This is a genomic window from Streptomyces hamibioticus, assembly GCF_047946815.1.
Lineage (GTDB): Bacteria > Actinomycetota > Actinomycetes > Streptomycetales > Streptomycetaceae > Streptomyces.
The window spans coordinates 1-230,686 of the sequence record NZ_JBKKQY010000001.1; the positions used below are offsets into that span (position 1 = coordinate 1).

Genomic DNA, 230,686 nt, shown 5'->3' on the forward strand with positions numbered 1-230,686 from the left:
GCGCGGTGTTGCGCCCCGCTCCGCGTGAGCGGAGCTGGCCGCTGCGCGGCCAGCCCACCCGCCTTGCTGCGCAAGGCGGGTGACGCTCCGTCCGCTGCGCTCCCGGAGCTGCGGGGCCTTCGGCCCCGCTCGGTGGCCTGCGCTGCGCTCCAGCCACCGTGGCGCTGCGCGCCACAACGGCCTACGCGCTACGCGGTCCGACCGAACGGCCTGCGGCCCGAGCAGCTACAAGGGAGGATGCTCCCTTCTGCTTGGAGCGCGTCCTGACGGCGCCTCAGCCGGATGAAGCTCTGGGCCGCGAGAGCCGGCCAGATAAGCGCGCCGGCCCCTGGGAACCACAGGCTGAACCCCGCGGGCCCATACTCCCCCCGCCACAACGCCAAACCGAACCAGACCAGCATGAGGACAGCCACTGCCACCTGCACCCACCGCATCGTCCGTAAGGTCTCGGCCTGACCCTCGGGTAACGGAAACGAACGATCTGCCATGCCTTTCGGCTACCCCGGACAGCGGACATGGGGCAGGGAACTGACGGACATGTAGGCAGGTGACGGGGCCCTCAGGCATAGGGAATTTCGGGTAAGTGCTTCAGTTTGAAGCATGAGATAGACTCTGGAATCAGATAGCAGCACCACTGAGGGAGCGGTACCGGTTTTCGATCACCCTCCCCCGCTACTGGTCTGAGGCTGTGCCCGGGTTCCGGTGGGGTTCACCGTAGCCGATCACACGACCTCAACGTGCAGGTTTCCTGATTCCTCCCGCGCGAAGCCACAGGCGCGGCCCGCAGGTAAGGCATATCGGAATGGCAGTGAAGGAACTCCGCCCCCATCAGCGAGAAGCCATGGACGCGGTGCTGCGCGCCCTCGAATTGCCTGCAAGATCCACTGTTCCCCCGCGAGGGCTCCGGACTCAGGTGATCATGGCGACCGGAACGGGCAAGACCCTCGTGGCCACCCGGAGCGCCGAGGACCTGCGTGCGGGCCGCGTGCTGGTCCTCGTCCCCTCGCTGGATCTCCTGGCGCAGACCGAGGCCGCGTGGCGCGAGGGAGGCCGCACGGGTCCAATGATCGGCGTTTCCTCCCTGCGGGGCGAGGAGGTGCCCTTCCCCAACACCACGGACGTGAAGGAGCTGGTCGACTGGGTGCGGCCGTTCGACAAGGTCACGGTCTTCGCCACATACGCCTCCCTCGGACTGGGCACGCTGGAGCGTGCACACGCCGCCGGCCTTCCGGGGCGGGACCTGATCGTGGTCGACGAGGCGCACCGGACCTCGGGGCGGATCGGCAAGCCGTGGGCGGTCGTCCACGACAACCGGCGGATCCCGTCCCTACGGCGCCTCTACATGACCGCCACGCCGCGGCTGTGGCAGCTGGACGAGGACGCGGGACAGGGCGCGTCGGGCGAGCTGGTCGCGTCGATGGAGAACGATCCGGATGGGCCGTTCGGCGCGCGCTGCTACACGCTGACGTTGTCGGAGGCGATCGACCGGGGGATCTGTGCCCCCTACCAGGTGGTGTGCGTGGACATCACCGACACTCAGCTCCAGGCCGCGCAGCTCCTGGGCGCTGCGGGTCGTTCGGACGAGGTCCGCGGGGCCCGGCTCGCAGCCCTCCAGACGGCGCTGCTGAAGGCGTCGTCGGAGGAGGGCTTCCGGCGCACGCTCGTCTTCCACCACCAGGTCCGCGAGGCCGAGGCGTTCGCGGCCGGCCTCCCGAACGCCGCCGCGCGGCTGCACGCTACGGACCCCGAGCTGTATCCGAAGACGATCTGGGCCAACTGGCTGTGCGGCGAGCACAAGCCGGGCCACCGACGCCGAGTACTCGGGGAGTTCGCCGCCGGGATCGCTACGGACGGCACGGTGGTGGAGAAGGGCTTCCTGGGGTCGGTGAGGGTCCTCGGGGAGGGAGTCGACACCAAAAACTGCGACTCCGTCTACTGGGCCGACGTGCGCGGCTCCATGCCCGACCTCGTCCAGGCCGTCGGCCGCGCGCTGCGCATGCAGCCCGGCGAGGGCAAGGTCGCCTCGCTCGTCGTGCCAGTCCTGCTCGGCCCCGGCGAGACGCCGGACAGCATGCTCACCTCCCGGGCGTACGGCGGGCTCGCGAAGCTCCTGGAAGCCCTCAGAGGGCGGTTCGTGAGTTTTTGAGTGGCTCTGTCGTCGCCTGATGGTGTGGGCACGGGCGGAATCTGCCGGTCCGCAGCCGGTGGTCTGCTGGTGTGGCGGGGTGAGTGAACGCAAGCCGTACCCGAGCGACTTATCGGACGAGCAATGGGCTCTGATCGAGCCGGTGATCACCGCGTGGAAGGACCGGCACCGCTCGGTCAGCGGCCACCAGGGCGTCTACGAGATGCGGGAGATCGTCAACGCGATCCTCTACCAGGGCCGGACCGGCTGCCAGTGGGCCTACCTGCCTCACGATCTACCGCCGAAGAGCGCGACGTACTACTACTTCGCTGCTTGGCGGGACGACGGAACAGACCAGGTCATCCACGAACTCCTGCGCTGCCAGGTCCGTGAGAAGGCCCGGCGATTAGAGGACCCGACCCTGATGGTGCTGGACACCCAGAGTGTCCACGCGGCCGCCGGGGTCCCCGCCTCCACGACCGGCCGGGATCCGGCGAAGCGGGTGCCGGGCCGCAAACGGGGACTGGCCGTGGACGTGCTCGGGCTGGTCATCGCCGTCATCGTGCTGGCCGCGAACAGCCACGACAACGCCGCGGGCATCGCCCTGCTGGACCAGGTCGTCGAGCACGCCGCGGCACCGTCCGCAAAGCCCTGGTCGACCAGGGCTTCAAGAACCAGGTCGTCGCACACGGCGCCGGCCTGGGCATCGACGTCGAGACCGTCGAACGCAACCCGCATCAGGCGGGGTTCGTTCCGCAGCCGAAGCGGTGGAGGGTCGAGCAGACCTACGGGATCTTGATACTGCACCGGCGTCTGGTCCGCGACTACGAGCACCGCCCGTCCTCCTCCGCCTCCCGCGTCTACTGGGCGATGACCCATGTCATGGCCCGACGCCTCACCGGCGCGAACACTCCCACCTGGCGCGATGCGCAGGCGGTGGCAGCGTGAACATCGAGCCCCTACTCGACGCACTCGGCCTCCAGGAGGAGGCCGCCCGGTCCCTGGCCGACGATCTCCGCACCCAGATCACGCAACTGCAGGGCGACTGCGCGAGGCCGAGACTCACCTCGAGCACCTGGCGATCACCCGGAAGACCGTCACCGTCCTCGCCGACCGGCTCCCCACCCAGGCCGCCTCACCCGAACTGCCCGACCACCCGGACTACCCCCGCATCCTCGCCGTGTTCAACGACGACAGTGGCCCGATGCGGGCCCGTGATGTCTGCGAAGCCCTCGACCACGTACTGCTGCCGAAGAACATCGAAGGCACCCGCGCCAAGCTGAAACGCCTGGTCAAGCTCGGCATACTCACCGAGATCGACACCGGCAGCTTCGTCAGGAAGCAGTAACCGACAAGGTCCGCGACCAGCAGCCCTGCCCCAACCTCACCTCGGAACGGACATCAACTCACGAACCGCCCTCTGACAAGCGCGACTACATCTTCAACGGCACCCTGACCATCACCGCGATCGTCATCTGGCTCCGCGACACAGTCCAAGAGCCATCAGAAACGACCTAGTGGCGGGAGCCGAGTGGGACCCGTTTTGGAACCGCGAAGTAGAAGTGGGCGCACCCTCCTGGAACGGCTTCATGGTCCCGATGTCGAGAGTGCTGCGCCGCATCGAGGACGGCGACGAGGTATGGCCGGGCGTCACCGCGTTGATCACACCGGGGCACAGTCCAGGCCACACCACGTACATCATCTCCGCCAGCGGCGGACGGCGAGTCCTGGTGTTCGGCGACGCCTTCCACACCCCGGTCCAGCTCGCCCACCCTGAATGGCCGTCCGGACCCGACGTGGACGTCGGCGGCGTGCTGAAAGCCCGCACGATCCTGCTGAATGAGTTGCGCACACCACGCACGTACGGGTTCGCCTTCCATTTCGGTGACCGGGCGTTCGGCCGGGTTACCGCGCAATCCCGCTGGCGCCCGGCACCCGCACGTGCCTTGCTGCCCTCCCCAGTCCGTCTGCCCTGAGCCTGTCGTTCAACCCAACCGGCGCAACGAGGTTCGATCCGCGGTGCGTGGGGCGGCCGTAGGGCTGCCGGTGACAACGAATCGCGCGGGCAGACCTCGTCGCCCTGCTCCCCACACCGGCGAGGATGGTCCCCCGCGCCTGGCTGGCCTCGCCGCCGAGCAGCTGCACGCGGGCGCCGGCGTTCTCGTGACCCGCGCCCGGCTGCTCAGCCAACCCGACACGCGCCTTGGGCTCTGCCCGGCTCGGGGACAGTTGGGCTGACAGACAGGTGAAGCCCCTGGCTGATGGCCTGTCGACTGCTCGTCTACCCATCGGGCGTCGACGTGTCCAGTGCTGCCCTGCGCTTCCTGTCCGCCAAGCTCCGTCAGCGCCACCGAGAGCTCGGTACCCGCTGGCGGCGCCTGAGTGCCGACCGTCAGACCCTGCTCACTCTTGCCCGTCTCCGCAACGCCGAGCAGGCCATGGCCACGTCAAACCCGGGCGGCTCCCTTCGCAAGCTCCGGTGCTCGACCACCCGGATCACCTGCCTCCTCCATGCCGCCCTCATCCTGCATTCGGCCAGCTCGGACCGAGAGGGAGAAGCCTCACTGTCCTTTGTCCATCTGGCAGCACGCGCCCGCGGACGGTCAGTACCCCGATCTCCACCCGGCCGTAAGCACCCTGAAAAGTCATAGGTACTCCACGCGGCGAAGGCACCCCAGACTGTGCCGTCGGATGCCGCAAGGCCGGTGCACGGCGAGTCGCACAGCCGGCAGCCGGATCCGTGGCGACGAGCGCGTCAGTGCAGAGCCAAGGCAATGAACTCACCGGGGGGCACCGTGCACATCACCCACCAGGGTGGAAACGAACCGACCGGCACCCCTCCCGGAAGACTCGACCGAAGGAGTGCTGTGTTCAGAACGAGAGCAAGATCCCAGGCGGACGCGATACCGTCCGCCGGTTCGCGCCCATGGACCCGGTGGCGGCCGGCCACCGCACTGACAGCCTGGATGGCGGGGCTCGCCGTCGCCGCGGCGACGATCCTCGTGGCGACGCCGGCGTCGGCCGCGCCGTCCACCCCGGACTTCGGGCCTTCCATCGACGCGTATGCCGCCAACGACCCCCAGGACACCTGTGACCCGACCGTCAAGCCGGGCACTCAGGGTCTCCTGGACCTGCTCAACGAGGCGTACGGCTTTCACACTTCCTACTTCACCCGCGCCTGCAATGACGGTGGCACGAGTGAGCACAAGGAAGGCCGTGCGCTGGACTACATGCTCAACTACTACGACTCCGGTGACCGCGCCGTCGCCGAGGACATCCTCACCTGGCTGCTGAAGACGGACAAGCACGGCAACAAGCACGCCAACGCCCGGCGGCTCGGGATCATGTACCTGATCTGGAACAACCAGATCTGGTCGTCGAGCCGCGCCGCAGACGGGTGGCGGGAGTACAGCGGCAGCAATCCGCACAGGGACCACATCCACTTCAGTCTCAGCTGGGCTGGTGCCCGCAAGCAGACGAGCTGGTGGCAGTGGGAGGAGCCCGGAAGGACCACCCACAGCGTGACGGGTGACTCGTTCTCCGACCTGGTGGCGTCGAAGTCCGACGGCACGATGTGGCTGTACTCCAACAACTTCCTGCGTGACGACGGCAAGCCGTACAGCAGCAGCCGCCAAATCGGCCACGGCTGGAACAACTACGACCGCATCATCCCGGCGGATGCGACCGGCGACGGATTCACCGACCTGGTGGCACTCAAGCCCGACGGCACCATGTGGCTCTACTCCAACAACTTCATCCGTGACGACGGCAAGCCGTACAGCAGCAGCCGCCAAATCGGCCACGGCTGGAACAACTTCAACCGCATCATCGCGGCCGATGCGACCGGCGACGGATTCACCGACCTGGTGGCACTCAAGCCCGACGGCACCATGTGGCTCTACTCCAACAACTTCATCCGTGACGACGGCAAGCCGTACAGCAGCAGCCGCCAAATCGGCCACGGCTGGAACAACTACGACCGCATCATCGCGGCCGATGCGACCGGCGACGGATTCACCGACCTGGTGGCACTCAAGCCCGACGGCACCATGTGGCTCTACTCCAACAACTTCATCCGTGACGACGGCAAGCCGTACAGCAGCAGCCGCCAAATCGGCCACGGCTGGAACAACTTCAACCGCATCATCGCGGCCGATGCGACCGGCGACGGATTCACCGACCTGGTGGCACTCAAGCCCGACGGCACCATGTGGCTCTACTCCAACAACTTCATCCGTGACGACGGCAAGCCGTACAGCAGCAGCCGCCAAATCGGCCACGGCTGGAACAACTTCAACCGCATCACCGCCTGAGTGAGCGCTAAGTCCGATCTTCCTCGGTGCGTGATCGCTCGATCGTGGTACTGATCGTTGCGTAGCCCCTTTGCTGGGCATGTCCCTGCCGAGAGGCCATCCGTATACCGCTCGGTGGGCTTGTTCAGTCGAACTGGGTTCTGGATCGGGTGATCGCTGGGGCGATGGCGCATGAAGGAGAGGCTCCTCGGTAGCTGGCAGTTGCCATGCTCAAAAGCACCGAGGAGCCTCTCTTGCCGCATTCCTGCGCGTCCGTGCCCGCCGCTCCGACTCGCGGGTGTGGGTCTGTAAGCGCGCGCCGGTCCCCGGTGCCGTCGTCGCCCGTGGTGAAGCAGACGACCCCCTCCGGGTCAGCTCTACGCGAGGGCTCCGGCCTGCACCGGTGCGGTGGCGGCCCCGAGGCCCACGCCCGCCAGGAGCGGCGCCCCGGAGACGAGTCCGGCCTTGCTCCCCCATACACCTGCGCGTTTCATGGATCTTCCTCCTGGTCGATGGCGCCGGAGGGTTCCTCCGATGTGTCGTGCCGGTCCACCGTGGCGGCGCAGGCATCGCCGCGGATCCCCGGCTGCGGGTGGTACCTCGAACGTTCCAGGATCGCCCGCGGGGCTCGGCACCCCTCCCCGTCGCCGGTCGGCTCAGTCGAACAGCGACAGGATCCGCCCCACCATCGACGTCTCCCCGGTGGCGCAACTGTCGACCAGCCGGTGTGAGCGCGGCGCGTACGTGCCCGACAGGTTGCCCATGCCGTGCAGCTTGGTGCAACCGGTGCGCTGGGCCTCCCGGGAGCGGTCGAGTCCAGCCGGCTGGAAGTCCGTGCCGCGGTAGTAGGCCACGTCGTGGTTCTTCCGTTCGTCCGTGAGGTTGTTGAAGATGGAGCGGACCGGTCGGCCGTCCGCCCACGCACACGTCCGCTCCCCGCCTGCCAGTCCGCGTCGTCGCCCCGCCAGTCGCACATCTCGCCGTTGCCGTTGTGCTCACTGAAGAAACAGACGCTGTCGGGCGGGCAGCGGTGGTAGCCGAACGGCTTCGCGCCGCCCGTGTGGGTCGGGGCCCTCGACGCCGCCGGCAGCGCCTCGTACACCGGCGTCCCGTCATCGTGGTGGACGTACGCGTACGCCCCGCCGATCAGCAGCGCCGGGAGCGCCAGCATCGCCGTCAGCAGCACCGCCGCCACCGGGTGCCGGCGCCGGAAGGGGGCGCGCAGGCGCGGCGAGCGGGCCGAGTGGGGAACGTGTGCCGCCCGCTCCACCTGCCGCAGCAGGGTCTCGGCCGTGACGCGCCGCGCGTGGGTGGGGGCCAGACAGGCCAGAACGATTATCCTCCAGGGTTCGGGGAGTTCGGGAGACAGGCGCAGCTCCTCGGCGCCGCGCGCGTAGCGCGTCGCCGCGTCGGCGCGGGCCTCCGCGCTGCCGCCGGGCAGTGGGAAGGTACCGGTCAGGACGAGGTGCGCGAAGACGCCGAAGGCCCAGATGTCGGCGGATGGGCGGATCCGGATGCCCCGCTCGTCCATCTCCGGCCACAGCAGCTCCGGCGGGGTGTAGTCGGGCGTGGCGAAAACCGGGGCATAGGCGTGGGTGCCGTCCAGTTCCGCCGCCATGTTGAAGTCGGCCAGCCGTACCGAACCGTCCTCCATCAGCAGCACGTTGGCCGGCTTCAGATCGCCGTGGACCCAGCCCGCGCGGTGCAGCTGATACAGGCCTTCGCAGACCTGCGCCAGCATCGCGGGCCCCGACGCCGGTCTCGGGTCGTGGGCGAGTACGGCGTCCAGGGAGCCCTCCGCCCGCTCCAGGACGATGACGGTGGCCCCATCCAGCTCCGGGTGGTCCGGGTCGTCGACGGTCAGCGTCTCGAACATGCGGATGAGGCGGGGGGTCCGCAGACGGGCCAGCACCTCCACCTCGCGTTCGGCCAGTTCGCGCAGGTGGCGCAGTTGGCGCGGGGTGCGGGTGCCGGTCGGCAGGAACTTCAGGGCGGCCCGGCGGGGCAGGGCCGGATCCGCCCCGGCGGCAGCCTGCCCGCGTAGACGGTCGCGAAGGCACCCGACGCCAGCGGTTCCCGCACCTCCCAGTCCCCCACGCGGTAGCCCCGCGGTACGGGGACCGCGTGCGGCTGCTGCCAGGTCATCCGGCCGCCTCGCCCGGTGCCGCGGCCAGCAGGGCCAGGTCGTCCTCGCGGACGAGGTCGAAGCGCAGGGCGAGCGAGACCAGGGAGTCCTTCTTCCCGTTGGCTCGCCGTGCGGGTCCGGCCGTGTCCGGGTCGGTCCGGAGGCGCAGCTTGACGGCCAGGTAGTCGATGTTCCAGTAGACCGCGCTCCTGGTGACCGTCGGCCACACCGCCCGCAGACGCTCCACCAGTTGCTCGACCGCCGGGAGGATGCGGCTCGCCACGCAGGCGGGGCTCGCACAGGGCGGTCAGCACCGCGAAGTATCGCTTGGTGCGGTCAAGCAGGAACGCCGGGGCCGTCACGTCCCCGGAGAGCCCGGTCCGCGCGACGCTGCGGAAGGCGTGGCCCGGCGCCCAGACGTCGAAGGCGAGCAGGTCGCCCGCCGCGGGCAGGACCACGCGCGAGAACTCGAACGGCACGGGGGCGTCCACGGCCCGGGGCGACCTTGATGTGCTCCCGCGCCCTCCGGGTTCTCGACCACGTAGGTCTGGTCCTCGCTGAGGTTGCTCAGCAGCCAGAAGGTCAGGTGCGCGGTGATCTCCCGGCGGCCCGGGGCACCCTTCGTGCGCGATGGTGAGACGGTCGTCGGCAGGCGCCCTGCCGAAGGCGAGCCGCTCGCCTGTGGCGATCCTGATCTGGCCGTCCGGCCCGGCGCAAGCCGGTGGTACGACGATGATGCTGTACACGGATCCGTCCCCTTCCCCGATTCTTGAGAGCGGCCCTCCCCGCCGACGAGGGCAGGGTAGGGGACGCTCGGACGGATATCGAAGCTTCGCCCCCGACCCGCGCGTCCGCGGAAGGGGCGGGGCACGGCGGAGAGGCCCGGCGCGTCATCGGGTGAGCGGTTCGAAGGCCAGCGGTACCGCTGGCCTTCGAACCGTAGTCACGACCGCGTACCGGTACATCACCGAGGCCGTCGAGCACTTGCGAGGCGATCACCGCGGCTTCACCTGGCAGGACTCCCGGCTCACTGACAGCGACAACCCTGCGAAAAGGTCAGTGACGCTCGAATCTCTGACTCAGGTCGCTAGGCGCTGGCCGACCTCGGCGTCAACTGGGCGACGACCTGACCTGGCGGGCGGTATCGTTCTGCTGTCGCCCGCTGGCAGTCAGTGGATCGGAGTCACGCTCAACCGTGTGGTCAGCGGCAGTTGACCCAGTCGTTGGAGCCGATCGGGGTGGACGGCATGCTAGACACAGACTCTCCGCGTTCCAGGGTCCCTCCGTTGCCCCGGTAGTTGGTGTTGATGTACACCGTCACGTCGCAGCTGTTGCCGTTGTTGAACATGGACACGACGCCGTTCTTGAAGGCGCCTCCGTACTGGAAGAGGTCCGCGTTGTCGTACTGCACCTTCTGCATCGTGCCCTGGTAGTTGGCCCGCGGCCACACGCAGAACCATCCGCGCGGACAGTCGGACTTCGCTTGCACCCCGACCTCACCGGAGCCGGTAGCCGCCGCTGTCGCCTGCGTCGCTCCCACGATGGAGAGCGCGGCAATCGCGACACCGAGCCTCTTGTGAACCCTCATCAAGTTCCCCCTGAACAAAGTTTCCATTGTCGACGTCAAGACTGACCGGTCCCCCGCGAGGGGGCAAGGCAGCTCGCACCATGTCGTCGTACTTGCCGATACCCATTCTCTTCGGTCGGGCAGCCAGGGCGCCATGCAGGCGTGTCATCGGGCGTGCGCGCCATACTCAGCAGCTCCCGCGCCACTTCGGCCTTGTCTCAGCGGACGCCGGTCTGGGCCCTAGCTGTTCTGTCCGGGGAGGTTGTGGACGGGTGAGCCAGGTCTCGGCTGAGGGATCTTGAACAGGTGAGGGCCTTCCGGTTCGGTGTGGATTGCGACGTCTACACCAACAGAAAGGCCCTCGTGCCCCACCGTAATGCACCCCTGACCGAGACTGGACGGCTGCGTCTGGCCCGCTGCGTGGTCGAGGACGGCTGGACTCTTCGCCGGGCCGCTGAACGCTTCCAGGTCTCGCCCACCACCGCTCAGCGGTGGGCCGACCGCTACCGGGCGTCCGGCGAGGCCGGGATGAGTGATGTGTCCTCCCGCCCGCACACGAGCCCGCGCCGCACCCCGACCCGCACCGAGCGGCGCATCATCAAGGTCCGCGTGCTGCGCCGGTGGGGCCCGGCTCGCATCGCGCACCTGCACCTGGTGCCCTCGACCGTGCATCGGGTCCTGACCCGCTACGGCCTGGCCCGCCTCGCCCATCTGGACCGGGCAACGGGCCGTGTCATACGCCGCTACGAACGCGACAAGCCCGGCGAGCTGGTCCACGTCGACATCAAGAAGCTGGGCAACATCCCCGGCGGCGGCGCCACAAGGTCCTCGGCCGCCAGGCCGGTCGTGCCAAACGGTCCAGCGTCGGCTACAGCTACCTGCACACCGCCGTCGACAACCACTCCCGCCTGGCCTACAGCGAGATACACACCGACGAGAAGAAGGAGACCGCCACCGGCTTCTGGCAGCGGGCCCAGACCTTCTTCGCACAGGCGGGAATCAGCATCGAGCGGGTCCTGACCGACAACGGCTCCTGCTACCGCTCCCGTGCCTGGCGCGACGCGCTGGCAGCGGCCGGGATCACCCACAAGCGAACCCGGCCTTACCGGCCCCAGACCAACGGCAAGGTCGAACGCTTCAACCGCACCCTGCTCGACGAGTGGGCCTACGCCCGCCCCTACCAGTCAGAGCAGGAAAGACGTGACGCCTTCCCCAGCTGGCTGCACACCTACAATCACCACCGCGGACACACCGCGCTCAAGGGCCAGCCACCCGCCAGCCGCGTCCCCAACCTCACAGGGCAATACACCTAGCCATGGCTGGTGTCAGTCGTTCTCGTCCCAGCAGACGTACACCTGAGAGGGCGGTTCGTGAGTTTTTGAGTGGCTCTGTCGTCGCCTGATGGTGTGGGCACGGGCGGAATCTGCCGGTCCGCAGCCGGTGGTCTGCTGGTGTGGCGGGGTGAGTGAACGCAAGCCGTACCCGAGCGACTTATCGGACGAGCAATGGGCTCTGATCGAGCCGGTGATCACCGCGTGGAAGGACCGGCACCGCTCGGTCAGCGGCCACCAGGGCGTCTACGAGATGCGGGAGATCGTCAACGCGATCCTCTACCAGGGCCGGACCGGCTGCCAGTGGGCCTACCTGCCTCACGATCTACCGCCGAAGAGCGCGACGTACTACTACTTCGCTGCTTGGCGGGACGACGGAACAGACCAGGTCATCCACGAACTCCTGCGCTGCCAGGTCCGTGAGAAGGCCCGGCGATTAGAGGACCCGACCCTGATGGTGCTGGACACCCAGAGTGTCCACGCGGCCGCCGGGGTCCCCGCCTCCACGACCGGCCGGGATCCGGCGAAGCGGGTGCCGGGCCGCAAACGGGGACTGGCCGTGGACGTGCTCGGGCTGGTCATCGCCGTCATCGTGCTGGCCGCGAACAGCCACGACAACGCCGCGGGCATCGCCCTGCTGGACCAGGTCGTCGAGCACGCCGGCGGCACCGTCCGCAAAGCCCTGGTCGACCAGGGCTTCAAGAACCAGGTCGTCGCACACGGCGCCGGCCTGGGCATCGACGTCGAGACCGTCGAACGCAACCCGCATCAGGCGGGGTTCGTTCCGCAGCCGAAGCGGTGGAGGGTCGAGCAGACCTACGGGATCTTGATACTGCACCGGCGTCTGGTCCGCGACTACGAGCACCGCCCGTCCTCCTCCGCCTCCCGCGTCTACTGGGCGATGACCCATGTCATGGCCCGACGCCTCACCGGCGCGAACACTCCCACCTGGCGCGATGCGCAGGCGGTGGCAGCGTGAACATCGAGCCCCTACTCGACGCACTCGGCCTCCAGGAGGAGGCCGCCCGGTCCCTGGCCGACGATCTCCGCACCCAGATCACGCAACTGCAGGGGCGACTGCGCGAGGCCGAGACTCACCTCGAGCACCTGGCGATCACCCGGAAGACCGTCACCGTCCTCGCCGACCGGCTCCCCACCCAGGCCGCCTCACCCGAACTGCCCGACCACCCGGACTACCCCCGCATCCTCGCCGTGTTCAACGACGACAGTGGCCCGATGCGGGCCCGTGATGTCTGCGAAGCCCTCGACCACGTACTGCTGCCGAAGAACATCGAAGGCACCCGCGCCAAGCTGAAACGCCTGGTCAAGCTCGGCATACTCACCGAGATCGACACCGGCAGCTTCGCCAGGAAGCAGTAACCGACAAGGTCCGCGACCAGCAGCCCTGCCCCAACCTCACCTCGGAACGGACATCAACTCACGAACCGCCCTCTGACGCAGATACGGCCACGTCGCGGGGCCAACCTTGCCGTCCACCGCCAGAACCCGCCTGCCGCACAACTCATTGAACGCGTGCCTGTGAGGGTGGCGACAGTTGCACCGTCCGAGCGGGCCATCGCACGGCGCTTGGGGCGGCGCCCCGCTCTGTGGATGATACCACGCATAGCGCTCCTGGGATTGACTACACATCGGCAGCGACCTAGTGTCCGCCCGGCCGTGAATGCAGCGAGGAAGCGCGGACTCTGCCGCACTTCCCTGCTGCTTCGCGGTGGCGGGTACAACCGTGCCTCGCAGTCGTGCAGCGAACCTGCAGCAAATCTAGAATTTCCTGGTGGGGCCGTGTCTGCGGCCGGACAGGGACGGGGGTCGGGCGTGGAGTTGTGCCTGCTGGGTGGGTTTGAGGCACACACGGATGCCGGCCCGGTGAATCTTGGAACGGCACGACAGCAGACGGTGCTGGCCGGTCTGCTCGTGGACGCCAATCGGCCGGTGGCGGTTGATCGCTAGTGCACCGGGTGTTGGGGGGACGGGCCGCCGCAACGTGCCAAGCAGGCCCTGTACGGCTATGTCTCCCGGTTGCGCCGCCTGCTGCCAGGGATGATCACCCGGACGGCGGGCGGCGGATATGTGCTCACCGCCGACGAATCGAGGGTCGACGTGCACCGATTTCACCGGTTGCTCGGGCTGACTCAACAGGCCGACGACGATGCGCGGGCGGTGGCTCTGTTCGAGGAGGCACTGGCCCTGTGGCGGGGGGGGTGCCCCTATGGGTTTGGTCAAGCTGATGGGGCGGTTTGGGGTCGCGAAGAGGACGTCGGTTCGTCGTCTGGCGAGGCAGAGGAGGGCTTGGGTGTGGTGCTTGCCCTGGCTGATCTTCTTGTCGTAGTAGGTGCGGGATGCCGGGTCGGCCAGGGCAGCGAACGCGGAGAGGAAGAAGGCCCGTTTGAGCTGCTTGTTTCCTCTCCGGGACGGTTGCTCGCCACGGATCGACGAACCCGAGCTGCGGGTTGCCGGGGCGAGGCCGGCATAGGCGGCGAGGTGGGCGGCGGAGGGGAACGAACTGCCATCGCCCACGTCGATCAAGATCCTGGCTCCGGTCCTGACGCCGATGCCCGGCATCGAGGTCAGGACCTTGGAAAGAGGGTGGGCCTCCAGCAGGTCCTCGATCCGTCCGGCCAGCAGTTTCCGCTGGTCAAGGACAGCGGTCAGCGAGCTGGCCAGGCTCGGAACGATCAGCGCGGCCGCATCCGTGCCCGGGACGACCACGGTCTGCTCGTCCAGCGCGGTGAAGATCTCTTCGACCAGCCGCTCGGCCATCCGCGGCGCCTTCGGCCGCAGGAGGGTCACGAGCTTGCGGCGTCCGGCCTTGCGGATCTGGGCCGGAGACCCGAGCCGTTCCAGCAGCGTGAGCACGGCGGCGTGCTGGATGCGCGGGCCGAGGACTCGTTCCACGTGCGGGTGGATCTGCGTGAGCAGGCCGCGGAGCCGGTTGCTGATCCGGGTGGCTTCTCCGGCCAGGTCGTCATCGAAGCCGACGATCATCTCCAGTTCGGCGATGGTCTCGTCTTCCAGTTCGACCGAGCGGAGCGTGTGCGGCATGACCCGGGCCGCGTCCGCGATGACGAAGGCGTCGCGGGCATCAGTCTTGGCCTCGCCCGGATAGAGATCGGCGATCCGCCGCATCGTCAGGCCGGGCAGATAGGCGACCGGGCAGCCCATGTCCCTCGCGACTGCCAGCGGCAGAGCGCCGATGGAGGCCGGCTGGTCGACCACGACGAGCACGGTCCCGTGCTTGGCCTGCAGCTTGCCGAAGACCTCCCGGAGCTTGGGTTCGCTGTTGGGTAACCGCTTGTCGAAGGCCTTCTTCCCGGTCGTGGTGACGGCGGTGGCGGTGTTCGCCCTTGCCGACGTCCAGTCCGAGGAAGGCGCCGATGTCGCTGACGTCGATCACGTGCGTCCTTCGGTCGTTCCCGCCCAGCCGTCCCACGGCACCGATCGCCACATCCACATTACGAAGAGCCTCCCGACCTGCGAAGAAGCCGGTGGTCATGCCCCTAATCAGCGGTCTGTCGATGCCTCCGGAGCCGGTGACACCACCCCCCGGGCCATGCGTTCGACAGGGGGAGAAAGTCATGCCAACTCCGAAGGCCGGGCGCCCCATTGCGGGGCCACCAAAACGGTAATGGGGAGCCCCTCGCCGGCATCGATACCCCTTGGTTCAACACGGCCCGCGACGCGCTCTCTGCAAGGAGCGACGGGCCGCCGAGCTGGACTACACAGACCTGCGGCTGCGCCTGGGGGAACATACCGCGCTGCTTGCCATGCCCGCCCAGCACAGCGCCACCCATCCGCTGGACGAGCGGCTGGCCGCCCAGTACATGCTTGCCCTGTACCGCAGCGGGCGGCAGGCCGACGCCCTCGCCCACTACCGGCACCTTCGAGGCTTGCTCGCCGATGAACTCGGTAGCGACCCGGGGCAGGAACTGCAGCGCCTGCACCAGGCAATACTCAACGGCAGCCGTGACCTGAGCCCGCCGTGCGCCGCTCCACCGGTCGCAGCCACGGCCATCGTGGCGAAATTGCCAGGCGGTCGACTGCCAACAGAGCGGCTACGCCCCGCTCCGCGGCCTCGACCGGCCGGCGCTACTCGCCCGGGCGCTCAACACCACGGGGCTGATCCACGCATATCTCGGCGAGTTCGACCAGGCGGCGAACCGCACGACGGAAGCGATCGAGACGCTCCGCGCGAACGACCGGCCGTCCGGTACCATAGCCCCCCATTGCCGTACGTTTGACCAGGTCGATCCAGCAGCCGGAGCGGATCTCGGTCAGCTTGAAGCCCTTGTGCTCGCCGCCCTCGTCGTGCTGGTCGACCGTGATCGTCCCGTTGGTCTTGTCCGTCACCCTCAGCAGCGTGCCGTGCTCGTCGTACGTGTCACTGGTACCGGACTTGCGGTCGGTCAGGGTGTAGGTGCCGTAGACCCCGACCTGGGAGTTCTTGATGCGTCCCGCGGTGCCGGTGTACTGGCGTTGCACTCCCGCCGAGGCATGGCCCTTCTTCACGAAACCGGTCTCGTCCACGATGAGGACACCACCGTCGGTGCCGAGGTGTTCGACGGCGTAGGCGCGGATGTCGTCGCGGACGGCATCGACGTCCCAGCGGGCGTAGCGCAGCAGCCGCTGCATCGGCCCCGGCCGCGCGTGACCAGCCTGTTCGGCCAGCCGCCAGCAGTTCTTCCGCTCGACGCAAGACAGTAGTCCGAGCAGATAGGAGCGGGCGCTCGCCCTCGGCTCAACTCGGCCGAACCGGCCCGCGATCCGGGCCATGGCCTGGTCGAACATTGCCCGCCAGCGGGCGGGGTCTACGCTATGGCCAGCGGCCACCGCACGATCTTCGTTTGTCCACACACCAACCGATGATCACGCGGTGGCCGTACCCGTTCCCCGCCGGGTACGGCCACAAGATCGCAAAGTCAGACTGGAGTACTAGACGAGTAGTTCAGAATGCGGGGTTCCCGGAGGATGAGTGTCCAACTTCTGCGGTACCACGGAAGTTGTAGGAACCGGGGCGGCTACCGCGCTGGTCTGAGCGAGGGTTCAACCCCCCGTGGGACGCGGTCTTATGGTGTGGACCGTACGTTCTGGGAACACAAGGGTCCACCAGAGATGGGCTGACAGCCCTTCTTCGTTCCTCAAGGGGGAAACTATGCCTGCGCGAATCACATCGCGCCTTGCGACTGGGCTGACGGCCGCCGTGGCTGCGCTGGCGATCGGCGGTTTGACCGCCGCTCCCGCGTCCGCCAGCGGAACCTACAGCGGGCTTCCCTATATCCAGGGTGCTGGCAACTACCGGGACGACTTCCATGACGAAGGCGTCCTGTCCACCAGCACACACGCCTACTCCAACGCCACCTGCCTGTGGCAGAAGGTCTTGTGGGCGCACGGCCTTCTGGACTGGTCCGACATCGACGGCATTTACGGCACCAAAACAGCCACAGCCACCTATAATTATCAATATAGGCGCCTCCTTTCCAGCTGGGACGGGATCGCTGGCCGGGAGACGTTCACCGATGCGATGGGCCATCCCGATTGGCTGAGGGACACCAACGGTGACGGTAACCCGGACGAATACGTAGCCCGTAAGGGCTTCAAGCTCACCCGCGACGCCAACGGCAGGTACAAGTTCTACGACGCCGAAGGCAACGCGCGGCTTGCCGGCTACAACTACCTGACCTGCAGCTAGACGAGTAGTTCCGATGTGGCTGAGTGGTCCCTACCTTGTTGATCGGGATGAGCGAGCCATTCGTAGGGTTGGTTCACCCAGGGGTGTCGGGTGTGGCTTTCAGTGGTCTGCGTCCGTGGCTTCTTACGATTCGCCGCCCGACACCCCCCGACGACTCGGCTGCTGATTACTGAGGTTTTCTCAGTGAAATGATCGAAGTGAACCGGTGTGGATCACCGGCGAGAGCGGGCCGGCCACGGCCTCGGACAGACGTAAAGCCCCTGGTAGGACAGGTCTCACCACAAGATCATGTCCGTAACCACCAGAGGCTTCACGTTGGTCACCTATGTTGTCATGCTCGATGTCCCGCGCCATGTCGTGGAGTACCTGTCGCGTCTGCTCGCCGCGCACCGACGGCACATCGGTACCCCGCGCGGCAGCCGGGCGCTTGGCCCGTTCCGCCAGGCGGTGCTGGTGCTGCGCTGGTTCCGAGAGCGCGGCTGCGTACACTGCCTGGCCCGGGATGCCGGAGTCTCACAGGCCACCGGGTACCCCTACCTGCACGAGGGCATCGATGTCCTCGCCGACCAGGCCCCGGACCTGCATGAAGTCCTGGACCGTTGTCGGCGCGAAGGTATGACCCACGTGATCCTGGACGGCACGCTGATCGAATCGAACCGGCTGGCCGGTGTCCGCGACAACGGCAACGACCTGTGGTTCAGCCAGAAACACAAGGCGTTCGGCGGCAACGTGCAGTTCCTGGCCGCTCCGGACGGCACCCCGCTGTGGGTCTCCGGCGTCGAGCCCGGCTCTACCCCCGACATCACCGCCGCACGCATTCATGCCCTGCCCGCCCTCTACAAGGCGGCGGCCGACGGCCTGCCGACCCTGGCGGACAAGGGCTACATCGGCGCCGGCATCGGCATCCGCATCCCCGTCCGACGCCCAAAAGGCAAGTCCGAGCAGGCGCTTCACGTCGACACCCGCATGTCCAACACCCTGCTGCGACACCTACGGGCGCTCGGCGAGCGCACCGCCGCCGAACTCAAGCAGCGATGGCGCACCCTGCAGCACGTCACGCTCAGCCCCAGCCGCATCGGCGACATCGCCCGCGCGGCCCTCGTCCTCAACGGAATCTGGAAGTGATCACCGTTGAGAAAACCTCACTGAGCAGCGGCAGCGACGCCGGGCTCTTCGAGGCCAGGGCTCTCGGCCCGTCTTGCGACCAAGCCTTGCCCCAACGCTGTACCGACCGGACGCTGACTCGCAGGTCGTGAGCGATGACCGTGTTCTCGTCGCCCTGCCTGAACCGCTCGGCTGCCTGCAACCGCAACTTCTCGCGGAAGGCCCGCCGTTCGTCGGTCAGCCCGCCCCCTTGCGCATACCTCATGCGGTCGGCATACCGCAGGGATCATGAGGCGTCAGCCCCTACGACACCACGCTTTGAAAGTCAGTAGTTGCAGCCGGTGACCTTTACCTGCGAACCCAGAGGTTGGTTGAGGTCGACGCGTACCTTGTTCGAGTTGGCGCAGTTGAAGGTGACATTGCCAACCGAAACGGTGGCAGGGCCGGTGCTGGTGACCTCGATCGTCGTGGCGGTGAGGACGATCTCTGTCTCCGTACTGCCCTTGGTGTCCACGGTCGCGGAGTCGCCACCTGCTGATTTGACGGTCGTGTTGCACTGGCCCCTGCTGTAGTCCTTGAAGGTGAGCGTCGCCGTGTTGAACTCGAAGCTGTTCGGACCGCTGCCCATGCAGGCAATGCTGACCTTGCCCGCGGCGGTCTCGATGTCGGTCTTGCAGGTGCCCCTCTGCTCGTTGAAGATCAGCGTGGTGCCGTTGACGCCGGGTTTGTCGTGGCCGTCGCACCGGACGTCAATGTCGACCACCTGAAGGTCGACCGTCACCTTGCAGGTGATCCGCACGGTGGCGTCATCGCTGACATCGACGCATCCCGTGGGCAGCGGGTCGGCGGTGGTGGTGGCCGAGGCGGTGGCAGGGAAGGCCATCAGCCCCACCACCAGCAGCACGGCTGACAGCAGTGCGCGTATCAGGTGGCGTGGTCTCTGCATGAACAGCTCCTTCGGTCGGGACCGGGTGCGGTGCAGCAGTGCAGAGTGCGAACGGTTGCCGCGCGAGCTAAGCGCGCGCCGCCCGGCCACCGGCCGGCATCGAACAATCCGATGCCCGATGTACATAACCGGCGGCCGTACCGGGACAGGAGTAAGGCAGCGGACCACTACAAGACAGACGTGTTGCCACACGCCCGCAGACCAGAGGGGCCACCACCCGCACACCCATCACTCAGCCCGATAGTTCTATTGCGTTCCGCATTGGAACGACAGAGCGGAAACCAGCCGCAGGGCCCCTGGCGCCACAGGCATACGGCATACGGCATACCACCAGACGCGAGCGGTGCGCTCCCACCGAGCGACCGATCTGGTCAGTCAGCCTAAGAACGCGAGTTGCCCAACAGACATTCAGAAACAGGCAGTCAAAGAGTTTTGTCCCGTCAGGGGTGTTTGGCTGCTTTTTGGGTGGTCGACTTGCCTGGGACTGTTGAGGCTGCTGGCCACCGCCGCGCCGCCTGCGGCTGGTGATGACGGTCGAGGGTCCGTTTCGGTCCCTTCGCTCCTGTCTGATCCCAACGCGCCCCGTTCAGCCCTTTTTGCGCCCTGCAGTCGAGGAGCTGTCGGCGGTACTGCCAGAAACATGCCTCGACACCGGCCGTATCCGAGTGACCTGTCCGATGCCCGATGGGAACTACTGGAACCAACTCTGACAGCCTGGCGGGCCGAGCGGAGAGGGAAGGGTCTGGACATCGGCCGGCCACCCGAGCACGACCAGCGCCGCGTCATGGACGCCATCCTCTATGTCGACCGGACCGGGATCCCATGACGGTACCTGCCTCATGACTTCGCTCCGTGGGAGACGGCGTACGGGTACTTCGCGGCCTGGCAGAAGGACGGCGTGTTCGATCAGCTCAACGGCCTCCTCCGCCGACTTGTGAGAGAGGCCGAGGGCCGGGACGCCGAACCGAGTGCGTGTGTCCTCGACGCGCAGAGCATCAAGACGTCCGCCAACGTCCCGGCCGCCGGCCAGGGCATTGACGCGGGCAAGAAGATCGCAGGACGCAAGCGCCACATCGGCGTGGACACTCTCGGGCTTCTCCTGGCCGTGTGGGTCACCGCCGCCAGCGTCTCCGACAACACCGGCGGCATCTACCTGCTTTCGAATATCGCCAAGGCTCATCCACGCGTCACCAAGGCGTGGGCCGACTCCGGCTACCGGACGAAAGCCATAGAGCACGGCGCCCGCCTGGGTATCGACGTCGACGTCGTCCGCCGCGACCCAAATCAGAAGGGCTTCAAAGTCATCCCCAGACGCTGGGTTGCACCGCTCCGGGTTCGATGGAGGCTCTATGCGTTGACTCCAGCTGCCGGTTGGGGCTGGCGTTGAGCGTAGTGGTTGGTCTCGTGCTCGTGGGGCGGGATGTCTCCGATCGCGGTATGGAGGCGCTGGTTGTTGAACCAGTCGACCCATTCCGCGGTGCCGAGTTCCACGTCGGCCAGGCCGTGCCAGGGCCTGCGGGGCTTGATCAGCTCGGTTTTGTAGAGGCCGATCTGGGATTCCATGAGCGCGTTGTCCAGGGCGTCGCCGACGGTGCCGATCGAGGCGTCGATGCCGGCCTCGATGAGGTGGGCGGTGAACGCGAAAGACGTGTACTGGCTGCCCGCGTCCGAGTGATGAACGAGCCCGGGACCTGCGGGGATGCCGGCCCGGTCGCGGCGCCACAGGGCCATGTCCAGAGCGTCGAGGACGAGCTTGGACCGCTTGCTGGTGGCGACCGACCAGCCGACGATCGCCCGGGAGAACACGTCCACGACGAAGGCGACGTAGACGATGCCGGACCAGGTCGCGGCATAGGTGAAGTCGGCAACCCACCGCTCGTTCGGACGGGATGCGGTGAAGTCACGTTCCAGCAGGTCACAGGCCCGCCCATGGCCATCGTCGCGGATGGTGGTGCGGATCTTCTTCCCGCGTCGGGCACCCTCAAGGCCGAGATCACGCATCAGCCGGGCGACCGTGCAGCGGGCCACGGGTATGCCCTCACGGTGCAGCTGCCGCCAGACCTTCCGCACTCCGTAGACGCCGAAGTTGTCGGCGTGGACGCGGCTGATCTGCGTCTTCAGCTCTGCGTCGCGGATCGATCGTGCACTGGGAGTGCGGCTTTTGGCGGCGTAGTAGGTGCTCGTCGCGATCTTCAGTCCGTGGCTGGTCAGGACTTTGCAGATCGGCTCGACTCCGAACACCTGCCGGTGGGCGTCGATGAACGCTACGAGCGTTTCGACGGCCGGTCGAGCTCGGCCGCGAAGAAGGCCGAGGCCGCCTTGAGGATCTCATTCGCCCGGCGCAACTCGGAGTTCTCGGCCCGCAGCCGCTTGATCTCCGCGGCCTCCTCGGACGTGACACCGGGCCGCCGACCGGTGTCGACCTCGGCCTTGCGGACCCACGTCCGCACTGTCTCAGCGGAACCGATGCCCAGCTTCGCGGCGACCGCCTTCATCGCGGCCCACTCCGTCGGGTAGTTGGGACGGATCTCCGCGACCATGCGCACCGCACGCTCACGAAGCTCGGGAGGGTAGGGGACGGACGTGCCATGACTCGATCCTCTCAGAGGGCGGTTCGTGAGTTGATGTCCGTTCCGAGGTGAGGTTGGGGCAGGGCTGCTGGTCGCGGACCTTGTCGGTTACTGCTTCCTGACGAAGCTGCCGGTGTCGATCTCGGTGAGTATGCCGAGCTTGACCAGGCGTTTCAGCTTGGCGCGGGTGCCTTCGATGTTCTTCGGCAGCAGTACGTGGTCGAGGGCTTCGCAGACATCACGGGCCCGCATCGGGCCACTGTCGTCGTTGAACACGGCGAGGATGCGGGGGTAGTCCGGGTGGTCGGGCAGTTCGGGTGAGGCGGCCTGGGTGGGGAGCCGGTCGGCGAGGACGGTGACGGTCTTCCGGGTGATCGCCAGGTGCTCGAGGTGAGTCTCGGCCTCGCGCAGTCGCCCCTGCAGTTGCGTGATCTGGGTGCGGAGATCGTCGGCCAGGGACCGGGCGGCCTCCTCCTGGAGGCCGAGTGCGTCGAGTAGGGGCTCGATGTTCACGCTGCCACCGCCTGCGCATCGCGCCAGGTGGGAGTGTTCGCGCCGGTGAGGCGTCGGGCCATGACATGGGTCATCGCCCAGTAGACGCGGGAGGCGGAGGAGGACGGGCGGTGCTCGTAGTCGCGGACCAGACGCCGGTGCAGTATCAAGATCCCGTAGGTCTGCTCGACCCTCCACCGCTTCGGCTGCGGAACGAACCCCGCCTGATGCGGGTTGCGTTCGACGGTCTCGACGTCGATGCCCAGGCCGGCGCCGTGTGCGACGACCTGGTTCTTGAAGCCCTGGTCGACCAGGGCTTTGCGGACGGTGCCGCCGGCGTGCTCGACGACCTGGTCCAGCAGGGCGATGCCCGCGGCGTTGTCGTGGCTGTTCGCGGCCAGCACGATGACGGCGATGACCAGCCCGAGCACGTCCACGGCCAGTCCCCGTTTGCGGCCCGGCACCCGCTTCGCCGGATCCCGGCCGGTCGTGGAGGCGGGGACCCCGGCGGCCGCGTGGACACTCTGGGTGTCCAGCACCATCAGGGTCGGGTCCTCTAATCGCCGGGCCTTCTCACGGACCTGGCAGCGCAGGAGTTCGTGGATGACCTGGTCTGTTCCGTCGTCCCGCCAAGCAGCGAAGTAGTAGTACGTCGCGCTCTTCGGCGGTAGATCGTGAGGCAGGTAGGCCCACTGGCAGCCGGTCCGGCCCTGGTAGAGGATCGCGTTGACGATCTCCCGCATCTCGTAGACGCCCTGGTGGCCGCTGACCGAGCGGTGCCGGTCCTTCCACGCGGTGATCACCGGCTCGATCAGAGCCCATTGCTCGTCCGATAAGTCGCTCGGGTACGGCTTGCGTTCACTCACCCCGCCACACCAGCAGACCACCGGCTGCGGACCGGCAGATTCCGCCCGTGCCCACACCATCAGGCGACGACAGAGCCACTCAAAAACTCACGAACCGCCCTCTAAGGGAATCGAGCCTCCATCAGACCCGGAGCGGTTCAGGTGGGGGACGGCCTTTTTGATGGTGCGGGCGAAGTCCATCGCCTTGACAAACTCGGGCCGGACTTTGATCCGAGTGCTGATCTTCTGCGAGAAGACCGGGTCACAGCCCGCCTCGGCTAGGGCTCGGGCGCGCTGGGAGCCAGGGCCTGCTCGGACCGGCAGATGTGATCGAGGGCCGGGCTCCTGATCTCGCGGTACGGCGAGTCGAGCGCCACGGGGGACGCCCATCTCGTGAGCGTCGCCGGGACACCGTCGCTGCTGCCGCGATCCGTTGTTGATCAACTCCGCGTCAACCGGCCGCTACCATGCGGGCGTGATCACGAACAGACGCATCGCACCGCGCCGCTCCATACAGGCCACGATGATGTTCATCATGGCCCTTGTGATGGGAGCGCTCACCACACCGCCAGCCAACGCGGCCGAGCCCGCCAATCCTGGGAAATGCGACGAGTACGGGAGCTACGAGGTCTGCGTCACGTACGCCGGCAAGGGCACGCCCGACAACCTGATCTACCAGAGGATCAAGGGCAAGCTCGACGCGACGGCCAGCTCGCCGGGCGCCGATGACTACATCCGGGTCTCCATGTACAAATGGGACATCAACTCCACTTACGGTAAGGCCATCGCGGGTTCACTGAAGACCGCCCACAACAACGGTGTCAGCGTTCGCGTGGTGCTCAGCGGCGCTTCGGTGAACGCCCAGGCGAGGGCCTACTTCAAGGGCGCCGGCATCGACGTCGTGCAGTGCAGCGGCTCCTGCACTGAGGAACCTGGTGGAACCAATCACAACAAGTTTTTCCTGATCAAGAAGGGCACCACCAAGCTGGTGCTCCAGACGTCCGCCAACCTGAGCGACTCTCAGGGCGAGCACGCCCAGAACCTGCTGGTCAGCCGGGATGATCCCGAACTGTTCTCGCACTACGTCAACTACTGGCGGCGCCTGTACGTCAATAGCTGGACCTGGGACGGGAAGACCTGGGATGAAGCCGACAGGGCCCGCTACGGGACCAACGACCTCTCCCGTGTCTACTTCTACCCCATGGAGGAGAAGCAGCCGCTGGTCGGCGTTCTACAGAACGTCACTGCGTGCGCACCCGGCAACGACCGCGTCTTCGTCGAAGCCAGCCTCTTCGACGAGACCTTTTACTCTCAGAATGTCGCGAACGAGCTAAAGCGGCTGCACGCCCTCGGCTGCGACGTCAGGGTCATCCTCCAGAAACAGTCTGGTGTGAAAACTCTGACGGATCCCCCGCTGCTGGGAGGCTACGGGTTCCAGGGCGGAGTCAGGTGTGACGGGCAGCATCACAACAAACTCCTCCTGATTGACGCTCAGTACGCCGGGGAGTGGCGCAAGGCGGTGTTCGTCGGCTCGTACAACATCACCAAACACTCGCTGCGCGAGGCCAACGACACGATGCTGCGGGTCGTCAACGGCTGGGTGACCAACCGCTACATCGACCAGTTCGAGAAGATGTGGGCGAATCCTCGGGCGTGCGACGCCGAGTAGCGGGACAGACCGATCAACTCACTGCCCCCTTGGCCCGTATCTCGGCGATACCTCGGAGACAGTTGTCCGGGGTCAGTTGCTGGCATCTTCGGCGGGCAGGACGTTGATCGCGGCCTGCCACGGATAGGCCTCGAGGTTGCCGTGCCGGGGTTTGTGCGGCACGAACCCGCCCTCGCCGAGCAGCACCTGGACGCCAGCAGCGCGCAGGGTCCCGACGTTGCGGGCGACGGCGGGGTGCGCTGCCTGGGCGTTGTTCCAGTGTGTCAACGCCACGATGGGTAGTTGCAGTCCGATGGCCTCGGTGATCAGGCCGAGCGCGAGGGTGTCGCTGATCCCAGCGGCCCGCTTGTTGAGGGTGTTGCTGGTCAGCGGTGCTACGAGCATCGCGTCCGGCTCCGGCAGCACGTCGGCCTGACTGGGAGATCGCCCGCCGGTCCGCCATGGTCCGGGCAAAAACCGCAGGCTTGGATGCGGTGAAGGCGTCGCGGCGTCGCGGATGGAATGAGAGCACCGCGAAGTCGGCAGCGGTGCGTCGGGACCGGCTTGAGAGGCTGGCACAGGCAGCTGGCTTCGAGTCGTGGTCGGCGGCGATAAAAGCGACACGGGCCGTTCCTTCCCGGGAGGCCGCGAGGCGGCTTGGGGTGGGGAAGTCGACCGTTCTCCGCTGGAGAGCTGCTAACCAGGGCTGATTGCGCGACTGCCCCCGCCACAACGGGGACTGCGTGGCGGGGCGGAAGGCTGGACTGACAACCATGCCCGGCCGCGTCCGCGGGCTTCACGGCTACAGTCCGACCACCAACATCGCGGGAGGAGCGGGGACGTGGAGAGCTTCTTTGCCAGGGTCGAGCGAGTGTGGCCACGGGGACGCCGTGATCTTCACTGGCATGTGCTGCCCGCTCCCGCCACGGAGGCGACAGCGCTCGACAAGCCGTACGTCGGCCTGACCGAGACTCGCGGCCTGCACCGGGTCGTGCCCGAGTGGATGCACTGCACGCTGGTGCACGCGATCGGCGCCGATGTCGACTCGGACCCGGTCAGCGACGGCATCGGCCGCCTGGAAAAGGTCCCCACCCCGACAGCTGGACGAAGAAGCCACTCACCGGTTGAGCAGCCCAGCCAGAGCCTCTCGAAGAGCCCCGACAGTGCGATACAGCACCGTGGTCATCCCACGCTCATGTGCCACGGCGATGTCGTCCACGAAAAGGCTCCGAGGGGCCCGCCGGCCCCGGTGAACGGGGTCGGCGGGCCGGGGTGTGCTGGTGGTCACGGCGTCGAGACGCACTCCTTCTCGTTGGCGTCCGTGCCCTCGACGCCGGCCTTGGCGCCCCCGCACGCAGTGGCGTCGCCGCTGTCATCGGCACCGAAGCTCTGGCTGGCGGAGAAGGTGGTCCCCGCGCCGGACACCTGGCCGGTGGTCGCCTGCTTGACGTCGCCCTTGACGACGGGTTCGGCGTGGGCGGTGCCGGCTCCGAGGACGGGGAGGGCCAGGGCGGCGGAGGCGGCGAGGATACGGGGAGAGTTCATGATGGTTTCCTTTCTGTTGTCCGGTGTCTGGCCTGGTGGGGCCGGTACCGGAGCGCTGGTGTTGTGTGGTGGCGGGGCCTGGGGGCTCCCGCCGCTTGTGCTGCGCGGCCCCGGCTGCGGTCAGGGGGGCCGTTCACCCTGTAGTCGTCCCAGCAGCGTCCTGTACGCAAAAAAATCTTGAAAAAGTTTTGCGCAGCCCATCGGGCGTTGCCCCCGGGGGCGGTCTCCGCGGTCCGGCGCGGCAGCCGGACGGGGCCGATGACCTGGCCGAACGGGCGCATGGCGGCTTCGCAGCCGGCCGGAAAGGCGGCCGCCATGGCCCTTGTGGGCGGACCAGAGGAGAGGCCCGCGATATGGAGTCCGGCCCGGTAAATGGTCGCTGTCTTCTCGTAGCCGGTGGTGATGCCGCGCCATTGGAGCGCTGCCGTGGCGGACGGTGATGGCGAAGCCTGGCCCGGCGAAGACCCGCGCAGCTACAACCTCAAGCACACCCCCGCTCGCTGAAGATCAACCGCGACGACTGCGGAACCCCGCCCATGCGGGACGGGACCGGGGTCTGGCCGCTGGGGCCGGTCCCGACCCGGGTCGATCGTCAGCGACTCGCTCATCCAGCAGGTGATGGTGCGGGCGGCTCGCCAAGCGGGCCGGCGTTCGCCTTCCGCCTGATGGGCGATTGCCGAGCGCATCACTGCGCAGGTCTGGGCCGGGTCTTCGCCGCGGCCTGATGCCGGATGTGGGCGGGCCCAGTAGGTGGAGCTGCCCCTTGGGGGGGGTCACCAGGTGACGGGCAGATATCTCGGCCCGCGGATGGGCCCCTTGCGCAGGAATTCCACTTCGGTGGCGGGGATGGCGAGCTGGAGGCGGGGGAAGCGGTCGAGCACGGACCTGATGGCGATCTCGGCTTCCATGCGGGCCATTGCGGCGGCCAAGCAGTAGTGGGGGCCGTGCCCGAAGCTGAGGTGAGCGACGTTTTCCCGGTCGAAGTCGAGGGTGTCAGGGTCGGGGAAGAGGCTGGGGTCGCGGTTGGCGGAGAGGTAGGAGTTGTAGACGACGTCGCCCGCCCGGATGATGTGGCCGCCGATTTCGACGTCTTCGGTCGCGATGCGGGGGATGCCGACGCCGTTGCGGTGAGGAACGTAGCGCAACAGTTCCTCCACGGCCCGGGGCAGCAGTTCCGGCTCGCGGCGCAGCCGGTTGAGGTGTTCGGGGTGGGTCAGCAGGGCGTACATCATCGAGCCGCTGTTGTTCCGTACGGCGTGGCCGGCGCTGACGTAGACCGCCGTGGCCAGGGAGACGGCTTCAGCGTCGGTAATCTCCCCCGTGGCCGCTGCCTGGGTCAGTACTCCGGCCAGGTCCTCTCCCGCTGCGTCGCGGCGGTTGTCCAGGAGGGCGGTGATGCGCTTGCGGGTCACCGCGCGGGCCGCCTTGCTGCGTTCTGTGTCCCCGGCGACGGACAGGGCTTCTTCCGCGGTCGCGGCCCACTGGCGCCAGTCATCTTCCTCCGTTCCCAGCAGGGAGCAGATGACCGCGATGGGGAAGGGGCCCAGCAGGTGCTCCATCAGGTCGGCCGGGGCGCCGGCCCGGTTCATGCCCTCGAGCAACTCGGCCGCGGTGCGATCGGCGACCGGGCGCAGCCGTTCCATGGACTTGGTGGTGAAGGCCCTGGCGACGACCCTGCGCAGATGGGTGTGGCGGGGCGGATCGAGGTACTGCAGCGCCGCGGTCTGTGAGGCGACGGGCTCGGGGAACATGCTGGTCACGGAGCGGCCCACGACTTGCTCGCGGACGAAGCGCGGGTCTGAGGTGACGAAGCGGACGTCGTCGTAGCGAGTCACCAGCCACGCGTGCCCCGAACCGTGGGGCAGCTTGATCCGCGTCACCGGTTCGCCGCTGAGAACCTCATCCAGAAAAGGATCAGGGGTGAGAGCGGGCAGGTCGTCAACCGGCCAGAACCTCACCTGGGGGGCCGGGGCCCCCGTGCTGGGACGGTAGGTCATACCCCCTCTCCTTCCCCGTGACGCCTGTGAGCCGGCGACATATCACTCCCCCGGCCCCGCCATCATCAAGCTGTCTGCTACTGCGGCGGCTCGCGGATGTAGGCGCCAGTCAGAACGGGCAACGCCGCCATCATGGTGGCGGAAACCAGGCGCCGGGTCGCCACCACCGGTGGCCCCGGCGTCCTGGCACCGTCGAAGACTTCGCCCACCGGGGCCTGTTGGCCGTCATCGGGGCCCGGCGCTTCTCGGCCGGCCGGGGTGCCGTCGTCGCGGGTATGCGCTGCGTGAGCGCCGTCGTCGAAGCGCTTGGGCGGCACCTCGTGCTCCTTGAGTTGCTGTCCCCCGGCAGCTTCGCCTCGGCGCCGGTGGGCGTCAGGGCGTGTCGCCGGAGTAGTAGAAGCGGCAGCTGATGCCGGGGCCGGGTGAGCGGGGCTCGCCGGGACGCGGGTCGTACAGGGCACGGCCGCCGGGCCACCGGGAGAGCTCGGTGGTCAGGGCGACGCCGTCGTCGACTTCCTCGGGCCGCCACCCGTAGATGTCCAGCAGCAGGCCGTCCAGCGGCCCGCCGACCAGTTCGGCGTAGGTCCGGCGCGGAAGGGGACCGGGGTGGGGGTCGTCGTGGCCGCAGCCGTACACGCGACCGCGCAGCAGTTGTTCGTCATCGCTGTTTATGCCGGTCAGCCTCCCAACCGGCACTGACAGCGCCACGACCTCTTCCGAGCGTGCGCCTGGCCCCCCGTGGGGAGGACCGGGAGGGCGGCGCGGCCGCGCTCTGCCGGGGGATTGCAGGGCGCGGCCGGGTGCGCCTTCTCTGCCTGGGGTGGCGGAGTGGTACGCGCCGTCAGTATGGCATCAGTTCCGGCCATTTGGCAGGGGTGTGACTGGAATTAGTCGTACTGGCGAGTTAGGTCGGGCCGCCGGCGGTCAGGGGGACCCGGTCACCACCAGGGCGCCGTCCTTCTCCCGGCTGGCCACGGCGCATCTCCAGCCAAGCCAGGCCGCTTCTTGGCTTGTCCATCGCCACCAGCAGGGTGAGCAGGGGCGTCAGCGCGGGGCGAACGCGGCCTGTGCCGTCGTCCAGGAGGGCGGTCAGCCGGTCGGTGAGGGTGCAGCGTTCACAGAGTCGGCCGCCCAGGAGTTTGCCCTCGAAGCCGCAGCGCGAGCAGTCGAAGGTCTGGGAGAAGCCGGCGCAGGTCGTGCAGATCGCGGAGCCGTCGACGGGGTGAAGTCCGGGGAGGGCACGGTCCTGGCCGCATCGGGGCAGGTGCCTCGTGTTCGCACCAGCGGTCCGAACAGGTCCGGCAGACGTAGCCGTCCGGCCAGGTGCCGGCCTTGCGTCTGCGCTGGCCGCAGCGGCAGCACTCGGCCGTGTGTACCAGCGTTCGTGCTGCTCGTCGGTGGCGTAGGGGCGGCTCATGCGTCGGGAAGGATGCGGGCCGCGCGGGGCCGGAGCTTCGCGACGTTCGCGGGCGGGGTGGGCAGGTCGCCGGTGGCGGTCTTGCGGACACCGGCGTTCTCGGCGGTGGTGGCCACCAGGTCGGCCGGGGTGCAGGACAGGATGTCGCAGAGCGCGGACAGGACCTGCAGCGACAGCCTCTCCGGTGTGCCGGAGACCATGCGGTGGACCTGCGAGGCGGACAGGTCGATGCCGCGTTCGCGCAGCAGCGGCACCAGCTCGGTCGCGGTGAAGATGTGGCGCTGGGCCATCAGCTCACGCAACCGCCAGGTGCAGCCGACCTTGCGCTTCATGCCTGCCTCCCGTTCTGGGCCTGGAGGGCGGCGGCGACGGTGGCGTCCAGGTGCCGACGCAGGGTGCGGGTGCGGAAGTCCGAGGAGACGCAGGTGTAGATAGACGTGGTGCTGGCGTGCTCGTGGCCGACCTGTTCCTGGACGAAGTGAGGGTCCCAGCCGTCCTCGATCAGGTGGGTGACGTAGGACCTTCGGAAGGAGTGGTAGTCCAGCCCGTCGTCCAGGCCCAGGGCCTTGCGGTAGGCGATGAAGCGGGAGTTGATGCGCTGGCAGCCGATCCGCAGTCCGCGTTCGGAGGGCGGCCGAACTCGCCGTACTCGGCGCCGTGCGGGTTGCGGCCGAAGTCGGCGGCGTCGAGCATCCGCGTTTCGTTGCGCCGCAGCCCGTAGGCGTAGGCTGTCTACATTGCGCGGGCGCCCGGCAGGTAGCGCTGGGCGCGGCCGCGGATCACCAGACCCTCGATACCCGGCACGCGTGTCCAGGACGTCAGCCACTCCTGCGCCAGGGCGACGTCGTCGCGCTTTGAAGGTCAGTAGCCGATTGAGCACCTTGTGCGGACAACCGGGCTAGGGGGTACCAGTGGGGACATGCTCTTCGACTCCTGGCATGACCTCATCCGCGTCTTGATCATGGCGGGCCTCGCCTATCTCATTCTGATCGCTGCGGTCCGCACGTCCGGCAAGCGAGCCTTGTCGAAGATGAACGCCTTCGATCTGGTCGTCACCGTCGCGTTGGGCTCGACCTTGGCGACAATTCTACTCAACGGCCAAGTCACGCTCCTAAAAGGTGCCACCGCCCTGGGGATGCTGGTGGCGTTGCAGTTCTTCACCGCTTGGGCGTCGGTCCGCTCCGGGAGGATCCGGCGCCTGGTAAAGGCCCAGCCGACCGTGCTGCTGTACCAAGGCCGCATGCTGCATGAAGCGATGAGGCGCCAGCGAGTGACACCCGATGAGGTGAGTCAGGCCATCCGTGCTCAAGGGATCGGCGCCAGGGAAGACGTGCAAGCCGTCGTGCTGGAAACGGACGGCAGCTTCAGCGTGATCGCCCGCTCCCAGTACGGCTCCGGTACCGCCCTGGACAATGTCGAGCCTGCCCATCGCGATCCTGCATAAGCCTGGCATTACGCTTACATTCCTGCCCCTGTGGACAGGCGGAGCGCGGACGCATGAAAGGCGTAGTGAGCGGCTGACGTGGGTCGAAATACCAAGCAGGACTCTGTGCGTGAGCGCCTGGCCCAAGAACTGCTGGACCGGCTCACACCGGTGATGAGCGCCCTGGGACTGCTGTTCCTGCTCGTCGTCATCGGCGAGCGCATGGCCAGGCCGGGAACGGCGATGCATATCGCCATGACGGTGACCGGCTGGCTGCTGTGGGCCGCCTTCGTCGCAGAATTCATCGCCCGCCTGAGCCTGGCAAAGCACCGGGGAAGGTTCCTGCGCCGCAACTGGTGGCAGGTGATTTTCCTGGTCCTGCCCTTCCTGCGGGTGCTTCGCCTGATGCGCTCTCTTCGCCTCCTACGCACCGGCCGGGTTCTCTCCTCGACCGTGCGGTCCTCACGGTCGGCGGGCCGGCTGCTCAGCGACCGGGTGGCGTGGCTGGGCATGATCACCGTGATCGTGGTGGTCGCAGCGGGGGAACTGTTGTACGAGTTCGACCGACCGGCCGAGTCGTTCGCGAGCACCCTTCACGCCACGGCGCTGCTGGCGATCAGCGGCGAGCCGACGGGAGCTACAACCGCTTACGGCAAGCTCATCGAACTCTTGCTGGCCCTGTACGCCGTTACGGTGTTCGCCTCCTTGGCCGGCGCCTTCGGCGCCTACTTCATGGGCAACCGCGGCCCGACGTCGCCCGGCACGCCACCAGACGAAGAGAAGCGACAATGACATCGGACACGCGCGATCTGTATGAGCATGTCGTCGAGCATCAAGGGAACCCGTGGATCGAGCGAGGAAGGACTTGAATGCCTGAGATCGAGCCGAATCCCCCGAGCCCCGTCAGCCTGGCCTGGAACAAGGTGGCCACTTACGACAGCTATGAAGAGGCGCAGGCCGCGGTCGACCGCCTGTCGGACAAGGGTTTCCCGGTAGAGCATCTCGACATCATCGGTACCACTCTGCGGCTGGTGGAACATGTGACGGGACGGCTCACCAAGGGTCGAGCCGCCGCCGCGGGGGCCGTCGGAGGCGCCTGGTTCGGTCTACTCATCGGCTTGCTCGTGGGCCTTTTCACACCAGGTCGGTATGGCTGGGGCTGCTCCTCGGCGGACTGCTCTTGGGCGCCTTGTGGGGTGCCGTACTGGGCTGGGCCGGTCACGCCGCGACCGGTGGCCGTCGTGACTTCTCCTCCACACGCGCCCTGGCTGCCTCCCGCTACGACCTCATCGCACGCGACGGCCATGCCGAACAGGCCCGAACCATCCTGCACAGCGAGGGCCTGCCGGGCATCTCGTGAGACGCGTCCCGGCCCTATTGCTGTGCGGACCCCGCACCGAGCGGTGGCCAGTGAGGTTTTCTCAGTGAAATGATCGAAGTGAACCGGTGTGGATCACCGGCGAGAGCGGGCCGGCCACGGCCTCGGACAGACGTAAAGCCCCTGGTAGGACAGGTCTCACCACAAGATCATGTCCGTAACCACCAGAGGCTTCACGTTGGTCACCTATGTTGTCATGCTCGATGTCCCGCGCCATGTCGTGGAGTACCTGTCGCGTCTGCTCGCCGCGCACCGACGGCACATCGGTACCCCGCGCGGCAGCCGGGCGCTTGGCCCGTTCCGCCAGGCGGTGCTGGTGCTGCGCTGGTTCCGAGAGCGCGGCTGCGTACACTGCCTGGCCCGGGATGCCGGAGTCTCACAGGCCACCGGGTACCGCTACCTGCACGAGGGCATCGATGTCCTCGCCGACCAGGCCCCGGACCTGCATGAAGTCCTGGACCGTTGTCGGCGCGAAGGTATGACCCACGTGATCCTGGACGGCACGCTGATCGAATCGAACCGGCTGGCCGGTGTCCGCGACAACGGCAACGACCTGTGGTTCAGCCAGAAACACAAGGCGTTCGGCGGCAACGTGCAGTTCCTGGCCGCTCCGGACGGCACCCCGCTGTGGGTCTCCGGCGTCGAGCCCGGCTCTACCCCCGACATCACCGCCGCACGCATTCATGCCCTGCCCGCCCTCTACAAGGCGGCGGCCGACGGCCTGCCGACCCTGGCGGACAAGGGCTACATCGGCGCCGGCATCGGCATCCGCATCCCCGTCCGACGCCCAAAAGGCAAGTCCGAGCAGGCGCTTCACGTCGACACCCGCATGTCCAACACCTGCTGCGACACCTACGGGCGCTCGGCGAGCGCACCGCCGCCGAACTCAAGCAGCGATGGCGCACCCTGCAGCACGTCACGCTCAGCCCCAGCCGCATCGGCGACATCGCCCGCGCGGCCCTCGTCCTCAACGGAATCTGGAAGTGATCACCGTTGAGAAAACCTCAGTGACAGACCGGCGAGCAGTGGGCGCCATGCAATGGTCGAAGCGAAACGCTGAGCGGAGCAAAACCATGCCCAACGCCATCCCTGCCAAGGACCGGCCCATCATCGTGGGCGTCGACGGCGGTCCGCATCAAGAGGAGATCGTGTGATTCGCCGCGCAGTAAGCGGAGCGTCACGAAAGCCGGCTGCACATCACTCATGCGATCCGGTATCCGCTGCCAGGCGGTTCTACGCCGGACAGCCACGAAGGGAATTTGGCCGCTGACGCCGGTGCGCACCTGGTAGAACGGTATGAGGACCTCGTGCGCTCCGAGTTCTCCACTCTTACCGTGGCGGGCGAGTTTCCCATGGGGAACGCCGCAGCGGTGTTGATCGAACGCTCCGAGGATGCTGGTCTGCTCGTGGTAGGTCACCGAGGCAGCGGCGGATTCCCCCGGTTGCCGCTCGGCTCTGTCAGCTGGCAGGTCGCCACACATGCCCGGTGCCCGGAGGACCGCTGGTCCGCCCAGGCGACACCAGCGGTCCTCCGGGCCATCGTGTCGTTGTCGGAGCGGACCCGGCCGATGCTTCGATGGAGGCACTGGATTTCGCGTATCAGGAAGCTGACCTGCTGGGCGCGCGCTTGGAGGTCGTTCACGGCTCTTACCACACCGGTATGGTCCCCAGCGGCCCGGTGATGGCGCCTCCCAACTTTGACGCGCTGGATCACGGGCCGCAGGACTTCCTCGAAAAGGAGATTGCCCAGCGGCGCGACCGGTATCCGTCGGTGGAGGTAGACCTGCGCATAGAGCACACCAGGCCGGCGACGCTCCTCGCGGAGGCTGCTCGCAACGCAGCCCTGCTGGTTGTGGGATCTAGGGGCCGCTCCGGCGTGAAAAGGCTACTTCTTGGGTCGGTGAGCGGCGAGGTACTGCACACAGCCGAGTGCCCCGTGGCCGTCGTCCCCGGCCAGGACGGCGACTGAACCCTCTTCCGACTCGTCAACCGCTGGTATTGATGGCAGGTCGGCAGGGGGCGCAACGAGACGAGGCTCCTGGTCGTTGCGCCCCCTGCCGACCTGCCACTTCACCCCACCAAGACAGGATGAAAACGGCTCAGTAACAAAAAGAGGCTTCTGGGCCTCTGTGAATGACGGCGTGTCAGTTTTCGTTGGTACTGGCCGAAGGGGGTGTGAGCCAGTCGAGACGAGGAAGACTGCTCCCAGACCGTGGGAAATCGACGACGAGTTGTGGGCGCGCATCGAGCCACAGCTGCCGGTCGTCCCGCGTAATCCGCGGCGTCCAGGTCGTAAGCGTCTGGATAGTCGCAGGGTGCTGTGCGGGATCCTGTTCGTGCTGTACGCCGAGATCCGCTGGGAGTTTCTGCCCCAGGAGCTGGGCTTCGGCTCGGGGATGACCTGCTGGTGACGGCTGCGGAACTGGAACGAGGCTGGGCGGGGGTCTGGCAGCGCCTGCACCAGCTGCTGCTCTCCGAGCTGCGGGCCGCAGACCTGCTGGACTTCTCCCGCGCAGCGGTCGACTCCAGCCACATCCGCGCGATGAAGGGCGGGTCGGCCACCGGTCCGTCCCCGGTGGACCGGGGCCAGGCCGGCAGCAAGCATCACCTGATCGTCGAAGCGCACGGCATCATCCCGCTCGCTGCAATCACCACCGGCGGCAACCGCAATGACGTCACCCAACTGATCCGGCTGATCCGGCTGATCCGGCTGATCCAGGCCGTCCCGCTGCTCCGCGGCAAGCGCGGCCAGCCACTGCGCCGCCCCAAGCACCTGTACGCCGACGGCGGCTATGACCACGAGGCCTACCGGGACAAGGTCCGCCGGTTCCAGATCACCCCGCACGTCGCCCGGGCGCGGCACCGGGCACGGCTCCGGCCTGGGCGTCTACCGCTGGGCCGTGGAAGGAGCGATTGCGCTGCTGCACTGGTTCCGCCGCCTGTGTATCCGCTGGGAGATGCGCGACGACATACACCACGCGTTTGTCGCCCTTGGCTGCGCCGTCGTCTGCTGGCGACGACTGTGCACCGCACTTTGTCGAGAGTGAGGGCGGGCGATCACCCCAGGGGACGGCCTGCTCGACGCGTCAGAACGGATACGGAGTAGCCGGGCCCGCGCAGCCTCACATCCGGGATCTCAGGACGTCGACCTCGCAGCCCGGCGCGAAGGGGTCGAAGCCGTGCTCGATCAGCCAGCGAACTGCCAGCAGGCTTCGCAACGAGCACCACGCGTGGATCACGTCGAGGTCGATGTCGGCGCCATAGCCGGCGATGACGTCGTCGAGGTGCTCCTCGTGTCCGAGCGTGAAGGTGGCGAGGTCGTACAGGGCATCACCCTGGCCAGCTTCGGACCAGTCGATGATGCCGGTGACCTCATCGCCTTCGACGAAGACGTGCGCGATCTGTAGGTCGCCGTGTGTGAACACCGCAGTCCACGGCCGGAGTGCGGCCTCGGCGACCTGTCGGTTGCGGGTGACCAGGTCAGCGGGCAGGAGGCCGTTCGCCACGAGCAGTTCGCACTCGTCGTCGAGTTCCGCCGCCAGCGCGACGATGCTCCGGCCGGCCCGGCCGGGGCGGGGCGGCAGGGGCGCGTCGTGCAGCTTCCGGATGGCGGCGCCCGCCGCGGCCCACGCCGCCGGCGACCCGGTCGACGGCCCGCCGAGGCGCCCAAGTGTGGTCCCCGGGAGTGCGGCGATCGCGAGCACGGGGGGCTTGCGCCACAGGACTTCCGGGGTCGGGACCGGCGCGAGGGACATCGCCTCGACCTCCACGTCGATGCGCGCCTGATCGGCGTCCACCTTCAAGAACACGTCACCGACGCGCAGAGTCGCGCGCTCGGAATGCGCGACGACGACTTCGACCTCATCCATGGGCGACCAGTATCCCGGGGATGATCGCCGACGTCGCCAGGTTTATCGCGTGCGATCACGCGGCTGACCGCGTCACGCTACCCAGCGGTCTCGTGCACGACACCGACCTCCGACCAGGTCAAGCCCACCTCTTCTGTTAGGAGCCCTTGTCCGAAACCCTCGACGAACGTTGCCCACCCTCGCTTACACACCCAGCGGGTCGTCCTCGAGGTGGCGGTCGTCGAGGAAGTCCCGCAGCGGGACGGGGCCGGCCGGGTCCGGGCGGGCGTACAGCGCTCGATAGGCGGGGTCGGAGGCCTTTGGCGATGGCCATCTTCACGTAGTTGCCGTAGAGCTCGACAGTGTCGGGCAGCTCGGGCCGAGGATCAGCACGCCGCTGCCTGTCGTCTGCAGGATCTCTTCGTTGCCGTCGGCGCTGGGCAGGGGCCAGCCCGGGCACAGCGGTGTCCGGGCGGCCGTGCTGGAGGGCCCACTGCCGCCAGCAGGACCGCCGCCGGTGCCTGCGGATACCTTGACCGGCATGAGTGACGGGATCGCGTGGACAGGCGCGCACCACCACACCCCTTCCTCGGTCGCGCCGGGCATGCTCGGCGGTATCTCGCTGACCGTGGCCCGGGGGGTGGAGAGGGACGAGTTCCTCATCAAACTGGGTGCCGACCTCGACGAGTTGGCCGCTCGAACCCTGTTCAAGGAGCTGCGCGCGCCGGCCGGGCAGCCGGGTCGGCCCTCTGCCCGCCTCAACCGGGCCATGTACGGCACGTGCGGTGAGTGGACGTTCGTGCTGGAGGACTGGGGCATGGCGACCTGGGCGACCGGCTACCAGGGCAAGGTGGAGTCGATGCTTCCCCGCGAGGGCGAGGAGGTGCTCTGTCTGAGCGCCAACCGTTTCGGTCCCCTGGCGGTGATCACCCATGCGCCGGGGGCTTGTGCGTACCGGGCTGACTTCGGTACCGACACCGGGCAGGGCTCGGCCCTGGATGCCGCCCTCGGCGCCGCGGGCGCGGTGTTCCCGTCGATGCCCGAGGCCGGTGAGGCGGAGGTCGTCGCGTACTTCGAGGAGCACGGCGAGCGCCTGCCCGAGCTGGTGTTCACCGCCGTGGGCGCGTACACGGGCGTGGCCATCGATGAGGAGGCCTTGAGGGCCGGTGATCTTCCCGGAGTTCTCATCGCGCCGGCCTGACCGTCTGCCGCGGCGCATGAGGCCGGCCCCCCATCCTGAACGCAGGGCGGGGGGCCGGTTGTGTTGATGTCCGGGGTGTTAGTCCGCGGCGAGCTTGCAGATCACCGGCTGGCCGCCGCCGATGCCGTAGGTGCAGGTGCCGCGCCCCCTCATCAGTCATGGCAACCGCGGACGGTCAGCCCGGCGGCGGTCGAGCGAGGCACGGACCAGGGCGAGCCCCTCCGCCCTCCAGTGGTCCCGGTCGGGCATCTGGTCCGTGCGGCGCCAGCGCCAGGCCGAGAACATGGCCCAGTCCACGGCGCGGCACCGGTGCAGGAGATCCGGGTCGGCCCCCGCGTAGTGCTCCGCCACACCGTCGGGAGCGTGGGCGAGGTCGAACTCGACCGGCCCGCGGCAGCACGTGGCGAGGTCCACGAAGAGCGGCCCCCGCTCCGTGGCGAGGAGGTTGTCCTCGTGTGGCTCGCCGTGCAGCAACTGGTCGCCGGACCGGTCCGCACCGATCGCGGCGCTTACCTCGCCCAGGGTGCGGGCGAGGAGTTCACGGTCGGCGTCGGACAGGTCGGGCGACTGCTCCCGGTCGGTCACCTCCCGCAGTGCACGGGCGGCCCGGTCCGTGAAGTGGGGCGCGTCCAGCTCGACCCGGCGAAGGGCGGCGTGCTGCCGCATGAGCACGTCCGCGTACGCGGTCGGCGTGATCTCCGCCGCCACCGGTGCGTAGTAGGTCCACAGCGAGATGGCGAAACCGTCCCGCACGTACAAGCGGGGCTCGACCCGGGGGTCCAGCCCGGCCACCGGGGCGTCGACGGCCGCGAGCCGGCGGGCCACCTCCACCTCGAACGCGGAGTCGGACAGTTGCCCCCGCGGCGCGACCCGGGCCAGCACGTCGCACGGGAGCAGGCGCAGCGCGACGCGGTCCGAGTCGTGGACGACGACGACGTCGTCCACACGCAGGCCCAGCTCCGTGGAGGTCGCCCGTGCCGCCTCGACCGCGCGACGCAGTTCCGCAGGCTCCATGTCGTTCTCCTCATCGTCGGCTACGCACACCCATCCCAGGCGGTCACAGCTGCCGGCGTGATGACCGTGGCCCACAGGGCGGGTCAGGATTCCTCGGTCGATCGGCAGCATCTCCGTGGGAGCGGTCGGCGGAGCGGCGCCCGGCACCTCTTCGGAAGAGCTCGGCTCCTGGTCGCTCCGGGCGTCCGGGTAGCAGGGCTGCCCCACCGAGTTGAGCATGTCCACGAGCGCAGTCTGCTGGTCGGGGCTGGGTTGCACGGCGGAGGGCTGGCTTCCGACGACGTCCGCGGATGTACTGCGTGACGTGCCGGCATGGGGCTGTTCGGTGCCGCGGCGCCGAGCACGAGAGCAGCGATGGCTGTTGCCGCCAGGGTGAGCCGCGGGCAGCGCGGGAGGCAGGCATCCAGCCCGGTCAGGGGGGCGATCGCATCAAGCGCACAGTTTCGGAGCGACCCCGCTGTCGCACATGAGTACGCGCACTCAGAATGACCACCCCAATACAAACGGTAGTTACAGGCGCTACCCAGTTCAATACGCCTTTCGAAGTCAGTCAGGCAGCGCCACGGTGAGATCCACCTCGACGAGCTGTCCCGGAAAGCCCAGCTGGGCGACGCCCAAGAGCGTGCTGGCGGTGGTGAACGCCGGACCCAGGGCAGACTCGGTGAGCCGACGCCATGCGGCTCCGAGAATGTCCCTCTCATCGCTCCGCACATAGATCATTGACCGCACCACATGTTCAGGCTGGGCACTCACCGCTGCCAGGGCAGCGAGCGCGTTCGCGACAACCTGGTCGACCTGCGTCTCGAGGGAACCGGAACCGACGAGGTCACCATTCCGATCAAGCGGGCACTGCCCCGCCAGATAGGCGGTACGGCCTGCCTCCACCACGGTGATGTGGTGGTAGCCGGGTGTCTCATGCAGCTGCTCGGGATTGATGCGGGTGATCTTTTCAGTCATGTCAGCGAGTCTGACCAGCGTGGTGCCAGCACGCACCGCATTTTCTCCACCGGCAAGCATTCCACAGCGACGTGAGGTTAAAGAACAAGCTCATCCGAATCTGCGAACGCGCAGAACCTGCCCGTGCTCGCCGACCGCACCGAGACCGGGGCCGGGGGACCACAACGAGTAGGCACTGAGGGCTCAAGTGGATGAGCTGATGTCACGGAGTTCCGTCACCTCGCGAGGAGCCGTGTCGACGCCACGTACTTCAGATCGATGGCGTACACGCACCCGACGCTGTGGCCTTGCGATCGTGTGCAGGGCCGGCTGGGCGGCGGGTCGGGAGTGCCGGCTCTTCGGTGCGGTGGTGGCGTGGGTGCCTGGTCCAGGGCAGGGCAGCGGTGAGCAGCCATTCGACGCGTTCGGCGAACAGTGGTTCGGGGACGGGGAGCTCGACGCTGGGGTGGCGGCTGTAGTGGTGGGTGACGGTTTCGGCGACGTAGTGGGTCAGGGCCTCGATGCGGTCGCGGCGGCGCCGGGCGCGGGCGCCGGGGTGGACGGTGAGGTTGCTGAGGGTGCGCAGGAGGGTGGAGAGGCTGGCGTCGAAGACGATCTGTTCCGGCAGGCGGGTGCCTACCACGGGGACGGTGTCGGTGTCTTCCGGGTTTGTTTCCGGGTGGGCCTGGTGGTGGTAGAAGTCGGCGGCGTGCTGTTCGCCGCGGGTGTGGTGGTAGGGGGAGAGGGTGTAGCAGGCGAGCGGGTGGCCGTCGCCTGCGGCGTACTGCCACCAGCAGCGGGCGCCGTCTTCGATGCCGGCGACGTGGAGGGCGCAGCCGAGGAGCCAGGCGGTGTGCAGGTCGGGGATCTGGTCGGTGAGGAAGTCCAGGGTGTTGCCGGTGAGGGTGTTCAGGGCTGTCTCGCACAGGGTGTGCAGCTGGCGGGTGGCGGTGCCGTCAGTGGCTGGAGGGCTGGGGTGGGTGTCGGGGCAGGGGGTGTCTTCGTAGGGAGCGTTTTCGTAGGGGGCGGTGTCGTCGGGGACGTTGGGCTGGGGGGCGGGCGCGGGCGAGGAGCTGGTCGATGGCAGTCATGGCGGGCGGGTCACTCCGGGGTGGGGGTGTTCAGGAGGGCTTCGACGGTGGCGCGTGCGTGGTGGTCGACGGCGTGGGTGAGGGCGGGGGCGATGCCGAGGAGGTGGGCGACGCGGGGGTGGGGCAGGCCGCACAGGTGGCGCAGGACGGCGATGTCTCGCTGGTCGTCGGGCAGGTGGGCGATGGCGTCGAAGAGGTCGATGAGTTCGCTCAGCGCGACGAGGTGCCCGGGGTCGGTGGCCTGGTCGTGTGCTTCGCGGGTGGAGAATACGGCGGCGCGCAGGTCGATGTGGTCGTCGGAACGGCGGGGGCGCGGGTCAGGACCCGGGTGACACTGAAGGTGATTTCCCAGGGCGGGCAGTAGCCGTAGCCGTGCAGCAGCTCGCTGATGCGGGTCTTGGAGTAGCCGGAACGTTCGACGAGGTCGTCAAGGGTCATACCGCTGGCGAACAACGTGGTGCGGACAGGTTCGAGCCAGGCGCGGTGGGACGGGCCCGCCTGTGGTGAGATCGGGGCGGGGGGCCGGCCGCGCTTGGGTGTGGTGTGCAGGGGCGGAGGCTGGGAAGGGCCGGGCGCGGGCATCACCGGAGCACCTCCTGGCCGTCAGCCCCGCCCGCGCCCGTGCCCGTGCCCGTGCCGGTGCTGGGGGGCGGGGTCGGCGCGAGCCCTACATCGTCTTCGCCGCCAACGCCTTCGCCCTGCTCGGCCTGCGCGCCCTGTTCTTCCTCGTCAAGGGGCTGCTGGACCGGCTGGTGTACCTGTCCGCCGGGCTGGCGCTGATCCCGGCGTTCATCGGCGTCAAGCTGATCCTGCACTGGGCGCACGTCGACGTGAGCGAGGCGGTCCCGGAGACCCCGCTCAGCCTCGCCGTGATCGCCGCCGTCCTCGTGGTCGTCACCGTGGCCAGCCTGTTCAAGACCAGGCGCGACCCGACCGCCAAGGCCCACCCCGGCTCACTGCGCGCCCATCCCCCAAGTCCGAGGAGTCCGACCGCCGAAGCGGAGTCCGCTGAGCCCCGGACAGGACTGCCGGGTCGTGGCACGACTCGGCGCATCCGCCGTCGACGCGGCGGGGACGGCGACGTCGGCAGCGCAAGCCGGGGCGTGGTCGGCTCCTGAACCGGGTGGACGAGCGATTCCGCGCGGGGCCGTGCTCCGGCGCCACCGCGAGACACGGAGCTACCCACAGCCGTGAGGCAGTGAGCCTTTTCAGCGCTGCCGCTCCAGGGTGAGGACGGCTGCGGCGATTGACGACATCGATTTGGGCTGCACCGGGACCTGCGGAAGATCCGCCACGCCTTCAGCCGTGCGACGCCCCCGCTCGACCGGCGCCCGAGCTGCGGACAGCGCGCGGTTGACGGTCTGCTGTGTTGGAGTGAGGTCGCGGCCCGGCGGGCGTCTGAGGGGTGTGGTCACCCACGGTCCGGCTCCCATGTAAGCCCGGTCAGCGAGGATGGGGACCCCCTGGCGTTCGCAGATCCGGATGATCCGGTCGGTGCGAGCCGCGGTCAGGTCGTGGGCTCGGCCGGGCAGTGTGGGCGAGATCCACGGCAGCCGGCCATCCGGATCGGTCACCAACTGCACGTTCACGCCATGTCGGCGGTGTTTGGCAGAGTAGTCGGCCCGGCCGTTGCCCAGGCGGTCGCACTCCGCGAGAGTGCCGTCGAGCAGGACGTAGTCGGGGTCGGTCTCGCGCAGCACCTCGAGCAGGCCCGGTGCACGGTCAGCGACCAGGCTGATCACAGCGGTGGTGTAGGCGTGAGCGGTGCCCACCGAGGTACCGAAGCCGACGGCGATCTGGGCGAGGGTGTCGTGCTTGCGCAGGTACGTCAGGCCCACGAGCGCACGCTGGTGCGGCGGGAGTTTGCAGCGGCGGTCACCCTCGCGGGTGACGATGAGCATGGTGACCCACTCGACCAGAGCGTGGGGCAGGTCGAGTGCGGCAGGATAGGGAACCAACGCGGCTCCTGTGCCTTTGGGTTGAGACGTCGAACACCTCCCCCAACGGCACGGGAGCCTCGTGCGTCGCCCTGCCCGTCGGCGTCACCCGATCAGCGGCCGCACTGAAAAGGCTCAGTGGGTAGCTCCGGTCTTTCGTGCTGCCGACGGCCGGGCGGACTGCCGCGTCAGGGCGCGCATCGAGTCGGGATCACCGGGTGCTCCGGGTCAGGTCTTCCGACCCTGTCGTCGAGGCACGCGGGCAGAGGCCGGCGAGGCGACCGTCGGGTGTCCTGCCGTATCGGTGGCGAGCCCCGGCCCGCATCTCCATTGCGCAGCCGGGCGGGCACACCGAGAAGCGCACCCTTTACGGAACCTTGTAACGGAACTCGGCTCCGGAGGTTTTCCCGGAGCGGTTCACACGGCCCGGACCCACTTCCGTGACCATCCTCACAACTACCCGGGAAATCCGGAGCGTTGCCTTCCCTTCGCGCTTTGTCGCCGTTTGCGCCACACGTGGTTGCCCCGCTCGCAACGTGATTCTCGTGCTCCGCCGACACCCGGACGGCTCGCCAAACGGTTGCTACCTACATGAGTAGTCCGCCCTACCTGACCTGGTAGTGGCCGGTGGTGTCTGCATATGCCTAACGTGAGCGCGCTTTCGCTTCCCCGAGACCGAAATTCGGCTGGACGGAAAACGAAGAAAGGACCTGCTGTGGCCGCTCGCCGCACCTTCCCGCTCACCTCCTACCAGCGTGATATCTGGGCCGCCGAATCCCGCTCGCCGAACGATCCTCAATTCAATGTGGTCCTCGATGAGAGCATCGACGGAAAGGCCGACACCAGAGCCCTGTCCGAGGCGCTCGTCCGCACACTGCGCCGCCATGACGCGTTCCGGCTGCGCTTCGGGGAGCGGGACGGCGTCCCGTACCAGTGGGTGGCCGAAGAGGACGAGGCCGCCGTGGAGGTGGAGTTCGCCGACCTGTCGGGCGAAGCCGATCCGGCGGCGGCCTGGCAGCACTGGCAGGAACGTTCCTTCACACGTCCGTTCCCGCTTCTGGATGCCCCGCTCGTCACCGCGGCCCTGGTCCGCGAGAGTCCCGACGTGCTCCACGTCCATGTCAACGCCCACCATCTGATCGTGGACGCCTGGACGCTCAACCACCTCAGCCAGGGCATGTGGGAGGAGTACGCGCGGCTCACCACGGTCACCGCCGCCCCGTCCGGTCCCGTCCCCGGCTCCCACCCCGGCCCGGCAGGCGAACCCGCGGCCTCGTACCGGGCGTTCGCCGAGGCCGAGGCCGCCTACCACGCCTCCGCCCAGCGCGAGGAGGACCGGGCCTTCCACCACGCCGCCCTCGCCGGGGTCTCCCCCGCGCTCTTCCAGCGCTCCCCCGGCCGGACCGTTCCCGGCGCCGGACGGCGCGGCCACTTCACCTTCACCGTCCCCGGGGACGTCGTCCGCCGCGCCCGCCGGGCCGGCAGTTCTCCGTTCGCGTACGTCACCGCCGCCTTCGCCGCCTACTTGTCCCGGGTGCACCGTTCCGACGAGGTGGTCCTCGGCGTGCCGTTCCTCAACCGGCGTGACGCGACCGAGCTGGCCACCGCGGGCCAGTTCGCCAACAACCTGCCCTTACGCGTCCCCGTCCCCGAGGACGCCACCCTGCACGACCTGGCCGCCGCCGTCCGCGAGCGCACCCGCGCCCTGCGCGACCACGAGCGGCTCGCCCTGGGCGACATTTTGCGCGACCTGCCCGCCGAGGGTGCCGGCGGGCGGCGGCTCTTCGACGTCACCGTCTCCTATCTCCGTTACCCGCGCCCCGAGGCGCTGCCCGACGCCGAGCGGGACACGGTCATCACCGCGCCGGTGCACGCGCAGGACGCGCTCTCCGTGATGATCCGTGCCTTCGACGACGACGCCGACCTCCGGGTGGACCTCGACTATGCCCGCGACGTCTTCGACGAGGACTTCCCGATCGAGGCCGTCGCCGGCCATCTGACGACGCTGCTGCGGGCCGGTGTGGAGGACCCCGGCCGCCCGGCCGCCGCCCAGCCCGTGCTCACCGCGCGGGAACGGAAGGAGCTGGCGCGCGTCCAGCACGGCCCCGCTGTCCCGTACCGTGACGACGCCACCCTTCACGGGCTCTTCGAGGAGCAGGCCGCCCGCATCCCCGACCGCACCGCGGTCACCGCCGCCGACGGGACGGCGCTGAGCTACGCCGAACTCGACACCCGCGCCAACCGGATCGCCCGCGCGCTGCGCGCCGAGGGCGTCGCACCGGGCGACCGGGTCGCGGTACTGCTCGGGCGCGGCCCGCACACGCTGCCCGCACTGCTCGGCGTGCTGAAGTCCGGGGCCGCGTACGTCCCGGTGGACCCCGGCTACCCGGCCGAGCGCATCACCTTCCTGCTCCAGGACAGCCGCGCGCGGGCCGTGCTCACCGCCCCCGGGTCGCCCGGCGCGGACGTACCGGCCGGTGTGCCGGTGCTCCGCGCCGACCGGCTCGCCGCCGCCGACCCCGCCGAACCGCTGCCGCCGGCCGCGACCTCCCGCGACCTGGCGTACGTGATCTACACCTCGGGTTCCACCGGGCGGCCCAAGGGCGTGATGGTGGAGCACCACTCGGTGGTCAACCGGCTGGCCTGGATGCAGGAGCGCTACCCCGTCGGGCCCGGCGACGTGCTGCTCCAGAAGACGCCCATCTCGTTCGACGTGTCGGTGTGGGAGCTGTTCTGGTGGGCCGTCCAGGGCGCGCGGCTGGCGCTGCTGACGCCCGGCGGCGAGCGCGACCCCCGCACGATCCTGCGGACCATCGCCGAACGGCGGGTCACCACCCTGCACTTCGTACCCTCCATGCTGGGCCCCTTTCTGGACCTGCTGGAGGCCGATCCCGCGCTGCGCGCCGAGGCAGGCACGCTGCGGACGGTCTTCTGCAGCGGCGAGGCGCTGCCGCCGGCCCGTGTGGAGCAGTTCGCCCGGGTCTTCGGCCGCGGCGCGGACGGCGGAGCCACGACCGGCGCGGGCACGATGCCCGGCGTCCCGCTGCTGGTGAACCTGTACGGGCCGACCGAGGCGACCGTGGACGTGTCGTACCACGACTGCCCGCCGGCACCAGGCGAGCCGGTGCGGCGGGTGCCGATCGGCCGCCCCGTCGCCAACACCTCCCTGTACGTGCTCGATGCGTACGACCGCCCGCAGCCCGTGGGCGTCCCGGGTGAGCTGTGCGTCGGCGGTGTCCAGGTCGCCCGCGGTTACCTGGAGCGGCCGGAGCTGACCGCCGAGCGGTTCACCGACGACCCGTTCCGGCCGGGCGGCCGGATGTACCGCACCGGCGACCTGGCGCGGCTCCTCGCGGACGGCTCCGTCGAGTACCTCGGCCGCATCGACGGGCAGGTGAAGATCCGCGGCAACCGCGTCGAACTGGGCGAAGTGCAGAACGCGCTGGCTTCCTCGCCCGGCGTCCGGGACGCCGTCGTCGTGGACCACCACGACGACGAGCGGGGCACGTTCCTCGCCGCCTACTACGTGGCCGGAGAGGACCTCGACCCGGTCCGGCTCCGCACGGAACTGGCCCGGCAGCTTCCGGAGTTCATGATCCCGGCGTACTTCACCAGGATCGACGCCGTGCCCCTCACCCCGAACGGCAAGGCGGACCGGCGCGCCCTGCCCGCCCCCGCCTCGGGGCCGCTCGGTCCGCGCCCGTACGCCGCCCCCCGCGATGCGGTCGAGGAGGCGCTGGCCGGTGCGTGGGCGGAGGTCCTGGGCGCCGGGCGGGTCGGCATCCACGACGACTACTTCGCCCTCGGCGGTGACTCCATCCAGATGCTGCGGGTCCGGGCGCTGGCCGAGAAGCGCGGCTACCGCCTCGACCTCAGCGACCTGGTGCGCCACCCCACCATCGCCGAACTCGCCCCGCTCGTCACCCCGGCCGGCGAGGCGGACGCCGGTGAGGAGCCGGAGCCTGCGCCCTTCGCGCTGGTCTCCCAGGTGGACCGGGCCCGGCTGGAGGGCCGCGAGGACGCCTTCCCGGCCAACCGGCTCCAGCTCGGGCTGCTCTACCACAGCCGTGTCGAGCGGGACTCGGCCGTCTACCGGGACGTGTTCCGCTACAGCTACGCCATGGCGTGGGACGCGCAGAAGTTCACCGCCGCCTTCGACCGGCTCGTGGCCCGTCACCCGGTGCTCCGCTCCTCCTTCGACCTGGGGGGCTTCTCCGAGCCGCTGCAGATCGTGGACCGGGAGGTGGACAGCGCCCTCGACGTCGTGGACCTGCGGGAGCTGCCCGCGGTCCGTGCCGAGGCCGCCATCGCCGCGCACGTCGAGGAGCGCCGCCGGCACCCGTACGTCTTCGAGCGGGCACCGCTCTACCACCTGCGGGCGCACATCCTGCCGGAGAGCGTGGAGCTGGTGTTCAGCTTCCACCACGCCCTCCTGGACGGCGGCAGCGTGGCCACGCTGGTCGGGGAGTTGCTCCAGGACTACGCGCACGCCCTCGGCGAGCCCATCGGCCCCGTCTCCAGCGCGGCCGGGGTACCGTCCGCGGCCCACCATGTGCTCGCCGAGCGGCGGGCCCTGGAGTCGGCGGAGACCCGTGGGTACTGGCGACGCTACCTGGAGGGCGCCCCGCTCCTCCAACTCGACGGCTTCCGGCCGCACGAGGCGCCCGGTTCCGACGCGCAGCTCACCCGCCGCGTCGACCTCCCGCCGGAGCTCGTCGAGGCCGTGCGTAACTTCTCCCGCGCCCACACCCTTCCGGTGAAGTCGGTCCTCTTCGCGGCCCATCTGCTGACACTGCGGCTCTTCTCCGGGGAGACCGACCTGGTGACCGGCCTGGTCACCCACGGACGGCCGGACCGGGCGGGCGCCGAGCGGATGACCGGGCTCTTCCTGAACACCATGCCGGTACGGCTCGATTCCGGCCGGGAGAGCTGGCTGTCGGTGGTGCGCGAGGCGTTCCGGCAGGAGCAGGAGAGCCACCCGCACCGCCGCTACCCGCTCAGCGCCGTCCAGGAGGACCTGGGCGTCACGGTGCTGGACACGGCGTTCAACTACATCCACTTCCGGCAGCTCGCCGAGGTGTACGCGCTGCCGGGCGTCCGCTCGCTGGACTTCCGCACCTGGGAGGAGACCAACTTCGCGCTGCTGGTGAACGCGGTCACCGAACCGGGCGGCGAGGGCATCTGGCTGCGCCTCGACTACGCGGGCCGGCTCTTCACCGCCGCGCAGGCAGACCTGCACAGCCGGGCCTTCACCGGGATTCTGCGCCGGCTCACCGAACGGCCCGGGGATCCGGTGGACTTCTCCTTCCTCACGGAGGGTACGGGCCGGCAGGCCCCGGCCGGAACGGCCGCGGACGCCTGCCCCGACGTCGTCCGGGCCTTCGAGGCCCAGGCCGCCCGCACTCCCGGGGCGACGGCCCTGCTCTTCCGGGACCGCCGCTGGACGTACGCCGAACTCGACACCGCCGTTGACCGGGTGGCCCGCCGGCTCCGGGTGCTCGGCGCGGGTCCCGGCGACCGGGTGGGCATCGCCATGCGGCGGTCGCCCGAGACCGTCGCGGTGCTCCTGGGCGTGCTGAAGGCCGGCGCGGCGACGGTGCCGCTGGACACCTCGTACCCGAGGGAGCGAATAGCGGCGATGCTGGAGCAGGCCCGCCCGGTCACGGTCGTCACCGACGGGACGCACGACCCGGGACTGCCGGAGGGCACGCCCGCCGTGGCCGCCCCGCGGCTGCTGGCTCCCCGAGGCGCCGGAAGCCCGGAGACCGCGCCCCCGGGAGCGCGGGCCGCACTGCTCGGCGAGCCGTCATGGGAGCGGCACCCGGGCTACGCCGGGCCGCTGCCCGCGATCGCGCCCGAGAGCGTGGCGTATCTGCTCTTCACCTCCGGCTCCACGGGCGCGCCCAAGGGAGTGGAGATGCCCCACCGCTCGTTGGCGAACCTGGTGGCCTGGCAGAACCGCATGCCGAGCGGGGTCGTCGGCGGGGTCACCCTCCAGTACGCGCCGATGAGCTTCGACGTCTCGTTCCAGGAGGTGTTCTCCACGCTCTGCGGCGGCGGAACGCTGCTGCTGGTCTCCGAGAGCGAGCGCCGGGACCTGCCGGCTCTGCTGCGGCTGATGGACCGCCAGGGCGTGGAGCGGCTCTATCTGCCGTACGTGGCACTCCAGCAGCTCGCCGAGACGGCGCACGCGCTCGGCACCGTGCCGCGCTCGCTGAAGGCGGTGCTGTCCTCGGGTGAGCAGTTGCGGATCACCGAGGAGATCCGCGCCCTGTGCGCGGCGCTGCCCGGCGTGGTCCTGGAGAATCAGTACGGGCCGACGGAGTCCCATGTGGTGACCCGGTACACGATGACCGGTGACCCGGCCCGCTTCCCGGCGCTGCCGCCGATCGGAACGCCGGTGGACGGGGCGGAGGTGCTGGTCCTCGACGAGCGGATGCGGCCGGTGCCGCCCGGGGTGAAGGGCGAGATCTTCCTCGGGGGGATCTGCCTGGCGCACGGGTACGCGGGACGACCGGACCTGACGGACGAGCGGTTCGTGCCGCGCCCGGAGTGGCTGGCCGGCGGCACGGACGGCCCGCGGCCGGCGGGTGCCGCCGGCGAGCGCCTGTACCGGACCGGTGACCTGGGCTTCGTGCTGCCGGACGGCGCGATCGTGTGCACCGGCCGGTCGGACGCCCAGGTGAAGGTGCGCGGCTTCCGGGTGGAGCCGGCCGAGGTGGAGATCGCGCTCGCCCGGTTCGCCGCCGACCACCCCGGGCTGACCGAGGCGGCGGTGGTCGCCCGGCGGCGGGACGGCAACGACTCGTTCCTGGCGGCGTTCCTGGTCGGTGACCCGGAGCGGGTGGAGGTGGACCGGCTGGTCAAGCAGCTCCGCTCGGTGCTGCCCGACTATCTGGTGCCCTCGCACTACCAGTGGCTGCCGGCGCTGCCCCTCACACCGAGCGGCAAGCGCGACGACAAGGCCCTGCGGGAGCTGCCGCTCACCTCGACGGCGGTCGCGGGTGACGCGACGACGCCCCGGGACGCCTACGAGAAGGCGTTGGCGGAGATCCTCGGCGAACTGCTGGGCGTGCCGTCGGTGGGCGTCCACGACAACATCTTCGACCTGGGCGCCACCTCGCTGACCGCGATGCGGCTGGTGGTGCTGATCGAGCAGCGGTACGGGGGGGCGGTGCCGCTGTCGGAGTTCGTGGCCGCGCCGACGGTGGCCGAACTGGCCGCCCGGCTGCGGGGCGGCGGGGCCCGGGCCGCGTTCGACCCTCTGGTGCCGATCCGGCCGGGCGGTGAGGGGCGGCCGTTGTTCTTCGTCCACCCGATGGGCGGCAACGTCCTGTGCTACGTACGGTTCGCCGCGCATCTGCCGCAGGGACGGCCGTTCTACGCGCTCCAGGCGGCCGGAGTGGACGCGGGCACCGAGCCGCTGCGCTCCGTGGAGGAGATCGCCGCCGGGTACGTGGAGCGGATCCGGCGGGTCCAGCCGGAGGGGCCGTATCTGATCGGCGGCTGGTCGTTCGGCGGGTTCGTCGCCTTCGAGATGGCGCGGCAGCTGCGGGCGGCCGGCCAGGACGTGCGGCGGCTGATCCTGCTGGACACCACCGCGCTGAACCCGGGGCGGCGGCTGCGGACCAGCGATGACGCCCTGCTGAGCTGGTTCTTCTGGGAGTTGCTGTGGCTGCGGCGCGGCGGCGACTCACCGGAGGAGGTGATCCCCGCCGAACTGACGACGCTGGGAGAGAAGTTCGCCTTCATCGCCGACCTGGCGGTGGCCGAGGGCGTGCTGCCGGCCGGTGCCACCGGCGCGGTGGTGCACCGGCTGTTCCAGGTGTACGAGGCGAACTGGCGGGCCGCCTTCGCGTACCGGCCCGACGTCGTGGACCAGGACATGGTGCTCGTCCACGCCACGGAGCCGCTGCCGCAGGTGCTGGACACCATGCACACGGCCATCCAGTCCATGCACCGCGACCCCGCCAACGGCTGGCGGGAGCGCACCAGCGGTGAACTGACCGTGATCGACGTACCGGGCGACCACCTGTCGATCATGGAGGATCCGCAGGTCGCCGAGGTCGCCCGGGTCGTCGCCGAACTGATCGAGGAGTGATATGAGCAGGAGAAAGGCGCTGGTCGTCGGGGCGGGCATCGGCGGACTGACCGCCGCCGCGGCCCTCCGTGACGCCGGATGGGACGTCGAGGTCCACGAACGCGCCACGGAGCTGCGGGCCGCTGGCTCGGGGCTGTCGGTGATGAGCAACGCGATCGCCGCCCTGCGGTCCGCCGGCCTGGACCTGCGGCTGGAGGAGCGCGGAGAGGTGCTGCGCTCTTACCATGTGCGGACGGCACGGGGACGGCTGATACGGGAGTTCCCCTTCCCGTCGATCATCCGCCGGCTCGGGGTGCCGAGCGTGCTGATCACCCGCTCCGCGCTCCAGCGGGCGCTGCTGGAGGCCACCGACGGGATTCCGCTCAGGCTGGGCTCGACCGCCGAGGACTTCTCGGTGGACCCGGCGACCGGGCGGGTGACGGTCCGGTTCGCCGGCGGCCACGAGGCCGAGGGGGACGCGCTGATCGGCGCCGACGGGTTCAACTCGGCGGTGCGGAGCCGCCTGGTGGGGCCGGAAGAGTCCCGGGACAGCGGGTATCTGGTGTGGCTGGCGCTCACCCCCTTCGAGCATCCGCGCTTCACCCCCGGGTCGGTCACCCACTACTGGGGCAGCGGGCAGCGGTTCGGGCTCGTGGACATGGGCGGCGGGCTCCTTTACTGGTGGGGAACGAAGAACATGCCGGCCGGCCGCTCGCACGCCTGGAAGGGCGGCAAGGAGGAGGTGGCCCGGGCCTTCGGCGGCTGGGCCGACGAGGTGTGCCGGGCCATCGAGGTCACCCCTGAGGAGGCGATTCTCGCGGTGCCGTCCCGGGACCGGGCGTTCCTGGAGCGCTGGGGCCGGGGACCGGTGACGCTCCTGGGGGACGCGGCACATCCGATGCTGACCAGCCTCGGGCAGGGCTCCGGCATGGCCATCGAGGACGCGGTGGTGCTGGCGCGGCGGCTGCGCGGCGCGCGGGACGTTCCGGCGGCGCTGCGGGCGTACGAGGACGAGCGCCGGGAGCGGGCCCGCGCCATGGTGGCGGCCTCCCGGTCGGTGTCCGACTTCGAGCAGTCGGAGAACCCGGTGCGGCGACCGGTCCGGGACGCGTACTTCCGTTTCCTGCCGGCGCGGAAGCTGACGGCGATCCTGGAGGACTCCCTCACCTTCCCGGGCGGCTCCGTGCCGCCGGCCGCTTCGGCACGCGAGGAGGTGCGGCATGTCCCGCAGGCGGGCTGACCACGGCCGGGTGGCGCCGGACGGCCGGGCGGTGCTCGTGACCGGGGCCTCGACGGGCCTGGGCCGGGCCACCGCGCTCCGCCTGGAGCGAGCCGGTTTCCGGGTTCTCGCCGGCGTACGCAGGGAGGCCGACGGCGCGGACGTGGCGGGCGCGTCCGCGTACGGCCGGATCACGCCCGTACGGATCGACGTCACCGACGAGGTGTCCGTCCGGGAGGCGGCGGCGTACGTGGGCGGGCTGCTGGGCCCGGACCGGCCGCTGTGGGGGCTGGTCAATAACGCAGGCGTGTGCGTGTCGGCGCCGCTGGAGTGCGTCCCGCCGGAACGGTTGCGCTGGCAGCTCGACACCAATGTGGTGGGCCAGCTCGCCGTCACCCAGGCGTTCCTGCCGGATCTGCGGCGGGCTCGGGGCCGGATCGTGAACGTCACCTCCGGTCTGGGCACGGTGGCGCTCCCGTTCCTCGGAGCGTATGCGTCGGCGCAGTTCGCGAAGGAGGCGATGAGCGATGTGCTCCGCCGCGAACTGCGGGGCTTCGGCGTGGCGGTGAGCGTGGTGCAGCCGGGGGCGATCATGACGCCGATCTGGCGGAAGGTCTCCGAGGTGGCCCGGGAGGCGCTGCGCAGCGCCGACAGCGAGGTCGCCGCGCTGTACCGGGCACGGTTCGAGCGCTTCCTGGAGCAGAACGAGCGCGAGGCGGCACGGAGCCCTACGACGACCGGGGACATGGCGGACGCGGTCCACCGGGCGCTGACGGAGCCGCGCCCGAGGGCCCGCTACCGGGTCGGCGCGGACGTCCGCCGGCTGAGCGTGCTGGCGCGGCTCCTGCCGGACCCGCTGCTGGACCGGTATCTGGCGCCGCTGACGGCCGAGGCGCCGGCCTCGGCCGAGGCGCCGACCGGACCGGCGGGAGCCCCGGAGGCGGCGCGTCACGTGTCACGGGTCTGAGACACGGGCGCGCGCACCGGCCCGGTCTCCGCGGTCCGACGACCGCGGGGACCGGGCCGTCCTGTCGGCCGCCCTCCGGGACGTCCCGTGGGACGGGGATGCTCCGGTTCGGCGTCCGGGTCTCCTCCGGGCCGGCGCCCACCGGGCCGGTGTCCGGGGCTCCTCAGCCGCAGTCGGCGCCGTCGCGCTGGTTCTCGACGGCCCTGAGCAGGTCGATGCGGGAGCGGACGCCGTAGCTGCCGAAGAGTTTGCGCAGGTGGTAGTTGACGGTGTGCGGGGAGACGTCGAGACGGCGGGCGATCTGCTGATTCGTCAGGCCCTCCCCCACCAGGCGGATCACCGCGCTCTGCCGGTCGTTGAGCGGTATCCCCGCCGCGACCGGCGCGTCGGCGTCGCGGGCGTGAGCGCGGCGGACCTGTTCCGCCTCCCTCAGCAGGGCCCGCCTGAGCGAGTCGGGGACGGTCTCGGCGATGGCGCGGCGCAGCAGGTCGCCCCGGAACACCGTGCGGGTGCCGTCGCTGTGCACGGCACCCGTGGCGGTCGCCTCGTCCAGCAGCCGCACCAGGCCCGTGGGCGAGGTCCGCAGCAGTGGGGCCAGCACCTCGTACTCGAGCTCGGGGCCCAGCACGGCCGCGGTGCGCAGGAGTTGCCGGCAGTCGGGGGAGAACGTGGCCATGGTGGCGGCCACCTGGGTGCGGACGCGCTGCGGGAGCGTCCGGGACACCGGGTGGGCCTCGCCGTCCACCTCGCGCAGGGCGTGCTCCTCGCGCAGCCCGGTGAGGAGGGCGACAAGCAGCCGGGGGTGGCCCTGGGCTCGGTCGAGCAGCCGGATCAGCGCGGGCGACGGCGGCATGCCGAGGACGTCCGCCGCGACGAGGGCAGCGGCGGCGGCGTCGAGCGGGCCCAGGGAGAGGTGGCCGCGCCGGCCGGTGGGCGGGCCGAGGACGGCACCGAGCGCCTCGGGGCCCCGGCCGGTGCCGTGGGCGACCACGGTGACGGCAGGGCTGCCATGGAGGCCGGCCCGCCGGGCGAGGAGCGTCTCGACGGCGTCGTCGCCGAGCCGGTCGGCCTCGTCGAGGAGGAGCAGCAGGGGCCGCCCGCTGGGCAGGCGGACGTGGGGCCGGTGGCGGGTGACGCCCGGCTCGGGCCGGCCGCGCCGGCCGCGTGCGAGGGCGGGGCGCCGCGCGGGCCGGGGATGGCCGTCCGGGGTGGCGTACCCCATCTCCTCCGCCATCGCGGCGCAGGCCCGCAGCAGCCGGGTCTTGCCGGATCCGGGCGGCCCTTCGATCACGAGCAGGGCGTTTCCTCCGGTGCGGCCGTACGCGAGGATGTCGCGGATGTACGACAGCTCGCGCTCGCGTCCTCGCAGCGGAAGGTCGAGCGCGGTGACGAACACGGGTGCCTCCTTGGGGTGACGTCCAGCGCGGGGGCGCGTCAGGCGGCGTCGGTCGCGCGGCGCACCGCGACGGTCCGGAACCGGCCCGTGACGAACGAGGTGTCGCCGTAGGTCGTGTTGCCCGAGGGGTTGAGGCCGGTGCCGTGCAGATCGGAGTAGACGGCGGACTGGGTCAGATACCAGTCGCCGGTGAGGTTGAGGGAGAGCATCACGCCGGTGTCGGCGCAGGCGTCCTCCAAGGCGCGCTCGACGCGCGGGTCGGTGGTGTGGGCGCCGGCGGAGAGGGCGCCCTTCTCGCGGGCGGTCCGCCGCAGCAGGGCGACGGCGGCCTCGGTGGACTCGACGGCGACGGCAAAGGCAACGGGCCCCGGCCACTCCGTCGTCAGGGTGGACAGGTCGGCGGCGCGGCCCGCGTCCAGGCGGACGACGACGGGAGTGCGGATCACGGCACCGGGGAAGCGGGGATGGGTCACCGCCCGCGTGTGGTGGGCGACAGGTCCGAGGCGCCCTCGGTCCGCGGCTTCGACCCGGTCCAGGACGTGCGGCGCGTAGAGGGCACCGAGGATGTCGGCGGCCTGTTCGTCGTCGGCGAGCAGGGTGTCGAGGGCGGTGCCGAGGTCGGTGACCACCTCGTCGTACGTCTTGTGGCCCTCGTCGGTGGCGATGCCGTCGCGCGGGACGAAAAGGTTCTGGGGGCTGGTGCAGAGCTGGCCGCTGTAGAGGGCGAGGGTGAAGGCGAGGTTGGCGAGCATGTCCCGGTAGCGGGACGTGGAGTGGAGCAGGATCGGGTTGACGGCCGAAGTGGCGGTGTGGAGCTGCGCCTGCGGGGCGTTCTCGGTGAGCCAGGCGCCGAACGCGGAGCTGCCCGCGTAGTCGATGATCCGCACGTCGGGATGGACGGCGAGGCGCTGGGCGAGTTCCTCGGCGGGCCGCTCGGCGGCGAGGCAGACCAGGTCCGGGTCGAAACCGGTCTCGCGCAGTACGTCGCGGCAGACCCGGACGGTGAGGGCCAGGGGGAGCACGGCGCGGGGGTGGGGCTTGACGAGGACGGCGTTGCCGGTGACGAGGGAGGCGAAAAGTCCTGGGTAGCCGTTCCAGGCGGGGAAGACGGCGTTGCCTATGAGCAGGCTGATGCCTCGGGGGACGATGGTGAAGGTTTTGTCGAGAGCGAAGACCCGCCCGCCCGGGAGGGGCTTGCGCCAGGTGAACGCGGCGGGCAGCCGGGTTTGTTCGCGGTAGCCGAGGGCGACCGCCTCCAGACCGCGGTCCTGGGCGTGGACGGCTCCGGCGTGGAAGGCCATGACGGGCCCATGGCCGCTGGTGTGGGCCGCGGCCTGGGCGAACTCGTGGCTGCGGGCGTTGATCCGGGTGAGGATCTCCGCGCAGACGGCGGCCCGCTCCAGCGGGGTCGCGGCGCGCCACCCGGCCATGGCGGCCCGCTGGGCAGGGAGGAGCACGGCCGGATCGCTGTGGGGGTAGGCGATACGGAGCGGGAAGCCGTATGGGGAGACTTCGCCGCCTTCCTCGGGCGCGGGGCCCACCATGCCGTCGCGGCCGGGTTGGCCGAACTCGAAGGCGGTTTCGAGGAGGCGGTGGAAGGCGCGTTCTCCCGCGGCGGCGTCCTGGTCGCCGTAGGCGACGGGATCCTGCGGGTCCTCCGGGTAGGGCGACCAGTGCTCACGGCTGCGCAGCACGTGCAGGGCGCGGTGGAGCACCATGCGGTGACGGAGGGTCAGGGTGTCGAGCGATAAGGGGTGGGCGGACAAGGCGGGATCTCCTCACTGGGGGATGGTGACTGGTGGCTGGTGGGTCTTGTGGTGCCGGGATGAGCGCGGCCAGGGACGGGGGGACCCGGGCAGATGCCGGGCTGCCGGAGCCCGGGCCGGGGAGGCTCGGGGCGCCGGAGGCCCGGATGGACGGCGACTCGGGGTGCCGGAGGCCGGCCGGGCCGGTCCGGGCGGGCGCCGGTTCCCGGGCCGGCGTGTCCGGGGCTCGGGGGCGCGCGGACGGGCGGGGCGGGCGGCCCGGCACCGTCGGCGAAGTCGGTGCCGGGCGGACCCGGCTACAGCAGGATCCGCCGCAGGACCGCTTCGTAGTCGTCGGCGGTGGGCGGGCGGTCCGTCAGCAGAGCCTGCATCAGCAGCCCGTCCATGGCACCCGCCAGCAGCCGGAGCCGTACGGGGTCGCCGGTGTAGCGGGCGCCGAACTCGCCGACGGCGGCCAGCCAGTCCTGGGTGGGGCCGCGCAGCTCCGGGCGGCGGGCGGCCAGCAGATAGAGCTCGTACTCGGCGAGCAGGTGGTCGGGGCGCGTGACCACCGCACACATCAGCTCGGCCAGCTCGCGCAGCCCGGCCGGTGAGGCTTTGGTGCGGGCGGCGAGCGCACGCATGCGCTCGGCGTCCTGCTCCATGCAGCGGGTGAGCGCGGCGGTCAGCAGATCGTCGATGCTCTTGAAGTAGTACGCGGCGGCGGTGGCGGGCTGTCCGGCCTCGCGGGCGACGGCCCGGTGGCTGACCCCGGCCACCCCTTCCCGGGCCACCACGCGGATGGTCGCCTCGATCAGCTCCTGCTTGCGGCGTTCGCCCTTGAGGCGACGGCCGTCCGTGGTCGGGTCGATCACCTTCACTCCCGCGCTCCTCGCCCCTGTGCCCGGCTGCTCCATAGACCGTACCTCCTGGTCAGGGGCCGGGTCCGGCCGCGTCCTGGAGTCCACCGGCGGTGCCGCGCGCGGACGGGGATGCACCGTCTCCCGCCGCGGTCCCGCCTCCGGCGGCGGCCTGCCCGCCGGTCCCGGTGCCCGCCTCGCTCACGGCCTCGGCCCCGGCCCCGGCCCCGGCCTCGGCCTCGCGGGCGGCGAGGCGGCGGGTGAGCGGCCGCTGGGAGACGAGTCCGAGCAGCAGGGCGACGGCGCCTGCGGCGATGGCGACGGCGAAGCCCCCCGGAGGCCCGTACCGGTCCACCATCGCGCCGGAGACGGCGGCGCCCAGCGCCACGCCGACGCTCAGGCCGGTGATGGCCCAGGTCATGCCCTCGGTGAGCCTGGCCGGCGGGACGGTCTTCTCGATGAGGCCCATGACGACGATCATCGTCGGAGCGAAGAAGATGCCGGAGAGGAAGACGGCGCCGGCCAGGGTGGCGATGTTGCCGACGAGCAGCAGCGGCAGGGTGGTGAGCGCCGTGCCCGTGACGCCGAGGGCGAGCAGCCGGGGCAGCGGCATGGCGAGCTTGAGGGCGCCGAAGACCAGTCCGGCGAGGGCCGAACCGACGGCGTAGACGGAGAGCACGATGCCGGCGCCGGCGGGTGAGCCCTGCTCCTCGGCGAAGGCCACGCTCACCACGTCGACAGTGCCGACGATGGTGCCGCCCGCGACGAGGACCAGGGCCAGCAGGCGGACGGAGCCGACACGGATGGCGGATCCGCCCGAGCCGGTGTCCCCCTCGGGCCGGTGGACCGGCGGCTCGGTCCGCTTCTGCGGGACGAAGAGCAGCACGCCGATGGCCAGGAGCGCGACGGCGACGAGCGGGCCGGCCTCCGGGAAGACCGCCGTGGAGAGCGCCACGGAGAGGGCCGGGCCGACGACGAACGTCAGCTCGTCCACGACCGACTCCAAGGAGAAGGCGGTGTGCAGCCGGGGCGAGTCCCGGTACACATGGGTCCACCGGGCCCGGACCATGGCGGCCATGTTGGGCAGGGTGCCGGCGAGCGCGGCGAAGACGAAAAGCGTCCACACGGGGGCGTCGTAGCGGGCACAGAGCAGCAGCGCCGCCATGGCGACGACGCTGACGCCGGTCGCCGGGAGCAGCACCCTGCTCTGCCCCGCGCGGTCCACGAGGCGGGAGACCTGCGGCCCGAAGAGGGCCATGGAGAGCGTGAAGGTCGCCGAGACGGCTCCGGCGAGCCCGTACTCGCCGCGCATCTGGGACAGCATCGTGATGATCCCGATGCCGGTCATGGAGATCGGCATACGGGCCACGAAGCCGGCGGCGGAGAAGGCGACGGAGCCTGGGGCGCGGAAAAGTTCGCGGTAGGGATTGGCCACGGCGGAGGGCACCTCCGGTCGATGGATCCGGACGAGAAAAAAATTGAACAGTCGCAACATATTGAGCGAGCGTTAGATTTTCAACCCGGTCCGGCGGGACGTACGCCGTCCCGCCGGACGGCGCGCCTGCCGGGACCGCACGAATCCCCGGACCTGCCACTCGAACAGGCCGATCACCACGCCGAGACCGGAGGTGGGCCACAGCAGAGCGTCGTGCGGCGCGGCACGGACGAGATCGACCAGCGGAATCGGGGAATCCGGTCCGGCGGTGGTGACGGCCAGGCCGCCGACCGGGAGTACCGAGCGCCGGCCGAACTGCCCGGTCACACCGACCGGGGCAGCCCGCCCACGGCGGCGCCGACCGTGCAGCCGGTGCGGTTGAGGCTGACGGGCGGCGACAGCCTGACCAGGCACGACCCGGCCCTTCCCGGTGCGACTGGGCGACGCGACCGCACCTATCGCAACCTTGCGGTTGCACTTGTCCCAGCCTGCAACCGTTCAGTTGCAGGCACTGGGCGAAGGAGGGACCCCATGAATGACACCACCCACATCGGTGCGGAACTGGCGGAGCTGCCCCGCATCGCCCGGCAGATCGACATCGACGCCCCGGCCGAGCGGGTATGGGAGCTGGTCGCCCGGCCCGGCTGGTACATCAACGACGGCACGGTCGAGGCCGAGCCCGACCTGCGCCACGAAGGCGACGTGGCCGTGGTGCGCCACCCGTCGCTGGGCGAGTTCCGGTTCCGGACGGTGACGTCGGACAAGCCTCGCTACGCGGCGTTCCGCTGGATCGGAACCCCGTTCCGCGACGGCTCCACGCCCTCGACGCTGGTCGAGTTCTGGATCGACGAGCGGGCGGGCGGCGGTGTGACGCTGCGCGTGGTGGAGAGCGGATTCTCCGGCCTCGCCGACGATCCGGCAGCGTGGCTGAAGCAGCGCGAAGGCAACGACGAGGGACGGCTCACCGAGCTGGCGGCCGCGAAAGCCTTCGTGGAGCAGGGCCCGGCGACCCCGGCGAGGCGCCCGTGGCCGCCCCCGCCCTTCCCGCCGTGTGTGCCGCGCTCGGCGACCCCGTGCGCTGGGAGATCCTCACGCGGCTCGGTGAGGGCCCCATGTCGGCGTCCGCCCTGGCCAGGGTCCTGCCGGTGAGCCGGCAGGCGATCGGCAAGCACCTGGAGGTGCTGCGAGAGGTGGGACTGGTCGAGTCCGAGCAGCGCGGACGCGAGGTCGTCCATCTCGCCGTCGGCACCCGGCTCGGCGCCCTGGCCCGCGAGCTGGACCGTATCGGCCGCTCCTGGGAGACGCGTCTGCTGCGGATCAAGGAACTGGCGGAAGACCCGCCGCACCCCGACACGGCCGACTGACCGACTGACCGTCGGCGGACGGAGTGGTGCACGTGTTCCGCGTGCCGCCTCGTCACATCACGGACCGGGTATCCGGACGTGTCCTGGCCGGCGGCGCGGGAGAGCTGGAGCCAGCCCTCCTCCGTCGTCCCGCTGAACCGGCCCCGGGACCACAGCACGGTCGGCTGGCCGCCGGTGAACCGCACCGCGCGCGCACCGTGTTCCCACACCCGGTCGGGGTCGACCATCGGCAGCGGTCTCGTTCCGGGGACGGGCTCGCGCAGCCGCAGCAGGGCCACGTCCCCCGTGCGGTCGGGGCGGATCGGTATCCACTGCTCGACTTCGGCCGTGCAGCGGCCGGCGTCGGCCGCTGCACGGCCGACGGGAAGTCGACGGTGACCACGGCGCCGGCGGCCACCACGTCCCGCCGAGGGCGTCTGAGGGCGTCCGACACGACGTGCGCGCAGGTCAGCACCAGATCAGGCGGGACGAGGGCGCCCGCGCCGCAGACGGTCCCGTCCTGCGCGGCGACCCGTACGACCGCGACGGCCGGCGCCTCGTCCGCGCTGCGCGAAGGCGCCCCCGACCGGACTCGGCCCCCGTTTCCCTCACCGACACCCCGCCACTCCCGTGAGCCCCGCCGGTCAGCTGTGCACGCCGCGCCGGGCGTCAACGGCGGGTGCGGGCCACGGGTCAGGCCGGTTCCGGGTCAGCCTCAGGGGAGAATCGGCCGCAGTGGCGGTGCCGGCGATGAGGACGTCCGCCTCGGCGGACAGCGGCGCCGCGGGCCCCGGAGTGACCTGGCAGGCCTCCTCGGCCGGCTCCCGGAAGCGCGGCACGGGGCTCTCCGCCACGGCCCGCACGATGTCCGGCGCCACGGCCCGCACGGTGTCCGGCATTCGTGAGAACGGCCGCTCGGCCCGGGCTGGGGGCCGCCCGCCGTGACCGGCCCGCCCAGGCCTCTTGTCCACCTCGCGGATCTGCACGCCGGTCACCTCACCGCCGCCACTGTCCCCAGAGGCAATTCGACCGTGCGGACCGACCGTTCGCCCACCGCAGCCTCCCAGCAGTCCGGAGCCGGGATGGTAGCGAAGCCAGTGGCGCCAGGGCCAGATGGCCCCGCCCCCCGCCCTGTGGCTCGGGGATCGCGGCGGCGAACTCCTCGGTGGGCCGCAGGGCGCGCGGCTGTGCGGCAGCGTGCTGTTCGTCAGCGAGGACGGCAAGACGTGGGGCCGGCGCGCCGACCCGTCGGGCGTCGGGGCGCGGTTCGGTGGTGGTGTCGCCCGCGCGAGGCCGGCCTCTCCCGGTGGCAGGGCGGAGCTGTCCGGATGTCTCCTCTCGCTTTGGCGTGCACACGCACGGATTCCGTAGGGTCGCCCTGGCATCGAGAGGGGCGGGGCGGCGGCTTCGGCCGCGGGTCCGGGGGGGCGGCTTGGTGGCAGTGGCAGCGGCGGCCTCGTCGCCGGGTGACGAGGGGATCCGCCGACGGCTCGGTCTCGGCGCGACGGCGGCCCTGGCGGTCGGCTGCTGCGGGGCCTGGGCCTACGGCAGGGCGGGGGCCTCCTGGACCGATGTCCTGCGGGATCTGGCGGTGGGCTGGTCCTACGCGGGCGCCGGGCTCGCCGCCTGGTGGCGCAGACCGGCCAACCGCACCGGCCCGCTGATGCTGGCCGTGGGGCTCACCTGGTTCCTGGGCAATCTGCAGGGCACGAGCGTGCCGCTCGTCGTCGCCCTCGGCGCCTGGACGGAGGCCCTGAACCTGGCCGTCCTCGCCCATCTCCTCCTCGCCTATCCGGAGGGCCGTACGACGGCCGCCACCGACCGGCGCATCGTGTCCGCCGGCTACCTTCTGGTCGGCGTGGGCGGACTGCTCCGTACCCTCCTCTACGACCCGGCGGCCGCCGACACCGCCAGCTATCTCAACTGCCGGTCCTGCGGTCCGAACGCCCTGCTGCTCCACTCCGACCCGAACCTTTTCGCCGCGGTCGATCTGGGCTACCGGTGGCTGGGCGTGGTGCTCACCCTGTGCTGCGCCGTCCGCCTCGTGGGCCGCTGGCGCGCCGGCGGGCCGGCCCGCAGGCGGACATTGATGCCCGCCTGGATCGCCCTGTCCGTGGCGGTCGCGTTCATCGGCTGGGAGATGCTGTACGTCATGGCGCCCGGCGCGCTCGGCCCTGCCGCGACCGTCCTGGCCCTGCCCTCCGACCTGAGCCAGATCGCCGTACCCTTCGCCTTCCTGGCCGGGCTGCTGCGGATGCGGCTGCGCCGCGCCGCCGTCGCCGACCTGGTGACCGAGGCCGCCGCCGATCCCGGTCTGCGGCGCCTGCAGGAGGTCCTGGCCCGGGCACTCGGGGACCCCTCGGTACGTCTGGGGCTACGGACCACGGGCGGAGCCCTCACCACCGCAACAGCTGTCTCCGGCGCCCCGGCGGACGCCGAGGACCCCGGGACCGTCGCGCACGGCTACATCGATCCGTACGGGCGTCCGCTGCTGCTGCCCGCTCCGGCGGATCCGGCGCTCAGCGCCACCCGGTTGGGCGGGAGGGGTGCGGAGTACGGCTTCGAGGCCGTGCTCGTTCACGACTCCGCACTCGACGACGAGCCGGAACTGCTGGCCGCGGCAGGCGCCGCCGTACGGCTGTGCCTGCGGACCTCCTGGCTGCGCGCGGAGATGCGGGCCCGCGAGGAGGACGCAGCCGAGGCCCGCTCCCGTCTGCTGCGGGCCGCCGACGAGCAACGACGGCAACTGGAACGGAATCTGCACGACGGTGCGCAGACGCGGCTCGTCCTGGCCCTGATGACCCTGCGCCGGGCGGGCTCCCTCGTCCTGCGGGGCGACGGGGGGAACGAGAGGGCGGACACGGCCGGGGCGCCGCGGGAGGACGCGGCACTGCACCGGGCGGTCGCCGATGCCGAGGAGACCCTGCGCCAGGCCCTGGAGGACCTCCGGGAGCTGGCCCAGGGCATCCACCCGGCCGTACTGACCCGCGAGGGCATCGGCCCCGCCGTCACCGCGCTGGCGGAACGCTCCGCGCTGCCCGTCGAGGTGACCGCCGAACCCGGCCGGTATCCGCCCGTCATCGAGTCGGCCGCCTACTTCACCGTCTGCGAGGCACTGTCGAACGCGGTCAAGCACGCCCACGCCGAACGCGTCCGCGTCTGCGTCCGCAGGGAGGGGGCCGTGCTGGTCGTCGAGGTCACCGACGACGGCACCGGCGGTGCCGACCCGGCCCGGGGCACCGGGCTGAGCCTGCTCGCCGACCGGCTGGCCGCCGCGGGCGGGGTGCTGCGGATCGGCGACGGCCCGCACCGCGGCACCCGGGTCAGGGCGGAGCTGCCGTGCGCGTGATCGTGGCAGAGGACTCCGTTCTGCTCCGGGAGGGACTGGTGCGGCTGCTCACCGATGCGGGCATCGAGGTGGCCGCGCAGACCGGTGACTGCGCGGGCCTGCCGGCGCTGGTCGCGCACCACGCCCCCGACGTGGTCCTGCTGGACATCCGCCTGCCCCCGACCCACACCGACGAGGGCATCGCCGCGGCGACCGAGCTTCGGGCCCGCTTCCCCGCCGTCGGGGTGCTCCTGCTCTCGCAGTACGTGGAGACCGGCGGCGCGGTCCGCGCGCTCGCGGCCTCTCCCCGCGGATTCGGCTACCTCCTGAAGGACCGGATCGCCGACGTCGGCGAACTCCACGACGCACTCGAACGGGTGGCGGCGGGCGAGTCCGTCATCGACCCGCAGGTGGTGGCCCGGCTGCTCGACCGCCGACGCCCGGACAGCCCCCTGGACGGTCTCACCCGCCGCGAGCGCGAGGTGCTCGCGGCGATGGCCGAAGGCCGTTCCAACGACGCCATCACCCGGATCCTGGACATCAGCGGCAAGACGCTGGAGACCCACATCCGCAGCATCTTCACCAAGCTCGGGCTGGAACCCGGCCTCGCCTACCACCGGCGGGTCCAGGCCGTCGTCACCTACCTCCGCGCCTGACTCAGGGCCTGCCCCGATGTGCGCGCCCGCGCCCGGCCGTAGATTCGCGACCGCCCACCGAGAGGCCCTGCCCTACCAGGGCCCACGGAGCGGGTGGACGACGACGTACCACCAAGGCGACGGACAACGGAGGAAGCATGCGTACACGTACGAGGCTTGCGGCAGTGAGCTCTCTGGCCGCGATGGCCGCGTCGGCGGGACTCCTGCTGGGGGCGACCCCCGCCTCGGCCGGCCCCAACTGCGCGTCCGGGTACCACTGCGTCTACTACCTGGGCATCAACAACTCGGCCCGCCATTCCTACTTCAACTCCGACACCGACTTCCGCAACGACACCTTCAACCAGCTCACCGGCCGTGCGGGCGGCGGTGCGACCGTGCACAACAACGTGGTCTCCGCCAGCAACTCCAGCACCGGCGGGTACGAGAGCCACTACTACACCGGGGTCGGCAGCGACTGGGGCGGCTTCCTGTTCTGCGTGAACCCCGGGTCCCACGTCGACTACCTGCCGAGCAGCCTGCAGGACCGGGCCAGCTCGCTCCGGCTGCGCGGCACCACCAGCGTCAACTGCTTCTGAGCGGCCCCCGCCGGCCGGGCGCCGGGAGGCGGCGATCACCGCGCCGCCTCCCGGCCCCGTCCGCCCACCGACCCAGCCAGGCCGGCCACCGTCCCGGACCAAGGAGGGAAGGCCCACCATGCCACCGATCAGATCGCGCCGAAGTACGGGCGTCGCCCTGCTGCTGCTCCTCCCGCTCGCCCTGGCCGCGACGGCTGCCTGGGCGCTGACCGGCCGTACCCCGGCGTCCCCGCAGCCGTCCGCCCGGCCCGAGCCGGCGCCCACGGCGCTGCGGGCCGGACTGCCGCTGCACGGACTGCTCCACGCGCCCACCGACGCCTCGCGACGGGTCCACCAGGCGGAACAGCGGCTGGTGGCCGCGTGCATGGCCGCCCGCGGCTTCCGCTACGACCCCGCGCCCGCGGCCGCCGCGGACTCCGGTACGGGCCCGGACCTGTTCGGCATCGAGACCCTCGACCGGCCGGGCGGTTCGGACACCCGGGAGCCGGTGCCCAACGAGCGACCCCGCGACGAGCGCTTCGACCGCGCGCTGTACGGCGACCCCGCCCGGACGATCTCCGCCCGGAACAAGGTGCTGCGGGTGACGCGGCCCGCGACGGGCTGCCTCGCCGAGGCCCAGACCCGGCTGCTGGGCCGGGAAGGGCGGGCCGGGGACCTCACCTTGCGGCTCAGGCTCGACCAGGGGGAGCGGGACGCGTTGCGGACGCTGGAGAAGGACCCGGCTTTCCGCGCCGCCGACACCCGCTGGCGGACGTGCATGGCACGCGCCGGAGTCACCGCCGCCAACCCTCGGGAACTCGACCGGAGTCTGCCGCCCGGCACGAACCCCGCCACCCATCCCTCGGTCCGCGCCGACCTGGAGTGCAAGGAGCGCACCGGCTACCTGGAGCGTGCCTACGCCCGGCTCGCCGCGATGCAGCAGCGCTGGCTGGACGGCAACCAGGACGTGGTGGCCGAGTGGAAGGCCCTGCGGTTGCGAGAGGACAGGGCGGCCCGGCAGGTGCTGACGTCCGCCGCCCCCTGACCGATACCGTGTCGCGCAGGGTTCGTTCGCGTCCCCCGGTCTGTGCGCCGCGACCTCCGCGAGGTCGGCGCAGTGCTTCACGGTGCCTCGCCAGCGGCGTGCACGGGTGCCTCGGAGAGGCTGGCACAGCAGCACGGTGATGAGGGATCCTCCGGGTTCACCCGGCGCTCTCCGAGCCGATGTGGGCGAGCAGCGAAGCGGCGCCGTCCTCTGCGGCGATCCCGGCGGCGAGTTCGGTCGCGCGGCGGCCGTGGGCCGGCTCCGACAGGCAGGCTGTGATCGCGTCGCCGAGGGCTTCGGCAGTGAGGTTCTGGAACGGCACAGGCCGCGGGGCGACTCCCAGCCGGTACAGCCGGGACGCCCAGAACGGCTGGTCGGCCATGTCGGGAACGGGCACGGCGGGCACTCCGGCTCGCAGTCCGGCTGCGGTGGTACCTGCCCCGGCGTGGTGGACGGCGGCGGCCGTGCGAGGGAACAGCCAGTCGTGCGGGATGTCGCCGACGGCCAGGACGTCGGCGCCGCAGCAGCTCAGTTCCGCCCATCCCGCCTGTACCACCGCGCGCACGCCCGCCCGCTTCACCGCCGCGGCCACCAGTTCACTGAGCCGTTCTCGCTGCCCCGCCGCCATACTGCCGAACCCGATGAAGACGCCAAACCACTCTGCGACTGCTGCCGCGAGTGGGCCTGTCATCCAGGTCGGACGACCGCCCCCTGCAACCGATGCGGCCGGACCTGTCCTCTCAAAGACGGAAAGAGCCGCTTCTGCCACCAGGTGCTCTACGAGCACCTCGACGACGGACCCGCGGTCGAACAGCTCTGGCTCGGCGGATACGCCCCCGGCCTCAACAACGCCCGGCCCGGCGACTACAGCCGCGGCAAAGGGCGCCGTTCCGCCCTGCAGCGGGAGAAGACTGCCCGGGAGAATCCCCGCGTCCACTCAGCGATCCTGATCAGCCCCGGACAGCTGGAACTCCTCCCGATCTCGACCCCCGCCCAGGCTCGCCAGTGGTTTCGTCTGAAGAGCAAGGAATTGCCCGCCCTCACCCCACAGGCCACGGAACTCGTTGAGGAGTTCCGGACATTTTCCAAAAGCAACTTTGGACAGCCATGGCCCGAGCCGTCAACCTCCGGACTCTGCGATTCCTCGCCGCCTGGCTCGGCGTCGACGCACCCCTCCATGAGGCCGACGTCCGCGAGGTCGCGCGGTTCGGCTCCAGTTGGGGCGGCCGACGTGTCGTCCCCTTTCTCGACGAGGGCGGCCTGCTCGTCCCGCTGGAGCGGACGGATCCCGAACAGGCGCCAGTCGGGAGGCTCCTCGACACGCTCCCCGAACGCCTCCAACACGAGGTAAGGGTCTGGGTTCGCGTCCTTCAGGGAGAAGGCCGACGTCCCTCCCCGGCTGTGGACTGGGCCACCATACGCCGCTATGCCCACTATCACGTCCCCGTGGCTTCGTGTATCGCTAGGAACAGCAGATGTGGACGGGTCTGGGAGGCGGTTGGTGATCTTTCGTCGCCTGGATGTCGACGAGAGATGACGGCACCCACTGTGGTGGAGGCTGGCTCACGTCCCTGACAGGAGCCCGGCTTCCTGAGGGGCACTGCTGGCGAAACGGACGTGACAGGCGATGCCTGCTGCGGAAGACTCGCGTCGTGCGCGATCGTGTAGATGCTTCTTCTGGCCTGGTATTGCGGAGATGGAAGACCGAGGATGCCTGCGCGGTGATGACCGCGTTTGCGGATCCGCTCATGCGTGGACAGTCCATCGAGCCGGTTGATTCTGACCAGGCTGCCGAGCGCTGGATAACGGCTCGTGGTGACCAATGGGCTGCGGGTTCTGCCTATTCCTTCGCCGTCGTCGATGGCGGTGGCCTCGTTCTCGGCCAGGTATGTGTCGGCTCGGTGGATCGGCGTCATGCCGTTGGATGGGTGTCCTACTGGACGACGGCAACGGCTCGCGGCCAGGGCATAGCTTCCCGTGCCTGCCGCGCTGTGGCCCGCTGGGCTTTCGACGATGCGGAACTCTTCCGGCTGGAGATTGGGCACCGGGTGAACAATCCCGCCTCATGCGGTGTGGCTCGTGCTGCCGGCTTCGCGGTGGAAGGACAGCAACGGCAGAAGCTCGAATACGACGGTGTCCGCTTCGACGTCGAACTCCATGCCCGTCTGGCAACGGATACGGAGCCCGTGTCGTTGTGAGAGGGCGGTGCGGGACGGCCCGCTGACCGTGAGAGTCAATGGGCCGTCGGATGAGCGCCTGTATCAGCTGGCCTTGGCGGGTTCTTCGGCTCGTGCCCGGGTGCTGGCGAGGCGGTAGGAGTCGGTGCCGGTCTCGATGATGGTGCCGTTGGAGGTGAGGCGGTCGACGATGGCCGCGCAGAGGCGGGGGTCGGTGAAGGTCTTGGTCCAACCGCCGAAGGACTCGTTGGAGGCGATCGCGACGCTGTTCTTCTCCTCGCGTTCGGTCAGGACCTGGAAGAGGAGTTCGGCGCCGCGGCGGTCGAGTTCCATGTAGCCGAGTTCGTCGATGCAGAGCAGGTCGACGCGGCCGTAGCGGGCGATGGTCTTGTTCAGCTGCTTCTCGTCGGCGGCCTCGACCAGCTCGTTCACCAGCTTCGTCGCGAGCGTGTAGCGGACGCGGTAGCCCTTCATGGCGGCCTCAGTGCCCAGCGCGATGAACATGTGGGACTTGCCGGTGCCGGAGTCGCCGATCCGGTGCCTCCCGAACTCATCAACACCACCCGTCCGTGGAACGGGGTGCCTCCCAAACTCATCGAGAAGCGACGTCGTTACTGCTCGATAAAGCCATCCCCGTCCTGCAGAAGTGGGGCAAGCGGATCGACAGCCTTCGCAAGATCACACCGAAAGATGTCGACGACGCCGTCACCGCGCGCACCGGCAATCCCGCCCACGGCGTCCACGGCGCCTTGCGATCGCTGTTCCGGGCCCTGAAGCGAGAGCGGGTCATTTTCCAGGATCCGGCCCGCAACGTCTCCGCCACCTACGCGAACCGCGCACCACGACGGATCCCGTCCGACTGCCTCGCTGGCATGTTGGACAGGGTGCCAACCACGATGGCCAAGGCCGTTGTCGCCCTGGTTGCGATCCACGCACTGGGATCGACGGGGATCCGACGCCTGCAGCTGACACATCTCAACCGCTCCGGCGGTCGACTCGTCGCTCGCCGTGCGGAGACAAGCACACCGTCTACCTGGACGAGCTGACCTTGGAGCTTCTTGCCGACTGGCTCAGCGAACGCTACGAGCGTTGGCCTCGCAGCACCAACCCGCATCTGTTCGCCACGCAGGTCACCGCCCTCGACCAGAAGGGCCACCCGTCGCCGAATACGGCATCCAACCGATCTTCACCCGCTGACCTGGTGGCCGAGACTCTGTGACCTTGGCGAACCCGACCTGGTCGCTTCGCGCAGGACAGGCGGACCAGCGCATACGATAACGAAATCACTACTGATCTTTCGTAAGTTCGGTAGGTGTGGTGGGCGCATGGTCAGGCCGGTGTGGGCGAGGAATGACCATGGCAGTCGGGGGTTGGCGTTAATGCGGTGGATGCCTTGCTCGGTAGCGTCGGCGACATCGGCGAGGTGATCGCCGGCGAGGTTGGCGAGTTCACGCTTCTTGAGTGAGGACCACAGCAGTTCCACCGGGTTCAGCTCTGGAGCGTAGGCGGGTAATCGTTCCAGGGTGAGCCAGTCTTGTTCGGCGGCCCAGGCCCGCATCGCCCGGCTCCAGTGGGCGGACAGGCCGTCCCAGACCAGGACCACTCGCTCGCCGCGGTAGAACACCTTCATCTGCTCCAGGACCTCGATGAGTCCGGCGGTGTCGTAGCTGCCGGGCTTGAGGTGGAAGCACAGGCGGGGCCCGCGATCGGGGTCGGTGGAGTGGTAGCCCAAGGACCCGGCCATTGACGCGCGCTTCCAGTTCAGGCGGTGCCGCAGGAGCGGAGTTGGTCCTCGGGGCGAGTAGGTGCGGCGGATCTGAGGGAACAGGGAGACGCCTGATTCGTCGAGGAAGACGATCCAGGCACGTGTTTTGATGCGCGGCCACTCGTGCGCGATCCAGCGGGCGATCTCCGACTCGTTCCGCTCGACCGCTCGCCGCTCGGGCCGTTGCAGGCTCCATCCGAACCGGCCGGTCAGCAGCCGCCACACCGATGCCCTCGACAGCACCACCCCCGTCGCCCGGGTGACGACCGCGCCGACTGGTTCCAGGGTCCACAGGTCGGCCTCGAAACCATGAGCCTGGGCACCTGGTGCTGTGGCCTGAAAGGTTGGCAGTCTGTGTGCCGGGGGGAAGATTCGCGACGTGACTATGACCCTGCATGACTTTGATGGTGAGCAGTCGCTGACGCTCGATGCCGGCGACCTGCCGGCTGATGCGGCAGTGGTTGCCGCCGGACATGAGCCAAACGGTTACTAACCTCGCCGTTTCGCTTGGTGCGATGAGGCGTCGCTGGTCGCCAGCGGCTGGGTGGGCGGGCTGGTTTCGTTGCTGGGGCATGGCGGAGTCCCGGCGCGAGGCCGGGTTCTCCAAGGTCTTTCGGGTCGTGGGCGGTCAGGTGTTTGCTGGTCAGCCGGCGGGACGGGGTAGTGCGGCGAGCCGATGGAAGGCCGTGGCCAGTTCGTTTTTCCAGGGCCAGGTCGCCGATATCCGCAAGCGGAGGCGTCGGCCCCCGCGGGTGAGGCGGGCGGCGACGTGCAGCAGTCGGTAGCGGAGCTTCTTTGGCTCGGCAGCCGCGAGTTCGCCGTCCAGGAGGAGGGCGCGGGTCCAGGCCAGCAGGTCGATCGCCGCGAGGCTGAGTTCGAGCCAGACGGCGTTGATGCCGAAGGCTCGGGAGGGGAAGCGGCCGAATCCGGTGGTCTTGCCGCATCGGATGTGGTCCTCGACGGTGGCATGCCCGCGGTGACGGACTTCGAGGAACTGGGCGGAGCCGCCGCCGGAGCAGGGGGCGTCGGTGAGGAACACCTGGTGGCGCAGGCCCTCGTCCTGGTCGAACAGGGGTAGTTGGGCTCCGGGGTGCGGCCGCTCGCGGCGCACGATGATGCGGGTGCCAGCCGGGTAGCCGCCCAGATCGACCATGCCGGTCAGCTCGGCGACCTCGGCGCCGTCACGCATTGTCCCGTCCTGGTCCAGGGCGGGATGCCAGAGGCGGTCGGGAATGGCCCGGACAGCGCGGCGGACCGGCTCGGTGATGGCGTATCCGACCGAGAAGGAGGTGCGGATTCCTCGTTTCCGCAGGCCGCGGATGTGGGCGAGGAAGGCTTTCGCGGATCCGGCGCTGTCGGTGCGGACCAGGATGTCGGTGCCGTGCCGGTAGGCGTCGGGAATCTGCGTGAGTGCCTGGTCGAGTACCGCGATGTGGTCGCTTGCGGTGTTGGCGCCGGCGTTCCCGGGCCACAGCTGGCCGGACAGTGCCTCTCCGGTGTTGGCCAGGAAGCACAGCAGCGGGTGGTAGCCGAAGCCGCCCTTGTAGGTGGGCGCTGCCTGGTCTTTCTCGGAGTGGCAGGTGACCAGGGTGGCGTCGAGGTCCAAGACGAGGCCGGGCAGCATGCGTCCCTCGGACCGGGCTGCGCGTATGCCCTCGCCTCTTTCCGCGGCCTGCAGCCAAGCCACTTCCCGAGCCCGGGCTCGGGCCGAGCGCAGAGAAGCCAGTGCCCGCTCGTCAACGTCAGCGAACATCCGCCAGGCCGTCGGTGTCGAGGCGACGGAGCCAAACACCTCGGCCTCGGCACGCAGTACGGCCAGATCTGTGATGGTCTCGCCGCCATCGGCGAGCATCACCGCGAGATCGGTGGCGATCCTGCCCGGATCATGTCCGGTCCCGCGCGGGCGAAGCGGGCGCAACGCGGTGGAATATGCGCCGGTCAGCCCGATGGCATCAGCAAGATCTGCCGGCAACCGTGCCCCGGCATGACCGACCACACCCGAACCATCAGTACTGACATGAACCCGGGGACGCAAGATAGCCTGCACGTAGAAAGTGCCCTCCGCTTGGACCGACAGAACCCCTCAGCAAGGTTCATCGTCCCAGGTCAGGAAGGCACTTTCGTATTTGAAGATCAACGGCAGGCGCCGGCACCTGATCTGCGACACGGTCGGCCTGCCGCTGATGATCAAGGTGACCGCGGGCGACGTCACCGACCGCCGGGCGGCCACCGACATGCTGCCCGCCCTGCACCGGCGCTTCCCCACGATCACCAAACTGTGGGCCGACAGCGGCTACACCGCAACCCTGATCACCTGGGCCCTGGCCGCCCTGCACCTGGCCGTCACCGTGATCAAGCGCAGCGACGGCGTCTCCGGCTTCGTGGTGCTGCCGCGCCGGTGGGTAGTGGAGCGCACGTTCGGCTGGCTGCTTCGCTCGCGCCGTCTGGCCCGTGACTACGAGCGGCGGCCCGACTCCAGCGAGGCGATGATCCTGTGGTCGATGACCAGCCAGCCGGTTCGCCCCCGACTTGTTCCGGTTGTTCCGGAGCCGCTCCTGGTCCTCCGCCAGCAGCGTCCAGACCTCGATCAGGTCCTCCGGCTCCCAGTCCTGCCGCACCCCGCGCTCCCTCCGGTCGTCGTGACCGGACCAACTTCGTGGAACAGCCCCCTCAGCAACCCCAGAAGATCGAAAAACCAGACAAAGCCACCCCCGCCTTGCTACGGAGAGCTACTTGTCGCTTCGCGGCAGCTCCGAGAGGACAGGGCCGGAGAGCCGAGGAGCAGCGTGCTAACGTGACCCGCCGTGAGCGCCCCGGGGCCTGCGGAAATCCGGCCGCCCGGGTATATCAACCAGGGGAGTCGACTTGGCACTTCACACGGGAACCGGCCGTTGTGCCGCCCTGCTCCTGACGGTGGCGGTGGCAGCCGGAGCTCTCACCGGATGCCAGTCGATCGCCGACACCGCGTCCGCCTCGGGGTGCGATGGCACCGAGAGCCGGGTCGAGAAGCTGGAGTCGTACGGCGTCCTGCGCTCACGGCCTGAAGGAGCCATCGTCCCCAAGGGCTTCGAGAAGCTGGAGTCCGGCTGCTGGCAGGACAGCGGCGACGCGCAGCTGTACGCCTCGCGGACCTACGTCCTCCGCGGCGACAAGGCCGAAGTGGCCGCGCACTACCGGACCGTGGCGGAGCAGGAGGGCTGGAAGCCGGCCCGCCCCGACCAGGGGTCATCGAACGACGGACAGTTCGCCGGCCTCTGCTTCACCAGGGCCGAAGGAGACCGGGCGACCGCTTTGGACGTCTACTTCCTGACCAAGGAGATCCTGGAGGCGGAGGAGCGGAAGCCCGGACCCGAGTTCGGCTCCGGATCCGGATACCGCGTGGAGATCACCGCGGCCGCCGACGGCTCGCCCGCGGACTGCTCGGACTGAAACAGGTCCACGACAGCCCTGCGCTGCTCACCACCGCGGCCCTCACCAGCCTCGCAGAGACCTCCGACGCCAGGTGACTCAACTTCACCTGGCACTTTGGTATCTGATGGCTCATCGAGCCGGGGGCGGGGCTCCTTCCGTGCGAAGGAGGGGCGCGGGGAGGGCCAAGAACGAGCAAAGAGTGGGCCGCTCGCCACCTCCACGAATGATCCTTTTGCCGCGAACGTCCCTTCTTTTTCGGCCGGATGGCCCGGATGTCCCCCTCGTGGGCCCTGAGCACCCGCCAGGGAAGCACTTACTCCGCTTACTGACTCATTGACACCTGTGTGCGGCATGTGAGGATCCCATGTGCATGCGGGGTACACCCGCACCATGGGCGAGGAGCGAGAGTGACAGGCAAGTTCCTGCGGCCAGGAAGAAGACCGAACGCACCGTCCGTTCTGCCCTTCCTGCCGCCTGTTCAGTTGAGGCGCCTGCGCCCGGTGGCCGCGGCCATCGTGCTGACGATGGCGTTCGAGGCCACCGTCATGGTCGGAACCGCCAATCTGGCGATGGGCGTCGAGCACACGGCCGTTCCTGCCGACAAGGCCGCCGACGCGAAGGATCTCGGGCCGGCGACCGCGGGGTCGGTGGCTGCCGCCCGGCTGAAGGCGAAGATCCAGAACCGTCGGATCGAGGCGCTGGACGCGCGTACCGAGACCTCGACGGTCCACGTGAACCCCAACGGTTCGGTGACCGAGGAGGCGCACACAGGACCGATCCGGTTCAAGGACGACCGGGGCGCGTGGCAGGACGTCGACATCTCCCTGCAGAAGCTCTCGGACGGTTCGGTCGGGGCCCGCAGACATCCCCACGGACTGCGCCTGGCCGGCCGGAGCGCGGCTCCCAAGGGGCTGAGGAGCACCGGCAGGAAGACCGCTTCGGCCGGCGTTCCCCTGGTGACGCTGGAGGGCCGGACCGGTCAGCGGATTCAGCTGGGCTGGTACGGGGCGCTGCCCGCGCCGGAGATCGAGGGTGAGGAGAACACCGTCGCCCGGTACCGGAACGCCCTCCCTTCGGCGGACCTCCTGATCGAGTCGACGCGCAGCGGCTACGAGCAGTTCCTGGAACTGAAGGATCGTTCCGCCGTCGACGCGAGCGGTGCCATTGCCTACAGCCTCACGGCCAGGGGCCTGACCGCCGAGGCGAACCCGGACGGTTCGGTCTCCTTCAAGGACTCCAAGGGCAGGCCCGTGGGCGCCATGCCCGCGCCGGTGATGTGGGACGCGAGGGTGGACACGTCGTCCGGTGAGCACGAGCGCACCGCCCCGGTGGCGGTGAAGGTGGTCCAGGACGGTGACACCGTCACCTTGACCCTGACGCCGGACGCAAAGTTCCTGGCCGACCCCGCGACACAGTTCCCCGTGACGATCGACCCCGCGATCAGCGTCGGGGCCAGCTTCGACACCTTCGTCCAACAGGGCTACACGACCGACCAGTCGACCTCGACGGACCTCAAGCTCGGCAACAACGGCTCCTCGCAGGTGGCCCGGTCGTTCCTCTCGTTCCCGATGAAGAACATCACGGGCAAGCAGATCACCGCGGCGAAGCTCAACCTGTTCGCGTACCACTCCTGGTCCTGCACCCCCGCCAGTTGGGAAGTGTGGTCGACCGGGGCCGCCGCGACCGGATCACGCTGGACCGCGCAGCCGGCCTGGACGACGAAGTACGCCACCAGCACCCAGACCAAGGGCTTCTCCAGCGCCTGCAACGACGGCTGGGTCAACGCGGACGTGACCTCGCTGGCCACGGCGTGGGCGGGGAACGGCAACGGAAGCAACCACCTGGGGCTGCGGGCCACGAACGAGAACGAGCCGGCCGGCTGGAAGCGCTTCAACTCCGGCAACGCCGCCTCCAACACTCCTTATCTCTCGGTCACCTACAACTCGGTTCCCGACCTGCCGACCCTCATAGCCCCGGCTGCCGGAGCCGCCACCAACGACACCACGCCGGCGCTGTCGGCGAAGGCCCTGGACGGCGACGGTTCGCAGGTCACCCTCAACTACGAGGTGTGGACCTCCACCGGCACCTCCGCCCTGCGCACCGGCAACAGCGCGGCGGTCGCCTCGGGCGCCCAGGCGGACTGGACCCCCGCCGCGCTGCCGGCTGGCTCCTACAAGTGGCGGGCGCGGGCCACCGACGGCTCCGCCACCAGCGCCTGGTCGGCGTTCCGCACACTGGTCGTGGACACCACGGCGCCTGCCGCGACCACGGTCGCCTCGGCCGACTTCCCCGCCGGTCAGTGGTCCGGCACGCCGGACGGCAACGGCGACTTCACCGGTGCCTTCACCCTCACTCCCCCGGCCACGGACGTGAAGTCGGTCCAGTGGCGGCTGGACGGCGGGGCGTGGCAGTCGATCGCCACCACCGGCTCGCCGGTGACGGCCACGCCGGTCTTCCGCGCGGGCAAGCACACCCTGGCGGCACGCTCCAGGGACGCCGCCGGCAACGTCTCCGCCACCACCTCCTTCACCTTCTTCGCCGGCTCGGGCGCGGCCCTGCTCTCGCCGGGCCAGGGCGACCGTCCGGCACGGCGGACCGTGCTGACCGGTCAGGGCAAGACCTCCGACACCGGGGTGCGCTACCAGTACCGCCGCGGTGAGACCGATGCCTGGAAGGACGTCCCGCTCGCCGATGTGCGTCGCCGGGCGGACAACACCGCCCTCGCCTCCTGGCCGGCCGCGGTGAGCGGTGGCCTGTCCGAGGCGCTGGTGTGGAACATCACCAGCAGCCTCACCGAGGACGGCCCGATCGACGTCCGCGCGGTCTTCACCGACGGCACCAGCACCGACGCCTCCCCCGCCACCTCGATCACCGTCGACCGGAAGGCGGGCGCCGCGCCCACCCAGGCCGCCGGTCCGGGTGACGTCAACATGCTCACCGGCGACTTCGTGCTGACCGAGACGGACAGCTCGGCGTTCGGCCTGACGGCCAGCCGCACGGCCTCCTCGCGCCGGCCCTCCGAGGGCGGACAGCAGGAGGGCCAGGTGGCCATCTTCGGTCCCCAGTGGACCGCGGGCGCTGCCGCGGAGCTCTCCGCCACCGAATCGCTGTACCTGCGCAAGACGTCGAACACCTCGGTCGCGGTGGTGGACATCGACGGCGAGGAAACCGGGTTCACGGCGACGAGCGGAGGTGGCTGGAAGCCCGAGGAGGGCGCCGAGGCCCTCACGCTGACGGGCAGCCTGACCGGCTCCTTCACCCTCAAGGACACCGAGGGGACCGTCTCCCAGTTCACCAAGATCGATGCGGCCGCCACGATCTGGCAGCTCTCCCAGAGCAGCCTCCCGACGGACAACTCCACCACCTCTCTGATCTCGGAGAAGGTCGTCGTGGGCAGCGCCGTCCTGGCCCGCCCGAAGTACGTGATCGCTCCCACCTCGGCGGTCACCAACGCCGCGTGCGCGAACACCCCTTCCACCAAGGGCTGCAGGATCCTGGAGTACCAGTACGCCACCACCACCACGGCCACCGGGAGCACGCCGGGCGACTACGCCGGGCAGGTCGCCCGCATCCGGCTGTGGTCCACCGACCCCGGCGCGGCGAACGCCACGGCCACGGTCGTGTCGAACTACGCCTACGACGCCTCGGGGCGCCTGCGTGAGCAGTGGGACCCGAGGGTCTCCCCCGCGCTGAAGACGACCTACACCTACGACAGCGTGGGCCGCGTGGTCACCCAGACCCCGCCGGGCGAGCTGCCGTGGACCTTCTCGTACGGGAAGGCCGGCTCCAGCACGGTCGCGGGCGAGGGCATGCTGCTCTCCGTGTCCCGGCCGACCCTGAAGCCGGGCAGCAAGGACGAGACCGACGGCGGTACGTCGGCCACCTCGCTGGTCTACGACGTACCGCTCACCGGCGCCAAGGCACCCAATCAGCTCTCCCCGGCCGAGGCCCTGACGTGGGGCCAGACGGACGCACCGACGGACGCCACCGCCGTCTTCCCGGCCGACCAGGTGCCCGCATCCCACAACGGGAACGACCTCAACGCCGGGGACTACGACAAGGCGACCACCACCTACACCAACGCCTCGGGCCTCCAGGTCAACACGGGCCTGCCCGGCCGTCACCTGACCACCACCCAGTACGACTCCTTCGGCAACGTCGTCCTGGAGCTGGGCGCCACCAACCGCGAACTCGCACTCGGCAACGCGGACTACCAGGTCACCACGCAGAGCCAACTCGGCATCCTCGCCGACTCGCCGGCGGAACGTGCCCGCAAGCTGGCCACGGTCTCGGAGTTCTCCGCCGACGGCAAGCGGCAGCTGCAGCAGTACGGCCCGCTCCACCTGGTCACCCTGACCCAGCAGCTCCAGGGCGACTCCGACAGCCCCACCATCCCGGCCGGAACCCAGGTGGCGGCGCGCCAGCACACCATCACCCGGTACGACGAAGGCCGTCCCACCGACGGGTCGGCCCGGGTCGCGGACCAGCCGACCACCACATCAACCGGCGCGCTCATCGAGGGCTACCCGAACGACGGCGATGTTCGTACCACCAACACCCGTTACGACTGGGTCAAGGGCCTGCCCACTGCCACGGTCACGGACCCGAACGGGATCAAGCTGACCCGTTCCTCCGAGTTCGACGCCCAGGGCCGCATCCTGAAGAGCATGCAGCCCAAGTCCAACGGCGCGGACGCGGGGACGGTGGCTTCCCGCTACTGGACCGCGGACGGGACCGGCGCCTGCTCCGGGCGTCCCGAATGGGCCGACCTGCTCTGCTCCAGCGGCCCGGCAGGCAAGATCACCGGTGGCGGCTCGAACCCCGACGAACTGCCCACCAAGACCCTGGAGTACAACCGCCTGGGCCAGATGGCCAAGGTCACGGAGACCGCCAACGGCGTGACGCGCACCACGGTCACCACCTATGACGCCGTCGGGCGCGGTACGAAAAGCACGATCACGGGAGGAGCCGGCACCGCCGTACCGACGCAGACCATCACCTACGACCCGGCCAACGGGCAGGCGGTCACCGTCTCCGACGGGACCACCACGGTGCGCCACGTCACCGACAGGCTGGGCCGTGAGATCTCGTACGACGACGGTGCGGGCAATGTCACGCGCACCGAGTACGACCGCCGCGACCGGGTGACGCGGAGGACCGACTCAGTCCCCTCGGAGACCACCTACAACTACCAGAGCCTCACCGGCCAGCCGACCGGAATGCACGACTCGGCGCTCGGAAGCACAGGCGACGTCAGCGCCTCCTACGACTCCGACGGCCGCCTGTACAAGCAGAGGCTGCCATGGAACATCGACGTCGAATACAACCTCGACCCCACGGGGAACGAGACCTCGCGCTACTGGCACTGGGAGTCCGGCTGGACCATCCAGGGCGAGTCGGTCAGTGAGAACATCCACGGCCAGGTCGTGTCCCGCACCACCTACACGGGCGGCGGCGCGTACCAGAGCTACACCTACGACGCGGCAGGACGCCTGACCAAGGCCGACGACACCCAGGCCGGCGTCACCACCCACCGCGGTTACGGGTTCGACGCCAACACCAACCGTACGTCCCTGGTGACCACGGTCGACGACGTGGACGGCGGCGCGCCCACCACGAAGACGGTCAACTCCACGTACGACACCGCCGACAGGCTGATCGCCACCGGTACGGTCTACGACGCCTTCGGCCGCACCACCGCCCAGAGCAGCGGAGCCCAGAACTCCTACTTCGCCAACGATCTCGTCCGCCAGATCACGGCGGGCTCCGAGCGCACCACCTGGGACCTCGACGCGGCCGGCAGGCTCGCCTCGTTCACGACCGAGAACAAGGATGACAACGGGACCTGGTCGACGGCCTCGACCAAGCGCAACCACTACGGCGCCGACGGGGACAACCCCACGTGGATCAACGAGGGTGACAGCAGGATCACCCGGAACCTGTCGGACCTGACAGGAGACCTGATCGCCACGACCGGCGCCACCGGTGACGTAGTCCTCCAGCTCACCAACATCCACGGCGACGTGGCTACGCAGCTTCCGCTGGTGGACGCCACGACTCCGGTGGTCAACAGCTACGACGAGTTCGGCAACCGCCTTCCCGGCACCGACCCGGCCCGGTACGGCTGGATCGGCGCGGAGCGGCGCTCGTCGGAGACGCCGAGCACCGCCACACTCATGGGGGTGCGCCTGTACGACTCGGCCACGGGCCGGTTCCTCTCCACCGACCGTATCGTCGGAGGCAACGCCAGCTCCTACGACTACTGCTTCGGCGACCCGGTGAACTGCTACGACATCAGCGGGAACTACGCCATCGGCGGGCTCGTACCGGAAGCCGCGATCTGCGCTCTGTTTTTCCTGTGGTGCGCGGACATGATCTACGTGACCAACTGGGCACTGAGCGAGGCCAAGAAGAGGTACTCGAACGGAGCGAAGCAGAACGCCTACCGCCACTGCATCTGGCAGGCGATGCTCACCTGGTCGGTCGGGTCGTACCTCGCGAAGGCCCTCGGCAACGCGCATGAAAAGAACGCCGGCAAGTCCGCCGCGGCGAAGCGCGACTCCAAGGCCGACTCGTACAACAACACGGTCGGCAGGAGTGTGGGAGGAAGGATCACTGCCTGGACCTACGGCAAGGCGAAGCAGACCGCGTGCCGGCTCTGCAAGGACAAGGTCAAGAAGCACAAGTTGAAGTCGAATGCGAAGGGGAAGACGTGGGTCTAGCTCAATCCTTCGGGGGTTGACCGGGGCACTTGTCTCGTGGTGTCCGTGGGACGGTGGCGGAGTGGACGGGCGACCGGTGCCGGTGTGTGCGCTGTTGGCCAGTGCTGTGACCGCATAGGTTCGCCGGGTTGGCGGTCGGAGCGGTTGGATGGGCGGTGACGTCCGTTCCGACCGCTGGGGGTGTGATGGCGGGCCTGTGCGGGTGGGCAGACTGACCGATCAGGAAGGGCAGAAGCTGCAGCAGATCGTGCGCCGGGGCAGCGCCAGCTCGGTGCGCTACCGCCGGGCGATGATGCTGCCGGCGTCCGTCGGCGGGAACCGTGTCCCGGTGATTGCCCAGTTGGTCCAGGCCGACGAGGACACGGTGCGTGAAGTGCTCCACCGGTTCAACGAGATCGGCCTGGCCTGCCTGGACCCTCGATGGGCGGGAGGCCGTCCCCGCCTGCTCACCGCTGACGACGAGGACTTCGTCGTCCAGACGGCCACCACCCACCCGACCAGGCTGGGCCAGCCCTTCACCCGCTGGTCGATCCGGAAACTCGCCGCCTACCTGCGCCGCGTGCACGGAACGCATCATCCGCATCGGCCGGGAAGCGCTACGATGCCTGCTCCTGCGCCGCGGCATCACCTTCCAGCGCACCAAGACCTGGAAGGAGTCCCCCGACCCCGAGCGCGACGCCAAGCTCGACCGCATCGAGCACGTGCCGGGACGCTTCCCGGACCGGGTCTTCGCCTTCGACGAGTTCGGACCGCTCGGCATCCGGCCCACCGCCGGCTCCTGCTGGGCGAAGCAGAGCAGGCCCGACCGGCTTCCCTCGACCTACCGCCGCACCCACGGCGTCACCTACTTCCACGGCTGCTACTCCGTCGGCGACGACCGGCTATGGGGCGTCAACTGCCGCCGCAAGGGCACCGCCAACAGCCTGGCCGCGCTGAAGTCGATCCGCGCCGCCCGGCCCGACGGCGCTCCGATCCACATCATTCTGGACAACCTCTCCGCCCACACCGGCGCGGACATCCGCCGCTGGGCGAGGAAGAACAAGGTCGAGCTGTGCTTCACCCCGACCTACGCCTCCTGGGCCAACCCGATCGAGGCCCACTTCGGGCCGTTACGGCAGTTCACCCTGGCCAACTCCCACCACCTCAACCACACGGTGCAAACCCGGGCTCTGCACCGCTACCTGCGCTGGCGCGACGCTCACGCCCGTCACCCCGGCGTCCTGGCCGCCCAGCGCAGGGAACGCGCACGCATCCGCGCTGAGAAGGGCGTTCGCTGGAGCGGACGCCCCCTCGCTACCGCAGCCTGATCCAGCGTCCCGGCGGACGACGTCAGTTCCTCGTACGACGCGTGATGCGGTACAGCACGTTCGGACGCAGGGGCCCTTCGGGTGCGGTGGGGTCGTCGAAGTCGTCGGCCGGATTCCGGGTCATGCCGATGCGACGCATGACCGCCTGTGAACGGACATTGGCGACCGTCGTCACAGCGAGGATCTCGGGGAACTTAAGAGTGTCGAAGCCGTGAGCCAGGACGGTCAGCGCGGCCTCGGTGGCGTAGCCCTGGCCCCAGGCCGAGCGGGCGAGCCGCCAGCCGATCTCCACCCCCGTGAACGGCATGCCGTCATCGACCTGGTCCAAGCCCGCGAAGCCGATGAACTCGCCCGTGGCCTGCACCTCGACCGCCCACCACCCATAGCCTCGCTGGTCGAACTCGGCCTGGAACTGCGCGGCCGAGGCATCACTCTGTTCGCGGGTGAGCAGGTCACCCAAGTGCTCGCGAACCTCGGGATCGGCATTCATCGTCGCCCACGGTCCAAGGTCAGAGTTACGCCATCGACGGAGGACGAGGCGATCGGTGCGCAGTTCAATCATGCTGCCCAGCCAACGTGAGTGCTGCCCCCGAGGCAATGCCTTTTCGTCGGGGCGGCACCGCCACCTTCGCCCACAATGCCAACGAAGCGACCACTGACCCGGCGAACCTATGCGGTCACAGCACTAGCTCCAACGCGGCCCGGACCATCTCGACCTGGGCGTCGTCCAGCTTGGGCGGGCGTCCGGTAGCTGCCCGTCGCCGCAGAGCCGAAGCACCGCCTTGCTCCCACACCCGCCGCCAACGCCGCACACTCTCGGCACACACCCCCACCGCCCTCGCGATCTCCGCATTCGAAACGCCGTCCTCGAACAACTCGACTGCCCGAACACGACGCGCCTCCGCCAATTGAGGCCGCGACAAAGGAAGAAGGGCGGAGCCGCAACCGAGGGGAAAGGATGATAAGCCACCCCGACAGCCTCCCACCCACACGCCCACCGAACTTACGAAAAGATCAGTAATACCCTCTTCGACGCCACCACGAGGGCTCGGCCAGCGGTAGCGGCTGACGGAAGGGGAGGCGAGGGTCAACGAGCGGGTGACCGACCGCCATGCCGGCTCCACGCGCGGCGAAGCACCGACCGCCCGACGGCGCGGCTTTCCCTGCATCACGTACAGGGAGAAGCCGCGGTGCTCCAGATCCTCGAAGAACCGGATGTGTGCACCAGCACTCAGGAGTGCACCGGCTCTTCCGTGACCAGGGCAAAGCACCCAGTACCGCGCGTTGCAGGATCTCGAGCGGGAAGGCCGCGCCCGACGTTGTACGCGACGACGTCAGGGAGGACGACCGGCACCGTCCGGAGACCGGGCACCGCCACTACCCCACCTGCCGCCGGGAACAGCACCTCGACACGGACGTCACCGAGCGCCGGGTCACCGCCGTCGTACGGTCGCAGGGAAGACGATCACCCGCTTTTTTGAAGCGTCCCTGCCATTCATCTTGTGTACGGCAAGGTGCCGTGGCACGGTTACCCGCGGCTCGCCGGGACGACCGGAAGTGCGCACATCCGCTCGTCCGCGTACGCGCCCCACGCCTGCCCATGGCCTGACCATCCGTGGAGCGGGAGCCGACCGGAGATCCCGGACGGCAGCACCACCGCACGACCCGAATTGCCCGCAACCCGGACAACGAAAGGTCTGGTTCATCAGATGAGATCCCCCGCGCGACAACTTCGCGTGCTCATTCCCGCCGTTACACTCGCCGCAGGACTGCTCGCGGCGACCCCCGCGCACAGCGCGGACCGTCCCGACATACGCCTCGCGCCCGCCGCTACGGCCGTGGCCGACAGCTGGATCACGGTCCTCAAGGACACCCCCAAGGCGTCCGTCCAGAGCACCGCGGAACACCTCGCCGACACCTACGACGGCACCGTGACACACCTGTACCGCTCTTCCGTCCGCGGCTTCGCGGCGAAGATGACTTCCGCCCAGGCGCACCGCCTCGCCGCCGACCCGCGCGTCGCCTACGTCGAGCAGGACGCCCGGGTTCGTATCAACGGCACGCAGTCGAACGCCACTTGGGGACTGGACCGCGTCGACCAGCGGCAACTGCCGCTCGACGGCTCGTACACGTACAACACCACGGCCTCCGGCGTCCGTGTGTACGTCATCGACACCGGCGTACGCGTCAGCCACACCGACTTCGGCGGCCGGGCGAGCATCGGCACCGACACCATTGGCGACGGCCAGAACGGCAACGACTGCAACGGGCACGGCACCCACGTCGCCGGAACCGCCGCCGGGTCGACCTACGGTGTCGCCAAGGGCGCGTCCATCGTCGGCGTCCGCGTCCTCGACTGCCAGGGTTCCGGGACGATTTCCGGCGTCGTCGCCGGAGTCGACTGGGTCACCACCAACGCCGTCAAGCCCGCCGTGGCCAACATGAGCCTCGGTGGCGGCGCCAACTCCACCCTGGACGCGGCCGTTCAACACTCCATCGCCTCCGGAGTCACCTACGCCATCGCCGCAGGCAACGGGAATCAGGGCGGCAAGGCGCAGGACGCCTGCAAATACTCCCCCGCCCGGGTGCCTGAAGCCCTGACCGTCGGCGCCACCGACAAGACCGACACCAAGGCGTCCTGGTCCAACTACGGCACCTGCCTCGACCTCTTCGCCCCCGGTGTAGGCATCACCTCGGCCTGGAGCACCGGCGACTCGGCCACCAACACCATCAGCGGTACGTCGATGGCGACCCCGCACGTCGCCGGCGCCGCGGCCCTGTATCTGGCCGGTCACCCCTCGGCCACCCCGGCCCAGGTCGGCGACGCGCTGACGGCCAACTCCACCACCGGCGTGGTCAAGAGCGCGGGAACCGGCTCACCGAACAGACTGCTGTACTCGCTCTTCTGATACGCCCCGGCACATGGGCGCGCCCTGGCTACCGGGGCGCGCCCTCGCACGCGTCAGGCGGTGATCACCGGAGGCTGAGGCGTGCCACCTGTGGTTCGTGGCCAGTGGGCCGGGCGGCGAACTCGGCGCTGGTCTGCACCTCGCCGTCGGCGTCAGCGCTGCCCTCCCGCCGCGTCACGGAACCCGGCGCGCTTCGAGAGGCGCCGCTGTCAGCTCTTCATCGGTCAGGTGCGGGAGGTGAGGGGTGTGATTGACCAGGCGGGCCGGATTGCCGACGACCGCGATGCTGCTCGTGTTGTGCAGCATCGCGGCCGGCACCGGATTCATGGAACCGCCGGCGCTCGCGGCCAGGCCGAGCAGGTTGACGCCGATGGCGAGACCGTAGTTCTGGCGTACCACCCGCAGGGTGTGGCGGCTGAGTTCGACGACAGCCGCGACCTGGCGCAGGTCGTTTCCCGCGAGGGCGATGTCAGCGGTCTCCAGAGCCACGTGCGAGGAGTGCTCGCCCATACTGATGCGAGCGGTGACTTCCTGCTGCTGGCGTCGTTCTGCCTGCTCGTCGGCGCCGGTACGGCCGTACTGAACCCTGCGCTGACGGCGGCCGCCGCTGACCGCTTCGACAACGACGCCGCCGCGGGCCGCGCGGCGACGCTCATCACCGCCACGCAGTCGCTGACCGCCCTCCTCGCGGCGCCGCTCGTGGCACTGCCGGCCCTGCTGTGGGGCTGGCAGGGTGACTTGTGGGCCATCGCCGCGATCTCGTCCGTGCTGGCCCTGTACTTCCTCCTCCGGGGTCGCCGCGGCCACGATGTGGGTGGCGCGGCGGAGAAGGTCGAGACGCCGGGGTACCTGGAGTCGCTCCGATTGCTGGGAGCCCTGCCCGGAGTGGTCCCGCTGCTGCTGGTCGCCATGTTGCGGACGGCGGCCTTCATGGGCTACCTCGCCTACCTGGCCGCCTTCTACGACGAACGCTTCGGTCTCGGGCCCGAGGCGTTCGCGATCGTGTGGACGCTCAGCGGCACGTCGTTCTTCCTCGGAAACCTGTTCGCCGGGCGACTGCTGAGCGCCGAGAAGCCGAGGATCCCCAGCGAGCATCTGATGGCACTGGCGCTGCTGGTGGCGCTGTCCGCCCTGGTCTGCGTCTTCTTCACGGAGTCGCTGTTCCTCGCCCTCCCGCTGACGGCGCTGGTCGGCGTCGGACACGCCACGGTGGCGGCTTGTGTCACCGCACTGCTCGTACGCCGCTGCGGCTCCCTACGCGGCACAGCGCTGAGCATCAACGCCGCCGGTACGAGCTTCGGCGTCTTCCTCGGCGCCGGCCTCGGCGGTGTGGGGCTCGCGCTCGGCGGATACCCCGGTACGGCGGCGGTGCTCGGCGGGCTGACCCTCGTGGCACTCGTCCTCGCTCGGGTGGTGGCCCGGTCCACTCCTCCGCCCACGACGGACTGAGGCCCCGGGGCGGAGACCAGCCGGCGCATGACACGCCAGCGCACCGCCGTCGGGCAAGCCCTGCCGACTGCCACGGCTTCGTCTCCGCCCAGGAACTCCACGCGCTGATGGGCGAGGCGGGCGTCCGCGTGGGGCTCACCACCGTGTACCGCGCGTTGCAGGACCTGGAACGGGCCGGCGCCGCCGACGTCGTACGGAACGACCTCGGAGAAAGGCTCTACCGGCACCGCCCGGGGTCAGGACACCGTCATTACCTGATCTGCCGACGCTGCCGCCGCAACCAGCTCCTGGACGCTGACGTGGTCGAGCGCTGGGTCGCCGAGGTCGTCCGGTCGACAGGGTTCGCGGAAGTCGAGCACACCCTGGAGCTCACCGGCATCTGCGGCGGTTGCCGCACCGGTGCGGACGACGGTGGATCCGGCGCATCGCCACCCTTGTGATCCGAGGCGAGCTTCGCGTGCATGTCCCTGAGCACGAGGGAGTCAGTTCCGCGCACCGCGCGGTGATCCGTTCCAGCAGTTCGGGATCCAGCATGCGTCGGATCGTAGAAGGCCGTCCGACCGCCACGGAAAGGAGTGCGCGCCAGCGACGAATGCCATGACCGGCACCGGGACCACCGCGATCATTGCGGTGAGCTGTGCAGATGCGAGGTCCTGTCGGGGGCTTCGGGGGCGGACGTTCGGCTCCGTCGCGCACCGTGCACAATGGCTCATCCGCTGATCACACTTTCGATGCTCTCGGCCTGAGTGAAATGGAACTCCCTTCTACGATTGCGAACGTCTTCTTGTCAGCACATCTGGTAAGCCTGGTGGTGCCCTCGCCGTGTGCGACGCCTGGCTCCCCCCACGCCGTTTCCGCTCGACGAGTCAGGACGTGTCCCCGCCCGGTGCTGTCTGGGGGCCGGTCGTGATGTCCGCCCCGCTCACCGACCGGGAGATCTCCCTGGTACGCACGAGCCTGACGGTGGTCGCGCCGCGGGCTTCGGAGATGACCGTCTACTTCTATGCCATCCTCTTCGCCCGGTACCCCGGGGTGCGGGGGCTGTTCCCGGACAACATGGATGTCCAGCGCGACCGGCTGCTGCGCGGACTGCTGCGCATCATCGACCTCGTCGACGACATCGACAACCTCGTGCGGTTCTGTTCCCGCCTGGGGCGGGACCACCGCAAGTTCGGGGCCCTGGAGGCGCACTACCCGGCGGTGGGCGAATGCCTGGTGGCATCCCTGGCCCGCTACGCGGGAACCGCCTGGAACCCCGAGGTCGCCGCCGCCTGGACCCGCGCCTACACCATCGCCGCCGAGGTGATGACCGCGGCCGCCGCCGACGACGCCCGCCTGCGCCCGGCCTCCTGGGAGGCGCAGATCATCCGCCACGAACACCGCGGCGACGGCATCGCCGAGATCACCGTACAGCCCGACCTGCCCTACCCCTACACCGCCGGGCAGTACGTGAGCATGGAAACCCCCTGGTATCCCCGTACCTGGCGACACTACTCCCCCGCCCACCCGCCGCGTGCGGACCACACACTCACGTTCCACATCCGCGCCGTCCACCGGGGGCAGGTCAGCAACGCGCTGGTCTACCACGCCGCCCCAGGACACCGGGTACGGCTGGGGCCGCCGCAGGGCGACATGACCCTGGCCGCGGCGGGCGACCGCGACCTGCTGCTGGTGGCCGGCGGAACCGGCCTGGCACCGATTCGCGCCCTGCTCGAGGAAGCGGCCGCCTGTGGCATGCGCCGCTACGCCGACCTGTTCGTCGGAGCGCGCACCGCCCGAGAGCTGTACGGCCTCGACGACATGCTGCGCCTGGCCCAGCGCCACCACTGGCTGTCGGTGCGTGGGGCCGTCTCCCACGAGAACATCCCGGGACAGAAAGGCACACTCCCCGAGGTTCTGGGCAAGTTCGGGCCCTGGGACCAGCACGAGGTCTTCCTGTCCGGTCCGCCCGGCATGATCACCACAGCCGTGCACACCCTCCTCCACCAGGGCGTGCCCCAGGCCCGCATCCACCACGACCCGCTCGACACACCCGTTCTCAACGCCCCCCTCGCACCGTCCCGACCCGCTCAGGAGAACGATCCCCTGTGACGCACCACGGCATCACCCCCTCGCACGGCGAACGCCGACTGCAGGCCCACCTGGGCACCAGCGAACGCGCCGACGCCTTCTACGACCGCCAGGTCCACGCGCACCTCACTGCGGCCATGCGTGACTTCATCGGCCGCCAGTCCATGGTCTTCATTTCCACCGCCGACGCCCGCGGCCACTGCGACGCCACCTTCCGCGCCGGCCCTCCCGGCTTCGTCACCGTCCTGGACGAGCACACCCTTACCTACCCCGAATACCGCGGCAACGGCGTCCTGGCCAGCGCCGGCAACATCACCGAAAACCCGCACATCGGCCTGCTCTTCATGGACTTCACCCACGACCACATCGGACTCCACGTCAACGGCGCCGCCCGCCTCCTCGGCGACCAGGAGCTGCGTGCCGCGCACCCCTGGATACCCGCCGACACCGCCCCCGGACGTCGCCCCGTGCTGTGGACTCTCATCACCCTCCACGAGGCCTACGTGCACTGCTCCAAACACATCCCCCACCTTGAGCCCGCCCCCCGCACCCTGAAACTCGCACGCCCACGCCCGAAAGACGCCGACTACTTCACCCAATCCGCCCCGCCGTCCACGGCATGCGACGTGGCGCCGCACCCGGCACCCACCGGCCCCGGCCCGTCCGCGCCCGTGCATCGCCATCCTGCCGAACACCCCCTGCCCAGCTCACGCGAGCACTGAACGGACGCCGACGCCGACGCCGACGGTAGGGAACGCGGCACAAGCCGTGACATCCCTGCGGCACGTATGCGCAAAGCGCCGAGCACCCTGCCCACGCCGGCACCGAGGGTTCACCACGCCGTGGTCAGGGGAGACAGCAGAGGTCCCCCGGAGTGGCCAGCGACGAGGGGAGGGAAAGCCGGGATGAGTAACTACGCCGACTCTGCGGAGAGGTGGGCTGACATGGCAGCGGAGCGAATGGGCGCGGGTGACCAGACCGAAGCCATCGGAGAGGGCCTGTCCGCCATCGTCTACGCACTGCTGGAGGTCGCCGCAGCGATCCGGGAGCACACCGCAGCGCGCCAGTAGTCGAGTTGCCCGGCGGTGGCAGCATCGGCCGGACGCAGAGCGTACCGCCGGGCAACTCCAGACTCAGTACCTGGTTCTCACCCCTGGGCTCGGACGTCCTCGATGCTTGAACAGACCGTGGAAGGTTTCCCGCAAGGGCGGTCGTCAGCGCTCTGGCGGGCTTCGGCGAGGGTGTGCCGAAGGGCGAGGACATCCTTGACGGCGGCGTCGATCTCCGCGATGCGGGCATCGAGCAAGTCGCGGACGGCGTCGCAGGGCGGTGTGCCACCGCGGCGAAGCTGCAGCACCTCGCGGACGTCATCGAGGTGGAGGCCGAGGGTGCGGGCTCGGCGGACGAACGTCAACAGCTCGACGTCGTCGGGGCCATAGAGGCGGTAGCCCGCCTGGTTTCGCTCGGCCTGGGGCAGCAGGCCCTTGACCTCAGAGACGGGGACGGCCTTGCGCGTGACCCCGGCGGCCTGAGCGGCCTGTCCGATGGTCATTCCCTGCATCACCATGATCGTTCCTCTTTCCCGTCCCGTGTTGACCTTGCCACTGGGGCCAGGTCCTAGCGTCGCTGGTGACGGATGAACGCGAAGAGTGCAGGTGAGAGCGATGCCGTTCCGCGAGGGTGAGATCTATCGCGGCCCGGACGGGAACTGCGGGTGCGAGGTGACGGTGGCCAAGGGTGCCCCGGGCGACGTGCGCGGGCCAGCAGAGCCCGACATGTCGCTGCGGCAAGACGATGATCAAGGTCGCCTAGCAATTCGGACCGCTGGCTGTCCGGGCTGGTCACGTTCTATCAACGCGTCGCCGGTCTCGGCGCCGCCGATGAGGGCATCGTCTGCGACGAACCCTCGGCCGGCGCCGTGCTGCCGCTTATCGCAAGTCGGCTGACGGCCGCCGGCCCAGCCACGACGACGGCCCCTGTCGCCGGGTGGGGACAGGGGCCGTCACCACACGACTTCCGATGGGAGGGCCGAAAGGAGTGCGGTGTCGTACCCTTCAACGCGCCTGCGGAGGGGAAAGTCACGCTGCTGTGTCCGACGTGTGCATGCCGCGTCATTTCCCTGGGCATCCGGGGCGTCGTTAATCCGGTTTGCTCAGGACGAGGGTGGCGGTGTTGGCCAGTAGTGCACGGAAAACGACAACCAGCCGCTGCCGAACCCCCGGTCCTGTCGACCGTCGTCTGCGAAGACAGCGAGCCGATCGCCGAAGCCCGCCACGCGACCCCGCCGTTCCATGACCGTGATGCAGGCCACGTACGGCATCCCGGTCTCCGACCGCGCGATGGGCCCGGTACAGCTGGCGGTCAGCGAACTGGTGACCAACGCCTACAAGCGCGCCCGGGCCGTGTCTGACGGACCTGGAGGTCAGCGGTGGCGCCGTCCAGATCAGCGTGTGGGACACCAACTCGGCACTGCCAGCAGCCTCCCCTGGAGCCCCGGGGCAAGCGGCATCACCTGCTGACCGTTGGCTCGGTCAGCCTACTGGGTGGCCGTCAGGGCAGATGCCTGCCCGGGGTGCAACCCATTTGCGGCAGTACGGGCCGTGCGCACCTGGCTCGCGGCGACGAGCGTCCCAGAGGCGGCCGTGCGGGTGCCGCAGGCGCTGGCCCTGAGGAATGCAGCCGGTTTCCTGATCAGCAGGCTGGTGGGGCCGGGCACCGGATGTTCCCTCGCGGTCGCGGAACGGATGCAGCGCCGTCCGTCTCTTCCCTCCGGTGGGGCAGCCGGGAGCAGCTGCACGTCACGTTGGCGGAGCCCCGAGCTGGTGGTGGAAGTCGGCGCGGACGTCTGCCCGTGATACCCCCGGCCGGTGGCGCCATGCTCGGCGCTGGCATCGCGCCCGGTCCCGCCTCTCCCCTCCGACGTGCCCCGCCTGACGGCGCCACCGCGCTGAGCGGCTGCCCACCGTGATGTGAGGGGCGCGCGTGTGGTCGGGTTCCGGGGGTCTTCGGACGCCGGTAGCCAGGTTGCTCAGGACGAGGGTGACGGGGTGGGATCAGCGGTGCACCACGGCGAAGATCAGTCGCTGACCAGCCGTCCCGCGCTGTCCGCGGTCGCCCTGGAGGGCGGGGAACGGATCGCTGCGGCCCGGGATACAGCCCGCCGTTTCATGACCGAAGTCCAGGCCCTTCACGGCATCCCGGTGTCGGAGCGATCGATGGGCCTGGCGGAGCTGGTGGTCAGCAAGCTGGTGACCAACGCGCACAAATACGCGCCCGGCCCGTGTCTGCTGGATCTGGAGGTCAGCGACGGCGCCGTGGAGATCAGCGTCTGGGACAGCGATCCGGCCCTGCCGGTGCCCCAGGAAGCCGATCCACACCGGGTCGGCAAGCACGGCCTGGAGATCGTCATGGCCGTGTGCCGCAGCTTCGAGATCCGCCGCGAGCCAGTGGGCAAGCGCGTCAAAGCCACGATCGTGCTGGCCGACGCCCCCGGCGGGCACCCGACAGGCCGGCTGATGTGACCAGCCCGGTAACCGGGCCGCTTCTCAGCCTCCGGTACTGCGGCCCCGGCCGACGCGCAACCGGCTGAGTGACGCCGCGATCCCCGGCCGCGCCACCAACCCCGCCCCGTCCCTTCCTCTCTCACTCCAGCCAGGACCAGGATCGAAAGAGGCTGCAACGAGGATCGCGACAGGCCGACCACGACGAAAGGGGTGGCGATTTGCACGGACGCAGGGACGGTCCGGCGGGCCGCGCAGCCCTTGTCGCGACCCGAATCCTGGCGAGCTCCGAACGGGCCTTCACCCCGCCCGCACTGCACCCTGGACCGGATCAGTGGCCTCCCAGTACAGCGCTGCCACCACAGCCGCACCGCGCGCCCTGTGAGCGCAGCCGTGGTCGGCCTCATGGTCGGGGGCGCGCGGTAGCCCCGACCATGACGGACCTTGTCGTCGCTCGTGGAGCCTCCGAGCGGGTGATTTTCCTTCGCCTAAGGGCTGTCCCGTAACTCTGGAGACCGCTTGCCGGTGTCCGGTTCGACCTGCTTGGCCGGAATCCCGTTAAGGTCGCGACTTGGGGCGGAACCGAACAAGTCGGTCCGGCTGTGGTGATCCATCAGCCTCTGCCCCGAGTTACGGGACAACGCTTACGCGGGCGCCGTCCGAGCGGTGCGCGTCCAACCTGCCTATTCCGGGGGGCCGAGCCGCGATGCTCTCCGCGCCAACCGACAGCCCTGGTTCGAAAGAAGTCCAGGGCTGTCGGCCGCACGGCCCGGAAGGGGGACCGGGAGCCGTTGACGCGGCCCCGGACGTCAGACCGCGGAGTCGAGGGCCGCGGACCGCACCGGCCCGACGTGGGGCGTCCAGACCAGTGCACGTGTCACCGTCTGAACGTGTCCAGCGTCCACAAGGACACGCGCCGCACCAGCGCGAAGCGCCTGCCGCCTGTTGAGAGGATGCCCTCATGCAGTCGCTGCCCACGCCCTGCCCCGCTGACCTGATCCCGGACGCGACAGGGTTGGACGCCTTCCAAGCCGCCTACACGCAGGCCAAGCAGCAACGTGTGGTGTTCGTCGCAGTCGAGAGCCAGGGCCCCCACTGAGCGGTGAAGGCCGACGCACTCACCGCGCGCAGCACGCCATCACCAGCGCGGTCTACGACGCCGTCCGCGAGGCCGTCATCCGCCTGATCCGCTCCCGGCAGATCCGCCCGGACTCCTCCGCCGGTCCGGTCTACTTCGTGCTGCACGACGTGGACAGCGAGACCCGGGCCCGCGAACTGCACGCCGCCCTCTACGGCGACCTCGAGCCCTTGACCCGCGCCGTGGCAGAAACGGCCTGACGGGTAGCCCCAGGAAGAGGCGACGTCACGGTCGAGGCCGCGCAGCGCTCCGCGTTTCTGCTTCCCCGCGTCCGAGCCGGCGAGGATGATCGACGGGCGGCGGTGTGGCAGCACACGGCTGCCGGCGCCCCATGTTGTCCCAGGCGAAGGAGAAAGAGCATGGCCACCGGCACGGTGAAGTGGTTCAACGCGGAAAAGGGCTTCGGTTTCATCGAACAGGACGGCGGCGGACCGGACGTGTTCGTCCACTACTCGGCCATCGCCGGTGGCGGCTACCGGGAGCTCAGCGAGGGCCAGAAGGTCCGCTTCGACGTCACCCAGGGCAACAAGGGCCCGCAGGCCGAGAACGTCACCCCGGCCTGAGGACAACCGCCGGGCCAGCCCGCGGGCCGGCACCGGCGGCACCGGCCCGCAGGGCCGCAGGCCCGCCGAGAGCACACCTCGTCACTCGTTGGGCTCGGAGCCGCTGATGTCCGCCAGGGCGGAGTCGGTGTCGCGTTCGACAGCAAGATCTCCCAGGGAGACGATGCCGACCGGCCGGCCCTCCTCGATCACCGGCAGACGCCGCACGGAATGGGCACGCATCAGCTCCACCGCCCGGCTGATGCCGTCATCCGGGGAGAGGCTGGCCAGCTGCTCACTGCACGCGTCGGCGACACTGCGCTCCTCGATGTTCCCGCCCGCGCACATCACGCGCACCACCAGGTCCCGGTCGGTCACCAGCCCACGCAGTTCCCCGTTCTGCTCGACCAGGACCGCGCCGATGTCCTCGTCCCGCATCAGACGGGCGACTTCGACCACCGAGGTCTGCGGCCCCACCGCCAGCGGCGCCGTCGTCATGATGTCGCGGACCTTCTGCACTGCCATCGACTCTCCTCCAAAAGGGGTTCACGCCGGCATCGCCGCGCGATGCACGCTCACCGGCCCCCTTGCCCTACCCGCAGGATGCCGACGACTCCCGACCCATGGGCGCTTCCCCTCCCAATGGCCCCGGCGCGACAGGCCAGCCCCGCGCGCCTGACACCGGGAACACCAGACGGCGCGTTCCCGTGATCAGTCGGCCAGGCTGGGCCAGACCATCAACGCCCCTGAGCGGTCCGGTACAGCCCCTACGACGACCGGCCGCCCCGGTCTGGCAGGCAGCGCGCCGGGTCAGGTGCGGCGCTCCTTTCCGGAGCGGAAGATCTGGGCGACGTCGCGCAGCTTGATGTTGTGGTGCTGGGAGATGCGGCGCAGCGCGTCGAAGGCGTCGTCTTCGCTGAGGCGGTGGCGTTCCATGAGGATGCCCATCGCTTCGCCGATGGCGTGGCGGGTTTCCATGGCATGTTCGAGCTGGTCGATGGTGCGGGCGCTGGCCAGGGCGACCGCGGCGTGGGAGGCGAGCATCCAGCCGGCCGTCTCAAGGTCCTTTGTGAAGGTGCCGGGGCGGCGGGCGTAGAGGTTGAGCGCGCCGAAGTCTTCCTTGTCGGTGTAGAGGAGGATGCCGGCCATGCTGCCGATGCCGAGCCCGCGGGCTGCTTCGGCGTAGGCCGGCCAGGTCGGCTGGGGCCGGGTCATGTCCTGAATCCGGTAGGTGCGCTCACCGGTGCCGCGGCGGGCGAGGTCGTAGCACGGGCCCTCTCCCAGCTGACCCTGGATACGATCGGAGTCTTCGACCATGTCCCCGCAGGAGGCCAGGGTGATCGCCCGGCCCTTGCGCACGGCCAGGATCCCGGCCGCGTCACAGCCGTCGACCAGCTTCACCGCCGCCGCGGCGATCGCATCCAGGGTCTCCTGCACCGATTCCTTGGCCAGCAGATCCCGCGCCAGCACGGCCATCTGCTCAGCGAACTCACGCCACTGCAACTCCGCCACCACCCACCTCAACCTGCCCCCGTCCGGCGCCACCCTACCCCCGCCCGGCCCGACACCGGTGCGTCGGAAACCGCAGGCCTGGACGGGAAAACCGCAGGCAGCACCACGAGGTGGGGACGTGGCGGGGCGCCGGTTCCCGCCGCTGCGCGACGGCTGGACCGGGCGGCGGCTGGCGGCCAAAAGACCGCCACAAGCCCCGCCTGACGACCACGCGGCACTGCCCCGACAGACTCGACGAGCGTCCCAGATGCTGCGGTGGATCTTTCCCACTGGGGCTGAGCTAGGCCCGTTTGAAGACGGACCCTAGTGGTGCTGTGGTTGGGGGCGCGGGGGTTCGGACAGGAGATCGTCGGTGAGCCGGCGGGCGTCCATGAGCAGGGAGCCGTAGAGGGCCGCCCACTCCGGGTCGCGGACACCGTCGCCGGCCAGGGTGCGGCGCAGACGGTCGTGCAGCGTGCGGACTTTGTGGGCGTTCTCCTTGAGCCGGTTGCGGGCGTCGGAGGGGTCTTCGCCATTCACCATCTGTCCGTAGGCGTCGACTGCCGCCGCTGCCTCGCGCAGGAACTGAGCGTAAGGCGCCAGGGAGTCGCCGTCGGGTCGCGGAGGGGCAGGGGTGTCCGCGGCGGCCTCCGCCAGGGTCCGGGTCAGGTCGGAAAGGTAGTCCGCCAGATCTTCCAGGACGGAGAGAGTATGACGGTATGGATCACTCAGCCGCCGTAGCTCCGCGCGGCGGCGGCGGTCGGGATTCAGGCGCATGCTCTCCCGGCTGCGTTCGAAAGCGAAGCGCGCCTGTTCCAGCAGGCGAAACAGCCTGCGGGCCTGCTGGTGCCAGTCCCATGCCTGCCGGTGATCCCATGAGTCCTCGATCCCGTCCGCGATCGAGCGCAGCGTCCGGCAGGCACTTTCCGTCACCTGCTGCACCGAGTTCTGGGTGCTGCGCAGATGCACCGGAGGCAGGATCAGCATGTTCACGCCCACGCCGACTGCCGCGCCCAGCAGCGCCTCCAGCACCCGGGCCAGGGCCGAGTCCAGGGTTGCCTGGTGGAACGTGAGGGTGAACAGCGCGGCAGTCGCGGCGTAGATGCCCTGGTCGCCGAGCCTGGGCCAGCTCCCCAGCAACAGAACCAGTGGAAGGACCACCGCCATGGCCAGCCACGGAATGCCCACGGCCATGCCACCGACAGTGGCCAGTGCCGTTCCCACCGCGATGGCGATCACCTGCTGTACCGCCTGGGCCACGGACTGGTACACCGTGGCCCGCACCAGGACGACTGCCACCCACGGTGCGATGAAGGGCATCGGTGCGCTCAGCCACTGGCCCGCGATCAGCCACGCCACCACCGCCGCCAGCGCCGCCTTCAACGACTGCACCAGCAAGTCGCGCTCGCGGCCCGGGCCCGCCCACGCCCGCCGGGCCGCCCGCCCAACCGCCGTCGTCTCTCCCCCGACCGCTTCCGCCAAGCGCCTCAGCCTCACCATGACTCGCCCAGTGCCACGCAGCGGCAGGACCACACCCGCGCAACCTGGCCGCCTCCTGTGTCACGGATCAGCGGTATCGAGCAGGTGGCGGCGGGTACTGGCGAGGTCATGACCTTGTCGCTGGAGTTGTTGCCCGAGTCCGCGCTGCGCGATGTGATCGGCTTCCTGGTCCGTCTGATCGAGTCGGCCGGCGCTGTGGTCATCTTCGTGGGGGCCATCTGGGCGTTCTGGCAGTTCGTATCCTCGGGGCTGCGCGGTCGGGGTCAGGTGTCCGGGTTCAACCGGATCCGGTTGCGGCTGGGCCGCTTCCTGGTGCTGGGGCTGGAGTTCCAACTGGCCGGTGATGTGCTGCGCACGGCGGTGGCGCCGAGCTTCACCGAGATCGGCCAGCTGGCGGCCATCGCAGCCATCCGTACGGCGTTGAACTACTTCCTGGGCCGGGAGATCGCGCAGGAGCGCGCCGAGCTGAACGCCGAAGCGTCCCGGGAGCAGGCCGGGCCGCAGCCGCAGCACGGCGGAGGGAAGCGGACGTGAACGGATGGCTGGAGCCGGCCGCCGTCCTGATCACCGCGGGCGGAGTCGTCTCCGCCGTGGCGGCCTACCGGATGGTGCGCAGCACCGGCTCCGCTGTGGCGGTGCTGCTCGACTTCCTGGTCGCCGCCGGTCTCGTCCGCCTCGCCGGCGATCTGTCCTGGGACGGCATCTTGCCCGCGGCCGCCGTCATCGCGCTGCGCAAGCTCATCAGCGCGGGGCTGGCCGTTTCCCGGCGCGGCGGCGGAATGTCGGTGCGTGGTGTGCCGGGTTCGGAGGGCCCGAGGTGAGCGCGGGCGTGGGCTGGCTCATCTCGCTGGCCGGGGCCGTGCCCGTCGGTGTCGTCCTGCGGGACGTGTTCCGGGCCCTGTGGCAGCCGTCGGGGGCGAGGAGAGGTGAGCCGGTGGCTGACAGCGGGACTGTGGCGGCTGGCCGGCCGGACCGGCGGACGTGTCGCCGCGGTGAGAGGTCGTTTTCGCCTGGACCGCCCGTGTATCCAGCGGTTTTCAGACCGCCTGGTTGTGGTGCTCATGCTGCTGGAGATGCGGGGTTGAGTCTTGCTGCTCAGGTGGGGTGGCAGGTGAGGCGGGTAGTGTCTTGTGCCCGTCTCATCCCAAGACGCCCGGCTTTCGCGGCCGCGTGCTTCCGTTGTCGTCGCTGTGCGCCTGGGCGCACTCGGTCCGCGGCGGTACGCCTGAAGAATGCCGACGCGACGCGTATCCGAGTGACCTGTCCGATGTCCGCTGGGAGTTGATCGAGCCGGTGCTTTCGGCCTGCGCGATGAGCGCGGTGAAGACCCGCTCCCAGGTGCCGTCGATGGCCCACATCCGTAGCCCGTTGTAGACGCCTCGCCAGTTGCCGTACTTCGCCGGCAGGTGGGCCCACTACGAGCCGGTCTGGAACTTCCAGGCGATCGCGTCGATCACTTGTCGGTGGTCTCTCCACCAGCCCCCACGTTTCGGCGTCCGGACCGGGAGCAACGGCTCGATCCGCGCCCACTGCGCACCAGTCAACGGCACATCCGAACCAACGAAGCAGGCAGCCCGGCCGTCATGTTTAGTCCCACCAGAACGACCAGGAAGTCCGTCCCACAAGGTCCGTGGCGTACTCGGGGAATGGCGCGGGCGGGTCATCGACAATGTTGTTCGCGGTCGAGAGCACGTGTGCCAAAGCGAGCAGGTTCGCGTGTTCCGCTTCAACGGGAGGTCTCGCGACCGACACGTGCAGCTCACTGCCGAACACCGCCACGACCTGGGCACCGAAACGGTCCTCCCAGCTCCGCAGGAGTGCACACAGCAAAGGCAATGGTGCCTCCGCGGACCAGCCGATCGACGCCAGAGCATCGCTGCCACGACGGGCAGGGACGAGCACGAGGCGGCACTCGTCCAGCCCGACCGTCTCGATCAGCCAGGCCAGCAGGCTCGCCGCCGCCTCCTCGGGCATCGGATCTGCGGACGTAGCCGGCACCTGCGGTGCCAGGCCCGGTCACTGCTCGAACGGCGGACCGGGGTCATGTGGCCACGGCTCCACACCTTCAGGCACCGGAGCCGGTGTCGGATCCACCCGGAAGGGCAGCCTCCTGCGCCGGTACTCGGCGAAATGCGTGGCCAGCACCTCCTCCATGCGGACGGCATCCACGTCGGCCAGGCCGACCGGTCTTCCCATGGCATCGGGCCAGCACATGAGCGGGACCAGGCCGCAGGCTGTTTGCTCGCTCAGCAGGCGAGGCCACAGACGCTCAATGTCATGCGGAGATTCGTCCGAGACCCACACGCGTGCGGGACCGGAAGACAGGAACCGGCCGGGAGGCAGACCATCGGGCAGGGCAAACGACATGGTCGCACCGTAGACGGTGGTGCTGACAGTGCAGCTGTTTGCAGAGCCCAAGGAAGCCTCCGCCACCAGGGATCCAACGAAGCGCCCTAGCGGCTCCGCCGCGCGCGGTATGCCCCGCCGGGCGGCGTGATGCCGTACGCGGCGGCCAGCGCGAGCACCACCAGCGCGCCACGGAACCGCTGTACTGCCTGCCGGCCGGACCATGGCCGGGTGTGGGTACTCGTGTCCCTCCCACGCCTCGCCGAGGCTCTCCAGGGCCGGGACGGGGTCAGGGAAAGGGAGCACGCACAGGATGCCTCCGGGAGGCTGAGCCTCCGGCGTCTGACCCTCACAGCACTCTCAAGTGTGCTGGAGCCTGTGGCGTGTTGACGCTGGACGTGTCATTGCTGGGCCCGGTGCGTTGAGCGGGTGACACGCCGGCGTTGGCGTGTAGCGGTCCGCTGCGTGTCTGCCCGGCAACGGAACGGACCGCCCCTCACCCGGTGGAACCGGCCGGTGAGAGCGGCCCCGGGGCTGTCCTGGCTCTGGTCCCCGGGGCCGTCTGCTGCTCCTGGAAGCCGGTGACAGGCACGACCGCTGGTGGAAGAGGGTCCGGGTTGGGGTCATGCGGGACAAGGTGATAATCCTGACCCTGAGAACGATCAGTCCCACCTGGGCCAGCAGGCTCACGGCACACGCCCGCCTTGGCTCGGCCGGGAGTGCCTGGCAGGGGCGGTGAACATGAAGCTCCGCTGGCAGGGAGAATCGTGTGATGACCGACCGCCGCCCACTGGGCACCGGCCCCCTCCACCCCGCCGCCGAGACCGACAACGAGCTGCCTTGCGTGCCGCGTGCCCAGCTCGCCGCCGAGCGCCTGCCCGCCACCGTACCGGCCATCCCCGAGCCAGGTCCTGCACGGCCTCCCGCCGGACGCCGGGTCCTGGGCGCCGGCCCCGCCGAACGGTGAACCCGCACCGCCTCGCGCGCGGGGCGGCGCGCGATGGGCCGGTCCGCCCGGACGGGGACTCGTGACTGCCGCAGACCGGGCACGGCGGCAATGGCTACGCTCCCCGGCGGCTGTTGCATGAGAGTTACGGGCATTGCATCGTGTCCAGCCTCTGGTGCGATTCCGCCACGGCGGCGCATGGTGGTCGCCCACCGTCTCACCGGAGTCCTCCCGATCCGGCGCCTCCCGGGAACGGTGGCTGATCTGCCCCCTTCCGGCCTCCCTCCAGGCGGATGCGGTGGCACCGCCCCCGCTGTGACACCCCCTCAGCGAGGGCCTCGCCATCTTGCCGCCATCCTGTTCGAGTCGCGAGCCACATCCCGCGGGCGCCCCGGCTCAGACAGGACATCACCACCGGCGACGTTCCCCGGTTCGGCCGGGGCGCGGTGCCGGCGTCGGGCTGACTGCCTCGGACGGGTGTCCACGGTTGCGGCCGGGCTGGTGCCCGGGTTCGCTGGAAATGTGCCGGGGTGCTACCCGGGCCCGCTCGGCCATCACGTCGCCGCCGAGTATCCCGCCCCGGCCGACCACCGAGGGCCGCCTCGGCTTCCCCCAGTACCGGCGGCCCTCGGTGATGCCACGTCTATGCGATCTGTGGTGCGCAGCAGCGGAGCTGCGGACAGTTAGGCGGCGGCCAGAAACGTGTATGAGGGAGCCCGCCCGAAGGGGCGGGCTCGCCGGGTGCGGACGCGGAAGGGGTCAGCTGGTGATCTCGATGCGCCGGGGCTTGGCCTTCTCGGCCTTGGGGACGGTGACGGTGAGCACACCGTCGGCGAGTTCGGCGGTGACCTGCTCTTCGTCGGTGTCCTGCGGCAGCGTCACCCGGTAGTCGAACTGGCCGGTGCGCCGGGTGCGGCTGCGCACGAGGCCGGTGCGTTCCTTCTCCTTGACCTCGCCGTGCACGGACAGCTCGCCGGCGCGCAGCTCGATGGTGATGTCGTCTTTCTTCACCCCGGGCAGGTCAACCCCGACGAGGTAGGCATCGTCGGTCTCCTCCAGGTCTGCCAGCGGCGCCCACGCGTCACCGAGGAGGCCGCCGCCTCCCAAAACGGCCGACTGCCACAGTTGGCCCATCCGCTCATACAGGTCGTGGAACTCCCGGAAAGGGTCACACGCCGGCCGGTGCTGCTCGCGCCGCACGGGAAGCGTCATGTCCGATCATCTCCTTCCGAAAGATCCTCGACTCGTGGCACGCCACAGGCCGAATCGTGTTTCGGAAGTCCCTCTGACCGGGACTCTTCATACGAAGAATCAACGCACTACCCACCATATTCCCGTGTTCCGGTGCGGAACGAGCGCCGGACGCGATCACGAGGTGAAGGGCGGCGATGAGGCACGACGAGTTTCTGGCACAGGTCCGCGAACGCGGCGAGTACACCTCCCAGGAGGAGGCCGAGAACGTCACCACGGCAGTCCTTGAAGTCCTCGCCCAGCGGATCACACCGGACGAGGCAACGGACCTGGCCGCGCAGCTTCCCGAACCGCTGCGCGCGCCCCTGACCGGAGACGGCAAGGGGCAGGCGGAGAGTTTCGGGGTGGAGGAGTTCTGCCGCCGCGTCGCCGAGCGCACCGGTGCCCGCCCCCGCACGGCCGAATGGGACGCCAGCGCAGTGCTGTCCACCCTGGCCGATGCGATCTCCGGCGGGGAGCTGAACCAGCTCATCAGCCAGCTGCCCTCCGGCTACGCCGCACTGTTCGGCAAACCCGACCTGGCCCAGTGACCACATGCACGCCCCCAGCGGCAAGGCACACCGCGGCCGGCCCTGTGCCGCGTTTGACGCTGTCGGGCTGTCGGGGCTGTTGGTGCTTGTTCTGCGGCGCAGGTTGTCGGTTCACGACTGACTGTGGTGCAGGTTCGGGGGTAGTCGGGGGTCGGTATCCGTGTTGCTCAGGACGAGGGTGGCGGTGTGGTCGGTGGTGCCTGAAACCGAAGCTCTCCCGCTGGCCAGCCGCCCGATCCTGTCGGCTCTGGCCTTCGCCGGCGGTGAGCCGGTGGCCGAGGCCCGGCATGCTGCCCGAGACTTCCCGACAGAGGCACAGGCCATCCATGGAATCCCGGTCTCGGATCGGGCGATGGGCATGGTGCAGCTGGTGGTCAGCGAGCTGGTCACCAACGCGCACAAACACGCGCCCGGGCCCTGCCCGCTGGACCTGGAGATCAACGACGGGGCTGTGGAGATCAGCGTATGGGACACCGATCCGACACTGCCGGTGCCCCAGAGCCCTGATCCAGGCCGGGTCGGACAGCACGGCCTGGAAATCGTGATCGGCGTGTGCCGCAGCTTCGAAATCCGACGCGAGCCGGTCGGCAAGCGCCTCATGGCCGCCATCGCACTGGCCGACGACACCCCGACGGGAACCCAGCAGGCCGCCTGATACCACGCTGCAACGCTGCGGCTGAGTGATAGGGGACGCCGGGAGCAACGCACGCGGGCCGCTCGTCAATTCCTCAGGCTGTGTGGGCAGTCAGCTGCACCGCCCAGGGGGTGTGCAGCCGGAGGGGGCGTTCCGCGTGTGCCAGGTGGATGAGCCGGGACACCGGCCGTGCGGTGGCGCCTGTGATGACGAAAGCGATCCCGGCCTGGCGGGCGAGTGCGCGAGCATCCAGCAGCACGTGCAGCCCGGCGCAGTCGCAGAAGGTGACATTGCTCAGGTCGACCACGATGCGGTGCGGGGAGACGGCCCAGGCGGCCCTGAGGGCGTCTTCCAGTTGCCGGGCGGAGGAAAGGTCGACGTCACCGACGACACTCACCGTGCGCCGGCCCTCGTGTGTAGTCAGGTACGCAGAGAGCAAGCGATCATCCCTTCCGGCCCGGTGGACGTTCACTGCAGCCCCAGCGCTCCCTCCACCGTGAGACTCTCAGCGGTCGGTGTCACAGCGTGAACAAAGCCACGGCACCAAGGGGCCCCGACACACGGCCACAGCGGACCCAGGACAGAAGGGTGCGTCAGCACACCGCAAAGGGGCGGATGGGCCGTGGGCGGCGACTCGGTGGCCCGGTTTCGCACCGCAGGCGCGGGGCCACCGCCCGGAACCCGGCTCGCACCCGCAGGGCGCCGGGTCCCGGCGGCCCGCAGCGCGCAACGCTCGGGCTGCGTCGCGGGACACTGCAGCGAGGACAGGTTCGCGGCCGGGGTGACTTGGTGGCGTGGTCGGGGTCGGGCAGCTGGGGCGGGAAGTTCCGCTCGAGGATTTCCGCCCACTGGTGCAGGCCGACGAAGCCGGTGGTGATCGTCCAAGGTGGGTCGGTGAGCAACAAGTACCCCATTGTGATCACAGATGAGATGTGCCAGGCCATGGACACCGCCCGGTGGCGCGGCCTGCAAAAGGATCTGCGCACCCTCGCGGCGAATATCAAGGCCGACGCGGAAGGCCGGTACGACAGCGCGGAGCCCGGATGGCGGGCTGAAGTCGAGTGGACGCTGCTGTGGATCGAGAACACCGCCCAGCCAGCTGACCGAGGGCCGGTCGTTGGAGGGCAGTACCTGGTAGAAGGGATCGATCCGGGGTGACGACGCTGCCGCAGCCGGTCTTCGGGGGCGTGGCGAACCGGATCGCGGAAGCGCGGCACGCAATATATGACGTCGCGCGGGTGGGTCATATCTGTGCCCGCGGGCTGAGATTTCAACGGAACATGCGGATAGATTCTCTGCGGCAATAAGCAGGGTGGCGTTCTTCACCGCACACTGGCTGCTGCGGCGTGCTACTGTCGATCTCAGTTGCAGTTGTGGTTCCCGAAACTTCAAGTGCTCTCCGGTCGGCCCTGTGTCACTGGGAGCGCTTCTTGTATTTCCGGTATCTTCCGGGCGGGGTGATCATCGCGGCGACACGAGGTTCGCACAGTGCGGATCCCGTATGCACTGCCCCAAAGGAGATATGACATGGCTGCTGGTACCGTGAAGTGGTTCAACGCGGAAAAGGGCTTCGGCTTCATCGAGCAGGACGGTGGCGGCGCTGATGTGTTCGCCCACTACTCGAACATCGCCGCCCAGGGCTTCCGCGAGCTGCTGGAGGGCCAGAAGGTGAACTTCGACATCGCGCAGGGCCAGAAGGGCCCGACGGCCGAGAACATCGTTCTCGCCTGACGCTGACTGTCGCGTACTTGTAGCTGGGGCCCGCGTCCTTCGGGGTGCGGGCCCCAGCTACATGCGTTTCCCGCAGTGGTTTCACCTGTGGGCGACAACCAGGACATCGTGGGCTCACCGCACACGGATCGCCCTTCGGGGGTGCAGACACATCCCTTCATAGCTACATCGCAGTGGACGCTCCGAATGTCGAGTCCCCACCGCGCCACTCATTTCAGCGCCTGCGCCCGCACGTACTTTTCCGCTGGCCAGGTTCGCTGTCAAGGCCACCGGCTCATTCTTGCAATTCTCCGTGCCGCTCATTGCTGCGGGAATTCCTTGATTTGTGCCGCATCGAGGAAGGTTCCGCATGAACCGCACACGCACGAACGACCGCTTCGCCCGTACCCGTAACGGCAGTGCCGACTCCGGAAGGAGTGGCAGCCGCTTCGGCTCGCCGGCCCCAAGCCGGTCCGGCGCGCCGAGCCGCTTTGGTGGTTACGGCCGCCGGCCCGTCGCGATCCAGGGAGAGTTCGCCCTCCCTGACACGATCACCCCCGCGCTTACCGCCGTGGGGGGCTTCGCCGATCTCGACATGCCGGCGGAGCTGCTGGCCGCGCTCGGCTCGCAGGGCGTGACCGTACCGTTCCCGATCCAGGCCGCGACGCTGCCGAACTCCCTCGCCGGCCGGGACGTCCTGGGCCGGGGGCGCACCGGTTCCGGCAAGACCCTCGCCTTCGGGCTGGCCCTGCTGGCCCGTACGGCCGGGCAGCGTGCCGAGGCCCGGCAGCCGCTGGGGCTGGTCCTGGTACCGACGCGTGAGCTGGCGCAGCAGGTCACCGACGCGCTCACGCCGTACGCCCGATCGGTGAAGCTGCGCCTGGCCACCGTGGTGGGCGGGATGTCGATCGGCAGGCAGGCCGGCGCGCTGCGCGGCGGCGTCGAGGTCGTCGTCGCCACCCCCGGGCGCCTCCGGGACCTCGTCGAGCGCGGCGACTGCCGGCTGGACCAGGTCGCCGTCACCGTGCTCGACGAGGCCGACCAGATGGCCGACATGGGCTTCATGCCGCAGGTCACCGCCCTGCTGGACCAGGTCCGCCCGCAGGGCCAGCGCATGCTGTTCTCCGCCACGCTGGACCGCAACGTCGACCTGCTCGTACGCCGCTACCTGAGCGACCCCGTCGTGCACTCCGTCGATCCGTCGGCCGGCGCGGTCACCACGATGGAGCACCACGTGCTGCACGTCCACGGCGCCGACAAGCACGCGGCCACCACCGAGATCGCCGCACGCGACGGCCGGGTGCTCATGTTCCTGGACACCAAGCACGCCGTCGACCGCCTCACCGAGCACCTCCTCAACAGCGGGGTGCGGGCCGCCGCCCTGCACGGGGGCAAGTCGCAGCCGCAGCGCACCCGCACCCTGGGGCAGTTCAAGAACGGGCACGTCAGCGTGCTGGTGGCGACCAACGTCGCCGCTCGCGGCATCCATGTCGACAGCCTCGACCTCGTCGTCAACGTCGACCCTCCGACCGACCACAAGGACTACCTCCACCGGGGCGGCCGCACGGCCCGCGCCGGTGCGTCCGGCAGCGTCGTCACCCTGGTCACCCCCAACCAGCGGCGCGCCATGACCCGCCTCATGGCAACGGCCGGCATCGTCCCGCAGACCGCCCAGGTGCGTGCGGGCGCGGAGGCCCTGCACCGCATCACCGGCGCCCAGGCGCCCTCCGGCATCCCGGTCGTCATCACCGCACCGGTCGTCGACCGCCCCAAGCGCAGCGCCACGTCCCGCGGCCGACGCCGCCCCACCTCGGCGACCCGCCGCGCCCCCGCACGCCAGTCCACTGCTGGTGCGGCCGCATAGAACCCTCGTGATCAGGGACCCGGCCCATCTGCGCAGGAGGCACCTGTTGGCACTGGTGCAGTTGCAGACCCGCTCCGTGAGCGCTCGTCCCGTGCGCGGCACGGTGGTCGACGTCATGGACGCGGCCGGGCCGCAGGTCTGGTACGACATGACCGTCGAGGTGGCGCTGTCCGTCACGGCCGCCGCCCGTGCGGAGCATCTGGTCGTCTGCGACGAAGTCGCCCGATGCGTCGGCCTGGTCACCCAAGCCCGGCTCGCCGCCGTCCGGGACAGCTCCGGATACACCGACCGGCTCGGCCTGGGTGACATCACCGACGACAGCGTGCCCTTCGTCTCACCTCTGGCCTCAAAGGACGAAGCCGAGGACGCGATGTCCTGCGGGCGGCTCGGGCCCGTGCCCGTGGTCGGCCAACACGGCAGCGCCCTGGGCGTCCTCGCTTTCTCCCGCTGAACCGGCTGGGCGGCGGCCGGCCCCGTTCCTCTTCTTCCTGTGAGGCATCATGCGCTGTGTCATTGCCCGCTTCCCGTTCGACCTGACCAAGAGCGGCGTGCTGGAAGCGATGAAAGGCATCAAACCCGAACCGGTCACCAGCGAGTCCGTCATCATCGGACGACGTCACTACCCCGCCAAGCAGGTCGGCCAGGTCATCACCCGCCAGGACCGCCGCGACTTCAGCGCCGGCGAAGTCGTGAGGGCCATGGCCCTGCTCGGCTTCACCTGCCGCACTCTCACCGAGGCCGCACCCACGCGCATCGAAAGCCCGTTGCAGCGGGCTTCCGCGATGCTCGGCACTCCCCTGTCCGTCTGACCGACGCGACAGGCGCCCGCCGACACCAGGACAGCGGTGAGGGCCCGACCGGCGCGCGCCGGTCGGGCCCTCACCGCATGCCGCGTTTTCCGATCGGTGCGCGAATGGGGCGACAGCACCGTACCCCCCGGAATGAGTCCTACTACTGCGGTCAGTGAACCTCTTTCATCCTGTGCTGGAGGGTGAATGAGGTTCAGTGAGTCCGGTCAACAACTCTGTGGCAGATCCGTGACCAACTCGCCGGGCGGGTCCGCCGGGAGACGATGGGCAAAGCCCTGCGGACAGTGGCCGTGATCATCGACTCCCAGTCAGTCAAAGCGGCCTCGACCGTCAGCGAGGCCACCCGCGGTCAGGACCCAGGGAAGAAAATCAATGGCCGCAAACGCCATCTCGTGGTCGACACCAAAGGCGTGCCGCTGATGGTCATGGTCACCCCCGCCGACCTGCACGACTCCGCCGCGACCAAGGAAGTCCTCTTCGGCCTCCGCCTGATGCACCCCGAGATCACCATCGTCTGGGCCGACCGAGCCTACGCGAGCAAGCTCGTGCCCTGGGCCAAACGGCATCTAAGCCTCACGATCAAGATGGTCAGCCGACCCGAGGACGCTGACGGGTTCGTCCTGCTGCCCCGGCGCTGGATGGTCGAACGCTCACTGGCCTGGATGATGAACGCCCGCCGTCACGCGAGGGACTACGAACGGCTCATCCAGCACTCCGAGACCCTAATCACCTGGGCCTCCATCACGTTGATGACTCGCCGTCTCACCCGGCCCGGAAAGTCCATCGCCCCGGAGCTGGCGGCCTGAACGATAGCCCTGCCCCCCGAGGGCGAGGACCAGGGGCCACCTGCCATGACAGGGCGGGCACTAACCCTGCAACCCCGCCCCGAGGCGGGAAGGGCACCGAGAGACAACACATCAGCACCGGCCTGCCACCCGACTCAACGGCCATCACCGAGCGTGGTCACGGCATCGTCAACCTCCTGCGGCAGCACGAAGCAGGCCGTTCCACAGCTCCGATTTGAAAAACAGGCACCGAAAGAGTGTTTTGTCCTGTCAGGGGTTCTTGGCCGCTTTTGCGTGGTCGACTTGCCTGGGGCCTGTTGAGGCTGCTGGCACCGCCGCGCCGCCTGCGGCTGGTGATGACGGTCGAGGGTCCGTTTGGGACGGCGAGACCGGCCGCCGGCCCGTCAGGGTCGGAGGCTGTCCCGTGAGGAGGCCGCCGAACGCGCCGCCGACTACGTGGAAGGCCGGTAGGCCAAGCCCCTGGTCGGCGCGGCGTACGAGCGACGACGTGGCCTTCCCGCCCGCGGGCGCGCTGGAGGAACGACACTCCTCCGGCCCCCTCGCCGGAACTCGTGTGCTGATGGCCCCTTGATCCCGCCCGGCGACAGGGGCCGTCGTCGTCACCGCGTCGCCACAGCCTCGGCTCCGGTACGGGGCTCGGGAAGCGCGCCGCCGGCCTGGAGGGCTGCAAAGTCGGAGAGGGCCTGTTCGACGGCTTCGGAGTACGCCTCGCGCTTGGCGTGCTCGGCCAGCGCCCGATAGAGGGCGACCACGGTTCCTTCATAACTTCCTTTCCGTTCCACAACCGGCCTGCTTGAACCGTGCGCGCCATCACGGGTCGGCGTGTTCCAACGGCAGAGCCTCAGAGGGCGGTTCGTGAGTTGATGTCCGTTCCGAGGTGAGGTTGGGGCAGGGCTGCTGGTCGCGGACCTTGTCGGTTACTGCTTCCTGACGAAGCTGCCGGTGTCGATCTCGGTGAGTATGCCGAGCTTGACCAGGCGTTTCAGCTTGGCGCGGGTGCCTTCGATGTTCTTCGGCAGCAGTACGTGGTCGAGGGCTTCGCAGACATCACGGGCCCGCATCGGGCCACTGTCGTCGTTGAACACGGCGAGGATGCGGGGGTAGTCCGGGTGGTCGGGCAGTTCGGGTGAGGCGGCCTGGGTGGGGAGCCGGTCGGCGAGGACGGTGACGGTCTTCCGGGTGATCGCCAGGTGCTCGAGGTGAGTCTCGGCCTCGCGCAGTCGCCCCTGCAGTTGCGTGATCTGGGTGCGGAGATCGTCGGCCAGGGACCGGGCGGCCTCCTCCTGGAGGCCGAGTGCGTCGAGTAGGGGCTCGATGTTCACGCTGCCACCGCCTGCGCATCGCGCCAGGTGGGAGTGTTCGCGCCGGTGAGGCGTCGGGCCATGACATGGGTCATCGCCCAGTAGACGCGGGAGGCGGAGGAGGACGGGCGGTGCTCGTAGTCGCGGACCAGACGCCGGTGCAGTATCAAGATCCCGTAGGTCTGCTCGACCCTCCACCGCTTCGGCTGCGGAACGAACCCCGCCTGATGCGGGTTGCGTTCGACGGTCTCGACGTCGATGCCCAGGCCGGCGCCGTGTGCGACGACCTGGTTCTTGAAGCCCTGGTCGACCAGGGCTTTGCGGACGGTGCCGCCGGCGTGCTCGACGACCTGGTCCAGCAGGGCGATGCCCGCGGCGTTGTCGTGGCTGTTCGCGGCCAGCACGATGACGGCGATGACCAGCCCGAGCACGTCCACGGCCAGTCCCCGTTTGCGGCCCGGCACCCGCTTCGCCGGATCCCGGCCGGTCGTGGAGGCGGGGACCCCGGCGGCCGCGTGGACACTCTGGGTGTCCAGCACCATCAGGGTCGGGTCCTCTAATCGCCGGGCCTTCTCACGGACCTGGCAGCGCAGGAGTTCGTGGATGACCTGGTCTGTTCCGTCGTCCCGCCAAGCAGCGAAGTAGTAGTACGTCGCGCTCTTCGGCGGTAGATCGTGAGGCAGGTAGGCCCACTGGCAGCCGGTCCGGCCCTGGTAGAGGATCGCGTTGACGATCTCCCGCATCTCGTAGACGCCCTGGTGGCCGCTGACCGAGCGGTGCCGGTCCTTCCACGCGGTGATCACCGGCTCGATCAGAGCCCATTGCTCGTCCGATAAGTCGCTCGGGTACGGCTTGCGTTCACTCACCCCGCCACACCAGCAGACCACCGGCTGCGGACCGGCAGATTCCGCCCGTGCCCACACCATCAGGCGACGACAGAGCCACTCAAAAACTCACGAACCGCCCTCTCAGGGATAGGGGCAAGGAGCGATGCTTATGAGTGCCCGCGTGGATGTCCGGCGGACGTGGCCCCCTGTCCGTAGAAGACAGGGGGTGCTCACGGTTGGCCGAGCAAATGCGTCAGACACGCCCCCACGGTCAGCGACGGCGACCCTCACGACGATCGCGGCGATGGCAGCAGAACACCCACAGGGTGGCCATCGCTCTCGTCCGCCGGTGATCACGAGCTTGGCACACGACTGAGAAGTCGACAAGGGGATCCGTAGCAATTGAGCATGACGATCACCGATTTCGTTGGGATCTGGCGCTCAGGAGGCGGGTTTCGGTAGCGTACGGGCGCATCGGCCTCGGCCCCTCGGTTAGGCAAGCCATGTGGCCAAGGGCTGGTGTCCCGGCCTGTGTCGCCGCTGCGGCACGCCCAGAGCGGCGCGCCGCAGGCAGTGCAAGGCGCATGGGGTCGCCGTTCGACCTATCCCATCGAAGGGTGCTCGGCACTTGTCCTTAGCGAACCGGCTCGTCATGCGGGGTGCCGGCCTCGGGGCTCGCGGTCTTCGGACGCACCAGCCAACATCCCCTCGCTATATCCGCCACATCGTGAAGTCCTTCAACGACCACCGCACTTGTGAAAGAGCTGACGTGAACCACAGCCAACTCCCGTCCACGCTGCCGGAGACCGACCGTCTCCGACACCGCCGTCTGCGGGAACAGGGAAGCCTGGATCGTACGAAACTCAACGCAATCCTGGACGCAGGCTTTATTTGCCACTTCGGGGTGGTCGTCGACGGGCGCCTGATGGTCGTCCCGACCGTCTACGGAAGCGACGGGCGGCACCTCTACTTCCACGGCTCTGTGGCCAGCCGAAGCCTGGTCGCCTCGCCCGAGGCAACGATATGCGTCACCGTCACGCACGTGGATGGGTTGGTCCTCGCGCGGTCCGTGTTCGAGCACGGCGTCAACTACCGCAGCGCGATGATCTACGGCGTCCCTCGCCTGATCACGGATCCCGAGGAGAAGCTGGAGGGACTGCGCTGCCTGACCGAGCACGCCACACCTGGACAGTGGGACTACGCACGGCAGCCGAACCGCAAGGAAATGACGGCCACCGCCCTGCTCGCCATCTCGCTCGAAGAAGCATCGGTCAAGATACGCACCGGCGGCCCGGATGACGGCGACGGACCCGACGCCGCCCTCGGGATCTGGGCCGGCGTCCTACCCCTGGTCTCCACCTGGGGCGAACTGGAAGCCGACCCCCTGCTCCCGGACAGCATCGAACCGCCCAAGCACATCACCGCCCGCGTCAACACTCGCGCCGGGTAAGAGAGCATCTGATCTAAGCGTTGTCCCGTAACTCGGGGCAGAGGCTGATGGATCACCACAGCCGGACCGACTTGTTCGGTTCCGCCCCAAGTCGCGACCTTAACGGGATTCCGGCCAAGCAGGTCGAACCGGACACCGGCAAGCGGTCTCCAGAGTTACGGGACAGCCCTTAGGTAGTTGGTGTTCTGGGATGTTTGTGTGACCGGTGGCGTTGGCGGTCGTTGCACCGTGTGTGAGTGATCGCCGTCCGTACCGCAGTGATGTGTCCGATGCCCGCTGGGCTCTGCTCGAGCCGGTCTTCACCACCTGGCGGGCGAGACGAACGGGCCCGGGGACGGCGGCCCGGGTGCACGACCTGCGCGAGATCGTCAACGCGATCCTCTACGTCAACCGCACCAGTATCCCGTGGGAGTACCTGCCTCATGACTTCCCGCCGTACAAGACCGTCTACGACTACTACGCGAAGTGGGAAGCCGACGGCACGACCCAGCAGGTCCACGACCTGTTACTCGACAAGACCCGCCGAGCCCACGGCCGCAGTGCCGAGCCGACCGCGGCCGTGGTCGATGCCCAGAGCGTGAAGACCTCGGCAAATGTGCCTGAGACCAGCCAGAGCATCGACGCCGGCAAGAAGATCAAAGGACGCAAACGGCACCTGATCACGGACACACTCGGTCTGGTGCTGGCCGTCCTCATCACCGCCGCGAACGTGCACGACACCACCGGCGGCAAGCTCCTGCTCAACGACGTGGCCGCGAACCACCCCAGTGTGTCCAAGGTCTGCGGAGTGTCCGGCGCCCGCTGCTCCACCTGTTCGTCCGGCCCGGCTGCTGCCGACCCCCTCGCGGTCTCAGCCTCCCGGCCGATCGCGCTGCCGGTGTACCCGCCGTGCCTCGCATGGGCGTCGCGGTGTCCGTGCCATGCCCACACGAGTAGCCGAACCAACGATACTTATTCTACATTCAGTACGAATCCGACCTATGGTGAGTCGCGTCGTGCCGAGGTCACACCGTGGTCGGGATGACGACCATCTGCGTCACCGAACCGTCCTCGCCGATCACGTCCCGCACATGGCGAAAGCCCAGGCGGCGGCACAGGGCGAGGCTCGCCGTGTTCTCGGCGCCCACCATGCCGTAGGCCTCCTTCAGTCCGAGGTTGTCGGCCGCGTGACGCAGCAGGCCGTGCACGACCTCGGTGCCCATGCCCTGGCCCCAGTAGTCGGGGGCGAGGGCGACGATGAGTTCGTGTCCGTCGACGTTGCCGGTCTTCTTGACCTCCGCGTGACCGATGTACGTGCCCTGCCACCACACGCCCCACACATCGAAGCGGTGTGTGGGGTAAACGTCGGTGAGGATGGTGCGGAACGCCGACCGCAGGTCGGCCTCCGGCGCCTGGTCCTGCCCCATCCAGCGGCACACCTCCTTGTTGCGCAGCAGGGCGACGAAATGGCCCTCGTCCTCGGGGCGGTACCGGGCGAACTCCAGTCGTTCGGTTTTCCACGTAGGTACCTGTGGGGTCTGTGAGGTCATCGGCGAACTCCTGGGATGAGACGGGACCAAGGTGCCTCGTCGGGCGAGGCACGGCCGTTCGTGGACGTGACGCGTCCCTCGCGGGCGGTGCCCGGCACGGGGCGACGGTGCGTGGCCGCCGCCCCGTACCCGCGGCTCATGCCGGCGGGAGGGTCAGGCCTCCGCGTTCTCCATGCGCTCGCGCAAGCTCCGCGGACGCATGTCGGTCCAGACCTCGTCGACGTAGGCGGAGCACTCCTCCTCGGTGCCCTCCTTGCCGACGGGCTGCCAGCCCGCGGGAACCGCGACGTCGACCGGCCAGAGCGAGTACTGGTCCTCGTCGTTGCGCAGCACCTGGTAGCGGGTGTTCTCGTCCATGTCGTCTTCTCCGATCCTGGGTGGATGCCGTTCGATCGGGCCGCCGATGGCGGCCGGTTCCCCTGAGGCGCTCAGGGGGGTGAGGGTGCCCGGGCCCGCCGTGCGCCGGCGGCGCACGGTCCTCTCGGTCTGCCGTGGGTTCGCGGTGCCGGGGCACCGGGGCGGGGTGTGGTCACACGCTCTCCCTCGCCTGCCGGGCGATGTGGCGCAGCGCTTCGGCGAAGTCCTCGGCGACGCGCCGCACGGTCGCCGTGCCGTACGTGCCGGAGCGGTGGTGCCAGGTGAAGGCGAGGCGCCCGTCCCGTACCGCGCCGACCACCTCCAGCGGGTGCGATCCGCTGTCCCGGGGGTCGTGGTCCTGGCCGAAGGAGCCGTGTTCGGCGCGCACCAGGCCGCCGCCGGAAGCCGCGGGGCGGGCGTCCCACTGGCCGAGGTAGTTGAAGACGACCTGACCGTGGGCGGCGGCGCCGAGCCGCTCGCGTACCTCGGGTGGTCCGAAGGTGCGCAGGGCGCCGAAGCCCAGCCCGTTGCCGGGCACGGAGCGCAGCTGGCGGCGCACCGACTTCACCAGGGACCGCCAGTTCCGGTCGGGTCCGAGGTGGTCCGGTTCGGACACCAGGAGGGCGACCGGGTGAATGGTGGTGAACCAGCCGACCGTGCGGGAGAGGTCCACGTCGTCCAGCAGGTCCTCGCGGCCGTGTCCTTCGAGGTCCAGTCGGACGCGGTCGTTGCCGGTCCAGCGGGCCAGCGCCAGGGCCAACGCGGCCAGGAGGACGTCGTTCACGCGGGTGCGGTAGGCGGCCGGCGCGGCCCGCAGCAGTGCCGTCGTGTCCTCCTCCCCCAGTTCGACGGTGAGCGTGCCCGCCTCCTGCGCGGCCGGGCCGGGCTCGGCCGCGACCGGGAGCTGCCCGGCGGTCACGGCCTCCTCCCAGTAGGGCAGTTCGTGGTCCAGGCCGCCCTCGGCGACGTGTGCGGCGAGGGCGCGGGCCCAGTCGCGGAAGGAAGTGGTGCGCTCCCCCAGGCTGACGAGTTCGCCGCGCACGGCCTGTCCGTAGGCGACCTCCAGGTCGTCGGCGAGAATCCGCCAGGACACGGCGTCCACCACCAGGTGATGGGCGACCAGGAAGAGAAAGGCGTCCCCGGCCTTTTCGTCCGTGCGGGACGCTTCACCTACGGCCGCGCCGGTGAACAGGGCCGCCTTCAGCAGCGGGCCCCGGCCGAGGTCGAACCCGGCGTGCAGGTCGTCGGCGGCCCGCTTCATGGCCGCACCGGCCTCCGCCGCCGGCAGGCCTGTCAGGTCGTGGCGGACGAGGAGTCCCCGGAGCTCTTCCGGCGGTGGGTTGAACTGGTGCCAGCCGTCGGTGTCCCTGGTGAAGCGCATGCGCAGCGCGTCATGGTGTTCCAGCAGGGCGTTCAGGGCCCTCTCCAGGGCGGCCGTGTCGGGCGGGCCGTCGAGTTCCAGCAGCGCCGACTGGTTGAAGTGGGTGTGGTCGGCGCGCGGTGTGGTCAGGAACCACTCCTGGATCGGGGTGAGGGGGGCCGTGCCGGTCGCCGGTCCGTCACCGGTGTGCCGGGGCGCGGTGCCGACGACGGTGGCCAGTTCGGCGACGGTCTGGTGGGTGAACAGGTCCCGGGTGGCCAGGTGCAGGCCCTCGCGTCGCAGCCGGGAGACCACCTGCATGCTCAGGATCGAGTCGCCGCCGAGGTGGAAGAAGTTGTCGTCCACGCCGATGCCCTCCACCCCGAGGACGTCGGTCCAGACGCCGGCGATGCGGCGTTCGGTGTCCGTACGCGGCGGGGTGTGCGGGCCGGTGGCGGTCTGCGCTGGTGCGGGGGCGGGCAGGGCACGCCGGTCCGTCTTGCCGTTGGGGGTCAGCGGCAGCCGCTGAAGCGGCACGAACACCGACGGGACCATGTGCGGGGGCAGCAGCCCGGCCAGGTGCTCGCGCAGCGCGGCGACGGGCAGCCCGTCGGCGCTCTCCTCGACGGGGACGACGTACGCCACCAGCCGTCCGGGGCCGTCGGAAGCCTGTCCGTCGGCACCGTCGGTGCGCACGACGACGACGGCGTCGCGCACATGCGGGCTGCGGCGCAGCGCGCTCTCGGTCTCTCCCGGCTCGATGCGGAAGCCGCGCAGCTTGATCTGGTCGTCCGCGCGCCCGACGAAGCGCAGGTCGCCCTCAGGCCCCCAGCGCACCAGGTCGCCGGTGCGGTACATGCGCTCTCCCGCCGCGCCGAAGGGGTCCGCGAGGAAGCGCCGGGAGGTCAGGCCCGGCCGGCCGAGGTAGCCGCGGGCCAGGCCCGGCCCTGCCACGTACAGCTCTCCCGTCACGCCGGGCGGGACGGGCCGCAGGGCCGTGTCGAGGACGTACACGCGGGCGGCGCCGGCCGGGCGGCCGATCGGCGGGGCCTGGCCGACGGGACTCAGCGGGCCGGTCCAGGTGGCGACCACGGTCGCTTCGGTGGGCCCGTAGGAGTTGATCATCCGGCGGCCGGGCGCCCACCGCTCCACGAGGTCGGACGGGCATGCCTCGGCGCCGACGATCAGGGTCCGCAGGTGGGGCAGGGCGCCGGAGGTCTCCGGCGCCATGGTGGCCAGCGCGGCCGGCGGGATGAGGGTGTGGCTGATGCGGCGCTCGGCGAGCACCTCGGCCAGCCGTTCGCCGACCAGCGGTCCCTCCTCCCCCGTCACCAGGGCGGCGCCGCTGAGCAGGGAGACGCACAGTTCGAGGACGGAGGCGTCGAAGCTGGGTGAGGCGAACTGGAGCACCCGGTCGCCGGGGCCCGCCGCGTACTGCTCGGCGGCGGCCGTGGCGAAGCCCGCCAAGCCCCGGTGCGTCACGACCACGCCTTTGGGGGTGCCGGTGGATCCGGAGGTGTAGATGACGTACGCCGGATGGTCGGCGGTCAGCGCGGTGGTGCGGTCGGTGTCGGTGGGCGCGGTGTCCGGGCCGTCCGCCGCCCACACGTCCGCCGGGGCGTCGAGCACCACCCGGGCGCCCGCGTCACGCACCATGAACTCCCGCCGCTGCTCGGGGTAGTCCGGATCGACGGGCAGGAAGGCGCCGCCCGCCTTGGCGACAGCGAGCTGCGCCACCACCGTCTCCGCAGCGCGGGGCAGGGCGAGGGCGACGATCTCCTCGGGTCCGACCCCGCGGGCAATGAGCCGGTGGGCGAGCCGGTTGGCGGCGCGGTCCAGGTCCGCGTACGACACCTGCCGTTCCCCGTCCAGCAGGGCGACGGCGTCGGGGGTGTCGGCGGCCTGCCGTTCGAACAGCTCGGGCAGCGTCGCCGCCGGTACCGGCCGGGCGGTGCCCTGTCCCTGGTCCAGCAGGACCAGGAGGTCCTCGTCGGAGGCGAGCGGCAGGGCGCCGAGGGGCCGGTGCGGGTCCTCGGCCACGGCGGTCAGCAGGGTGGTGAGCTGGTCGGCCATGTGTCCGGCCGTGGCCGCGTCGAACAGGTCGGTGTTGTAGGTGAGCAGGCCGTGCAGTGCGCCCGAGTCAGTCTCGGCGAACTCCAGGCTCAGGTCGAACGCGGCATGCTGGAACTCCACCTCCACGGCGGACACCTCCAGGCCCGGCAGGTCCAGGTCCGCGGACGGCGTGTTCTGCAGGACCACCATCACCTGGAAGAGCGGGGTGCGGCTGGTGTCGCGCACCGGTCGCACCTCGTCCACCACCTGCTCGAACGGCACCTCCTGGTGGGCGAAGGCGTCCAGCACCGTCCGCCGGACGTCGTCGAGGAACTCGGGGAAGGGACGGTCGGCGTCGACGTTCGAGCGCAGCACCAGGGTGTTGACGAAGAACCCGATCAGCTGCTGGATCTCGACCTGCTCGCGCCCGGAGGTGACGGTGCCGACGGCGATGTCCCGGCCGCCGCTCAGCCGGGCGAGGAAAGTCTGCGCGGCGGCGACCAGCGTGGTGAAGAGGGTGGCTCCCCGCTCCCGGCCGACCTGTGCGAGGCGACGGGCGGTGCGGGGCGGCAGGGCCAGCCGGGCGGTCGCACCGGACCGGGTGCGGATCGGCGGGCGAGGCCGGTCGGTGGGCAGGTCCAGCGGCTCGATGTCGGCCAACTGCTCTCGCCAGTACGCCAGATGTTGTTCCCTGTCGCTGGCCGTGCGCTGCCATTGGGCGTAGTCGGCGTACTGGACCGGCAGCGCCGGCAGTGGCCCGGTGGCCGGGTCCAGCTCCGCCCGGTACAGGTGGGCGAGGTCGCCGGTGAGGACGGCGGTGGACCAGCCGTCGGTGACGATGTGGTGCAGGGTGAGGGTCAGGACGTGCTCGTCGTCGGACAGCCGGATCAGGCCGGTGCGCAGCAGGGGGCCTTCGCGCAGGTCGAACGGGTGGGCGCGGTCGGCCGCGAGCAGTTCCTCCAGACGGGCCGTGCGGGCGTCCGCAGGTAGCCGGGACAGGTCGTCGAGCGGCAGCGGCACCTCCCGCGGCGGGTGGACGATCTGCACGCCCTGGCCGTCCACCGTGTCGAAGGTGGTGCGCAGCGACTCGTGCCGGGCCACCAGCTTGCGCAGGGCCGCCGCGAGGGCCCGGGTGTCGAGCGGGCCGCGCAGGCGCAGGGCCAGGGCGGTGACGTACTCGGTGCCGCCGGGCGCGAACTCCTCCAGGAACCACAGGCGTTGCTGCGCGTGCGACATCGGTGCCGTCACGTCCCGGTCCACCGGCACGATGGCGGGACGCGTCTCGTCGGCGGCCCGGTCCCCGGTGAGCAGCGCGGCGAGCGCGGCGGGCGTGGGGTGGGCGAACACGGCGCGCAGGGACAGGGTGGTGCCGAACTCCTCGGCCAGGCGGGAGGCGAGGCGGATGCTGAGGATGGAATCGCCGCCCAGCGCGAAGAAGTCGGCTTCCACGCCCGGTGGTTGTCCGCCGAGCACGTCCGCGAAGACGTCCACGGTACGGCGTTCGGCGTCGGTGCGCGGTGCGGCCCGCGTGCCCTGTGCCGCGCCGCCGTCCGGCTCCGGGGCCGGGAGGGCCGCCTGGTCCACCTTGCCGTTGCCGCTCAGCGGGAGAGCAGTCAGTGCGACGAACGCGGAGGGCACCAGGTAGTCGGGGAGCGTACGGCGGGCGTACGCGCGCAGCTCCTGCAGGTCGTCCGTGGCCGGACCGACGACGTAGGCGACCAGGCGCCGGGCGCCGGGCCGGTCCTCGCGGGCCACCACCGCCACGTCCGCGACGCCGGCGTGGGTCGTCAGGGCGGCCGCCACCTCGCCGGGCTCGACCCGGAAGCCGCGGATCTTCACCTGGTCGTCGGCGCGGCCCAGGAACTCGACCGTGCCGTCCGGGCGGCGCCGGGCCAGGTCGCCCGTGCGGTACATCCGGGACCCGGGCGGGCCGGAGGGGTCAGCGAGGAAGCGGCGGGCGCTCTCGCCCGGACGGCCCAGGTAGCCGCGTGCCACGCCCTCGCCGGCCACGTACAACTCGCCCGCGCAGCCCGGCGGAACGGGACGCATCCGGGCGTCCAGGACGTGGACCCGCTTGTCGTCCAGCGGCAGGCCGACGGGCACGGTCTCGGGTACGGCCGCCGCGTCGTCGAGAGCGTGGGCGGTGGCGAAGGTCGTGGTCTCGGTGGGCCCGTAGCCGTCCACGACGGTCAGGCCGGGGCAGGCGGTCAGCACTCGGCGCACGGCCGCCGCGGGGACCACGTCACCGCCGGTCCACACCTGGCGCAGGCCCGCGAAGCAGTCCGGCGCGTCCTGGGCCAGGAGGCGGAAGAGGCCCGCCGTCAGCCACAGGGCGGTCAGCCCCCGCTCGCTGCTGTGCGCTGTGCCGCCGGTCAGCCGCCGCAACAGGGCGGCGTCCACCGTCTCCCCGGGGGCCACGACCAGGCAGCCGCCGGTCAGCAGGGGCGCCCACACCTCGAACGTGGCGGCGTCGAAGGCGACGGGTGAGTGCAGCAGCACGCGGGCGCACACCCCGTCGGCGAAGCGGCTGTCGGTGGCCAGGGACGCCACGTCGCGGTGGCGTACCGCCACCGCCTTGGGCACTCCGGTGGATCCGGAGGTGAACATGACGTAGGCCAGCCGGTCGGGATCCGCCGGTACGGTGGCGGCGCCCGCCGAGGGAGCGTGGCGCGCCGCGGTGACGTCCTCGGCGGTGAGGCGGGCCCTGACGCCCGCCTGCGCCAGCATCGTCCGGCGTCGCTCCTCGGGGGCGCGGGCGTCGATCGGCACGTAGGCGCCGCCGGCCTTGAGGACCGCGAGCTGGGCGACGACGAGTTCGGCGCCGCGGTCCATGAGCAGGGCCACCCCGTCCTCGGCGGCCAGACCGTCCGCGAGCAGCCGGGACGCCACGCGGTCGGACCAGTCGGCGAGTTCGCGGTAGGTCACCCGCCGGCCGCCGTCGTCGAGCGCGAGGGCGTCCGGGGTGCGGTGGGTCTGCTCGGCGAACAGGTCCACCGGGCTGCGCGGCTGAGCCCGGCGGGCGGGCGCGTTCCACTCCCCCAGCAGTCGCCGGTCGGCGGTGGTGAGCGGTTCGAGGTCACCGACGGTGCCGTCGAGGCCGTCTGCGAAGCGTGTGAGCAGGGTGGCCAGGCGGGCCGTCGCCTGTTCCGCCGTGGCGCGGTCGAAGAAGGCGGGGTCGTAGGCGAGGTCGAAGCCGAGCCGGTCGGTCAGGTGGGCGCGCAGGCACAGCGGGAAGGTGGTGGCGTCGTCGGCCCGCACCTCCGCCACGCCCACGCCCGTCCGGGCGGCGGCCGACTCGTCGACCGGGTAGTTCTCGAACACCACCATGCTGTCGAACAGCGCCTCCCCGGGCGGGACTTCGGTCAGCGCCTGGATACGGGCGAGGGAGAGGAAGTCGAAGCGCCGGTCCTCGCTCTGCTGCTCCTGCAGGCCGCGCAGCCAGGGCAGGACGCCGTCGGCGCGGACCCGTACCCGGGTGGGTACGGTGTTGATGAACATGCCGATCATGGTGTCGACGCCGGGCAGTTCGGCGGGGCGACCGGAGACGGTCGTGCCGAACACGACGTCGTCGCGTCCGCTGTAGCGGGCCAGCAGCAGCGCCCAGGCGGCCTGGACGACGGTGTTGACGGTCAGTCCGCCGCGGGCCGCCGCCTCCCGCAGCCGTCGTGACACGTCCGCGTCCAGCTCATGAGGGACCGACTCGGCGGAGCGGGCCCGGTGGGCCTCGGCGGGGGTGCGGTCGTACGGCAGCGGGGTGCGCTCGGTGAAGCCGGCGAGGGCGCCGGCCCAGTGGCGTTCGGCCGGCGCTGCGTCGGCGTCCTGCTCGCGCAGCCAGCGCAGGAAGTCCGCGAACGGCCGCCGCACGGGCGGCGCGGTGTCCTGGCCGCCGGTGAGCGCGGCGTACCGCTCGCACACCTCGGTGAGCAGCTGCCCGGAGCTCCAGCCGTCCAGGATCAGGTGGTGGGAGGACCACACCAGCAGGACCTCGTCACCCGGCAGGGTTGCCAGCGTGATCCGGGTCAGCGGCGCGGCGGTCAGCTCCATGCCCGCCGCGCGGTCCTCGGCGAGCAGCCGTTCCGTCGCCTGCGCACGCTTCCCGGGCGCCAGTGCACGCCAGTCCAGGTGGGTGACGGGCAGCTCCACGCGGTGGTGGACGACCTGCACGGGATGCGGCAGGCCCTGCCAGTGGACGCTGGTGCGCAGGGCCGGGGTGCGGTCGGCGACCTGCTGCCAGGCCGCCGCGAACGTCCTGGGGTCGGCCACGCCGGTCAGGCGGACCGCCGTACGGTCGAAGTAGGCGCCGGCCGTGTCGACGAGGCCGTGGAAGAGCATGCCGGACTGCAGGGGTGTCAGCGGCAGGACGTCCGCCACGTGCCGTCCGTCGCCCACCAGCCGGTCGAGCTGCTCCTGGGTGAGACCGGCGAGGGGGAAGTCGGAAGGGGTGCGGCCGCCCGCGTCCGGGGCGGTGCAGTGGGCCACGATGTCGCGGAGCGCCGCACACATCTCCTCGGCCAGGCGCCGCACGGTGGACTCGTCGTAGACGGCGCTCGGGTAGGTCCAGCCGAGTTCGAGCCGGCCGTCCTGGACCACGCCCGTGATGTCCAGGAGATAGGGGCGGCTCTCATCCGGGTCGGTGTCGCGGCCGGCCGGCGGGAGCGCGGCCCGGAACAAGCCTTCCTCGGTGCCGCTGCCCGTGTCCCAGCGGCCGTGGTAGTTGAAGCCGACCTGCGGCGACGGGGCGTCGGTGAGGGGACTGGCGGGCAGCAGGTGACGCAGGGCGCCGTAGCTGAGCCCGTGCAGCGGTACCGCGCGCAGCTGCTCCTTCACCGACCGCAGGGTGGCGCGCCAGTCGGCGTCGGGTGCGACGGTCAGCGCGAGGGGGAACTCCGCGGTGAACCAGCCGACGGTCCGCGACAGGTCCACGTCGTCGAACAGGTCCTCCCGGCCGTGCCCTTCCACCCCGACGAACACCGTGTCGCGCGCGCACCAGCGGGCCAGGGTGCGGCCGAGAGCGCTGAGCAGGACGTCGTTGATCCGGGTGCGGTAGACGTCCGGGACCCGGCGCAGCAGCGCCTCCGTCTCCTGCGGTGCCAGCGACACCGTGACGGTGGCGGCGGTGCCGTGGGTGTTGGCACCGGGCCGCCCGGCCGGCAGGGCGGCCGGGGCGGTGGCGGTGCGGGTCCAGTGGGCCAGGTCGGCGTCCAGGGCACCGGATCGCGTGTGCTGTTCCAGCCGCGCCGCCCAATGGCCGAACGCGGTTTCCACCGCAGGGAGTTCGACGGGCCGCCCGGCCGTGGCGGCGCGGTGGGCCGTCTCCAGGTCACCGAGCAGGATGCGCCAGGAGACGCCGTCGACGACCAGGTGATGCACCGTGATCAGCAACTGCGCGGGATGCTCCGGGCCCCGGTCGAAGAGCAGGACGCGTACGACGCGGCCCGCGGTGGGATCGAGCGCGGCCTGTGCGGCGTCCGCGGTTCGTCGCACCTCGGCCTCCAGCGCCGGGGCGTCGAGGTGGTCGGCGGTGTGGCGCGTGAACACGCCGTCCGGCACCGCCGGAAGCACCTCCTGGCGCCAGCCGCCGTCGGTGTGCCGGAACCGGGTGCGCAGCGCCGGATGGTGGCGTACGAGGGCGTCGACCGCCTGTTCCAGTGCCGACAGGTCGGTGCCGGCGGCCAGTTCCAGACGCTGGGTCATGGTGAAGCGCAGCGCGTCGCCGGGGCGGCGGCCTTCGAGGTACCAGCGCTGGATGGGCGTCAGCGGTGCGTCGGCCGGCGGGGTGTTCTCCGTACCGGCCCTGCGTTGAGGCTCCGACTGCGCGACGCTCAGGGCGAGTTCGGCGATGGTCTGGTGGCGGAACACGTCCTTCGTGGTCAGCGCGAGGCCCGCCCGGCGGGCGCGGGAGACGATCTGGATGCTGAGGATCGAGTCACCGCCCAGCGCGAAGAAGTTGTCCCGGGTGCCGACCCGCTCCACGCCCAGCACGTCGGCCCAGATGGCGGCCAGTCGTTCCTCGGTCCCGGGGCGGGGTGCCACGTACGGCGTGGTGCTCTCCGGCTGGACGGGCGGGGCGGGCAGTGCGCGGCGGTCGGTCTTGCCGCTGCTGGTGCGCGGTATCCGCGTCAGGGCCACGAAGGCGGCGGGCACCATGTGGTCCGGCAGGGTCCGCCGCAGCCGCACCCGCAGTTCGTCGGCGGAAACGCCCTGTTCCCCGGCGGGCACCAGGTACGCCACGAGCATGGTGCGCCCGGCGTGTTCGCGGGCGGCAACGGCGGCGTCGGTGACCTCGGGCAGGGCCAGCAGGGCGGCCTCCACCTCGCCGGGCTCGATGCGGAACCCGCGGATCTTGATCTGCTCGTCGGCCCGGCCCAGGAACTCCAGCAGCCCGGACGTGTCCCAGCGGGCGCGGTCGCCGGTGCGGTACATGCGCTCCCCCGGCCCGCCGAACGGGTCGGCGAGGAAGCGGGCGGCGGTCAGGCCGGGCCGGTTCAGATAGCCGCGGGTGACCTGCGCCCCGGCCAGGTACAGCTCGCCGGGCATACCGGGCGGGACCGGGCACAGCGTGCCGTCGAGGACGTAGGCGCGCAGGTTGCGGCCGGGGCGGCCGATGACGGGGCGCTCGGGACGGTCCGCGCAGCGGCCGTAGACGGCATCGACGGTGGTCTCCGTGGGGCCGTACATGTTGTACGCGGTCACGCCGAAGTCGGCCTGGGCCGCGCACAGTTCGGCCCAGGTGCCGGGGCCGACCGGCTCGCCGCCTATCAGCAGCAGGCGCGGGTGGTGGCGGCCGGGGGCGAGGAGTCCGGCGGCGGTGAGTTCGCGCAGGAAGGAGGGGGTGACGTTCACCAGGTCCAGCTGTCGACGGTCGACCTGGGCGCAGAACGCCTCGGGGTCCAGGCGTACGTCCTCGTCGACAAGGTGGACCTCCTGGCCGAGGGCGAGCAGCAGCGGTCCCTCCCAGGATGTGTCGAAGGAGAAGGAGGCGCTGAGCGCGGCCTTGAGCCGTCGTCCGTCGGCGGTGTGCGGGCCGACGAGTCCTTCTCGGTGGTCGTGGCAGAGGTTGACCAGGTGGCGGTGTTCCACGGTGACGCCTTTGGGGCGGCCGGTGGAGCCGGACGTGTAGATGATGTAGGCGGCGTTGTCCGGGCTCAGCGGGGCGAGCCGGTCGGTGTCGGTGGGGTCGTGGGCGGGCTGTCGGTCCCAGGGCGTCTCGCGCAGGATGTCGGCCGTCAGGACCGTGTGCGGCGCGGCGTCCGCGAGGAGGAACGCGACGCGTTCCTCGGGCAGCTCCGGGTCGAGGCAGAGCAGGGTGCCGCCCGCCTTGAGCACGGCGAACACCGCCACCAGCAGCTGCGAGGTGCGCGGCAGCCGCACGGCGACCACGCGCTCGGGGCCGACGCCCAGGGTGATCAGGTGGTGGGCCAGCCGGTTGGCCCGTTCGTTCAGGTCCGCGAAGGTGAGCGTGTCGTCCCGGGCGACCAGGGCGGTCGCGTACGGCGTGCGCGCCGCCTGCGCCTCGATCAGGGCGGGGAAGGCGGTGTCCGCCGCGGGCAGGTGTCCGCCCTGCCACTCGTCGAGCACCTGGCGCTGTTCGGCGGCCGTCAGCAACGGCAGCGCGCCGGCGTCCCGGTGCGGATCCTCGGCCGCCGCCTCCAGCAGCAACCGCAGCCATACGGCGAGGCGCTCGGCGGTGCCGGCGTCGAACAGGCCGGTGCTGTACTCCAGGTAGCCGGTGACGCCGTCGTCGCTCTCGACGAAGTCGAAGGCGAGGTCGTAGGCGGCGTGCCGGACCGGCGGCATGAGCGGTTCGACGGTCAGCCCCGGCAGGTCGGGCACCTCGGCGCCCAGGTTGTGCAGTGCCACCATCACCTGGAACAGCGGGGTGCGGCTGGTGTCCCGTTCGGGCTGGAGGGCGTCCACCAGCTTCTCGAACGGCACCTCCTGGTGGGCGAACGCGTCCAGGACGGTGGAGCGGACCCGCTGCAGCAGCGCGCGGAACGACAGGCCGGGCTCCACCCGGTTGCGCAGCACGAGGGTGTTGACGAACATGCCGACGACGTCGTGGAGTTCGGAGCGCTCGCGGCCCGCCGTGACCGTGCCGACGGCGATGTCCTCCTGGTCCGCCCAGCGCGAGAGGAGGACGGTGCAGGCCGTCAGCAGGGTCATGTAGAGGGTGGCGTCGGCCTCGCGGCCCGTCGCGCGCAGCCGCTCGGTGAGCGCAGCGGGGAGGGTGAAGGCCACCAGTGCGCCTTCGCGGGTGCGTACGGCGGGGCGCGGCCGGTCGGTGGGCGGCTCCAGCGGGGTGATCCCGTCCAAGGCGGCCCGCCAGTAGGCGAGTTGCTTGTCCACCTGGTCGGTGCGGGCGCGCTGCCACGCGGCGTGGTCCGCGTACCGTACGGGCAGGTGGGGCAGCCGGGGCGCGCGGGCCTCGCGGGCGGCCGCGTACAGCTCGCCCAGGTCCCGGCCGAGCACGCCGACGGACCAGCCGTCGGTGACGATGTGGTGCACGGCCAGGACCAGTACGTGCTCGTCGTCGGCGAGGCGCACGAGACGGGCCCGCAGCAGCGGTCCGGCGCTCAGGTCGAAGGGGACGGCGGCCTCCTGCTCCAGGAGGGCGTCCAGCCGGTCGCGGGCGCCGGCGAGGTCGTCCAGCGGCAGGTCCACCCGGTACGGCGGGTGCACGATCTGCCGTGCCTGGCCGTCCTGTTCGGCGAACGTGGTGCGCAGCGCCTCGTGCCGGGCCACCAGGCCGTCGAGGGCGGCGCGCAGGGCGGTCCCCTGGAGCGGGCCGTGCAGGCGCAGCACGGACAGCGTCGTGTACTCGGTGCTGCCCGGTTCGAAGCGGTCGAGGAACCACAGCCGCTGTTGCGCGTACGACAGCGGCGCCGGGGTGCCCGGGGCGGCGGCCGGGATGACGTCGGCCGGGGGGCCGCCGCTCTCCGCCGGGTCGCCGAGCACCGCGGCCAGGGCGGACACCGTCGTGTGCGTGAACAGCAGCCGGGGCGAGACGTCCGTGTCGAAGACGTCGCGCAGCCGTGCGATGACCCGGACGGCGAGGATCGAGTCGCCGCCGAGGGCGAAGAAGTCGTCGTCGGCTCCCACCTCGCCGGTGTCGAGCACGTCCGCCCAGGCGGCGGCGACCGCCCGCTCGGCGGGGGTGCCCGGCGCGCGGCGCCCGGTGCCCGTGGCGAAGCCGTCCGGCCCGGGGGCGGGCAGCGCACGCCGGTCGAGCTTGCCGTTGGCGGTCAAGGGCAGCGCCGCCATCGGCACGTAGGCGGCGGGCACCATGTGCGCGGGCAGCGACCGCTCCAGGTGGGCGCGGAGTTCGGCGGCCGAGGGCGGTTCGGCGCCGGCGCGGCCGACGACATGGGCCACCAGCCGCCTGGTTCCGGCGCCGTCCTCCTGGACGCCCACGGCCGCCTCCCCGATGCCGGGATGGGTGTGCAGGGCCGCCTCGATCTCGCCGGGTTCGATGCGGTAGCCGCGGATCTTCACCTGCTGGTCGGCGCGGCCCAGGTACTCCAGCGTGCCGTCGGCCCGTCGGCGGGCCCGGTCACCGGTGCGGTACATCCGCGTTCCCGGTGCGCCGAACGGATCGGCGAGGAATCGCGTCGCGGTCAGGCCGGGCCTGCGCAGGTAGCCGCGCGCCAGGCCCTCCCCCGCCACGTACATCTCGCCCACGGCGCCGGGCGGCACGAGGGCCAGGGCGTCGTCGAGGACGTGGACGCGCAGGTCGGGTATGCCGGTGCCGATGGGGCTCGCGGCACGCGCGCCGGTGCTCCCACGGTCCAGTGCCGCGTAGGTGACGTGCACGGTCGTCTCGGTGATGCCGTACATGTTGACCAGGCGCGGCGCGGTGTCGGGGTGGCGGGTGTACCAGTCGGCGAGCCGGGCCACGTCCAGGGCCTCGCCGCCGAAGACCACCGTGCGCAGGGCGAGCCGGGCACCGAGTCCGGGGTGCTCGGCGTCCGCGCGGGCCAGGGGGTAGAAGGCGGACGGGGTCTGGTTGAGAACGGTGACCCGCTCGTCGGCGAGCAGGCGCAGGAAGTCCTCCGGGGAGCGGGCGATGTCGTCGGGGACGACGACGAGCCGGCCGCCGTGCAGCAGGGCGCCCCACAGCTCCCAGACGGAGAAGTCGAAGGCGTAGGAGTGGAACAGCGTCCACACGTCCCTCTCGTTGAAGCCGAACCAGTGGCGGGTGCGGGTGAACAGGCGCACGACGTTGGCGTGCGGGACGACCACGCCCTTGGGGCGGCCGGTGGAGCCGGAGGTGTAGATGGCGTAGGCGGGGCTCTCCGGCAGGGGGCGGCGGGGGTGGTCCGGGCCGGTGGGCGGGCGGCGGGCGAGGTCGGTCCGGGTGCCCGGGTCGTCCAGGGCCACGAGCGGGACGGCGGCGTCCCGTGCGCGTTCCGCGGCCTCGACGGTGGTCACCAAGGTCACCGGGGCGGCGTCGTCCAGCAGGTGGGCGACGCGTTCGGCGGGCAGCCCGGGGTCGATCGGCAGGTAGGCGGCGCCCGTCTTCAGCACCGCCAGGACGGCCACGACGAGGTCGATCGAGCGGGGCAGGGCGAGGGCCACGAACCGCTCGGGTCCCGCGCCGGCCTCGGCCAGCCGGTGGGCGAGGCGGCCGGCCGCCGCGTCGAGCGCGGCGTAGTCGAGGCGGTCGGTGCCGCAGGTGACGGCGATGGCGTCGGGGGTGCGGGCGGCCTGCGCCTCGAAGAGGTCCACCAGGGTCTGGGCCGGGCGGCCGTGCTCGGTGCCGTTGAAGTCGACCAGCATCCGGCGCCGTTCCTCGGCGGTCGTCCACGCCAGGCCGCGCAGCGGCCGGCCGGGATCCTCGGCGATCTCCGTGAGCAGCAGGCGGAGCCGGTCGGCCAGCGCCCGGACGGTGGCGGCGTCGAACAGGTGCGGGTCGTAGGCCAGGTCGAAGCCGAGCCGCTCGCCCTGATAGGCGCGCAGCACCAGCGGGTAGTTGGTGGCGTCCCGGGAGGTGACGTCCACCAGGCGGATGCCGGAGCCGGAGGTGCGGGCCTCGTCGAAGGGGTAGTTCTCGAAGGCGACCATGCTGTGGAAGAGGGGGGTGCCGGACGGCACGTCGCTCAGAGCGGTCAGCTCGGCGAGGGAGGCGGCCGCGAAGCGCCTCGACTCGGCCTGCGTGTCCTGGAGTTCGCGCAGCCAGGCGACGGCCGGACGGTGGCCGTCGACCCGGACACGGGTGGGCACCGTGTTGATGAACATGCCCACCATCGACTCCACGCCCGGCAGTTCTTCGGGACGCCCGGAGACGGTGGTGCCGAACACCACGTCCGGCTCGGCACTGTAGCGGGCCAGCAGCAGCGCCCAGGCGCCCTGCACCACGGTGTTCACCGTCAGCCCGGCGTCACGGGCGGTGCGGGCCAGTGTCGCGGACACCGCGCCGGACAGCTCGGTCGTGTGGACGTCCGCCGACCGGGCCTCGTGCGTGCCGGTCAGGGGCCGGTCGACGGGCAGCGGGGTGGGGGTGGCGAACCCGGCGAGGGCTTCCTGCCAGTGCGCCCGCGCGGCCTCGGCGTCCTGGTCGGCCAGCCAGCGCACGTAGTCGGCGAACGGGCGGCGAACGGGCGGACCGGGCTCGCTCGCGGTGGTGCGCGCCGCGTGGCTTCCGGCGGTCAGGCCGGCACGGCTTGCGGCGGTGAGGTCCGCGTACTCCTCGCACACCTCCGTCAGCACCTGGGCCAGGCTCCAGCCGTCCAGGATGAGGTGGTGGGAGGTCCACAGCAGGTGCAGCCGGGCGTCGGGCAGCCGGACGAGGGTGAGCCGCATCAGCGGCGCCGAGGCGAGGTCGATGCCGCGGGCGAGGTCCTCGGCGCGGAGCCGGTCGAGACGGTCGGCGCGCTCCGCCGGATCCGTGTCCCGCCAGTCGAGATGGGTGACCGGCACACGCACCTCGCGATGCACGACCTGGAGCGGCACGGGTACGCCCTGCCACACCACGGAGGTCCGCAGCGCGGGCGTGCGGTCGGTGACCCGCTGCCAGGCCAGGGCGAAGGCCTGCGGATCGGCGACACCGTCCAGGAGCAGGGCGGCCTGGTCCACGTACACGTCGTCGGGGCCGCCGACCAGGCGGTGGAAGAGCATGCCCTCCTGGAGCGGGGTGAGCGGCAGAAGGTCCTCCACCGCACGGCCGTCGCCCACCAGCCGGTCCACGGCGGCCTGGTCCAGGCGGGCCAGGGGAAAGTCGGAGGGGGTACGGCCACCGGCGTCGGGCCGGGCACAGTGCTCGGCGATCGCGGCCAGTGCCGCCACCATGCCCTGCGCCAACTCCCGTACCGTGGCCGGGTCGTGTACCTGGTCGCTGTAGTGCCAGGTGATCTCCAGCTCACCGTCGGCCACGACGGCGGAGATGTCGAGCAGGTGGTCGAGGGGCTCGTCGGGCGCCATGTCCCGGCCGGGCACCTCGGCGGCCGGGGCGAAGTCGGCTCCGGCGGTCGGCTCCCACTGCCCGTGGTAGTTGAAGCACACCTGGGCCGGCGGAGTCTCCCGCAGGGCGCGGGCGGCCGGGGCGGGTGAGCCGAGACGGGCCAGCGCCTCGTAGCTCAGTCCGCGCCGGGGCACGGCCCGCAGCCGCTCCTTGACGGCCTTCAGCGTGCCACCCCAGTCGGGGGCGGAAGGCGGTCCGGCCGGGGTGAGGGTGACGGGGTACTGGGTGGTGAACCAGCCCACCGTCCGGGACAGATCCAGCGCCTCGTCCGGGCCCCGGCCCCGGCTGCCCCCCAGGTCCTCGCGCCCGTGGCCCTCCAGAGTGACGGTCACCCGCTCGGTGCCCGCCCAGTCGGCGAGGACCCGGCTCAGGGCACTGAGCAGCACGTCGTTGACCTGCGTGCGGTATGCGGCGGGCACCCGGCGCAGCAGCGCCCCGGTGGTGGCGCGGTCCACCCGGGTGCGGACGGTGCGCACGGATCCCGCGAGCGGGGTTCCGGTGCGGTCGACGGGCAGCGGGGTGCGGGGCTCGTCGGCTTCGGCCGTCCAGTACGGCAGGTCCTCATCGAATTCACCGGCCCGCACCCGGCGGGCCAGGTGCACGGCCCAGTCGGCGAACAGCGTGGCCACCGGCTCCAGTCGGACGGCCTCGCCCGCCGACGCCTGCCGGTAGGCCGACTCCAGGTCGGCGAGGAGGATCCGCCAGGAGACGCTGTCCACGGCCAAGTGATGGGCGGCCAGGAAGAGTTGGGGGCGTTCGCCGGGCGGGAGGAGCAGGGCGGCGCGCAGGAGTGCGCCGGTCCCCGGGTCCAGGGCCGCGCGGGCGGCGTCGGCGGCGTCGGTGCGGGCGGTCGCGAGATCGGCGGCGCCGGAGAGGTCGTGGCGGGTCATCAGCCCGGCGGCCGGGCCCTCGCCGGGGTGCTGCCGCCAGGTGTCGCCGCTGCGGGCGAAGCGGGTGCGCAGTGCCGGATGGTGGACGGCCAGCGCCTCGACCGCGCGTTCCAGGGCGCCCTCGTCGACGTCGTGGGGCAGGTCGAGCAGCATCGCCATGCTGAAGAGCCGCGGGTTGCCGTGCCGGTCGCCGTGCGTGGCGACGTACCACTCCTGGACCGGGGTCAGCGGGGCGGGACCGGTCTCGCGCGGCCGGGGTGCGGGTGCCTCGGCGGTGCGCCGGGACGCGGCGGCGGCCAGGTCGGCGACGGTCTGGTGACGGAACACGTCCCGCGAGGTCAGGCGCAGGCCTGCTGCGCGGGCGCGGGAGACGGCCTGGATGCTGAGGATGGAGTCGCCGCCGAGTTCGAAGAAGTTGTCGGTGACGCCCACTCGCGCGACGCCCAGCACCTCGGCCCAGATCCCGGCCAGCGTCTCCTCGTCGGGGGTGCGCGGTGCGACGAACTCCCGCTCGCGCGGGGCCGCGTCGACGTCGGGCGCGGGCAGGGCACGACGGTCCAGCTTGCCACTGGTGGTCAGCGGCAGTGCGTCGAGCACGGTGAACGACGACGGCACCATGTGATCGGGCAGGACCCGGCGGCAGGCCGCCCACAGCTGCGAGGCGACGGGCGGTTCCGCACCGGGGGCGGGTACGACGTAAGCGGCCAGCCGCAGGTGACCGTGCGCGTCCGCGACCGCGGCGACCGCCGCCCCGGTGAGGTACGGCAGGTCGAGCAGCGCCGCCTCGATCTCGCCCGGCTCGATGCGGTGGCCGCGCACCTTCACCTGGTCGTCGGCGCGCCCGAGGTAGTCGAGGCGCCCGTCGGCGGTCCAGCGGGCCAGGTCGCCCGTGCGGTACATGCGGGTGCCGGGGGCGCCGAACGGGTCGGCGAGGAAGCGCGTGGCGGTCAGTCCGGGTCGGCCCGCGTACCCGCGGGCCACCTGCTCGCCCGCCAGGTACAGCTCGCCGCCGACGCCGGGGGGCACCGGCTGGAGGCCGTCGTCGAGGACGTACGCGCGCACGTGGGGCAGCGGCCGGCCCACCAGGGGACGCCCGCCGCCCTCGATACGACAGGCCAGGGCGTCGACCGTGCACTCGGTGGGGCCGTAGAAGTTGTACGCGGCCACGTCCTGGTTGCCGGCCAGTTCCCGCCACAGTCCGTGGCCGATCGCCTCGCCGCCGAGCATCAGCACGCGCGGGTGGTGCCGTGGGTCGGTGAGCAGTCCGGCGGGCAGCAGCTGGCGCAGGTAGGACGGGGTCAGGTCGAGGAAGTCGACGCGGTGCTCGGCGACGTACTCCACGAGGGCGGCGGCGTCCAGCCGGGTCGTCTCGTCGACCAGGTGCAGCGGGTGGCCGTCGGCCATCAGCAGCACGCCCTCCAGCGAGGTGTCGAAGGAGAACGACGCGGTCAGCGCCACCCGCAGTGGTCCGCCGCCCGCGTCGGCGACGAAGCCCTCGCGGTGCGCGGCCAGCAGGTGGGTGAGGGAGCGGTGGGTCACGGCGACGCCCTTGGGACGGCCGGTGGAGCCGGAGGTGTAGATGACGTACGCGGTGGTGTCCGGGTCCGGCGGAGCGGCCGGGGCGGTGTCCGGCAGGGTGGCGGGCACCGCGCGCAGGGCGGTCTCGTCCAGCACCAGGGCGGGTCGGGCGTCGTCGAGCAGGAACCGGACGCGTTCCTCAGGCAGGGCGAGGTCGAGCGGGAGGTAGCCGGCGCCGGACTTCCAGACGGCGAGCATCGCGACGATCATGTCGGCGGTGCGCGGCAGCCGGAGCGCGACCAGGCGTTCGGGGCCGGCTCCGTGGGCGAGGAGGTGGTGGGCGAGCCGGTTGGCGCGGGCGTCGAGTGTCGCGTAGTCGAGGCGGCCGGTTCCGGTGACCAGGGCGGTGGCGTGCGGGGTGCGGTCCGCCTGCCGGGCGAAGACTTCCGGGCAGGTGGTGGCGGGGACGGGCGGCGCGGTGGCGTTCCACGCGTCCGTGATCCGCCGGGCCTGGTCCGGGGTGAGCAGGGGCAGGGTGCCCAGGGGGCGGTCCGGGGCGGCGGCCGCGCCCTCCAGGGTGCGCAGCAGCTGGTCGGCCATGTGTGCGGCGGTGGCGGTGTCGAACAGGTCGGTGCGGTACTCCAGCAGGCCGGTCAGACCGTCCCCGTCGGCGTCGGGGACGAACTCCACGCTGAGGTCGAAGGTGGCCGCCTGCCGGGGCACGGCGACCGGGGAGGCGGCCAGGCCGCTCGGGGCGGGAGCGGTGGGCGGCGCCGGGTGCAGCAGGACCATCACGTCGAACAGGGGGTTGCGGCCCGCCTCGCGGGTGGTGCCCACGGCCTCCACCAGCCGCTCGAACGGTGTGTCGCCGTGTGCGAAGGCGTCGTTGACGGTGGTCGCGGCTGCCCCCAGCAAGTCGCGGAAGGAGCCGGTGGTGTCGACGGGGGTGCGCAGGACGACGGTGTTGGCGAAGAACCCGACGGCGCGTTCGAGGTCGGTGCGGGAACGGCCCGGGGTCAGGGAGCCGACGGTGATGTCGTCCTGCCCGGACCAGCGGGCCAGCAGGGCCTGGCAGGCGGCGACCAGGGACGTGAACAGGGTGGTGTGCTGCTCGGCCGCCAGCTCGCGCAGCCGTGCGGTGACGTGCGCGGGCACGGTGAAGGTGTGCACGGCTCCCGCCCCGGACTCCTCCCCGTCACGGGGCCGGTCGAGCGGCAGCCCCGGCGGCACGGCGCTCTTCAACTGCCGGGCCCAGTAGTCGAGTTCCCGCTCCAGGCGCGGGCCGGAGAGTTGTTCGCGCTGCCAGACCGCGAAGTCCGGGTACTGGGTGGCCACCGGCTCCAGCTCCGGCGCCGCGCCCCGGGCCAGGGCGTCGTAGGCGCTGCACAGTTCCTCCAGCAGGACGCCCATCGACCAGCCGTCGGTGACGATGTGATGGGCCGTCAGCAGAAGAGTGTGCGCGGTGTCCGACTCACGCAGCAGCAGGGCGCGCAGGAGCGGACCGGTGCCCAGGTCGAAGGGGTGCTCGTACTCGGCGAGCAGGGCGCTGTCCAGGGCGTGCGGCGGCGTGTCGGTCACCGGCAGCGGCACCGGGGCAGCCGGCCGCACCCTTTGCACGGGCCGTCCGTCGCTCTCCTCGAAGGTGGTGCGCAGCGCCTCGTGCCGCTCCACGACGGTGTCCAGCGCGCGGCTGAGGAGGGTGTGGTCCAGTGGGCCGGTCAGGCGCAGGGCGACGGCGCTGTTGTACCGGGAGTCGCCGGGCCGCAGCCGGTCCAGGAACCACAGCCGCTGCTGGGCGAAGGACAGCGGCAGCGGCCGGGAGCGGTCGGCGCGCGGGATGCCCTGGCGCGCGGCGGTGGCCCGGCCGGCGAGCCGGCGGCGCATTGCCTCCTGGAGGTCCTGGGGCAGGGCCTTGGTGCGGTCTCGCTTCGAAGACGTCATGGTCTGCCGGTCCTCACCGTTCGTCGTGGTCGCTGTCGCCGCGTGCGGCGTCTTCGAGTTCGCTGAGCACCTGTTCCTCCACCAGGTCCGCCAGGGCGGCGACCGTGCGGTGGACCAGGACGTCGCGGGGCGTGAGGGCCACGCCGAAGGCGTCGTTGGCCCGGGAGGCGATGAGCAGGGCCCGCAGGGAGTCACCGCCCAGGTCGAAGTAGTCGTCCTCCGCGCCGACGGGCGTGTGCAGGGCCTCCTCCCAGAAAGCGGCCAGCACCTCCTCGGTGGGAGTGCGCGGAGCGATGTGTTCCGCGGTGCCCGGCACGTCCGGTGCGGGCGCGGGCAGGGCGGCCCGGTCGGTCTTGCCGTTCTCGGTGAGCGGGAAGCGCTCCAGCACCACGTACGCCGTGGGCACCATGGGGCCGGGCAGGGTGGCCGCGGCCAGCGACCGCAGTTCGGCGGCGGCGGGCGCCTCGGCTGCGGGCGCGCGCAGCAGGTGGGCGACCAGGCGCGGCAGCCCCGGTTCGTCCTCCCGTACGCTCACCACGGCGTCCAGCACGGCCGGGTGCCGCACGAGCGTGGCCTCGACCTCGCCCGCCTCGATGCGGTGGCCGCGCAGCTTGAGCTGGTGGTCGGTGCGGCCCAGGTAATGCAGTTCGCCGCGGGCGTCGCGTCGTACGAGGTCGCCGGTGCGGTACATGCGGGTGCCGGGCGGGCCGAACGGGTCGGCGGTGAACCGGGTCGCGGTGAGACCCGGGCGGCCCAGGTAGCCGCGGGCCAGCGCCGGTCCGCTCAGCCACAGTTCGCCCGCCACGCCGTCGGGGACCGGCCGCAGACGGACGTCCAGGACGTAGGCGCCGGTGGCGGGCAGGGGACGGCCGATGGGCGGGGCGCCGCCGTCCGCCTCCAGCGGATCGGACCAGGTCGCGACGACGGTGGCCTCGGTCGGCCCGTAGGAGTTGACCAGGCGGTGGTGCGGGGCCCAGCGGGCGACCAGGTCGGCGCCGCACGCATCGGCGCCGACGATCAGGGTCTTCAGGTCGGGCAGGGCGCCGGGGGCCTCCGGCGGCAGGGTGGCGAGCGCGGCCGGCGGCAGCAGGGTGTGGGTGATGCGCTCCTCGCGCAGCACGTCGGCGAGTTCGGCGCCGAGCAGCGGGCCGGGCCGGGGGACGACCAGACGGGCGCCCTGCGGCAGGGACATGCACAGCTCCAGCACCGAGGCGTCGAAGCTGGGCGTCGCGAACGCCAGCACCCGGTCGCCGGGCGCCACTCGGTAGTGCGCGGCCTCGGCGGCGGCGAAGCCCGCCAGGCCCCGGTGGGTGACCACCACGCCCTTGGGGACGCCGGTGGAGCCGGAGGTGTAGATGACGTAGGCCGGGTCGTCCAGGTCCAGCGGGCGAAGCCGGTCGGCGTCGGTGGGCCGGTGGCCGGGGGTGCCGTCAGGTGGTGCCGCGAGCAGGGCGGCCACCTCGGCGGCATCGAGGGTGACGGCGGGCTGCGCGTCCCGCAGCATCAGGGAGACCCGCTCCTGCGGGTAGCCGGGATCCACCGGCAGGAACGCGGCGCCGGACTTGGCCACCGCCAGCTGAGCGAGGACCATGTCCGCCGAGCGGGGCAGGACCAGGGCGACGAGGGTGCCGGGGCCCGCGCCGCGCGCGATGAGCCGGTGCGCCAGGCGGTTGGCCCGCGTCTCGGTCTCGGCGAAGGTCAGCGACAGGCCGGGCGCGCTCAGCGCGGCGGCGGTCGGCCGGCGGTCCACGGATGCCTCGATCAGGGCGGGCAGGGTCGCTGGGGGCACCGGTGCGAGCGGGGGGCGGGCGGGTCCGCGCAGCAGCCGTGCCCGTTCCTCCGGCGGCAGGATGTCGAGCGCGTCCAGGGGGTCGGTGTCCTGGGAGGCCGCCAGTTCGCCCAGGGTGTGCAGGAGCTGCGCGGCCAGGGAGCGCGCGGTGGTCGCGTCGAAGTGGCGCGGATCGTAGCCGAGTTCGACGCCGAGCCGTTCGCCTGGCGAGACCACCACGGTGAGCGGGTAGTTGGTGGCCTCCCGGGCGTCGAGGTCGCGTACGTGGACGCCGTGGGTGCCGGCTGTCGCGTCGGCGACCGGGTAGTTCTCGAAGACCAGCAGGCTGTCGAACATCGGTGTCCCGGCGGGCAGGCCGCTCCAGGACTGGAGGTCGGTCAGGGGCACGTGGTCGAAGCGGCGGTCCTCGGCCCGCGCCGCCTGCGTGTCCCGCAGCCAGGCGTCACAGGACGCGCCGCCGTCCACGGTGACCCGAGCGGGCAGGGTGGTGATGAACAGGCCGGTGATGGTCTCGGCGCCGGGCAGGTCGGCGGGCCGCCCGGAGACGGTGGTGCCGAAGCACACCTCCCGCTCCCCGCTCCAGCGCGACAGCAGCAACGCCCAGGCGCCCTGGGCGACGGTGTTGAGGGTCAGGCGGTTGCGGCGGGCGAAGTCCTCCAGCCGCTTGGTCTCCTCCGTGCCCAGCCACTGGGACAGCCAGGTGTCGGAGCGGGCCGCGGAGCTCTGGGCGGGCCTGCGGTCGTAGGGCAGCGGCGTGGGCGCGGTCAGGCCGGCGAGGACGCTCCGCCAGTGCTCCTCGGCCGGCGCGGTGTCCCGGGTGGCGAGCCAGGCGGCGTAGTCGGCGAACGGGCGGCGGTCCGGCAACCGGGGTTCCTCGCCCCGGGCGAGCGCCGCCTGAGCGGTCATCGCGTCCGCCAGCACGTGGAAGACGCTCCAGCCGTCCAGCAGGACGTGGTGGAAGGTCCACACCACCCGCACCTGGTCCGGGCCGAGCCGGATCAGGGCCAGGCGCAGCAGCGGAGCGCGGTCCAGCGCCAGGCCGCGGGCCTTGTCCTCGGCGAGCAGCCGCTCCAGTGCCGTGTCGCGTTCGGCCGGGGTCAGGGCGGACCAGTCGTGCTCGGTGACCGGCAGGGCCGCGGTGCGGTGCACGGCCTGCAGCGGGACGGGCGCGCCGCTGAGCACCACGGTGGTGCGCAGGACGGGCGTGCGGTCGACCACGTGCTGAAAGGCGGCGGCGAGCAGGCGCGGGTCGCGGATCCCGTCCACGACGAACGTGATCTGCTCGACGTACATGCCCTGCCCGGGTGCGTCCAGCCCGTGCACGACCATGCCGCTCTGGGTGGGTGTGAGCGGGTAGAGGTCGACGATGTCGCGGCCGGTGCCCGCCAGCCGGTCCACCGCCGTCTGGTCCAGCGGTGCCAGCGGGAAGTCCGAGGGCGTACGGCCCCCGGCGCCGGGCTCGGCGCAGTGCCGCACGATGTGCCGCAGTTCGTCGGCCAGTTCGGCGGCCAGCCGGGTCACCGTGTCCCGCCGGTGCACCTCGCGCGAGTAGGACCAGGTGAACTCCAGCCGCTTGCCGACGACCCGTCCGAGGACGTCGAGGAGGTGCGGCCGGTCCGCCGCGGGGTCGATGCCGCCGGCCAGTCCGGCGTACGGCGTGTGCAGCATGCCGCCCGCGGTGGCGTTCCAGTCCTGCCGGCCCAGGTAGTTGAAGCCGACCTGCGGCAGTTCCGGCAGGCCGAGCCGGTCGCGGTCGGGGTGCAGGTGGCGCAGGGCGCCGTACCCCAGTCCGCCCCTCGGCACGGCCCGCAGGTTCTCCTTGACGGACTTCAGCGCCGTCCCGGTGCCCGCGTTCACGGGCACGTCCAGCACGACGGGGAACATGGTGGTGAACCAGCCGACGGTCCGGGCGAGGTCGACGTCGTCGAACAGGTCCTCCCTGCCGTGGCCCTCCAGCGCGACCGCGACCCGATCCCGGCCGGTCCAGCGGGTCAGGACCCGGCCCAGGGCGCACAGCAGGACGTCGTTGACGCGCGTGCGGTAGACGTCCGGCACGTCCCGGAGCAGCCGCCGGGTCTCCTCGCTGTCCAGGCTCACCGTCACCCTCTCCTCGCAGGCGGCGGTGTTGGCTCCGCTCAGGTCGGTCGGCAAGGGCGTGATGTCGGCGGACAGGGCCTGCCAGTGGGCGAGTTCGTCGTCGAAGCCGCTGGACGCCGTGTGGGCGGTCAGGCGCTGCGACCACGCCCGGAAGGAGGTGGTCTTCGCCCCGAGGTCCGCCCGCTCGCCGTCGCGCAGCGCCCGGTAGGCGGTCTCCAGGTCCTCCAGGAGGATCCGCCAGGACACCGCGTCCACGACCAAGTGGTGGGCGGCCAGCAGCAGCACCGGCCGCCGGTCGTCACCGGTCCGGCACAGCGCGGCCCTGAGCAGCGGGCCACCGGCGAGGTCGAACCCGGCGCACAGGCGGTCGGCCAGGTCGCGCACGGCGGAGTCGTCGGCGCCGTGGGGCAGGTCGTGCACCTCCAGCCCCGGCGCCTCCCCGGGTGCGGTGCCGTGCTGTCGCCACCGTCCGTCGCCGGCCCGCTCGAACCGCAGGTGCAGCGCGTCGTGGTGCTCCAGTACGACGGCCAGGGCGGCCCGCAGCAGTGCCTCGTCGGTGTCGGCGGCCAGGTGGAAGGAGACCGTCTGGGTCAGCTGGGCGGGGTCACCGGTGAGCGTGTCGAACAGCCAGTGCTGGACGGGCGTGAGCGGCACGTCCCCGACGGCCGGACCCTGTTCCGCCACCGTCCGCCGGACCGTCACGTCCTGGGCGGCCGCTGCCAGTTCGGCGACGGTCTGGTGCTGGAACAGGTGCCGGGGGGTCAGGGCGAGGCCGGCCCGACGGGCGGCGGAGACGATCTGGATACCGAGGATGGAATCGCCGCCGAGCGCGAAGTAGTTGTCCTGCGCGCCCACTTCGGGCACGCCCAGCACCTCGGACCAGATCGCGGCGAGCGCCCGCTCGGCCTCGGTGCGTGGCGGGCGGTCATCGTTCCCGCGCGGCGCCGACCACACGGGGTCGGGCAGCGCGCGCCGGTCCAGCTTGCCGGTGGCCCCGAGCGGCAGCCGCTCCAGCGGCACGACGAGGGCGGGGACCAGGTGACCGGGGAGGGTACGCGCGAGGAACGCGCGCAGGTCGGCGGAGTCGGGGAGCGCAGGGCCGTCGGGGACCGCGTACGCCACGAGGCGCTTGTGGCCGTCGTGTTCGACCACACGGGCGGCCGCCGCGGACACTCGGGGATGCCGGGTCAGCGCGGCCTCGACCTCGCCGAGTTCGATGCGGAAACCGCGGACCTTCACCTGGTCGTCGGAACGGCCGAGGTACAGCAGGTCGCCGTCGGCCGACCACCTCACGAGATCCCCGGTGCGGTACATGCGGCTGCCGGGCGGGCCGAACGGATCGGCGGGGAAGCGGGACGCGGTCAGTCCCGGCCGGTTCAGGTAACCGCGGGCCACACCGGTGCCGGCCAGGTACAGCTCACCGGGGGCGCCGGCGGGCACCGGCCGCAGCCGGGAGTCCAGCACATAGGCACGGGCTCCGCCGACGGGCCTGCCGATGGGCGGGACGCGGTCGGGTTCGGCCGGGTCGCAGGTGAAGGCGGTGGCGTAGACGGTGGCCTCGGTGGGGCCGTAGATGTTCATCACCCGGCAGCCGGGCACCGCCGAGCGCACCTGGTGCACGGTCCGCACGGGCAGCGCCTCACCGGCCAGCACCACCGTGTCGGCGCCGACACGGACGGTGTCCTCCGCCAGCAGCCGACCCAGCGCGGAGGGCACCGCGCTGAGCAGTCCCGCCCGCCACGGTCCCGCGCGCTCGGCGAGGGCCAGCAGGTCACGGACGATCTCGACGCGGCCGCCCGCCAGCAGCGGCGAGAAGATCTCGAACACCGACACGTCGAAGTTGAGCGAGGTGGAGGCCACCACGTGCTCCAGGCCCCGGCCGCCGAACTCGTCGGCGGCCCAGTCGGTCAGCGCCAGCACCGACGCCTGCGCGACGACGACCCCCTTGGGCCGCCCGGTCGAACCGGAGGTGTGGATGACGTAGGCGGGATGCTGGGGCAGCAGCGCTGTGTGCCGCTCGTCGTCGGTGATGTCGTCACCGGACAGGTCGGCCAGCCTCGCGGCTGCGGCGGGGTCGTCGAGGGCGATCCGCGTGAACGGCCCGTCCGGCAGCCGGTCGCCCGTCTCCGCGCAGGTGACGACCGCCTCCGGCCGTACGTCGTCGAAGAGAAAGGCGATGCGCTCGGCCGGGTAGCCCGGGTCCACGGGCAGGTAGGCGGCACCGCTCTTGAGGACCGCCAGCAGCGCCACGACCAGGTCCGGGGTGCGGGGCAGGGCGAGCGCGACGAACCGTTCGGGCCCGGCACCGGCCTCGATCAGCATCCTGGCCAGCCGGTTGGCGCGCTCGTCGAGCTGCCGGTAGGTGAGCTGTTCCCGGTCTCCGAGCACGGCGAGGGCGTCGGGGGTCCGTGCGGCCTGCGCCCGGAACGCAGCGGCCAGGGTCCGCCGCGGCGCCTCGGCCACCGGGCCGCCGAAGCGTTCCAGCAGCCGACGGCCCTCGTCACCGGACATCAGCGGCAGTTCGGCCAGGGTGCGGTCCGGACCGGTGGCCATCTCCGTCAGCAGCGTGCGCAGACTCGCGCCGATGCCGTCGACCGTGGCCGGGTCGAAGGCGGCGGGGTCGTAGTCGAGGGTGACCGTCAGGGTGTCGCCGGGCGCGACCACCACGCTGAGCGGGTAGTTGGTCGGCTCCACGTCGCGTTCCTGCTCCATGGCCAGGCCGTGCCGTGCCAGGGCGTCCGCGTCGAACGGATAGTTCTCGAAGACCACGATGCTGTCGAACAGGGACGTGCCGCCCGGTACCTCACTCCAGGTCTGGAGCTGGGCGAGGGAGACGAAGTCGTGGCGCCGGGACTCCGACTGGGCGGCCTGGAGGTCGCCCAGCCACTCCAGCAGCCGGCGCCCTCCGTCGATGCGCGCCCGGGTGGGCAGGGTGTTGATGAACACGCCGACCATGGAGGTGACGCCCGGCAGGTCGGCCGGACGGCCGGAGACGGTGGTACCGAACACCACGTCGTCTCCGCCGCCGTAGCGGGACAGCAGCAGCGCCCAGGCACCCTGGAGCACGGTGTTGAGGGTCAGACCGGCCTCCTGCGCGGTCCGGCGCAGCCGTGCCGACGCCCCGGCGTCGAGCGTCACCCGCACCGACCCCGAGGACGAGGTGCGGTGCGCCTCCGCGGGCCGCCGGTCGCGCGGCAGTTCGGTGGCCAGCGGGAAGCCGGCCAGCGCCTGACGCCAGTACCGTTCCGCCCGCTCGGTGTCCTGCCCGGCCAGCCAGCCCAGGTAGTCGCTGAAGGGGGCACGGGCGGGCACCTGCGGGCGGCGCCCTGCGGTGAGCGCCGCGTACCGCTCGCACACCTCGTCGAAGACCTGGGCCGCGCTCCACCCGTCGAGCAGCAGGTGATGGAACGTCCACAGCATCCGCACCCGCTCGGGCGAGAGCCGGATCAGCGTCAGACGCATCAACGGGGCCGTCTCCAGGTCGAGTCCGTCCTGCCGGTCCTCGTCGACGAGCCGGGCGAGTTCGGCCTCGCACCGCGCCGCGGACCAGCCGGTCCAGTCGTGGTGGGTGACGGGCACCCTCGCCTGCCGCCGCACGGCCTGGAGGGGTTCGGTGGTCTCCTGCCACACCGGGCGGATGCGCAGCATCGCGTTGGCGTCCACGGTCCGCTGCCACGCCTCGGCGAGGGCGTGCGGATCGGTGACGCCGTCCAGCACCAGCTGGACCTGGTTGACGTAGGTGCGGCTGTCCGGGTCCATCAGGCTGTGGAACAGCATGCCCGCCTGCATCGGCGTCAGCGGGTACAGGTCCTCGACGCCGCGGCCGTCGCCCACGACGCGGTCCACGGCAGTCTGGTCGATCCGGACCAGCGGGAAGTCCGACGGCGTACGGCCTCCGGCCCCGGGAGCGGCGCAGTGGGCGACGACTTCCTCCAGCGCCCGCAGCATCCCGGCAGCAAGGCCGACGACAGTGTCCTCCCGGTGCAGGTGCCGGCTGTAGTGCCAGGTGACCTCCAGCTCGCCGTCCTCGACGCGGGCCACCACGTCCAGCAGGTGCGGGCGCACCGACTCGGGCGCCTCGGCGCCGTCCAGCCCGTCCGGCACGGAGTGCACCAGCGCGCCGCCCCGGGCGGACCAGTCGAACCGGCCCAGGTAGTTGAAGCTGACGCCCGGCATCGGCGCGTCGGCCGGCCGCTGGTCGCGGGCGAGCCGGTGGAGGGCACCGTGGCCCAGGCCTCGCCCGGGGACGGCGCGCAGCTGCTCCTTGACGGACTTCAGGGCGGTGCCCCAGTCGCCGGCCGGGATGTCGAGGGCGACGGGGAACAGGGTGGTGAACCAGCCGACCGTCCGGGACAGGTCGACGTCGTCGAAGAGCTGGTCCTCGCGGCCGTGCCCCTCCAGGCCGACGGGGACGGTCCGCCGGCCGGTCCACCCCGAGAGCACCCGGCCGAGGGCGGTCAGCAGGACGTCGTCGACGCGAGTACGGTAGACGCCGGGCACCTTCCGCAGCAGGTCGTCGGTGTGCCGCCGGTCCAGGCGCACGGTCACCACGTCCACGTCGGCCATGGAGTTGCCGCCGGAGCCGTCCACCGGCAGGGGCGCGGCGCAGTGCCGGGCCACCGTCTCCCAGTGCTCGCGCTGCGCGGCGAATCCGCCGGACGCGGTGTACGCGTGCAGGCGCCGCGCCCACTCCTGGACGGAGGTCGTCCGGTCCGGCAGGCGTACCGGCTCCCCGGCACGGGCCTGCCCGTAGGCGGTCTCCAGGTCCTCCAGCAGGATGCGCCAGGAGACGCCGTCGACGACCAGGTGATGCACGACGAGCAGCAGGCGGGCGCCACGTGCGGTGCCGTCACCGGTGCCGGTTCCCGTGAAAAGGCGGGCGGTGACGAGCGGCCCGCTCGCCAGCCGGAAGGCGGCGTGCGCCTCGGCCGTGATGCGGGCCTCGGCCTCCTCGGCCGCTTCCTCCGGGAGTCCGCCCAGGTCGCAGACCTCCAGCAGCTCCGGGAACTCCTCGTCGGCCGCGGGGCACTCCTGGCGCCAGGAGCCGTCGACGGACCGGACGAAACGACAGCGCAGGGCGTCGTGATGGGCGTACACGGCCGTCAGGGCACGGCGCAGGGCGGCCGGGTCGACGTCGTCGGGCGTCTCCACCACGACGGACTGGTTGAAGAACTCCGGCCGCCGCGGCCCGGGATCGAGGAACCAGTGCTGGATCGGGGTGAGCGGGACCTCGCCGTCCACCGGGCCGGTGCCCGCGACGGGCACGGTGGTACCGGTGTCCGCCGCGGCGGCCAGAGCGGCGACCGTCGGATGCCGGAACAGGTCCCGCGGGGTGAGCGCGAGCCCGGCGGCGCGGGCCCGGGAGACGACCTGGATGCTGAGGATCGAGTCGCCGCCCAGCATGAAGAAGTTGTCGTCGGCGCCGACCCGTTCCGCGCCCAGCAGCTCCGCCCAGATCCCGGCGAGAATCCGCTCGGCCTCGGTGCGCGGCGCGCGGTACTCGGCGTCGCCGGCCGCCGTCCAGTCGGGCGCGGGCAACCGGCGCCGGTCGACCTTGCCGTTGGCGGTCAGCGGCAGTGCGGCCACCGTGACGAAGGCGGCCGGCACCATGTAGTCGGGCAGTTCGGCGACGAGGTGCGCGCGCAGCTCACTCGCGGGCGGCACGGCGGCGGAGGGGGCGGACACGAGATGGGCGGCCAGCCGCTTGCGGCCGGCGTGCTCGTACACCGAGACCACCGCCTCGGCCACGGCCGGGTGGGCGGTCAGCCGGGCCTCCACCTCGGTCGGCTCGACCCGGAAGCCGCGGATCTTGACCTGGTCGTCCGCGCGTCCCACGAAGTGCAGTTCACCGTCGGCGCTCCACCGCACGATGTCGCCGGTGCGGTACATCCGCCCGCCGGGCGGCCCGAACGGGTCGGCCAGGTAGCGTGCCGCGGTCGCGCCGGGCCGCCCGGCGTACCCCCGGGCCACTCCGGCGCCCGCGACGTACAACTCCCCCGGCACACCGGGTGGCTGCGGCTCCAGGGCGTCGTCCAGCACGTACACGCGGGTGTTGTCGAGCGGGCGTCCGATGGGCAGCACCGCGGGGAGCGGGTCACCGGCGCGGAAGGCCCGCCGGGTGGCGAAGGTGGTGGTCTCGGTGGGTCCGTAGCCGTCGACGACGGTGAGGCCGGGACAGGCGTCGAGCACCCGGCCCACCACCGCGCCCGGTACGGCCTCGCCGCCGGTCCACACCTCACGGGCCCCGTGCAGGCAGGTGGGGTCCTCCTGGGCGAGGAGCCGGAACAGGCCCGCGGTCAGCCACAGGCAGCGCACGCCCTGCTCGGTGATCGCGCGGCGGACGACGGCGGCGTCCACGTCGGCCGGCGGGGCCAGCACGGCCGTCCCGCCCCGCAGCAGCGGCACCCACACCTCGTAGGTGGCGGCGTCGAAGGCGTGCGGGGAGTGCACGAGGACCCGGTCGTGCCCGGCGAAGGCGCGGTCGAGGGCGAGCGCGGCAACATCCCGCTGGCGTACCGCGACGCCTTTGGGAGTGCCGGTGGAGCCGGACGTGAACATCAGGTACTGGACGTTGTCGGGGTGGACTCCCGGGACTGCGCCCCCGACGTCGCCCTCCGCTCGCGGGGGTGCACCCGCAAGGAGCTCGTCCACGCGCAGGACCGTGCCGTCGGGCAGCGCCTCCCCCGCCGTCCGCTGCCACTCGGCGTCGGTCAGCAGCAACCGCGCGTCCGCCTCGGCGAGCATCCGGCGCAGCCGCTCGTACGGCGCCCTGCCGTCCAGCGGGACGTACACACCACCGGTGCGGGCCAGGGCGAGCTGTACGACGACGAGATCGGCCGAACGCCCCGTCAGCACGCCCACCGGAACCTCGGGCGTCACACCGAGCGCGGCCAGCCGGCCTGCCAAGAGCGCAGCCCGCGTGTCGAGTGCACGGTAGGTGAGCCGTTCCGTCTCCGTTTCCAGGGCCACCGCGTCCGGGGTGCGCCGCACCTGCGCGGCGAAGAGTTCCGCCACCGTTGCCTCGGGTGTGCCGGCGGCGGTGTCGTTCCACTCCTCGACGACCTGGCGGCGGCGGGCGGCGGTGAGCAACGGCAGCCGGGCGGGCGCGACTTCGGGGGTCGCTGCCATGCCCGTCAGCAGGGCGGTGAGGTACTCGACCATGCGCTCGACGGTGCCGGCGTCGAACAGCTGCGGGTCGTAACCCAGCCGCAGTGCCAGTTCCGTGCCCGGATAGGCCACGAGGCTCAGCGGGTAGTTGGTGGTCTCGATGCCGTCCAGCCCGGTCAGCCGCAGTCCGTGAGCGGCGGCCAGGTCGTCGTCGACCGGGTAGTTCTCGAAGACGACGATACTGTCGAACAGGGCCGCGCGCTCAGGGAGTTCGGTGAGCCCCTTCATCCGGGTGAGCGGTACGTGATCGAAGCGGCGGTCCTCGCTCTGCTCCTGCTGGAGCTCGCGCAGCCAGTCCAGGAGGGGCCTGTCGTGCGGCACCGTAACCCGGGTGGGCAGGGTGGTGATGAACAGGCCGGTCATGGTGTCGGCACCCGGCAGCTCGGGCGGCCGCCCGGAGACGGTCGTGCCGAACACCACCTCGGCTCTGCGGGCCTGACGGCTCAACAGCAGCGCCCACGCTCCCTGCACGAGGGTGTTGAGGGTCAGCCCGGCTGTCCTGGCCAGCTCGGCCAGATCCCGGGTGGTGGCCGCGTCCACGGTGCCGCGGACGGCCGCTGTGGACTCGGCGCGGTGGCTCTCGCGCGGCTCGTGGTCGTAGGGCAGTGGGGTGGCCTCGGCCAGACGGGCGAGGCGGCGGCGCCAGTGCCGGTCGGCCTCCGCCCCGTCACGGCCGCGCAGCCAGGCCACGTAGTCCCGGAACGGGCGCCGGTGCGGCAACGGCTCCCGCCCTGCCGTGGCGTACCCGGCAAAGACGTCGGAGAGCACCTGGAACAGGCTCCAGCCGTCCAGGAGCAGGTGGTGGAAGGACCAGACGACGCGTACGCCGCCGTCGGAGATCCTGACGAGCACCAGCCGCTGGAGCGGGGCCCGGGTCAGGTCGATGCCCTGCTCGCGGTCCCGGTCCAGCAGCTGCCGCAGCCGCCTCTCGCGTTCCTCCTCGGCCAGGTCACGCCAGTCCAGGTGCGTGACGGGCACGGCGGCGTGACGCTGCACCACCAGCAGCGGCTCGGGCACGTCCTGCCAGACGACGCGACCGCGCAGCACGGGTGTGTGGTCCGTGACGCGCTGCCAGGCCGCCGCGAGCGCGACCGGTTCGGGCACGCCGTCCAGGTCGAAGGTGAGCTGCTGGAAGTAGACGCCCCGGTCGTCCTGCGAGAGCCGGTGGAACAGCATGCCGGTCTGGGTGGGGGTGAGCGGGTGGATGTCCTCCACCGCGCCGGGGTCCTCCCCCACGATCCGGTCCACGGTCTCCTGGTCGAGCCCGGCCAGCGGGAAGTCCGAGGGGGTGCGTCCGCCGCCGCAGGGCCGGACGGCGTGGCGTGCGATGCCGGCCAGTGCGTCGGCGAAGCGGGCGGCCAGGTCGGAGACGGTCGTCCTCGTGTGCAGGTCCTCGGAGTAGAACCAGGTGAACTCCAATGCGTCGCCGTCCAGTTGACCCACCACCTCCAGAGGGTGCGGGCGGACGGCGGAGGGGTCGGCGTCCAGTTCCAGCGGACGGAACGTTTCCCCGTACAGGCCACCGGGGGTGTCCGGGAGCCCGAACCGGCCCAGGTAGTTGAAGCTGACCTGCGCTTCCGGCGCCGCGGGCAGAGGGGTCGGGCAGGCCAGGTACCGCAGGACGTCGTGCCCGATGCCGTGCCGGGGCACCGCCCGCAGCTGCTCCTTGACCTGCTTGAGTACGACGTCCCAGTCCGCGTCGTCCGGGACGGCGAGGGCGACGGGGTGACGGCTGGTGAACCAGCCGACCGTACGGCTGATGTCCACGTCGTCGAAGAGTTCCTCGCGGCCGTGGCCCTCGACGTCCACGATGACCCGCTCGTGCCCGGTCCACGCGCACAGCACCCGGCCGAGCGCGCTCAGCAGCACGTCGTTGACCCGGGTGCGGTAGGTGTCCGGCAGGGTGCGCAGCAGGGCCGTGGTGTCCTCGGGGGTGAGGCGGACGGTCACCGAGCGCGCCGAGGCGTAGGTGTTGGCTCGCTCGCCGTCTTTCTCGCCCTGCCCGTCGGTGGGCAGCGCCGTCCGGGCACCGGCGGTGGCATCGGTCCAGTACGCGACCTCGTCACCGAAGCCGCCGTCGGCCGCGTGAGCGGACAACAGCTCGGCCCAGTGCCGCAGCGGGGAGGACTTCGGGGGCAACGCCTGCTGTCCGTCGCGACCTTCCCGGCGGGCGCGGTAGGCGCGGTCGAGGTCCTCCAGGAGCACGCGCCAGGAGACACCGTCGACGACCAGGTGGTGGACGGCCAGGTGCAGCACGCGGGGCCGGCCGGGGCCGCGGTCGTGCAGTACGGCACGCAGCAGCGGTCCGTGGCGCAGGTCGAAGGCTCCGTGGTGCGGGGAGTCGGTGTCGGAGCCGGCGTGGTGGGCCAGACGAAGGGGCGGGACCTGGTCCTCGATGTGCCATGCGGTGCGCGGTTCCGCGCTCGTGCCGTCAGGGCTCTTCTCGGTGATGAAGCGTGAGCGCAGCGCGTCGTGGTGGGCGACGAGGTCGTTGAGGGCGTCCTCCAGCGCCACCGGGTCGACGGCGTCGGGGAGTTGCACGGACAGGGTCTGGGCGAAGCGGCCCGCGCGCTCTGCGGCGCTGTCGAACAGCCAGCGCTGGATGGGTGTGAGGGGTGCGGGGCCGGTGGCGGCCACCGGGGCCGGGACAGCGGCGGGGCGTCGGTCGCCGGCCGCGTCGGCGCAGCGGGCGAGGGCAGCGATCGTCTGGTGGCGGTAGAGGTCCCGGGAGGTGACGGTGAGGCCGGCCTGCCGGGCCTGGGCCACCACCTGGATGATGAGGATGGAGTCGCCACCCAGGGCGAAGAAGTTGTCGTCCACCCCGACCCGGTCCACGCGCAGGATGTCCGCCCAGATGGCAGCGAGGGTGCGTTCGGTGGGGGTGCGCGGGGCCACGCGGTGCGTACCGCTCCGCACCGGGCCGGGGTCCGGCAGGCGGCTCCGGTCCATCTTGCCGTTGGGGTTGAGGGGAAGGCCGGCCAGGATCACCACGGCCGTGGGCACCATGTAGTCGGGCAGGGTGCGGCCGAGGGCCCGGCGTACCTGGTCCGGCTCGACGCGCGCGTTCGGGGCGGGAACGACGTAGCCGACGAGACGACGGTAGCCGTCGCTCTCGCGGACGGTGGCCGCCGCCTCCGCCACGCCGCCGACGCGGCGCAGCGCCTCCTCCACCTCGCCCAGTTCGATGCGGAATCCGCGCACCTTGACCTGCTGGTCGGTGCGGCCGAGGTACTCCAGTTGGCCGTCGGTGTTCCACCGCACCAGATCTCCGGTGCGGTACATGCGGTCACCCGGCGCGCCGAAGGGGTCGGCGACGAACCGGGAGGCGGTCAGCCCCGGGCGTCCCAGGTAGCCGCGTGCCAGTCCCCCGCCGCCCAGGTACAGCTCTCCTGTCACGCCGGGCGGCTGGGGGCGCAGCAGGTGGTCCAGGACGTAGGCGCGGGTGCGGGCCACGGGCCTGCCGATCGGCGGGGCCTGGTCCGGTGCGGCGCCGTTCGCGAACCACGCGGTGGCGTAGACGGTGGCCTCGGTCGGGCCGTAGATGTTGGCGATCTCGCAGCCCGGCATGGCCTGCTTCAGGTCGTACACGGTCTGCGCGGGAAGCGCCTCCCCGGCCAGGACGACCGTGTCCGCCGCCACCGTCGCACCGCCCTCGGCGAGCATGCGGGAGATCACCGACGGCACGCCGCTGACCAGTCCCACCCGGCGGGGCTCGGTGGTGTCGGCGAGGGCCGGCAGGTCGGCGACCACCTCGATGCCGCCGCCCACGAGCAGGGGGCAGAGCATCTCGAACACCGACACGTCGAAGTTGAGCGAGGTGGAGGCCACCACATGGGCCAGCCGCCGGGCGCCGAAGCGCTCCTCGGCCCACGCCGCGAGCGCCGCGACACTGCGGTGGGTGACCACGACGCCCTTGGGCCGTCCGGTCGAGCCAGAGGTGTAGATGACGTACGCAGGGTGCCCCGGATCGAGAGACCGTACCCGGTCGGCGTCGGTGAGGTCGCTGTCGGCCCGGTCACCCTCGGTGCGGTCGCCGTCGGCCACGGCGTCCTGGGCGAGGCAGTCCTCCAGAAGCAGCGGGGCGCAGTCGCCGGGCAGCGCACCGGCCGTTTCGCCTGTGGCGACGACGAGGGCGGGGGCGGCGTCGGCGAGCATGAGGCGGACCCGCTCGACCGGGTAGCCGGGATCCACCGGGAGGTAGCCGGCGCCCGCTTTGAGTACGGCCCACAGCACCGGCAGCAGGTCCGCCGTCCGCGGCAGGCACAGCGCCACCAGCGTCTCGGGCCCGGCCCCGCGCGCGGTCAGCAGCCGGGCGAGCCGGTTGGCGCGCCGGTTGACCTCGGCGTAGTCCAGGCGTTGGGAGCCGCACACCACGGCGGTCCGGTCGGGCGTCCGCGCCACCTGTGCCTCGAACAGCTCGGGCAGGGTGCGGCCCGGCTCGCGGCGGGCGTCCGCGGGCGGCGGGTTCCAGGCCTCCAGCACGGTGTGCCGTTCGTCGTCCGAGAGCAGGGCCAGCTCGCCCACCGTGTGGTGCGGCCCGTCCGCCATGCCCTCCAGCAGCCGGTGCAGATGGCGGCTCATCCGCGCGACCGTTTCGGCTTCGAACAGGCCGGTGTTGTACTCGACCGTGAGCTCGCAGCTGCCGTCGGCGTGCGGCGCGAACTCCAGCACCAGGTCGAAGCGGGCGGCCGGGCGGGGCAGCGGGTGGTGCTCGATCCGCACCCCGCCGGCCCGCGGCGGGTCACTCAGGGCCGTCTGCTGCACCACCAGCACCTGCACCAGCGGGGTGCGGCTGGGATCCCGGGGCGGGGCCAGCTCCTCCACGACCCGGTCGAACGGCACCGATTCGTGGGCGAAGGCGTCCAGTACCGTCGCCCGCATGCTCTCCACGAACCGGTCGACGGTCGCGGAGTCGTCCACGTCACCGCGCAGTACGACGGTGTTCGCGAAGAACCCGGCCACGTCCTCCAGTTCGCGGCGTCCCCGCCCGGTGGTGACGGTGCCGAAGGCGACATCCCGCTGCCCGGAGTAGCGGGAGAACAGCACCGCCGCCGCCCCGGCGAACAGGGTGAAGACCGTCGCACCGCGTCCCCCGGCCAGATGTCTCAGCCGCGCGACCAGCTCCGCCGGAAGGTGCTGCCGGTGCGCGGCGCCGGACGTGGTGCGCACCGCGGGCCGGGGCCGGTCGGTGGGCAGTTCCAGTTGCGGCATGCCGGACAGGTGCCGCTTCCAGTAGGCGAGGTGCTCCGCGTCGCCGTCCCCGGAGCGCTGCCGCCGCTCCCATACGGCGAAGTCCGGGTACTGCACGCCGGGAGCGGGCAGCCCGTCCTCCGTGCCGGAGGCCTCGGCCCGGTACAGGGCCGTCAGGTCACGGGTCAGGATGCCCACGGACCAGCCGTCGGTGACGATGTGGTGCTGGGCCAGCAGCAGCACATGGTCATCAGTGCCGCGGCGGACCAGCAGAGCCCTGGTGAGCGGGCCGGCCGCCAGGTCGAAGGGGTGCTTCAGCTCCTCGGTGAGCAGCCGGTCGGCGGCCTCGTCGCGCCGGGCGGCCGGCAGGTGCGTCACGTCGGCCGTGCGCAGCGGCAGGTCGGCGTGCGGATGCACCCGCTGCACCCCCTGGCCGCCCTCGGTGGCGAAGGTCGTGCGCAGGGAGTCGTGGCGGGCGGCCAGCCGGTCCAGGGCACGGCCCAGCGCCCCGGTGTCCACCTCTCCGCGCAGCCGCAACGCCAGGCCGGTGTTGTACTCGGCGCCGCCCGAGGTGAGGTCGTCCAGGAACCACAGGCGGTGCTGGGCGCTGGAGAGCGGCAGCGGCCGGTCGCGCGGGACGGCCGGGATCGGGTCCGGGGCCGCCGCGACGAAGTGGGTGTCGAGCAGCCGGGCCAGGGCGGCGACCGTGCGCGCGGTGAACACGTCCCGGACGGACAGGCGGGCGCCCAGTTCTTCGCGGATGCGGGCCAGGGCACGGGTGGCGAGGATGGAGTCGCCGCCCAGGTCGAAGAAGTCGTCCTCGGCGCCGACGGCGTCGACGCCCAGAACGTCCGCCCACACCTCGGCAAGCACCCGTTCCTGCGGGGTGCGCGGCGCCACGTGTCCCGGACCGGTCGCGTGGACGGGCGCGGGCAGGGCGCGCAGGTCGATCTTGTGCTGGGGCGTGAGCGGCAGGGCGTCGAGGACGACCACCGCGGACGGCACCATGTGCGGCGGCAGGACGGCGGCGACGGCCTCTCGCAACTGGTCGGGGTGCGGGGCTTCCCGGGGGTCGGCGGGGGTGACGTAGCCGACGAGCCGACGCCGTCCGGGTTCGTCCTCCCGGACCACGGCCACGGCGTCCCGCACTCCGTCGTGGCTTCGCAGCGCCACCTCGATCTCGCCGGGCTCGATCCGGAAGCCGCGCAGTTTCACCTGGCGGTCGAGCCGGACCAGGTACTCCAGTTCGCCGTGCTCGTTACAGCGGGCCCGGTCGCCGGTGCGGTAGAGCCGGGCTCCGGGCGGGCCGAAGGGGCTGGCGACAAAGCGTCCGGCGGTGAGGCCGGGGCGGTTGAGATAGCCGCGGGCCACTCCCGCCCCGCCGACGTACAGTTCGCCGCCGGTGCCGTGCGGCACCGGCCGCATGGCCGCGTCCAGCACATGTGTCTCGGTGCCGGGCAGCGGGGTGCCGATGCCCGGCGTGCCGCTGCCTGCGGACAGCGGTCCGGTCCAGGAGGCCACGATGGTCGTCTCGGTGGGACCGTACGAGTTGATCATCCGGCGGCCGGGCGCCCAGCGGTCGACGAGTGCGGCCGGACACGCTTCGGCTCCCACGATCAGTGTGCGCAGGCCGCCGGGCTCTATCTGTGACGGGTCCGGCAGGGTGGCCAGGGCGGCCGGCGGGATGAGCGCGTGGCTGATGCGGTGCTCGTTCACCACGGCGGCCAGTTCGTCGCCCAGCCAGGGGCCGTTGGGCGGTACGACCAAGGTGGCGCCGGACAGGACGGAGATGAACAGTTCCAGCACGGAGGCGTCGAAGCTGGGCGAGGAGAACTGAAGCACGCGGTCGCCCGGGCCCACGGCGTACCGCTCGGCGGCACTCGCGGCGAAGGCGGCGATGCCCCGGTGGGTGACGGTCACGCCCTTGGGCGTTCCGGTCGAGCCGGAGGTGTAGATGACGTACGCGGCCTGGTCGGCGTCCACCCTCGGTGATGGCTTCGGAGTGTTCCCGGCGCCCTCCGTGGCGGCGCGTACGGCGGCCACGTCGCCGAGGACCACGGCGGGTGCCGCGTCCGCCAGCATCAACGCGCGTCGCTCGGCCGGGTACTGGGGGTCGACGGGCAGGAATGCGGCGCCCGTGCGGGCCACGGCCAGCTCGGCGGCGATCAGCTCCAGCGAGCGCGGCAGGATTAGTGCCACCGTCCGCTCCGGCCCGGCCCCGCGGCGTACGAGACCGGCGGCCAGGCGCCCGGTCCGCTCCGCCAGTTCCCGGTAGGACCACGTCCGCCGGCCGTCGGTCACCGCCGGCGCGTCCGGCGTCCGGCCCACCCACACGTCGAACAGTTCGCCGAGCGGCCGGCGTGGCACCGCGGTGTCCGAGCCGCCGGTGGCGGCGGTGACGCCGTCCGCCCGGGTGGAGAGGGACGTCGGGTCGGGCGAGTTGTGCAGGTCCGGCATGGGAGTCCTCGTAAGACGGTGACGATGCGGATGCGCGAGCGCGGGGAGCCGCTCAGGGCGCACCGGAGCCGCGCGGGGCGGCTCTTCGGTGCGGCGAGGGGTGCTGTCCGGACACGGCGGGGCGCCTCGGGTAAGCGCCGCGGGACGGCCGGTCAGCCGGTGCTGACGCGGCGGGCCGTGCGACCGGAGATCTGCACGCGGTCGACGCCGCCGTCGACGGGATCGCGGTGGAAGCGTCCGCCGGGTTCACGCCGGCCGGTGGCCGGGTCGACCAGGTCGCAGGTCAGATCCGGGTAGCAGATCAGGGGCAGCGCCAGATCACCGTCGATGGACAGCACGGGCAGGCCGTCCGCGTCGAGGCTGATCCGGTATTCGGTCGTGCCGTTGCGGTAGATCCCGGCGCATTCGGGGAAGGCGACGGGCCCGCCCCGGTCGAGGCGCGCGGGAGCGGTGGGCACCCGCATACCGGTGAGCCGGGTGAGGGGGTCGGCCAGGTCCCGCCACAGGGCGGTGGCACCACCGGAGTTGCCGGTGAAGGCGACCACGACGCCGCTGCGCGGCTCCGCGCGCAGATGACAGGAGGTGCCCTGGGCGTTCCCGTCGTGGCCGCACCACCACCGGTCGTCCTGCCGGTGGAGGGCGGTTCCCAGTCCCCAGGCGTTCGCCAGGGGGCCGGCGTCGCTGCCCTGTTCCGCACGCCGCATCAGCGTGGCGACGGCGGCCGGGACGGCGGCGGACCGGCCGGCCAACGCCCGGCCCAGCGCGACGAGATCGGTGGCGCTCGCCAGCAGGGCGCCGGCGCCTCCACGGGTGCCAGGTTCTGGCGGGCCGGCCGCATGGCGCCCGTCGCCGTGTTCATGGCGTGTCCGGTGGCGGTCGGGCGGCCGGGGTCGCTCTCGCCGAGGAAGGCGGGTGGGGTGCCCATCGGTTCCAGGAGCAGGGCGCTGACGGCTTCCTGCCAGGTCATGCCGGTCACGGCCTCGATCAGCCGTCCTGCCGCCACGTAACCGGCGTTGGAGTACGAGAAGTCCGTCCCGGGCGCGAAGAGCGCGTCCTCGGCGGTGCATACCGTCGACAGATAGCGGGACATCGTCATGCCCGCCGCGGTGACCGAGTCGGGACCGGTGGGCAGACCGGCCGTGTGGGAGAGAAGGTGACGCACGGTCACCTTGGGTATGTCTCGGAACTCCGGCAGGACGTCGGCGACGGCCTCGTCCAGGTCGAGGTCCTCGTCGTCGACCAGCAGCATGACCGTGGCGGCCGTGTACGTCTTGGTGACACTGCCCAGCGGTACGGCCGTGTCGGCCGTGAACGCGGTGCCCCGAACGGCGTCGGCCATGCCGGTGTGCACGCTGACCACCTCCGTCCCGGTGTCGACGGCCAGTTGGGCGCCGGGCACGCGGTGGGTTCGCGCGAGGGTGTCGAGACTGTCCTGCAGTGCTTGACGTAAGAGGGACGGTCGCGGGGTGACGACTGAAGCGGCGATGGGGTACGGCATGTGAAGGGGACTCCCGGTGACTGCGTTCCGTGTACGTGACACGAGGGCCATGGGGATGAGCGGTGCGGCCCTGTGCGTCGGTGCGGGTGTGCGTCCGTGCGTGTTAAGGCCTTGCGACCTCGACCGGCAGGTGGCGTACGCCGACGATGACGGCCGGGTTCTGGAAGGTGACCTCGTCGTAGTCGGGGACACCCAGACTGGAAAAACGTTCAAGCAGCATCCGCAGTGCGATCCGCGCTTCCACCCGCGCCAGCGGGGCGCCGAAGCAGAAGTGGATGCCGTGACCGAAGGTCAGGTGGGGATTGGGATCGCGGCCCGGATCGAAGACGTCCGGCGCCTCGAAGCGGGCGGGATCGCGGTTGGCGGCGCCCAGATGGGCCACCACCGTCGTGCCCGCGGGGAGTTCCTGACCATCGATCACCACGGGCCGCGTGGTGCGCCGACCGAGTTCCGCGAAGGGAGGGAGCCAGCGCAGCACCTCCTCGATGGCGTCCGGCAGCCGGCCTGTGTCGGCGCGCAGCGAGCGGAGGGTGCCGGGGCGCCGGTCGAAGGTGACGACGGCGTTGCCCAGCAGAGCCGTGGTGGTGATGTGCCCGGCGACGAGCAGCAGGGCGACGAAACCGACGATCTCCTGGTCCTCCAGGCGGACGCCGTCCACCTCGGCGGCCACCAGCTTGCTGGTCAGATCGTCCCCGGGGTGCGCTCGGCAATGCCGGATATGGTCCAGGACGTAGCTGTTCATCTGCCGCACAGTGGGGGCGATGGCATTCAGGGCGCGTTCCAGGTCGGCCATGTCGGGCGCCTCGCCCAGTCCGTCACCGCTGAAGAGGGTGGCCGCCCACTCCTGGAAGAGCTTGTGGTCGGTGTCGGGTATACCGAGCAGTTCGGCGATGACGATGATGGGCAACGGGTAGGCGAGCGCATCGACCAGATCGAACCGGTCGCGGTCGGCGACATCATCCAGCAGTCGACCGCACACAGATTCGATACGCGGCTCCAATCCCTTCACCACGCGGGGAGTGAATGCCTGACTCACAAGCGTTCGGAGCTTGCGGTGCTCCGGGGGGTCCATGCCGACGAAATTGCCCTGCCGGAAGAGTTCGAAGTCCTCCTGCGTGGGCGCGATGGACGAGAAGTCGGAGGAGTACGTCCCAGGGTCCGCGAGAATGGCGGCCACCGTCTGATAGTCCATCACCTGCCACGCACCCTGCCGTTCGTCGTAATGGGACGACCCGGATGCGCGTAAGGACTGCCACCGTTCGCTGAGTCTTTCGAAGGGTAAGAGCTCCTGTGTCGGTGGGTTGCCGGTCACTGTTTCTCCTTCGTGCGGAACGCGGGGACAACGCATCCACAAGCGGGGCGGTCGGCGGTGAGACCCAGGTCCGGTCACGGGTTTCCCATACGACCTGGTCCACGCCCGATGACAGCAGATCTACGCGAGAAGCGAAGCGGCCGAGGGCTCAGAGCGGTGAGCCATCGCAACGCCGCATCAAAGGCTTCGGAACTCGATGTCGCCCCGGTCGGCCCCGGCCCGGAACAACTGCTCGCCGTACGTCACCGAGTTCAGACACGCGTCAGCGAATGCATCGCGGACCATACCGGTCCCACGCCCGTCCCAGAACGAACGGCAGTATTCGTCGTGCGCACCAAGCGGACATCACACATCTCCAGTGAACGTGCCGCGCGGCCGTCGCGCGGTAACTCGCCCTTGCCCTTACGCATGCCGGGCCCTTGGGGGAGGACCATACGTTCGATATCTCACACGCGGCACGAAGCCCCGCCGACAGAGAAGGGCCCTGCGCATAACGAGCACCCTCGCCCCGGCCGAACTCGGCGACAGTCTTCACGGTGGGTCAACTGAAGGCAACCCCGCAAGTTCGACGGGGAATGTTTCAGCAAGCCATGTCGCGTGGCTTCCGGGCAGCCCGGGCCGAACCCATCGACGATGGCTCCGGCTTACTGCGCCGCTCGCACCACGCGTGCCCCAGGGCCAGACGGCTAAACAGCCACACATGCAGAACCTGCAGTTGCCCTTGGGCGCACAGACCCCGCAACTCGCCTCACCTGCACAGAGATTGTCCGCCACGGCCGCACAGGCACGACAGCAAAGAACCGGAATACGTGATTCGAAGGTGGCTCATCCCGATGCGGCGTTGATCGTGACCCCGACGGCCGACGCACGCCGTCACGGGCACCTGGCCGGGACCCTTCACCGATTTCGGCTGGATCCCGCCGGGGGAGCGCGTGGGACGCACTTCCGCTGCGTATGCGCGGGGGCGCGCCCGGAACCCCGCCCGCCTCGAGGGCGGAACCGAAGTGCGCTCCCCACCTCTACCAGCCGGTTTCCCCAGATCGGCGTCCTGGCACCGGCCTCGGGCGACGTCGGCGGCGGGCGCAGGCCCCGCAGCCGACAAGGCGCACCCCGCCCCCGCCGACGGGCAGATGACAGCGCAGGGCCGGCAGTGGGCCGCCATCCAGATCGAGCCGACGAAGGCGACACGATGGACCGGCCTGGTGCCGCATACGGGGTGTTTTGACGGTCGGCCCGCGACGGCGACATCCGGTGCGGTCCAGGACAGCTGGGTGGCGGGTCACCGCTGTGAGGTTTCGGTCGCACCGGCTGGAAGTGGCGTCCGGGCGGTACGGGCCACTGGACAGGCCGGTCGTACGAGGACTCCTGCGATGCCGCACCCCGGCCACGACGCCCCGCGTCCGTCCGTACAGTAACGCCCCCTCCACCAGTTCGATGGAGGGATCGCCGTAAGCCAGGGGGTCAGTGGGCAGGCCTGCCGCTCACAGCGACCAGAGGGGGCGAACACCTGCAACACGGCGAGTTGAGCATGTCGCCGACTTCCTCACAATGAAATGGCTATCTCTCTGACCGAACATAGCCAGACGTTCCTTGCAGTTGTGCTGTCCAGTGCATTCGGGGCGACGGGCGAGGCCCACAAAAGGCGTGCGGACGATTCGGGTATCCAGTGAACGTGCTCGTTCGCGCGGTCCGGCGCGGTGCCGAACGGCCCGGAGGCAACTGGTGAGCAGTAGCCACCCGGGCAACTACGGACAGGGAACTGTCGCGGTGGCTCGCACCGGCCGAAGCCGAGCCACGCACGGCGGACCGTCCGGGAGAGCGACCGGTGAAACCGCCCAGATCACAGCCCTTCACGAAGCAGTGCTGCAACGAAGTCCGAAAGGGCGGTCGCCTGAGGTGGCACCTGTCCGCGGAGAAAGCGCCCATAGTGGTTGGCCACCAGTCGGCGCACCTCCGCCTCATCCGGCTCCTCACCAGTCAGCTCGAGGCGGACTTTGTGGAACTCACCTGTCATGCGCAATGGCCTGGTCAGCGCGTCGAACCCGCAGGCGTACTCACCGGGCATCTCCCACCATGTCTCGGCGAATGCGTGATCCCTCAGGACGTACATGTGGAACTCGTCATCAAAGATGATCACGGGGCCTATCGGTGCAGTCACTCATGGAGTATGGCGGATTCCACGCTGACACCTGACACCTACCGAAGCCCGGCACCACGGGCGGCTTCGGCCACATGGTGCGGCTCGGATGGACCTCCTCCCCCGGGGCCCCGGGGAGAATCCCGTCGCTCCCGGATTGACCGGTTGATCATCGATGCCCGGACATGAGACGAGCACGGCTCTTGTGGATCATGGAGTTCTCTACGCTCCCGGATCAGCAAGGCTGCCGTGCTCGTCGCTCCATCCTCCCTCATGTCCGTGTCCCTGGGCACGTCGCCCTGCTCGTCCACCGGTGCGGTCGGGGAGGTGTCGGCGGACGGGCTGCTCCGGGCACTGGCCAAGGTGCCCGACCCGCGTGATCCGCGGGGCGTTCGATATCGGCTGGCCACGCTGCTTGCGATCGGGGTGTGCGCGATGACGGCGGCCGGGCACAACTCCCTGGTTGCGATCGCGGAATGGGCCCGTCGGTGCGATCAGAAGGTGCTGGCCCGTCTGGGCTGCCCGTTCGATCCGTTCGCCGGCCGGTATCGGGCTCCGGGCGAGCGGACCTTGCGGGACGCCTTCGCCAAAGTGGATCCCGGCGCGCTGACCGCCGCGGGTTTCGCCCGGCTCACTGCGCTGGCGTCGCCCGCCACCGGACCGCTGAGCCCCGACGGCGTCCCCGAACGCGAACAGCGCCGTGCCCACCGAGCCGCCGTGCTTGCCCCGGACCCGGTCCGGCTGAGGCGGCGGGCGTTCGCCGTGGACGGCAAGTGCCTGCGCGGAGCCGTCCGCGCCGACGGCAGCCGGATGTTCGTCCTGACCGCCGTCCGTCACGACGACGCACTGACGGCCGCCCTGCGCGAGATCGGCGCGAAGAGCAACGAGATTCCTGAGTTCGCCCCGCTCCTGGACACCATCGACTACTCGGACCTGCACGAGGCCGTGATCACGGTCGACGCGATGCACGCGCAGAAGGGTCACGCCCGCTACCTCGTCGAGGACCGTCACGCGCACTACCTGCTGTCGGTGAAGAACAACCAGCCCACGCTCGCGGGGCAGTTGAGGAAGTTGCCTTGGGGCAAGGCACCTGTCCTTGACCGTTCACGCGACCGGGGGCACGGCCGCGAGGAGGTACGGGAGGTGAAGGTAGTCTCCGTGGACGGCCTGCTCTTCCCATACGCCCGCCAGGTCATTCGCATCCACCGCAAACGCCGGTCCCTCAGTGCGAAGAAGTGGCAGACCGAGACGGTCTACGCAGTCACCGACCTGCCCGCCCACCAGGCATCCCCCGCCGAGATCGCTTCCTGGGCCCGCGGCCACTGGATCATCGAGAACACCGTCCACTGGACAAAGGACGTCACCTTCGCCGAGGACGCCAGCCAGGTCCGACGTCACCACACCCCGGCCGTCATGAGCGCCTTGCGCGACCTGACCCGCACGGCCCTCGATCGGGCCGGCTGGACCAACATCGCCAGCGGCCGACGCGCTCACACCCGCCCCGACGCCGCCCTCAACCTGCACGGCATCCCATGATCAAAACGGGCGAACTGGATTCTCCCCGGGGCCCTGCCACCGGCCCCCGGCGACGCTGATCGGGGTGGCGGCGCTGGACGTACCGGAGCACCTGGTGGAGATCGAGGCGGTCGCCGTACTGGACTGATTTTTTGGGCGTTCTCAGGCAACGGCGGGCGCCGCCGGGATGGTCCCGACGGCGCCCGAGTCAGTGGTGGCGGGGTGTCAGTGGTGCCGGCGTGTCACCACTTTGTGTAGTGGAACAGCGCGGAGGTCGTCCAGGGGGCAGGAGAGCCGGCCGTCTTCCAACCGGTCGCCGCGGAGGGCGAGTTGCGGTACTTCAGCTTGTGCAGCCCCGTCCGGACCGACTTGAGGGCCGCGTGGTCGTCTTTGCCCGGGAGGTCGTCGTAGCGGACCCAGTGCTTGAAGCCGCCCGCGGTCGCCGACGACTCCGAGACGATGGCGTCGCTGTCACTGCCGATCGCCGTCCAGTCGGTGGGCTGCGTGGACTGCGGGTTGTTCTTCAGCCACTTGATGAGCGACGAGTTCTTCCGCATGTCCTTGGTCTGCTGGTACGAGTGCCCCCAGCCCCAGTTGGTCCCCGCGTGCGGCGTCCCCAGCGTCACCACGTCCTCGACGAACAGCTTCTTCGGGAACCCGGCTTCCTTCTTGGCGACGCCGGTCAGCGCGGCGCGGATGATGAGGCCGCCCATGGAGTGTCCCACGAGGTCGACGGACTTCCCCTTCGCCGTGTAGTCCTTGTAGATCTTGTTCGCGAGCTTCTTCCCCAGGTCCTTCAGCCCGGTGTCCCGATCCCCACTGGCGATCCGGAAGTCACAGTTCCAGTCACCCTTGTAGAAGGCGACCCCCCGCACCTTCCCCTTCCACCGGTAGTCCTTGAGGTCCTTGCGGATGTCCTTGAAGTAGTCGTTGCAGTCGAACTTCGCCTCCCACAACGGGTCGTACCCGTGCACCAACAGCACGTCCTCGTTGCTGCTGTTGTTCCCCTTCGGCGTGGTCGCCGCTGCCGCCGGCAGGGCCGTAGCCACGACACCGAGCCCCGCGAACACCGCCGTGGCAGCCGTCGCCACCACCCTCGCCCTGATCCCCATCACACGCTCTCCGTTTCCCCGTTGACCTTGTCACTCCGCCCTGCCCTCGGCAGGACGATCACCAGCATGGGGAGGGCCGGGCGCAAGGGGTACCTATAACTCTTCGGGTTACGAAACGGGGTTCTTCGGGATCCGCGCGCGTCGGTGGCTACGGCGTGGCTGCGGGAAAAGAACGCGCGCTCGACCTATCCGAGGTCCGCGCGAGCTTGCGCTATGCCATTAGATCGAGCCCGAGGTGCGGAACTGGCTGGAGTTACTTCCGCTGCGCCTCTACCGGCGGGTGGAGGACAAGACGGACCATCTCCTGGACGAGCCGACAACGCTCGGTGAGCCGTACTCTCGTCACCTGGGCGGCAAGCTGCGTGAACTGCGCTTCGAGTTGGACGGCGAAGCTGTACGCATCCCGTACTGGCTCGCCCCAGGACAGCGGATCGTTCTGCTGACGGTGTTCCGCAAGACGAAGATGCGCGAGGCGGCAGAGGTCGAACGTGCACATCAGGCCCAGAAGGTCTGCGAGACCGAGCACGGCCGGGCCGAGCACATCGACGATCGGCGTAGGGAGAGCCGATGAATCACAGCACGTGGAGAACGCGCCGGACCCGGCAGCTTGCGGGAGAGGCGGTCGAGTACACCAGGAGTACGTCGACGCGCGGCTGGCCGGCGACTTGGGTCAGGCCGTCTACGACCGCCGGATCGAACTCGACCTGTCCCAGGCGGAGTTGACCGAACGAGCCGGGATGACTCAGCCGCAGGTGTCCCGGATGAAGGGCGGCGACACCGTCCCCACCCTCCCGCTGCTGCGCCGCCTGGCGAAGGCCCTGGGCGGCACTCTGAACCTGGCCATCGACGAGGGCGACTCCAGGGTCGCGTTCACTCCGCACGCGGCCTGAAGCCTGGTTACAACCGCGCGATGAAACTCGCGAACGCGGTCGGGGTGAGGAGCAGGGCGGGGCACTCTCCCCACGCACCCTCCAGTCCGGAAACAAGAACACCTCCGGCCCCACCGGCAAGGGCAACCCCTGGCTCCGCGGCACCCTCGGCGAAGCAGCGATCTCCGCCGCACGGGCCGACACCTTCCTCGGCGCCCGCTACCGCAGGATCATCAAACGCCGCGGCCACATGAAAGCCCTGGTCGCCGTCGCCCGCTCCATCCTGGTGTCCGTCTGGCACCCTGACCGTTGAGTTTTCCGGTCAGAGAACTCCGTGATCCACAAGAGCCGTGCTCGTCTCATGCCCGGGCATCGATGATCAACCGGTCAAACCGGGAGCGACGGGATTCTCCCCGGGGCCCTGCCTCCTCCCCGCAGTCGATCGAGGTCCACTACGGCACGAGCCGGGCCAGGGCCGTCAACGTCGCGCTCCCACACCACGGCGTCCGGCGACGCAGTCATCCCCGCCCATCCGGAAGTCGACTGGGAGCAGCTGCGCACGGTCGAGAAGGGCTGGCGCTCGCCGCTCGCGGTGCTGCGCCCCGCGTCGGCGGCAGCACCGGCATAGGCCCCGTCGACGAGCACTACCGCCGTCCCTCAGGGACCCACCGCTCCTAGCATGGCTGCGATCTCGACCTCACCGGCGTCACCGTCGACGGTGACCTGGACTTCAGCGGTGCAACGTTCTCCGGCGGCAGGGGGCCTTCCGCGACGCGGGGAGGCCAGCTCCTGATGGTCTTCTCGATACCCTCGGCTCCCCTCCTCCTGAAGCAACCCTCCTCCCCTCCAGCTGGTTGCCCTGATGCCAGCAGCGCTTGAAGGGCTCACAGCCGCTGGAGGCGGACCAGGACCAGGCCGAGTGTTGATGTGATGCACACCGAGCTGGACCGGAGAGCTGCCGAGATGGCCGACCAAGTGATCGCCTGGCGCCACCACCTCCACCAGCGCCCCGAACTATCGCACCGGGGAAGCCGACACCGCCCGGTACAGCGCTGGCCACCTGCGTTCCCTGGACGAGCCAGGCCTTGTCTTCCTCGACACCGCGGCCGCCGACGACACGGCGCAGACGGTGTTGGACGCCCTGTACCGGCTGTGGACCACCTACGGGAGAGCCCTTTATGGCGTGTGCCCGTAGAGGCGGGCCTACCGGCCCGCCTCTACGTAGACGTACGGCGCCACCCCGGGCCCGGCGACACCGCACCTTGGATAGATTCCGCTGGTCAGGAGAGCAACTCGATGTAGCCGTCGGTGCCGTGGACGCGGATCCGCCGGCCGTCCTGGATCAGGCGGGTGGCCTGTTCCACGCCCACGACCGTCGGCAGGCCGTATTCCCGGGCGATGACCGCGCCATGGGTCATCAGGCCGCCCACCTCCGTCACCAGGCCCGCGATCCCGACGAACAACGGCGACCAGCTCGGGTCCGTGTAGGCCGTGACCAGGATGTCGCCCTCTTCGAGATCGGCTTGCGCCATGTCCAGGATCACGCGGGCCCGCCCTTCGACGGTCCCGGCGGAGACCGGCAGGCCCAGCAGGGCGCCTGCCGGTGCGTCGTCGCGTCGGTACGCCCCGTTGACGGCTTCACCGTCCGAGGTGAGCACCCGGGGCGGGGTCAGCGCCTGGTACGCACGGAAGGCGTCCTTGCGCTGCCGGATCAGCTCGGCGTCCGCCCGGTGCGAGCGCGCGGCCTCGTGCAGTTCCTGGAAGGTGAGGTAGAAGGCGTCCTCCTTCTCGGCGAGCACGCCGGCCCGCACGAGCCGTTCGGCCTCGGCGAGCAGGGCCCGCTTGTAGATGAAGTAGCGGCTGACGATGCCGTACTTCGGGTACTCCCGGTATCCGATGAAGGTGCGCACCCGGTCGATCATCCGCTTGGTCTCGTCGGCCTTCCGCTCCCCGTCCGGCAGGGCCCGCAGGCGGGACAGTACGTCCTGTTCCTTGCGCAGCGCCTTCTGCCGGCTTTCCTCGAAGCGCCGTGCGGCGGCGCCCGGCGGGAAGTTCCGGACGTTGTCGAGGATCGCGGGCACGAGGGCGGCGGGCTGTTCCCGCCAGCGCGGCCGCGTGATGTCGATCTCGCCCACGCAGCGCATCCCGTAGCGGTCGAGGTAGGCCTTGATGGCGTCGCGCGCTTCGGACCCGCCCGCGAGTTTCGCCAGGTCGTCGAGGAAGTCGTCGTCCTCGACGCCCTGCAGGAACGCCACCACCTCCGAGTGCGGGCGGACGGCGTCGGCCACGTCCATCAGAGCCAGTCCCATCTCCGAGGTGACGTTGCCGGGGGCGGACAGCGTGAGCGTGTCGGCCGCGTTCTTCTCGCCCAGCCAGTCCCGCAAGCGGTCGTTGAGCCACCAGGTGGCCTCCATGCCCGCCATGATCACCTGCATGCTCAGCGGATCACCGAGGACGCCTTTGTGGTCCTCGAAGGCCTCCAGCAGGAAGTCGAACAGCTCTGCTCCGTGCTTCGTGCGGATGTCGCGCTCCAGCGCGGCGACGGATGCCTCGCTACGCTCGACCAGTTCGGTGACGAGGGCCGGATCGGTGTCGATCGGGGCGGGGGCGCCGTCGGCCGGTGGCCCGCCGGGTCCCGTGTCGGGGAACGACGGGACGAAGTCGCCGCGGTCGAGGAGTGTCTGCAGCGCATCCGTGATCAGCGGGTCGCCTCGCCCCATCATGTCCAGGAGGGCGGTGCGGCTGGCGGGTGCGGCCAGGTGCGGGGTCACGTCCACGAACAGCCGCCCGCCGGCCTCCTGCATCGGGACCATGGCCGTCATCCGCCACAGTGAGAGGCCGAGGGGCTTCATGGCGTCGGTCATCATCTGCTGGTGCCCGACGGAGACGTAGACGTGGTTCTCCTGGTCGTCGGACTCGGGGGTGGGGAACAGCGTGGTGATGGGCCGGCTCTGCACGATGTGGAAGTCGTCGCCGTCCAGGCACCATTCGATGTCCTGGGGGCGACCGAAGTGCGCTTCGATCAACCGCCCGAGCTGTACGAGCCGCAAGACCTGAGCATCCGTCAACGCCGGCTGCTGCTGCCGCCGCGCGTCGACGGCGACGTCCCGCGTCCCGCCGGTCAGCAGGGCATGGACGGTGCGCTGTTTGGCGACGATCCTCTTGTCGACGATCTCGCCGTCCCGAACCTTGAAGACGTCCGGGTTCACCAGTCCGGAGACCAGGGCCTCGCCGAGGCCGAACACGGCGTCCACGGTGGCGGTCTTCCGGTGGCCCGTGACGGGGTCGGCCGTGAACAGGATGCCGGACGCCTCCGGGAAGACCATCCGCTGCACGACCACGGCCATGCGGACGGCGCGGTGGTCGATGCCTTTCCTGAGCCGGTAGGTGACGGCCCGTTCGGTGAACAGCGAGGCCCAGCACCGGCTGACGTGCTCCAGGACCGCCGCCGGCCCCACGACGTTCAGGTAGGTGTCCTGCTGGCCGGCGAAGGAGGCCGTCGGCAGGTCTTCCGCCGTCGCGCTGGAGCGGACGGCGTAGGCGGCCCCCTCGCCGAACCGGGCGAGGGCGCGGGTGATCGCCTGCGCGACGACGCCCGGGACGGCGGCTCCCTCGACGGCACGGCGGAGCCGCGCGCCGAGCGTGCGGATCGTCTCCCGGTCGTCCGGGTCGACACGCGCCAGCTCGTCGAGCTGCTCGTCGATCGACGGCACGTGCGCCACGACCCGCCGGAAGGCGTCCGTCGTCACGCAGAAGCCGGCTGGCACCCGGGTCCCCTCCATCCGCGACAGCTCACCCAGGTGCGCCGCCTTGCCGCCGACGACCGTGACCTGAGTCCCGGCGACCTCTACGAGGTCCACCACGTACTGCTCGTTCATCGCGCCGCCTTCCGGGGCCACCGCGCCACCGCTCCCCCATGTGTCGACCACCGCACGCACACGTCGCGTCCCTCATTTCCGCAGGGTGTCGGGTATCGGCCGCCGATTCTCCGCCCTGACGGGGGCCTTGTGGCAAGCCCCCCGATGCGCTATAAGTTGAGTGTGGCAAGGAGAGTGCTCTCCTTGCCTTTCGTGTTCCTCGGGGAGGCTGTGTCTCAAAGAGCGTGTGGTTCAGGCTCACGAGTCGCGACCGGGTCGGCCTCCAAGGCAGCTCGCACCGCAGCGGGCGCCAGAGGCGAGTAGACACGCTCCTTGAGTGATGCGGCCGCCCCTCCAAGGCCGTCAACGCGGCAGGTACGGGAGACGCTGCTGGGAGGTCAGAGCATATGCCCTGGGTGACGGAGTCGGAGCCGGGGTCAGGATCGGCGGCGTGCGCGGTCGTAGGTGCTGCGACCAGCAGTGCGGAAGCGACAGCGACGACAGTAGCTCTGCGTGACATGAGCGGCGAGCTCCCTTGTAGGTGGCTCGTCCCCCGACGTTCAAGGACGCGAGCACACAGGATCATGCGTGACGCGTCCAGAACAATGGAGTGTGTGAAGTATGAGGAGATCTTGAGCTTTCGGATCAGCCAATATCCGTCCGTCTGCCAGTCACAGCCGTGGCCCGGGCTGCCCGCAGGCAAGACTCTCCCGGCTGCCCACTACCTCACCTCGCGGGCGGGCCCGAGGGTACGGAGCGGCTGCCTTCGTGCGGTACTTGGTGTCAGCTCATGCCTTCGTCACGGCGGGGCTTGTGGGGCGATCTGGAAGAGCAGGTGGATGCCGCCAGCGTCGGAGACGCTCGCGGCGCTCACCCAGACGGCCAGGAGCAGTCCGAGGGCATCGACACCGAGGCCACGGGCGCGGCCCGCACACGGGCGGCGGCTCAGAGACCTGGACTCTGATGTGGACGGGACCCACGCAGCTGCGGTGCTCGCGGAGCCGCTCCGCAGACGTGAGCACACCCCGGCAGGTCGGGCGCGAGGCCGGGCGGCCCTGCTTCGTCGGCGGGGTCAGCTCGTCTTGATGGGTACCCAGCCTGCGTCGTACACCTGTCCGGTGAGGGCGTTGACTCGGTAGAGCTCGACGGGAGCCGGTTGCTGTGCATCGTCGGTCTGTCCGGCGTGGGGCGAGGTGACGTTCACGAGCCAGTAGGGCTTCCACGTGCCGTCCAGGTCGTCCGCCTTCACGGTGACGGCCTCGGTCTGGAACTCGGCGTCGGTGCTTCCGTTGGCCCGCAACTGCGCCGCCACGGCCTTGTTCACTGCTTTCTCGGCCTGCTGTGCGTCGAGCTTGGCCTTGGGGATGTCTGCGCTGGTCGGGCCGAGGGTTACGTCGATCTGGGAGACGCGTCCGGCCCTGTCGATCTGGACGTCCAGCATCCTGGGCATCAGGACGTCGTGGTGAGTCCATCGCCAGTTCGTCATCCAGCCCAGGCCGGCCTTCTCGCCGACCGGGTCGGTCTCCTGCACGGTCGCGCTCTTCGCCCACGGGTAATGCCGGCGGGCGTACGCCTGGGCGATGTCGTGTGCCTGGCGGGCGGTGGTGGACGCTTTGGTCTCCTTCACCGGGTATCCCATGGCGGTGGGCCGGTCGCTGTCCTCGAGGAGTACGTTCAGGTGTTTCTTGTCCGGCCAGGACAGGCTCCCGTTGCCGAACAGCTCGGACTGACCCTTTTCACGGAGGTGCAGGTTGAAGATGATGTTCTTGCACTCTGTGTCCAGGCAGGGCTGCTCATACAGCTGACCGACCGTGTACCGGTCGCCGAACGCTTCCTTCACCACCGCCTCGACGGCGCGCTTCTGGTCCGTGTCCGCTGCGGAGAGGCTGCTGCCGTCGACGTTGGTGAAGTCGAGCATCGGTCGGGCAACGCCCGAGCCCAGCAGGAGCAGTGCGACGGAGGCGATCAACGCGCCCTTCACGCCGCCCTGCCACAGCAGCGCCTTGCGTACCGTGAGTACGGTTGCGGCGATGGCGAGTCCCGCCAGTCCGCCGATGATGTTCATCTCGGCGTCCGAGCTGTCGCACACACGCCCCAGGCCGTTGACGGTGGCCTGCGTGAACTCGATGCCCAAGGGCAGGGCGATGACGCCGACCAGGGCGGGAAGGGGCCGGCGGACCGCCAGGAGAGCAAGGGCGCCGACAGGCACCATCATCGCCAGGTTCCACAGCCCCTGCGTGGTGCGGAAGGGTTCGGCGAACTGATGGTTCAGGACGCACACGCCGCCGGCCGCGCCGGTGCCCATGAAGGTGACGCCGAGGACACCGGTGACGGTGAAAGCGAGTCCGGACCACCACAGACCGTGAGGGTTGCCCAGCCGGCGCGCGAGCGCCCATGCCACGCCACCGAGAATCAGGGCGGTCAAGGTGCACCCGACCAGATAGCCGACGTGGTGCTGGAAGATCGCGGAGAACACGGCGCGGTCCTTGTGCAGTACGGGAGTGAGACAGGCAGGGCCACAGGCCCCGCCTGATCAGACGGGGCCTGCGGGGCGCTGGTTCAGCAGTGCGTGGTCGGCGTCTGGAACGTGCCGCCGCTGTAGTTGAGGACGCCGGTCATGCTCCTGCCGTACGCGCCGCCGCCCACCCGAGGACTGACATATGGCCTGCCCCGAGCTGGTGGAGAAGGCGGCCGGCCGTCCCCCGGTCTTGGCGTTCTTCAGGCTGCCGGTTCATCCGGCTCAGCAGACCTACGATCACGGGCACATCGCAGAAAGTGCCTCAGCAGCAACACCACCCAGAACACCAGTGCCAGCGTCGCGGCAACCCTCACCCAGGGCCCGCTGCCGCTACTGGCCGCCGTCCACCCCCAGAACACGATGCTCAAGCACAACCAACCCGGGCCATCAAGGAACTCCCCCCTCGCCTTTCGGGACATTGCCCTGCTCCCCTCCGCTTTCGCGTTCCTGAGCAGGCCACTCCGAGCACTGCTCAGTGGCAGTCACTCAGGATCCGTCCCACACGCCCAGGCGCTTGAGCATGCGCTGGCGGAGCCGCTCCGAGAAGGCCATGAGGCCGAAGACAACCCCCATGGCCCCCCGCGAGCACAGCGAACAGAAGGCCGTCGGCCTCCTCCTCACCCGACAGTCTCAAGCAGAAGAGCATAAAGGGCACAGCCGCACAGAGACCGGCACCCATGGGATGGCGAGCCACCCCACTTCTGGACCCAGGTCGGACGCCGCTGCCCACCCAGGGCCTCGTCCAGGGGTAACGAGAGACTTCATCCTCGTTCACCGCGTCATCTTCTGAAACCTCGCACGCCCAGCCACCTGTCGTGGAACTCCTCGCGCCGCAGAGGGGACGCTTCCGCCTTGACGGTCAGAGTCGGCCGCCTTGAATCCCATCTCTCGGGTTCGGCGTACAGCTCGCCACTCGCAGTCTCCTTCACCGATCTGAGAGGCTCACCGCGAAACATCTCAAGCCATTCGCGCGTTCCGTTCCGATGCGTCGACTCAACAATTTCGACCAGCGTCCCGTCGTAATCCTCCGGAACGATTTGCAGGCAGAGCAGTTGGAGGTCCCAGATAACGACCCGGACGCGTCGTCCACCGCTGTCCTCGCAGCGGTAGGGAGGATCGAAGTCGTCGGCGTACTCGACGGTTTCCTCCAGCTCACGGACGCTGCCAAAGACGTGCTGGACCCCTTCTTCGTCGGTAAAACGCAAGGGGAATTCGGGTGACATTCTTGACTCCCTTCGTAGCAGACTGCTCATAGTCGCGAGGCCGCGGCGCGACACGGGGTGTCGCGCCGCGGCCTGACAGATGGGTACCTACCTAAGCGTTGTCCCGTAACTCGGGGCAGAGGCTGATGGATCACCACAGCCGGACCGACTTGTTCGGTTCCGCCCCAAGTCGCTACCTTAACGGGATTCCGGCCAAGCAGGTCGAACCGGACACCGGCAAGCGGTCTCCAGAGTTACGGGACAGCCCTTAGCTACCCAATAGCACTTCCACCACGGCTTGCCGCTCGGCGGCGGGTCCCAAGGCCGGTGCCGGCCTATGCCGGGACGCCGATGGTAGTGCGGACGGTACTTTCCGCGCGCCTTGTGGTGATGGACGCCAAACTGCCTACGGCCGTTGTACCTGAGGTCGCAGCCGAAGCCGCCCGCGTTGGGGAATCGCACACAGCGAACGCGAGTCTTCCTGACGATGTTCCTGGCGCCGTTCCAAGCTCGCCGGGCGGCGGGGCCGATCTTCCGGCAGGATTTCCAGCACCACTTGGCAGCGCGGCCCAACCAAGCCAGCCAGCGACCGTCAAGATCGTACTTGTTCACCGGATCGGCATAGGTGTACACCGCATCTCCTGACGGCGGCCGGCGACGTATCCGCGGATCATCTGATAGGAGATGTCGACGGCGTCGTGCTCTCGTCCATCAGCCGGTCGTAGATCCGCTTGACGGTGTGTCGCTGCTTCCGCGGCGCGGTCAGGTCCGTCCTGAGGATGGCGTCGATCACCGGCTTGTAGAGGTCCAGCCGCGTCTCCCGCGGCCTCATCTTCTTCCGCGGTTCCGGCAACGCAGAGGCCAAAGCCTCCTGTACGGTCTCGTGACCGACGCCGCACTTCCGCTTGAGAGCGCGCACCGACATGCAGATCTCGCCTACAAAGCCAGAGCGGCGAATTTTGGAGCCACGTTGCCTCAATGATACGAGCGTTGATGGGTTCGATGCACGGGCCGGAGAGTGCAGGTGCGGGCGGAAGTTCCGAAACCCCCGGCGGACACGAGCCGGATCAGGCGTGCGGGCCCGGTTCGCCCCTTCCCCGGGGGCGGTGGAGATTCGCCACGCCTTCGCAGGTGAGCCGGAGCTGGGTGTGGGCGGCAATCACATGCCACGTCCCAAACAGGTTCCGAAGCAGCGGCCCGTGCTGAGAGTGGCTAGAGGCCCTGGACGGCGCGCAGGAAGCGTCGACTCGGGCCATCGCCGCGGCGTCGACCATTCCCGGAAGCTTCGCGCCGTCGTCGCGGACGGTCTCACAACTGGTCATACTGGCTGTTGAGTTGCTGGACTCAGACTAGCCAACGGGGAAGTGATGGCGCGGAGAACAGGGAGGACGCAGGGTGTCGCTCCTTTCGCGACGGCCGCCACGGTCTTGGTCGCCGTAGGCGGCGCGGGTGCCGTACTCGCTCCCGTGCACGGCGCTGCGGTGCGCGGTCTGTGGCTGCTCGGCGGCTGGCTGGTGATCGCGGCGGCCGCCGTGTGGTGCGCCGAGGCGGCCGTCGCACGCGTCCGGCGCAGCCGCCAGCCCACTCGTCAGGGGGAAACTCGGACGCTGCACCTGTACACGGCCGGGATCCTGGCGACGGCCTTCCTGGGCGAACTGCTCCTGTTCATCGCCAGGCTGGCCCGCGGTCAGGACGGCGTGACGGCCTGGGCGGCCGGAGGCCTGTTCCTCGTATTGCTCGGCGCCGCATCCTGGCGCACCGCCAATGTCAGCGACCGCTACGGCTCCGCCAGTGGCCACACACCGTCCGACGGCATCCTCACCATCGCCTGTTTCGCCCTGTCCGAGGCGTGCGGCGCCTGGCTCACCGCCCGCTTCGCGGCCGAGGGGCCCCTGTGGGCGGCCTGGGCCCTCGGTGGCGCGATGGTGCCACTGGCTGCGAGTTTCTGGCTGTCTGATTCGCAGGACAGGTCGCCTGGCATCAGGTACCCGATGAGGTTCGGGGCCGCCGGAGCCCTGGGCGCAAGCGGTGTGGTGGCGGATTTCGCACTGAGGGGCGAGACCGTGGCCGCGTGGTGGGCGAGCGGTGTCGCGGTGGGCGTCCCGCTGCTCCTCTTCGGTGCGTTGTCCCTCTCCGCCCGCCGTCGAAGGACCGTCGGCCATCGCGGCCGGACGGCTCCGCCCGGGGCACAGCTCGCCGGGATACTGGTCCCGCTGGCCAGTGTCGCGTGGGCGATGTCCCGCGGGGAGCCGTGGAGTGCTACGGACTCGGACGGAGGACTGCTGCGGGTCGGCTGGCTGGCCATGGCTGGCGCTGTTCTGCTGCTGGTGCAGCATGGCGTGCTGCTGTGGACGGGTACCGGACAGCCTGGGGGCGGGACGACCGAAATAGCCCGGCGCGTGCGGGGGCTGGCGTTGCGAGAGCGGCAGCAGAACTGGGAGCGCCGCTTGCGCGAACTGGACTCGACTTCGCACAGCGTCCGCACCTGGTGGGGGCGTCTCGCCCAGCCCCTCGGGTCTGCCGCCGTGATCGAACTCCACCGGCGCACGGCCCTCACTACAGGTCTCGCTATCGACGAGGTCTGGCCCCGGATCGCCCTGGTCGCCTCAGACGAGGTCCTGCGACAGGTACGGCGCGGGGAGCGGGGCGTCCTCGTCTGGCGGATCACCGTCGCTTCCGCCCTGTGCACGTCCTGTGCCTGGCTGCTCATCGGGCTCACCGGCTTCGGCGGTTTCCGCTACACGGACTGGCGGCCCGTCCCGCTCTTCTGGGGGCCGCTGCTCATGGCGGTGATAGCGCTGGTGCAGGCGCGCAGGTTGTTGGTCGAGGTGAACCAAGCCAAGGCGGACGCAATCGACGTCTACCGGTACGACCTGGCGAAGCGCATGCACATCACCCTGCCGCCGGATCCCTCGGGCCCTTACATGATCCGGCTGGCCGGTGCGCTGAGCGGCGACGAGCTCGCGGAGCGACCCGGGTGGCACCGGCCGCCAGACCTTCCCGACGGCACCCGGCTCGACGAACTCGCCGATCTCGTGGCGCTACGGCTCCGGAGCGGCGTACGCGCCGAGGTAAGCCAGGCGCTTCGGGACAGGTTCGCCTTCGCCCCGCAGTTCCCGATCGGCGCGGATGTCGACCTGACCGCCCTCGCGGGGGAGGTCGCCGGCCGGACGGTCGGTCCCGTTGCCGAAGGCCTGAAGGGCTATCTCAGGGGCCACCTGACGGAACTCCACCGGCAGGTCGAACGGGACGTCCAAACCGCGATCCACTCCTCGATGAAGGAGGCTGTGGCCGGCCCTCCCCTGTCGAACTTCGTCGGCTACCTCGCAATCGAGCTGGACCGCGGGCAAGAGGACGTACGGGCCGACAGCGGCGTGGTCACGGCACCGGCGGGGCAGCGTGTGAAGCTGTTCGTCTCCGTCGTGCGCGACCCACGCGCCCGTGACCTCCCGTCGGTCGTCGAGAGCCCCCCGGGCCGGGACTTCTTCGTCTTCGAGCCGGTACGCGTCGAGGGCGGCAGGGATACCCGAACGGTGTCCTTCGACGCCATGGCCGACAGTTCGACGCTCACATCCCTGCCGCAACGCAGGAACCTCCTCGTCGAGAACGAGCGGCAGACCACTTTCGAGTTCCGGCTGCCCGAGAAGGAGGGCGGCCACGAGGTGTGGATCCAGCTCTACCAGGCGGGCCATCTCGTTCAGGTCGTCGCCCTCAAGGTAGAGGTACAGGCTCCGGCAGGGGCGATAGGCGACGCATGAACGAGGCACGGCCGCCGGACGTCTGCGTACGCGTCCTGACCACCAACGAGGCGACCCGACTAGAGTTCACCGCCGGGCGCCCCGGCGTCGCGCCCGTGCGCGCCACCCTGCTCGGCAGTGACGCTCTGCTCAGGGTCCGCCAGGAACTGGACCAAGGGCTGACCCGCCTCAAGGACGAACTCACCGCATTCGACGTCGAGGACAAGGACCTCAACCGGGTCTTCCAGAGCCTGCACGGCCTCGGCCGCACCCTGCTCTTCATCCTTTTCGGCGGACAGCAGGCCATCCTCAAGGAACTCCAGGCGTTCTGGAACAACGCCCTGCCGTACGGCATGAACCCCGAACTGCCGCCCCCGCTCGTGGAGTGCGTCGGCGGCCGGGACGGCTTCCTGCCGCTGGAGTTCCTGCCGCTGTTCCGGATGTTCCCGGGCGCGCCCATCGAGACCCCGGACGACTTCATTACCGCTTGCCGGACCCTCGTCGGCTTCTCGTGCGTGGTGCGCCGAGCCATGTTGCCCGCCCCTGTTCACGGCGGCCTTACCCTGCATGCCGGCCCGCACGGCCGGGTCCCCGCCCGCTACCTGTACTACGAACACCTCGAAGGAGCCGTCGAAGAACTGGCCTGGTTCAGCGGTGCCGGAAGCGCGCACATCGACCTCGAAGGCCCGTACCCCGACGGCACGGAGTGCGCACCGAGTCTGGCCGAACAGATCTTCGACCCTAGGCTCCTCCTCGACGGCACCCTCCGCGAACTGCCCGACCAATTACAGCACTTCGCCTGCCACTGCTACACGCGCTCGGACGACGCACTTGCCTCCGAGATTGAACTCAGCGGAGCGGGACACCACTCCCGCACCACGCTGGGCGCCCTCGGAGCGGACCTCGTCGCCCTCGGGGCCAGCCAGGACCTGCGTGACTTCGATCTGCCGCTGGTGATGATGAACGCCTGCGGGTCGGGCCGGATTCGCGCCCCGGGAGCGCCGTCTTTTCCGTTCCTCTTCCTCATGAACGGCAACCGCGGCTTCATCGGCACCGAGACCGAGATCCCCGACGACATCGCCTCCGCGTTCTCCACGGCGCTGTACGAACGCTTCCTCGTCCGTAGGATCCCGCTGGGCAGAGCACTCCTGGAGTCGCGACTGCACCTTCTGTACACGCTGCGCAACCCGCTAGGCCTGACATATGCCGCCTACGCCGATCCCGGCCTGCATGTCCGCCCGACACCCGAGGAGAGTCCCCGTGCCTCAGCCCCAGCCCACCCCTGACACCGCGAAGACGATCAGCGTCTTCGGCTTGGAGGACACTGTCTCGGGGCGCACCGACCGGCTGACCCTGCGACGCTTCGAAGAATGGCGGGCCGCCCGCACCGAGATCCCCGCCGAGGAACTCCGCTCCCGCCTGCGGGACTTCGTCACGACGATGCAAGACGTGATCCCCTCGTTGCCCCAGCGCGCGGGCGAGTTCCAGCTGAACGAGGTGACGTTCAGCGCTGAGGTGAGCGCGAAGGGAACGGTGTCCCTGCTCGGGTCCGGCGGCGAACTGGCGGGGCAGGCAGGGATCACGTTCACCTTCACCCGAGGCTGAACCGTCCGTTCCCCCTGCCCTGGCAGTCGCATCCGGACATGGGGCGAGGACCACCGCCCTGGCCGACGCGCGCCCGTAGGAACCGGCCTCGGCCGGACCGAGCGCAGCCGATCCGGCAGCACGGGGAGCGGGGACCGTGCTGCACCCGTGCCCGCAGAGCACGCAGGGCGGCCCCCGCCCGGCCGGAACCGTCTCTTCCCCACGACAAGACCAGCGAGCAGACCAAGACAGTCACATGATCAGCAGCTCTTGTCAGGGCCAGTAAGACTCCACCGACCGCGTGACTGGCTGACAGGTCCCGCGTGGTGCGCAGGACAGGTCTGGCGGTGGACTTGCTCAGAAGATCCTCAAGACTTCCACTTCGCACGCCACGAGCGCCGAAAAGCGTGTCATGGTCATCCCACGCGAGGACCGCGCGCCGGGCGCCCACGGGACTGGGGCCATTGACGAGGGAGACTCACATGTTCGGAACAATGGACCTTGGGACCATGATCGCCATGGTTGTCACGTTCGTCGCTGCCCTGGGGATCGGCATCGCCGCGGTTCGCTGGCTCAAGACATATAACCGGTAGATCGGGACCAGCTCCGAGCCCCACCACAGGGTTCACGGGGCGGCCAGCCGGTACTGGGTGAACTTGTCCTCCAGCGCTGTACGCCGGGCGGAGTGCGGTTCGTCCAGCAAGTCACGGCCGTCGTTCTGGAGGATGTCGAAGGCGATGAAGTGCGCGGGCAGCTCCTGCGCCAGCCTGCCCGCGGTGCGGCCGCTGGAGGCCGCCCGCCGCTGAAGCGCCTCGAACGACATGTGTTCCCCGTCCCAGACGACCAGCTCGCCATCGAGGACCAGGCCCTCGGGGAGCTGGCCGGCGGCGCGCACCAGGTCCGGAAAGCGGGTCTGGATCAGGTTGCCCCGGCGGCGCTGCACCAGCACAGGGCCCGGTGACTGCTCGGGAGTGAAGGGGAGCGCCCGGTAGCCCCTCGACTTCGGCTGGAACATCAGCCCGCCGGGCAGCGCACCGGGCGCCGGCATATGCCTACAGATCGGCCACCCCAAGCCCCCGCCGATACGCCGGGCGCTGGGCCAGGTGCCGCGCCCCCGCCACCGCACACCGGACAGGACGTAGGGCTCCTGGGCGGCCGACCCTGCCCCTCGCCTTCGCCGTCGCCGTCCATGTCCGGCCTACCGCCGTCCACCCCTGGTACTGACGTGCAGGGCTACGGCGGCTTCCCGCTGGGCCTGTTCCACAGTGGGCGCGGCCACCGCAGCGGCGTCCCCACGTTCGGCCATCGACCGGTCGTAGGGCGGCGCGGCGGTTCTATGCATGGCGTCCACGTCTTCTGTCCGTTTCTGCATCTGGGGCGCAGGGCGGGCGGGAGGTCAGCTGCCGTTGGGGACCGAGTCGTTCGGAGACCGGGCGCCGGGGCAGCTGGTGACGGGCCGCGATCAGGCCGCGTCCCTGTTGCGGGTATCGGTGGACACGCACAGCGTGTGGGCGACGTCTTCCGTCCGCTGCCGCCTGCGCACTGCCCGCATCACAGGCATGCAGGACCGTGAGGGATCCGTACTGCTCGATCAGATTCCGCAGCACCGCGTGGTGGGCGCCGCAGTGGCCTGACGTCCCAGGCTGGAACGCCGTCCAGTCCCGGCCTTTCGCCCTGCCCGTCCGGGCTGGCGGACCAGCCCTCTGCGGTGACCGGTATGACCCTCCTACGCGTGCAGAGCTGCGGATGAGACGGCCGCGGCGACGCTCCCATAGCGCTGTCGTTGGCGCTGTGCAAGAAGAACCACCCGAAAGTGTCCTGCCGCTGTCCGACCCGTACGTCATATGCCAACGCGGCGTACCGTCACGTCACTGCATCCGCAGCGTCCGGGAGGGGCGCAGGACGTAAAAAGGGGAGAGGACGGCATCAACGTGATGGCGGACACCGGCTGGAAGATGCGCGCAGCGTGCAAGAACGCCGACCCCGATCAACTGTTCGTTGACGGGGCCGCACAGAACAAGGCCAAGGCGGTCTGCACGGGCTGCCCTGTGCGTACCGAGTGTCTCGCCTACGCGCTGGACAATCGCATCGACCACGGCGTCTGGGGCGGCACCACCGAACGCGAACGGCGGGCGCTACTGCGCCGCCGGCCCACCGTTACCTCCTGGCGCCGCCTCCTGGAGACCGCCAGGACGGAACACCAGCGGCACACCAGCACCTCCCTGGCCCAGAAACTTGCCGCCCTGAACGACATCCCCTTCCCCAGGCCAGTTGACCCGGCGCAGCCCGCCCGATGAAGCGCCAGGTGTCGACGCAGACACTCTTGAACGTCGTCACCGCACCGCACAGCGTTTCTGCTTCCCCGCGTCCGAGCCGGCGAGGATGATCGACGGGCGGCGGTGTGGCAGCACACGGCTGCCGGCGCCCCATGTTGTCCCAGGCGAAGGAGAAAGAGCATGGCCACCGGCACGGTGAAGTGGTTCAACGCGGAAAAGGGCTTCGGTTTCATCGAACAGGACGGCGGCGGACCGGACGTGTTCGTCCACTACTCGGCCATCGCCGGTGGCGGCTACCGGGAGCTCAGCGAGGGCCAGAAGGTCCGCTTCGACGTCACCCAGGGCAACAAGGGCCCGCAGGCCGAGAACGTCACCCCGGCCTGAGGACAACCGCCGGGCCATCCCGCGGGCCGGCACCGGCGGCACCGGCCCCGACTACAGCAGCGACATCAACCCCGTCACTACCTGCGAAAGCACAAGGTCGCCCTGCGACACCCATCCGAGTACGGCCACAAGATCGCGAAGTCAGACTGGAGTGCTAGAACACACGCGGCAACTCCAACAAGATGAACGCCAGTACACCACGCCTCAGGCTCAGCTTGAGGCGTGGCGCACGTGCTGCGCCACTCTCAGCGCCTGGCACTCGCGACTTGGCCAACGTGATGACGAAGGTCCTCCGTGCGCTGGAAAGAGGCGAGGTGACCGACGAGCTGCGGTCAGATCTGGACCGGGCGCGCCGTGAGCACCGCTTGCGTCACGCCGAGGCTCAGATGGAGCTGCCCGACACGGTGGCGGAGACGGCCAACACGGCAAACCGTCATCTTGGCGATCTCTATGGCCTGCTGATGCGTCTCGATGGCGGTACTGCGCAGCGGGCGGAGAACCTGCAAGCTGCCCGGGAGAGCCTGGACAAGCTGTGGGATCCCTTGTGGAGAGTGCGTCACGTCATGCGTGTTGGCCTCGGGATCACGGCGCCCGACCAGGGCCCGTAGGGGCCAACCTACATCTTCCAGTTCACCAATCCGGACATCGTCTAACCAGGGCTACCCGGGTCGAGAACTACTGCTGCAGCCCCAAGTAACGCGGCTGCCCCCCGGACCATCTGGCGGGGCATCCGCTGACGGGGTTATTAAGGAGTATGCCGGCGCGCAGGAGAGGGGGGCGGCAATGGGCCGGTATCCGTCCGCACACGACATGGCCGCGCGCATCGCGCAGCTCGCGCTGACCGATCCGGGGCAACTGGGGCTGCCCGGGCAGGCGCCGACGCCGTCATCGAACAGCGCCTGCGTCCAGTTACTGGGGGAGGGCGAGAGCTACAGGGTCTGGCGCCTCGACGTGGCCGGCCACCCTCCCTTGGCGGTACGGGTCGCCCGCCGGGCCCTGCAGGAGCTGCCCAGACCGATGCACCAGGAATTCGCCGCCCTGTCCCAGCTCCCCGACGGCATCGGCCCCTCCCCCGTGCTGCTGAACGAAAACCCCGACAGTCCGCTGGGAGCCCCCTACATGGTGTGCGGCTATGTCCCAGGCCGGGTGCCGAAACCTGCGCAGTGGAGCGACAGCCTCCTCCATGCACACGCCCGTCAGCTGAGCAGGTTCCACGCCCGCGCCTTCCCTCGGTGCGGCGACATCGGGGCGCCGGCAGCTGAGCAGTCCGCGCCCCTGTCACTGGTCAGCCTGTTCGAAGAGAGCCTCGCCTGGTGGCAGGGACGGTTCCCGCACATGCTCCGCAGTCGTGAGATCGGGGCGCTGCTGTCGCGCGTGGAGGCTTTCGTGACGGCGGCGGAGCCGGCCTTCCGCCGCTTGGACCGGTTCGCCCTCATCCACGGTGACCTGGTGGTTCCCAACATCGTGGTCGATGACGTCGGCACACCCCGCTACGTGGACTGGGAATGGGCACAGCTCGGTGATCCCGCGCAGGACCTCGCCTATATCGGCGGCCATGTACCGGCCGCACCCTGGTATCTGCAGCTGGACCGCACACGGATCCACCGACTCCTGACCACCTACCTCCGGTACAGCCCGGACGCCGGGATGGAAACACTGGATCAGCTGGCGATGCGGCGGGACGCATGGGAGGTGTACGAGCGGTTCTTCTCCTGCCTGCACTTCCGCACCCGCCGTAGCACCCCCGAAGACCGCCGAAGCGGCCTCTACACCCGTGTCGTCGCTCAGCTCACCGCCGGGCTCGACGCCCGCCTCTCCCCGTAACCCACGCCTTGCGAGCCGGCAGGGACCGCGTCCAGGACAGCCCGTGAACCGGGCAGCGCCGATCGGTACGGCAACGGCTGCTCAGCGCGATGCTCATACGGCGTCCGCACCAGCGGGTTCCCAGAGCTGGATCGGGGTGCCCTCCGGGTCGCTCAGCTCAGCGAACCGGCCATTGGGGTAAGCCTGTTCATGAACCTCGACCTGGATGCCGGCGCTCCGCAGCTGGGCCACCATGGCATCGAGATCGCGGACCCGGAAGTTGATCGCCCACTGCTGTCCAGGCGTGCGGAAATGCTCCGATCCGCTCGGCAGCGGCGCGAACACAGTCGGTCCCGCCTCGGTCTCCCAGGACCGCTCATCGTAGGTATCCGGTGGGCGTCCCACGCCGAGGTGGGTCTCGTACCAGGTGGCCAGTGCCTCGGGGTCGCTGGCGCGGAAGAAGACGCCGCCGATGCCCGTCACACGTTCCATGCCACCATTCTCCCCTGTCGGCCCACCCAAAACCCATGGCTTGCGCCTTGTCCGCCGACGCGGTCATCCCCGCCCACCCGGGAGTCGACTGGGAGCAGCTGTGCGGCGGAGAAAGGGCGGCGCCCTCGCCGCGCTGGCGAAGCAAGCCGACCCGGCCTGACCCGGCCTGCTGTCCCAGGACGCTGTCCCTCCCGTGTCCGGTGGGTGGGGCGGCGTCGCCGCGTCAGCGTCTGCTCGCCCGTCCCAGCCGTCGCCACACCGCCTCATCCGCGCCGCGCTTCTGGAACTGCTCCATGGCGGCAACCTGCGCGCTGGCATCGCGTCCGGTCCCGCCTCTCCCCTCCGACGTGCCCCGCCTGACGGCGCCACCGCGCTGAGCGGCTGCCCACCGTGATGTGAGGGGCGCGCGTGTGGTCGGGTTCCGGGGGTCTTCGGACGCCGGTAGCCAGGTTGCTCAGGACGAGGGTGACGGGGTGGGATCAGCGGTGCACCACGGCGAAGATCAGTCGCTGACCAGCCGACCCGCGCTGTCCGCGGTCGCCCTGGAGGGCGGGGAACGGATCGCTGCGGCCCGGGATACAGCCCGCCGTTTCATGACCGAAGTCCAGGCCCTTCACGGCATCCCGGTGTCGGAGCGATCGATGGGCCTGGCGGAGCTGGTGGTCAGCAAGCTGGTGACCAACGCGCACAAATACGCGCCCGGCCCGTGTCTGCTGGATCTGGAGGTCAGCGACGGCGCCGTGGAGATCAGCGTCTGGGACAGCGATCCGGCCCTGCCGGTGCCCCAGGAAGCCGATCCACACCGGGTCGGCAAGCACGGCCTGGAGATCGTCATGGCCGTGTGCCGCAGCTTCGAAATCCGCCGCGAGCCAGTGGGCAAGCGCGTCAAAGCCACGATCGTGCTGGCCGACGCCCCCGGCGGGCACCCGACAGGCCGGCTGATGTAACCAGCCCGGTAACCGGGCCGCTTCTCAACCTCCTGTACTGCGGCCCCGGCCGACGCGCAACCGGCTGAGTGACGCCGCGATCCCCGACGCGACCGCGCCGCCCAGCCCCGACCCTCCAGCCAGGAACGGTAAGCAGCACCGGCGGGAACCGGCCGTGATCCCTTAGTGTCTTTGCGACCGGAGGTGTATCTGTGTTCACAAGTCTTCCCGGCCGGCCTGACTACTCCTAACGACCGCTGGTGGAAGAGTGGCCGGGTTGGAGTCGATACTGCGGCCAAGGCGATGACCGTGACCTTGAGAACGATCAGTCCCTCCTGATCCAGCAGGCTCACAGGGCACCTGCCTTGGCCCGGCCGGGAGTGCCTGGCCGGGGCAGTGAACATGAAGCGCTGGCGGCAGGGAGAATCGTGTGATGACCGACCGCCGCCCACTGGGCACCGGCCCCCTCCACCCCGCCGCCGAGACCGACAACGAGCTGCCTTGCGTGCCGCGTGCCCAGCTCGCCGCCGTCCCGGCCATCCCCGAGCCAGGTCCTGCACGGCCTCCCGCCGGACGCCGGGTCCTGGGCGCCGGCCCCGCCGAACGGTGAACCCGCACCGCCTCGCGCGCGGGGCGGCGCGCGATGGGCCGGTCCGCCCGGACGGGGACTCGTGACTGCCGCAGATCAGGCACGGCGCGCAACGGCTACGCTCCCGGCGGCTGTTGCATGGGGGTGTTGCACGGCCCGTTCGAGTCGCGAGCACACGCCGCGGGCGTAGACCGGGGGAATCAGCGACGAGCCGCACCGTCCCGGCGAGATCGTCGCTGCACCAGTGGTGTGGGCATTGCATCGTGTCCACGGTGATGGCGGCGAAGGACCACAGATAGCCGGCGTGGGTGAGGCGGTCGTTCCTGACGAACCAGCGCCCGACGTAGCCTTTCTTCCCTGATCCCCGGGTGACGGGGGCTGACCCGGCGTATGCCTTCAGTGCTCGGTCCCGACCGCCGGCCACCTCGCCGCCTACGCTGGCCTCGCCCCGGCAACCCGCAATTCCGGGTCTTCAATCCGCGGCGAACAGCCCTCCGAGAGAGGAAACAAGCGGCTCAAGAGGGCCTTCTTCCTCTCCACGTTCGCAGCCCTGGGCGACCCGGCATCGCGGGTACTACGACGAAGGTTGAGTGACTGAGTTGCGCGCTGGGTCAGGCGTCGGCGTTCACACTGCGGCCTGCGAGGACAGGGCCGTGCCAGTCCAGGCACAGGACGGTGGCGTCGTCTCGCATGTGGCCTTTGCAGGCATCGGTGACCGCGGTGACCATGGCGCGTACTGCCTCGCGGGGGTGCTCGGTTGCGGTGTCACGGATGAGGCCGGACAGGTCGACGATTTCTGCTTGGCGCTCTTGCATGCCGTCGGTGTAGAACACGAGGCGGTCACCAGGGCGCAGGTCGATGTCCTGTACCTGGTAGGCGCCCTGCGCCGGGACGCCGAAGGGAAGGTTGATGTGCAGCTTGATCTCGTCGACTGTGCCGTCGCGCAGCCGTAGGGGCCACAGGTGGCCTGCGTTGACGAGCTGGGCGCTGCTCCCGTCCAGAGCGATGCGCAGGAGTTGTCCGGTGGCGAAGGTCCGCCGACCGTGGGCGATGAGTGCCTGGTGGGTCTGCCGGGCCTGTTCGGCAAGGTCGGTGCCGGCGCGGCGGGCGCCGCGAGAGGCGTTGACCAGGAGGGTGGCCGTGAGGGAGGCCTCGACGTCATGGCCCATGGCGTCGGTGATGGACAGGTGCAGAGTGTCGTGGTCAAGGCTGTAGTCGTAGGTGTCACCGGCGATGTCCGAGGCCGGGACCAGAGCGCCGGACAGGGCGAACTCGGCAGCCTCGCACGAGGGGGCAGAAGGCAGTAGCTGGCGCTGGATCTCCGCAGCCAGCGTGACCGTGGCGGTGCGGTTGCCCCAGTGGTAGAGGTCGGTGAAGCGCCGGTCGGTGACGATGATGTACGCCAGCGCGTGCGCGGCCGCTTCGACCTGCTCCAGTACGTCCTGTGTGACGTGGGTGAGGTATAGCTCCAGGACCCCGATGGTGTCGCCGCGGTTGGTGACGGGGGCGAGCACTCGCTGTCCCTGAGCGCCCTCCGGTGCTCGCACCAGTTTCTGGGTGCGCAGGACATCGTCGTAGACACTGCCGGCCAAGGGAACCTGATCGGCGCCGCGCTCCTGTGGTGCCGCCCCCTCCTCATTGACCCGAAGCAGGTGTCGGCCGACGACATCGACGAACAGGAACGACACGTAATGCGCGCCGAACCGCTCGCGCAGGTTGTGCGCTACGACATCGAGGGAGCGCACCGGTGCGGCATCCTCCGCTGCTGCCAGTACCTCGGCCAGTCCGATCCGATCACGCCCCACCTGCGCCTCCCTAATTTACGAACCCTCCTTCCTACCGACGCCCATGTCATCACAGCCGCACCGAATACCTCCACCCCCCAGGGGCCACGGTGCGTGAGCGGTGATCAATCACCAGCGGTGAAGGGGTGCCCTGAGTCACTCAGACTTCGATGTCACTGATCAACCTTCGCTGACACAGGACATCCGTCTCCGCACGCTGGAGACGTCCTCCAGCTGCTCCTTGATGAGGTCCGTCGAGCCATCGCCTACGCCGAACAGCGCGAGGCCGAACGGCAACAGGGCATCGAACGTCGGCCGCCCACGCCGGACTGGCTGCTGGAGCTGGGCCTGGACAAGGACTCCCCGCCCGTGCAGGTGCACCGCTGGAACACAGGCAAACCCTCGCGGGGCGTGACCCGGCAGGACGTGCCGCGCGCGCTCACCGATGGGATCAAAGCATGCAGCGCGTGCCGACCCGACACAGAGGTCGGATTCCTCGACAGCTAGAAGGCGCCGTGCCGGGCAGTCGGCCTACGCCTCCACGTAGGCGACGACCGAGATCATTATCTCGGGTGAGGGCACTGTTCTGGCAGGTCATGCGCTTGCGCAGTCGTGAGGCATGTTGGTCACGATGATGGCAGGGGGGCGGGGCTCGACCCGTCCGGACGATGTCACCGGTCTGTCATAGAGTCCGACGGATATGCCGAAGCCGGCGGCGATCTGCGTGAGCGGGTCGTGTCGGCGGAGGTAGACCAGGGCGACGAGAGCACGCTGGTGCGGCCGGAGCTTGCAGTGGCGGTCACCCTCACGGGTGACGATGAGCATGGTTACCCACTCGACCAGGGCGTGAGGCAGGTCGAGTGAGGCAGGATAGGGAACCAACGAGGCTCCTGCGCTGATGAGTTGAGACGTCGAACACCTCTCTCAACGGCACAGGAGCTTCGTGCGTTGCGGGACGCCGGCCGGTCACCCGATCAGTGGCCACTCTGAAAGAGCTCACTGGCTTGCCCGTCTGCCTGGGCGCCACGCGCTGTTTAGGCGTCACCATCTCACCTGGTGGGGGACCGTCTTCGGAGCTCTTTCGGCTACTTTGCGACGCTCGCAATGAGCGTGTAGATCTCTGGCGAGGCTGCGCATGTCTTCGCCTGCTGCGTGCACCGTGGTGGTCTCGAAGTGCCATTGCCCGGAGGGCGCTCGGTTGTGGATTCCCCAGGCCCGTTGGACGTGGCCACCGGGCCGGTGCTCCGCTGAAAGAGTCAGGTCGTAACAGAGGGAGTGCCAGGTGCGCAACGAGCGCGCCGGATCGATCGCGCATGTCGAGGCTCCCGCGCGGCCTCCGACTCCCAGCCCAACACGGTGGCCGACCTCATCGTTGAGGCCGCTAAGAAGCTGTTGTCGTTCCGAACTTGAAGGCGGCGTTTTAGCTGGTCAGGCATAGGTCGGTGATTTCGTGGGAGCTGTGGCCTGTCGTGTTGCCGCTCTCCGGGAGGTCGCGGATGCCGTCGGTCGTTGGACTGCTGGAACAGCATGAGCTTGCTGCTCGCCGACGCGTGGACGAGCTGCGGGAGGAGGCCGACCGCGTCCAGGCCGAGCTGGCCACGGCCGAGCAGGAGTGGCAGGAGTGGGTGATCGCCCGCAGGCGGGTCGATACGGTGCTGGTTCCGGATCGTGGCAACGTCGCCGAGGCCGCCGCCGACCCGCAGAATGCAGACGCGCCGCTGGCGGCCCGGGATGCGGCGAAGCCGAAGACGCAGGTGCCGGTGTGGCGCCAGGGGCTTGCCTGGTCGGTGTTGTCGGTCGACTATCAGCGTATCCTCAAGGCCCTCGCGGACCGGGGGCGGCTGGGCCAAGGGCCGCTGACGTGCCAGGAGATGGCCGCCGCGTTCGGCATGGACGTGGTGCCGGCCCGGGTGGAGGCGCTGCGGTCGAAGGCGAAACGCCTGGTCGCGCGGGGTTGGCTGGCCGAGCCGGCGCCGGGCCGGTTCATGCTCGCCCGCGGTGTGGCCGGGCCAGGTGGCGGGTCATGAGCCCGGTCATCGACCAGTAGATCATCGCCTCGGCGCTGGTGGGGCGGCGCTCGACGTCGCGGACCAGGCGGCGGCTTCGCATCAGGTGGGCGAAGAGGCGCTCGACGATCCACCGCTTGGGCAGCACCACGAAGCCTCGCATGTCGTCGCTGCGCTTGACGATCGCCAGGACCAGGGCGAACGCGGCCAGGCAGTGCTCGACGAGGCTGCCGGTGTAGCCGCCGTCTGCCCAGACGAGGGCCAACCGGTGGTGCGCGTCGGCCACGTGCTCAAGCAGGACCTTCGCGGCGGTGCGGTCGCCGACATCCGCGGCGGTGACCACCACTGCCAGGAGCAGGCCGAGGGTGTCGACCACGACGTGCCGCTTGCGCCCGTTGACCAGCTTGCCGCCGTCGAAGCCACGGCTGTCCGATCCGACGACGGCATCCGCCTTGACCGACTGCGAGTCGATCACCGCGGCCGTCGGCTCCGCATCCCGGCCCAGCCGCTCTCGGACCCGGGCGCGCAGCCGGTCGTGGAACTCCCTGACCAGACCATGGTCACGCCAGCGACGGAAGAACGCATAGACCCGCTCCCACGGCGGGAAGTCCCCGGGCATCGCCCGCCACTTGATCCCGTTGTCCACGAGATACCGGATCGCATCGAGCATCGCCCGGTGGCAGTACGCCTCCGGCTGGCCGCCCCGCCCCTGCAGCCAGCCCGGCACCGGCAGCAGCGGCCGGACCACGGCCCACTCCGCGTCCGTCATGTCCGAGGGATACCGCCGAACACGTTCCCGATGATCGGCCGCATTCCCGAACCGGTGAGCGACACAATCACACGTCGGTGCAGCCGAGTTGAACTCCACCGGCGCGAGCACGTACAACTGCGGCAACAGGGTCTCCCGGATCTCGGTTGGCTTCGCAACCCCGAGCTACCAAGAGGCCCTGTTCTCATGCCCGCGGCCAGCTGCGATCACCCGATCGAGACTCCCGTTCGACGCGCACCCCTCAAGATCGGAACGACAACAGCTTCTAAAAGTGTCCTACTGACCTTTTCGAAGGGTTGTCGGGGGTGACGTTGGGTCAGTTTGGCGGTAGACCGGTGGTATGCGGTATGCGCAAGGGGGCGAGCTCCGCCCTCATGAGCAGGTGGCACGGGAGCGGATCCGCATGCTGGCTGCTGATGCGTTCGAGCGCGGTGAGAAAAACACAGTCATCGCCGCTGAATTGCGCGTCAGCCTCCGGCCGGTGGAACGCTGGAGGCGGTCCTGGCGGGAAGACGGCAGAGAAGGTCTGCGCTGTTCCGGTCCGGCCAAGGCCCGCAAAGTGGGCGAGGAGGAGTTCGCCACGCTCGAGAAGGAGTTGCTCAAAGGGGCGGTCTTCCACGGGTGGCCCGACGAGCGGTGGACGTTGTCACGCATTCAGATGCTCCTCGCACACGTGATGGGAATCGACTCGTCCGTCCGTGGTGTGGGAACTGCTGCGCTGTCACAGCTGGTCATGCCGACAGCCGTCACGGCGGGCCGTCGAGCGCAACGCCGCTGCCGTCGCCGGATGGATCAAGGAGACGTGGCCGTCGGCAAAGCCACCGCGGCGGCGCTCGGGGCCTGGCTCGTCTTCGAGGACGAAGCCGCTGTCTCGATGACGTCGCACCGCAGTCACACCTGGGCGCCTCGTGGGCACACTCCCACCGTCCGCTTCAACGGCGGCTCACGCGGACGCATCAAGCTGGCCGCCCTGGCCTGCTACAAGCCCGGCGAACGCAGCCGGCTGATCTACCGGCCGCGCATCCAAGAACACTTGCGAGGCGATCACCGCGGCTTCACCTGGCAAGATTACGGCGGCCTGATCGTGCGGGCACACCTTCAGCTCGGCGGCCGCACCGTAGTGATCTGGGACAACCTCAACGTCCATCGCAGCGCGGCCCTACGGCAATGGGCGGCCGGACAGGACTGACTCACCATCATCCAGCTGCCCACCTACGCTCCCGACCTCAACCCGGTCGAAGGCATCGGGTCAGCTGCTGCGACGCTCCGCGACGGCCAACGTCGTCTTCGCTGACCGAGACCACTTGGTCAGGGCCATCCGTTCCGGCATGCACCGCATTCAACGCAGCCCCCGGCTCATCGACGGCTGCCTCACGGGAACTGGACTGCCACCCCCGGCCCGCTGACAGCGACTACCCTTCGAAAAGGTCAGTAACAAAGGCGTTGGACGTGGCGATACGTGATCAGGCAGACGGCGAGACCCAGGAAGGCTTCGTGGATGTCGTCTCGTCTCTCCCACCGGATGCGCAGGCGGCGGAAGCCGTGGAGCCAGGAGATGGTGCGTTCGACGGCCCATCGGAAGGCGCCCAGGCCGGTGCCGTGTGGCTGGCCTCGTTCGGCGATCGCCGGCCGGATGCCTCGCTGACGCAAAAGACGTCGGTACTTGTCGTGGTCGTAGCCGCGGTCGGCGAAGAGCATGTCGAGCGCGGATTTTGGCCCAGGCTTCCTGACCGGCGTGCTGGACCTGCTCGGTGTACTCGATACCGAGCTCACGAGCCGCCTCGGCAGCGCGCTGCTCGCGCTCGGCCTCCGTGTGAGCTTGCGGGAGGCAAGCTCTGCCAGTAGCTCGGTGATGGTGCCACGCTCACCGGCGAGGACACGCAGCCGGTCGCGCACGTCCTCACTGGTCTTAATGCTCGTGGGCTTGCTCATACCGCTGATTCCACCGGCGGCAGAACTCCATCACCGACTGACAGCGGACGGGCCGCAGTCCAGCCCCACTGAGGGGTCTTGAGTCCAGCGGTCGTCGCAACACCTCAGCTCAGCGGTGCGACGCGACCGGAAAGCGGTGGCGGAACGGCCACCGCTCGCCAGCCTTGCAAAGCGAAGCGACCCAACATCCACCAGACCGCCGCCTTCTCTCGCAGCCGGTCGGCGATGTGGATGCGGTGCTCCTCGCGGATGCACCGCGACGGGCGGGAAGGGGCCGCCGCCTCCACGTCGTCCTCCTGCCGCCGAACCGGCCTCACCGGTACCCGTGACGGCCCTCCATCACGGTTCCCAGGGCCTCCTCCACCCAGCGGTGGAAGTCACCGATGACGTGCTCGTGGGGCGGATAGGCGGCCTCAAAACGCTCCGAGCCCGCGCCGAGCTGGCAACGCTCGCTCGCCTCGAAGTCCTGACGGTTGGCGATGTCCAGCAGTGCAACCGCGTCCCCGGCGTCGAATCCCGGTTCGGCCACGGACCGGGGATGGAAGAGCCAGTCCGTGACCACCCGGGTGCGGTCCGGCGCCAGCGGTTCGAGCCGGAACCAGGCCACGTGGTCGGGAACGAGGACCACGACGACATTCGGCCACAGGTTGGCCGCGTTGAAGGCCCGGTCCTCTTCCTCGTACAGCCCGGGGAGGCGGGACGCCACCGCCCGGCCCGACAAGGAGAAACCGTCCCGGTCCGGGGCGAGCTGCGCACCGCGCCGGCCACTGACCGTGCCGTATCCGGAGCGGAAGTACGGAAGGGCGGCGGAGAGCTCCGGGTGCAAGGTGGAGCAGTGGTAGCACTCGCTGAAGTTCTCGATGATCAGTTTCCAGTTCGCCCGCACGTCGTAGGTGACCGTGGTGACCGGCCGTAGATCCTCGATGCCGTACCGGACCAGCACGTCCGATTCCCCGAAACGCTCGCGCAGCTGAGGCTCCAGTTGTTCTTCGAGAGGCGGTGGGTCAGCGTCGAGGTTCAGCCAGACGTAGCCGAGCCATTCGGTCGTCGCGACCGGGTGCAGGGTCCGCTCCTGCCTGGTGTCCGGCGGTAACTCGTTCATGTGCGGGGCCCCGATCATCCTGCCGTCGAGCCCGTAGGTCCACCCGTGGTACATGCAGCGGATGGAGTTCCCGAACCGTCCCCGTTCCTCGACACACAGCTGTGCCCCGCGGTGCCGGCATAAATTCAACAGACCCCGGAGCCGCCCGTCCCGTCCACGGACCACGAGCACGCTCTCACCGCAGATTTCCACCCGGAGGAAGGAACCGGGGTCGGGGATCGCGTCAGTTCGGCCCACACAGGTCCAGGAGCGTTTGAATATCCGGTCGCGTTCCAGGTCGAAAGTCTCTTGACTGGTGTAGAAAGTGCCCGGCCAGGTAGAAATCATCGAATGATTGCCTCCTCTTCTTCTTTCTTGGAGAAGCGATGGCCAAGGCGCCTCGGCGGCCTGCGCGGCCCGCGCAGACCCAGTGCGACGCCCAGGACGATGAGCACCATGCTGAGAACCTGATGCCAGGAGACCGGCTCTCCGAGGACCCATATCCCCAGCAGGGCGGTGATCAGGGGCAGCAGGTAATAGACCACACCGGCTTTTGAGGCCCCTATTCTCTTCACCGCCCTGTTCCAGCAGAAATAGGCGACGGCCGACGACATCACACCGACGTAGACCAGTGAGCCGAGAAGGCCCGGGGTGACCGCGAAGCCTCCTACGAGGGAGAGTTCGACGAGGTAGGCCGGGAGCAGGAAGATGAGTGCGGAGCCGAAGGTCGCCAGCAGTACGGTGGGCTCGCTCAGCGTCACCGGAACCCTTCGCACCAGCAGGCAGTAGAGAGCGAAGATCACCGCCGCACCGAGCATCCACAGGTCACCGGGGTTCGGGTCGAACCTGGTCAATGCCCCCTCCGTGACGAGCACGACGACTCCCGCCACGGCCAGCGCACTGCCGATCAAGCCCATTCCGTCCAGCCGCTCCTGCCCGGCCGCCCAGGCGAAGAGCACGATGAAGACGGAGGCCGCGATGTCCAGCAGCGAGAGGTTGGTGGCGGTGGTGGTGTGGGCCGCCACATAGACCAGGACGGTGAACACCGCTATCCCCGACAGGCCGAGCAGGGACAGCAGACGGACGTGGCGTCCGACCGACCGCAGCTCGTTCCGGAAGGGCCTGGCGGTCCAGGGGAGGATGACCACAACCGCGAGGACGCACCGCCAGAACGCCAGCGACACCGGTGGGACGTCGTCCCGCAGACCGCGCGCGGCGATCAGGTTCCCTGCCCAGATCGCCGTGGCGAGCAGAGCGAACAGTTGCCCGCCGTACCGGCCGGCGGTGCGTGATGGCACGGGAGTCACCCCCAACCGTCGGGCCGTCCAGCTCTGCCGGCCTCCTCTCTGCCCTTCCACCCGGCCCTGAGCCGCGCGGCCACGGTCCGTGCCGTCACACTCAACACAACCCGCATGTGCCCCCCTTGCACGCTGCGCTCGCTGAAGTGAAACTCCGTCGCGTGTAGCCCTTGGCCGGTCCCCTTAAACCCGGTGCGGGCGTCTTCCCGGGGGAGACCGCGGCGGATGGTTCTTCCTCACGACGAGATCTCCGTTCTCAGAGGGCGGTTCGTGAGTTGATGTCCGTTCCGAGGTGAGGTTGGGGCAGGGCTGCTGGTCGCGGACCTTGTCGGTTACTGCTTCCTGACGAAGCTGCCGGTGTCGATCTCGGTGAGTATGCCGAGCTTGACCAGGCGTTTCAGCTTGGCGCGGGTGCCTTCGATGTTCTTCGGCAGCAGTACGTGGTCGAGGGCTTCGCAGACATCACGGGCCCGCATCGGGCCACTGTCGTCGTTGAACACGGCGAGGATGCGGGGGTAGTCCGGGTGGTCGGGCAGTTCGGGTGAGGCGGCCTGGGTGGGGAGCCGGTCGGCGAGGACGGTGACGGTCTTCCGGGTGATCGCCAGGTGCTCGAGGTGAGTCTCGGCCTCGCGCAGTCGCCCCTGCAGTTGCGTGATCTGGGTGCGGAGATCGTCGGCCAGGGACCGGGCGGCCTCCTCCTGGAGGCCGAGTGCGTCGAGTAGGGGCTCGATGTTCACGCTGCCACCGCCTGCGCATCGCGCCAGGTGGGAGTGTTCGCGCCGGTGAGGCGTCGGGCCATGACATGGGTCATCGCCCAGTAGACGCGGGAGGCGGAGGAGGACGGGCGGTGCTCGTAGTCGCGGACCAGACGCCGGTGCAGTATCAAGATCCCGTAGGTCTGCTCGACCCTCCACCGCTTCGGCTGCGGAACGAACCCCGCCTGATGCGGGTTGCGTTCGACGGTCTCGACGTCGATGCCCAGGCCGGCGCCGTGTGCGACGACCTGGTTCTTGAAGCCCTGGTCGACCAGGGCTTTGCGGACGGTGCCGCCGGCGTGCTCGACGACCTGGTCCAGCAGGGCGATGCCCGCGGCGTTGTCGTGGCTGTTCGCGGCCAGCACGATGACGGCGATGACCAGCCCGAGCACGTCCACGGCCAGTCCCCGTTTGCGGCCCGGCACCCGCTTCGCCGGATCCCGGCCGGTCGTGGAGGCGGGGACCCCGGCGGCCGCGTGGACACTCTGGGTGTCCAGCACCATCAGGGTCGGGTCCTCTAATCGCCGGGCCTTCTCACGGACCTGGCAGCGCAGGAGTTCGTGGATGACCTGGTCTGTTCCGTCGTCCCGCCAAGCAGCGAAGTAGTAGTACGTCGCGCTCTTCGGCGGTAGATCGTGAGGCAGGTAGGCCCACTGGCAGCCGGTCCGGCCCTGGTAGAGGATCGCGTTGACGATCTCCCGCATCTCGTAGACGCCCTGGTGGCCGCTGACCGAGCGGTGCCGGTCCTTCCACGCGGTGATCACCGGCTCGATCAGAGCCCATTGCTCGTCCGATAAGTCGCTCGGGTACGGCTTGCGTTCACTCACCCCGCCACACCAGCAGACCACCGGCTGCGGACCGGCAGATTCCGCCCGTGCCCACACCATCAGGCGACGACAGAGCCACTCAAAAACTCACGAACCGCCCTCTCAGATCCTCACGATCCAGTGAACCTCTTTCATCCTGAATGACTGCAGGTGAGGAGCGTGTGGACGGCCTGGACGATCGTGCCGATGCGACGGGTGGAGCATCCGGCTCGCCGGAGGACTCTCCAGGTCTTCTGCTGGGCGAAGGCGCGTTCGCCTGGAGCTCTCAGCCGGGCGCGGTCGCGGTTGAACTGTTGGTGGTGCTCGGGTTGGTCGCGGTGGTGGTACGGGGTGCGGAAGGTGGCCCCGGCGCCCTGGTGAGCGCGGTCGGCGAGGACGAGGATCTGCCGGGTCAGCGTGGCCTGGACGATGCCGTGCGCGCGGGCCGCGGTCAGGTCGTGGGTGCGTCCTGGTACCGCGCGCGAGAACCAGAGCGGTGTGCCATCGGGCCGGGAGATCACCTGCACGTTCATACCGTGTTTGCGGTGCTTCATCGAGTAGTACGGCTCGTCCGCGCGGATCCGGTCGATAGGGGTCAGGGTGCCGTCGACGATGACGTGGTCGCCCTCACCGAGGCCGGTGAGGGCTTCGTGGAGGCCTGGCTTCCAGGAGGCCAGGACGTCCAAGGTCTCGTCGACGTACCGCCAGGCGGTGGCCCGGGATATTCCGAAACCGGCTCCGAGCTGCGAGAACGTCTCGTTCTTCCGCAGATGGACCAGCGTGAGCAGCGCCTGCTTCAAGCAGCCGAGCTTGCGCCAGCGGGTGTTGCGAGACCGGCGGTGCTCATACAGCAACCAGGAAACATGCTCAACGAGCTCATACGGGACATCGAGCATGGCAGGATACGGAAGCAACAGGGCCTCTTCGGTCGCCGGTGTGATGAGTGGAATCACCACGCCGACGACGAGGGGCCCTGCCTCGTCACTACATCCGCTGACCAGCCCATTTCACCCTCCAGCACAGGATGAAAGAGGTTCAGTGAGCTCTTTCAGAGTGGCCACTGATCGGGTGACCGGCCGGCGTCCCGCAACGCACGAAGCTCCTGTGCCGTTGAGAGAGGTGTTCGACGTCTCAACTCATCAACGCAGGAGCCTCGTTGGTTCCCTATCCTGCCTCAATCGACCTGCCTCACGCCCTGGTCGAGTGGGTACCTGACCACGCCGATCGGTACGGCAACGGCTGCTCAGCGCGATGCTCATACGGCGTCCGCACCAGCGGGTTCCCAGAGCTGGATCGGGGTGCCCTCCGGGTCGCTCAGCTCAGCGAACCGGCCATTGGGGTAGTCCTGTTCATGAACATCGACCTGGATGCCCGCGCTCCGCAGCTGCGCCACCATGGCATCGAGATCGCGAACCCGGAAATTGATCGCCCACTGCTGTCCAGGCGAGCGGAAATGCTCCGAGCCACTCGACAGCGGCGCGAACACAGTCGGTCCCGCCTCGGTCTCCCACGACCGCTCATCATAGGTACCCGGTGCGCGCCCCACGCCGAGGTGAGTCTCATACCAGTTGGCCAGCGCCTCGGGGTCGCTGGCACGGAAGAAGACGCCGCCGATGCCCGTCACACGTTCCATGCCACCATTCTCCCCTGTCGGGCCAATCAGGGCCCTTGGCTTGAGCCTTGACGTCTGGTGTACGGCGTAGCCACCAAGTCACGTGCTCGGTCTACCAGGGCAACTGGCGAGGCGGGAGGGGGCTCGGTGGCCCGGTGCGCCGTAGGCACAGGGGCCACGAACGGCCAATCGCCGCTGCCGAGAAAGCATGGTCAGTACATGGGAGGAGGTAGCGCTCCGAACTCCTTTAGGGCGTCGACCGGACAGCCCCGGCGCGCCCATGTGGGGCCGTCCGCCTTGACAGCAGACCGTCTGCCAGCATTCGGCGCGGCCGGCAGCGTCCGTCCAACGCGTGGGAGCGGAGACAAAGTCATCACCACCCGAGGGCAGCATTCTGCCCGTCGCCGTCACCAGGAGGTTGGTGTGCGCGTACTCCACTCCATCGGAAGAAGCCCGTTCATCTAGTTACTCAAGGCCACCCGGCGGAGCGCCAGTGCGCCGGGACTCGTCGGACACCCGCGACAGCTCGGGGTGGTGCATGTTCGGGGTGGCAGGGTGCAAGCCTCGGTCGCCGCCAAGCGTGCTGCTCGCGGGCGGGGCCGGCCCGGTGACCTCCACGTGGGCCGGTCGCAGCAGGTGGTCGCCCAGGCGGTAGCCGGGCCGGAGGACCGCCGAGCAGACCAGGCGGTCGGTGTCGGGGCAGATGTGGTGTGTCAGGGCGTCGTGGCAGGTGGGGTCGAACGGATCGCCCACCTCACCGAACGACATGACGCCCAGCGAGCCGAGCTGGTCCTGCAGGCTGTCGGCGATGTCCTTCAGGCCCTGGGTCTGCGGCTCGTGCGCGCACGCCCGGTCGACGGCGTCCAGGACGGGCAGCAGCGCCCGGAGGACGTTGGCCACCGCGATCTCGCGTACGGCCAGGCGGTCCCGGTGCACCCGCCTGCGGTAGTTGTCGTACTCGGCCTTCAGCCGCTGCAGGTCGACGGTCCGCTCTTCCGCCAGGCGCCGCAGTTCCGCCAGTTCACTGCTCTGCGGCCCGCTTCCGGTCATCGTCAGCCAGCCTCCGGCTTGTCGTCATCGACGATCTCGGCGTCTACCACGTCGTCCGAGGAGTCACCGGACGCGCCGCCCGGAGACGCCCCGGCCTCTCCCGCCGACTGCTCGGCGCGCGACCTGTCGTACAGCGCGGTGCCGACCTTCTGCGCCGCCTGCTGCGTACGGTCGATCGCCTGCCGGATGGCCGCTGTGTCCTCGCCCTTGAGCTTCTCCTTCAGGTCGGCCAGCGCTGTGTCCGTCTCGGACCTCGCATCGGCCGGGACCTGTTCGGCGTTGTCCTTCAGGAGCTTTTCGGTGGAGTAGACGAGCTGCTCGCCCTGGTTGCGGGTCTCCGCCGCCTCCCGCCGTCGGCGGTCCTCCTCGGCGTGCTGTTCGGCCTCGCGGACCATGCGGTCAATGTCGTCCTTGGGCAGCGCGGAGCCACCGGTGACGGTCATCTTCTGCTCCCTGCCGGTGCCGAGGTCCTTCGCCGTGACGTGCATGATGCCGTTGGCGTCGATGTCGAAGGAGACCTCGATCTGCGGGACGCCGCGCGGCGCCGGGGGCAGACCGGTCAGCTCGAACATGCCGAGCTTCTTGTTGTAGGCCGCGATCTCGCGCTCGCCCTGGTAGACCTGGATCTGCACCGACGGCTGGTTGTCCTCGGCCGTGGTGAAGATCTCCGAACGGCGGGTCGGGATCGTGGTGTTGCGCTCGATCAGCTTGGTCATGATGCCGCCCTTGGTCTCGATGCCGAGGGACAGCGGGGTGACGTCGAGCAGCAGGACGTCCTTGACCTCGCCCCTGAGGACACCGGCCTGGAGGGCCGCGCCCACGGCCACGACCTCGTCCGGGTTGACGCCCTTGTGCGGCTCCTTGCCCGTCAGCTCCTTCACCAGTTCGGTCACGGCGGGCATACGCGTCGAACCGCCCACCAGGACTACGTGGTCAATATCGGACACCTTGATCCCGGCGTCCTTGATCGCGTTGTGGAACGGCGCCTTGCACCTCTCCAGCAGATCCGCAGTCAGCCGCTCGAGCTGCGCGCGGGTCAGCTTCTCCTCCAAGTGCAGCGGGCCCTCGGCAGAGGCTGTGATGTAGGGCAGATTGATCGTGGTCTCCGACGAACTGGACAGCTCGATCTTCGCCTTCTCCGCGGCCTCGCGCAGCCGCTGCACGGCCATCTTGTCCCTGGACAGATCGACGCCGTAGTGGTTCTTGAACTGCTTCGCCAGGTGCTCGACGATGCGCTGGTCCCAGTCGTCGCCGCCGAGGCGGGTGTCGCCGTTGGTCGCCTTGACCTCGATGACGCCCTCGCCCATCTCCAGCAGCGACACGTCGAAGGTGCCGCCGCCCAGGTCGAAGACGAGGACCGTCTGGTCGTTCTCCTTGTCCAGGCCGTACGCCAGCGCCGCGGCGGTCGGCTCGTTGACGATTCGCAGGACGTTCAGGCCCGCGATCTCCCCGGCCTCCTTGGTCGCCTGCCGCTGAGTGTCGTCGAAGTACGCGGGCACAGTGATCACCGCGTCCGTGACGTCCTCTCCCAGGTACGCCTCTGCATCCCGCTTCAACTTCTGCAGCACCCGCGCGGAGATCTCCTGGGCTGTGTACCGCTTGCCGTCGATGTCACCGTGCTCCGGAAACCGCCAGGAGTGGTCGCCCATGTACCGCTTGACGGAACGCGCGGTGCGCTCCACGTTCGTCACGGCCTGCCGCTTGGCGACCTCTCCGACCAGTACCTCACCACTCTTCGCGAAGGCCACCACCGAGGGGGTCGTACGCGCTCCCTCCGTGTTGGCAATGACGGTGGGCTCGCCGCCTTCGAGGACCGAGACCACCGAGTTCGTCGTACCGAGATCAATACCGACCGAACGTGCCATCTGGCTCTCCCTCCTCACCCATGCTCGCTTCACGTCTCTGTACCGGGTTCATCCGGACATCGGCTCCCAGCGAACGGGACCCGCGCGCAGTGGCGGCTCCGGGCGTGTGGCTCCGAGCACCACGGTGCAGCGCCGCGCGGGCGGAGCGGCGGCACGCCCAAGGCCAGGCGCCGGCTTGTCTGTCCGCTCGCGGGTCTGGTCGTACGCCGCGCGCAGGGCCGGATCCCGCAGGGTCTCGTACGCCGCCCGTACCTCGCCGAACCGTGTGGCGGTGGCCGCGTCGACGCGAGTGTCAGGGCGAAGTTCCCGTACCCGCGCGCGGAAGGCCGAAGTGATCACTTCAGCCGTTGCCGAGGGATCCACTCCCAGCACTGCATACAAGTTTGTTTCCCGGTCACGCGCCTGCATTCCCGCCACCTCCTCACCCGCTGCGAGCTGTGGTTTCGGGCCCGACTTGCCTATAGCCATGAAATAAAACCTGAGCCATGTCTTGTCAAGGCTGACGAAGTCAAGGACGACAGGGACATCAGAAGCGCTTCGGGGGTGGCAGCTCCGAGGCGAAGAACTGCCGAGAACGGCCGGGCCGCAACGGAGATCAATGAGGTTCTGGCGCGGCCACCGGCCAGGAGCTGGGTGACTCCGCGGCAGCCGCCATCGCGCATGGACCTGCCCGAGCTGATCCATGCCCACACCAGCGGCTGTGCGCCCTGCTATCCATTGGACGCTGCAGGGGCGAGGGCCCCCAGGGCAGTTCTGCGCCCGGTGGGCCCCAAGGGACGGCGGAGCGGGTCCTGCACAGCAGCGGTCTCACTCAATTCCTGTCCGTTCGCCCCTCCCTCGGCACGGCCCTCGTAGCGCCCTGGACTGCACCCACCCATCGGACAGGAGGTGAGGCGCAGTGATCACCGAGCTTGCTGTCGAACGTGTCGAGTGAACCCCCGGCTCGCGCTGGCACCGCTGGAGCGGGGACTACGACGTGAAGCGCGACCAGAACGCCAACACATGAGCGGGGCAGTCAGCGCCGTGATCGACAGCGCAGATGTGAGCTGAGGCATTGCGGGGCAAAGCAGCAACATCCACCATGACCTCGCCAGAAACGTCAAGGAAAGCAGCTCCTCATGGGCGATCATGTGCATGTACGACTCAGCCAGGGCCTGAGTGTGTCGGAGAACGGGGAACTGGTCGAGCACTCCAGCTGCCGCTGCGGAGCCACTTTCACCAAGGCGTTCGACGCCGACGGCGGGGAACCGGAACAGCTGCCCCCGTCCTGACACGGGGCCCGGCGAGCAGCCGCAGCTCACCCCGGGCAGGCCAGAACGTGTTGCCCGATCCATCGTTCCTTCATCACCTCGGCCGGCGCCTACGACGGTGACGCAGCTCGTCCAGGCACCCCACGAACTCCTCACCGCATCCCCGAACCTCGTTGGGCAGCGGCGACGCTTTCCCACAATCGCCGTCGGCGGGATTCCGACGCGTCCAGTGTCGGCGTGCTGCTCGCCCGCCGGGCCTGCCTGGAGGGCTGCGCGGCGGGCACCGCGAGGGAAGCCGACCGGAGCCGGCCAGGGCAGCCCGGCCGCGGGGGTGGGGCGGACGTGGGTGGTGCCCAGCCGAGGAAGAGCCGACAGGGGTGGAGCAGCGCCCGCTTCGCCGACGGCGGCGAAAGCTCCCGCCGGCGCATGGCGTCATATCCAGCGCGGGGGCCTGCGATGCCGGAAATCCATCTTCGCTACCGTCCGCAATCGCGATGCGACCAGCCCTCACCACCGGCCCACGAACCTGCTCGGACAGCAGACTGCCGATATCCGCCTGCCTCGCGTGCCGCTGAGCCGACACCGGTCCGACACCGACGGAACGAGCGAAGAGATCGTCGAGCTCCTCGAAGGGCGAGCGCTCAGCCCCGAACCAGAGGTCATCTCTTACCCCTCTTTGCCGGCTGACCACGCCACTGCCCCATGACGTTGCAGCTGCGTGGTCTGCCCACTGGACCCATGACCCGCGAGGGCGGACGTCTCACGCATGAACGGTTGGCCCCGGGGTGCGGTGTGACGCGTCCTCATTTCCCAAACGGCGAAAGGGCCCCGGGCTGACTGACGCCCAGGGCCCTCGGCAGTGGTTCCTCGATCAGCTGCCCAGCTCCTTGCGGTCGCCGCCTGCGCTGATTGCGATCTTGCGGGGCTTGGCCTGTTCGGCAACCGGGATCCGCAGCTTCAGCACACCCGCCTCGTAGGAGGCTTCGATCCGCTCAGTATCCAGGGTTTCCCCGAGGAACAGCTGTCGGCTGAACGTCCCCGCGGGCCGCTCGGTGACCACCGTGGTCGTGTCCTCGCCGTACGCCGGCTTGCGTTCGGCCTTCACCGTCAGGACGTTGCGCTCGACATCGAGATCGACGGACTCCGGGTCCACCCCTGGCAGATCCAGCTCCACGAAGAACGTGTCACCTTCGCGCCAGGCGTCCATCGGCATCCCGGCCGGGTGCGCGGCCGTGCCCCAGACCCGATCGACGAGCCGGTCAAGCTCACGGAAGGGATCCGTACGCATCAGCATGGCCATCCCTCCTTTTACGTCGTCCCCGTGTCATGAGCTCTACTTCCGATATACCACACCACCAGAAAGTTGACACCTGTCGACTCAACTTTTTTTCTTCGATCTTGGCGGTGATTCACCTGGACGAGTTTGATCCGGCCTGCAAGATCGCTGGGGGCCTGCTCGAGTGCGGGACTGACCAGGCGGCACGACCCGCGCCAGGTCGCCCAAGACAGGAACCGATGCCTTCTCGGCGATATCAGTGAGGTCGGCGTCGGTGGCATCGGCGGTCCAGGGCAGCAGTGCGTGGCAGGTGTCGCAGGCGGGGGCGGCCCTTGGCAGCGGCCGGCATCCGGTTGCGGCCCGCATGTCGGACATGCCCACCATGTGGGCGGGTTTCATCGGCCATGTCCCTTCCACCTCATCCCTTGGGTGCCCGGGAGCGCGGGCGCGGGCCGAATCCATATGCGGTGCCCCCGGCTGGCGATTGGCTGCGCTGGTACGGGCCCTCGTGGAGGGCGATCAGCTGGTGGCCCACCTGACCTGGTCTCTGGCCCTGACCGCAGGGAGACGGGCGGTGCTCGTACTGGTGGGCCCGGTGGCGGACGTGCGGGTCGAACCGTCCTGGTGGCGAGCCCTACGGGCGCCGGGCTGGCACTACCGCTTCCGCCTAGCACGGTGGTGGGCGGGGGGGCTGATGCATGCCAAGGGCCGGGATTGCGTCGCGCTGACCGCAGACGAGCCAGCCCTCGTGGTCGACCTCGAGCACTGGCGCAGCCCGTACGCCCGTACGCCCGTACGCCCGTACGGCGCTGACCGTGCGCGACCCCTACGGATCCGCCGACCTGCTGCGGCATGCGAGGAAAACAAGCGCAACGAGTCGTTCGTCGAGCTCCTCAGGTAGCGCACGTGCTGATGCTCTGCGGGTTGCTACCTGGCAGCAGGCGCGGCTTCTCCGATGGCTCATCGGCCATGAGTCTCATGCTAGGCAACAGCCACGGACGATCCCCGTTCTTACATAGCTGGGGCTGGTGGCGCGGTCGAGCAGTGGTGTAGATAGGGGGGCCTCCCCCGGTCTGGTGGACATTCCGATGCTGGATCTTGACAGCAGAGGAAAGGACCGTGTCACAGCGGCTCGCCCAACGCCAGATCCGCTTCTCACCGACACATCAGGGACGACCTTTGGCGGCGCTCTGAAGGCGCGGGAAAATAAAGACACTGTCCTGGCGCATCTGAAGGCGGTGGGATCGATGACACTGCCCCTGGTCGTAGGCGTCGACGGATCAGAGACCGGCCTCTGGGCTGCCGACTGGGCGGCGGACGAGGCCGCCTTGCACGGGTTGGAGCTGCGCATCGTGCACGCTTCCCTGTGGGAACGCTACGAGGGCCCCGTCTTCGCCCAGTCCGCCGACGTGCCCCCCGAGCGCACCCTGGCCCAAAGCATCGTCGACCGGGCCGCCGAACGAGCTCGGCAGCGTTGTCCGGACCTGAAGATCAGCCTCGACATCCTTCCCGAGGACGCCGAGGCGGCGCTGCTGCGGGAGGCGCGCCACGCAGCCGCCGTCGTGACCGGGTGCCGAGGCAGAGGACCGATCAAGGGCGCGCTGCTGGGCTCGGTCAGCCGCTTCCTGGCAACACATGCCCCCAGCCCGGTGGTCGTGGTCCGTGGTACCCCGCACAACCGGCAAGGAGCCAATGGCCGCATCGTGGTCGGCGTGGGCGATGCCACGGCCTGCTCAGCGGCGATCTGGTTCGCGCTCCGCGAGGCCGAAGCACGACACTGCGCGCTGGACGCCGTACACGTCTGGCGCCGCCCCTCCCACCACCCCCTGGTACATCCGCTGCTCACCGGGGATCCTGCTCACCACTACGCTGATCAGGCAGCCGCCCTGCTGGACGACGCCCTGCACGGCCCGGCCCGCGAACACCCTGACGTACCGGTGCAGCACGTCACCGCCGAGGGCCCTGTCCACCACATCCTGCTCACGCACTCGACTGCGGCCGACCTGCTGGTACTCGGCGCCCCTCGACGCCGCGGGTCTGTCGCCCTGCCTCTCGGTCGTGTGGCGCACGCCGCGCTCCAGCACGCCGACTGCCCGATCGCGGTGGTGCCCCAACGCCCGGCCGCGACCTGAAGCAGCCCATTTCGCAGCGGCACAACACGCACGGTGTCAGCACAGCAGACCATGGAGGTGGCCGACCTGTCCGAGGCAGTGATCTCCACGGTGATCAACAGCGGCGCGGCAGCCTGCTGCCATGCTCGCGGCCTGGTGGCCGTACGGCCTGCCGGCCATCAGCCGAATCGGCCGGTGATGCGGCAGGTCAGCCAGTCTTCCATCCCTTCCTCGTGTCGAAGCGCTCCCACTCCGCGGCCCACTGCGCCATACGCCGCCGCTCCTGCCCCGGCCGAACCACCCAGCACCACGTCGCCCGCACCCGCCGCCGCCAGCACGCCTCCGGATGTCGCGTGAAGCCGGGTCTCCCCGTCGTCTCGGGGAGCGATCGGACAGGACCCGGCCATTCCAGGAATGCGGCGGCATCGCGAACGTTGCCTGGTCAGGCCTGCATGACAGGGTCCGGGAGCATCGGCCCAAGCCTGCCCGGTAGGCCCGCTGCTGTCTTCCCTACGGCTCAGGCTGCAGGGGCGAGTTCGGCACGGCCGAACAAAAGCGCGTAGCCGGAGGGCAAATGACGCAGGATCCGGGTGAGAAGTTCGGGCCCGGCCAAAGCGGCGACGGTGGTGAGGACGGAGCCAGTGTCCCATCGGGTGGGGGCCAGCGGGGCACCGGCACGGTCGGCGAGGTCCTTGACGAAGGCCCACGCGGTGAGCGCCTGGGAGTCGGGAACCTGCTGAGTGAGGATGCGCGCGGCTTCAAGCGGCAGGCGGGCAGCCAGTTCGTCGCGTTCTTCACCCGTCAGCTGGCGCCCCAGTCCGGAAAGGACCAAGCGGACCGCTTCTTCGGCCCGTTCCCGTGTGGGATAGGCGCCTTCATAGCGAACCTTCTCCAGCATCTGCTCGAACGTCATGGCAGGCAGATGCTGGAGCGGTGCACGCCGGTCGGTCATCACTGCGGTCCTTGCCTTTCTCTCGGCGGGATCACGGCGTCGGTGCTCGGCGAGACGCCCGGGCACCGGTTCGTGCGGTTGATCAAAGAGACTGGGGGCGGCCGAAGAGCAGGTCGTATCCTGCGGGAAGCTGGAGCAGGACTTGATGGAGCAGGTCCTCGTCGGCAGCATCGGCGACTGTGCTGAGGACGGCGCTGACATCCCAGGCCGCGGTTTGTTCAGTGGCCCCTTCGATCCAGGCGGATGTCGCCCGGACGAAACGCTCCGGTGACAGCGGCTCCGCGCTTTGCAGCGGATTGAGCAGGATCAGGGCAAATTCCTCCGGCAGACGTGCTGCCAGCTGGGCACGCACGGTGCCGACCAGATGCGCACCCAGCAGAGCGAGTACTACGCGAGCGGCGCGCTCCGCCTCCTTCTGGCTGGCGTACTCGCCGCGTTCCTTCACATGCTCGAGGAATGCTTCGCGTTGCAGGGTCACGTCGGCCGCCACCCTTCATGAGTTCCATGGCAGCGGAGGGCAGGGGGCGAGGCCAGGGTGTCCGCCCTCCGCCGCTTGGTGATTTCCCGGCGCTTGGCACGCTCGTACACCGGGCGAACACCCTGGCGTCGCGGTCTGTCGTGAGGTGCTCGGTGTCCAGCGTGTTGACCAGCACACTCCCGCCGGCCACGCCCAGCGGTCGCTCTGCCCCGGTGCCCGACCCCAGCAGACGCTGAGCCTGTCGGTCGAGTCCTCGGAATGGACCGGTGCACGCCGAGACCACGAGACACCTCCAGAAGACTTCGTAAAGCACCTGCCAATGCGCCTCACAAAACTTGTAACATGTCATCGTTCCGATGACAAGGCCAGTCGTCATCGGAAGGATGACAGCAAGGGAGGTGTCTATGACAGCCGACCAACACGGCTCCGCGGGCTTCGATGCCCAGAACCCAGCCTCGTTCCTCGCCGCGGCGACGGCCCTGGAGAAAATTGATGAGGCCCTGCGCGCCGCCCAGCAGAAGGCCCTCGACACAGCCGACGCAAACGTCAGCCCCGAACAGGTCCTGGATTCCCTACTCCTTCTGCGGCAGGTCCGCGAACAGCTCGCCGGATGGGAAACACCCCTGATCGAAACAGCCCGGCACCTCGGCGCCAGCTGGGCCGACCTCGCCCACGCCCTCGGCGTCGCCAGCCGCCAGGCCGCTGAACGCCGCTATCTGCGTAACCGGCCCGGCCCCACCGGAACCACCGGCGAGCAACGCGTGCAGGCCACCCGCCAACGCCGCGCCGCCGACCGCACCGCCGCGCTCCAAGCCCGCCGCAACGCGGGCGACCTGCGCCGCATCGCCGGCCAGATCACCGCCCTCACCGATCTCCCCTCCTCAGCCCAGACCCCTCTCCAGCAACTGGAAGCAGCCCTTTCCCTCGACGACCCGGCCGCCCTCATTCCGCCCCTCAAGGCCACCCGCCCCCACCTGACCTCCACCCACCCCCAGCTCGCTGCCGAACTCGACACCCTCACGGACCGCGCCACGTCCCCGACACCCGCCCCCGGTTGACCGTGCACAGCACCGTGCCCCCGGACCTCAGGCAAGGCAACGTTGCACTGTCGATACGGCATGCTTCTCTGCCGCACCCAGCATCGAGCCGCTACTGCCCGAGCGCGGGCCGAAGCCGGTCGAGGGTCGTACGCGGGTGCCGGATCGACAGGCGTTGTGCGGGATCCGGTTCGTGCCGCACACCGGCATCCAGTAGGAGTATCTGCCCCAGGAGCTGGGCTTCCGTCCGGGCATGACCTGCCGGTGACGCCTTGCGGCGTGGAACGAAGCCGGCGTGTGGGACCAATTGCACGCGGCGCTGCTGCACCGTTCTACTCCCCTGGCCTCGCCACTGCGAAAGGCCCCGCAGCGGCGGCGACACACGGGGAGATATCCGTTTCCACGCCCGCTGCCGAGCCCTCCTCGCAAAGACGGCCGCCCTTCTCGCGCAGGTCCAGGTAGAAGCGCGTGATCTTGCCATCCTGCTTGAGGTCGTGGATACGTTCGTCGATGTAACCGAGGTCGTTCAGGGTCTTCCTGACCTTGGCGGGGGTGGGTTCCGAAACCGCCTGCAGCGCCTGGACAATGCGTTGTTCGTGCTGGACGCTCGCGCACTGGTCACGGGCGTTCAACTCCGCCGCAGGCCCCGTGAGAGCACCGGGATCGATCGGCTCGGCCGGAGGGGTTTCGCCGGGGGCGAGGGACTCCTTCCCCTTGCCCGCTGGGCCAGTCGGCCTCTTGCCGGACGGGCCCGGCCCGGATTCGGTCTCGGCCTCGGACTCGCCGGTCGAAGAACATGGCTGCGCGACCTTGTGGAGCATCGCCATGAACCCCTTCTGCTTCGGGCTCAACGGGGTAGCGCTCCCCTTGGCACCGACGCTGCTGCCCGGCTTGCTCTGAGACCCACCGTGACTTGAGCTCTCGCTCCCGCAGCCGACAAGCGCCAGGGCAGCCAAAGCGGTTGCCGTACGGACTCGCCGGGGGCGAGTAAGCGGGGTGATCGAAGCGGAGATCCGTGTCATGGACACAGTCTCTGCCCGGTGCCGCACACCCCGCATGAGTAGGCGTACTCATACGCACATGCGCTCATGGAACCCGGTCTGACTGAGGGGTGCCTCCTGAGGTCGCGCCCTGCCCTCCGAGGAGGCGTTGAGGCCGATGATGAGCTCCTCCTGCCCTCCTTGGACGGCGAGGGCAACATTTCCCATCCACCAGAGCAGGGATCACCCGCTGGCGACTTGCTCGGTCTCCTGGACGGCGGCATCGATGTCCTGCTCGGCGGAGAAGCGTCCGAGGCTGAGCCGGAACGCGGAGTGCCCGGTGATGGTCGATGCCCATGGGCTGTCAGGACGTCGCAAGGGTTCTGCCTGCCGGAATGACAGGCTGAGGCCGGGAAAGCCGTGCCGACGCTCGAACTCGTCTGTCATTGCCGCCAGGGTCCCGCAGACTCTGTCTGTCCACGAGGCCAGCCAGGCGGGTGAAAGTGAACGGTCCCCATGAGGCCGGATCATGGCATGAGCCACGGCCGTCCATGAGGTGACCAGCGGCCTTGCACCGCAACGTCAGCGCAATGCCCTGAGTTGTCGGTGAGTGATGAGTTAGCAGGCGGGCTTGAGGAAGGCTTCGCTCTGGCGAGTGTGAGAGGCGGTGGCAGTCCGACCGGTCAGCGGACGCGCCGGTCCTCCAGCGGTGCGGCCGTCACGTGGTCGTCCGTCGTGCGGGGCAGGTGGGGGGTGTGGTTGACCAGGCGGGCCGAGTTGCCGACGACCGCGATGCTGCTCGTGTTGTGCAGCAGGGCGGCAACTACGGGGTTGATGGAGCCGCCGGCGCCGGCGACGAGGCCGAGCAGGTTGACGCCGATGGCCAGGCCGTAGTTCTGGCGGACCACGCGCAGGGTGTGGCGGCTGAGTTCGACGACGGCGGCGACCTGGCGGAGGTCGTTGCCGGCGAGGGCGATGTCGGCGGTCTCCAGGGCGACGTGGGAGGAGTGTTCGCCCATGCTGATCCCGACGTCGGCGAGGGCCAGGGCGGGGGCGTCGTTGGTGCCGTCGCCGACCATGGCGACGGTGTGGCCCTCCGCCTGGAGGTCGCGGATGAGCTGGAGCTTGCCCTCGGGCAGGGCGTGCGCGTGGACTTCGGTGATGCCGAGGGTGTCCGCGACGACCTGAGCGGTCTCGGGGGCGTCGCCGGTGAGCAGGATCAGCCGGGACACGCCGAGGTCGCGGAGCTGGCGGATGACAGTGCTCGCCCCGGCGCGTACGGCGTCCGACACGCCGAGGATGCCGATCAGGTTCTCGTCCTGGGCGATGCAGATGACCGTCTCGCCGCCGGAGCGCAGCCGCTGGGTCCAGCCCTGGGCGTCGTCATCGAGGTCGACGCCGTGCTGGCGCAGCAGGGCGGGGCTGCCCACCAGCAGCCGGGTGCCGTCGAGTTCGGCGCGCATGCCCATGCCCAGGACGACTTCGCACGCCTGGTGGATGGGGACGTGGAGGTGCTGCTGCTCGGTGTGGGCGACGATCGCCTGGGCCAGCGGGTGCCGGGCGTGCAGCTCGCCGGAGGCGGCCAGGCTCAGGACCTCGTCGGCCGTGAACCGGTCGCCGAGGGTGACCACGCTCGTCACCAGGGGCTTGCCGAAGGTCAGGGTGCCGGTCTTGTCGAAGACGACGGCCGTGACCCGGCCGATGCCCTCCAGGTGCGTGCCGCCCTTGATGAGGGTGCCGCGCCGCGCGCCGTTCCCGATGGCCGCGCTGATCGCGGTGGGCGTGGCCAGGCCGGCCGCGCAGGGGCAGGCGATCAGCAGCATCGTCATCGCCCGGCGAGGGTCCCTCGTCACTGCGTACGTCAGTGCCGAGACCGCGAACGAGACCGGAACGAAGCGGCGGGTGAAGCGGCTGGCCACGGTCTGGATCGGTGCCCGGTCGGACTGGGCCTCCTCGACGCGGGTGATGATCCGGCCGACGGTGGTGTCCCGTCCGACCTGTTCCGCTCGGACGGTGAGCGAGCCGGAGGTGACGATTGTCCCGGCGTAGACATGGGTGCCCTGCTGGGCGTAGACGGGCAGGGCCTCACCGGTGACGGCCGCCTGGTCGACCAGGGCCTCTCCGGACAGGACATGTCCGTCGACGGGGATGCGGTGGTGCTCGTACACGGCGACGACGTCGTCCTGCTGCACCTCGTCGAGGGCGATCTCGGCCTCGACGCCGTCCTCGCGTACGACCATGACACGTTCCTCGCCGATCGTGAGCAGTTCCTCGATGGCGCGCCGCGTGCGACGCAGGGTGAGGGTCTGGAGGAACTCGCCGATGTTCAGCAGCCACAGCACGGTGAGCGCGACCACGTTTTCGCGCAGCACGAGTGAGATCAATGTGGCCGCGCTGACCAGAGTGTCCGTACCTGGTGCGCTGCGGCCGCGCAGGGAGCGCAGTGCCCCCCGGAAGAACGGAAGCCCCGTGAAGAGGACGGTGAGCACCCCGCCGAGGCCCGACGAGCCGAAGCGGAAGCGGGGCCTGGCCAGCAGCCGGCGGACCGCCACGATCGCCAGTACGGCGCCGCCGACGGCCAGCCGTGCCAGCTCGCCCGTGGACGAGTCCGGAACGGAGCGGGTCGGTTTGGCGGGCGCGGACGGGGACGGGGCCTCTTCGAGGGCGGCGACCAGCCGGTCGATGTCGAGGAGGTCGGGGGTCATCCAGAGGATGACGCTGCCGGTGCGGGGGAAGATGCGCAGCGCCCGGAAGCCGCTGAGACCGGCCAGCCGCTCGTCGACCAGCCCCGCGCTGCCCGGATGGGCGCGCAGCCACGGTACGGTCAGCCGCACTCGGCCGGCGGCGACCGAGCGCACGGTCACCTCGGACATGATCAGTGCTCGTGGTCGTGTTCGTGGCCCTCGACCGTGACGGCAGACGGCGGTGGCGCCTCCTCGCCCAGGCTCGTCCGGGCCTCCGCGACCATGTCACCGGCCTTGAGCCGCGCCTCCTCGGCCGCCGAGGAAAGCCAGCGCCCGGCGACGATCCCGCCCGCGATGCCGCCGACGACCGCTTTGCGCGCCGCCGGCGTGCCGTCCGGCAGCCGCTTGGAGAGACCTTTGATGATCAGGCCGCCCATCACTCCGGAGGCTGCGTAGTGGGCCAGTCGGCCGGCTACGGCACCAGCGACAGCCATGGGGTTCATGAGCCGCTCCTTCCGGATCGGCGTCGGGCTCTGCCCGGCGGCGGACGCTTCGCCCAGGGACCGGAGAGGCTCGGCATGCGCCATGTGAGCCTTGTGGTGTCACGGCCCCACCTTCAGTCTGCGCCCACGGGGCGCGCTCCGGCGAGTCGGCCGACCCGCTTCGAGCCGTGAAGGCGGCAGGTGAGATAGATCAGGAAGGAGACGGTCGTGACGTAGGGGGAGACGGGGACACTGCTACCGATGGAGAGCAGCATCCCGCCCTCCATCGCAACGAGCGCGAAGACAACGCTCAGCAGGGGCAGGAGCACGGCCGAGGCCGTGACCCGCGCCGCCGCCGCAGCGGGCGTGACGAGCAGCGAAAGCACCAGCAACGCCCCCACGATCTGCACACACAGGGCCACCGCGAGCCCGAGCACCAGCATGAACCCGAGGGACAGCGCACGCACGGGCACCCCACGGGCCTCGGCCACCTCCGGGTCGACGCTGGCGAACGTCAGCGGCCTCCACACCACCGCCAGGGCCAGGAGCACCACCGCGGACGTACCGGCGAGCCAGGCGAGCTGCGGGCTGTCGACCGCGATGATCTGACCGGTCAGCAGGCCGAACTTGTTCGCCGCCCGGCCCTCGTAGAGCGACAGGAACAGCACGCCCAGACCAAGGCCGAAGGGCAGGATGATGCCGATCACGGAGTTGCGGTCCCGGGCCCGGACGCCGAGGACGCCGATCGCGGCGGCCGCCAGCAGGGACCCGACGATGGACCCTGCCACCACGTTCACGCCCAGCAGCAGGGCCGCGGCGGCGCCCGCGAAGGACAGCTCGCTGATCCCGTGCACGGCGAACGGCAGATCGCGCATGATCACGAAGACTCCGGCCAGCCCGCCCACGAGTCCGAGCAGGACGCCGGCGACGAGGGAGCCCTGGACCAGGCCCAGCAGTTCGCCGTAGTCACCGAAGTCGAAGACCTCCTGCCACAGACCCCGCTCGTCGTCGCGCGCGGTGGTCGCGCCGGCGAGCTTCCCGCGTACGGTCATGCCCGTCCGCCCTCACCGGAAGCCGCCGCGTCCGCACCAGTGCCGTTCGGGCCGTTCCCGTGGTTGTGCGGCACGGCCCCGTCGGGCACGCCGACGACCACTACGCGTCCCCCGACGTGGACGACATCGACTCGCGTCCCGTACAGCTCCGTCAGGGCGGAGCTGGTCATGACTTCCTCCGGCGGGCCGACCCGGAACCCTGCTGGAGCCAGGTACAGGACCCGGTCCGCCATCCCCAGCACGGGGTTGATCTCGTGTGTCACGAACACGACGACGGTGCCGGCGGACCGCCGGCGTCCGTCGATGAGGGTTGTCACGGCGCGCTGGTACTGGAGATCCAAGGAGAGCAACGGCTCGTCGCACAGCAGGACGCCCGGGTCTGTGGCGAGCGCCTGGGCGACGCGGACCCGCTGCTGCTCGCCCCCGGAGAGCCGGCCGAAGGGTACGTCCGCGAACGGCGCCGCCCCGACCGCCTCCAGGAGCTCGTCGGCGCGGCGGCGGTCCGCGCGGCGACTGGGCCACGGAACCCACCGGTGCCCGTCCACACCGAGCCGTACCACGTCACGCGCCCGCACAAGGGTGTGCGCGGGCAGGGACCTGTGCTGCGGGATGTATCCGATGTGCCGTCCGGCGTGCCCGGCGGCATGGCCGAACACCGTGAGCGAGCCCTCGGTGAGCCGGCGCCGGCCAAGGATCACCCGCAGCAGGCTGGTCTTGCCGGAGCCGTTCGGGCCCAGCACGGCCAGGAACTCGCCGGACCGTACCTCAAGGTCGAGCCCGTGCCACAGCATCCGGCCGCCGTAGGCGAGCGTCCCGCCCAGCATGCTGATCACCGGGGCGGCGCGGCCTGCGTCACCGCGGGCGGCGCGGCGGGAGAGCGGCGCGAGGGCCTCCGTACGATCCATGGCATGTCCGTGGCGGTGTCTGCTAGGTGTCCAGGGCGTGCCCGAGCGCATCGACGTTGCCGGTCATCCAGGCGACGTAGTCCTCGCCCGGGGGCAGGGTCTCGGTGACGGGGACCACGGGGACGCCGTTGTCCCGGGCGGCCCGCTCCACCCTCTCAGTCTGGGAACTCGGCGTCTGCTCGTTGAGGACCAGCGCTTCGGCCTTCCCGTCGGCGAACAGGCCGAGCGTCTCCCGCAGGACCCGCGCGGAGACCTCGTCGCCCTCCTCGACGGCCTCGCTGAAGTCCGGCGGCGTCACGTTCCGCAGCCCGCACGCCTCGACCATGTACAGCGGGACCGGTTCGGTGACGGCGACGGCAGTGCCCCCGTGCTCCTTCTTGATCCGCGCCTCCGCGGCACGGACGGTCTGCAGGTCCTCCTTGAACTCGATGGCGTTCTTCCGGAAGGCGTCGGCGTCCGCCGGGGCGGCCTTCGCCAGGGCGTCGGCGACACGCTCGGCCAGCCGGGCCATGGTGGGCATGTCGTACCAGACATGCTCGTTGTACTCGCCGCCGTCGTCCGAGACCTTGCCGGACACCTCCACGGCGGTGATGACCTCGGCCGAGGAGTTGCCGGCGCCGCGCAGCATCTTGCCCATGAAGTCGTCGTAGCCGCCGCCGTTCTCAACGACGACCTTCGCCCGGGACAGCTCCAGCTGGTTGCGCGTCTCCGCCTCGTACTCGTGCGGGTCCTGCGCCGGATCACTGATGATCGAGACGACCTTGACCCGGTCCCCGCCCACGTGCTCGACGACATCCCCGTACACGTTGATGGAGGCGACCACCGGAACGGCGGCCGATGTGGGGGCCTCGCGGGAAGAGGGAGACGCTTCCACAGCACCGCAGCCGCACAGCAGAACCAGTGCAACCCCGGCAACGAGCCCCGGGCTGCGGCCTGAGAACGCTTGCATGAAGGGTCCTCTCGCCGAGCCAAGCAAAACCGTCGTCACACGATTGTCCCCCCGCCTGCCCGGCCCTTCCACCGGAGCAGGTGGCGATGACGGCGGCCCGAGGAGCCCGCAGGCAGGACCTTCGCCGCGCCAGGCCCTGCCACACACCGTGAACCGCCCTGCGGTCACAGGCCGGTGGAGCGAGGCGATCCGGAAGCACACGAAACGCTCCTCTGCCCCCGGGCGACGCCGAGCACCGAGTCGTAATGACAACCATTTTCAGATACTGTCTGCCGTGCTCACCGAACACACCGGAGGTCCTCATGGCCGTACCCAAACGCAGGATGTCGCGCAGCGACACCCGGCACCGTCGCGCGCAGTGGAAGGCCACGACGCCGCAGCTGGTGACGGTCACGGTGGACGGCGTTCCGTACCGCGTCCCCCAGCGGCTGGCCAAGGCGTACGAGCGCGGACTGCTCCGCCCCGAAGGCTGACCCGGCATGACCCACGCCCCCGCGCGGCGCCTTCCCGTCACCGTCCTGTCGGGATTCCTCGGCGCCGGAAAGACCACCCTGCTCAACCACGTCCTCAAAAACCGCGAGGGTCTGCGCGTCGCCGTCATCGTCAACGACATGAGCGAGGTCAACATCGACGCCGCCCTGGTGCGCGGCGGCGAGGCCGCCCTGTCGCGCACCGAGGAACGCCTGGTCGAGATGACCAACGGGTGCATCTGCTGCACCCTTCGCGACGACCTGCTGGAGGAAGTGGACCGGCTGGCGCGCGAGGGGCGCTTCGACTACCTCCTCATCGAGTCCTCCGGCATCTCCGAGCCCATGCCGGTGGCGGCCACCTTCGCCTTCGCCCGCGACGACGGTGCCACCCTCGGCGACCTGGCCCGGTTGGACACCATGGCCACGGTCGTGGACGCCGCCAACTTCCTGCCCGAGCTGGCCGGAGGTGACGAACTGGCCGAACGGGGCCTGGACCAGTACGAGAACGACGAACGCACGGTCAGCGACCTGCTGATGTGCCAGATCGAGTTCGCCGACGTCATCGTCCTCAACAAGCTCGACCTCGTCGACGCCGCGTCCGCCGACCGGCTGCGGGCCACCTTGGCACGGCTCAACCCCGCCGCCCGCGTGGTGCCGGCCGTGCGGGGCCGCGTACCGGTCGGCGAGGTCCTGGGCACCGGCCGTTTCGACCTGGAGCGGGCGCAACAGGCCCCGGGGTGGGTCAGAGAACTCAACGGCGACCACGTTCCCGAGACGGAGGAGTACGGCATCTCCTCGACCGTCTTCCGCTCCCAAGTCCCCTTTCACCCCAGGCGGTTGTGGACGTTCGTGACGGAGGCATTGGACAGCGGCGCCTACGGGCAGGTTCTCAGGTCCAAGGGCTTCTTCACCCTCGCCAGCCGACCCCGTGTGACGGGACTGTGGTCACAGGCCGGTTCGGTGGCGCGCTTCGAGCCTTCCTCCGCTCGTGACACCGACAGCCCTTACGCCCAGGAACTCGTCTTCATCGGAACCCAGTTGGAAGCGGAGCCGTTGCGGACGGCCCTGACCGGCTGCCTCATGCGGGAAGGCGAGGCCCTGCCCGCTTCCGACCCCTTCCCCACCTGGGACACCGGGCCGACAACGTAGCGGCGACAAAGGGGCGATGACCGACCACCGCCGCCAGTTGGGCACCGGCCCCATCCGCACCGTCGCCGAGACGGACGACGATCCGCCTCCGGCGCCGCGTGCCCAGCTCGCCGCCGAGCGTCTGCCCGCTGCCCCGGCCGTCACCGAGCCGAGTGCTGCGCGGCCTCGCTCCGGACGCCGGGTCCTGGGCGCCGGCCCCGCCAGGCGGTGACAACCTGCCCCACACGAAGATGACTGCGGGCGGCATCCCCGCCGTGGGGATGCCGCCCGCATGGTCGGCCTTTTAGGCGGTGGCCGGGTCGTTGTGACTGAGCGTCGCAGTTGGCCAGTTGAGCGTGCGTGTGGTGCGAGTTCGCGGTCTGGGCCGCCGTGGCCGTCCCGGGGTGATGGGCGCCGGCCCCGTCATGCCTGCGCGTACGGGCCCTCGGTCGCCATCGTGTTCTGCATCGCCGTCAGCTTACGGACAAGAGGATGGCGAGTACGCCGGTGATCACGGTGACCAGGTCGGCGGCGATCCCGAGCAATCCCGCCGAGAGCAGTTCGTCCACGGTCTCGGCCACCACGTAGGTCTTGCTGGAGACTCGGCCCATGATAACCGCTAGGACCCAGACCACACACCAGGAGGTCAGCAAGGCCCTTCGGGGAGCGCAGCACACCCAGGGGCACCGGCGGAGCCGCGTGGGCAGGCCCGCCGGGGTAGGGGTGGGCCTGGCAAGGCGCTGGGCCTGGCTGCGGGTGAGGCCGCGGAGGCCGCTGTGAGCCGGGCGTGCTGAAGGACATGACGGTGGCCCCCACGGGAACGGATGACATGCGGACGCCCCCGCCCGGTGGGCGGAGGCCCCGGAGAAGACATGCCGGTCCCATGCGCGGAGTCCAGACGGTTTCCGCTGGCCAGAACGTATGGAGATCGGCGGACCGGGTCGGCCCCGCTCAGAGCGGGACCAGGGTCGTCTCGGTCGCCTTCACCCCGGCCCACACCACCGCCCCGTCAGCGAGGCCCCATTCGGTCGCCGCATCCAGGGTGATCTCCGCAACCAGGTCCCGCGCGCATTCCGGCTGCTGAGGCGATCTCCGCCATGCGCCGACGGGCTTTCTGGTACGACTCGGCGTGGCCGGGCTGCTTCTGCGATCAGCGAGCGTGAGCCTCCTCAGGCCACCCCAGTACTCAACTGGCCAAGAACACAGCGCTCACCGGCCAACTGGAGCGTTCAGTCACAGTCGTGATGTGACTGAGCGCTCCAGTTGGCGGATGAGTGCTGTAGTTGGCGGCTGAGCGTGGTACTTGGCGGAGCCCTCGGCCGAGCGAATCCGCCTGCCCCCCGGAACCTTGTGCGCAGTTTCCGACTCCTCTAGCCTCCTGGGGTCGCTTCTCCGTCCATCTGGGACAACCGAAGGCTCTCCGCCCGAAACCCTCATCACCGGGAACCGGAGCCACCGTGGCCAGTAACGACACCCCCCACACTCCCCGCCCGTCTACGGGCGACCTCCAGCTCTGGACGCTGCGGTGAGCGCGCTGGCCCGTCCATCGGACGACATTGTCGGGCAGTTGCGATCTGCGCTCGGATCCGGGGTGCGCACGCCTGAAACCGCGGCGTACGAGAATGCTCTGGCGAAGGTTTTCTTTCCCGAGGCCGCCCGTCGACGACCTGTGTGCGTCGTGGCGCCCCGCACGGTCGACGATGTCGCGACCGTTATCAGGGTAGCGACGGCGGCGGGAGTCCGGGTGACGGTGCGTGGCGGCGGTCTGAGCTCGAACTGCGTCGCCGACGGAGCCGTCATGCTGGACCTCTCGGAGCACCTGGATGCCGCCCGTCCGGACGGAGACCGAGTGGTCGTCGACGGTGGGGCAACCATGGCCACCATGCTCGGGGCCCTCGCCCCGGCAGGCCGTGGCGTGCCGGTCGGCGTCCTCGGCCACACCGGTCTGGGCATGGCCACCCGAGGGGGCGTCGGCTATCTGACGAGGTCCCTGGGGCTCACCCTCGATCATCTTGTCGGGGTCGAGCTCGTACTCCCGTCCGGTGACGTCGTCCACCTCTCGGAGCGGAGCTCGGGCGAGGAAGCCGACCTGTGGTGGGCAGTCCGGGGCTGCGCGCCTTCCGTCGGGGTGGTCACCTCCGCGGTGTTCCGGACGCACGAGATCGGCCCGGTCTGGGTCGACCGGGCGGTGGTGCGCCCGGATGCGCTCGCCACCTATTTCCGGGTTGCTCCCGAGCTCCCGCGAGACACCACCATGAGCGCGGTCCTCGGCTACACCTCCCCCTCGCCGGACGAGCCGGTCCTGTTCGTCTACACCGCGTGCGCGAGCCAGCAAGACGGTGCCATCAGTCTGGCCAGGTCGGCGGCCTCCGCCGTCGTCGCCGGCGCGGGCTCGTTGCCGTTCTACCGCTCAGAGACGTCCGGCCGTTATCTGGCCGGGCTACCCGAATTCGCCATCCCCGGCGCCGGCAGCGCCGAGCCCGAACCGATCCGGCTGCCCCGGCCGGGTGACGGTCCGCGTGGTTCGTTCTTCGGCAAAGCGGCCTTTACCGGTCCCACTCTCGACGCCGTGATTGCCGACGCCCTCGCGGAGCGGATCCGCGCCGCACCCACGCGAGCTTGCCGCATCGACTTCCAACACACCGGCGGAGCACTGGCCGACATCGGCGACACCGCCACCGCGTTCTGGTCCGGCCCTGGTTGTCGAGGTGGCAGCGGGCGGTCAGGCGTCAGGGTCGACTTCGGGGTGCGTGAACCGTACGGGCTTGCCCAGCGACCGGGCGTAGGCGATCTCGGCTCGGGTGCTGTCTCCGATGTAGTCGCCGACTACGAGCACCTCATCAGCGAGCCGGATCTTCGCCCGGTGCAGATCGTCGAGTCGCACCTTCAGCGCCTCGGCCTCGACAGGATCGGACCAGAGTTCGTGCGGCGACTTCATGTCACAGCCCGGTTTGACGACGATCTTTCCGGCTTTGGTCTCCCGCAGATCGGCATCTGTCATCTCGGTCATGAAGCGGGTGGAGCCGCAGATCACGACGATACGCGGGAGGCTCAACAGCTTCTTCGCGTCGGCGAGCTTCTCCTCAGGGGTGAGCAGTTTCGGGTATGACACTGGTTCCTCCTGGTGGTGTGGTCCAAGGGGTGCCTGCGGAGACGAGAACGAGGGTGTCCAAGATCGTTTTGTGACGAACGACGTGGACACCCTCGCGACAGCACTCTATGCGACGACCGACGACATGCTGAAGGAGCATCCCGACCTGGCGCCGTGGCGCCCGCCGGTCGGCACTACGCCCCGCCTGAGCGATGCCGAACTGGTCACCTCGCCACGATGCAGGCCATACTCGGCTACACCTCCGAGGTCAAATGGCTCCGCCATGCCCGTACCCACCTGCGCCACCTCTTCCCCTACCTGCCCCAGCAGCCCGGCTACGACAAGCGGCTGCGCAAGGCCGCCGGTCTGATGCGAAGCGTCAACCGGATTCTGGCCACCACCACCTCGGCGCGGAGCGACGACGTATGGGTCGTGGACTCCACCCCGATGGAATGCGGCCGCGCCCGCGAGACCGCCAAACGCTCCGACCTGGCAGGTTGGGCCGAATACGGCTACTGCGCCAGCCACAGCCGCGTTCTTCTGGGGCCTGCGCCTGCACCTGGTCCGCACCCTTCAGGGCCTGCCCATCGCCTTCACCCTGACCGCGGGGCCAAGGCCGACGAACGCGAAACCCTCCTCGACCTCCTGGCAGCCGAATGCGAGCTTCTGCAAGAGCGCCCCGACAGACTTTCATCGGCGACAAGAACTACTGCGGCCGTGGTTTCGAACGCGAACTGTCCGATCATGGAGTCCAGTTGCTGCGGCCTGCCCGTAAAGGTGTACGGGAACGGCCTGGCGCAGCCCTGTTCAAGCCGCTGCGACAGATCATCGAATCGATCAACGAGACCTTCAAGGGACAGCTTGACCTCGACCGGCACCGAGGGAGCACACCCGGAGGTGTCATAGCCCGCGCCATGCAACGCATCCTCGCGCTGACCGCCGCGACCTGGCACAACGACGCCACCGGACAAATCGCCCTACGATCACTGACCCTTTGGAATAGATCATCTAGTACTCCAGTCTGACTTTGCGATCTTGTGGCCGTACCCGGCGGGGAACGGGTACGGCCACCGCGTGATCATCGGTTGGTGTGTGGACAAACGAAGATCGTGCGGTGGCCGCTGGCCATAGCGTAGACCCCGCCCGCTGGCGGGCAATGTTCGACCAGGCCATGGCCCGGATCGCGGGCCGGTTCGGCCGAGTTGAGCCGAGGGCGAGCGCCCGCTCCTATCTGCTCGGACTACTGTCTTGCGTCGAGCGGAAGAACTGCTGGCGGCTGGCCGAACAGGCTGGTCACGCGCGGCCGGGGCCGATGCAGCGGCTGCTGCGCTACGCCCGCTGGGACGTCGATGCCGTCCGCGACGACATCCGCGCCTACGCCGTCGAACACCTCGGCACCGACGGTGGTGTCCTCATCGTGGACGAGACCGGTTTCGTGAAGAAGGGCCATGCCTCGGCGGGAGTGCAACGCCAGTACACCGGCACCGCGGGACGCATCGAGAACTCCCAGGTCGGGGTCTTCCTCGCCTACGCCACCAACCGGGGGCGGACGCTGATCGACCGCAGGCTCTACCTGCCCGAACACTCCTGGTGCGCTGACGTCGAGCGCCGCCACGCCGCCGGGATACCCGACGAAGTGCAGTTCCAGACCAAACCCCGCCTGGCCTGGGAGATGATCGCCGCCGCTCTGAAGGCCGGGGTGAAGGCACGGTGGGTGACCGGCGACGAAGCCTACGGGCAGGACCCACAGCTTCGCGCCGCCCTGGAAGCCCGCGGCACCGGCTACGTTATGGCCGTCGCCTGCTCGACACGAGTACGGATCAACCACGGCCGCACCACCGTCCGCGCGGACACCGTCGCCGGCCGCCTGCCCGCCACCGCCTGGCAGCGGCACAGCGCCGGAGCCGGTGCGAAAGGCCCTCGATACTACGACTGGGCCTGGGTCCACATCGGCACCAGCAGCCACCGCCACCTGTTGATCCGCCGCAACCGCACCACCGGCGAACTCGCCTTCTATCTGTGCTGGTCACCCGCCACGGTCACCCTCGCGGAACTGGTCCGTGTCGCCGGTGTCCGCTGGAGCGTCGAGGAGTGCTTCCAGGCCGCCAAGGGCCAGGTCGGACTCGACCACTACCAGGTCCGTAACTGGACCTCGTGGCACCGGCACATCACCCTCGCCATGCTCGCCCTGGCCTTCCTGACCGCCGTCGCCGCAAGCTCGGCGCCCCAGCGCCCCGCCCAGTCAACCCGTCCCACCCGCGGCCACCCGCCGATCAGGCTGACCGTCCCGGAGATCCGCCACCTACTTGCCGCCGTCTTCACCCCACCAACCGTGTCAGCGGCCAAGCTGCTGCACTGGTCCGACTGGCGGCGACAACACCAGGCGACAGCCCGCCGCAGCCACTACCGACGACGCTCCGGCGACGAACCGACTGGATAGATCACGAAACCGCACTGGAGTACTAGGCGAGATGTAATTCCGTAAGGGGGGCCGCCGCGCGCACGGTGGGCCGTCTTTGCGAATCACGCGCAGGTCAAGGTAGGCAGACCAGGGCGGTGACCAGTAGGCGATGCAGCCTTCGTTCTTCAGGGCGGGGCGGGTCGATGTAGCGCATCTGCGCCTCCGTTCTGCACCTCCACCCCGACGCTCCCACCCACTGCACCACCGTCCGAGTGATGACCTGAGTCGCCTCCTTGCCGGTCAGGCCGGTGAAGGAGAAGCCGGTCTCGGACAGGTACGTGCGTAAGGAGACAGCAAGGGTCTCGGACTCCCGGGCCTCCGTCGGTCCATGGGCCATCCGGTGGTTCTCCGCTCGCCCACTGACAACGGCCGGGGAATGACGGTGATCATCGCCGGGACGCCGGGGGCGGGGCGCTGCCGCCCGATGGCGGTGACGGCGCGTTGCCTTGCGTGCCGCTGAGGCTTTGCTGGTCGCTGGTTCCCACAGCGGGCGGGCAAGCCCGGTTCCGTCGCAGTGGAAGCTGAACAACTGGCTCGTCCGCGCCGTCACCGCCCCATCCGGCGACGAGATCTTCACCGATGAGAAGCCCGGACGCGGACAGGCCTTCTATGGGCTCCCGGGCTCGCCACCCGCGTCCACGGTGTCCTTGGTGACCAGCCTCCCGCCGGAGTAGCACAACCGGTAAAGGTCGACCTCCTCCAGGAGGTTGCTGTTCGAGCGGTAGAACTCGCAGGTGGTCCCGGGCGTGTCGGGAGCGTACGGGAAGGGCCGCGCCGGCAGGAGGCGCGTCAGCTCCGCGCGCGGGGCGCCGACCCGGAGTTCCTGGTAGGCCAGGTACGCGGCGCTGGGCAGGAAGACTGCCGCCGCCGCGGCGGGAACCGCGAAGACGGCCGCGAAGCGCCGACGGGCGATGCGGCGGATGCGAGCGCGTCGCCGCACCGATTCGGGCGCGGCGCAGGCGTTCGCCGTACCGCCGGCCGGGTCCGGCAGGTCGGCGAGCCCGTCCGAGCCAGCTTGCGTCGCCTACGCGCCCGGCCTGGTCTCCGTCGGGCGGGAGGCGTTCGACCGCTCTGCCGCGAGCACCAGTCCGAACAGCTTCTCCTGTGGGTGGAGGTGTGATGCGGAAGGGTCGCGGCGACCTCGAAGCCGCCTTCGTACGGACCGGCGCGCAAGGCGCCACCCAGGACCTCCACCCGCTCGCGCAACCCGGCCAGACCGTGGTTCCCGCCCACCGCGAGGGGTGACGGCCCCGCCGGCGACTCCAAGTTGACGACCCGTACGCGTGTGGCGTCGCCGGTGTGCGCGATGCCGACCCGGACAGCGCTGCCCGGCACATGCTTGTCGGATCACCGCGCGTATCGCCGTTCTCAGCGATCAACAGGCGGCACTCGACGCCTACCTGCAAGAGGCCCGCCGTACTGATCTCTGACCGCCGCTTGACCTTGACGTAAGTGTGAGACTCCTACGTTCAGTACATGGAGATCAACGAGCAGGACAATGCTGAGCAGACTGTACGAGCACTGGTCCAGTGGTCACATCGGGGACCGAAGGCACTGACCCTCACGACCGATCGCCGCCGCCCCACCCCGGGGCGCGACGAGTACCTGATCCGCGTGGGCGCCGCCGGGGTCGACTTCGCGGATGTCATGCAGACGCACGGAACTTACGGAGGCGGGCCGCAGGCGCCCTATGTGGCGGGTTTCGAAGCCGCCGGCGAGATCGTGGGCGTCGGCCCGGACGTCGAGAGCCCGCTTCAGCTCGGCACCCACGTCGTCGGGGCTGGCCCGGGCGCCTTCACGCAGTACATGACGACTACCGCGCCGACGCGTTTCGCCCAGGCCAGGCTCGGATCACGTCACCAGCGCATCACGCCGTACACGCCTCGCCACAACGGCAAGGTGGAGCGCTGCAACCGGATGATCGCCGAAGAGTTCCTCTACGCCCGTAGCTGGCTCTCCGAAGATCAACGCCGCGACTCCCTCGGCGTCTGGAACAGCCACTACAACTGCCACCGACCCACGGTGCAGCAGGAGGTCAACCGCCGGCCCGGCGACTACGCGTAGGGTAACCAACGTCCTGGCCTCATACATCTAGTTCCGTACCTGATCCAACCCGCCAACCTGACGAGTTCGTGGACGGAAAGCGGTGAGACGTCGAATCCGTGATGGTTGATCATGGTCGGGTGGTGGGGAACGCGACTCGTGCAGCGATCATCAGCAACCGGCGGATCACGGGCCTGACGGCCGGAGTGATTGCTGAACTCGTCGCTGCGATTGAGCCGTTGTGGCATGGGCGTCACAAGGCCAGGCTCGCTTCCCGACCGCGGACGCGGGCCGTAGGCGGCGGTGCGAAACACCGCCTGGTGTTCGTCGAACGCCTGCTGGCCACGCTGGTCAGTCTTCGTCACGGGGTTACCCACGATGCGCCGGCCTGCTGGTTCGGCGCGGACCGCTCCACCATCACCCGAGCCATCAACGAGGTGCGGCCCCTGCTCGCCGAGCGAGGGTGCACTGTCAGCTCCGACGTACGGCTGCGAACCCTGGCCGAGAGTGTCGACCACCTCGGCTCAAGTGGGGCGATCGGAATCATCGACGGCACCGGGATCCGGGTCCGGCGCCCCGCCGCCGGACGCAACGACCGGGACCGGTTCGTCTCCGGCAAGAACAAGCCCAGACCGGTGGCCGGGTGGTGACAACACCGCACCGCAAATTCAAGAAGAGCGCTCCCCCCTGGTACGAGCGCGGCGTCGCACATCTGAGGAACTGGCGAGCCCCGGCCCGTCACCTCGGGCGGCGAGAGGACATGGGCGACACCGTCCAGGCCATCGCCGCACTGCTGTCGCACCAGCAGACCGTGGTCCTGGGTCCGATACGGCAGACGTGAACACAGGCCACACACAAGCTCGTAAGTTCCCAGCACCGTGGTCAGAAACGTGCCCAAGTGCCAACTACCGCGCTTGGTCACAGCACTGCGGGCCGGCGTCGTGACGGAGGAGGTGTGACGGTGGGACCGGTGGTACGCGAGGCGGTGTTCACCGCGCCGACGCAGCACGGCGACCGGGAACGGATACGGCGCGCGCGGGGCCGCCACGCCCGCAGCGAGCGATTCAGCAGTGGCACATCGAACATGGTGTTGTCCTCGGCACCGGACCGGCCCAGCGCTGTCAGGACCGTCCAGGTCCTTGTCCGCACGGGCCGTTCTCATCCGCTCCCCCGTCCGCCATGGTGCTTCTCCGTTTGCGGCCAGGGCAGAGTCGGTACCACGGCGGCGGGCCGTTCGTCGAGCAGTGCGAGCGCCTGGCGGATCCCCTCGGCCAGCTGCGGATCGCTGTCGGCCACCCAGTCCTGGGGCGCACAGGTCACCTCGACGTCCGGCTCGACGCCGTGGTTCTCGCCGCTCCAGCCGGCGCCCTCGTGCCAGGTGGCGAAACGGGGAAGAATCAGGCGTGTGCCGTCCACCAGGGACTGCTGCCAGTCGATGCTGGTGAAGCCGCCCCATGTCCGCGCGCCCACCACGGGACCGAGGCCCAAGTGGCGCACGGCGAGCGCCATCACATCCCCGTCGGAGCCGGTGAACTCATCCACGAGGATGACGACCGGGCCCCGCCTGGCCAGGTTGGGGTAGGCGTGGCCGTACCCGTTTCTGGCCACCCGCCAGCCGGAGACGCGGTGGGCGAGCAGTTCCAGCACCTTCTCCGAGAGCTCACCGCCCGCATTCTCCCGGATGTCGAGCACCAGCCCCTCACGAATGATCTCCGTCCTCAGGTGGCGGTGCAGCTGGGCCCAGCCCTCCTCCCGCAGATCGGGCAGGTGGATGTAACCGAGCCGGCCGCCGGAGTCACGGTGGACCCGGTCGCGGCGCAACGCGACCCAGGTGTGGTAGCGCAGAGGCCGCTCGTCGGCCAGCGGTCTGACTGTTACCGTGCGTGGTGGCTGGGTACCGGTGCGGACCGTCAGTTCGACGGGGCGCCCCGCGGTCCCGGCCAGCAGCGGCCCCGGGCCGCTGCCGGACGCGACCGGGGTGCCGTCCACCGCGAGCAGGGCGTCCCCGGGACGAATCCCCACTCCCGCTGCTGAGAGCGGCGAGCGCGCTCCTTCCGCGGACACTTCTCCCCGTGGGATGGCGGCGATCCGCCACACGCCGTCCGGGTCATGCGTCAGGTCGGCTCCGAGATGGCCGAGGGCCGTGGCGGGGTCCGGGTCACGAGGGCGCGGCACCACATTGGTGTGGGACAGGCCGACTTCACCGTGCATCTCCCACAACAGGTCGACCAGGTCGTCCTGACTACCGAGTCGCTCGACCAAGGGCCGGTATCGGCGCCGTACCGCCTCCCATCCGGTGTCGCCGTGGTGGGATCGGACGCAGACGTCCCGGAGCAGCCGCCAGTCCTCCTCGAAGATCTGCCGCCACTCGTGGGCCGGGTGCACCCACGCCCGGATCCTGGCCAGGTCCACTTCCGCGCCGTCAGCCGGGGCGTTCGTGGGCACCACGGCAAGGGTGCCGTCGTGGTGCCGCGCAACCGCCCGGGTGCCGTCCGCGCTGACCCGGTACGACGTGACGCCGGAGCGGGGTTTCAGACGCCGTCCGCTGCCCAGGTCCCAGCCCTCCAGCGCGGCCTGGTGGGCGCGGGCCGTCGGCGGCGGGGCCGCCTCGCGGACCCACAGGACGCCGGTGGCTGTGGACCGCAAAGAGTGGTACGTACCGGCCTCGACAGGGAACGGCTCCACCCGGTCGGCGAGCCCCTCGGCGTCCACGACGACCGGGGGCCGCAGGCTCCTGACGTCGTCGCCGGCGCCTGCTCCGCCGCCGTCGCAGGCGTCGAACGGGGTGGGTGTCCCGGCGGCGAGCAGCAGAAGAAAGGGGCGCATGGCACCGACGAACGCCGCACCGAAGTCGTGAGACAGGTGCACGGGCTCGAAGACACGCTCGGACAGGAATGCCAGATATCGCCCGTCGGCCGTGAACGCGGGTGAATGATCGCTGAAGCGTGGTGGTGTGGCTTCCACGACCCTTCCGTCACGGAGACGAGCGAGCCGGAGTTGCCGCACGCGCTCCGGGCCCGGGTGGGACCAGGCGAGCCAGGCCGAGTCGGGCGAAAACGTGAGGCCGGAGGGTTCACCGGCCTGAGACCGGTCGATGGGGGTCACGCGCGTCGAGGCCACGTCGATGACGACGATCTCCCCGGACAGGTTGGCCACCGCGAGGGTCGCCCCATCGGGGGACGCCGCCAGTTCCACGGCACGGCCCAGCCGTCCGGCCCCCAGGCGCACCGGTGTCCGGGTTCCGGTGCCGTCCGGGTCGAGGAAGCTCACCTCTACGCATTCCTCGCCGCCGGCGTCGGAGAGCCAGGCGATCCGTCCCGTGTCGCCAAGCACCCGCGGCAGCCGACGACGTACCCCCGCTTCGGCGGCCAGGGCTCGCGCCGGCCCCCCGGCGTGCGGCAGCCAGTGGACGGCTCCCCTCGCTTCCACCGCGCTGCCCCGCCCGGTGGCATCGGGGCAGAAGTCCCCGATGTACTGTTCGACCGCGATCCGGCGGGGGGTGCGTGCCGTGCGCGGCCCTCCCAGGCGGACGGCCAGGGGCCGCGGTTCGGTGCCCGGGGCGAGGTCGGGCAGAATCCAGAGTTCACCGGCGCAGCCATAGACGACACGCTGTCCGTCGGTGGTGGCCTGGCGGGCGTAGAAGCCGTCATGCCGGGCGTGGCGTGTCAGGCCGGTACCGTCAGGGAGGCTGGACCACAGCGCCCCGGCTCCGTCATGGTCGGAGAGGAAGGCCACCCGCGAACCGACCCACAGGGGGCACTCCACATTGCCGTCCAGGCCCGGGTGGAGCGGGACGAACTCGCCGTCGCCCTCCAGGTCCACCCAGAGCCGCCCCGCGGTGCCGCCTCGGTACCGCTTCCATGCCATGGCCTCCGCGAACACGGGGGTCTGCAGGACGACGCGCCCGTCGCCGGCGAGGGAGAGCCCGCCGACCGGGCCATAGGGCAACCGGCGCGGGGCAGCCTCATCCAGCGGGACGCTCCAGGCCCAGGGCCTGCGAGGGCTGGGGGCGCCTGCCGCGGAGATCACGAGCACCTCTCCCTGCGGGGTCCAGTCGGCCACCCGGGTGCGGCGGTCCCCCCAGTGAGTCAGCCGCCGGGCCTCGCCGCCCGCGGAGGGCGCGACATGGACCTCGGGGGCACCGTCCCGGGTGGAGGTCCAGGCGATCCACCGTCCGTCCGGGCTGATCCGGGGATGCGCGGCCGGTACCCGGTCGGCGCTCAGCCGGCGGGCCTCGCCGCCCTGTGCCGGACAGGTCCACACGTCGTCCTCTGCGATGAAGGTGAGCAGGTCACCGCGGACGTGGAGGTGGCGCAGGTACGCGGCGGAGGAGACAGTCACATCGGCTCCAGAAGAGGGACGCTGGGTACGAGGTGCGACGGACACGACGGCGGACGGCGCAGGTCGGACCGGCAGGTGCCGGCGGAGGGCGGCGTCGGTGCGGTCAGCACAGCCGGCCGTCCAGGGCGGCCGTCCCCGGCAGGGGGTGACCCATCAGAAGAACCACCAGGCTGTGTCGGCCCCGGGCCCTTAGGCCGAGGGCGTGATCGAGGGCGACCGCGTCGACTCCGAAGAGAAGGCCGGCGGCGAGCCCCAGATGAGTGGCAGCCAGATGAGCCCGCTGGGCAGCCGCACCCGCCTCCACGCCCGCGGTGCGGTAGGCGCGGGGACCGTGGGCTTTCACCGCGCGCACCGGGTGCCAGTGGGGTACGAGCAGCGCGGCCGCGTCGCCGAGCGCGTAGTTGGCGAGCTGGTACTGGTCCTCGGTGAACGCCTCAGGACCGGCCCCGGGCGCTCGGACGAGTGCACCGTCCTGAATCCGGTAGGCGTAGGGCCCGGGCGCGAGGCCTGTCACACGGCGCGCCAGAACGCTCATCCCGGTCAGCCCCGCGGGCTCGCCCGTGCCGCACAGTGCACCCGGCTCCGGCAGAGCGGCGGCGAGCACGGCCGTCAGGAGGCCCTGCTCGAGGGGTCGTGCCCCGTCCATACGGCCTGAGGCGGAGACCCTGCGGGCCAAGGCGGCCCGCGCCTCGCCCACGGGCGGCAGGACCTCAGCGGCGGTCAGCCGGGGCGCGGCGGTCCGCAGGGATGCGGCAAGCGGTCGGCCGGGGACAGGTGGCGGAGGTTGCTCGGTCGCCCGCCGCACCGCCTCGGTCAGTGGGAAACGGCGGATCCGGCGCGAGCGTTCGTACGGTGACGGTCGACGAGTGGGGCTGGTGCGGGCCGGAGCCTCGTCCGCCCTGCCGCGCGACGCGGTGCTCCGCCATGCCAGTGGCAGGACGGCGTGGACGGACTCCTCGGCCGGGTCGAGTCCCAGCAGCTCGTTCAGGGCGTGGTCCGCGAACCACACATGCCGGCGGTGTGGGATGTTGCGGTCGCGGCAGAGCATCTCCCAGGAGGCCGTGAATGCCCCCAGGTCAAGAATCGCCAGGAGGTGGGCGAGGTTGTGGTACTTGAAGGAGTTCTTCCACTGCCGGACGGTGCACAGCAGAAACTGGTCGTCCGTGTCGTCGGCACCGCGGCCGAGCGCCGCCCGCACGGCCTCGGTGGGGTCACCGGTGGTCAGTCGCTCAAGGGCGTGCAGGCCGGTGGCGTAGTGGAGGATCCCCGGTGCCAGAGGGGCGCCCGGCCCTGCCGCCCAGTACACCTCGATCGGGTAGGTCCCGCCGCCGGAGGGGGTGCCCCGGCCCCAGCGGGCGGTGGCGACGGCGGTCCGCTCGTCGAGATCGGCGTTGGCGTCGATCTGGAGCCTGCGCGAGGCGATGCCGATGGACGCCCGCAGGTCGACGGCGAGGGCGGCCAGATCCCAGGCACCTGGTTCCCGCGGTTCCTCCGGGGGCCGCGGCTCATCGATCAGGGGCAGCGGGATACGGGCGGCGCCGCGGTAGTGGGTGTGGGGCAGGGGGCGGTCGGCCCAGTCCGGGGTGAAACCGTCTGGGTGCGGTGGCCGCCGGGTCCGGTGGCGCACCACCTCCAGGTAGTCGAGGACCACCCGGTCGGCATCACCCGGGTCTTTCCGGGACATGTCAGCGTGCACGAGGAGACTCCGGCCGGGGAGAACGGGGCGGGGGCATCGCGGCCGCAGTCGGCGCGGGCGCGGCGGTCACGGAAAGGGATGGGGGTGGCGGTGGACGTCCTCGTCGCGCAGGGGCCCCGGGCGCCGCCCCGCGCGCCAAGACGCCCACCGGAGCCGTGGATGCTCCAGCGCCCGCTGCTGACGCCAGCCGAAGTCGATGGGTACCAGCCCGGGGGCCACGACCGCGGCGGTGTGCAGTCCGCAGGCCCGCTGTTCAGGGCTGGTCTGGTCGACCACGATGACCTCGTCGCTCACCTCCGCCACCAGACGGACGCACTCCCGCAGGTCGTCCAGCAGGTCACCGGACGGCAGTCCGCGCCTGGACCAGTCCGCGAACGTCTGCCGCAGCGAGACGGGGGCATCACCGGGACGCACAAAGGGCACATGCCGCTCCATCTCCGGCAGGGTGTAGAGCAGTTCGTGGTCGTCCAGGTCACATACAGTGTCGTAATCCGCGGCGAGGGCCCGCAGAACCTCGGTGCCGGTGTTCACCGCCGTGGCGATCAGGCGGGGCAGGAGTGAGGCGACCTCCTGAACCGCCGAGGTGACCGCCTCCTCGGCCGTCAACCCCGCGCCCGCGGACAGGCTCAGATGCGCGGGTCCCGGCTCGACGCGTCGGGCGAGGCAGAGCACGGTGGGCAGGGGCAGGTCGATCCGCAGGTCGAACAGGCGCAGCCGGTATCCCAGACCCTCGACACGGTCCCGTACCGCCGACAGGCTCGGGGTGTCCAGGCAGGCGTCGAGCGCGATGTCGGGCAATCGCTCGGCGCCGTACCAGGCGAGCAGGAACGCGTCGCGCTCGATTAGTTCGAGCAGTCCGAACAGCGCGGCCTCCTCCATGCAGCTTCCCGTGGCGCAACCGCTGGAGTTGCCCGCCAGCAGCGACTGCCCCGACTTGCGGGGGCCGTAGTACACGAGTTGCTGCGGTACGAGGACCGGTGCGTCGCGGACCAAGGAGTGGCCCCATACCCAGTCGACCCGCTGTTCGGAGCGGAACGGGCGGAAGAGCCCCGGGCGTCGGGCGTGAAAGTCCTCGGAGTACAGGAGCGGGCGGGGGTCCAGGGCGGGCAGGGAGGCTGCGGTCAGTTCCCGCAGGGACGCCCGGGCGGCCGGCTGCCTCCCCCATGGCCGCTGCCCGGCGTAGCGTTCCAGTGCTTCGAAAAGGGCCACCGTCTCGCTGTGGGCGTGGGTGTCGGTGTGGCCGGCCCAGGGGATTTCGTACAACCCGCTCCGACCCGTGCGCGCGCCGCCGAGCCGGAGCGTACCGCCCACGGAGGTGGTGACCGGACTCTCCGGATCCGTGATCGACCGGGCGCCGAGGGCGCCGCAGACCGGGCCGAGTAGAGCTTCCTTGGGGATGTCGTAGGCGTCCCAGTTCCGCAGCCGGGTGCCGGTGCCGCGGGCGCGGGGGCGAGATGCGGGGAAACCCCGCAGGGAGAGTGGCAGGTCGGGGAGGCTCGCGCCGCAGCGCGGGCAGGACGGATCGGCCAGCAGGCGGTGCTGCGTGATCGGTCCACCGAGGAGCGGAATCTCGAGCACGGGGGCGCCGTGCCTGCTCACCTCGTCGGGCTCCGTGGCCGGGCCGTGGGCGAGGGTGAGCAGCGCCGCGGCGATGGTGGGAGCTCCCCAGGCGACGGGGGCCGGGTGTGTCCGGCCGGCGGAGTACTGGCCGGTGCCGCTCTCCAACGCCTCGCGTTCCTTCAAGGGCCGCAGTCGCGTCCAGCGTCGCTCCAGGCACATGACACACGGGCCAGGAGCGTCGGCGTCCGTGTGCAGGGGCCCCACGAGCGCCGTATCGCGGTAGAGCCGCACGGGCAGCACCCGTGCACCGTCACCTGTCGGCCGGTGGTGCGGGGCAGGGTCCTGCGCAATGCCCGGTTCCCGGCCCCGCGTGGCGGGCACCGGAGGCGGCAGCACACCCAGGATCCCGACCTCCACGGTGGGGCCGGTACCACCGTCGGGCAGCAGGACGCGCAGGGCCTCCGCCAGGGCTTGCTGGGCTGCGTCGAGGGCGCTGTCGGTGAAGGCTGTGACCACGTGCATGGGTACTCCGCGTCTGTCGCGCGAGGGTGCCGCGGTGGCGGGTGCGAAGCCCGCCACCGCGGCCGGAAAGATCACCCGACGAGAGTCAGGCGTCCAGGTCCGGAGTGGTGCTGCAACTGCAGCAGGAGCCCGTGGTGGAGCAGTTCTTCGCCATCGCGGTCTCCACGTCGAGGGCAACGACCTCGAGCTCGAAGTCGTCCACGGCGAGCGTGCTGAGATCAGTTGTGTTCATGACGTTCCCCTTTGCGATCCGTTCGAACAGAATTCCGCCGGAGTTTCCCCGGCGGCATCCCAGCGGCCTCCCGCGGGGACAGCGTGGGCCGTCCGGCCGCGCCGGACGGATCACCGCGTGAGCAGGACCCGACCGACCCTCAGGGGTGCGGCGGATCCGCCCAGCGCGGCGGGTGGGGTGGCGACCAGCAGGGCGTCCCGGCCGGCCGCGCGCAGGGCGTTCACCAAACCGGTGAGCGCAGCCGGGTCGGCCGGCCGGGGCCGAGGTAGTACAGGCACGGGGCCGTCCAGGCCGTCCAGGCCGCCCAGGCCGCCCAGTTGCCGGCGTCCCGCCGTGCCGACCAGGGCTGCCCGCAACGCGTCGCGGCGTTCGAGGCCCACGGCGGCGACGTGGAAGGTCCCAGCGGGTGACGCGTGGCGCACGGTCACGACGCGGGCCGGGCACGCGGCGGTCAGTTCGGTGATCGACAGCGTCCCCGAGCGGAGCAGTCCAGGGAGCATCACCAGACCGGCCTCCGCCGCGGCTTCCTCAGTCGGCACAGGGCGTTCCGACACCTCGGTGCGCCCCGTCCGCCGGTGGGCGAGCCGTTCGTGCAACAGGGCCGACAGCGTGCCACCGAGAGCCACCTCGACAAGGGTCGCTCCGACGCCGTGGCCCGCGGCCGCGTCGGCCATGGTCCGCACCGTGTCACCCGGCACCCATGCGGGGCGTGGGTCGTCGAGGTCGTGCAGGCGGAGGGCGGGCACCCAGTCGATCGGGCGTTGATCTGCGAGGGTGGTCTCTCGGGGCCCTGCGGCGCATGGCGTCAACAGGCGCTCGGCCGGGATCACGGTCTCGCCCCGGGCGGCCAGCTCCGCCGCCGTGGCGGTGAGGACGCAGGAGAGGACCGGATCCCGGCCAGCAGCTCGTACGGCCGCCTCCTCCACGGCCGCGCACCGGGCTTCGTCCACGGACCGCTCGTGAAAGCCGATCACACGGCCTCCACCGGTACCGGCGACGAGGACCGCGCCGGCCTTCACGGCGGTCTGCGGAAGGGTGTCGTCGTCGAACCGGCGGAGGAATCCGGTGGTGGGCGCAAGGGCCGCTCGGTAGCGCGCGTACCGGGGCTGAGACGGGGAGGGCAGGTCGAGCGCACCGGTGGCAAGGGCGCGCAGGTCGTTCAGTGCCGCGTCGGCCGTGGCCGGGCGAGCACAACCCGGACAACGGGGATGGACAGGCACCGGCTCCCGGCGGCCGGACAGGGTCAGCGGATCCTGCAGAACCACAGCCGCTTCGAGGTCTGCGGGACGCGTGCCAGTCACATGCCGGAAAATTTCCATGGCCAATTCGCTGCCTACGGCCCCGAGTACCGCAGGGTAGAGCACCGGGCCCCGGGCTTCTTTCTCGCCACCCTCCGAACCGCCACCAGGTTCATCACACGCAGCGGATAAGGAATGGAAAGCGATAACTCCCGCATTCTCCGCGGCCCGGCCGGAACTTTCCGCAGCATGTGCGGAGAACCAGAGCCGGACGCAGGTGGGGCAAGAACCGCCGCCCGAGGCCACGAGGGGGCCTTTGACCAGGTGGGGACCGACGAGCCCGGCGGTCACGAAGGCACAGCCTGCCGCGCGGGCCGCCGCGACGAGCGGTCCGGCGAACGCGCCGTCGTACGCCGCGCCGACCGAGTCGGCCTGTCGGAGCGAACCAGCGGACGAGGTGCCGTGGGCCGGTGACGTGGGAGTAAGCAACAGAGCATCCGGGGCCCAGTCGCGTAAGGCCGCAAGGGCCGCCTCCGGGGTGGCGGCGGGGAAGACCTCCACGTACGCCTCCGCACCGGCCTGCTTCAGTTCCTTGAGGTCGCGGTCCCACGGGGTCTGGACGGGCACCGTCTCGCCCGTCCAGGCCACAGCGATCTCGGCGGCTCCGTTGCGCAACCAGAACAGCACGGCCGCTGTCACCGCCGAGCCGTCGCCCACGGCCAGCAGCCGGCTGCGCCGCCAGCGGCCGAAGCGTCGCCGGGGGTGGTCACCGTCGTGGGCGAGGAAGGCGATCTGCTCCGCGAACCTGCGTTCCACTGCGGTGGTCAGCAGGCCGGCTGGCTCACGCGTTCGAAGCAGCAGCAATCCGGCGGCATGCAGTTGGTCCACGATGCGCCGGACGATCTCCGCCCTCCCGGTGTCCAGGCCGGCGTACAACTCCGCCTCCGTGCACCCCGAAGCCAGCCGCGGTGCGAGCGCGACAAGCCATTGACGGACGGATTTCCCCTTGAGGAATAGGTCGCCCCCCGAACTACGCAGAAACACCCCGTCCGCGGACTCCAGAAATAGGGAGTCCTGCCTGAGCAGATATACGCGCTCCACTCCCGCCCCTCCCTCACATTCCCGGACCGCTCAACATCGCCAACTCAACCCGACCGGCAACGCGAGTACATATAGTTCAAAAAGAACAAGGGAAGGGAGCCCCAAGAGACAGCATCCGTATGAATCTACGAAAACCACCGGAGTATCATCTTCCAGTTTTTGCACAGCGGAAAACGACAATGCCTCACCGCATATCGGTGAGGCATTGCGGCTCAGGGGCGGGCCATCCGTCAGGTGGCCGCCGTCAGTCCCCGTCAGGAGACCGGTCGGCGATCCGGCGCAGGGCGACCGCCCGTGCCAGCCGGAGCACCATCCGTTCGGCCCCCTCGTCGATGCCTACGGCTCGGTTGTGGTGCATGTGCAGCAGGGCGGCGAGGATCCGGTCGCGTTCTGCCGCACTCCCGACGGTGAGGGTTTTCCGGTATGCCGCCAGCGCGCGCCTCCGCTCCTCCCAGGCGCGCGCCACCTCCCGGCCGGGCGGTGTCCCGCACAGGTCGGAGAAGCCGTCCCACGGCGTCGCCAGACGCATCGTCGCGGCACGGATGTCCCGGGCCGGGGGTGGCCCCGGCGCCCGCAGGTCCGGCCGGGCCAGTCTGCGCACCCCTTGCTCCGGACCGCCGGCGAACGCACACACCAGGTCGACCGAGGATGCCGCGGTCAGGGCGAGCGGGTGCGCGCCGCCGCTTGCCACGAGGGCCAACTGGGCGTGGGCGGCCTCGGAGTCGGCGACGAACACGGCCTCGGCGGCAGGCATCGCCCGGTGCCCGCCGTATCGCCCCGTCTCCGGGTGGTAGGTGTCCCACTGCACCTGCCCCAGAAGCCCGTGTGCGCGCATCTGAGCAGCCCAGGCACCCACACGCCGGACCAGCCGCCCCAGTGACGGATCGTCGTCGGCGGCGCGGAAGCGCAGACGCAGGTGCGACTCGGGATCGCGGTAGCGCACGAACCACCACTCCGGCGGATCGTCCCATCCCTCCCGGAGACGGGGCAGCCAGTCGGAGAGGATCTCGTTCTGGCGGCCGGGGTGACCGTACAGCTTGACGAAGGCCCACGGGGACACGCCGGGGAGCAGGCCGTGGTCACGCCCGGCGAGCACGCTTCCTGGTGCCCCGACGTCTGCTGTCCCCTTCTTCGACCCCTGGAGGTGCGCCTGACGTGACACCAGTGCGAGGGAGATCTCGTGGCTCCGTCCGCCGAGCCACCCGTAGGCCTCGGCGCTCGGAGCCTCGTGCAGCACCACCTTTCCCTCCCGTTCCAGCTCTTCCCGGAGCACTCCGAGATGGGCCGACCGGGTGAGATCGAGCCGCAGCAGTCGGTCGTCGTCCCCCAACAGAACGGCGTCCGGGATCCTGAGGCGTTCGCAGCGGGCTGCCAGGCTCTCGGCCCACCGCTGCGACGACGCACCGGCGGGGGCCAGGTCACCTGCCGTCAGCCGCCAGCGGGCCGGGGTCAGCACAGATCGGCCATGGCGAAGCCGGGGCAGGAAGGGCATCCGACGGGCGGCGCCCCAGGTGAACGTGGTCGGCACGGATGCCCTGGCGCGGGGAATCTCGGTGAGGAACCGGGCCAGGGGGTGGGTGAACTTCGTGGGTTCCACCGCGTGGAAGGCGGCTGGCTCCACGGCCAGGCCGGACTCCAGACAGATCAGCGACAGCCGGTCGGGATCGCCCCGCACGCCCAACTGGGCGGGGGACCATACGGACCAGGGCGGCTTGGACAGCGACGACGCGTCACCCTGGTGCCCGTGCTCAGCCAAGAAGAGGACCTCGGGCAGGACGGCGGGTACCCGCCCGATGTTCTCGCTGCGTACCAGTTGCGGCGGACAGGAGACCTGCACGGGCAGCGCCCCGCTCTCCAGGGTGGGCACCGTGGCGTAGACCGCCGCCATGCGCTCGGTTTCGGCCGGTTCCAGCAGGTCGAGAAAGCGGCCGCCCAGCGCACCCGCCGACGGGTACGCCCCGCTGACAACCAGACGGAAAGCCCCCTCGGTGAGCTGCCGGAAGCCGGGTGCCTCCACGTGGAAGCAGAGTTCGATGTGGGCGGGCGGCCGCACGGTGTCGGAGGCGGCCAGCTCCGCCAGGTCGTCGTCGGCCAGCACCACTTCCCTGGCTCCGTCCAGGGCAGCCTGCTGAGCCAGCGCGGCCAGGCGCTCGTCCCTGGTGGTCAACAGCGGGTCCGGCCACGGGCGCACAGCTGCGAGGTAGCCCGCCGGATAGCCGAGTCCCACATCAGGGTCGGTCAGTTCGGCCACGGGCACCACTGTCCCGGTCCCGTACCGCTCCAGGAAGCGGACGTGGTAGTCCCGCCAGGCCGGGGAGCCCGACGGCCACGGGGTCAGCCGGGTCAGCGCCGTCGCCGCCCGCTCGGCCTCGGCCCCCACCTCCCGAGGCAGCACCAAGCCGCTGTCGAGCCGCAGGTCCACCGCCAGGGGCTGTTCGGTGACGGACGACAGGGCCTTCATCCGCGCGACGACCGCGGCCCGGTCCGCGCTCTTCGTGCCGACGGCGGCCGTGTGGTGCCGGCTCAGCTCTCGGTGGATCTCCCGCAGCCGGCGGGCCGGACCGGCGACCGCTGGTATCTCCTCCGCCCCCACCGCCGCCAACCGCTCCACCACGTGACCCAGGGCGTCCCTGCTCGTCATCGGCGGCCGCAGGGCGGTGAGCAGGATCCGGCGGGACGTCAGCTCCATGAGCAGGCCGCCGATGACACGGACCGGCACCGCCGGGTACTCCGCGGCGAGCACGCCGACCAGGTCCCCGGCGACGACGGGCGTCCGCGCGGCGGACACGACCCTGGCCACGGCCCGGTTGAGCCGGACGCTGACCTCCGCGGGCCCGCCGCGGCAGTCATGGGACGGTTGCTGACACGGCACCACGAGTTTCCCGCCGCGTACGACAGAGGTGTTGTCCAGCACGACGGGTAACCGATGCAGGAGTTCCGGGCTGCCTTCCAGCCGCGTGACGATGTCGGTGAGCCACACAGCGTCGGCCCGCGCGGTGACCTGGTGCTCTTCTCCCCACCGTACCTGGGGCCGGGAGCCGAACCGGGCCGGTGCCACTCCAGCGAACAAGCCGAACGGCGTGGCCCGGTACCGCAGCCGCAGCAGGTAGCGGATCATCGAGAGACCGGCGCGGCGCACCCGCCCCACATCCGCCTCGGAACCGTCCAGGATCGCGGGCACCCGCCGGGCCAGAACCGGGCTGGCGACCTCGATCGCCTCAGCGATCCCCTCCTGGGACCAGACCTGGGCCAGCCAGTCGCGCCATCGGTCGGTGTCGGTCCGCGTATCGCCGGTGAGGTCCGGCCACGAGGGCAGACGCAGGCCCTCAGGATGGGCGACGGCTCGCAGGAACGCCGCGTCGATGTGCTGGTACAACGCTGTGCCTTTCCTTTCCTACGCAAAACGGCCCGGCATTCGGCGGCATGTCGTTTCGTCGGCACCGGGCCGTGGTGGT

Annotated in this window: 164 protein-coding genes and 30 pseudogenes (1 of these 194 cut by a window edge); 95 read left to right on the top strand and 99 right to left on the bottom strand. The window is 70.3% G+C overall.

The annotated features are described in order from the left end of the window. Window positions 1-802: 802 nt before the first annotated feature. The 6 genes and pseudogenes from ACLGIH_RS00005 to ACLGIH_RS00030 form a co-directional block, all read left to right on the top strand. Window positions 803-2,125: pseudogene (locus ACLGIH_RS00005) on the top strand (DEAD/DEAH box helicase family protein); the annotation flags it as partial. Between the two features lie 100 nt (window positions 2,126-2,225). Next, window positions 2,226-3,073 (top strand): annotated as a pseudogene (locus ACLGIH_RS00010) (IS5 family transposase). A gap of 256 nt (window positions 3,074-3,329) precedes the next feature. Then, window positions 3,330-3,473, top strand: coding sequence for a hypothetical protein (locus tag ACLGIH_RS00015; RefSeq protein ID WP_416523140.1), 144 nt, complete (start codon window positions 3,330-3,332; stop codon window positions 3,471-3,473). Window positions 3,474-3,642: 169 nt separating this feature from the next. Then, window positions 3,643-4,101 (top strand): MBL fold metallo-hydrolase, encoded by a 459-nt coding sequence (locus tag ACLGIH_RS00020; RefSeq protein ID WP_416523141.1) that lies wholly within the window; start codon window positions 3,643-3,645, stop codon window positions 4,099-4,101. Window positions 4,102-4,398: 297 nt separating this feature from the next. Continuing rightward, window positions 4,399-4,548: pseudogene (locus ACLGIH_RS00025) on the top strand (IS5/IS1182 family transposase); the annotation flags it as partial. 543 nt (window positions 4,549-5,091) lie between these two features. After that, window positions 5,092-6,438, top strand: a complete 1,347-nt coding sequence (locus tag ACLGIH_RS00030; protein WP_416523142.1) for a VldE C-terminal domain-containing protein — start codon at window positions 5,092-5,094, stop codon at window positions 6,436-6,438. Window positions 6,439-7,073: 635 nt separating this feature from the next. Here ACLGIH_RS00030 and ACLGIH_RS00035 read toward each other — a convergent pair. From ACLGIH_RS00035 to ACLGIH_RS00045, 3 genes and pseudogenes are all read right to left on the bottom strand, one after another. After that, window positions 7,074-8,562 (bottom strand): annotated as a pseudogene (locus ACLGIH_RS00035) (serine/threonine-protein kinase). Continuing rightward, window positions 8,559-9,288, bottom strand: a pseudogene (locus tag ACLGIH_RS00040) (FHA domain-containing protein). Before ACLGIH_RS00040 ends, ACLGIH_RS00035 begins: the two co-directional pseudogenes overlap by 4 nt. 455 nt (window positions 9,289-9,743) lie before the next feature. Next, on the bottom strand, window positions 9,744-10,130 hold the full coding sequence (locus tag ACLGIH_RS00045) for a peptidase inhibitor family I36 protein (protein WP_416523143.1): 387 nt from the start codon (window positions 10,128-10,130) through the stop codon (window positions 9,744-9,746). A gap of 342 nt (window positions 10,131-10,472) precedes the next feature. On the opposite strand from ACLGIH_RS00045, the pseudogene ACLGIH_RS00050 reads away from it, so the two are divergent. The 3 genes and pseudogenes from ACLGIH_RS00050 (at window position 10,473) to ACLGIH_RS00060 (ending at window position 12,820) form a co-directional block, all read left to right on the top strand. Then, window positions 10,473-11,422: pseudogene (locus tag ACLGIH_RS00050) on the top strand (IS481 family transposase). 148 nt (window positions 11,423-11,570) lie between these two features. Further along, window positions 11,571-12,419, top strand: a complete 849-nt coding sequence (locus ACLGIH_RS00055; protein ID WP_416523144.1) for an IS5 family transposase — start codon at window positions 11,571-11,573, stop codon at window positions 12,417-12,419. Further along, window positions 12,416-12,820, top strand: coding sequence for a hypothetical protein (locus ACLGIH_RS00060; protein WP_416523145.1), 405 nt, complete (start codon window positions 12,416-12,418; stop codon window positions 12,818-12,820). The genes ACLGIH_RS00055 and ACLGIH_RS00060 overlap by 4 nt, the downstream gene beginning before the upstream one ends. Window positions 12,821-13,702: 882 nt before the next feature. Here the strand turns inward: ACLGIH_RS00060 and ACLGIH_RS00065 are convergent. Next, window positions 13,703-14,852: pseudogene (locus ACLGIH_RS00065) on the bottom strand (IS110 family RNA-guided transposase); the annotation flags it as partial. A gap of 262 nt (window positions 14,853-15,114) precedes the next feature. Here ACLGIH_RS00065 and ACLGIH_RS00070 point away from each other — a divergent pair. Continuing rightward, window positions 15,115-15,696: an AfsR/SARP family transcriptional regulator gene (locus ACLGIH_RS00070; protein ID WP_416523146.1), complete on the top strand. Its 582-nt coding sequence runs from the start codon at window positions 15,115-15,117 to the stop codon at window positions 15,694-15,696. 172 nt (window positions 15,697-15,868) lie between these two features. On the opposite strand, the pseudogene ACLGIH_RS00075 reads toward ACLGIH_RS00070, so the two are convergent. After that, window positions 15,869-16,228, bottom strand: a pseudogene (locus ACLGIH_RS00075) (transposase); the annotation flags it as partial. A 427-nt stretch (window positions 16,229-16,655) separates the two neighbouring features. Here ACLGIH_RS00075 and ACLGIH_RS00080 point away from each other — a divergent pair. Together ACLGIH_RS00080 and ACLGIH_RS00085 are read left to right on the top strand one after the other, a co-directional pair. Beyond that, the gene (locus ACLGIH_RS00080; RefSeq protein ID WP_416523147.1) at window positions 16,656-17,144 is read left to right on the top strand and encodes a peptidoglycan-binding domain-containing protein; all 489 of its coding nucleotides are present in this window, start codon (window positions 16,656-16,658) and stop codon (window positions 17,142-17,144) included. A 315-nt stretch (window positions 17,145-17,459) separates the two neighbouring features. After that, window positions 17,460-18,269: a transposase family protein gene (locus ACLGIH_RS00085; protein WP_416529239.1), complete on the top strand. Its 810-nt coding sequence runs from the start codon at window positions 17,460-17,462 to the stop codon at window positions 18,267-18,269. Between the two features lie 16 nt (window positions 18,270-18,285). On the opposite strand, the pseudogene ACLGIH_RS00090 reads toward ACLGIH_RS00085, so the two are convergent. Continuing rightward, window positions 18,286-18,513 (bottom strand): annotated as a pseudogene (locus ACLGIH_RS00090) (helix-turn-helix domain-containing protein); the annotation flags it as partial. Between the two features lie 60 nt (window positions 18,514-18,573). Beyond that, window positions 18,574-19,194 carry a hypothetical protein gene (locus tag ACLGIH_RS00095; protein ID WP_416523149.1) on the bottom strand — a complete coding sequence of 207 codons (621 nt, stop codon included), beginning with the start codon at window positions 19,192-19,194 and terminating at the stop codon, window positions 18,574-18,576. A 640-nt stretch (window positions 19,195-19,834) separates the two neighbouring features. Here ACLGIH_RS00095 and ACLGIH_RS00100 point away from each other — a divergent pair. Next, a pseudogene (locus tag ACLGIH_RS00100) lies at window positions 19,835-20,545 on the top strand (IS5 family transposase); the annotation flags it as partial. Here ACLGIH_RS00100 and ACLGIH_RS00105 read toward each other — a convergent pair. The 3 genes from ACLGIH_RS00105 to ACLGIH_RS00115 form a co-directional block, all read right to left on the bottom strand. Beyond that, a protein-coding gene (locus ACLGIH_RS00105) for an IS3 family transposase (RefSeq protein ID WP_416529240.1) occupies window positions 20,542-21,734 on the bottom strand; the annotation gives its coding sequence in 2 pieces (ribosomal slippage) (window positions 20,542-21,497 and window positions 21,497-21,734; 1,194 coding nt in all). The pseudogene ACLGIH_RS00100 and the gene ACLGIH_RS00105 sit on opposite strands and share 4 nt — an antisense overlap. A 138-nt stretch (window positions 21,735-21,872) precedes the next feature. After that, on the bottom strand, window positions 21,873-22,277 hold the full coding sequence (locus ACLGIH_RS00110) for a hypothetical protein (protein ID WP_416523150.1): 405 nt from the start codon (window positions 22,275-22,277) through the stop codon (window positions 21,873-21,875). Then, window positions 22,274-23,122, bottom strand: coding sequence for an IS5 family transposase (locus tag ACLGIH_RS00115; protein WP_416523144.1), 849 nt, complete (start codon window positions 23,120-23,122; stop codon window positions 22,274-22,276). The genes ACLGIH_RS00110 and ACLGIH_RS00115 overlap by 4 nt, the downstream gene beginning before the upstream one ends. A 454-nt stretch (window positions 23,123-23,576) precedes the next feature. Here ACLGIH_RS00115 and ACLGIH_RS00120 point away from each other — a divergent pair, with 454 nt between their 5' ends. Continuing rightward, entirely contained in the window at window positions 23,577-24,770 is a 1,194-nt protein-coding gene (locus tag ACLGIH_RS00120; RefSeq protein WP_416523151.1) for a phospholipase D-like domain-containing protein, read from the top strand. A gap of 72 nt (window positions 24,771-24,842) precedes the next feature. Here the strand turns inward: ACLGIH_RS00120 and ACLGIH_RS00125 are convergent, their stop codons facing one another. The 7 genes from ACLGIH_RS00125 to ACLGIH_RS00155 all read right to left on the bottom strand — a co-directional run bounded on the left by ACLGIH_RS00125 (window position 24,843) and on the right by ACLGIH_RS00155 (window position 30,588). Continuing rightward, entirely contained in the window at window positions 24,843-25,154 is a 312-nt protein-coding gene (locus tag ACLGIH_RS00125; protein ID WP_416523152.1) for a flavoprotein, read from the bottom strand. A gap of 879 nt (window positions 25,155-26,033) precedes the next feature. After that, window positions 26,034-26,294, bottom strand: coding sequence for a hypothetical protein (locus ACLGIH_RS00130; protein ID WP_416523153.1), 261 nt, complete (start codon window positions 26,292-26,294; stop codon window positions 26,034-26,036). Between the two features lie 773 nt (window positions 26,295-27,067). Then, window positions 27,068-28,291, bottom strand: a complete 1,224-nt coding sequence (locus tag ACLGIH_RS00135) for a cytochrome P450 (protein WP_416523154.1) — start codon at window positions 28,289-28,291, stop codon at window positions 27,068-27,070. Between the two features lie 77 nt (window positions 28,292-28,368). Then, window positions 28,369-28,608: a hypothetical protein gene (locus ACLGIH_RS00140; protein ID WP_416523155.1), complete on the bottom strand. Its 240-nt coding sequence runs from the start codon at window positions 28,606-28,608 to the stop codon at window positions 28,369-28,371. 55 nt (window positions 28,609-28,663) lie between these two features. After that, window positions 28,664-28,963 carry a hypothetical protein gene (locus ACLGIH_RS00145; RefSeq protein WP_416529241.1) on the bottom strand — a complete coding sequence of 100 codons (300 nt, stop codon included), beginning with the start codon at window positions 28,961-28,963 and terminating at the stop codon, window positions 28,664-28,666. Between the two features lie 741 nt (window positions 28,964-29,704). After that, complete coding sequence (locus ACLGIH_RS00150; RefSeq protein WP_416523156.1) at window positions 29,705-30,040, bottom strand: helix-turn-helix domain-containing protein; 336 nt, start codon at window positions 30,038-30,040, stop codon at window positions 29,705-29,707. Further along, a complete protein-coding gene (locus ACLGIH_RS00155) occupies window positions 30,037-30,588 on the bottom strand; it encodes a tyrosine-type recombinase/integrase (RefSeq protein ID WP_416523157.1) in 552 nt (183 codons plus the stop codon). Before ACLGIH_RS00155 ends, ACLGIH_RS00150 begins: the two co-directional genes overlap by 4 nt. Window positions 30,589-30,627: 39 nt before the next feature. On the opposite strand from ACLGIH_RS00155, the gene ACLGIH_RS00160 reads away from it, so the two are divergent. From ACLGIH_RS00160 to ACLGIH_RS00200, 9 genes and pseudogenes are all read left to right on the top strand, one after another. Beyond that, window positions 30,628-31,152 carry a DUF421 domain-containing protein gene (locus tag ACLGIH_RS00160; RefSeq protein WP_416523158.1) on the top strand — a complete coding sequence of 175 codons (525 nt, stop codon included), beginning with the start codon at window positions 30,628-30,630 and terminating at the stop codon, window positions 31,150-31,152. A 105-nt stretch (window positions 31,153-31,257) separates the two neighbouring features. Continuing rightward, window positions 31,258-31,923, top strand: a complete 666-nt coding sequence (locus ACLGIH_RS00165; protein WP_416523159.1) for a hypothetical protein — start codon at window positions 31,258-31,260, stop codon at window positions 31,921-31,923. A 77-nt stretch (window positions 31,924-32,000) separates the two neighbouring features. Then, a pseudogene (locus ACLGIH_RS00170) lies at window positions 32,001-32,195 on the top strand (YflT domain-containing protein); the annotation flags it as partial. A gap of 116 nt (window positions 32,196-32,311) precedes the next feature. Then, window positions 32,312-32,491 carry a hypothetical protein gene (locus ACLGIH_RS00175; RefSeq protein ID WP_416529567.1) on the top strand — a complete coding sequence of 60 codons (180 nt, stop codon included), beginning with the start codon at window positions 32,312-32,314 and terminating at the stop codon, window positions 32,489-32,491. Between the two features lie 196 nt (window positions 32,492-32,687). After that, window positions 32,688-33,496, top strand: a pseudogene (locus ACLGIH_RS00180) (transposase family protein). Further along, a complete protein-coding gene (locus tag ACLGIH_RS00185) occupies window positions 33,493-33,663 on the top strand; it encodes a hypothetical protein (RefSeq protein ID WP_416523160.1) in 171 nt (56 codons plus the stop codon). The pseudogene ACLGIH_RS00180 and the gene ACLGIH_RS00185 overlap by 4 nt, the downstream one beginning before the upstream one ends. 66 nt (window positions 33,664-33,729) lie before the next feature. Then, on the top strand, window positions 33,730-34,191 hold the full coding sequence (locus tag ACLGIH_RS00190; RefSeq protein WP_416529242.1) for a universal stress protein: 462 nt from the start codon (window positions 33,730-33,732) through the stop codon (window positions 34,189-34,191). Beyond that, window positions 34,086-34,478, top strand: a complete 393-nt coding sequence (locus tag ACLGIH_RS00195; RefSeq protein WP_416523161.1) for a universal stress protein — start codon at window positions 34,086-34,088, stop codon at window positions 34,476-34,478. The genes ACLGIH_RS00190 and ACLGIH_RS00195 overlap by 106 nt, the downstream gene beginning before the upstream one ends. Before the next feature lie 250 nt (window positions 34,479-34,728). Beyond that, a pseudogene (locus ACLGIH_RS00200) lies at window positions 34,729-35,556 on the top strand (IS5 family transposase). Between the two features lie 75 nt (window positions 35,557-35,631). Here ACLGIH_RS00200 and ACLGIH_RS00205 read toward each other — a convergent pair. After that, entirely contained in the window at window positions 35,632-36,378 is a 747-nt protein-coding gene (locus ACLGIH_RS00205) for a phosphotransferase family protein (protein ID WP_416523162.1), read from the bottom strand. Between the two features lie 520 nt (window positions 36,379-36,898). On the opposite strand from ACLGIH_RS00205, the gene ACLGIH_RS00210 reads away from it, so the two are divergent. Beyond that, complete coding sequence (locus tag ACLGIH_RS00210; protein ID WP_416523163.1) at window positions 36,899-37,558, top strand: hypothetical protein; 660 nt, start codon at window positions 36,899-36,901, stop codon at window positions 37,556-37,558. Window positions 37,559-37,714: 156 nt separating this feature from the next. On the opposite strand, the gene ACLGIH_RS00215 is transcribed toward ACLGIH_RS00210, so the two are convergent. The 3 genes from ACLGIH_RS00215 to ACLGIH_RS00225 form a co-directional block, all read right to left on the bottom strand. After that, window positions 37,715-38,572 carry a phosphotransferase family protein gene (locus tag ACLGIH_RS00215; RefSeq protein ID WP_416523164.1) on the bottom strand — a complete coding sequence of 286 codons (858 nt, stop codon included), beginning with the start codon at window positions 38,570-38,572 and terminating at the stop codon, window positions 37,715-37,717. A 546-nt stretch (window positions 38,573-39,118) separates the two neighbouring features. After that, on the bottom strand, window positions 39,119-39,529 hold the full coding sequence (locus tag ACLGIH_RS00220) for a RidA family protein (RefSeq protein WP_416523165.1): 411 nt from the start codon (window positions 39,527-39,529) through the stop codon (window positions 39,119-39,121). A gap of 250 nt (window positions 39,530-39,779) precedes the next feature. Next, window positions 39,780-40,151, bottom strand: coding sequence for a hypothetical protein (locus tag ACLGIH_RS00225; RefSeq protein ID WP_416523166.1), 372 nt, complete (start codon window positions 40,149-40,151; stop codon window positions 39,780-39,782). Window positions 40,152-40,588: 437 nt separating this feature from the next. Between ACLGIH_RS00225 and ACLGIH_RS00230 the strand changes: the two genes are divergently transcribed. Further along, a complete protein-coding gene (locus tag ACLGIH_RS00230; protein ID WP_416523167.1) occupies window positions 40,589-40,963 on the top strand; it encodes a hypothetical protein in 375 nt (124 codons plus the stop codon). 172 nt (window positions 40,964-41,135) lie between these two features. Continuing rightward, window positions 41,136-41,717: a TerC family protein gene (locus tag ACLGIH_RS00235; protein WP_416523168.1), complete on the top strand. Its 582-nt coding sequence runs from the start codon at window positions 41,136-41,138 to the stop codon at window positions 41,715-41,717. Window positions 41,718-41,807: 90 nt separating this feature from the next. Here the strand turns inward: ACLGIH_RS00235 and ACLGIH_RS00240 are convergent. Continuing rightward, window positions 41,808-42,557: pseudogene (locus ACLGIH_RS00240) on the bottom strand (transposase). Between the two features lie 694 nt (window positions 42,558-43,251). Between ACLGIH_RS00240 and ACLGIH_RS00245 the strand changes: the two are divergent. Genes ACLGIH_RS00245 through ACLGIH_RS00255 form a run of 3 tightly spaced genes read left to right on the top strand, consistent with a single transcriptional unit; the run spans window position 43,252 to window position 52,802 of the window. Beyond that, window positions 43,252-50,637, top strand: coding sequence for an amino acid adenylation domain-containing protein (locus ACLGIH_RS00245; protein WP_416523169.1), 7,386 nt, complete (start codon window positions 43,252-43,254; stop codon window positions 50,635-50,637). Window position 50,638: 1 nt separating this feature from the next. After that, the gene (locus ACLGIH_RS00250; RefSeq protein WP_416523170.1) at window positions 50,639-51,856 is read left to right on the top strand and encodes an FAD-dependent oxidoreductase; all 1,218 of its coding nucleotides are present in this window, start codon (window positions 50,639-50,641) and stop codon (window positions 51,854-51,856) included. Then, complete coding sequence (locus tag ACLGIH_RS00255; RefSeq protein WP_416523171.1) at window positions 51,837-52,802, top strand: SDR family NAD(P)-dependent oxidoreductase; 966 nt, start codon at window positions 51,837-51,839, stop codon at window positions 52,800-52,802. The genes ACLGIH_RS00250 and ACLGIH_RS00255 overlap by 20 nt, the downstream gene beginning before the upstream one ends. 163 nt (window positions 52,803-52,965) lie before the next feature. Here ACLGIH_RS00255 and ACLGIH_RS00260 read toward each other — a convergent pair whose 3' ends face one another. The 5 genes from ACLGIH_RS00260 to ACLGIH_RS00280 all read right to left on the bottom strand — a co-directional run bounded on the left by ACLGIH_RS00260 (window position 52,966) and on the right by ACLGIH_RS00280 (window position 58,565). Next, entirely contained in the window at window positions 52,966-54,198 is a 1,233-nt protein-coding gene (locus ACLGIH_RS00260; protein ID WP_416523172.1) for a helix-turn-helix transcriptional regulator, read from the bottom strand. Window positions 54,199-54,236: 38 nt separating this feature from the next. Continuing rightward, the gene (gene paaN, locus ACLGIH_RS00265; RefSeq protein WP_416523173.1) at window positions 54,237-55,964 is read right to left on the bottom strand and encodes a phenylacetic acid degradation protein PaaN; all 1,728 of its coding nucleotides are present in this window, start codon (window positions 55,962-55,964) and stop codon (window positions 54,237-54,239) included. A gap of 296 nt (window positions 55,965-56,260) precedes the next feature. After that, a complete protein-coding gene (locus ACLGIH_RS00270) occupies window positions 56,261-56,824 on the bottom strand; it encodes a TetR/AcrR family transcriptional regulator (protein WP_416523174.1) in 564 nt (187 codons plus the stop codon). A gap of 52 nt (window positions 56,825-56,876) precedes the next feature. Then, the gene (locus ACLGIH_RS00275) at window positions 56,877-58,238 is read right to left on the bottom strand and encodes an MFS transporter (RefSeq protein WP_416523175.1); all 1,362 of its coding nucleotides are present in this window, start codon (window positions 58,236-58,238) and stop codon (window positions 56,877-56,879) included. A 72-nt stretch (window positions 58,239-58,310) separates the two neighbouring features. Further along, window positions 58,311-58,565 carry a hypothetical protein gene (locus ACLGIH_RS00280; protein WP_416523176.1) on the bottom strand — a complete coding sequence of 85 codons (255 nt, stop codon included), beginning with the start codon at window positions 58,563-58,565 and terminating at the stop codon, window positions 58,311-58,313. Between the two features lie 204 nt (window positions 58,566-58,769). On the opposite strand from ACLGIH_RS00280, the gene ACLGIH_RS00285 reads away from it, so the two are divergent. Both ACLGIH_RS00285 and ACLGIH_RS00290 read left to right on the top strand, forming a co-directional pair. Beyond that, window positions 58,770-59,387 (top strand): SRPBCC family protein, encoded by a 618-nt coding sequence (locus tag ACLGIH_RS00285; RefSeq protein ID WP_416523177.1) that lies wholly within the window; start codon window positions 58,770-58,772, stop codon window positions 59,385-59,387. Beyond that, complete coding sequence (locus ACLGIH_RS00290) at window positions 59,312-59,602, top strand: ArsR/SmtB family transcription factor (RefSeq protein ID WP_416523178.1); 291 nt, start codon at window positions 59,312-59,314, stop codon at window positions 59,600-59,602. The genes ACLGIH_RS00285 and ACLGIH_RS00290 overlap by 76 nt, the downstream gene beginning before the upstream one ends. A 623-nt stretch (window positions 59,603-60,225) precedes the next feature. Here the strand turns inward: ACLGIH_RS00290 and ACLGIH_RS00295 are convergent. Beyond that, window positions 60,226-60,459, bottom strand: coding sequence for a hypothetical protein (locus ACLGIH_RS00295; RefSeq protein ID WP_416523179.1), 234 nt, complete (start codon window positions 60,457-60,459; stop codon window positions 60,226-60,228). Between the two features lie 557 nt (window positions 60,460-61,016). Here ACLGIH_RS00295 and ACLGIH_RS00300 point away from each other — a divergent pair. The 4 genes from ACLGIH_RS00300 (at window position 61,017) to ACLGIH_RS00315 (ending at window position 65,164) form a co-directional block, all read left to right on the top strand. Then, on the top strand, window positions 61,017-62,930 hold the full coding sequence (locus tag ACLGIH_RS00300; RefSeq protein ID WP_416523180.1) for an ATP-binding protein: 1,914 nt from the start codon (window positions 61,017-61,019) through the stop codon (window positions 62,928-62,930). After that, on the top strand, window positions 62,927-63,565 hold the full coding sequence (locus ACLGIH_RS00305; protein ID WP_416523181.1) for a LuxR C-terminal-related transcriptional regulator: 639 nt from the start codon (window positions 62,927-62,929) through the stop codon (window positions 63,563-63,565). The genes ACLGIH_RS00300 and ACLGIH_RS00305 overlap by 4 nt, the downstream gene beginning before the upstream one ends. Window positions 63,566-63,729: 164 nt before the next feature. Further along, window positions 63,730-64,140: a hypothetical protein gene (locus tag ACLGIH_RS00310; protein ID WP_416523182.1), complete on the top strand. Its 411-nt coding sequence runs from the start codon at window positions 63,730-63,732 to the stop codon at window positions 64,138-64,140. Window positions 64,141-64,258: 118 nt separating this feature from the next. Next, a complete protein-coding gene (locus ACLGIH_RS00315; RefSeq protein WP_416523183.1) occupies window positions 64,259-65,164 on the top strand; it encodes a hypothetical protein in 906 nt (301 codons plus the stop codon). Between the two features lie 157 nt (window positions 65,165-65,321). Here the strand turns inward: ACLGIH_RS00315 and ACLGIH_RS00320 are convergent, their stop codons facing one another. Continuing rightward, window positions 65,322-65,792, bottom strand: coding sequence for a glycosyltransferase (locus tag ACLGIH_RS00320; RefSeq protein ID WP_416523184.1), 471 nt, complete (start codon window positions 65,790-65,792; stop codon window positions 65,322-65,324). A 1,024-nt stretch (window positions 65,793-66,816) separates the two neighbouring features. Here ACLGIH_RS00320 and ACLGIH_RS00325 point away from each other — a divergent pair. Further along, complete coding sequence (locus ACLGIH_RS00325; protein ID WP_416523185.1) at window positions 66,817-67,362, top strand: GNAT family N-acetyltransferase; 546 nt, start codon at window positions 66,817-66,819, stop codon at window positions 67,360-67,362. Between the two features lie 63 nt (window positions 67,363-67,425). Here ACLGIH_RS00325 and ACLGIH_RS00330 read toward each other — a convergent pair. Next, a pseudogene (locus tag ACLGIH_RS00330) lies at window positions 67,426-67,875 on the bottom strand (ATP-binding protein); the annotation flags it as partial. A gap of 35 nt (window positions 67,876-67,910) precedes the next feature. Between ACLGIH_RS00330 and ACLGIH_RS00335 the strand changes: the two are divergent. Next, a complete protein-coding gene (locus tag ACLGIH_RS00335; RefSeq protein WP_416523186.1) occupies window positions 67,911-68,387 on the top strand; it encodes a hypothetical protein in 477 nt (158 codons plus the stop codon). 140 nt (window positions 68,388-68,527) lie between these two features. Here ACLGIH_RS00335 and ACLGIH_RS00340 read toward each other — a convergent pair whose 3' ends face one another. Then, a complete protein-coding gene (locus ACLGIH_RS00340) occupies window positions 68,528-69,493 on the bottom strand; it encodes an IS630 family transposase (RefSeq protein WP_416529243.1) in 966 nt (321 codons plus the stop codon). Between the two features lie 256 nt (window positions 69,494-69,749). After that, entirely contained in the window at window positions 69,750-71,183 is a 1,434-nt protein-coding gene (locus ACLGIH_RS00345) for an IS1380 family transposase (protein ID WP_416529244.1), read from the bottom strand. A 49-nt stretch (window positions 71,184-71,232) separates the two neighbouring features. Here ACLGIH_RS00345 and ACLGIH_RS00350 point away from each other — a divergent pair, with 49 nt between their 5' ends. From ACLGIH_RS00350 to ACLGIH_RS00365, 4 genes and pseudogenes are all read left to right on the top strand, one after another. Further along, complete coding sequence (locus tag ACLGIH_RS00350) at window positions 71,233-71,904, top strand: transposase (protein ID WP_416523187.1); 672 nt, start codon at window positions 71,233-71,235, stop codon at window positions 71,902-71,904. Between the two features lie 121 nt (window positions 71,905-72,025). After that, entirely contained in the window at window positions 72,026-72,535 is a 510-nt protein-coding gene (locus ACLGIH_RS00355) for a hypothetical protein (RefSeq protein ID WP_416523188.1), read from the top strand. A gap of 482 nt (window positions 72,536-73,017) precedes the next feature. Beyond that, complete coding sequence (locus ACLGIH_RS00360; RefSeq protein WP_416523189.1) at window positions 73,018-79,239, top strand: DNRLRE domain-containing protein; 6,222 nt, start codon at window positions 73,018-73,020, stop codon at window positions 79,237-79,239. Window positions 79,240-79,387: 148 nt separating this feature from the next. Continuing rightward, window positions 79,388-80,546, top strand: a pseudogene (locus ACLGIH_RS00365) (IS630 family transposase). Between the two features lie 22 nt (window positions 80,547-80,568). Here the strand turns inward: ACLGIH_RS00365 and ACLGIH_RS00370 are convergent. Together ACLGIH_RS00370 and ACLGIH_RS00375 are read right to left on the bottom strand one after the other, a co-directional pair. Next, the gene (locus ACLGIH_RS00370) at window positions 80,569-81,108 is read right to left on the bottom strand and encodes a GNAT family N-acetyltransferase (RefSeq protein ID WP_416523190.1); all 540 of its coding nucleotides are present in this window, start codon (window positions 81,106-81,108) and stop codon (window positions 80,569-80,571) included. 115 nt (window positions 81,109-81,223) lie between these two features. Beyond that, on the bottom strand, window positions 81,224-81,715 hold the full coding sequence (locus ACLGIH_RS00375) for a helix-turn-helix domain-containing protein (protein WP_416523191.1): 492 nt from the start codon (window positions 81,713-81,715) through the stop codon (window positions 81,224-81,226). Window positions 81,716-82,255: 540 nt separating this feature from the next. Here ACLGIH_RS00375 and ACLGIH_RS00380 point away from each other — a divergent pair. Next, window positions 82,256-83,455, top strand: a complete 1,200-nt coding sequence (locus ACLGIH_RS00380) for a S8 family peptidase (RefSeq protein ID WP_416523192.1) — start codon at window positions 82,256-82,258, stop codon at window positions 83,453-83,455. A 174-nt stretch (window positions 83,456-83,629) separates the two neighbouring features. On the opposite strand, the gene ACLGIH_RS00385 is transcribed toward ACLGIH_RS00380, so the two are convergent. Continuing rightward, window positions 83,630-83,944 carry a hypothetical protein gene (locus tag ACLGIH_RS00385; protein ID WP_416523193.1) on the bottom strand — a complete coding sequence of 105 codons (315 nt, stop codon included), beginning with the start codon at window positions 83,942-83,944 and terminating at the stop codon, window positions 83,630-83,632. Here ACLGIH_RS00385 and ACLGIH_RS00390 point away from each other — a divergent pair, their 5' ends adjacent. The 5 genes from ACLGIH_RS00390 (at window position 83,945) to ACLGIH_RS00410 (ending at window position 88,044) form a co-directional block, all read left to right on the top strand. Further along, a complete protein-coding gene (locus ACLGIH_RS00390) occupies window positions 83,945-84,904 on the top strand; it encodes an MFS transporter (protein WP_416523194.1) in 960 nt (319 codons plus the stop codon). Window positions 84,905-85,011: 107 nt separating this feature from the next. Further along, complete coding sequence (locus ACLGIH_RS00395; RefSeq protein WP_416523195.1) at window positions 85,012-85,344, top strand: Fur family transcriptional regulator; 333 nt, start codon at window positions 85,012-85,014, stop codon at window positions 85,342-85,344. Window positions 85,345-85,813: 469 nt separating this feature from the next. Next, window positions 85,814-86,995 carry a globin domain-containing protein gene (locus ACLGIH_RS00400; protein WP_416523196.1) on the top strand — a complete coding sequence of 394 codons (1,182 nt, stop codon included), beginning with the start codon at window positions 85,814-85,816 and terminating at the stop codon, window positions 86,993-86,995. After that, the gene (locus tag ACLGIH_RS00405) at window positions 86,992-87,696 is read left to right on the top strand and encodes a pyridoxamine 5'-phosphate oxidase family protein (protein ID WP_416523197.1); all 705 of its coding nucleotides are present in this window, start codon (window positions 86,992-86,994) and stop codon (window positions 87,694-87,696) included. The genes ACLGIH_RS00400 and ACLGIH_RS00405 overlap by 4 nt, the downstream gene beginning before the upstream one ends. Before the next feature lie 222 nt (window positions 87,697-87,918). After that, window positions 87,919-88,044: a hypothetical protein gene (locus ACLGIH_RS00410; protein WP_416523198.1), complete on the top strand. Its 126-nt coding sequence runs from the start codon at window positions 87,919-87,921 to the stop codon at window positions 88,042-88,044. A 77-nt stretch (window positions 88,045-88,121) separates the two neighbouring features. Here ACLGIH_RS00410 and ACLGIH_RS00415 read toward each other — a convergent pair whose 3' ends face one another. Next, a complete protein-coding gene (locus ACLGIH_RS00415) occupies window positions 88,122-88,541 on the bottom strand; it encodes a MerR family DNA-binding protein (protein ID WP_416523199.1) in 420 nt (139 codons plus the stop codon). Window positions 88,542-90,033: 1,492 nt separating this feature from the next. Between ACLGIH_RS00415 and ACLGIH_RS00420 the strand changes: the two genes are divergently transcribed. From ACLGIH_RS00420 to ACLGIH_RS00430, 3 genes are all read left to right on the top strand, one after another. Continuing rightward, the gene (locus ACLGIH_RS00420) at window positions 90,034-90,495 is read left to right on the top strand and encodes an ATP-binding protein (protein ID WP_416523237.1); all 462 of its coding nucleotides are present in this window, start codon (window positions 90,034-90,036) and stop codon (window positions 90,493-90,495) included. Between the two features lie 940 nt (window positions 90,496-91,435). After that, complete coding sequence (locus tag ACLGIH_RS00425; RefSeq protein WP_416523200.1) at window positions 91,436-91,573, top strand: hypothetical protein; 138 nt, start codon at window positions 91,436-91,438, stop codon at window positions 91,571-91,573. 398 nt (window positions 91,574-91,971) lie between these two features. Then, window positions 91,972-92,175 (top strand): cold-shock protein, encoded by a 204-nt coding sequence (locus tag ACLGIH_RS00430; protein WP_416523201.1) that lies wholly within the window; start codon window positions 91,972-91,974, stop codon window positions 92,173-92,175. Between the two features lie 81 nt (window positions 92,176-92,256). Here the strand turns inward: ACLGIH_RS00430 and ACLGIH_RS00435 are convergent, their stop codons facing one another. The 3 genes from ACLGIH_RS00435 to ACLGIH_RS00445 form a co-directional block, all read right to left on the bottom strand. Further along, on the bottom strand, window positions 92,257-92,679 hold the full coding sequence (locus ACLGIH_RS00435; RefSeq protein ID WP_416523202.1) for a CBS domain-containing protein: 423 nt from the start codon (window positions 92,677-92,679) through the stop codon (window positions 92,257-92,259). Window positions 92,680-92,964: 285 nt separating this feature from the next. Next, window positions 92,965-93,657: a GAF and ANTAR domain-containing protein gene (locus ACLGIH_RS00440; protein WP_416529245.1), complete on the bottom strand. Its 693-nt coding sequence runs from the start codon at window positions 93,655-93,657 to the stop codon at window positions 92,965-92,967. A 312-nt stretch (window positions 93,658-93,969) separates the two neighbouring features. Further along, window positions 93,970-95,127 carry an FUSC family protein gene (locus ACLGIH_RS00445; protein ID WP_416523203.1) on the bottom strand — a complete coding sequence of 386 codons (1,158 nt, stop codon included), beginning with the start codon at window positions 95,125-95,127 and terminating at the stop codon, window positions 93,970-93,972. Window positions 95,128-95,253: 126 nt separating this feature from the next. Here ACLGIH_RS00445 and ACLGIH_RS00450 point away from each other — a divergent pair, with 126 nt between their 5' ends. Both ACLGIH_RS00450 and ACLGIH_RS00455 read left to right on the top strand, forming a co-directional pair. After that, entirely contained in the window at window positions 95,254-95,679 is a 426-nt protein-coding gene (locus ACLGIH_RS00450; RefSeq protein WP_416523204.1) for a DUF1622 domain-containing protein, read from the top strand. Then, window positions 95,676-95,966, top strand: coding sequence for a hypothetical protein (locus tag ACLGIH_RS00455; protein WP_416523205.1), 291 nt, complete (start codon window positions 95,676-95,678; stop codon window positions 95,964-95,966). Before ACLGIH_RS00450 ends, ACLGIH_RS00455 begins: the two co-directional genes overlap by 4 nt. Before the next feature lie 594 nt (window positions 95,967-96,560). Here ACLGIH_RS00455 and ACLGIH_RS00460 read toward each other — a convergent pair. From ACLGIH_RS00460 to ACLGIH_RS00470, 3 genes are read right to left on the bottom strand one after another with little or no spacing between them, the layout of a single operon-like run. Next, window positions 96,561-96,809 carry a transposase gene (locus tag ACLGIH_RS00460; RefSeq protein WP_416523206.1) on the bottom strand — a complete coding sequence of 83 codons (249 nt, stop codon included), beginning with the start codon at window positions 96,807-96,809 and terminating at the stop codon, window positions 96,561-96,563. Continuing rightward, window positions 96,733-97,119: a DUF4253 domain-containing protein gene (locus ACLGIH_RS00465; RefSeq protein WP_416523207.1), complete on the bottom strand. Its 387-nt coding sequence runs from the start codon at window positions 97,117-97,119 to the stop codon at window positions 96,733-96,735. The genes ACLGIH_RS00460 and ACLGIH_RS00465 overlap by 77 nt, the downstream gene beginning before the upstream one ends. Before the next feature lie 42 nt (window positions 97,120-97,161). Further along, entirely contained in the window at window positions 97,162-97,512 is a 351-nt protein-coding gene (locus ACLGIH_RS00470; protein ID WP_416523208.1) for a hypothetical protein, read from the bottom strand. A 751-nt stretch (window positions 97,513-98,263) separates the two neighbouring features. Here ACLGIH_RS00470 and ACLGIH_RS00475 point away from each other — a divergent pair. Then, on the top strand, window positions 98,264-98,458 hold the full coding sequence (locus ACLGIH_RS00475) for a hypothetical protein (protein ID WP_416523209.1): 195 nt from the start codon (window positions 98,264-98,266) through the stop codon (window positions 98,456-98,458). A gap of 738 nt (window positions 98,459-99,196) precedes the next feature. On the opposite strand, the gene ACLGIH_RS00480 is transcribed toward ACLGIH_RS00475, so the two are convergent. Then, window positions 99,197-99,649 (bottom strand): Hsp20/alpha crystallin family protein, encoded by a 453-nt coding sequence (locus tag ACLGIH_RS00480; RefSeq protein ID WP_416523210.1) that lies wholly within the window; start codon window positions 99,647-99,649, stop codon window positions 99,197-99,199. 176 nt (window positions 99,650-99,825) lie between these two features. On the opposite strand from ACLGIH_RS00480, the gene ACLGIH_RS00485 reads away from it, so the two are divergent. Then, a complete protein-coding gene (locus tag ACLGIH_RS00485) occupies window positions 99,826-100,218 on the top strand; it encodes a DUF2267 domain-containing protein (protein ID WP_416523211.1) in 393 nt (130 codons plus the stop codon). A gap of 178 nt (window positions 100,219-100,396) precedes the next feature. Further along, window positions 100,397-100,873, top strand: coding sequence for an ATP-binding protein (locus ACLGIH_RS00490; RefSeq protein WP_473246752.1), 477 nt, complete (start codon window positions 100,397-100,399; stop codon window positions 100,871-100,873). Window positions 100,874-100,946: 73 nt separating this feature from the next. Here ACLGIH_RS00490 and ACLGIH_RS00495 read toward each other — a convergent pair whose 3' ends face one another. Beyond that, on the bottom strand, window positions 100,947-101,291 hold the full coding sequence (locus ACLGIH_RS00495) for an STAS domain-containing protein (protein ID WP_416523212.1): 345 nt from the start codon (window positions 101,289-101,291) through the stop codon (window positions 100,947-100,949). A 455-nt stretch (window positions 101,292-101,746) separates the two neighbouring features. Between ACLGIH_RS00495 and ACLGIH_RS00500 the strand changes: the two genes are divergently transcribed. The 6 genes and pseudogenes from ACLGIH_RS00500 to ACLGIH_RS00525 form a co-directional block, all read left to right on the top strand. After that, window positions 101,747-102,010, top strand: coding sequence for a hypothetical protein (locus ACLGIH_RS00500; protein WP_416523213.1), 264 nt, complete (start codon window positions 101,747-101,749; stop codon window positions 102,008-102,010). A gap of 369 nt (window positions 102,011-102,379) precedes the next feature. After that, window positions 102,380-102,583: a cold-shock protein gene (locus ACLGIH_RS00505; protein WP_030817331.1), complete on the top strand. Its 204-nt coding sequence runs from the start codon at window positions 102,380-102,382 to the stop codon at window positions 102,581-102,583. Window positions 102,584-102,932: 349 nt separating this feature from the next. Next, the gene (locus tag ACLGIH_RS00510) at window positions 102,933-104,426 is read left to right on the top strand and encodes a DEAD/DEAH box helicase (protein WP_416523214.1); all 1,494 of its coding nucleotides are present in this window, start codon (window positions 102,933-102,935) and stop codon (window positions 104,424-104,426) included. A gap of 46 nt (window positions 104,427-104,472) precedes the next feature. Further along, a complete protein-coding gene (locus ACLGIH_RS00515) occupies window positions 104,473-104,877 on the top strand; it encodes a CBS domain-containing protein (protein WP_416529246.1) in 405 nt (134 codons plus the stop codon). Window positions 104,878-104,926: 49 nt separating this feature from the next. Continuing rightward, window positions 104,927-105,235, top strand: coding sequence for an SCO5918 family protein (locus tag ACLGIH_RS00520; RefSeq protein ID WP_416523215.1), 309 nt, complete (start codon window positions 104,927-104,929; stop codon window positions 105,233-105,235). A 221-nt stretch (window positions 105,236-105,456) separates the two neighbouring features. Further along, window positions 105,457-106,011: pseudogene (locus tag ACLGIH_RS00525) on the top strand (transposase); the annotation flags it as partial. A gap of 629 nt (window positions 106,012-106,640) precedes the next feature. Here the strand turns inward: ACLGIH_RS00525 and ACLGIH_RS00530 are convergent. The 3 genes from ACLGIH_RS00530 to ACLGIH_RS00540 form a co-directional block, all read right to left on the bottom strand. Continuing rightward, window positions 106,641-106,793 carry a hypothetical protein gene (locus tag ACLGIH_RS00530; RefSeq protein WP_416523216.1) on the bottom strand — a complete coding sequence of 51 codons (153 nt, stop codon included), beginning with the start codon at window positions 106,791-106,793 and terminating at the stop codon, window positions 106,641-106,643. A gap of 165 nt (window positions 106,794-106,958) precedes the next feature. Beyond that, entirely contained in the window at window positions 106,959-107,363 is a 405-nt protein-coding gene (locus tag ACLGIH_RS00535) for a hypothetical protein (RefSeq protein ID WP_416523150.1), read from the bottom strand. Further along, on the bottom strand, window positions 107,360-108,208 hold the full coding sequence (locus ACLGIH_RS00540) for an IS5 family transposase (protein ID WP_416523144.1): 849 nt from the start codon (window positions 108,206-108,208) through the stop codon (window positions 107,360-107,362). Before ACLGIH_RS00540 ends, ACLGIH_RS00535 begins: the two co-directional genes overlap by 4 nt. A 730-nt stretch (window positions 108,209-108,938) precedes the next feature. Between ACLGIH_RS00540 and ACLGIH_RS00545 the strand changes: the two genes are divergently transcribed. Next, window positions 108,939-109,619 carry a pyridoxamine 5'-phosphate oxidase family protein gene (locus tag ACLGIH_RS00545; RefSeq protein WP_416529247.1) on the top strand — a complete coding sequence of 227 codons (681 nt, stop codon included), beginning with the start codon at window positions 108,939-108,941 and terminating at the stop codon, window positions 109,617-109,619. 262 nt (window positions 109,620-109,881) lie between these two features. Then, window positions 109,882-110,643 carry an IS5 family transposase gene (locus ACLGIH_RS00550; protein ID WP_416523217.1) on the top strand — a complete coding sequence of 254 codons (762 nt, stop codon included), beginning with the start codon at window positions 109,882-109,884 and terminating at the stop codon, window positions 110,641-110,643. Here ACLGIH_RS00550 and ACLGIH_RS00555 read toward each other — a convergent pair. From ACLGIH_RS00555 to ACLGIH_RS00585, 7 genes and pseudogenes are all read right to left on the bottom strand, one after another. Next, window positions 110,624-111,148: a GNAT family N-acetyltransferase gene (locus ACLGIH_RS00555; protein ID WP_416523218.1), complete on the bottom strand. Its 525-nt coding sequence runs from the start codon at window positions 111,146-111,148 to the stop codon at window positions 110,624-110,626. The two genes, ACLGIH_RS00550 and ACLGIH_RS00555, sit on opposite strands and share 20 nt — an antisense overlap. A gap of 153 nt (window positions 111,149-111,301) precedes the next feature. Then, window positions 111,302-111,505, bottom strand: coding sequence for an MbtH family protein (locus ACLGIH_RS00560; RefSeq protein ID WP_416523219.1), 204 nt, complete (start codon window positions 111,503-111,505; stop codon window positions 111,302-111,304). 172 nt (window positions 111,506-111,677) lie between these two features. Further along, window positions 111,678-131,723: a non-ribosomal peptide synthase/polyketide synthase gene (locus ACLGIH_RS00565; RefSeq protein ID WP_416523220.1), complete on the bottom strand. Its 20,046-nt coding sequence runs from the start codon at window positions 131,721-131,723 to the stop codon at window positions 111,678-111,680. Window positions 131,724-131,736: 13 nt separating this feature from the next. Next, window positions 131,737-150,423: a non-ribosomal peptide synthetase gene (locus ACLGIH_RS00570; protein WP_416523221.1), complete on the bottom strand. Its 18,687-nt coding sequence runs from the start codon at window positions 150,421-150,423 to the stop codon at window positions 131,737-131,739. Between the two features lie 152 nt (window positions 150,424-150,575). Further along, a pseudogene (locus ACLGIH_RS00575) lies at window positions 150,576-151,972 on the bottom strand (serine hydrolase domain-containing protein). 52 nt (window positions 151,973-152,024) lie between these two features. Next, window positions 152,025-153,113, bottom strand: a complete 1,089-nt coding sequence (locus tag ACLGIH_RS00580) for a cytochrome P450 (RefSeq protein ID WP_416523222.1) — start codon at window positions 153,111-153,113, stop codon at window positions 152,025-152,027. A gap of 1,960 nt (window positions 153,114-155,073) precedes the next feature. Then, window positions 155,074-155,391: a hypothetical protein gene (locus ACLGIH_RS00585; RefSeq protein ID WP_416523223.1), complete on the bottom strand. Its 318-nt coding sequence runs from the start codon at window positions 155,389-155,391 to the stop codon at window positions 155,074-155,076. A 228-nt stretch (window positions 155,392-155,619) separates the two neighbouring features. On the opposite strand from ACLGIH_RS00585, the gene ACLGIH_RS00590 reads away from it, so the two are divergent. Together ACLGIH_RS00590 and ACLGIH_RS00595 are read left to right on the top strand one after the other, a co-directional pair. Beyond that, window positions 155,620-156,906 (top strand): ISAs1 family transposase, encoded by a 1,287-nt coding sequence (locus tag ACLGIH_RS00590; RefSeq protein WP_416523224.1) that lies wholly within the window; start codon window positions 155,620-155,622, stop codon window positions 156,904-156,906. 37 nt (window positions 156,907-156,943) lie between these two features. Then, a pseudogene (locus ACLGIH_RS00595) lies at window positions 156,944-157,033 on the top strand (RidA family protein); the annotation flags it as partial. Between the two features lie 94 nt (window positions 157,034-157,127). Here the strand turns inward: ACLGIH_RS00595 and ACLGIH_RS00600 are convergent. Next, window positions 157,128-157,997: an esterase/lipase family protein gene (locus tag ACLGIH_RS00600; RefSeq protein ID WP_416523225.1), complete on the bottom strand. Its 870-nt coding sequence runs from the start codon at window positions 157,995-157,997 to the stop codon at window positions 157,128-157,130. Window positions 157,998-158,232: 235 nt separating this feature from the next. Here ACLGIH_RS00600 and ACLGIH_RS00605 point away from each other — a divergent pair, with 235 nt between their 5' ends. From ACLGIH_RS00605 to ACLGIH_RS00615, 3 genes and pseudogenes are all read left to right on the top strand, one after another. Then, the gene (locus ACLGIH_RS00605; RefSeq protein WP_264935841.1) at window positions 158,233-158,568 is read left to right on the top strand and encodes a type II toxin-antitoxin system RelE/ParE family toxin; all 336 of its coding nucleotides are present in this window, start codon (window positions 158,233-158,235) and stop codon (window positions 158,566-158,568) included. Then, window positions 158,565-158,887 (top strand): annotated as a pseudogene (locus ACLGIH_RS00610) (helix-turn-helix domain-containing protein). Before ACLGIH_RS00605 ends, ACLGIH_RS00610 begins: the two are co-directional and overlap by 4 nt. A gap of 76 nt (window positions 158,888-158,963) precedes the next feature. Then, window positions 158,964-159,179, top strand: a pseudogene (locus ACLGIH_RS00615) (IS110 family transposase); the annotation flags it as partial. A 967-nt stretch (window positions 159,180-160,146) separates the two neighbouring features. Here the strand turns inward: ACLGIH_RS00615 and rph are convergent. The 4 genes from rph to ACLGIH_RS00635 form a co-directional block, all read right to left on the bottom strand. Further along, complete coding sequence (gene rph, locus ACLGIH_RS00620) at window positions 160,147-162,744, bottom strand: rifamycin-inactivating phosphotransferase (RefSeq protein ID WP_416523226.1); 2,598 nt, start codon at window positions 162,742-162,744, stop codon at window positions 160,147-160,149. A 1,051-nt stretch (window positions 162,745-163,795) separates the two neighbouring features. After that, entirely contained in the window at window positions 163,796-165,199 is a 1,404-nt protein-coding gene (locus tag ACLGIH_RS00625) for a VanZ family protein (RefSeq protein ID WP_416523227.1), read from the bottom strand. An 821-nt stretch (window positions 165,200-166,020) separates the two neighbouring features. After that, window positions 166,021-166,464: a hypothetical protein gene (locus ACLGIH_RS00630; RefSeq protein ID WP_416523228.1), complete on the bottom strand. Its 444-nt coding sequence runs from the start codon at window positions 166,462-166,464 to the stop codon at window positions 166,021-166,023. 649 nt (window positions 166,465-167,113) lie between these two features. Then, window positions 167,114-167,275, bottom strand: a complete 162-nt coding sequence (locus tag ACLGIH_RS00635; RefSeq protein ID WP_416529568.1) for a hypothetical protein — start codon at window positions 167,273-167,275, stop codon at window positions 167,114-167,116. A 634-nt stretch (window positions 167,276-167,909) separates the two neighbouring features. On the opposite strand from ACLGIH_RS00635, the gene ACLGIH_RS00640 reads away from it, so the two are divergent. The 3 genes from ACLGIH_RS00640 to ACLGIH_RS00650 are packed head-to-tail and all read left to right on the top strand — an operon-like array spanning window position 167,910 to window position 171,785. Beyond that, window positions 167,910-170,201: a hypothetical protein gene (locus ACLGIH_RS00640; protein ID WP_416523229.1), complete on the top strand. Its 2,292-nt coding sequence runs from the start codon at window positions 167,910-167,912 to the stop codon at window positions 170,199-170,201. Beyond that, entirely contained in the window at window positions 170,198-171,466 is a 1,269-nt protein-coding gene (locus tag ACLGIH_RS00645; RefSeq protein ID WP_416523230.1) for a CHAT domain-containing protein, read from the top strand. The genes ACLGIH_RS00640 and ACLGIH_RS00645 overlap by 4 nt, the downstream gene beginning before the upstream one ends. Then, on the top strand, window positions 171,441-171,785 hold the full coding sequence (locus tag ACLGIH_RS00650) for a Pepco domain-containing protein (protein ID WP_416523231.1): 345 nt from the start codon (window positions 171,441-171,443) through the stop codon (window positions 171,783-171,785). The genes ACLGIH_RS00645 and ACLGIH_RS00650 overlap by 26 nt, the downstream gene beginning before the upstream one ends. Before the next feature lie 604 nt (window positions 171,786-172,389). On the opposite strand, the gene ACLGIH_RS00655 is transcribed toward ACLGIH_RS00650, so the two are convergent. Beyond that, window positions 172,390-172,812 (bottom strand): ATP-dependent DNA ligase, encoded by a 423-nt coding sequence (locus ACLGIH_RS00655; RefSeq protein WP_416523232.1) that lies wholly within the window; start codon window positions 172,810-172,812, stop codon window positions 172,390-172,392. 414 nt (window positions 172,813-173,226) lie between these two features. Beyond that, window positions 173,227-173,325, bottom strand: coding sequence for a DUF5133 domain-containing protein (locus ACLGIH_RS00660; protein WP_416523233.1), 99 nt, complete (start codon window positions 173,323-173,325; stop codon window positions 173,227-173,229). Between the two features lie 373 nt (window positions 173,326-173,698). Between ACLGIH_RS00660 and ACLGIH_RS00665 the strand changes: the two genes are divergently transcribed. From ACLGIH_RS00665 to ACLGIH_RS00680, 4 genes are all read left to right on the top strand, one after another. Beyond that, window positions 173,699-174,061, top strand: a complete 363-nt coding sequence (locus ACLGIH_RS00665) for a WhiB family transcriptional regulator (protein ID WP_416529248.1) — start codon at window positions 173,699-173,701, stop codon at window positions 174,059-174,061. Window positions 174,062-174,220: 159 nt separating this feature from the next. Continuing rightward, complete coding sequence (locus ACLGIH_RS00670) at window positions 174,221-174,424, top strand: cold-shock protein (RefSeq protein ID WP_416523201.1); 204 nt, start codon at window positions 174,221-174,223, stop codon at window positions 174,422-174,424. A 314-nt stretch (window positions 174,425-174,738) separates the two neighbouring features. Continuing rightward, a complete protein-coding gene (locus tag ACLGIH_RS00675; RefSeq protein WP_416523234.1) occupies window positions 174,739-175,032 on the top strand; it encodes a hypothetical protein in 294 nt (97 codons plus the stop codon). Between the two features lie 202 nt (window positions 175,033-175,234). Next, on the top strand, window positions 175,235-176,248 hold the full coding sequence (locus ACLGIH_RS00680; RefSeq protein WP_416523235.1) for a phosphotransferase family protein: 1,014 nt from the start codon (window positions 175,235-175,237) through the stop codon (window positions 176,246-176,248). Window positions 176,249-176,341: 93 nt separating this feature from the next. Here ACLGIH_RS00680 and ACLGIH_RS00685 read toward each other — a convergent pair whose 3' ends face one another. Continuing rightward, window positions 176,342-176,719: a VOC family protein gene (locus ACLGIH_RS00685; RefSeq protein WP_416523236.1), complete on the bottom strand. Its 378-nt coding sequence runs from the start codon at window positions 176,717-176,719 to the stop codon at window positions 176,342-176,344. A gap of 485 nt (window positions 176,720-177,204) precedes the next feature. On the opposite strand from ACLGIH_RS00685, the gene ACLGIH_RS00690 reads away from it, so the two are divergent. The 3 genes and pseudogenes from ACLGIH_RS00690 to ACLGIH_RS00700 all read left to right on the top strand — a co-directional run. Then, window positions 177,205-177,666, top strand: coding sequence for an ATP-binding protein (locus ACLGIH_RS00690; protein ID WP_416523237.1), 462 nt, complete (start codon window positions 177,205-177,207; stop codon window positions 177,664-177,666). A gap of 412 nt (window positions 177,667-178,078) precedes the next feature. Next, window positions 178,079-178,255, top strand: a complete 177-nt coding sequence (locus tag ACLGIH_RS00695; RefSeq protein ID WP_416523238.1) for a hypothetical protein — start codon at window positions 178,079-178,081, stop codon at window positions 178,253-178,255. Between the two features lie 391 nt (window positions 178,256-178,646). After that, window positions 178,647-178,820, top strand: a pseudogene (locus tag ACLGIH_RS00700) (transposase); the annotation flags it as partial. 25 nt (window positions 178,821-178,845) lie between these two features. Here ACLGIH_RS00700 and ACLGIH_RS00705 read toward each other — a convergent pair. Then, window positions 178,846-180,039, bottom strand: a complete 1,194-nt coding sequence (locus ACLGIH_RS00705) for a PP2C family protein-serine/threonine phosphatase (protein WP_416523239.1) — start codon at window positions 180,037-180,039, stop codon at window positions 178,846-178,848. A gap of 354 nt (window positions 180,040-180,393) precedes the next feature. Between ACLGIH_RS00705 and ACLGIH_RS00710 the strand changes: the two genes are divergently transcribed. Then, window positions 180,394-180,525, top strand: coding sequence for a DUF6233 domain-containing protein (locus ACLGIH_RS00710; RefSeq protein ID WP_416529249.1), 132 nt, complete (start codon window positions 180,394-180,396; stop codon window positions 180,523-180,525). A gap of 179 nt (window positions 180,526-180,704) precedes the next feature. On the opposite strand, the pseudogene ACLGIH_RS00715 reads toward ACLGIH_RS00710, so the two are convergent. Both ACLGIH_RS00715 and ACLGIH_RS00720 read right to left on the bottom strand, forming a co-directional pair. Next, window positions 180,705-180,900: pseudogene (locus tag ACLGIH_RS00715) on the bottom strand (transposase family protein); the annotation flags it as partial. Window positions 180,901-181,059: 159 nt separating this feature from the next. Continuing rightward, window positions 181,060-181,308, bottom strand: a complete 249-nt coding sequence (locus ACLGIH_RS00720; RefSeq protein WP_416523240.1) for a DUF6228 family protein — start codon at window positions 181,306-181,308, stop codon at window positions 181,060-181,062. A gap of 206 nt (window positions 181,309-181,514) precedes the next feature. Here ACLGIH_RS00720 and ACLGIH_RS00725 point away from each other — a divergent pair, with 206 nt between their 5' ends. Beyond that, on the top strand, window positions 181,515-182,045 hold the full coding sequence (locus ACLGIH_RS00725) for a hypothetical protein (protein WP_416523241.1): 531 nt from the start codon (window positions 181,515-181,517) through the stop codon (window positions 182,043-182,045). Here ACLGIH_RS00725 and ACLGIH_RS00730 read toward each other — a convergent pair. Further along, a complete protein-coding gene (locus ACLGIH_RS00730; RefSeq protein ID WP_416523242.1) occupies window positions 182,002-182,793 on the bottom strand; it encodes an IS5 family transposase in 792 nt (263 codons plus the stop codon). The genes ACLGIH_RS00725 and ACLGIH_RS00730 overlap by 44 nt on opposite strands. Window positions 182,794-183,196: 403 nt before the next feature. Here ACLGIH_RS00730 and ACLGIH_RS35020 point away from each other — a divergent pair, with 403 nt between their 5' ends. Continuing rightward, window positions 183,197-183,982, top strand: a complete 786-nt coding sequence (locus ACLGIH_RS35020) for a transposase (RefSeq protein WP_473246753.1) — start codon at window positions 183,197-183,199, stop codon at window positions 183,980-183,982. A 239-nt stretch (window positions 183,983-184,221) separates the two neighbouring features. Here the strand turns inward: ACLGIH_RS35020 and ACLGIH_RS00750 are convergent. From ACLGIH_RS00750 to ACLGIH_RS00795, 11 genes and pseudogenes are all read right to left on the bottom strand, one after another. After that, window positions 184,222-184,527: pseudogene (locus ACLGIH_RS00750) on the bottom strand (transposase); the annotation flags it as partial. 392 nt (window positions 184,528-184,919) lie between these two features. Continuing rightward, window positions 184,920-185,045 (bottom strand): annotated as a pseudogene (locus tag ACLGIH_RS35025) (IS30 family transposase); the annotation flags it as partial. Beyond that, window positions 185,039-186,154, bottom strand: a complete 1,116-nt coding sequence (locus ACLGIH_RS00755; protein WP_416523243.1) for an aromatic ring-hydroxylating oxygenase subunit alpha — start codon at window positions 186,152-186,154, stop codon at window positions 185,039-185,041. The pseudogene ACLGIH_RS35025 and the gene ACLGIH_RS00755, both read right to left, overlap by 7 nt. Further along, the gene (locus tag ACLGIH_RS00760) at window positions 186,151-187,104 is read right to left on the bottom strand and encodes a DMT family transporter (protein WP_416523244.1); all 954 of its coding nucleotides are present in this window, start codon (window positions 187,102-187,104) and stop codon (window positions 186,151-186,153) included. Before ACLGIH_RS00760 ends, ACLGIH_RS00755 begins: the two co-directional genes overlap by 4 nt. Window positions 187,105-187,436: 332 nt before the next feature. Further along, on the bottom strand, window positions 187,437-187,841 hold the full coding sequence (locus tag ACLGIH_RS00765) for a hypothetical protein (RefSeq protein ID WP_416523150.1): 405 nt from the start codon (window positions 187,839-187,841) through the stop codon (window positions 187,437-187,439). After that, a complete protein-coding gene (locus tag ACLGIH_RS00770) occupies window positions 187,838-188,686 on the bottom strand; it encodes an IS5 family transposase (protein ID WP_416523144.1) in 849 nt (282 codons plus the stop codon). Before ACLGIH_RS00770 ends, ACLGIH_RS00765 begins: the two co-directional genes overlap by 4 nt. A 131-nt stretch (window positions 188,687-188,817) precedes the next feature. Beyond that, window positions 188,818-189,621: a transposase family protein gene (locus ACLGIH_RS00775; RefSeq protein WP_416523245.1), complete on the bottom strand. Its 804-nt coding sequence runs from the start codon at window positions 189,619-189,621 to the stop codon at window positions 188,818-188,820. Between the two features lie 299 nt (window positions 189,622-189,920). Then, on the bottom strand, window positions 189,921-190,298 hold the full coding sequence (locus tag ACLGIH_RS00780) for a VOC family protein (RefSeq protein WP_416523246.1): 378 nt from the start codon (window positions 190,296-190,298) through the stop codon (window positions 189,921-189,923). A 444-nt stretch (window positions 190,299-190,742) separates the two neighbouring features. Beyond that, on the bottom strand, window positions 190,743-191,327 hold the full coding sequence (gene grpE / locus ACLGIH_RS00785; protein ID WP_416523247.1) for a nucleotide exchange factor GrpE: 585 nt from the start codon (window positions 191,325-191,327) through the stop codon (window positions 190,743-190,745). A 2-nt stretch (window positions 191,328-191,329) separates the two neighbouring features. Next, on the bottom strand, window positions 191,330-193,192 hold the full coding sequence (gene dnaK / locus ACLGIH_RS00790; protein WP_416523248.1) for a molecular chaperone DnaK: 1,863 nt from the start codon (window positions 193,190-193,192) through the stop codon (window positions 191,330-191,332). Window positions 193,193-193,240: 48 nt separating this feature from the next. Beyond that, the gene (locus ACLGIH_RS00795; protein ID WP_416523249.1) at window positions 193,241-193,876 is read right to left on the bottom strand and encodes a J domain-containing protein; all 636 of its coding nucleotides are present in this window, start codon (window positions 193,874-193,876) and stop codon (window positions 193,241-193,243) included. 434 nt (window positions 193,877-194,310) lie between these two features. On the opposite strand from ACLGIH_RS00795, the gene ACLGIH_RS00800 reads away from it, so the two are divergent. Next, a complete protein-coding gene (locus tag ACLGIH_RS00800; RefSeq protein ID WP_416523250.1) occupies window positions 194,311-194,463 on the top strand; it encodes a hypothetical protein in 153 nt (50 codons plus the stop codon). 850 nt (window positions 194,464-195,313) lie between these two features. Here ACLGIH_RS00800 and ACLGIH_RS00805 read toward each other — a convergent pair. After that, on the bottom strand, window positions 195,314-195,736 hold the full coding sequence (locus tag ACLGIH_RS00805; RefSeq protein WP_416529251.1) for an Hsp20/alpha crystallin family protein: 423 nt from the start codon (window positions 195,734-195,736) through the stop codon (window positions 195,314-195,316). A 1,229-nt stretch (window positions 195,737-196,965) separates the two neighbouring features. Here ACLGIH_RS00805 and ACLGIH_RS00810 point away from each other — a divergent pair. Next, window positions 196,966-197,850 (top strand): universal stress protein, encoded by an 885-nt coding sequence (locus ACLGIH_RS00810; protein ID WP_416523251.1) that lies wholly within the window; start codon window positions 196,966-196,968, stop codon window positions 197,848-197,850. Between the two features lie 496 nt (window positions 197,851-198,346). On the opposite strand, the gene ACLGIH_RS00815 is transcribed toward ACLGIH_RS00810, so the two are convergent. Together ACLGIH_RS00815 and ACLGIH_RS00820 are read right to left on the bottom strand one after the other, a co-directional pair. Beyond that, window positions 198,347-198,784, bottom strand: coding sequence for a DUF2267 domain-containing protein (locus ACLGIH_RS00815; RefSeq protein ID WP_416523252.1), 438 nt, complete (start codon window positions 198,782-198,784; stop codon window positions 198,347-198,349). A 79-nt stretch (window positions 198,785-198,863) separates the two neighbouring features. Beyond that, the gene (locus ACLGIH_RS00820; RefSeq protein ID WP_416529252.1) at window positions 198,864-199,259 is read right to left on the bottom strand and encodes a DUF2267 domain-containing protein; all 396 of its coding nucleotides are present in this window, start codon (window positions 199,257-199,259) and stop codon (window positions 198,864-198,866) included. 404 nt (window positions 199,260-199,663) lie between these two features. Between ACLGIH_RS00820 and ACLGIH_RS00825 the strand changes: the two genes are divergently transcribed. After that, window positions 199,664-200,317: a type III effector protein gene (locus ACLGIH_RS00825; protein ID WP_416523253.1), complete on the top strand. Its 654-nt coding sequence runs from the start codon at window positions 199,664-199,666 to the stop codon at window positions 200,315-200,317. A gap of 311 nt (window positions 200,318-200,628) precedes the next feature. On the opposite strand, the gene ACLGIH_RS00830 is transcribed toward ACLGIH_RS00825, so the two are convergent. The 7 genes from ACLGIH_RS00830 to ACLGIH_RS00860 all read right to left on the bottom strand — a co-directional run bounded on the left by ACLGIH_RS00830 (window position 200,629) and on the right by ACLGIH_RS00860 (window position 207,348). Beyond that, the gene (locus ACLGIH_RS00830) at window positions 200,629-201,123 is read right to left on the bottom strand and encodes a hypothetical protein (protein WP_416523254.1); all 495 of its coding nucleotides are present in this window, start codon (window positions 201,121-201,123) and stop codon (window positions 200,629-200,631) included. 396 nt (window positions 201,124-201,519) lie between these two features. After that, window positions 201,520-201,723, bottom strand: a complete 204-nt coding sequence (locus ACLGIH_RS00835) for a hypothetical protein (RefSeq protein WP_416523255.1) — start codon at window positions 201,721-201,723, stop codon at window positions 201,520-201,522. 236 nt (window positions 201,724-201,959) lie between these two features. Beyond that, on the bottom strand, window positions 201,960-204,149 hold the full coding sequence (locus tag ACLGIH_RS00840; protein WP_416523256.1) for a heavy metal translocating P-type ATPase: 2,190 nt from the start codon (window positions 204,147-204,149) through the stop codon (window positions 201,960-201,962). 2 nt (window positions 204,150-204,151) lie between these two features. Continuing rightward, window positions 204,152-204,463: a DUF1490 family protein gene (locus ACLGIH_RS00845; RefSeq protein ID WP_416523257.1), complete on the bottom strand. Its 312-nt coding sequence runs from the start codon at window positions 204,461-204,463 to the stop codon at window positions 204,152-204,154. Window positions 204,464-204,576: 113 nt separating this feature from the next. Next, window positions 204,577-205,494 carry a metal ABC transporter permease gene (locus tag ACLGIH_RS00850; protein ID WP_416523258.1) on the bottom strand — a complete coding sequence of 306 codons (918 nt, stop codon included), beginning with the start codon at window positions 205,492-205,494 and terminating at the stop codon, window positions 204,577-204,579. Then, entirely contained in the window at window positions 205,491-206,399 is a 909-nt protein-coding gene (locus ACLGIH_RS00855; protein ID WP_416523259.1) for a metal ABC transporter ATP-binding protein, read from the bottom strand. Before ACLGIH_RS00855 ends, ACLGIH_RS00850 begins: the two co-directional genes overlap by 4 nt. 22 nt (window positions 206,400-206,421) lie before the next feature. After that, window positions 206,422-207,348: a metal ABC transporter solute-binding protein, Zn/Mn family gene (locus tag ACLGIH_RS00860; protein WP_416523260.1), complete on the bottom strand. Its 927-nt coding sequence runs from the start codon at window positions 207,346-207,348 to the stop codon at window positions 206,422-206,424. A 302-nt stretch (window positions 207,349-207,650) separates the two neighbouring features. On the opposite strand from ACLGIH_RS00860, the gene rpmF reads away from it, so the two are divergent. From rpmF to ACLGIH_RS00875, 3 genes are read left to right on the top strand one after another with little or no spacing between them, the layout of a single operon-like run. Continuing rightward, entirely contained in the window at window positions 207,651-207,821 is a 171-nt protein-coding gene (gene rpmF, locus ACLGIH_RS00865; protein WP_416523261.1) for a 50S ribosomal protein L32, read from the top strand. A 6-nt stretch (window positions 207,822-207,827) separates the two neighbouring features. Next, window positions 207,828-208,967, top strand: coding sequence for a GTP-binding protein (locus ACLGIH_RS00870; RefSeq protein WP_416523262.1), 1,140 nt, complete (start codon window positions 207,828-207,830; stop codon window positions 208,965-208,967). A 16-nt stretch (window positions 208,968-208,983) separates the two neighbouring features. After that, window positions 208,984-209,178: a hypothetical protein gene (locus ACLGIH_RS00875; protein WP_416523263.1), complete on the top strand. Its 195-nt coding sequence runs from the start codon at window positions 208,984-208,986 to the stop codon at window positions 209,176-209,178. 241 nt (window positions 209,179-209,419) lie between these two features. Here ACLGIH_RS00875 and ACLGIH_RS00880 read toward each other — a convergent pair whose 3' ends face one another. Together ACLGIH_RS00880 and ACLGIH_RS00885 are read right to left on the bottom strand one after the other, a co-directional pair. Next, a complete protein-coding gene (locus ACLGIH_RS00880; RefSeq protein WP_416523264.1) occupies window positions 209,420-209,557 on the bottom strand; it encodes a hypothetical protein in 138 nt (45 codons plus the stop codon). A gap of 340 nt (window positions 209,558-209,897) precedes the next feature. Continuing rightward, the gene (locus tag ACLGIH_RS00885) at window positions 209,898-210,152 is read right to left on the bottom strand and encodes a TOBE domain-containing protein (RefSeq protein WP_416529253.1); all 255 of its coding nucleotides are present in this window, start codon (window positions 210,150-210,152) and stop codon (window positions 209,898-209,900) included. A 472-nt stretch (window positions 210,153-210,624) separates the two neighbouring features. Between ACLGIH_RS00885 and ACLGIH_RS00890 the strand changes: the two are divergent. Beyond that, window positions 210,625-210,996, top strand: a pseudogene (locus ACLGIH_RS00890) (FAD-binding oxidoreductase); the annotation flags it as partial. A gap of 672 nt (window positions 210,997-211,668) precedes the next feature. On the opposite strand, the gene ACLGIH_RS00895 reads toward ACLGIH_RS00890, so the two are convergent. Then, window positions 211,669-212,058 carry a hypothetical protein gene (locus ACLGIH_RS00895; protein WP_416529254.1) on the bottom strand — a complete coding sequence of 130 codons (390 nt, stop codon included), beginning with the start codon at window positions 212,056-212,058 and terminating at the stop codon, window positions 211,669-211,671. Between the two features lie 70 nt (window positions 212,059-212,128). Here ACLGIH_RS00895 and ACLGIH_RS00900 point away from each other — a divergent pair. Continuing rightward, window positions 212,129-213,062, top strand: a pseudogene (locus ACLGIH_RS00900) (IS982 family transposase). 131 nt (window positions 213,063-213,193) lie between these two features. Beyond that, window positions 213,194-214,477 carry an IS701 family transposase gene (locus ACLGIH_RS00905; RefSeq protein WP_473246754.1) on the top strand — a complete coding sequence of 428 codons (1,284 nt, stop codon included), beginning with the start codon at window positions 213,194-213,196 and terminating at the stop codon, window positions 214,475-214,477. Between the two features lie 94 nt (window positions 214,478-214,571). Here the strand turns inward: ACLGIH_RS00905 and ACLGIH_RS00910 are convergent, their stop codons facing one another. Together ACLGIH_RS00910 and ACLGIH_RS00915 are read right to left on the bottom strand one after the other, a co-directional pair. Beyond that, complete coding sequence (locus tag ACLGIH_RS00910; RefSeq protein ID WP_416523265.1) at window positions 214,572-214,835, bottom strand: hypothetical protein; 264 nt, start codon at window positions 214,833-214,835, stop codon at window positions 214,572-214,574. 270 nt (window positions 214,836-215,105) lie between these two features. Then, complete coding sequence (locus tag ACLGIH_RS00915) at window positions 215,106-215,438, bottom strand: hypothetical protein (RefSeq protein ID WP_416523266.1); 333 nt, start codon at window positions 215,436-215,438, stop codon at window positions 215,106-215,108. Between the two features lie 179 nt (window positions 215,439-215,617). On the opposite strand from ACLGIH_RS00915, the gene ACLGIH_RS00920 reads away from it, so the two are divergent. The 5 genes and pseudogenes from ACLGIH_RS00920 to ACLGIH_RS00940 all read left to right on the top strand — a co-directional run bounded on the left by ACLGIH_RS00920 (window position 215,618) and on the right by ACLGIH_RS00940 (window position 217,382). Further along, entirely contained in the window at window positions 215,618-215,743 is a 126-nt protein-coding gene (locus ACLGIH_RS00920; protein ID WP_416523267.1) for a hypothetical protein, read from the top strand. Window positions 215,744-215,974: 231 nt separating this feature from the next. After that, window positions 215,975-216,301, top strand: a pseudogene (locus ACLGIH_RS00925) (alcohol dehydrogenase catalytic domain-containing protein); the annotation flags it as partial. 42 nt (window positions 216,302-216,343) lie between these two features. Next, window positions 216,344-216,593: pseudogene (locus tag ACLGIH_RS00930) on the top strand (integrase core domain-containing protein); the annotation flags it as partial. Window positions 216,594-216,684: 91 nt separating this feature from the next. Beyond that, window positions 216,685-217,191: a helix-turn-helix domain-containing protein gene (locus tag ACLGIH_RS00935; RefSeq protein ID WP_416523268.1), complete on the top strand. Its 507-nt coding sequence runs from the start codon at window positions 216,685-216,687 to the stop codon at window positions 217,189-217,191. Beyond that, window positions 217,188-217,382, top strand: a complete 195-nt coding sequence (locus ACLGIH_RS00940; protein WP_416523269.1) for a hypothetical protein — start codon at window positions 217,188-217,190, stop codon at window positions 217,380-217,382. Before ACLGIH_RS00935 ends, ACLGIH_RS00940 begins: the two co-directional genes overlap by 4 nt. A gap of 317 nt (window positions 217,383-217,699) precedes the next feature. Here ACLGIH_RS00940 and ACLGIH_RS00945 read toward each other — a convergent pair whose 3' ends face one another. From ACLGIH_RS00945 to ACLGIH_RS00975, 7 genes and pseudogenes are all read right to left on the bottom strand, one after another. Then, window positions 217,700-220,882 (bottom strand): S41 family peptidase, encoded by a 3,183-nt coding sequence (locus ACLGIH_RS00945; RefSeq protein ID WP_416523270.1) that lies wholly within the window; start codon window positions 220,880-220,882, stop codon window positions 217,700-217,702. A 103-nt stretch (window positions 220,883-220,985) separates the two neighbouring features. Next, the gene (locus ACLGIH_RS00950) at window positions 220,986-222,566 is read right to left on the bottom strand and encodes a nitroreductase family protein (RefSeq protein ID WP_416523271.1); all 1,581 of its coding nucleotides are present in this window, start codon (window positions 222,564-222,566) and stop codon (window positions 220,986-220,988) included. 78 nt (window positions 222,567-222,644) lie between these two features. Then, window positions 222,645-224,660, bottom strand: coding sequence for a TOMM precursor leader peptide-binding protein (locus ACLGIH_RS00955; RefSeq protein WP_416523272.1), 2,016 nt, complete (start codon window positions 224,658-224,660; stop codon window positions 222,645-222,647). A gap of 85 nt (window positions 224,661-224,745) precedes the next feature. Then, window positions 224,746-224,892, bottom strand: a complete 147-nt coding sequence (locus ACLGIH_RS00960; protein WP_416523273.1) for a hypothetical protein — start codon at window positions 224,890-224,892, stop codon at window positions 224,746-224,748. A gap of 110 nt (window positions 224,893-225,002) precedes the next feature. Further along, complete coding sequence (locus tag ACLGIH_RS00965; protein WP_416523274.1) at window positions 225,003-227,231, bottom strand: TOMM precursor leader peptide-binding protein; 2,229 nt, start codon at window positions 227,229-227,231, stop codon at window positions 225,003-225,005. Window positions 227,232-227,475: 244 nt separating this feature from the next. Next, window positions 227,476-230,607 (bottom strand): lantibiotic dehydratase, encoded by a 3,132-nt coding sequence (locus ACLGIH_RS00970; RefSeq protein WP_416523275.1) that lies wholly within the window; start codon window positions 230,605-230,607, stop codon window positions 227,476-227,478. 18 nt (window positions 230,608-230,625) lie between these two features. Then, window positions 230,626-230,686 (bottom strand): annotated as a pseudogene (locus ACLGIH_RS00975) (XdhC family protein) (it continues 920 nt past the right edge of the window).

Bases quoted from the DNA above. Each gene is read 5' to 3' on its own strand.
- ACLGIH_RS00015 (WP_416523140.1), top strand. From the start codon at position 3,330: ATGCGGGCCCGTGATGTCTGCGAAGCCCTCGACCACGTACTGCTGCCG.
- ACLGIH_RS00030 (WP_416523142.1), top strand. From the start codon at position 5,092: ATGGCGGGGCTCGCCGTCGCCGCGGCGACGATCCTCGTGGCGACGCCG.
- ACLGIH_RS00045 (WP_416523143.1), bottom strand. From the start codon at position 10,130: ATGAGGGTTCACAAGAGGCTCGGTGTCGCGATTGCCGCGCTCTCCATC.
- ACLGIH_RS00095 (WP_416523149.1), bottom strand. From the start codon at position 19,194: ATGCAGAGACCACGCCACCTGATACGCGCACTGCTGTCAGCCGTGCTG.
- ACLGIH_RS00125 (WP_416523152.1), bottom strand. From the start codon at position 25,154: ATGCTCGTAGCACCGCTGACCAGCAACACCCTCAACAAGCGGGCCGCT.
- ACLGIH_RS00130 (WP_416523153.1), bottom strand. From the start codon at position 26,294: ATGAACTCTCCCCGTATCCTCGCCGCCTCCGCCGCCCTGGCCCTCCCC.
- ACLGIH_RS00135 (WP_416523154.1), bottom strand. From the start codon at position 28,291: ATGACCTACCGTCCCAGCACGGGGGCCCCGGCCCCCCAGGTGAGGTTC.
- ACLGIH_RS00150 (WP_416523156.1), bottom strand. From the start codon at position 30,040: ATGAAGCGCAAGGTCGGCTGCACCTGGCGGTTGCGTGAGCTGATGGCC.
- ACLGIH_RS00160 (WP_416523158.1), top strand. From the start codon at position 30,628: ATGCTCTTCGACTCCTGGCATGACCTCATCCGCGTCTTGATCATGGCG.
- ACLGIH_RS00195 (WP_416523161.1), top strand. From the start codon at position 34,086: ATGGAGGCACTGGATTTCGCGTATCAGGAAGCTGACCTGCTGGGCGCG.
- ACLGIH_RS00205 (WP_416523162.1), bottom strand. From the start codon at position 36,378: ATGGATGAGGTCGAAGTCGTCGTCGCGCATTCCGAGCGCGCGACTCTG.
- ACLGIH_RS00210 (WP_416523163.1), top strand. From the start codon at position 36,899: ATGAGTGACGGGATCGCGTGGACAGGCGCGCACCACCACACCCCTTCC.
- ACLGIH_RS00215 (WP_416523164.1), bottom strand. From the start codon at position 38,572: ATGGAGCCTGCGGAACTGCGTCGCGCGGTCGAGGCGGCACGGGCGACC.
- ACLGIH_RS00220 (WP_416523165.1), bottom strand. From the start codon at position 39,529: ATGACTGAAAAGATCACCCGCATCAATCCCGAGCAGCTGCATGAGACA.
- ACLGIH_RS00230 (WP_416523167.1), top strand. From the start codon at position 40,589: ATGGCAGTCATGGCGGGCGGGTCACTCCGGGGTGGGGGTGTTCAGGAG.
- ACLGIH_RS00250 (WP_416523170.1), top strand. From the start codon at position 50,639: ATGAGCAGGAGAAAGGCGCTGGTCGTCGGGGCGGGCATCGGCGGACTG.
- ACLGIH_RS00255 (WP_416523171.1), top strand. From the start codon at position 51,837: ATGTCCCGCAGGCGGGCTGACCACGGCCGGGTGGCGCCGGACGGCCGG.
- ACLGIH_RS00285 (WP_416523177.1), top strand. From the start codon at position 58,770: ATGAATGACACCACCCACATCGGTGCGGAACTGGCGGAGCTGCCCCGC.
- ACLGIH_RS00315 (WP_416523183.1), top strand. From the start codon at position 64,259: ATGCCACCGATCAGATCGCGCCGAAGTACGGGCGTCGCCCTGCTGCTG.
- ACLGIH_RS00320 (WP_416523184.1), bottom strand. From the start codon at position 65,792: ATGGCGGCGGGGCAGCGAGAACGGCTCAGTGAACTGGTGGCCGCGGCG.
- ACLGIH_RS00370 (WP_416523190.1), bottom strand. From the start codon at position 81,108: ATGATTGAACTGCGCACCGATCGCCTCGTCCTCCGTCGATGGCGTAAC.
- ACLGIH_RS00375 (WP_416523191.1), bottom strand. From the start codon at position 81,715: ATGCAGGGAAAGCCGCGCCGTCGGGCGGTCGGTGCTTCGCCGCGCGTG.
- ACLGIH_RS00380 (WP_416523192.1), top strand. From the start codon at position 82,256: ATGAGATCCCCCGCGCGACAACTTCGCGTGCTCATTCCCGCCGTTACA.
- ACLGIH_RS00395 (WP_416523195.1), top strand. From the start codon at position 85,012: ATGGGCGAGGCGGGCGTCCGCGTGGGGCTCACCACCGTGTACCGCGCG.
- ACLGIH_RS00400 (WP_416523196.1), top strand. From the start codon at position 85,814: ATGTCCGCCCCGCTCACCGACCGGGAGATCTCCCTGGTACGCACGAGC.
- ACLGIH_RS00410 (WP_416523198.1), top strand. From the start codon at position 87,919: ATGGCAGCGGAGCGAATGGGCGCGGGTGACCAGACCGAAGCCATCGGA.
- ACLGIH_RS00415 (WP_416523199.1), bottom strand. From the start codon at position 88,541: ATGGTGATGCAGGGAATGACCATCGGACAGGCCGCTCAGGCCGCCGGG.
- ACLGIH_RS00425 (WP_416523200.1), top strand. From the start codon at position 91,436: ATGCAGTCGCTGCCCACGCCCTGCCCCGCTGACCTGATCCCGGACGCG.
- ACLGIH_RS00430 (WP_416523201.1), top strand. From the start codon at position 91,972: ATGGCCACCGGCACGGTGAAGTGGTTCAACGCGGAAAAGGGCTTCGGT.
- ACLGIH_RS00435 (WP_416523202.1), bottom strand. From the start codon at position 92,679: ATGGCAGTGCAGAAGGTCCGCGACATCATGACGACGGCGCCGCTGGCG.
- ACLGIH_RS00450 (WP_416523204.1), top strand. From the start codon at position 95,254: ATGACCTTGTCGCTGGAGTTGTTGCCCGAGTCCGCGCTGCGCGATGTG.
- ACLGIH_RS00460 (WP_416523206.1), bottom strand. From the start codon at position 96,809: ATGACCCGCCCGCGCCATTCCCCGAGTACGCCACGGACCTTGTGGGAC.
- ACLGIH_RS00465 (WP_416523207.1), bottom strand. From the start codon at position 97,119: ATGCCCGAGGAGGCGGCGGCGAGCCTGCTGGCCTGGCTGATCGAGACG.
- ACLGIH_RS00470 (WP_416523208.1), bottom strand. From the start codon at position 97,512: ATGTCGTTTGCCCTGCCCGATGGTCTGCCTCCCGGCCGGTTCCTGTCT.
- ACLGIH_RS00475 (WP_416523209.1), top strand. From the start codon at position 98,264: ATGACCGACCGCCGCCCACTGGGCACCGGCCCCCTCCACCCCGCCGCC.
- ACLGIH_RS00480 (WP_416523210.1), bottom strand. From the start codon at position 99,649: ATGACGCTTCCCGTGCGGCGCGAGCAGCACCGGCCGGCGTGTGACCCT.
- ACLGIH_RS00485 (WP_416523211.1), top strand. From the start codon at position 99,826: ATGAGGCACGACGAGTTTCTGGCACAGGTCCGCGAACGCGGCGAGTAC.
- ACLGIH_RS00505 (WP_030817331.1), top strand. From the start codon at position 102,380: ATGGCTGCTGGTACCGTGAAGTGGTTCAACGCGGAAAAGGGCTTCGGC.
- ACLGIH_RS00510 (WP_416523214.1), top strand. From the start codon at position 102,933: ATGAACCGCACACGCACGAACGACCGCTTCGCCCGTACCCGTAACGGC.
- ACLGIH_RS00520 (WP_416523215.1), top strand. From the start codon at position 104,927: ATGCGCTGTGTCATTGCCCGCTTCCCGTTCGACCTGACCAAGAGCGGC.
- ACLGIH_RS00555 (WP_416523218.1), bottom strand. From the start codon at position 111,148: ATGACCTCACAGACCCCACAGGTACCTACGTGGAAAACCGAACGACTG.
- ACLGIH_RS00560 (WP_416523219.1), bottom strand. From the start codon at position 111,505: ATGGACGAGAACACCCGCTACCAGGTGCTGCGCAACGACGAGGACCAG.
- ACLGIH_RS00565 (WP_416523220.1), bottom strand. From the start codon at position 131,723: ATGACGTCTTCGAAGCGAGACCGCACCAAGGCCCTGCCCCAGGACCTC.
- ACLGIH_RS00570 (WP_416523221.1), bottom strand. From the start codon at position 150,423: ATGCCGGACCTGCACAACTCGCCCGACCCGACGTCCCTCTCCACCCGG.
- ACLGIH_RS00580 (WP_416523222.1), bottom strand. From the start codon at position 153,113: ATGGACTATCAGACGGTGGCCGCCATTCTCGCGGACCCTGGGACGTAC.
- ACLGIH_RS00600 (WP_416523225.1), bottom strand. From the start codon at position 157,997: ATGGGGATCAGGGCGAGGGTGGTGGCGACGGCTGCCACGGCGGTGTTC.
- rph (WP_416523226.1), bottom strand. From the start codon at position 162,744: ATGAACGAGCAGTACGTGGTGGACCTCGTAGAGGTCGCCGGGACTCAG.
- ACLGIH_RS00630 (WP_416523228.1), bottom strand. From the start codon at position 166,464: ATGTCACCCGAATTCCCCTTGCGTTTTACCGACGAAGAAGGGGTCCAG.
- ACLGIH_RS00635 (WP_416529568.1), bottom strand. From the start codon at position 167,275: ATGAGGCCGCGGGAGACGCGGCTGGACCTCTACAAGCCGGTGATCGAC.
- ACLGIH_RS00645 (WP_416523230.1), top strand. From the start codon at position 170,198: ATGAACGAGGCACGGCCGCCGGACGTCTGCGTACGCGTCCTGACCACC.
- ACLGIH_RS00655 (WP_416523232.1), bottom strand. From the start codon at position 172,812: ATGCCGGCGCCCGGTGCGCTGCCCGGCGGGCTGATGTTCCAGCCGAAG.
- ACLGIH_RS00660 (WP_416523233.1), bottom strand. From the start codon at position 173,325: ATGCCTGTGATGCGGGCAGTGCGCAGGCGGCAGCGGACGGAAGACGTC.
- ACLGIH_RS00665 (WP_416529248.1), top strand. From the start codon at position 173,699: ATGGCGGACACCGGCTGGAAGATGCGCGCAGCGTGCAAGAACGCCGAC.
- ACLGIH_RS00670 (WP_416523201.1), top strand. From the start codon at position 174,221: ATGGCCACCGGCACGGTGAAGTGGTTCAACGCGGAAAAGGGCTTCGGT.
- ACLGIH_RS00680 (WP_416523235.1), top strand. From the start codon at position 175,235: ATGGCCGCGCGCATCGCGCAGCTCGCGCTGACCGATCCGGGGCAACTG.
- ACLGIH_RS00685 (WP_416523236.1), bottom strand. From the start codon at position 176,719: ATGGAACGTGTGACGGGCATCGGCGGCGTCTTCTTCCGCGCCAGCGAC.
- ACLGIH_RS00695 (WP_416523238.1), top strand. From the start codon at position 178,079: ATGACCGACCGCCGCCCACTGGGCACCGGCCCCCTCCACCCCGCCGCC.
- ACLGIH_RS00725 (WP_416523241.1), top strand. From the start codon at position 181,515: ATGCCGTCGGTCGTTGGACTGCTGGAACAGCATGAGCTTGCTGCTCGC.
- ACLGIH_RS00730 (WP_416523242.1), bottom strand. From the start codon at position 182,793: ATGACGGACGCGGAGTGGGCCGTGGTCCGGCCGCTGCTGCCGGTGCCG.
- ACLGIH_RS35020 (WP_473246753.1), top strand. From the start codon at position 183,197: ATGCTGGCTGCTGATGCGTTCGAGCGCGGTGAGAAAAACACAGTCATC.
- ACLGIH_RS00755 (WP_416523243.1), bottom strand. From the start codon at position 186,154: ATGATTTCTACCTGGCCGGGCACTTTCTACACCAGTCAAGAGACTTTC.
- ACLGIH_RS00780 (WP_416523246.1), bottom strand. From the start codon at position 190,298: ATGGAACGTGTGACGGGCATCGGCGGCGTCTTCTTCCGTGCCAGCGAC.
- grpE (WP_416523247.1), bottom strand. From the start codon at position 191,327: ATGACCGGAAGCGGGCCGCAGAGCAGTGAACTGGCGGAACTGCGGCGC.
- dnaK (WP_416523248.1), bottom strand. From the start codon at position 193,192: ATGGCACGTTCGGTCGGTATTGATCTCGGTACGACGAACTCGGTGGTC.
- ACLGIH_RS00795 (WP_416523249.1), bottom strand. From the start codon at position 193,876: ATGGATCAGCTCGGGCAGGTCCATGCGCGATGGCGGCTGCCGCGGAGT.
- ACLGIH_RS00800 (WP_416523250.1), top strand. From the start codon at position 194,311: ATGGGCGATCATGTGCATGTACGACTCAGCCAGGGCCTGAGTGTGTCG.
- ACLGIH_RS00805 (WP_416529251.1), bottom strand. From the start codon at position 195,736: ATGCTGATGCGTACGGATCCCTTCCGTGAGCTTGACCGGCTCGTCGAT.
- ACLGIH_RS00810 (WP_416523251.1), top strand. From the start codon at position 196,966: ATGACACTGCCCCTGGTCGTAGGCGTCGACGGATCAGAGACCGGCCTC.
- ACLGIH_RS00825 (WP_416523253.1), top strand. From the start codon at position 199,664: ATGACAGCCGACCAACACGGCTCCGCGGGCTTCGATGCCCAGAACCCA.
- ACLGIH_RS00830 (WP_416523254.1), bottom strand. From the start codon at position 201,123: ATGGCGATGCTCCACAAGGTCGCGCAGCCATGTTCTTCGACCGGCGAG.
- ACLGIH_RS00835 (WP_416523255.1), bottom strand. From the start codon at position 201,723: ATGACAGACGAGTTCGAGCGTCGGCACGGCTTTCCCGGCCTCAGCCTG.
- ACLGIH_RS00840 (WP_416523256.1), bottom strand. From the start codon at position 204,149: ATGTCCGAGGTGACCGTGCGCTCGGTCGCCGCCGGCCGAGTGCGGCTG.
- ACLGIH_RS00845 (WP_416523257.1), bottom strand. From the start codon at position 204,463: ATGAACCCCATGGCTGTCGCTGGTGCCGTAGCCGGCCGACTGGCCCAC.
- ACLGIH_RS00850 (WP_416523258.1), bottom strand. From the start codon at position 205,494: ATGACCGTACGCGGGAAGCTCGCCGGCGCGACCACCGCGCGCGACGAC.
- ACLGIH_RS00855 (WP_416523259.1), bottom strand. From the start codon at position 206,399: ATGGATCGTACGGAGGCCCTCGCGCCGCTCTCCCGCCGCGCCGCCCGC.
- ACLGIH_RS00860 (WP_416523260.1), bottom strand. From the start codon at position 207,348: ATGCAAGCGTTCTCAGGCCGCAGCCCGGGGCTCGTTGCCGGGGTTGCA.
- rpmF (WP_416523261.1), top strand. From the start codon at position 207,651: ATGGCCGTACCCAAACGCAGGATGTCGCGCAGCGACACCCGGCACCGT.
- ACLGIH_RS00870 (WP_416523262.1), top strand. From the start codon at position 207,828: ATGACCCACGCCCCCGCGCGGCGCCTTCCCGTCACCGTCCTGTCGGGA.
- ACLGIH_RS00875 (WP_416523263.1), top strand. From the start codon at position 208,984: ATGACCGACCACCGCCGCCAGTTGGGCACCGGCCCCATCCGCACCGTC.
- ACLGIH_RS00880 (WP_416523264.1), bottom strand. From the start codon at position 209,557: ATGGGCCGAGTCTCCAGCAAGACCTACGTGGTGGCCGAGACCGTGGAC.
- ACLGIH_RS00905 (WP_473246754.1), top strand. From the start codon at position 213,194: ATGTTCGACCAGGCCATGGCCCGGATCGCGGGCCGGTTCGGCCGAGTT.
- ACLGIH_RS00910 (WP_416523265.1), bottom strand. From the start codon at position 214,835: ATGGCCCATGGACCGACGGAGGCCCGGGAGTCCGAGACCCTTGCTGTC.
- ACLGIH_RS00920 (WP_416523267.1), top strand. From the start codon at position 215,618: ATGCGGAAGGGTCGCGGCGACCTCGAAGCCGCCTTCGTACGGACCGGC.
- ACLGIH_RS00950 (WP_416523271.1), bottom strand. From the start codon at position 222,566: ATGTCCCGGAAAGACCCGGGTGATGCCGACCGGGTGGTCCTCGACTAC.
- ACLGIH_RS00955 (WP_416523272.1), bottom strand. From the start codon at position 224,660: ATGCACGTGGTCACAGCCTTCACCGACAGCGCCCTCGACGCAGCCCAG.
- ACLGIH_RS00960 (WP_416523273.1), bottom strand. From the start codon at position 224,892: ATGAACACAACTGATCTCAGCACGCTCGCCGTGGACGACTTCGAGCTC.